This window comes from Gilliamella sp. B3783 (assembly GCF_026536125.1).
GTDB lineage: Bacteria > Pseudomonadota > Gammaproteobacteria > Enterobacterales > Orbaceae > Gilliamella.
In genome coordinates, this window is record NZ_JAFNOU010000003.1 from 1 (window position 1) to 230,686 (window position 230,686).

204 protein-coding genes, 5 tRNA genes and 1 riboswitch (1 of these 210 cut by a window edge) are annotated in these 230,686 nt (G+C 34.2%); of the genes, 120 read left to right on the forward strand and 89 right to left on the reverse strand.

Translation table 11 applies throughout. The annotated features are described in order from the left end of the window. The 8 genes from J3U59_RS03615 to J3U59_RS03650 all read left to right on the forward strand — a co-directional run. A partial coding sequence (locus tag J3U59_RS03615; RefSeq protein ID WP_267333253.1) for a hypothetical protein occupies positions 1-200 on the forward strand: 200 nt, incomplete at its 5' end. Positions 201-1,006: 806 nt separating this feature from the next. Beyond that, on the forward strand, positions 1,007-1,315 hold the full coding sequence (locus tag J3U59_RS03620) for a phage holin family protein (protein ID WP_267333252.1): 309 nt from the start codon (positions 1,007-1,009) through the stop codon (positions 1,313-1,315). A gap of 201 nt (positions 1,316-1,516) precedes the next feature. Next, positions 1,517-1,957 (forward strand): lysozyme, encoded by a 441-nt coding sequence (locus tag J3U59_RS03625; RefSeq protein ID WP_267333251.1) that lies wholly within the window; start codon positions 1,517-1,519, stop codon positions 1,955-1,957. Between the two features lie 22 nt (positions 1,958-1,979). Continuing rightward, entirely contained in the window at positions 1,980-2,327 is a 348-nt protein-coding gene (locus tag J3U59_RS03630; protein ID WP_065633599.1) for a hypothetical protein, read from the forward strand. 564 nt (positions 2,328-2,891) lie between these two features. After that, on the forward strand, positions 2,892-3,728 hold the full coding sequence (locus J3U59_RS03635) for a hypothetical protein (RefSeq protein WP_267333250.1): 837 nt from the start codon (positions 2,892-2,894) through the stop codon (positions 3,726-3,728). Positions 3,729-4,424: 696 nt separating this feature from the next. Beyond that, the gene (locus J3U59_RS03640) at positions 4,425-4,742 is read left to right on the forward strand and encodes a hypothetical protein (protein WP_267333249.1); all 318 of its coding nucleotides are present in this window, start codon (positions 4,425-4,427) and stop codon (positions 4,740-4,742) included. A gap of 214 nt (positions 4,743-4,956) precedes the next feature. Next, on the forward strand, positions 4,957-6,336 hold the full coding sequence (locus J3U59_RS03645; protein WP_267333248.1) for a sialate O-acetylesterase: 1,380 nt from the start codon (positions 4,957-4,959) through the stop codon (positions 6,334-6,336). An 80-nt stretch (positions 6,337-6,416) separates the two neighbouring features. Continuing rightward, a complete protein-coding gene (locus J3U59_RS03650) occupies positions 6,417-7,259 on the forward strand; it encodes a hypothetical protein (protein WP_267333247.1) in 843 nt (280 codons plus the stop codon). A gap of 583 nt (positions 7,260-7,842) precedes the next feature. Here J3U59_RS03650 and J3U59_RS03655 read toward each other — a convergent pair. From J3U59_RS03655 to J3U59_RS03770, 22 genes are all read right to left on the reverse strand, one after another. After that, complete coding sequence (locus J3U59_RS03655) at positions 7,843-8,484, reverse strand: cysteine hydrolase (protein WP_267333246.1); 642 nt, start codon at positions 8,482-8,484, stop codon at positions 7,843-7,845. Positions 8,485-9,588: 1,104 nt separating this feature from the next. Continuing rightward, a complete protein-coding gene (gene tssE, locus J3U59_RS03660; RefSeq protein WP_267333245.1) occupies positions 9,589-10,023 on the reverse strand; it encodes a type VI secretion system baseplate subunit TssE in 435 nt (144 codons plus the stop codon). Beyond that, on the reverse strand, positions 10,020-10,538 hold the full coding sequence (gene tssJ / locus J3U59_RS03665; RefSeq protein WP_267333244.1) for a type VI secretion system lipoprotein TssJ: 519 nt from the start codon (positions 10,536-10,538) through the stop codon (positions 10,020-10,022). The genes tssE and tssJ overlap by 4 nt, the downstream gene beginning before the upstream one ends. Before the next feature lie 16 nt (positions 10,539-10,554). Then, positions 10,555-11,595 carry a type VI secretion system baseplate subunit TssG gene (tssG, locus tag J3U59_RS03670; protein ID WP_267333243.1) on the reverse strand — a complete coding sequence of 347 codons (1,041 nt, stop codon included), beginning with the start codon at positions 11,593-11,595 and terminating at the stop codon, positions 10,555-10,557. Next, positions 11,559-13,322: a type VI secretion system baseplate subunit TssF gene (gene tssF / locus J3U59_RS03675; RefSeq protein WP_267333242.1), complete on the reverse strand. Its 1,764-nt coding sequence runs from the start codon at positions 13,320-13,322 to the stop codon at positions 11,559-11,561. Before tssF ends, tssG begins: the two co-directional genes overlap by 37 nt. A 54-nt stretch (positions 13,323-13,376) precedes the next feature. Beyond that, a complete protein-coding gene (gene tssA, locus J3U59_RS03680; protein WP_267333241.1) occupies positions 13,377-14,987 on the reverse strand; it encodes a type VI secretion system protein TssA in 1,611 nt (536 codons plus the stop codon). Between the two features lie 28 nt (positions 14,988-15,015). Next, positions 15,016-18,345, reverse strand: a complete 3,330-nt coding sequence (locus J3U59_RS03685; protein WP_267333240.1) for an ImcF-related family protein — start codon at positions 18,343-18,345, stop codon at positions 15,016-15,018. Then, a complete protein-coding gene (locus tag J3U59_RS03690) occupies positions 18,335-19,480 on the reverse strand; it encodes a hypothetical protein (protein ID WP_267333239.1) in 1,146 nt (381 codons plus the stop codon). Before J3U59_RS03690 ends, J3U59_RS03685 begins: the two co-directional genes overlap by 11 nt. Positions 19,481-19,484: 4 nt before the next feature. Then, positions 19,485-19,751: a PAAR domain-containing protein gene (locus tag J3U59_RS03695; RefSeq protein WP_065632979.1), complete on the reverse strand. Its 267-nt coding sequence runs from the start codon at positions 19,749-19,751 to the stop codon at positions 19,485-19,487. Between the two features lie 314 nt (positions 19,752-20,065). Continuing rightward, the gene (gene tssH, locus J3U59_RS03700) at positions 20,066-22,822 is read right to left on the reverse strand and encodes a type VI secretion system ATPase TssH (RefSeq protein ID WP_267333238.1); all 2,757 of its coding nucleotides are present in this window, start codon (positions 22,820-22,822) and stop codon (positions 20,066-20,068) included. A 75-nt stretch (positions 22,823-22,897) separates the two neighbouring features. Beyond that, a complete protein-coding gene (locus J3U59_RS03705; RefSeq protein WP_065632981.1) occupies positions 22,898-23,386 on the reverse strand; it encodes an Hcp family type VI secretion system effector in 489 nt (162 codons plus the stop codon). Between the two features lie 35 nt (positions 23,387-23,421). Beyond that, positions 23,422-25,179, reverse strand: coding sequence for an OmpA family protein (locus tag J3U59_RS03710; protein ID WP_267333237.1), 1,758 nt, complete (start codon positions 25,177-25,179; stop codon positions 23,422-23,424). Between the two features lie 11 nt (positions 25,180-25,190). Then, the gene (tssL, locus tag J3U59_RS03715; RefSeq protein ID WP_065632983.1) at positions 25,191-25,856 is read right to left on the reverse strand and encodes a type VI secretion system protein TssL, short form; all 666 of its coding nucleotides are present in this window, start codon (positions 25,854-25,856) and stop codon (positions 25,191-25,193) included. 9 nt (positions 25,857-25,865) lie between these two features. Further along, entirely contained in the window at positions 25,866-27,218 is a 1,353-nt protein-coding gene (gene tssK / locus J3U59_RS03720) for a type VI secretion system baseplate subunit TssK (protein WP_267333236.1), read from the reverse strand. 35 nt (positions 27,219-27,253) lie between these two features. Beyond that, positions 27,254-28,786 carry a type VI secretion system contractile sheath large subunit gene (gene tssC, locus J3U59_RS03725; protein WP_065632985.1) on the reverse strand — a complete coding sequence of 511 codons (1,533 nt, stop codon included), beginning with the start codon at positions 28,784-28,786 and terminating at the stop codon, positions 27,254-27,256. 77 nt (positions 28,787-28,863) lie between these two features. Beyond that, positions 28,864-29,364 (reverse strand): type VI secretion system contractile sheath small subunit, encoded by a 501-nt coding sequence (tssB, locus tag J3U59_RS03730; RefSeq protein ID WP_065632986.1) that lies wholly within the window; start codon positions 29,362-29,364, stop codon positions 28,864-28,866. A gap of 364 nt (positions 29,365-29,728) precedes the next feature. Next, the gene (locus J3U59_RS03735; RefSeq protein ID WP_267333235.1) at positions 29,729-29,926 is read right to left on the reverse strand and encodes a hypothetical protein; all 198 of its coding nucleotides are present in this window, start codon (positions 29,924-29,926) and stop codon (positions 29,729-29,731) included. Between the two features lie 107 nt (positions 29,927-30,033). After that, the gene (locus tag J3U59_RS03740) at positions 30,034-30,501 is read right to left on the reverse strand and encodes a hypothetical protein (RefSeq protein WP_267333234.1); all 468 of its coding nucleotides are present in this window, start codon (positions 30,499-30,501) and stop codon (positions 30,034-30,036) included. 325 nt (positions 30,502-30,826) lie between these two features. Further along, positions 30,827-32,038 (reverse strand): MFS transporter, encoded by a 1,212-nt coding sequence (locus J3U59_RS03745; RefSeq protein ID WP_267333233.1) that lies wholly within the window; start codon positions 32,036-32,038, stop codon positions 30,827-30,829. 498 nt (positions 32,039-32,536) lie between these two features. Next, a complete protein-coding gene (locus tag J3U59_RS11950) occupies positions 32,537-33,391 on the reverse strand; it encodes a methylated-DNA--[protein]-cysteine S-methyltransferase (protein ID WP_323849509.1) in 855 nt (284 codons plus the stop codon). A gap of 1,379 nt (positions 33,392-34,770) precedes the next feature. After that, positions 34,771-35,364 (reverse strand): glutathione S-transferase family protein, encoded by a 594-nt coding sequence (locus J3U59_RS03765; RefSeq protein ID WP_267333232.1) that lies wholly within the window; start codon positions 35,362-35,364, stop codon positions 34,771-34,773. A 432-nt stretch (positions 35,365-35,796) separates the two neighbouring features. Continuing rightward, positions 35,797-35,884 (reverse strand) — tRNA-Ser (locus J3U59_RS03770). A gap of 191 nt (positions 35,885-36,075) precedes the next feature. Here J3U59_RS03770 and J3U59_RS03775 point away from each other — a divergent pair. From J3U59_RS03775 to J3U59_RS03800, 6 genes are read left to right on the forward strand one after another with little or no spacing between them, the layout of a single operon-like run. Beyond that, positions 36,076-36,393 carry a TusE/DsrC/DsvC family sulfur relay protein gene (locus J3U59_RS03775; RefSeq protein ID WP_267333231.1) on the forward strand — a complete coding sequence of 106 codons (318 nt, stop codon included), beginning with the start codon at positions 36,076-36,078 and terminating at the stop codon, positions 36,391-36,393. A gap of 22 nt (positions 36,394-36,415) precedes the next feature. Then, on the forward strand, positions 36,416-36,712 hold the full coding sequence (gene ftsB / locus J3U59_RS03780) for a cell division protein FtsB (RefSeq protein ID WP_065632994.1): 297 nt from the start codon (positions 36,416-36,418) through the stop codon (positions 36,710-36,712). A gap of 11 nt (positions 36,713-36,723) precedes the next feature. Then, positions 36,724-37,425, forward strand: a complete 702-nt coding sequence (gene ispD, locus J3U59_RS03785; protein WP_267333230.1) for a 2-C-methyl-D-erythritol 4-phosphate cytidylyltransferase — start codon at positions 36,724-36,726, stop codon at positions 37,423-37,425. 8 nt (positions 37,426-37,433) lie between these two features. Further along, positions 37,434-37,919, forward strand: a complete 486-nt coding sequence (gene ispF / locus J3U59_RS03790) for a 2-C-methyl-D-erythritol 2,4-cyclodiphosphate synthase (protein WP_267333229.1) — start codon at positions 37,434-37,436, stop codon at positions 37,917-37,919. 23 nt (positions 37,920-37,942) lie between these two features. Then, a complete protein-coding gene (gene truD, locus J3U59_RS03795) occupies positions 37,943-38,965 on the forward strand; it encodes a tRNA pseudouridine(13) synthase TruD (RefSeq protein WP_267333228.1) in 1,023 nt (340 codons plus the stop codon). Between the two features lie 4 nt (positions 38,966-38,969). Further along, positions 38,970-39,599, forward strand: coding sequence for a protein-L-isoaspartate(D-aspartate) O-methyltransferase (locus J3U59_RS03800; protein WP_267333227.1), 630 nt, complete (start codon positions 38,970-38,972; stop codon positions 39,597-39,599). Between the two features lie 233 nt (positions 39,600-39,832). Here the strand turns inward: J3U59_RS03800 and pnuC are convergent, their stop codons facing one another. Both pnuC and nadR read right to left on the reverse strand, forming a co-directional pair. Beyond that, positions 39,833-40,522, reverse strand: a complete 690-nt coding sequence (gene pnuC / locus J3U59_RS03805) for a nicotinamide riboside transporter PnuC (RefSeq protein WP_267333226.1) — start codon at positions 40,520-40,522, stop codon at positions 39,833-39,835. Positions 40,523-40,524: 2 nt separating this feature from the next. Then, a complete protein-coding gene (nadR, locus tag J3U59_RS03810) occupies positions 40,525-41,760 on the reverse strand; it encodes a multifunctional transcriptional regulator/nicotinamide-nucleotide adenylyltransferase/ribosylnicotinamide kinase NadR (protein WP_267333225.1) in 1,236 nt (411 codons plus the stop codon). 241 nt (positions 41,761-42,001) lie between these two features. Here nadR and J3U59_RS03815 point away from each other — a divergent pair, with 241 nt between their 5' ends. Beyond that, positions 42,002-43,603, forward strand: coding sequence for a DUF4139 domain-containing protein (locus tag J3U59_RS03815; RefSeq protein ID WP_267333224.1), 1,602 nt, complete (start codon positions 42,002-42,004; stop codon positions 43,601-43,603). Positions 43,604-43,629: 26 nt separating this feature from the next. Further along, entirely contained in the window at positions 43,630-45,486 is a 1,857-nt protein-coding gene (gene recD / locus J3U59_RS03820; RefSeq protein ID WP_267333223.1) for an exodeoxyribonuclease V subunit alpha, read from the forward strand. 439 nt (positions 45,487-45,925) lie between these two features. Here recD and J3U59_RS03825 read toward each other — a convergent pair whose 3' ends face one another. The 12 genes from J3U59_RS03825 to trxB all read right to left on the reverse strand — a co-directional run bounded on the left by J3U59_RS03825 (position 45,926) and on the right by trxB (position 57,548). Next, positions 45,926-46,651 carry an amino acid ABC transporter ATP-binding protein gene (locus J3U59_RS03825; protein ID WP_065634203.1) on the reverse strand — a complete coding sequence of 242 codons (726 nt, stop codon included), beginning with the start codon at positions 46,649-46,651 and terminating at the stop codon, positions 45,926-45,928. Next, positions 46,648-47,349: an ABC transporter permease subunit gene (locus tag J3U59_RS03830; RefSeq protein ID WP_065634202.1), complete on the reverse strand. Its 702-nt coding sequence runs from the start codon at positions 47,347-47,349 to the stop codon at positions 46,648-46,650. The genes J3U59_RS03825 and J3U59_RS03830 overlap by 4 nt, the downstream gene beginning before the upstream one ends. 1 nt (position 47,350) lies before the next feature. After that, positions 47,351-48,085 (reverse strand): amino acid ABC transporter permease, encoded by a 735-nt coding sequence (locus J3U59_RS03835; protein WP_065799040.1) that lies wholly within the window; start codon positions 48,083-48,085, stop codon positions 47,351-47,353. Between the two features lie 80 nt (positions 48,086-48,165). Further along, positions 48,166-49,074, reverse strand: a complete 909-nt coding sequence (locus tag J3U59_RS03840; RefSeq protein WP_267333222.1) for a glutamate/aspartate ABC transporter substrate-binding protein — start codon at positions 49,072-49,074, stop codon at positions 48,166-48,168. A 229-nt stretch (positions 49,075-49,303) separates the two neighbouring features. Then, positions 49,304-50,845 (reverse strand): apolipoprotein N-acyltransferase, encoded by a 1,542-nt coding sequence (lnt, locus tag J3U59_RS03845; RefSeq protein ID WP_267333221.1) that lies wholly within the window; start codon positions 50,843-50,845, stop codon positions 49,304-49,306. Then, entirely contained in the window at positions 50,838-51,710 is an 873-nt protein-coding gene (corC, locus tag J3U59_RS03850; RefSeq protein WP_267333220.1) for a CNNM family magnesium/cobalt transport protein CorC, read from the reverse strand. Before corC ends, lnt begins: the two co-directional genes overlap by 8 nt. A 73-nt stretch (positions 51,711-51,783) precedes the next feature. Beyond that, positions 51,784-52,248, reverse strand: a complete 465-nt coding sequence (gene ybeY, locus J3U59_RS03855) for an rRNA maturation RNase YbeY (protein WP_267333219.1) — start codon at positions 52,246-52,248, stop codon at positions 51,784-51,786. A 19-nt stretch (positions 52,249-52,267) separates the two neighbouring features. Then, positions 52,268-52,738, reverse strand: coding sequence for a 23S rRNA (pseudouridine(1915)-N(3))-methyltransferase RlmH (rlmH, locus tag J3U59_RS03860; RefSeq protein WP_267333218.1), 471 nt, complete (start codon positions 52,736-52,738; stop codon positions 52,268-52,270). Between the two features lie 4 nt (positions 52,739-52,742). After that, positions 52,743-53,060 carry a ribosome silencing factor gene (rsfS, locus tag J3U59_RS03865; RefSeq protein WP_065634195.1) on the reverse strand — a complete coding sequence of 106 codons (318 nt, stop codon included), beginning with the start codon at positions 53,058-53,060 and terminating at the stop codon, positions 52,743-52,745. 178 nt (positions 53,061-53,238) lie between these two features. Next, complete coding sequence (cydC, locus tag J3U59_RS03870) at positions 53,239-54,870, reverse strand: heme ABC transporter ATP-binding protein/permease CydC (protein WP_267333217.1); 1,632 nt, start codon at positions 54,868-54,870, stop codon at positions 53,239-53,241. Next, entirely contained in the window at positions 54,864-56,582 is a 1,719-nt protein-coding gene (gene cydD / locus J3U59_RS03875) for a heme ABC transporter permease/ATP-binding protein CydD (RefSeq protein ID WP_267333216.1), read from the reverse strand. Before cydD ends, cydC begins: the two co-directional genes overlap by 7 nt. 12 nt (positions 56,583-56,594) lie before the next feature. Next, on the reverse strand, positions 56,595-57,548 hold the full coding sequence (gene trxB / locus J3U59_RS03880; protein WP_267333215.1) for a thioredoxin-disulfide reductase: 954 nt from the start codon (positions 57,546-57,548) through the stop codon (positions 56,595-56,597). Positions 57,549-57,868: 320 nt separating this feature from the next. On the opposite strand from trxB, the gene J3U59_RS03885 reads away from it, so the two are divergent. Then, complete coding sequence (locus J3U59_RS03885; RefSeq protein ID WP_065633294.1) at positions 57,869-58,054, forward strand: hypothetical protein; 186 nt, start codon at positions 57,869-57,871, stop codon at positions 58,052-58,054. A 67-nt stretch (positions 58,055-58,121) separates the two neighbouring features. On the opposite strand, the gene J3U59_RS03890 is transcribed toward J3U59_RS03885, so the two are convergent. Continuing rightward, entirely contained in the window at positions 58,122-58,787 is a 666-nt protein-coding gene (locus J3U59_RS03890) for an NAD(P)H-dependent oxidoreductase (RefSeq protein ID WP_267333214.1), read from the reverse strand. A gap of 8 nt (positions 58,788-58,795) precedes the next feature. Further along, a complete protein-coding gene (locus J3U59_RS03895; RefSeq protein WP_267333213.1) occupies positions 58,796-60,058 on the reverse strand; it encodes an AmpG family muropeptide MFS transporter in 1,263 nt (420 codons plus the stop codon). Positions 60,059-60,324: 266 nt separating this feature from the next. On the opposite strand from J3U59_RS03895, the gene J3U59_RS03900 reads away from it, so the two are divergent. Next, on the forward strand, positions 60,325-61,314 hold the full coding sequence (locus J3U59_RS03900) for a 2-hydroxyacid dehydrogenase (RefSeq protein WP_267333258.1): 990 nt from the start codon (positions 60,325-60,327) through the stop codon (positions 61,312-61,314). Positions 61,315-61,370: 56 nt separating this feature from the next. After that, positions 61,371-62,450 carry a lytic murein transglycosylase B gene (gene mltB, locus J3U59_RS03905; RefSeq protein WP_267333212.1) on the forward strand — a complete coding sequence of 360 codons (1,080 nt, stop codon included), beginning with the start codon at positions 61,371-61,373 and terminating at the stop codon, positions 62,448-62,450. A 117-nt stretch (positions 62,451-62,567) separates the two neighbouring features. Here mltB and J3U59_RS03910 read toward each other — a convergent pair whose 3' ends face one another. Beyond that, a complete protein-coding gene (locus tag J3U59_RS03910; RefSeq protein ID WP_267333211.1) occupies positions 62,568-63,380 on the reverse strand; it encodes a sulfite exporter TauE/SafE family protein in 813 nt (270 codons plus the stop codon). Positions 63,381-63,686: 306 nt separating this feature from the next. Here J3U59_RS03910 and J3U59_RS03915 point away from each other — a divergent pair, with 306 nt between their 5' ends. The 3 genes from J3U59_RS03915 (at position 63,687) to J3U59_RS03925 (ending at position 66,285) form a co-directional block, all read left to right on the forward strand. Then, the gene (locus tag J3U59_RS03915) at positions 63,687-64,106 is read left to right on the forward strand and encodes an OsmC family protein (RefSeq protein ID WP_065633299.1); all 420 of its coding nucleotides are present in this window, start codon (positions 63,687-63,689) and stop codon (positions 64,104-64,106) included. 111 nt (positions 64,107-64,217) lie between these two features. After that, complete coding sequence (locus tag J3U59_RS03920) at positions 64,218-65,573, forward strand: APC family permease (RefSeq protein ID WP_267333210.1); 1,356 nt, start codon at positions 64,218-64,220, stop codon at positions 65,571-65,573. A gap of 85 nt (positions 65,574-65,658) precedes the next feature. Then, positions 65,659-66,285 carry a LysE/ArgO family amino acid transporter gene (locus J3U59_RS03925; RefSeq protein WP_267333209.1) on the forward strand — a complete coding sequence of 209 codons (627 nt, stop codon included), beginning with the start codon at positions 65,659-65,661 and terminating at the stop codon, positions 66,283-66,285. A 216-nt stretch (positions 66,286-66,501) separates the two neighbouring features. Here the strand turns inward: J3U59_RS03925 and J3U59_RS03930 are convergent. From J3U59_RS03930 to J3U59_RS03940, 3 genes are all read right to left on the reverse strand, one after another. After that, positions 66,502-66,577: transfer RNA gene (locus J3U59_RS03930), tRNA-Lys, on the reverse strand. A gap of 20 nt (positions 66,578-66,597) precedes the next feature. Then, positions 66,598-66,673 (reverse strand) — tRNA-Val (locus tag J3U59_RS03935). 35 nt (positions 66,674-66,708) lie between these two features. Further along, positions 66,709-66,784: transfer RNA gene (locus tag J3U59_RS03940), tRNA-Val, on the reverse strand. 201 nt (positions 66,785-66,985) lie between these two features. Here J3U59_RS03940 and J3U59_RS03945 point away from each other — a divergent pair. The 6 genes from J3U59_RS03945 (at position 66,986) to tusA (ending at position 71,273) form a co-directional block, all read left to right on the forward strand. Then, on the forward strand, positions 66,986-67,933 hold the full coding sequence (locus J3U59_RS03945; RefSeq protein WP_267333208.1) for a PilN domain-containing protein: 948 nt from the start codon (positions 66,986-66,988) through the stop codon (positions 67,931-67,933). Then, entirely contained in the window at positions 67,926-68,399 is a 474-nt protein-coding gene (locus tag J3U59_RS03950; RefSeq protein ID WP_267333207.1) for a hypothetical protein, read from the forward strand. The genes J3U59_RS03945 and J3U59_RS03950 overlap by 8 nt, the downstream gene beginning before the upstream one ends. Further along, on the forward strand, positions 68,396-68,764 hold the full coding sequence (locus tag J3U59_RS03955; RefSeq protein WP_267333206.1) for a hypothetical protein: 369 nt from the start codon (positions 68,396-68,398) through the stop codon (positions 68,762-68,764). Before J3U59_RS03950 ends, J3U59_RS03955 begins: the two co-directional genes overlap by 4 nt. Then, entirely contained in the window at positions 68,757-70,085 is a 1,329-nt protein-coding gene (locus J3U59_RS03960) for a secretin N-terminal domain-containing protein (protein ID WP_267333205.1), read from the forward strand. The genes J3U59_RS03955 and J3U59_RS03960 overlap by 8 nt, the downstream gene beginning before the upstream one ends. Positions 70,086-70,212: 127 nt before the next feature. Next, the gene (locus J3U59_RS03965; RefSeq protein WP_267333204.1) at positions 70,213-71,019 is read left to right on the forward strand and encodes a Cof-type HAD-IIB family hydrolase; all 807 of its coding nucleotides are present in this window, start codon (positions 70,213-70,215) and stop codon (positions 71,017-71,019) included. A gap of 17 nt (positions 71,020-71,036) precedes the next feature. Beyond that, positions 71,037-71,273, forward strand: a complete 237-nt coding sequence (gene tusA / locus J3U59_RS03970) for a sulfurtransferase TusA (RefSeq protein WP_267333203.1) — start codon at positions 71,037-71,039, stop codon at positions 71,271-71,273. 33 nt (positions 71,274-71,306) lie between these two features. On the opposite strand, the gene J3U59_RS03975 is transcribed toward tusA, so the two are convergent. Continuing rightward, entirely contained in the window at positions 71,307-71,714 is a 408-nt protein-coding gene (locus J3U59_RS03975) for a protein YgfX (protein WP_267333202.1), read from the reverse strand. Positions 71,715-71,976: 262 nt separating this feature from the next. Here J3U59_RS03975 and J3U59_RS03980 point away from each other — a divergent pair, with 262 nt between their 5' ends. The 4 genes from J3U59_RS03980 (at position 71,977) to J3U59_RS03995 (ending at position 75,490) form a co-directional block, all read left to right on the forward strand. Further along, on the forward strand, positions 71,977-74,508 hold the full coding sequence (locus J3U59_RS03980) for a penicillin-binding protein 1A (RefSeq protein WP_416379565.1): 2,532 nt from the start codon (positions 71,977-71,979) through the stop codon (positions 74,506-74,508). Positions 74,509-74,522: 14 nt separating this feature from the next. Next, positions 74,523-75,086 carry a 16S rRNA (guanine(966)-N(2))-methyltransferase RsmD gene (rsmD, locus tag J3U59_RS03985; RefSeq protein ID WP_267333201.1) on the forward strand — a complete coding sequence of 188 codons (564 nt, stop codon included), beginning with the start codon at positions 74,523-74,525 and terminating at the stop codon, positions 75,084-75,086. Then, the gene (locus J3U59_RS03990; protein WP_267333200.1) at positions 75,086-75,343 is read left to right on the forward strand and encodes a DUF1145 domain-containing protein; all 258 of its coding nucleotides are present in this window, start codon (positions 75,086-75,088) and stop codon (positions 75,341-75,343) included. Before rsmD ends, J3U59_RS03990 begins: the two co-directional genes overlap by 1 nt. Positions 75,344-75,414: 71 nt before the next feature. Next, positions 75,415-75,490: transfer RNA gene (locus J3U59_RS03995), tRNA-Gly, on the forward strand. Positions 75,491-75,727: 237 nt separating this feature from the next. Here the strand turns inward: J3U59_RS03995 and J3U59_RS04000 are convergent. The 5 genes from J3U59_RS04000 to J3U59_RS04020 form a co-directional block, all read right to left on the reverse strand. Further along, positions 75,728-76,240, reverse strand: a complete 513-nt coding sequence (locus tag J3U59_RS04000; protein ID WP_267333199.1) for a DUF2867 domain-containing protein — start codon at positions 76,238-76,240, stop codon at positions 75,728-75,730. Between the two features lie 317 nt (positions 76,241-76,557). Further along, positions 76,558-77,988, reverse strand: a complete 1,431-nt coding sequence (locus J3U59_RS04005; protein ID WP_267333198.1) for a hypothetical protein — start codon at positions 77,986-77,988, stop codon at positions 76,558-76,560. Positions 77,989-77,991: 3 nt separating this feature from the next. After that, positions 77,992-79,362: a DUF6384 family protein gene (locus tag J3U59_RS04010; RefSeq protein WP_267333197.1), complete on the reverse strand. Its 1,371-nt coding sequence runs from the start codon at positions 79,360-79,362 to the stop codon at positions 77,992-77,994. After that, a complete protein-coding gene (locus J3U59_RS04015; RefSeq protein WP_267333196.1) occupies positions 79,362-80,513 on the reverse strand; it encodes a hypothetical protein in 1,152 nt (383 codons plus the stop codon). Before J3U59_RS04015 ends, J3U59_RS04010 begins: the two co-directional genes overlap by 1 nt. Positions 80,514-80,909: 396 nt before the next feature. Continuing rightward, complete coding sequence (locus J3U59_RS04020; protein ID WP_267333195.1) at positions 80,910-81,581, reverse strand: JAB domain-containing protein; 672 nt, start codon at positions 81,579-81,581, stop codon at positions 80,910-80,912. Between the two features lie 744 nt (positions 81,582-82,325). On the opposite strand from J3U59_RS04020, the gene J3U59_RS04025 reads away from it, so the two are divergent. From J3U59_RS04025 to ggt, 16 genes are all read left to right on the forward strand, one after another. Then, positions 82,326-83,561, forward strand: a complete 1,236-nt coding sequence (locus tag J3U59_RS04025) for an NRAMP family divalent metal transporter (protein WP_267333194.1) — start codon at positions 82,326-82,328, stop codon at positions 83,559-83,561. A gap of 15 nt (positions 83,562-83,576) precedes the next feature. Then, on the forward strand, positions 83,577-84,353 hold the full coding sequence (locus J3U59_RS04030; RefSeq protein WP_416379564.1) for a LamB/YcsF family protein: 777 nt from the start codon (positions 83,577-83,579) through the stop codon (positions 84,351-84,353). Positions 84,354-84,431: 78 nt separating this feature from the next. After that, positions 84,432-86,030: an urea amidolyase family protein gene (locus J3U59_RS04035; protein WP_267333192.1), complete on the forward strand. Its 1,599-nt coding sequence runs from the start codon at positions 84,432-84,434 to the stop codon at positions 86,028-86,030. After that, entirely contained in the window at positions 86,023-87,771 is a 1,749-nt protein-coding gene (locus J3U59_RS04040) for an acetyl/propionyl/methylcrotonyl-CoA carboxylase subunit alpha (protein ID WP_267333191.1), read from the forward strand. The genes J3U59_RS04035 and J3U59_RS04040 overlap by 8 nt, the downstream gene beginning before the upstream one ends. A 598-nt stretch (positions 87,772-88,369) precedes the next feature. Further along, positions 88,370-92,974 (forward strand): autotransporter outer membrane beta-barrel domain-containing protein, encoded by a 4,605-nt coding sequence (locus J3U59_RS04045; protein ID WP_267346518.1) that lies wholly within the window; start codon positions 88,370-88,372, stop codon positions 92,972-92,974. A gap of 360 nt (positions 92,975-93,334) precedes the next feature. Next, positions 93,335-93,940 carry a TetR/AcrR family transcriptional regulator gene (locus J3U59_RS04050; RefSeq protein WP_267333188.1) on the forward strand — a complete coding sequence of 202 codons (606 nt, stop codon included), beginning with the start codon at positions 93,335-93,337 and terminating at the stop codon, positions 93,938-93,940. A gap of 301 nt (positions 93,941-94,241) precedes the next feature. Beyond that, positions 94,242-95,237, forward strand: a complete 996-nt coding sequence (locus J3U59_RS04055) for an MDR family oxidoreductase (protein ID WP_267333187.1) — start codon at positions 94,242-94,244, stop codon at positions 95,235-95,237. Positions 95,238-95,446: 209 nt separating this feature from the next. After that, a complete protein-coding gene (locus tag J3U59_RS04060) occupies positions 95,447-95,674 on the forward strand; it encodes a ChaB family protein (RefSeq protein WP_086308919.1) in 228 nt (75 codons plus the stop codon). 128 nt (positions 95,675-95,802) lie between these two features. Further along, a complete protein-coding gene (locus tag J3U59_RS04065; RefSeq protein WP_267333186.1) occupies positions 95,803-96,093 on the forward strand; it encodes a YciI family protein in 291 nt (96 codons plus the stop codon). 621 nt (positions 96,094-96,714) lie between these two features. Further along, positions 96,715-98,145 (forward strand): 6-phospho-beta-glucosidase, encoded by a 1,431-nt coding sequence (locus tag J3U59_RS04070; protein WP_267333185.1) that lies wholly within the window; start codon positions 96,715-96,717, stop codon positions 98,143-98,145. Positions 98,146-98,168: 23 nt separating this feature from the next. Continuing rightward, complete coding sequence (locus J3U59_RS04075; RefSeq protein ID WP_267333184.1) at positions 98,169-98,486, forward strand: PTS cellobiose transporter subunit IIB; 318 nt, start codon at positions 98,169-98,171, stop codon at positions 98,484-98,486. Between the two features lie 147 nt (positions 98,487-98,633). Next, complete coding sequence (locus tag J3U59_RS04080) at positions 98,634-100,649, forward strand: BglG family transcription antiterminator (RefSeq protein WP_267333183.1); 2,016 nt, start codon at positions 98,634-98,636, stop codon at positions 100,647-100,649. A gap of 4 nt (positions 100,650-100,653) precedes the next feature. Next, complete coding sequence (locus J3U59_RS04085) at positions 100,654-100,992, forward strand: PTS cellobiose transporter subunit IIA (protein WP_416379563.1); 339 nt, start codon at positions 100,654-100,656, stop codon at positions 100,990-100,992. An 8-nt stretch (positions 100,993-101,000) separates the two neighbouring features. Next, entirely contained in the window at positions 101,001-101,486 is a 486-nt protein-coding gene (locus J3U59_RS04090) for a hypothetical protein (RefSeq protein ID WP_267333181.1), read from the forward strand. A gap of 14 nt (positions 101,487-101,500) precedes the next feature. Beyond that, positions 101,501-102,835 carry a PTS cellobiose transporter subunit IIC gene (celB, locus tag J3U59_RS04095; protein WP_267333180.1) on the forward strand — a complete coding sequence of 445 codons (1,335 nt, stop codon included), beginning with the start codon at positions 101,501-101,503 and terminating at the stop codon, positions 102,833-102,835. Positions 102,836-103,174: 339 nt separating this feature from the next. After that, positions 103,175-104,824: a gamma-glutamyltransferase gene (ggt, locus tag J3U59_RS04100; RefSeq protein WP_416379562.1), complete on the forward strand. Its 1,650-nt coding sequence runs from the start codon at positions 103,175-103,177 to the stop codon at positions 104,822-104,824. 113 nt (positions 104,825-104,937) lie between these two features. On the opposite strand, the gene rplI is transcribed toward ggt, so the two are convergent. Genes rplI through rpsF form a run of 4 tightly spaced genes read right to left on the reverse strand, consistent with a single transcriptional unit; the run spans position 104,938 to position 106,319 of the window. Then, positions 104,938-105,387: a 50S ribosomal protein L9 gene (gene rplI, locus J3U59_RS04105; RefSeq protein ID WP_065634399.1), complete on the reverse strand. Its 450-nt coding sequence runs from the start codon at positions 105,385-105,387 to the stop codon at positions 104,938-104,940. A gap of 21 nt (positions 105,388-105,408) precedes the next feature. Next, positions 105,409-105,636, reverse strand: coding sequence for a 30S ribosomal protein S18 (rpsR, locus tag J3U59_RS04110; RefSeq protein WP_025314965.1), 228 nt, complete (start codon positions 105,634-105,636; stop codon positions 105,409-105,411). A gap of 4 nt (positions 105,637-105,640) precedes the next feature. After that, positions 105,641-105,949 (reverse strand): primosomal replication protein N, encoded by a 309-nt coding sequence (gene priB, locus J3U59_RS04115; protein ID WP_416379561.1) that lies wholly within the window; start codon positions 105,947-105,949, stop codon positions 105,641-105,643. Next, positions 105,936-106,319 carry a 30S ribosomal protein S6 gene (gene rpsF / locus J3U59_RS04120; protein ID WP_065634401.1) on the reverse strand — a complete coding sequence of 128 codons (384 nt, stop codon included), beginning with the start codon at positions 106,317-106,319 and terminating at the stop codon, positions 105,936-105,938. Before rpsF ends, priB begins: the two co-directional genes overlap by 14 nt. A gap of 303 nt (positions 106,320-106,622) precedes the next feature. On the opposite strand from rpsF, the gene hinT reads away from it, so the two are divergent. The 5 genes from hinT to J3U59_RS04145 all read left to right on the forward strand — a co-directional run bounded on the left by hinT (position 106,623) and on the right by J3U59_RS04145 (position 111,528). Then, positions 106,623-106,970, forward strand: coding sequence for a purine nucleoside phosphoramidase (gene hinT / locus J3U59_RS04125; protein ID WP_065634402.1), 348 nt, complete (start codon positions 106,623-106,625; stop codon positions 106,968-106,970). Positions 106,971-106,977: 7 nt separating this feature from the next. Continuing rightward, positions 106,978-107,613 carry a hypothetical protein gene (locus J3U59_RS04130; RefSeq protein ID WP_267333178.1) on the forward strand — a complete coding sequence of 212 codons (636 nt, stop codon included), beginning with the start codon at positions 106,978-106,980 and terminating at the stop codon, positions 107,611-107,613. After that, complete coding sequence (nagZ, locus tag J3U59_RS04135) at positions 107,613-108,656, forward strand: beta-N-acetylhexosaminidase (protein ID WP_267333177.1); 1,044 nt, start codon at positions 107,613-107,615, stop codon at positions 108,654-108,656. The genes J3U59_RS04130 and nagZ overlap by 1 nt, the downstream gene beginning before the upstream one ends. Continuing rightward, positions 108,637-109,878, forward strand: a complete 1,242-nt coding sequence (locus J3U59_RS04140) for a sigma 54-interacting transcriptional regulator (protein ID WP_267333176.1) — start codon at positions 108,637-108,639, stop codon at positions 109,876-109,878. Before nagZ ends, J3U59_RS04140 begins: the two co-directional genes overlap by 20 nt. A gap of 270 nt (positions 109,879-110,148) precedes the next feature. After that, a complete protein-coding gene (locus J3U59_RS04145; protein ID WP_267333175.1) occupies positions 110,149-111,528 on the forward strand; it encodes a hypothetical protein in 1,380 nt (459 codons plus the stop codon). A gap of 154 nt (positions 111,529-111,682) precedes the next feature. Here the strand turns inward: J3U59_RS04145 and msbA (J3U59_RS04150) are convergent, their stop codons facing one another. Continuing rightward, positions 111,683-113,455, reverse strand: a complete 1,773-nt coding sequence (msbA, locus tag J3U59_RS04150) for a lipid A export permease/ATP-binding protein MsbA (protein WP_267333174.1) — start codon at positions 113,453-113,455, stop codon at positions 111,683-111,685. Positions 113,456-113,465: 10 nt separating this feature from the next. Beyond that, positions 113,466-115,205, reverse strand: a complete 1,740-nt coding sequence (msbA, locus tag J3U59_RS04155) for a lipid A export permease/ATP-binding protein MsbA (RefSeq protein WP_267333173.1) — start codon at positions 115,203-115,205, stop codon at positions 113,466-113,468. Between the two features lie 215 nt (positions 115,206-115,420). Between msbA (J3U59_RS04155) and J3U59_RS04160 the strand changes: the two genes are divergently transcribed. Next, a complete protein-coding gene (locus tag J3U59_RS04160) occupies positions 115,421-116,443 on the forward strand; it encodes a glycosyltransferase (protein WP_267333172.1) in 1,023 nt (340 codons plus the stop codon). Positions 116,444-116,454: 11 nt separating this feature from the next. Here J3U59_RS04160 and J3U59_RS04165 read toward each other — a convergent pair whose 3' ends face one another. From J3U59_RS04165 to rfbB, 5 genes are read right to left on the reverse strand one after another with little or no spacing between them, the layout of a single operon-like run. After that, positions 116,455-117,459, reverse strand: coding sequence for a hypothetical protein (locus J3U59_RS04165; RefSeq protein WP_267333171.1), 1,005 nt, complete (start codon positions 117,457-117,459; stop codon positions 116,455-116,457). A 16-nt stretch (positions 117,460-117,475) separates the two neighbouring features. Continuing rightward, the gene (gene rfbD, locus J3U59_RS04170) at positions 117,476-118,339 is read right to left on the reverse strand and encodes a dTDP-4-dehydrorhamnose reductase (protein WP_267333170.1); all 864 of its coding nucleotides are present in this window, start codon (positions 118,337-118,339) and stop codon (positions 117,476-117,478) included. Positions 118,340-118,348: 9 nt separating this feature from the next. After that, positions 118,349-118,879, reverse strand: coding sequence for a dTDP-4-dehydrorhamnose 3,5-epimerase (gene rfbC, locus J3U59_RS04175; protein ID WP_267333169.1), 531 nt, complete (start codon positions 118,877-118,879; stop codon positions 118,349-118,351). An 11-nt stretch (positions 118,880-118,890) separates the two neighbouring features. Further along, positions 118,891-119,751 carry a glucose-1-phosphate thymidylyltransferase RfbA gene (gene rfbA, locus J3U59_RS04180; protein ID WP_267333168.1) on the reverse strand — a complete coding sequence of 287 codons (861 nt, stop codon included), beginning with the start codon at positions 119,749-119,751 and terminating at the stop codon, positions 118,891-118,893. An 11-nt stretch (positions 119,752-119,762) separates the two neighbouring features. After that, a complete protein-coding gene (rfbB, locus tag J3U59_RS04185) occupies positions 119,763-120,827 on the reverse strand; it encodes a dTDP-glucose 4,6-dehydratase (protein WP_267333167.1) in 1,065 nt (354 codons plus the stop codon). Between the two features lie 189 nt (positions 120,828-121,016). Between rfbB and J3U59_RS04190 the strand changes: the two genes are divergently transcribed. The 3 genes from J3U59_RS04190 to J3U59_RS04200 all read left to right on the forward strand — a co-directional run bounded on the left by J3U59_RS04190 (position 121,017) and on the right by J3U59_RS04200 (position 125,706). Next, positions 121,017-123,305: a glycosyltransferase gene (locus J3U59_RS04190; RefSeq protein ID WP_267333166.1), complete on the forward strand. Its 2,289-nt coding sequence runs from the start codon at positions 121,017-121,019 to the stop codon at positions 123,303-123,305. A 190-nt stretch (positions 123,306-123,495) separates the two neighbouring features. After that, a complete protein-coding gene (locus J3U59_RS04195) occupies positions 123,496-124,680 on the forward strand; it encodes a glycosyltransferase family 9 protein (RefSeq protein ID WP_267333165.1) in 1,185 nt (394 codons plus the stop codon). A 258-nt stretch (positions 124,681-124,938) separates the two neighbouring features. Beyond that, positions 124,939-125,706 (forward strand): glycosyltransferase family 9 protein, encoded by a 768-nt coding sequence (locus tag J3U59_RS04200; RefSeq protein ID WP_267333164.1) that lies wholly within the window; start codon positions 124,939-124,941, stop codon positions 125,704-125,706. Positions 125,707-125,860: 154 nt separating this feature from the next. On the opposite strand, the gene J3U59_RS04205 is transcribed toward J3U59_RS04200, so the two are convergent. Then, complete coding sequence (locus J3U59_RS04205) at positions 125,861-126,820, reverse strand: glycosyltransferase family 8 protein (protein ID WP_267333163.1); 960 nt, start codon at positions 126,818-126,820, stop codon at positions 125,861-125,863. A 132-nt stretch (positions 126,821-126,952) separates the two neighbouring features. On the opposite strand from J3U59_RS04205, the gene J3U59_RS04210 reads away from it, so the two are divergent. The 4 genes from J3U59_RS04210 (at position 126,953) to tsaB (ending at position 131,852) form a co-directional block, all read left to right on the forward strand. Continuing rightward, entirely contained in the window at positions 126,953-127,930 is a 978-nt protein-coding gene (locus J3U59_RS04210; protein WP_267333162.1) for a glycosyltransferase family 8 protein, read from the forward strand. Positions 127,931-127,941: 11 nt separating this feature from the next. Next, positions 127,942-128,913, forward strand: a complete 972-nt coding sequence (locus J3U59_RS04215; protein ID WP_267333161.1) for a glycosyltransferase family 8 protein — start codon at positions 127,942-127,944, stop codon at positions 128,911-128,913. Positions 128,914-129,245: 332 nt separating this feature from the next. Continuing rightward, positions 129,246-131,153: an ATP-dependent DNA helicase gene (locus tag J3U59_RS04220; RefSeq protein WP_267333160.1), complete on the forward strand. Its 1,908-nt coding sequence runs from the start codon at positions 129,246-129,248 to the stop codon at positions 131,151-131,153. 18 nt (positions 131,154-131,171) lie between these two features. Beyond that, positions 131,172-131,852, forward strand: coding sequence for a tRNA (adenosine(37)-N6)-threonylcarbamoyltransferase complex dimerization subunit type 1 TsaB (tsaB, locus tag J3U59_RS04225; RefSeq protein ID WP_267333159.1), 681 nt, complete (start codon positions 131,172-131,174; stop codon positions 131,850-131,852). A gap of 44 nt (positions 131,853-131,896) precedes the next feature. Here the strand turns inward: tsaB and J3U59_RS04230 are convergent, their stop codons facing one another. Continuing rightward, positions 131,897-132,163: a GrxA family glutaredoxin gene (locus J3U59_RS04230; RefSeq protein WP_065634979.1), complete on the reverse strand. Its 267-nt coding sequence runs from the start codon at positions 132,161-132,163 to the stop codon at positions 131,897-131,899. Between the two features lie 485 nt (positions 132,164-132,648). On the opposite strand from J3U59_RS04230, the gene J3U59_RS04235 reads away from it, so the two are divergent. The 4 genes from J3U59_RS04235 (at position 132,649) to J3U59_RS04250 (ending at position 135,562) form a co-directional block, all read left to right on the forward strand. After that, complete coding sequence (locus J3U59_RS04235) at positions 132,649-133,326, forward strand: DUF2884 family protein (RefSeq protein WP_267333158.1); 678 nt, start codon at positions 132,649-132,651, stop codon at positions 133,324-133,326. 80 nt (positions 133,327-133,406) lie between these two features. Continuing rightward, entirely contained in the window at positions 133,407-134,258 is an 852-nt protein-coding gene (gene folD, locus J3U59_RS04240; RefSeq protein WP_267333157.1) for a bifunctional methylenetetrahydrofolate dehydrogenase/methenyltetrahydrofolate cyclohydrolase FolD, read from the forward strand. Between the two features lie 67 nt (positions 134,259-134,325). Then, positions 134,326-134,817, forward strand: coding sequence for a peptidylprolyl isomerase B (gene ppiB / locus J3U59_RS04245; protein WP_065634976.1), 492 nt, complete (start codon positions 134,326-134,328; stop codon positions 134,815-134,817). Continuing rightward, complete coding sequence (locus tag J3U59_RS04250; protein ID WP_267333156.1) at positions 134,810-135,562, forward strand: UDP-2,3-diacylglucosamine diphosphatase; 753 nt, start codon at positions 134,810-134,812, stop codon at positions 135,560-135,562. Before ppiB ends, J3U59_RS04250 begins: the two co-directional genes overlap by 8 nt. On the opposite strand, the gene modC is transcribed toward J3U59_RS04250, so the two are convergent. Genes modC through modA form a run of 3 tightly spaced genes read right to left on the reverse strand, consistent with a single transcriptional unit; the run spans position 135,541 to position 137,681 of the window. After that, the gene (gene modC / locus J3U59_RS04255; RefSeq protein WP_267333155.1) at positions 135,541-136,221 is read right to left on the reverse strand and encodes a molybdenum ABC transporter ATP-binding protein; all 681 of its coding nucleotides are present in this window, start codon (positions 136,219-136,221) and stop codon (positions 135,541-135,543) included. The genes J3U59_RS04250 and modC overlap by 22 nt on opposite strands. A 6-nt stretch (positions 136,222-136,227) precedes the next feature. Next, complete coding sequence (gene modB / locus J3U59_RS04260) at positions 136,228-136,917, reverse strand: molybdate ABC transporter permease subunit (protein ID WP_267333154.1); 690 nt, start codon at positions 136,915-136,917, stop codon at positions 136,228-136,230. A gap of 8 nt (positions 136,918-136,925) precedes the next feature. Then, positions 136,926-137,681, reverse strand: coding sequence for a molybdate ABC transporter substrate-binding protein (gene modA / locus J3U59_RS04265; RefSeq protein WP_416379560.1), 756 nt, complete (start codon positions 137,679-137,681; stop codon positions 136,926-136,928). A 379-nt stretch (positions 137,682-138,060) separates the two neighbouring features. Between modA and J3U59_RS04270 the strand changes: the two genes are divergently transcribed. From J3U59_RS04270 to amtB, 9 genes are all read left to right on the forward strand, one after another. Further along, the gene (locus J3U59_RS04270) at positions 138,061-138,840 is read left to right on the forward strand and encodes a TOBE domain-containing protein (RefSeq protein WP_267333152.1); all 780 of its coding nucleotides are present in this window, start codon (positions 138,061-138,063) and stop codon (positions 138,838-138,840) included. Between the two features lie 12 nt (positions 138,841-138,852). Beyond that, a complete protein-coding gene (gene modF, locus J3U59_RS04275) occupies positions 138,853-140,313 on the forward strand; it encodes a molybdate ABC transporter ATP-binding protein ModF (protein ID WP_267333151.1) in 1,461 nt (486 codons plus the stop codon). 394 nt (positions 140,314-140,707) lie between these two features. After that, positions 140,708-142,711: an excinuclease ABC subunit UvrB gene (gene uvrB, locus J3U59_RS04280; RefSeq protein ID WP_267333150.1), complete on the forward strand. Its 2,004-nt coding sequence runs from the start codon at positions 140,708-140,710 to the stop codon at positions 142,709-142,711. A 26-nt stretch (positions 142,712-142,737) separates the two neighbouring features. Next, on the forward strand, positions 142,738-143,088 hold the full coding sequence (locus J3U59_RS04285; protein ID WP_267343801.1) for a RidA family protein: 351 nt from the start codon (positions 142,738-142,740) through the stop codon (positions 143,086-143,088). Positions 143,089-143,302: 214 nt separating this feature from the next. Continuing rightward, entirely contained in the window at positions 143,303-143,803 is a 501-nt protein-coding gene (gene purE, locus J3U59_RS04290; protein ID WP_267333148.1) for a 5-(carboxyamino)imidazole ribonucleotide mutase, read from the forward strand. Position 143,804: 1 nt separating this feature from the next. Continuing rightward, on the forward strand, positions 143,805-144,881 hold the full coding sequence (purK, locus tag J3U59_RS04295; RefSeq protein ID WP_267333147.1) for a 5-(carboxyamino)imidazole ribonucleotide synthase: 1,077 nt from the start codon (positions 143,805-143,807) through the stop codon (positions 144,879-144,881). Positions 144,882-144,910: 29 nt separating this feature from the next. Next, positions 144,911-146,398 (forward strand): dGTPase, encoded by a 1,488-nt coding sequence (dgt, locus tag J3U59_RS04300; protein ID WP_267333146.1) that lies wholly within the window; start codon positions 144,911-144,913, stop codon positions 146,396-146,398. Between the two features lie 419 nt (positions 146,399-146,817). Beyond that, positions 146,818-147,156 carry a P-II family nitrogen regulator gene (gene glnK, locus J3U59_RS04305; protein WP_065634965.1) on the forward strand — a complete coding sequence of 113 codons (339 nt, stop codon included), beginning with the start codon at positions 146,818-146,820 and terminating at the stop codon, positions 147,154-147,156. 18 nt (positions 147,157-147,174) lie between these two features. Beyond that, positions 147,175-148,455 (forward strand): ammonium transporter AmtB, encoded by a 1,281-nt coding sequence (gene amtB / locus J3U59_RS04310; RefSeq protein WP_065798592.1) that lies wholly within the window; start codon positions 147,175-147,177, stop codon positions 148,453-148,455. Between the two features lie 96 nt (positions 148,456-148,551). Here amtB and J3U59_RS04315 read toward each other — a convergent pair whose 3' ends face one another. The 3 genes from J3U59_RS04315 to dsdX form a co-directional block, all read right to left on the reverse strand. Continuing rightward, on the reverse strand, positions 148,552-149,007 hold the full coding sequence (locus J3U59_RS04315; RefSeq protein ID WP_267333145.1) for a hypothetical protein: 456 nt from the start codon (positions 149,005-149,007) through the stop codon (positions 148,552-148,554). A gap of 136 nt (positions 149,008-149,143) precedes the next feature. Beyond that, complete coding sequence (locus tag J3U59_RS04320) at positions 149,144-149,638, reverse strand: hypothetical protein (protein ID WP_267333144.1); 495 nt, start codon at positions 149,636-149,638, stop codon at positions 149,144-149,146. 763 nt (positions 149,639-150,401) lie between these two features. After that, on the reverse strand, positions 150,402-151,739 hold the full coding sequence (gene dsdX / locus J3U59_RS04325) for a D-serine transporter DsdX (protein WP_267333143.1): 1,338 nt from the start codon (positions 151,737-151,739) through the stop codon (positions 150,402-150,404). A 218-nt stretch (positions 151,740-151,957) separates the two neighbouring features. On the opposite strand from dsdX, the gene dsdC reads away from it, so the two are divergent. After that, positions 151,958-152,887 carry a DNA-binding transcriptional regulator DsdC gene (dsdC, locus tag J3U59_RS04330; protein ID WP_267333142.1) on the forward strand — a complete coding sequence of 310 codons (930 nt, stop codon included), beginning with the start codon at positions 151,958-151,960 and terminating at the stop codon, positions 152,885-152,887. A 55-nt stretch (positions 152,888-152,942) separates the two neighbouring features. On the opposite strand, the gene J3U59_RS04335 is transcribed toward dsdC, so the two are convergent. The 4 genes from J3U59_RS04335 to fdhD form a co-directional block, all read right to left on the reverse strand. Next, positions 152,943-153,851, reverse strand: a complete 909-nt coding sequence (locus tag J3U59_RS04335; protein WP_267333141.1) for an EamA family transporter — start codon at positions 153,849-153,851, stop codon at positions 152,943-152,945. A gap of 185 nt (positions 153,852-154,036) precedes the next feature. Further along, positions 154,037-155,278, reverse strand: a complete 1,242-nt coding sequence (locus tag J3U59_RS04340; RefSeq protein WP_267333140.1) for a nucleoside permease — start codon at positions 155,276-155,278, stop codon at positions 154,037-154,039. Positions 155,279-155,330: 52 nt separating this feature from the next. Next, on the reverse strand, positions 155,331-156,149 hold the full coding sequence (locus J3U59_RS04345) for a purine-nucleoside phosphorylase (RefSeq protein WP_065632918.1): 819 nt from the start codon (positions 156,147-156,149) through the stop codon (positions 155,331-155,333). A gap of 431 nt (positions 156,150-156,580) precedes the next feature. Further along, positions 156,581-157,390, reverse strand: a complete 810-nt coding sequence (gene fdhD, locus J3U59_RS04350; RefSeq protein ID WP_267333139.1) for a formate dehydrogenase accessory sulfurtransferase FdhD — start codon at positions 157,388-157,390, stop codon at positions 156,581-156,583. A 191-nt stretch (positions 157,391-157,581) separates the two neighbouring features. Between fdhD and J3U59_RS04355 the strand changes: the two genes are divergently transcribed. Continuing rightward, positions 157,582-158,112 (forward strand): DedA family protein, encoded by a 531-nt coding sequence (locus J3U59_RS04355; RefSeq protein WP_267333138.1) that lies wholly within the window; start codon positions 157,582-157,584, stop codon positions 158,110-158,112. On the opposite strand, the gene mscM is transcribed toward J3U59_RS04355, so the two are convergent. After that, a complete protein-coding gene (gene mscM, locus J3U59_RS04360; RefSeq protein ID WP_267333137.1) occupies positions 158,109-160,727 on the reverse strand; it encodes a miniconductance mechanosensitive channel MscM in 2,619 nt (872 codons plus the stop codon). The two genes, J3U59_RS04355 and mscM, sit on opposite strands and share 4 nt — an antisense overlap. 4 nt (positions 160,728-160,731) lie before the next feature. Beyond that, positions 160,732-161,580, reverse strand: coding sequence for an archaetidylserine decarboxylase (asd, locus tag J3U59_RS04365; RefSeq protein ID WP_267333136.1), 849 nt, complete (start codon positions 161,578-161,580; stop codon positions 160,732-160,734). A 209-nt stretch (positions 161,581-161,789) separates the two neighbouring features. Here asd and rhaB point away from each other — a divergent pair, with 209 nt between their 5' ends. From rhaB to rhaM, 6 genes are all read left to right on the forward strand, one after another. Next, positions 161,790-163,196 (forward strand): rhamnulokinase, encoded by a 1,407-nt coding sequence (rhaB, locus tag J3U59_RS04370; protein ID WP_267333135.1) that lies wholly within the window; start codon positions 161,790-161,792, stop codon positions 163,194-163,196. Positions 163,197-163,230: 34 nt separating this feature from the next. Next, on the forward strand, positions 163,231-164,481 hold the full coding sequence (locus tag J3U59_RS04375) for an L-rhamnose isomerase (protein WP_267333134.1): 1,251 nt from the start codon (positions 163,231-163,233) through the stop codon (positions 164,479-164,481). Between the two features lie 12 nt (positions 164,482-164,493). Beyond that, complete coding sequence (rhaD, locus tag J3U59_RS04380) at positions 164,494-165,318, forward strand: rhamnulose-1-phosphate aldolase (protein ID WP_267333133.1); 825 nt, start codon at positions 164,494-164,496, stop codon at positions 165,316-165,318. Positions 165,319-165,373: 55 nt separating this feature from the next. Next, entirely contained in the window at positions 165,374-166,408 is a 1,035-nt protein-coding gene (gene rhaT / locus J3U59_RS04385; protein WP_267333132.1) for an L-rhamnose/proton symporter RhaT, read from the forward strand. An 18-nt stretch (positions 166,409-166,426) separates the two neighbouring features. Next, on the forward strand, positions 166,427-167,578 hold the full coding sequence (gene fucO / locus J3U59_RS04390) for a lactaldehyde reductase (RefSeq protein WP_267333131.1): 1,152 nt from the start codon (positions 166,427-166,429) through the stop codon (positions 167,576-167,578). A gap of 90 nt (positions 167,579-167,668) precedes the next feature. Next, positions 167,669-167,983 carry an L-rhamnose mutarotase gene (gene rhaM, locus J3U59_RS04395; RefSeq protein WP_267333130.1) on the forward strand — a complete coding sequence of 105 codons (315 nt, stop codon included), beginning with the start codon at positions 167,669-167,671 and terminating at the stop codon, positions 167,981-167,983. Positions 167,984-168,028: 45 nt separating this feature from the next. Here rhaM and J3U59_RS04400 read toward each other — a convergent pair whose 3' ends face one another. The 3 genes from J3U59_RS04400 to J3U59_RS04410 all read right to left on the reverse strand — a co-directional run bounded on the left by J3U59_RS04400 (position 168,029) and on the right by J3U59_RS04410 (position 172,141). Beyond that, a complete protein-coding gene (locus J3U59_RS04400; protein ID WP_267333129.1) occupies positions 168,029-168,883 on the reverse strand; it encodes a helix-turn-helix domain-containing protein in 855 nt (284 codons plus the stop codon). A gap of 29 nt (positions 168,884-168,912) precedes the next feature. Further along, positions 168,913-169,737 (reverse strand): HTH-type transcriptional activator RhaS, encoded by an 825-nt coding sequence (gene rhaS, locus J3U59_RS04405; RefSeq protein WP_267333128.1) that lies wholly within the window; start codon positions 169,735-169,737, stop codon positions 168,913-168,915. 985 nt (positions 169,738-170,722) lie between these two features. Further along, positions 170,723-172,141, reverse strand: coding sequence for a sodium:proton antiporter (locus tag J3U59_RS04410; protein WP_267333127.1), 1,419 nt, complete (start codon positions 172,139-172,141; stop codon positions 170,723-170,725). Between the two features lie 668 nt (positions 172,142-172,809). On the opposite strand from J3U59_RS04410, the gene rlmF reads away from it, so the two are divergent. The 3 genes from rlmF to dld all read left to right on the forward strand — a co-directional run bounded on the left by rlmF (position 172,810) and on the right by dld (position 177,584). Further along, complete coding sequence (gene rlmF / locus J3U59_RS04415; protein WP_267333126.1) at positions 172,810-173,793, forward strand: 23S rRNA (adenine(1618)-N(6))-methyltransferase RlmF; 984 nt, start codon at positions 172,810-172,812, stop codon at positions 173,791-173,793. A gap of 356 nt (positions 173,794-174,149) precedes the next feature. Then, on the forward strand, positions 174,150-175,721 hold the full coding sequence (locus tag J3U59_RS04420) for a hypothetical protein (RefSeq protein ID WP_267333125.1): 1,572 nt from the start codon (positions 174,150-174,152) through the stop codon (positions 175,719-175,721). 165 nt (positions 175,722-175,886) lie between these two features. Then, on the forward strand, positions 175,887-177,584 hold the full coding sequence (dld, locus tag J3U59_RS04425) for a D-lactate dehydrogenase (RefSeq protein ID WP_267333124.1): 1,698 nt from the start codon (positions 175,887-175,889) through the stop codon (positions 177,582-177,584). A gap of 240 nt (positions 177,585-177,824) precedes the next feature. Here dld and mutS read toward each other — a convergent pair whose 3' ends face one another. Then, positions 177,825-180,383, reverse strand: a complete 2,559-nt coding sequence (gene mutS, locus J3U59_RS04430; protein ID WP_267333123.1) for a DNA mismatch repair protein MutS — start codon at positions 180,381-180,383, stop codon at positions 177,825-177,827. Between the two features lie 328 nt (positions 180,384-180,711). Here mutS and gapA point away from each other — a divergent pair, with 328 nt between their 5' ends. After that, on the forward strand, positions 180,712-181,710 hold the full coding sequence (gene gapA / locus J3U59_RS04435) for a glyceraldehyde-3-phosphate dehydrogenase (RefSeq protein ID WP_065633524.1): 999 nt from the start codon (positions 180,712-180,714) through the stop codon (positions 181,708-181,710). Between the two features lie 146 nt (positions 181,711-181,856). Here the strand turns inward: gapA and J3U59_RS04440 are convergent, their stop codons facing one another. From J3U59_RS04440 to yjgA, 3 genes are all read right to left on the reverse strand, one after another. Next, entirely contained in the window at positions 181,857-182,066 is a 210-nt protein-coding gene (locus tag J3U59_RS04440) for a cold shock domain-containing protein (protein WP_065633525.1), read from the reverse strand. Positions 182,067-182,472: 406 nt separating this feature from the next. Then, the gene (gene ppa / locus J3U59_RS04445) at positions 182,473-183,003 is read right to left on the reverse strand and encodes an inorganic diphosphatase (protein WP_065633526.1); all 531 of its coding nucleotides are present in this window, start codon (positions 183,001-183,003) and stop codon (positions 182,473-182,475) included. Between the two features lie 71 nt (positions 183,004-183,074). Continuing rightward, a complete protein-coding gene (gene yjgA, locus J3U59_RS04450; RefSeq protein ID WP_267333122.1) occupies positions 183,075-183,611 on the reverse strand; it encodes a ribosome biogenesis factor YjgA in 537 nt (178 codons plus the stop codon). A gap of 77 nt (positions 183,612-183,688) precedes the next feature. Between yjgA and pmbA the strand changes: the two genes are divergently transcribed. The 13 genes from pmbA (at position 183,689) to uvrD (ending at position 200,313) form a co-directional block, all read left to right on the forward strand. Further along, positions 183,689-185,041, forward strand: coding sequence for a metalloprotease PmbA (pmbA, locus tag J3U59_RS04455; protein WP_267333121.1), 1,353 nt, complete (start codon positions 183,689-183,691; stop codon positions 185,039-185,041). 9 nt (positions 185,042-185,050) lie between these two features. After that, complete coding sequence (locus J3U59_RS04460; protein WP_267333120.1) at positions 185,051-186,784, forward strand: SulP family inorganic anion transporter; 1,734 nt, start codon at positions 185,051-185,053, stop codon at positions 186,782-186,784. 46 nt (positions 186,785-186,830) lie between these two features. Further along, entirely contained in the window at positions 186,831-188,051 is a 1,221-nt protein-coding gene (locus J3U59_RS04465; protein WP_267333119.1) for a CinA family nicotinamide mononucleotide deamidase-related protein, read from the forward strand. Positions 188,052-188,187: 136 nt separating this feature from the next. After that, positions 188,188-188,478 (forward strand): DNA-directed RNA polymerase subunit omega, encoded by a 291-nt coding sequence (rpoZ, locus tag J3U59_RS04470; RefSeq protein WP_065633529.1) that lies wholly within the window; start codon positions 188,188-188,190, stop codon positions 188,476-188,478. Between the two features lie 19 nt (positions 188,479-188,497). Further along, positions 188,498-190,606 (forward strand): bifunctional GTP diphosphokinase/guanosine-3',5'-bis pyrophosphate 3'-pyrophosphohydrolase, encoded by a 2,109-nt coding sequence (gene spoT / locus J3U59_RS04475; protein WP_267333118.1) that lies wholly within the window; start codon positions 188,498-188,500, stop codon positions 190,604-190,606. A 5-nt stretch (positions 190,607-190,611) separates the two neighbouring features. Further along, positions 190,612-192,705 (forward strand): ATP-dependent DNA helicase RecG, encoded by a 2,094-nt coding sequence (gene recG / locus J3U59_RS04480; protein WP_267333117.1) that lies wholly within the window; start codon positions 190,612-190,614, stop codon positions 192,703-192,705. A 333-nt stretch (positions 192,706-193,038) separates the two neighbouring features. Beyond that, on the forward strand, positions 193,039-193,179 hold the full coding sequence (gene lptM / locus J3U59_RS12025) for an LPS translocon maturation chaperone LptM (RefSeq protein ID WP_267343819.1): 141 nt from the start codon (positions 193,039-193,041) through the stop codon (positions 193,177-193,179). Positions 193,180-193,190: 11 nt separating this feature from the next. After that, the gene (lysA, locus tag J3U59_RS04485; RefSeq protein WP_267333116.1) at positions 193,191-194,441 is read left to right on the forward strand and encodes a diaminopimelate decarboxylase; all 1,251 of its coding nucleotides are present in this window, start codon (positions 193,191-193,193) and stop codon (positions 194,439-194,441) included. Between the two features lie 120 nt (positions 194,442-194,561). Next, a complete protein-coding gene (dapF, locus tag J3U59_RS04490; protein WP_267333115.1) occupies positions 194,562-195,386 on the forward strand; it encodes a diaminopimelate epimerase in 825 nt (274 codons plus the stop codon). 128 nt (positions 195,387-195,514) lie between these two features. Further along, positions 195,515-196,249 (forward strand): DUF484 family protein, encoded by a 735-nt coding sequence (locus tag J3U59_RS04495; protein ID WP_081297465.1) that lies wholly within the window; start codon positions 195,515-195,517, stop codon positions 196,247-196,249. 8 nt (positions 196,250-196,257) lie between these two features. Further along, complete coding sequence (gene xerC, locus J3U59_RS04500) at positions 196,258-197,181, forward strand: tyrosine recombinase XerC (protein WP_267333114.1); 924 nt, start codon at positions 196,258-196,260, stop codon at positions 197,179-197,181. After that, positions 197,181-197,894, forward strand: coding sequence for a 5-amino-6-(5-phospho-D-ribitylamino)uracil phosphatase YigB (gene yigB / locus J3U59_RS04505; RefSeq protein ID WP_267333113.1), 714 nt, complete (start codon positions 197,181-197,183; stop codon positions 197,892-197,894). The genes xerC and yigB overlap by 1 nt, the downstream gene beginning before the upstream one ends. Positions 197,895-198,084: 190 nt before the next feature. Next, a complete protein-coding gene (gene uvrD, locus J3U59_RS04510) occupies positions 198,085-200,313 on the forward strand; it encodes a DNA helicase II (protein ID WP_267333112.1) in 2,229 nt (742 codons plus the stop codon). 63 nt (positions 200,314-200,376) lie between these two features. On the opposite strand, the gene cyaY is transcribed toward uvrD, so the two are convergent. From cyaY to J3U59_RS04540, 6 genes are all read right to left on the reverse strand, one after another. Further along, the gene (gene cyaY, locus J3U59_RS04515) at positions 200,377-200,688 is read right to left on the reverse strand and encodes an iron donor protein CyaY (protein ID WP_267333111.1); all 312 of its coding nucleotides are present in this window, start codon (positions 200,686-200,688) and stop codon (positions 200,377-200,379) included. Between the two features lie 91 nt (positions 200,689-200,779). Continuing rightward, positions 200,780-201,307 (reverse strand): surface-adhesin E family protein, encoded by a 528-nt coding sequence (locus J3U59_RS04520; protein WP_267333110.1) that lies wholly within the window; start codon positions 201,305-201,307, stop codon positions 200,780-200,782. Then, entirely contained in the window at positions 201,308-202,105 is a 798-nt protein-coding gene (locus tag J3U59_RS04525) for a hypothetical protein (protein WP_267333109.1), read from the reverse strand. It abuts the gene before it with no gap. Positions 202,106-202,177: 72 nt separating this feature from the next. Continuing rightward, on the reverse strand, positions 202,178-202,813 hold the full coding sequence (locus tag J3U59_RS04530; protein WP_267333108.1) for a thiamine diphosphokinase: 636 nt from the start codon (positions 202,811-202,813) through the stop codon (positions 202,178-202,180). 17 nt (positions 202,814-202,830) lie between these two features. Next, complete coding sequence (gene rimI / locus J3U59_RS04535) at positions 202,831-203,292, reverse strand: ribosomal protein S18-alanine N-acetyltransferase (protein ID WP_267333107.1); 462 nt, start codon at positions 203,290-203,292, stop codon at positions 202,831-202,833. Continuing rightward, on the reverse strand, positions 203,261-203,668 hold the full coding sequence (locus J3U59_RS04540) for a DNA polymerase III subunit psi (protein ID WP_267333106.1): 408 nt from the start codon (positions 203,666-203,668) through the stop codon (positions 203,261-203,263). The genes rimI and J3U59_RS04540 overlap by 32 nt, the downstream gene beginning before the upstream one ends. Positions 203,669-203,758: 90 nt before the next feature. Between J3U59_RS04540 and rsmC the strand changes: the two genes are divergently transcribed. Continuing rightward, positions 203,759-204,799 carry a 16S rRNA (guanine(1207)-N(2))-methyltransferase RsmC gene (gene rsmC / locus J3U59_RS04545; RefSeq protein ID WP_267333105.1) on the forward strand — a complete coding sequence of 347 codons (1,041 nt, stop codon included), beginning with the start codon at positions 203,759-203,761 and terminating at the stop codon, positions 204,797-204,799. A 41-nt stretch (positions 204,800-204,840) separates the two neighbouring features. Here rsmC and hemN read toward each other — a convergent pair whose 3' ends face one another. Both hemN and yihI read right to left on the reverse strand, forming a co-directional pair. Beyond that, positions 204,841-206,244: an oxygen-independent coproporphyrinogen III oxidase gene (gene hemN, locus J3U59_RS04550; protein WP_267333104.1), complete on the reverse strand. Its 1,404-nt coding sequence runs from the start codon at positions 206,242-206,244 to the stop codon at positions 204,841-204,843. A 289-nt stretch (positions 206,245-206,533) separates the two neighbouring features. Then, the gene (gene yihI, locus J3U59_RS04555) at positions 206,534-207,028 is read right to left on the reverse strand and encodes a Der GTPase-activating protein YihI (protein ID WP_267333103.1); all 495 of its coding nucleotides are present in this window, start codon (positions 207,026-207,028) and stop codon (positions 206,534-206,536) included. Positions 207,029-207,198: 170 nt separating this feature from the next. Between yihI and coaA the strand changes: the two genes are divergently transcribed. From coaA to pmrB, 15 genes are all read left to right on the forward strand, one after another. Then, positions 207,199-208,134, forward strand: a complete 936-nt coding sequence (coaA, locus tag J3U59_RS04560; RefSeq protein WP_267333102.1) for a type I pantothenate kinase — start codon at positions 207,199-207,201, stop codon at positions 208,132-208,134. Positions 208,135-208,152: 18 nt separating this feature from the next. Then, positions 208,153-208,605 carry a DUF1090 domain-containing protein gene (locus J3U59_RS04565; RefSeq protein ID WP_267333101.1) on the forward strand — a complete coding sequence of 151 codons (453 nt, stop codon included), beginning with the start codon at positions 208,153-208,155 and terminating at the stop codon, positions 208,603-208,605. 123 nt (positions 208,606-208,728) lie between these two features. Then, a riboswitch (PreQ1 riboswitch) is annotated at positions 208,729-208,773 on the forward strand. Between the two features lie 4 nt (positions 208,774-208,777). Continuing rightward, a complete protein-coding gene (queF, locus tag J3U59_RS04570) occupies positions 208,778-209,251 on the forward strand; it encodes a preQ(1) synthase (RefSeq protein WP_065633549.1) in 474 nt (157 codons plus the stop codon). A gap of 15 nt (positions 209,252-209,266) precedes the next feature. Next, positions 209,267-209,944 carry a 7-cyano-7-deazaguanine synthase QueC gene (gene queC / locus J3U59_RS04575; protein ID WP_255307649.1) on the forward strand — a complete coding sequence of 226 codons (678 nt, stop codon included), beginning with the start codon at positions 209,267-209,269 and terminating at the stop codon, positions 209,942-209,944. Positions 209,945-209,986: 42 nt separating this feature from the next. Next, on the forward strand, positions 209,987-210,658 hold the full coding sequence (locus J3U59_RS04580) for a 7-cyano-7-deazaguanine/7-aminomethyl-7-deazaguanine transporter (RefSeq protein WP_267333100.1): 672 nt from the start codon (positions 209,987-209,989) through the stop codon (positions 210,656-210,658). A gap of 260 nt (positions 210,659-210,918) precedes the next feature. Then, positions 210,919-215,997 carry an alpha-2-macroglobulin family protein gene (locus J3U59_RS04585; RefSeq protein WP_267333099.1) on the forward strand — a complete coding sequence of 1,693 codons (5,079 nt, stop codon included), beginning with the start codon at positions 210,919-210,921 and terminating at the stop codon, positions 215,995-215,997. 94 nt (positions 215,998-216,091) lie between these two features. Then, complete coding sequence (gene pbpC / locus J3U59_RS04590; protein ID WP_267333098.1) at positions 216,092-218,389, forward strand: penicillin-binding protein 1C; 2,298 nt, start codon at positions 216,092-216,094, stop codon at positions 218,387-218,389. A gap of 13 nt (positions 218,390-218,402) precedes the next feature. Beyond that, complete coding sequence (gene ndk / locus J3U59_RS04595) at positions 218,403-218,828, forward strand: nucleoside-diphosphate kinase (RefSeq protein ID WP_267333097.1); 426 nt, start codon at positions 218,403-218,405, stop codon at positions 218,826-218,828. 281 nt (positions 218,829-219,109) lie between these two features. After that, positions 219,110-219,943 carry an ABC transporter substrate-binding protein gene (locus J3U59_RS04600; RefSeq protein ID WP_416379559.1) on the forward strand — a complete coding sequence of 278 codons (834 nt, stop codon included), beginning with the start codon at positions 219,110-219,112 and terminating at the stop codon, positions 219,941-219,943. A 3-nt stretch (positions 219,944-219,946) separates the two neighbouring features. Continuing rightward, positions 219,947-220,675 (forward strand): amino acid ABC transporter permease, encoded by a 729-nt coding sequence (locus J3U59_RS04605; RefSeq protein WP_267333095.1) that lies wholly within the window; start codon positions 219,947-219,949, stop codon positions 220,673-220,675. A gap of 2 nt (positions 220,676-220,677) precedes the next feature. Then, a complete protein-coding gene (locus tag J3U59_RS04610; RefSeq protein ID WP_267333094.1) occupies positions 220,678-221,361 on the forward strand; it encodes an amino acid ABC transporter permease in 684 nt (227 codons plus the stop codon). 222 nt (positions 221,362-221,583) lie between these two features. Continuing rightward, a complete protein-coding gene (locus J3U59_RS04615; protein ID WP_267333093.1) occupies positions 221,584-222,123 on the forward strand; it encodes a phosphatase PAP2 family protein in 540 nt (179 codons plus the stop codon). 108 nt (positions 222,124-222,231) lie between these two features. Continuing rightward, a complete protein-coding gene (eptA, locus tag J3U59_RS04620) occupies positions 222,232-223,896 on the forward strand; it encodes a phosphoethanolamine transferase EptA (RefSeq protein WP_267333092.1) in 1,665 nt (554 codons plus the stop codon). Between the two features lie 12 nt (positions 223,897-223,908). Continuing rightward, on the forward strand, positions 223,909-224,574 hold the full coding sequence (gene pmrA / locus J3U59_RS04625) for a two-component system response regulator PmrA (protein ID WP_267333091.1): 666 nt from the start codon (positions 223,909-223,911) through the stop codon (positions 224,572-224,574). A 29-nt stretch (positions 224,575-224,603) separates the two neighbouring features. Further along, a complete protein-coding gene (gene pmrB, locus J3U59_RS04630; protein ID WP_267333090.1) occupies positions 224,604-225,695 on the forward strand; it encodes a two-component system sensor histidine kinase PmrB in 1,092 nt (363 codons plus the stop codon). Here the strand turns inward: pmrB and J3U59_RS04635 are convergent. Beyond that, the gene (locus J3U59_RS04635; RefSeq protein WP_267333089.1) at positions 225,676-226,296 is read right to left on the reverse strand and encodes a YrbL family protein; all 621 of its coding nucleotides are present in this window, start codon (positions 226,294-226,296) and stop codon (positions 225,676-225,678) included. The genes pmrB and J3U59_RS04635 overlap by 20 nt on opposite strands. Positions 226,297-226,570: 274 nt before the next feature. Here J3U59_RS04635 and rplM point away from each other — a divergent pair, with 274 nt between their 5' ends. From rplM to J3U59_RS04660, 5 genes are all read left to right on the forward strand, one after another. Continuing rightward, entirely contained in the window at positions 226,571-226,999 is a 429-nt protein-coding gene (gene rplM / locus J3U59_RS04640) for a 50S ribosomal protein L13 (RefSeq protein WP_065566227.1), read from the forward strand. A gap of 11 nt (positions 227,000-227,010) precedes the next feature. Further along, positions 227,011-227,403 carry a 30S ribosomal protein S9 gene (gene rpsI / locus J3U59_RS04645; RefSeq protein ID WP_034901366.1) on the forward strand — a complete coding sequence of 131 codons (393 nt, stop codon included), beginning with the start codon at positions 227,011-227,013 and terminating at the stop codon, positions 227,401-227,403. Between the two features lie 350 nt (positions 227,404-227,753). Beyond that, positions 227,754-228,386 (forward strand): stringent starvation protein SspA, encoded by a 633-nt coding sequence (sspA, locus tag J3U59_RS04650; RefSeq protein ID WP_267333088.1) that lies wholly within the window; start codon positions 227,754-227,756, stop codon positions 228,384-228,386. A gap of 46 nt (positions 228,387-228,432) precedes the next feature. Continuing rightward, entirely contained in the window at positions 228,433-228,843 is a 411-nt protein-coding gene (locus J3U59_RS04655; RefSeq protein WP_267333087.1) for a ClpXP protease specificity-enhancing factor, read from the forward strand. A 222-nt stretch (positions 228,844-229,065) separates the two neighbouring features. Further along, positions 229,066-230,686, forward strand: the 5' portion of a protein-coding gene (locus J3U59_RS04660; RefSeq protein WP_267333086.1) for an ABC transporter ATP-binding protein. The gene runs 248 nt beyond the window's last position; only the first 1,621 of its 1,869 coding nucleotides appear in the window; its start codon is at positions 229,066-229,068; its stop codon lies beyond the right edge, outside the window.

The window sequence follows — 230,686 nt, forward strand, 5'->3', positions numbered from 1 at the left end:
ATAATCCGGTGCAATGGACGGTGTTAGTGGCGTATTACTTAAAGAATGTGTCTTGTAATGCACAAGCGAAAGCGATAGGTAAAAGGCCTCACGACATTATCAATATTTTGAATCAGGCACAAAGTTTTGTGGGTGGAAATATTTATCCATTTTTCAATAAAAGTAGTAAAAATGTTAAACATTGCAGTGAAAATGCTTGACATTGCGCAAATAAGCATATATAATTAGTCCATAATCAAAATTTAAACGCATAAAAAAGCCCGCTAGCAATAGACGGGCTTTTTTGTTATGTGATTAAAATTGATATTACCTATCTAATTGCTTTAACATGAAGTTGTTTAATTTAAAATATTTTCATTATATATTTTGGCTGTCTTTAATTTTTTTCTTAAAAGATAATATGCTTTGTTTATCATTTATTAGTTTAATGGCATGCCTAGTTTAATTATTCGTTATCTTTAATGACTACTTTCTGTTTTATTGCACCACCTTTTTAACACGAAAAATTGAATAAAAAACAATAAAAATATAATGTTAATATATTTGTTATTGGTTAGTATTTAAAATCGTCATTTTATTACACTCCAATATTGTGATAATGATCCTATCCTTTGAATTGTTTTAAACGATATTGTTTGATTTATAATTATTTATTTTATTTAGTAAATCTTATAATAAAATCATAAAGTAACATTTAACCAATTCCATCAAAATTAAAAATGTTTATACCTTTCTATTTGTACAAATTATCGTTCTTATTATCTCAATCAGATCGCGTAGATTGATTATAAAAAATAATTACTAGTTTATAGTTAGGATAAATAGGATTTTCCTGCTTAATATTATTTATCGATAAATAAGTTATTTTAGTATCAAACAATTGAGTACTAATCAAACCAATTTAACATTGGTGTTTTAGTTTATGTTTAAAAAAACTCACATTATACCTATTCGAACATCATTCATTTTAATTATCTAATTCAAAAACACTTATAAGGTTAAACATATGCCAATCAAAGATCCCGATAATATCCATTGGATAGTTGTTGTATATTTATTTTTTGTTACGTTACTTGGCTCATTAGCCAGTTATTGCTATCACTTACTTAATGGTCATAAGTTCTTTTTGTGGACGTTAATTGCTCAAATATTTATATCGATTTTTGCGGGTGCTTTGGTCATCCTTATTGCTAGTTATTTCAATTGGGCTTTTGAAATGGCTGGAGGAGTTGCAGGTTTGGCAGGCTGGTCAGGCGCTAATTTAATTAAAATCCTAGAAGAAAAATTACTTAAAAAAATGAAAGATAATGATTAATAAGTTATTTTTATAGATTATTGAAATAAATTAATCACATAATCAATGTAATAAATTATTCTAAAAATTATTGATTATTTTTTTACTATTTATTGATAGTTAATAATGTTCTTTTTTATTTCTTCTGATTCCCATCAATTATCTAAAAAATTTCAATGCAATATAAAGATTTATAACACTAAACAATATTAGGACAATGTAATGATTATTAGTAAAAAAGGGTTAGAACTTATCAAAAGTTTTGAAAGTTTAGCGGTCAAAGCCTATAAATGTCCAGCTGGAATCTGGACCATTGGTTATGGTCACACCAAAAATGTGAAAGAGAATGACAGAATAAGTCAGGCACAAGCTGAATGTTTTTTAATGCAAGACTTATATCCAGTTGAGCAGTCGATTAATAAATTGGTGAAAGTTAAGTTAAATCAAAACCAATATGATGCGTTATGCTCATTTGTATTTAATGTCGGTGTATCAGCATTTAATCAATCGACTTTATTAGCAAAATTAAATATTGGTGACTACCTTGGTGCATCGAAAGAGTTTTGTCGTTGGAACAAAATCACTGTTAATGGTGTTAAACAATTATGCATTGGTTTAGCTAATCGTAGACAAGCTGAAGAAGATTTATTTAATCATTTCTAACTAATCTTTTAGGGAAATAAAAATGGCAAAAATTGCAGGTGTTTTTATGTTTCTATGCTTGTTATTAATTTGTTTGTATATAAAACAAATCCAGGTATCTAAACAAAGGTTAGAACAAGTTCAAGAACTGACTAATAAGCTTTCTCAGCTTGAACAGAAAACGATAAAAGATAATCAAATTATTGCTAATAACGAAATTACAAAACGAAACCTTGAAAATCAATCCTTAGAATTGCAGGAAAAAATTGATGACTTACTTAAAAATAACCAATGTGCTAATGAGTATGTTCCTAGTGATATTACTAACAGCTTGTACGAAAGAGCAAAAAGTTTACATCAATCGACCAATATCCGAAAGCTTATTAACTGATTGCTTACCTGCTTTACCTCCTAAACCATTAACCTTTGCAAGTAGTCTTAAATATAACGAACATTTGCTCAATGTTATTGAGAAGTGTAATCAAGATAAAAGGGCAATCCGAGCTTTAAACCAATAAGGTGGTTGATAGAAATTAGAATGATATATCAATAGGTTATTAATCTAATTTCTGTTTTCTATAGCGGCGTAAGGTATCAAATAAAAATACCCAGTTTTTAATACATATTTTAACACTCTTTTATAGTGTTGTTTTAACGGGTTAATTGACTTAAATTTATACTAAATTAACTCGTTAAATTGATGCAATCCCCCCATTTTAGTTGGCAGTCAATGCAATAACCCATTCCTTTAAGCAAAAAAATGAATGGCAGGTTGTTTAATAACAACTTCGCTATCTACCTATCGATATGACTGGCTATTATTTTACTAAATAGTGAGTCATTTTCGATTATTACCTTGTGTAATAACATTAGTAAAAACCTTGCGAAATAAACTTTTATTCAAAGTTAAACGCAAATTTCTTTTTAACTTAAATAACAAATAATGGAGAATTTTATGTCAAATTTACAAGATCTAATTCAGAACAGTAACTTAATTTCAATGGCTGACATTGAAAAAATGATTAGTTTAGAAGCAGTTACCATTTATAAGAAATACATTGAAAAAACCGGCGATTTTAGTAATCAGCGAGAAGCTCGCCCAAATAATTTCGCTTTAGCACTGTTTATTAATAAGTTAGTTCAAGAAGGGTTGCATAATAAATGTACTGGTTTGTTTTATTTAGCATCCCCTAACAATAACTTTGAGCATATTAAGTATAGTATAATCGGTGACAATGTTATAGATCGATATAGCGATTACCCAACAGTTCGATATGATGGAACAAAAATCGAAAGTCGTGCAGATCTTTATGATCATCAAATCATTGATGGTTCATTAGACAAGGATTTATGTTTGGTATTTATGATGTCTAAACCTTCTACTTATGGATTTGATTGGGGCGGAGAAGACGAAGTAAACCACGTACATGCATTTTCTTCTGCTGGTAATGCAGATTTCTTCGACCAAGCTATCTTTAAATGGAATAATGGTAAAAATGCTGCTGTATCAAAATCTGAAGATCCACAAGATCCTGTCGGTGTTTATGTTATTCATGTTGATGGAACTTCATTAGATTACCGTCATCGTGCTGTTAATTTAACAAAATATGTTCCGCGTTCATGTGCTAAATTCTGCCCATCTTTATTAAATTATAACACTATTAAAAATCCAGGTAACGGTACAATGAAGATGTATGCTACATTTAGTAGTGGAATTGAAGGAAAAGGTTTAACTCCATCTGAAATTACTAAGATTCAACAAATTTTTACTGAATTCGAAGCATATCTATAATCATTAATTTATTTTTAAATTAAAAACCCACAATTATTGTGGGTTTTTTCTTGCTAATAAATGGCTAGAAAAAGATTTTAACTTTATGATTATAATTTAAATTATCAAATAACTTTTCATTTATTGCTTAATGCTAACTAATAAAGTGAAAAAGTGCATGTTTTAAAACGTGGTATAGAAGCTTTTAAGTGCAGCTACAAATAGGGTATAACCACCTATCTACCATAAATTTAAATGATTAATTCTAGTAATGATTGTTAAATATTTTAGGCAGCAATTACGATGTTTTTAAAAGTACAATTCAACCCTCAAGTGTAAAAATTTAAAAAAAGTATGCTTACATCACTATTTAATAGCTAAACATTAAATGAATTAAAGTATTACTTGTTTCAAACTAGGTATGCTTTATCGATAAGTTATCCTCAATAAAAATCGAAGTTTATAATCATTTTTTCGCGTTTTAGCAAATTAAATTAGGCTAATCAAAAAATCCAAGCTTTTTTTAATTAGACGTAATTATATTGTCTTAAAAATAATTTATATATCAAAAACTATAAAACTCATATTTTCAAATAGATAGAACAATACAAATTTGTATGGTGGAGGATGATATCTTCTTATTTATGAAAAGTAATATCAGATCTAATTTAATTATTTAGCTATATTTTTTATATGAATAACAAAGGTGAAAATAATATGACAAATTCAAATGAAACATTAAATGATATACCGTATCAAACAAACACGCTTCCACAAAATTTTTATGATGTAAAAGAGGATGGCTATTATATTTGTAATAGAAATGGTGAATATGTTTTAAAAATCGATAAAGACGGTAACTTTCATTTTATCAATAAAGAACCTTCAGCATTTACTAATACCCCGAATAATGGTTTTTCGATTATTGATAGGTTAGGTAATGTTGTTTTTAGAATTGATGAAAACGGATTTTCAGAATTTAAAATCAATCGCCAATTTGCTCTCAAATTGAGAGTGATTTTAAATCAATTATAACAACATAGATCATCAACATCGATGTCTAAAAAATAACTTAAAAATGTTAAAAGCAAATCATATGGTGGTATCTGCTATTCATTTTAGGTTTTTTAGACTGAAATTGAATAAAAGTAAAACAGGTTTATTTAGTTACTTGTTTGTTATAACAAACCTTGTTTAATTTGATAACTGTATTTTGCTTTTTATATATAACTAAGGACAAATAGCAATTATGGTAAATTTAAACGATTTATTGGATCCTGAAAAGTCAATACCAGAAAATTTTTCATTCAATAATACTCAAAAAAATGGTTTTACTATTGCTGATGAGCAAGGCAATGTCTCTTTCAAAATTGATGAAGAGGGTAATACAAAATTTAATATTGATAAACAATTTGCTGCTAAATTAAAAACATTAATCTATCCACCTGATTCAGGACTTGCTGATATTAATCATATTATTACTTATGGTCAATCACTAGCAGAAGGTTCAAATTCACTACCAATTCAGACACCAACTAGTTTTTCATCGTCAGCAAAAATGTTTAATCATGGTATCAAAACACGATACGCTTCGCAAAATAAATACCAGTTCTTAGACAATCATCGTGAGTGGCAGAATGGGGAGAATGGTGAAACACCTGCTGCAGGCACTGCAGATATGTTTCTTCGTGAGTTTGATAAAAAATCATTAAAAAATAAATGGATACTTTCTTCTTGCTGTGCAAAAGGTGGCAAGTCTATATCAGAGTTATCTAAAGGTACTGAGTACTATAATTATATCCTTGAAGATGTTAGAAATGGTATGCGTTTAGCAGTTGAACAACGAAAATCATATAGGGTGATGGCAATTACTTGGACTCAAGGTGAGTATAATTACGGTACAGGTATTAATCAATATAAAAAAGCCTTGAAACAATTACGCACTGATCTTATTCAAGATATAGAGGCGATTACAGGTGATGATTATTCAGATTTACCATTTATTATGTATCAAGTTTCTTCCTCTTATTCTAGTAAAAATTCAAAAGATTATCCAGATGTTGCATTAGCAAAATTAGAATTAGCGCTTGAAAAAGGTAGTGGATTTTATCTGGCTACACCTATATATCAGTTGAGATATCATGACGAATGGCATTTGTTAGGACCAAGTTCTAAGTTATTAGGTGCCTATTACGGTTATGTTTTGAGTAAAGTTATATCGGGTGAAGATTGGCAGCCATTACATCCAATTTCTCACACTATCAACGGTAAATTTTTAAACCTGAAATTTAATAAATCTGGTTTAACATTTGATAAACCTGAATATTTCGAAAATATAAATTTAACTATCCCAAATAGAGGGTTTTCAATAAAAAATTCAGTGGGCGAAGAAATTATAACTAATGTTGAACGACTTAGTGATGATAATAATTGTGATACGCTTCGTATAGAGTGCAAAGAGAGCCCAAAAAATCTAATAATTACTTATGGTTTTTTCGATATAGAGAATCGGAATGCTGGTGAGTTGCATGATAATAATAACATTGTCTATCGTATAGGTGATAAAGATTACCATTTATATAACTGGTGCGTTATTTTTAATTACCATTTAAGCGAGCAACAAAATTAATTTATTTTGATTAAATCTTAAAACTAAAATATCGATTTTAATCAAATTTTTTAAACAACAAAAATAAGTGGAGAGTTTTTATGTCAGGTTTAGCAATTAAAGTTTCAAATGTCGATTGGAATAAAAATAATTTAGGTTCTGTTAATTACGGTAGTGATAATGGTAATAATATTAATAGAATTACTACAGTGAGTGAAAAAGCTTATGCAATTTATGAAGATTATATTACCAAGTCAGAAAGACCAGATAGTCAGTGTTTATTATTACTTATTAATGACTTAGTAAAAGAAGGATTAGAACAAAAATGTAAAGGATTATATTATCTTTCATCAAAATATCAAAATATCAATCATATTAAGTATAGTGTAATAGGGAATTATAACTTAGACTCTTATGCAGATCCCATGATTTCAGTTAATGGTATTCAAGCTAATGAAAATGTTAGTCTATTTGATCACTATGAGTATGATCTAGGAAATGTTGATTCGAATCTATGTCTGGTTTTCATGATGTCTCAAGCTTCAACTCGTGGTATTGAGTGGGGGGGAGAACAATATGAAAATTATGTGCATTCATTCGTTTCTGCTGGAAATGCTTCTTATCTTGAAGGAGTCATATTTAGATGGGGTAAGGGGAATGATAAAATCGAATTAGTAGAAGATAATCAAAAAAATGATGGTGTTTATGTTATTCATATTAATAAAAATAAGCTAGTATATAAACATAAAGGAAAAACAATCAATAAAACACTCTCAGAGCAATCAAAATCTAAGTTTTGTCCTCGTTTAATGAATTACAGAACCATAAATGACCCATCAAAGGGGACAATGAAATTTTATGCTACATTTAGCCGAGAAGATTTAACTGCATCTGATATCAATAAAATCCATGAAATTTTCACAAAATATGAACATTTACTTTAAACTATAAGTATGTATTTACATTTAAAGTCCATACCTTGGTATGGGCTTTTCTTCTCTATAAGTTCACCATTTATTGTCATTATTAAAGGGATAATTTTATATCGTTATCCAAGCTCTTGCGCTTCACAATTTTCTACTCCTCTCAAATAGACTAACATTGTAATTATTATTAATAATCAAAATGTTATTCTTTCAACAATCTCTTCACACAAATTTAGTGTTTAGCTTTTTGCTATATTACTAAGATTTCACTTGTTTTACACATTTTAAATAAAAAGTTTTCAATGTCCCTTAATCTCTTTTATATTAAAATCTATATTTAATTGGTATCTCATTAATTTTTTAATCCTATCAAAACGATTAACTCACAATCATTGAGATATTATTAGATAAGAGCAAAAAATACCTACGAATGATTCGTTATATTCCAATTTAAACAGATTGCTATTGATTGCTCTAATACTGTTAATTGATATTTAGCTTAAATTTGATGAGTATGATATAGCTATCCCAATGTTGGGACAGCCTAACTTATTTTTATATTAAATTGAATTTATTTAAAATATTTATATTGTTTAACAAGTTAGCGATCATCGTACAATCGTTCAAATTCTTTAGTCGTTATCGATTCGCCGTAATGAGGAACTGTGTATTTCAACATGTGTTCTTGCTGAATTTTATCGAATGTACCTGTAGCATCACTAATGATGACTGGAAAATAGCCTTTGTCTTGAGCTTCACGAAAGGTCGATTCTACACAAACATTGGTCGCGTATCCTACTAAATAAAGTGTTTCAATACTATTGTTTCTAAGGTAAATGTCTAAATTTGAACCAGCAAAGCCACTGGATCCGGTTCTACCCATTACAATAAATTCTTCATTTTTTGGTGTTAATGTTTCATAAAATTGCGAATTAAAACTATCGACAGGAAATGTACCAAAGTGACTAATTGCATGCCTTAGGCCTGTTTTTCCATTGGCTAACTCTGGATAACCTTTTTGAAATCTCAAACCACAATGGATAATTGGCATGTGAATTTGCCTTGCATAAAATAAGCTTGATTCAATATTTTTGATTGATTCTTCAAATAGATCTTTATCTTTAAAGCTTTGGTATAAATGTCCAGAAGGATGAAGCCATTCATTTTGGCATTCGATAAGAATTAATGCAGATTTTTTAATATCTTCTGTTTTTGATTTTAACATAGGTACATGTGTATCCATAAAATATCCCTATAAAATATGTTGTTATGTTTAATTTAAACACCTCATCATTATTGATATTTGGTGTTTGTTTTTATATAGGTATGCTATTTTACTGATATAAATATATTTTGCAATTTATTTACAATAATTGTAGTTAAATTACAATATAGGTAAATTGGTATGGTAATTGATTATCAATTTTTAAAAACATTATTTAGTGGTGTTGGGAAGGTATCTCAGATAACAGCAATACCAACACGATAAATTCCTTATAGGGAAGGCAAAGGTGTTGTAAAAAGTCTTACTAAAGGAGAAGCGCAAAAATAGATAGGATAGCTATTTCAACATTAAAAAAAGTTTTTCATTAAATAGGCTACAGATGAAGGATCCATTTTAGAAACAAACAAATTAAAAGTAGTCAAAAGTATCGAAATGGTGAAATCCACATTAAAAAAGTTAAAAAAACAGAGCGTATTAATTAAAGTATCTACACTTATTGATATAACAAAATTAGGTAGTAATATTGACTAAAATATACGGTGGTTTTCAACTTTATAACTCTGTTTTTTAGGTGCTTTACAATAAAAAGTGCTCTCATCCAGTTGAAAAAATCAAAAAAATACTATCATCAACCCACCAAGCAAAATGATTATGCTAGATATTTTTTACTATAATAGAATCATACCGCTGCATTATTGTTTACTGTAAAATTAAAAATTAAAAATTAAAAATTAAAACATAAACGATACTTATCTTTGCTTAGTTCTCTCGTTTTCATTACGGTTACTTTACTAATATCGTTTACCAAAGCCACTTGATTTAGCACCCTTGATTATCATACCTTTTTCAAGCTAATTGATTGTATGTTTTGAATTTTTCGTAGCATGCTAGTTATTATATTTTTCACTGTATTGCTATCGTCATTTGCAGCACTATGCCAATCGGCATAATGTCGCCAGTTTTGTAATAGTGTTAAATTAGTGGAACAAATTCCTTTAACCAAACCAATCGCCAAATCGTATGCCATAACATGCTTTGGCGCCAATTTATTTATTTTGATTGCTAAACGATTTTATAAATTTAATGTGAAAATAATTAACTTAAAATTTATTATTTAATTGGTCAATTTTTGTTAACACTGACACCATTACGGGTGTATTTCAAACGAGCTTTACCATCGGGCATAAAATAAGTTCCATATTTGACAAGTCCACCTTCTTTTAAATGGCAGGTTAGTTCATAAGCAAGGACCATGGTATCATGGTTTTTATCGTCGATATGGATATCAATAGAAGATAACCTAGGTTCATACTTTAATAGTGTTTGTTCTATTGCTCTCATCAAAATATAAGCTGATGAGGGTAGGGCTTGAAAGATGGTTGACATATCAGGTAAGCCATAATCGGGCATATGTTTTACTGCACCAGCCCGACTATTTAAGATACGTTCAATATTATCCATGACACTAATAATGGTTTGCTCATTTTCCGCCACATCGTCGATGGGGATGCCTGATTGAAAATAGCCATAAAGAATATCGTATAATGAAGCACTCATTTACTTTCATCCACTAGTTTTATAGTATATTGGCTTGCAATAATTTGCCGTGGTTTAGTGATATTTAAATCACTACGGGTTAATACCATTCGCCAACTATTTTCCTTTAAATTAGGGTCTTTATAAAGTGCGGCAATTCCCACAACCTCAGCTTTTTTATCAAAAGGAACATCAACAGAAACTGATGTGTTAGGTTTCAAAATCAATTCTTTACTCTCAATTAATGATTCCTTTAGTGCATCACTATCTTGGTTGACCAGATCCTGATAAGGAACGGAATTAAATGTTTTGTCATCCTTTAATTGATAAATACGAATAACAACAGGTGAAGAGCGGCTGTCATCATCCATATTTAATTCTGCTCTCGCAATAAAATCCAGATGTATTGTCCTAATATCCCATGAAAAAACAGAATTACTTAAGCCAACTGCACCTTCTGATACGCTTTGGGCAATTCCACAACCTGTTAATCCTATGGTTAATATACTTATTATCAAGACACTAATTAATCTCATACTTAATCCTTTTCTATTATGCAGCATAATCTATTCCAGAGTAGTAGCCTATGTTCACAGCAACTTCATCCTCAATCTTTTCGTTAGTCGTGTTTTTTATTAATGATGCTGTTTGACCTAGACGACTATTGTTAGGCTTTAATTGACTTCGCGGTAAAAATCGACGTTGAATACAAAGTGTCATTTTGGCATCAACCTGATAACCTAAATAAGCGCGTAATAAAGCCATCAAATCACGATGTAACTGCCCTCCAGGTAGTAAATCAATCACTTGCTGTTCATACTGAGGCGTAATCGCAATATGAACGGTTTGATTACACTCTCTAAAACGAGAACCTAATACCGCCCCTCCATTTAAACTAACCGGTTGTACTTTATCGCCTAATTGTGCTGGGTTATCAATTGACTGCCAAATAGGGTAGAATTCACTTACTACTACTTTTGCATCATGTACTAAAACACGTACCAAGCCAACAATACCGTCAGCTGTACGTGTTTTTTGTGTGATTAAACCTAATAATGCCAAAAAACGTGATGCTGGCGTACCAATTTGTTCTACCGTGCCTTTGATACCCAGTCCAGTTAATCCAAGCAAACATTTTGATAATGGATCTTTTCCTCCACTTAAAAAACTCGCAGGATAATGATATTTTAACCAAATACGATAAAACTGAGTGATGGTACGATGATTAAACATATCCAAGAAATCAGTCATCACTTGATAGTTTTCTTCACGACGAATGATATTATCAAGTAAGCCCAGTGGTAGTACCGAGTCAACCCCATATAATCCTAAAAATCGCGTTCTTACTGTCGCGGGTCGATTAACATAAGGTGCTCTTTCGATATATTTTAGTTCACTAGCAGGAAAAGACATATCGATCGATGGTGCAAAACGCAAAGGATCGGCTGCGGGTGTTTCGTATTTGCCAAGTATAGGTTCATTTGCATACATTTGCTCAAGTAATTGACAAAAACGATAAAAATTCATTTTTGGCAAAACACTTTCAAGTGTTTGCATTAAAAGGCTGTTTTCGATATTTTGCTGTGATTCCATATAATTTTATTTCCTGTTGGTAAAGGAATAATAACTAATTTAGTGAATAAATTTACATCGGCATACAGGGCAAAAAATTGATGTAACAACTCACCAAAAAGCATGACATCGCCTTCACCGGCAAACTGATAACTATTGAGCGTCACCTCTATTTCTATACCTCGCTGTAGCATTCCTTTTTCGATACGCTTAATCATTCGATGAGAGACATTAACAATGCCCTCCAATCGTCGACGATTGAGTTCGTTATCGGTCCAATCATATAAAGCTAGCGTTCCTCGTAACACTTCTGCATTCATCAAGGAGAGATAATTCGGTGCTAAATGCGATAAAACGCGCCAATAAAAGCGATCTTCCGTTGGCGGATAACATGGTAATGTTGGCGAACATAAATTATGTACGCGGCTTATGCTGTTTTGAGCATGACAAAGTTCATCAATACGGGCATTGCGTAATACTTTACGCGGCAACATACCATTTGTACCGGTAATTTGTAATGATAATGTTTCGGTTTCTAACATTTCATCTTTATCCCAGATCTTACCGCCCAGAATTAACCAAGTTTCATGTAATCCTGATGCGCCTTTGCGAACGCGTGTATGATAATATCTTTCAGGTGCATCATGCCTTAACATTCCTCCTCGATGTTTGAAGCTGGTAAAAGGCACATAGTGATAACGACCATTACGGGTGATGGCCTCCACATGTTCAACAGAATAAACCTCGACATGTCCATCTTGACGAAGTAACGGCCTAAGTAAATACTCGCTCTCCAATTGGTTAACAACGATCGGATCTGCCTCTAATTCAAATAAATTGATAACAGGAACACAATGTAAACGGATATTGTCGTGATTAAACGGCATATCGGTTGGCCAATTTTGATTTAAAATGAGCTCAATATCGATATAACGGCAATGTTCTGGTACATCATCAATATTGAGTCCATGAAGATCCACAAACATAAATTTTTCACGAAAAGCGAAATATTCCAATAAAAGCTGATAGCCGGCAAAAGCATTATCTGGTTTTAACCATAACCGATCATCATCAGAAAAACCAACTGGGGTTATTTTGCCTTGAATTGTTACCCGATTTTCCGGGTTTGTTGAATACCGTAAATGCATGGAGGCAACTTGCTGCGTTAAAGCAAAATGCAATGTCGACGCAATGGGGCCATCAGCATTCAAATAAAGTCGTAATTTAGATAGATCAAGTTGTTCAAAATCTGCTAACTCACCAAAACTTAAACGCAAAGTAATCATACTCCGACCATCATGATGAAATCCTAAGTTAGCTTGACTAATTTTAATTGGTTGTAATATGACATCTTGGGTTGTTCGGTAAGGGCATTTAGTGCCAGCTTGTCCAAGAGGCTCACTTTGTACTTTTAATCCTTCAGGAATGAGCTCTTGGCGCGATAGTGTTGCATAATTGGGCGTTAACTCGATAATCGATAATGAGGGGATTAAACGTAAATAATGTGGCCAAAGTAGGCTAACCAGGCTTTCAGTGAGTTCAGGCAAATCATCATCAATTTTTTGGCGTAAGCGGCCGGTCAAGAAAGCGAAGCCCTCAAATAAACGCTCTACATAAGGATCGCGATCACCTACTCGATCTAAATTTAGTTCACTTGCCCTATCAGGATGAATTTTCGCAAATTCTTTTCCTGCTTCACGCAAATAGCGCATTTCTGATTCGTAATAGCGTAGAATTAGATCATCCATTGTTTGTCTCTTTGATTATTATTTATTATTCCTATCCAAATACCATGAATCATATTACATTACACTTAATGCTCTTGCGGGATCGAGTTGCATTAATTCATGATGTAACTGCTCAATTTGAGCAGAAAGATTTGGTTTTATACCATCTTTGAGATGATTTTTTTGTTTCATTAATCGTAGTAAACATCGTTTTACATCAAATAACAATTCCGGTTCCCATTGTAATAAGGTGATACCTTGTTGTTGTTCATTAAGTCCAATTAACAGTTTTAGTGCCACATCTTGTTGACCAAATTGTTCAGCTACACGTGCTTGGGTGTATTGTAGAAAATATCGTTGCTTAGGAGAGCGTAATGACGGTAAATTTTGTAACCATTGAAACGATTTCTCTAAATTTTCAGTGTGTGCGAGTTCTAATGCTTGTTTTTCAATCTCATTCCAATCGTTTTCGCCCGATACAGCAATTTGTACCATACTTTCACCTTCATCTAAATGGTGAATACGGGCATTGTTACTTATCCAACTTAGTGTTTCATCATCGGCAAATGGCATCCCATTTTCAAAACAAAGATGTTCAACGCCGTTTAACCGTTCTAGCATCAAACCAATATCAGTTAGATAAATATCAGCCCAAGATTGATAAGGTTCTCCCATTTTTTGTAATGCTATTATGGTTGCACGTTGTAAATCTAACCAAAAGTGATTGGCACTTTCGGTGAATGCAGCCTCGGCTCGTTCAAAAAGATCATGCCATTGTTGTTGAATAATTAAACGACTAATATGTTGTTTGAGTTCTGTTCTTGGTGCTGGCAATCGTGTTTTCCCACGATGATCCGCTGGTGGTAAATCATTTATGGTATCCCAACGAATAACTCGTAAAAAACGCCCTGCTGCTAGGTAGCCTTCAGGTTTTTCGCGTAAAAAAGAAGCCATTTTTCTAGCTTGTTCGAGTAAGTCTCGTTGGGAGCTGATTTTGACTTCACCTTCGCCACGAATTGGTGTAGATAATGGTGGGGAAGGTGGTGGCTCCTCGGTGTTTTCTTCCGTCTTATTTAGGTTGGGCGCTTGTTTGATTCCATTTGTAAAAAAATGAACTAAAGCTGTTAAATCAGGGGCGCTAATTGGGTGATTAAGATCTTCATTTACAAATAACGTATTACAACAGGTATCAATCATGTTTAATGCTACAATAATACGTGTTAAACACGCTTCTGGTATCGGCTGTAATGGGGTCAGTTCATCAATAAATTTACTACTAGCTAACCACTCTATGGCATTTTTACGAATATTGTGACGGGAAGGGTAAATCGATTCACCAAATTTGTCCAATAATCCTGCTAGTAGCTCAACCCCATCAGCAAACCCTTCTGCACCATCAATATGTAAACGAGCCAAGCAATAATAAGTGGCGACACGAATATCTTTACTATTTTGTTTCAAGATAGTTTCGCTTTCTGTTGCAATCAGCGTGTAATTAATACCTGAAAGTTTAGTTATTTCTTCTTTAATCTCTTGAAAAGAATCAGAATATGTTAAATCTTCACCCGCTGGTTTATCTAAACTAATTGGCTGTAACCAATCCGCCCAATGTTGATTTAATTGTTGTGCTATGGATTCTTTTGGATCTTGCTGTCCAAAAAAACGGTTCAATAGTTGACTAAACATAAAAATATTCCATTTTTATAATACATCATTATTCAAATACATTTTGCGGCAATGAAAAATTCCGCAATTTTAACAATGTCAACGGACCACCACCTAATTGAGTGCGTAAAATAAAGCGTAGTTTACGATCATCGGGTGCATTCCAAATCAATTCATAACGACTTGAATCTAATGGTTTCACAGATGCTGATTCAAGTAGACGTATCCATGCCCAATCACCACTATAGTACTTATAAAGACGCATTCCAGATGCATCACTACTCCAACTCAATTGTGAAGAAAGTGAATAGCCATCGCCTGGCCAGTTAAAGCGTTGCCATGTTGGAATTTGATTAAAATACTCTAATTTTTGTTTATTAATTACCAATTCAGAACGCGCGATGTTATTTCCACTGCGAGGCATGATATCAAACGACAAAGCAACATCACCACTTGATAATATTTCTGTTGCAATTTGATTAAATAGTGTTAAAGCTTCAAGGAATTTAGGTGAAAAATTTAAGCCCTGCGCGTTAGCTGTATTCACAACCCAGCTTCCACCTTTCTTCTCTAATACACCACTTAATTCACTGATAATAAAACGATCGATAATTCCAGTGTCAGGTCGTAAAAAGCGCGCTAATTCCGCTAACGATGCATCATTTTCTCTGTCTTTAAATGGATAACGACCAGAAAACGATTTTTCCCATTGACTTGCCACATAATTATTCCATAGATCGTTAAAGCTTGTGGCGGCAGGCTCTAAAACGACTTGCCATGCTTGTTCTAAAGGCTGTTTAAATAAATTGTAACCAAACCCTGACCACTCCTCACCAAGATTTGCCGCGATTAAGTTGCCATAATCGCGTGTTTCAGTTAAATCGACAGAAGTCCCTTTAAAAACGCTTTTTGCTAATTCTTGCATTCTTGCTTGAGGATCTGCGCTGTTTGTAACATTTTGTAACTTGAGGCGAACTTGTGTCACTCTCAGTAAATAAGTTTGCAAAGAAAGTCCATTAGTATTGTCATTTTTTAGCAAGTTGTTCACAGGTGAAAAAGTTGCTGTTAATGGACCTGATGCTTCATTATTTTTAGGTAATCCTGTTTGAGATTTACTCCCCATAAGTTCTTGTGCTGAACGAATCAAACTGTCGGACAATCCATCCCCAGTATATGCCACTTCTGATTGGTATTTCACCACATTCATAAGCGCAATTAATGGTGATTGTCTGGTATCAGCCAGTAAAGTGAGTTGCTCAATGACATCCGATACATTATCGGCTTTATGCCACTCAATTGTATTTAAAAATTGTAACCAAGCGGCACTATACTCACTAAAATAACGTTCAGTAAGTTGTTGTTTTAACGTTTCGGGCGAAATAGATGATGTTGATGCATTTACCCCATCACTTAATACCCAATCGATTTGTTCTTTACGTGACTTAGCAATATTATCAATTTCATCTTTGATGGTATCATCCCAAGCTTTTCGGGTATAGACACCAGGTACATCCATATCATTCGAAAAGAGTAATCGGCTATCTAAACCTTCAAGCAATTGATTTAAGTTTTGATTTGCATAGTGCTGGCTTGCTCGCTGAATCATCTCTTGGTAAAGGGTATTTACCGCATTTTGTACACCAATATTATTAATCAAAATTTGGCGGACGTCTTTAATCAAACGCGGATTGCTAGATAGTGCCCAATCAGGATGCATATTGAGTACTTGTCCCCAAAAACGAACCAAATCCGGCATTAAACGTAACCAATCACCATCATTTACTCCTTGAGGTGCACGCCATATTTCACTAGCAAATTTGCTTAAATAATCTCCATCACTTTTATCCGGATGATTCATCATTAAATAAGCTTTCAATGCATCGTATGCCGATTCTACCAGTTTATTTCGTCTAGGATCATTTGGTGGTAATTCAGTCAGTAATGTTAAGTACTGAGTTATATTGTCATAAAATGGCGTTGCAATATTGCGTGAATTGGTTGCACGATAGGTAAGCCACAATTTATTTAATAGCTCATTATTATGATTTAAGCCAAATCGATACGATAATGGTGCACCGTGTTGTTGCCGAAAAAGTAACTGTTCTAAACGTTGTTGTAACTGGTATTGAGTTTGCAATTGAACCGTATAGTTTTGCGTTACTGAATTATCAGCTTGTTTAACCAATTCGACGCTATCATTGATTAGTGATGCATTACGGAAAAATGAAGTCAGTAATGCAACACTTGTCACTGTCATTACAGCAATTAAAGCGTAACAAGATAATAACCCCCATTGAATCCCCATTCTTCGTCCAAATTGTAAATTTGCATCATCACTAATTGACTGCCATGTTGGTGTCATTAACAATGAATGTTCAAAAAAAGAGGAATCGTGATTTGAATTTTGCTGGTTAGACATAAAAAACAGACCACGAACGCAAGGAGAGAAAGGGAAGGAAGTCAGCAAGGTCAAGTAACGCTTAATATTAGTGATATCACCTTTAACTAAATTTTGACTAATTTGCAATAAAAAGGCGTGACAAATATTGTTTTTAATTTGTTGTATTCCACGTTTACTACAATCTTTGGCTAATTGATTAAGTGATAAATCAACAGACTCCATTGACTCTTTTTTTAACGTTGAAAAGAAAACGCCAACACTTTGTTCAATGCGTCCAGCTTGTGACCACTCTTCTTTTTGCCTTGCAACTAAATAAAGTGGCGCCGACCAATTTAATATTTTATTTCGTTTATGTAACTGGACAACTGCTTTTTCGAGAGCTAATTGATGTTGCCGTGTATTATCTAAATAATGCTCAGGTAAAGCCCAAATTAAGGCATTAATTGGTTTTCCCCAAAAAGGTACACAACGAGAAAACTGTTTTTTTAAGGCTTGCAACCAAGGAGTGTTGATCTCATCTTGTATATCCCCACCATAAATCATTAACGTCTCATCACATAATTGCCAGCCTTCAGCTGTTAAATTCGGTAATAAAGCTTGAACATCAGAAGCTGAGCCTAATACTAAACATTTACGAATTTTATAGCGCCAAAAGATGCCGTAGCGATATCGAAATTGTTTTTTAATATCTATAAATTCGGAAAAAGGAATCGGTTTTTCTGTTTTTTTATGTTCTATAGGATTCAATGATTCGTGCTTTGCTTTATCTTTTGCCCAAATTCTGCGACTATTAGAAATGATTACCGGTGTTAATAATAAAGCTAATAATAAAAGCATTCCTTGTAACCAAATCGCAATTTTTTGTCCCAATGAGTTATAACCAAGCGCATCTCCCCAAATAAAGAGAATAGTAGCAAAAAATAGAGCGCCTAATAAAATAATGAAAAGAAGCCCTATCCGTTTCCATTTATTCTTCATTCATAACTCCTAGATTGACAGCTGTTACAACGGAAAATAACCATTGATTTTGACTCATTGCTGTAATTAAATTAGTTTGTTTTGTTTCTGTAACCATCTCACATGCTAGTGCCAATGAAAGCCAATAAGAAAGCTCATTTTGATTACCTACTAAACTGCCAAGTTTATACATTTGCTCTGGTGAAATGTTCAAATCAGCTAACTGTTTTGTAATATTGACTTCTTGCTTATTATCTAAATTTGCAAACCACAGTTGATTTACTTGACAAATAGCCGGTTGTAACTCAACCATTTGATTGATTGCAACTTGTAAATTATCGGTTGTCATGGGTCTTAAAATTTCTGCTTTTGCAATATCAACAGATAAATTTCTATATTGCTGTTTATCCATTAATAAAAAGGCACATAAGAAAGCAGAATTTGACGATTTAGTATTATTAATAATAACTAACTGTAATGCTTTTTGATCAATGTCGATCCATTCTACTAATTTTTCTATATCAGCATGAATCACCATTTTATGTGAAAACGTATAAGGTTGAGCTATTTGTGCCGCGCGACAAGCATTATAAATATCGTCATCGACGTAACTGTAAGATTGATCCGATGAATACATCGTAATGTTAATTGGCTCTGTTAACGGAAGTTTTGAAAAAAAAGGGCGCAAAGAAAAAAACAGATCTTCAATATGTTGATTGACTCCTAATTTTTCATCAAATTTTAACGAGTTATTTATTTGAACAGCTAAATTTGAGTTATCTACTAATATCTGTTTTGCTGTTATTTGGTTTGGTAAACTATAGTAACTATCAAGAACAATTAAAGATTTCATTGCCCACATTTGCCAATTTTGCTGAATAATCTTCTGTTCTTGTTGCCATATTTCATATTCTTCTTGTGCTAGGCCGTAAAGATAAAAACGGATACTAAGAGCAACACCGCTAACAATGGTAGGAATAGATATTAGACCAAACCAAAAAGTCCATTGTTTTAGGTAATTATTATTTGGCCACATCAAAGCAAATGTAATACCAGTAATCACCATTAATATAATAAAAAATACTAACCATCTACCACGATGCAATTTTCCCGGCGGATTTAATGTGTCAATCACTTTAGGCTGAGGCCAAGACATGATGTTACTCCATTTCAGCCGTGTTAATTGTGGAAAGAACCTTACACCCACATTCACATGAGCACTGGTTTATCACCACAGCTTTGCCATCTGAAAAAACGGTTTTGGCACCTTCAATTATTTTATTCACTCCATGGTCCTTTTTGGGGCAACTAACAAGATCACCTATCAACGCAGCTGGTTTGCCTTCAATAGTCATTGTTGATGAAGCCGAAATGACAGAACCACCATGTGTTGTTGGGTCTCCTAATCGAACAATATTTTCACCCATTTTATATTCCTATAACCTAATTTGACGATAAGATAACCGAGTTTATGTATCATTATTTTTTATATTACGTTTGCTATTGTCTTAATACTTTTAGATGTAACATAATGACTTGATAAATAAACTACTGCTCAACAGTAGTAGATCAATTATTAGTAAAGGGCGCGGTTCATTTTTATCGAATTTGATCGCGCTATCTCTAATAATCCAAACCCACCATAATTTTTTTAAACTGCAACAAAAAATTTAGATACTTTTTTTAATTAAGTTTATTCCTTAATGCCCTTTATAAATGGCTAATACGCTGTATTGAGATGTCACTTTTCAAGTTTAGTGTTTCGTACTTTTCTCGGTTTTCGTTTTTGATTTGGCTGTTTAGCCCACTCGAGTATAATGCCGTCATTTTCATCAAAATCGAGAATTAGTGTTTGCGTTGTTTCTTTATGGTTAATATTCTGTAACAGTAAGCTTGAAACTACGGGTAAAATTTGTTGATTCAAAATACTGTCGATATTTCTCGCTCCGGTATCTGGGAGTAAACACGCGGCAACTAATTGGTCGTAGAGCTGTTTGCCAACATTAAAATCAATTTTGTAATGTTTTTGTAATCGAGACGCGACTTTGTTCAACTTCATTTCCACAATATGTCGTAAGGCATTGTCGCTTAGCGGGGTGTAAATAACGGTCTGGAAACGGGCAAGTAGTGCCGGTTGAAAGTGTTCTCGAATAATTGGGCGCAATAATTCATGTTGGGTGGCAACATCTGCTTGAGGCATTTGTTCAAAAAGTGTCATCAGTTCATCACTGCCTAAATTCGATGTCATTAAAATTAGTGTGTTGCGGAAATCAATTTCGCGACCTTCACCATCGCGCATAAAACCACGATCAAAAACTTGATAGAATAGGTTAAGTACATCACGGTGTGCTTTTTCCACTTCATCCAATAAAACAACACTATAAGGACGCTTTCTGACGGCTTCTGTTAATATGCCTCCTTGACCATACCCAACATAACCCGGCGGTGATCCTTTTAGCTGTGATACTGTATGAGATTCTTGATACTCAGACATATTGATAGTAATTAGCGATTGTTCACCACCAAATAATGTATCAGCTAATGCTAAAGCCGTTTCGGTTTTACCAACTCCTGATGGTCCAACCAGTAAAAATACGCCCATTGGTGCTTCTTCTGACGTGAGTCCGGTTTTAGCTGCGCGAATTCGCTTGGCAATTTCATGCAGGGCATTATCTTGACCAACTACACGTGAACGCAGATCGTCTTCAAGAGTTAGTAAATGGCTTTGTTCATCTTTTAATAAACTTTCTAAAGGCACGCCGGTCCAATCGGCAATAACAGAAGATACGGTGCGACTATCAACATCGAGTGATAATAATGGTGTGGTACCTTGTAGCTTTGTTAACGCTTTTTGAGTATCTAGTAGTTGTTTACGTAATTTTTTATCGGCTTGAGGTGTTAATTGTTTGCGTAATTCAATTAATTTTTCAACTAATTCTTTTTCTTTTTGAAACTGGGCTTGCTCGTCAGTTAATTGTTGAGTTAATTGTTTTAATTGGTTATCGATTTCGGTTATATGTTCTGTTGATGTTATTTCACCAAGCAAGGCATCCGCTTCAATCGCTTGTTTTTCAATAGTGAGTGCATCAATTTTAGCTTCAATTTTTGTTATTGATTCAGGAATGGTGTCAAGTCCCATTCTAACTCGCGCCGAGGCAGTATCTAATAGATCGACAGCTTTATCAGGCAATTGTCGACCACTAATATAGCGTCGAGATAGTAACACTGCTGTTTTAACTGCTTCATCAAGAATGTGAACGCCATGATGTTTTGCATAACGGGATTTTAGTCCGCGTAACATAAGGTTTGCTTTTTCATCATTCGGTTCATCGACTTTAACCATTTGGAATCGGCGTTCAAGTGCAGCATCTTTTTCAAAGTATTGTTTGTATTCTGACCATGTTGTGGCAGCAATAGTCCTGAGTTCACCTCTGGCTAACGCAGGTTTTAATAAGTTAGCCGCATCTGCACCACCAGCAGAATTACCAGCCCCGATAATCGTATGCGCTTCGTCAATAAACAGCAATATTGGAGTTGGCGATTGCTGAACAGCGTCAATCACATTTTTCAGTCGTTGTTCAAATTCACCTTTAACACCAGCACCTGCTTGTAATAATCCGAGGTCTAGCGTAAGTATACTGACATCTTTTAGATTATTGGGTACATTACCTTCTGCAATACGTAATGCTAATCCTTCGACTAATGCAGTTTTCCCAACACCAGGTTCACCTACTAAAATTGGGTTATTTTTACGGCGTCGAGATAAAATATCCACCATCTGACGAATCTCGTCATCACGACCAAATACGGGATCAATTTTGCCTGTTTTGGCTTTTTCGGTGACATTTTCAGTAAAACGGGTAAGGGCTGCTTGTTGATGATTTTGTTTAGTTTTTGTGTTTAAAACAGATGATTGCGATGTTTTAGTTTCTGTCATGTTTTCGCTGGTATTGGTTTGCGAGGCTCTATCTAATTGATCTTCTGTATGAGTGAGCTCTTCAGCAGAATAGCGATATTGATTACTTGGATTTTCATCAGACATTTCATCTAACATTGCACGCATTTTTTGTAATGAAATAGCTGATAAACTCAATAATTGCCATGCATTTTGTGCTTTTAAACAATGAGGGTTTTTTTGTAGTGCCTGTAAAATATGCACGGAACGAATCATGTCTTCGTTATCTTCTAATGAAGCTTGTAGCCATGCTGATTGTAATATGGCAATCAACGATGATGATAAACTGGGTTTTTCATTAATTGTATGGGGTAATGCATCTAGATAACTGAGTAAACCTTGCCAAATGCTATCCATGTCGAGTTGATAATGCCTTGCAATAACCGTAATATCTCCTGAACCTTGTTCTAATAATTTTAATAACCAATGTTCCAAAGTAATTTCAGTATGTGCTCGTGTTTGGCATAATCCCGCAGCTGCTTCAAGAGCCTTTGCACAATAGGGATTTAGTCGTCTTAATAACACAGAAGGATCAGCAATCATGAATATTCCTTTTATTCTTTTAATAGTAACCAATAATGGTTGATCCTATTAATAACAGGATCAACCGATGCGACATTAGCCTCGGCTTTCAACCCAACTGTCTGAATGGATTATATTGCCATCTTTGTAAGTCCAAGTTATTTTTTCATAACGTAGTTCAACACGTTCTAAGTGATTGTATTGCTCTTTAGTTGGATCTTTAATGTTATGCATTTCAGGTTTAATCGATACCACTTTTACACCATCCATCAATGTATTAAAGTATTCGACTTCTTGTCCTGCATCATTAATTTTGTACCATTTGATTTCAACAGATTTTAAGTTTTGACCAGTGGTCACTGCTTTATAAAGGTAAGGTGATGAAGCATCGACTTCTTTCACAAATTCAAGTGGTTTGTGCACGCGGGTTCCGGTTAATTTTCCAGTATTACCATCAGTAGGTATGTAAACTTTATGATCAAATTCAACCACTTCTACACTACCTTCACGTCCGACTACCGTTACAGAACCTTTTATTTCTGCACCACCGTCATCTTTAAGAAACATATATGCTGGGACTGCCATTGTATTTACTCCTTTTGTTTTTTTGTTACTAATTTTTATTTATGGTTCGTCAAAATGCAATTTGACATTTGAGGAATTAAACTAATTTCTACACGCCTGTTTTTGGCACGATGTTCAGGGGTATCATTATCCACTAACGGTTTTTTAGCCCCATATCCTTGTATTGCAAAACACGTTTCTGGAATATCACTGGTTTTGATGATCCAGTTTCTTACCGCAACAGCTCGTTCAAGCGATAGCGTTAAGTTTTTATTTTCATCACCTGTCGAATCGGTATGACCGGTAATTAAAATAAGCCAGCCTGTTCCTTGATTAGCATTAATCTGGTTTTTCATTTCCATTAAAGCGTTAATCAATATTTTACTTGAGTCTGGTTTTAGGTTTGACTGACCCACTTCGAAGAGCGATAAACTATCCAGACGAATCACTGGTGGTTCTTTGACTACCACTTCAGTTTCTTTGACAATAATTTTTTCTGGCTCAGGTGGTTTGGCCACATAATCACTCATTGTGATATTTAATGGTTCGATAAGTCGTAAACCTTGATAAAGCCCCATACCTAAACGAACAGGCTCACCTTGTGCAAGGTATTGATTTAAGATTGCTCTATCATTTTTTAATTGTTCAAGTGCTTGGCGTTTTTCTTCATAAGAGTCCATAGGAATTAACTGATAATGATGAATATCATTTTGAACTTGCTCGGCAAGTTTAAGGTTATTCCAAAACGATGCACCCAAACAGCCCATTCCAAAAAGGGATGTGATAATGACTAAACCGCAAATCATGGTACAAATTGGCGAAAATGGGTATGCAATTGGCATAAACTTAACTAATGCATCGGGTGGACTGATGATTTCTTGTATTTTATGTGTATTAGGAAGTGGTAAGGTGGTCAAACTTTCCCACAATTTTTGGATAACGTTATCGCTAGTAATAGATTGATTAGTAGGATAAATAGCCATCGCTGTTGGTACACATTTGGTAATAGGCTGTTTTGAATCTGTTAGCGTACTTAATACGACATGTTCAATCCAAGACTGGGTTTCGATCAAGAAAGGTCTAAGTCGTAATCGACGTTCTCGTTCGTCAGACGAAATTTTGATGTCATTTACCCAGTTATCAATTGGTGATAAATAACGATCAAGCAAGTATAAGCGCTCATTAACTAATTGAAACCAGTAAATGGGTAATGGATTTTGTTCATCATAAATTAAATCATTAAAACCAATATGTGTAGATATATAGACAGGTAATTGATATTTTGCAATTCGGCATGTGTCAACCCAAGATTGACGAAAAGCTTGTAACTTTGCAATCAATAATCCTTGTTTGTCTTCTAATTCAGGTGCAATAGCTAAAAATATACCAACTCGACCTAACATGTCAGGCCATTTTGAGATTAATGAATCATAGACAATTGGTAGGTGTGAAAACTCTTCAACATAAATCCAAACCGCTTCAGATGAGACTAAAACATTTGATTCAGCTAATGATAAATCATTAGGGAAAAAATCTTTCGCGGCACTACCTGTTACCAATAAAATCGGTAAACGATAGCGTTGTCTTGCTGGTAATAAATCCAGTTTTTGAGTTAAGAATTGAATATTGGCGGTTGAGGAAGCAAGTATTTGTCGGTATCGCTTTAGTCGCCATAAAAGTCCACCCGCAATCACTATAATTACAATAGTTCCAATTATCTTCCAACCAATGGTTATGGGTAAAAAAACAAATAGTAACAATAGGCTCAATATGACTGCGTAAATAATCTGGATACGCTTAGGGTAATCGCTCATAAAACTCCCTTTTAACCGACAATTTGTTGAATCAATGTATCGAGTCGATAATTTAATACAAAATATAGCGCTACGACGGCAACTATCGATAATCCAGTGCAAGATAATAAGACCGTCTTTCGCCCCCAATAACGATGAGTTTGTGTTTGTTCAATTATTGGATGTGATTGCTCTGGTTCATATTCACGCAAAGCTTCGCGCAAGGCTAAAATGAGATGCTCTCGTTCCATTTGTGGTTTATCAAGATAACGACCTTGAAAGCCTAATCCTAATACACGATCAAAACAACTCAACACTAAAAAGTCTTTTTTATCTGCTTTTAATCTTGCACGAACTTTGTCAAATAAGTCATTGCCGGCATTATGAGTATTAAAAAAGATAACTTGTAATGGTGCACCTAACCATTCATCGTAATCTTGATTTTTAGGATTATCGCGATCACAAAGCAAGACTGTTTCATCTAATAATGCACACAATGCATAGCTGATATCATCAATCACGTCTTTACTGTATTGAGCGTTAAACAATTTTTCCCTAACGGCCATTACTTGTTGTTTACAAAGTTCATATAATTTGTGACCAGAAGGGATATCTGCTTTAGCTTTAAGTTGTACCACCACTAAGATTGAATCTCTTAGCAATTCATCAATAACCACTTTTTGAGGTTCTATACTCATATTGTTTTCCTAAGATCGCAAAACCGCGAACAGTTCCATTGAAATATCAGGCATTGCCCTTGGGACATAAAATTCGCAACATCGGGTTAGTAACATATTTTTAGCTGCTTGATTTGAAAGATCCAATGCAAAATATTGATTTTCCAAACGCATCGGTATTGCCGCAGGTACATGACTTAGTGCTTTTATAGGTATGCCCGACAGCGCTGAATGTATAATTTGTCTTACATCATCAGGTGCCCCTGCTTTACATAAAATAGGAAATTGCGATTGCAATTGATGACCAGGCATACTTGAACGAACTGAAAGATAAAAATCTGCATCTTCAACAAGGCGAGAATCATTTAACCGACCAGTCCACAGTGTATCTTTGTCATGAACTAGGTCAATTTTGATCACGCGAGATGGTAGACTTTCTTCTAACAGGTTACGGACTAATCCAAATAGCGGAGGAAACACTTCATTGAGTTTTTCATGTTGGTAAGCAGGTATATCATCAACGTCATTCGCCAATGAAAATGTTAGTAAAGCCCCTGTTAGTGCAGTTAGCGTTTGATAAAGATTTTCCGGATGAATAGTTGGATTATCCCGTAAGAACTTAAGTTGTGGTTCAAAAGTGTTTAATGCATTTAAGAGCCAAAATAAAGAGACATCAGCAATTGCAAATTCCGCCATTTGCTGATTACGCTCATGACGCATACCCATTAAGCGCTGGCGTTTTGCTTGTATTTGAACACAGAGCAGTTCTAATTCTTTTAATAGTGCGCCACTTTGAGTGAAGAGATTCATAAGTGGTGGAATATAGTCAAAGTCTAGAACAAATCGACCATTTAAATCACGCTTTAATTTAGCAATTGGGCAGGTTAGGTAATCACTATGATCTTCAAAGTCGAATAAAAACGTTAAGGCATAACGCTCTACAGCAATGGTTTCAGCATTTTGACCAAATAAGTCAGTTACTTCAATCCATTCTTGTCGATAACGTAAAGGTCGCTCAAGGCGCTGATTATCTTGTAAACAGTTGCCTCCGTTCGCTTGTAGTAAAGCAATACCTACCAAAACAGTAACCTCTTCAAGCTCGACAGGGATTTCTGTATTGAGTGATCTAATTTCCGGTAATTTATCTGCAATATCGGTATTAATGACCACGCCATCAGGAAAACGGATACTAATAGATTCAGCCATGAGGCGATCAGCTGTTAGCGCTTGCGTATCTATAGTCAGCTTTTCAATTCCCCACGGATTAGCCACCGACATGGTGGCTAACTTTTGTGATGAAAATTGATTCCATAATGCCTGTTGTTGGAATTGTTGAGGCGTCAAAAAGACACCTTCATTCCATAAAGGACGAAAAATTTTCATGTATCGTAACACTCCCAGTATTTATATGAATGATATTACGCTTTGGCTTTAGGCATTTGTGATACCATTGACAAATTAATATCCATTCCTTCAATCTGGAAATGAGGAATTAAAAATGTTTTAACACGGAAAAATCCTGGGTTATCTTCAATATCCTCAACCATTACTTTCGCTTCTCGTAATGGATGTGCTGCTTGAACTTCATCGCTTGGATCGGTCATTTCGGTAACAAGATTGCTAATCCATTTATTTAATTCGAGCTCTAACACACGACGATCTTTTGTTGCACCAATATTTTCACGTTGAATGACTTTCAAATAGTGTGCAATGCGTGATAATAAGAAAATATAAGGCAAGCGCGCATTGATACGGCTATTTGCGGTGGCTTCTTTTGTGTCATAAAGAGCAGGTTTTTGTGTTGAATTAGCCGAGAAGAAGCATGCATAATCTCTATTTTTATAGAAAGATAGAGGAATAAAACCTAAGTTTGCAAATTCAAACTCACGTGTTTCAGGAATAAGAACTTCTGTTGGAATTTTAACTTGATTACCTGTTCCTAAATCATAAAGATGGATAGGTAGGTCTTCAACTAGTCCACCAGCTTGAGGGCCACGAATCTGAACACACCAGCCATTGCGTATAAAACTTTGTACCATATTAGCTGCAAAAGCATACGAAGCATTAGCCCATAAGTAACGGTTATGTTCAAGACCTTTAACGTCTTCAATATAGTTGAAACTACGCACTGGCACAGTATCAGGTCCGTAAGGTAGGCGCGCAAGTACTCTTGGTAATGTTAACCCTACATAACGAGAATCATCAGTATCACGGAAACTATTCCATTTGGTGTACTCTGCACGATCAAAATAGTTGGCGATGTCTTTTATCGCTGCGACTTCTTCCATCGTTTCTTTACCAAAGAATTTAGGTCCTACTGAACCGATAAATGGCATATGTGCTGCTGCTGAAACTTTTGAAATGTTACGTAATAAAGCAATATCTTGTGGATTACGATCAAATTCATAATTTGAAATTGTCACACCAATTGGTTCACCACCTGGTGTATCATATTCCTGAATATAGGTATGTCGATAAAAACCGGTTTGGATAATTTCAGGAGCATCTTCAAAATCTTGACGTAGTTCTTCTTTGGATACATCTAATAATTCAATTTTCACATTACGACGAAAATCGGTACGGTTTACTAGAAATTTTAATCCACGCCAAGTTGCTTCAATTTCTTGAAATGTCTCATTATGCATAATAGCATCAAGTTGGCGGCTCAATTTTTGATCTATTTGGCTAATATGATAATCCAATAAATGTTTATCGAGTTTTTCAATTTTTTGAGAAGAATTTTGAATCAGTTTAAGAAGGATATTAACAGCTATAGTAACTCGTTCATCTTGTGAAGATTCTGACAACACGTCATTATCTTCATATTTATCAATTTCGCTCGCTTTTTCAATTGGATTTAAATTAATTTTGTTGAATAAAGATTGATAAACACTACCGTTATCTTCTAATGCTACTTTATTTGCATTGTTTTGTTCTTTTTGTACAGTCATCATTTTTTCCTTACATTCGTATCAAACACAGTATTCCTTTTTAGAAAGTTTCTAAATAGAGTTATTAATAAACCTATCTATTTAGTACTTTCAGCTACAATGGCCTCTAATTCAGCGCGAAGCTCATCGGATAACTGTTCATCTTTCACGATTTTTTCTAGCTCATAACGAAATGTAGCGTTATCTAACAAATTGGATTTCAAATCTCTTAACAAATTGCGCATCGCCAATAACGAGCGTAATTGTGGGATTTTTTTGGCAATTTGTTCAGGCGAGAAATCATTCATAGATTCAAATGCGAGATTAATGCTGATATCACTTCCATCGTCAGCAAGTGTATTAGGGACACTAATTGTGGCTTCAGGTCGGAAATCTTTCAACACCGCGTCAAAATTATTTTTATTAATTGAGACTTTTTCTTTTTCAGATAATGGACGTTTGTCTTTACCCCGACCATAATCGCCAATAGATAATACTTTTAGCGGTAATTCAACTTTCTTTTTAGCACCACCAGTGTGGAGATCTAAATGAATATTTACGCGAGCAGGAGGGACTTCATTTTGATAACTATTTGACATATGTTTTCCTTTTTCTTCCTTATTTGATTTGTGTATTTACTAAAGCAAAATAGATAATTTTTATGTAAAAGTTATTTTCTTCCATTGGCTATAATTTATTCTTTTAATGAAGCATCCTGCTCGAATGAGTGGTTTGTTTAGTTGATTCAACACTAAATCTATAATAACTTTCACAAATTTATATTTTTTATAACCAACATCTTAAACAATGTTTAATAATTTGCCAAGCTATTTTGATTATCTAAACTATGTATTTTATAAAATGTGATGATATGTGAAATTTAGACAGATTTTTAGTTACTTATTTGCATATTTGGTTTAAATTAATCCAGATAAATAGGGGAGGATCTCAATATTAGTCGAATTATTGTAACAATAAGCTAAATTGGTTTTCATTTTGTGTTGATGATGCAATAAATGATCGTTTGTTACAAGCGCCAGGGTGACCATTTAACGCCACGGCCTTACCCTGATCAAGAAAGGTTGGCTCTCCCTCAATGATGGGATTGACACCATGACCTGTCGAATCGCCTAAGCGAATAACGCCACGCAATTTACCCATTGTTTATTTCCTATTATTTTATAATTAATAATATTTGTATTCGCAAGCAACATTAATCTTTAATACTGTATAAAAAATAACTAATACCGCCAATTTTTTAAATCACGTTACTCCCTTTGATGTAAAAAAAATCCATTATGAATTATAATTCCGTTTACAATATGCCACTCTTTGGCGCGGGCTTCCTTGGCAAAATACGCTTTATAACGTCCTTCTTTTTCGCTTAAAAGCTCTTCCATTTTTTTTCCATATAATTCTTTGATAAAAGGCATATTGGCTTTTAACCAATCTTCAGGCAAATTTTCGATGGTAAATTCAAAATAGACTGGTTTTATTTTTCTTCCAGAAATATAAGTTATTTCATCGTCATCAGTAGGCATATCCTCATATGAATTTTTAAGGCTCTGCACAACAATTCGACCAAAACAAAAACCATCAGTAGATGATTGACGGTGAAAATGCTGTTGCCCAAAAGGGGTTAAACTGTAACGATAAATAGGTTTGCCATCATCTTCACCGGTAGGCTCTTCGCTAAATAGCCCCAGTTCACAATAGGCATCATCAGCATAACGCATCTGTTTTAAATAAGGTCTTCGTTGTTTATCTTTTTTAAGCGAACCCCTGAATCATAACGGTTAATAGATTTTTCTAAATCTCTTGTCCAACCATAAATTTTTGGTGTGTAGCGTGTGCTGTTAAATATAATTGTTGATTCCTGTGTTTTATTAAAATGTATTTGCAAGATTAGATTGATTGGTACATCATTGTGAAATTGTCGAAACGGGTAATAACTCTCACCGATTTAAACATCATTGTAGTTGATATACAGTTAGAGCATCATCACTTGGCAATTTTTAACAATATTTCATATAACAACATATTTTTAACCTTTTTTTAATATTATTTCTCTGCATCTGATAACTTTTTTAAGTTGGCTGGTTTTGAGAAAAGAATAATTGCTAACTGAATAAAAAAACCAATAAAAACAGCGAAAATGCAATTAGTTACACCAAAATTTGCACTTATGTATATACCTAAAGCAGCGCCTAAAGGCCGGGCACCAAAAGTAACCGTCATGATCACTGAAGATATTTTCGCTATCATATTATTAGGCGTAACTAATTGCCTTAGCGAGACTGTAGATATGGTCCATATGATGGGTCCAAATCCAAAACAGAAAAAAGATATAAAAACCAATTCTTTGACAGGATATATGGTAGTTAAAAGCATTAATATTGAAGCTACAAAAGCTGATACAGGCCCTAAAGTCAGTTGGAATCCAAAATTTATTCTTGTAGATATAAACTTGTATAGAACGGATCCCAAAAACATTCCTAAACCGATTAGGCTTAATAACATTCCGACTTCAAATGAAGTAAAGGAGAGATTGTTGATAGTATAGTAAGCAAATATTGATAATAGCAAATTAAATGATAAATTAAAGACAAAAGCCGTTATCGTTATAGGTCTTAAATATTTATTTTTAAGTAAAAAAATAAAACCATCACATAGTTCTTGAATTATGTTTCTTCCTGATTTTTTTTGTACAGGCTCCTTGGGTAAACATATTAGAAAAAAGGCACTGATGATCGAAAGTAAAAAAGCCAATATGAATGCTAATCCTCCAGAATAAATGCCAGCAAGAATACCACCTAATGCTGGACCGGCAGTAAAAGCCACACTTTTGGCAATCTCTATTGATCTATTGGCATTAATTAACTGATCTTTTATGACAAAAGATGCGACTAAAGCGGGACTTGCTACACTGTAAATAACAGTACCAATTGCTATAAAAAAACCGAATAATGCAATTTTATTTATTGTCAGACTCCCTAAAAATGTCAAATAAAACAATATAAATATGGCTGCTGCACGAATAATTTCCATTATGATCATCAATTTCTTTCTAGATACTCTATCTGCAAGTACTCCCATTGGAATCGATAATAATAGAAAAGGTAACGTATTTATCATTTGTATAAATGCTGTTTCAGACGCTGAAGCATGTATAGATAGCACTGCTATAATCGGCAGCACAGCTATTATTATTTGTTCAGAGAATTGCGCACATAAATTGGAATAAGAAATCTTATGAATTAGTAATTTGTCCATGTTGTTATTTTCCTCATACTGACACTTTATGTTTATATTTGCATTTTCTCAATCTTACTAACAATCCGAATCTTGCTAAAATATTAACCTATTGTTTTATATGTGATAAATTTAGTTCTTTGACACTTCTTGAAAAAAGATTCTATAGTCGCTATTTTTTTTATGAATAATAGGAAATGTTAACCAAAGATAGTTATATGGATATTTATGTTCGATTTAGATTAGGACAATATATATGTTACATTGCTCGTGAATTAGATGTTTTACGCAACAGTGACAAGATGATTATCATTTAATTGTTAATAATTTTATAAAAAATTATTTTTTTCATGAGTATAGTGTCGCCATAAAGTTTTTGGTTTTTATTGAGAACACGTCTCATATCTATTGTACTTTTCAGTCTTGCAATTTAGCTTTCCGTGGATTTTTTATATAACCATTAAACATTATTTGCCTGCCTTTATTCTTTTTGCTAATTCCCAACGATGCTCTTTTTGGTTATTCCCTCCGTTTAGGATCTATTTTAATACCTTCCCAACCGATCATGGCTGCTTTACGGTCACTACCCCAATGGTATTGCCCTAATAATCCTGTCGATTTTATAACTCTATGACAAGGAATTAAGAAGGCCACTGGGTTATCACCAATAGCAGAGCCAACCGCACGATTCGCTTTGGGATTATGTATCTTGTTTGCTATGTTGCTATAAGTTGATAGTTTTCCCATAGGAATGGATAACAAAGCCTGCCACACCTTAAGTTGAAAATCCGTACCTTTAATATGTAGCTTTATTTTAGCTAGTTTTGACCAGTCTTGCGTAAATACGAAGATTACATTTTGTTGAATCTGGTCAGTACATTGTCGATATTGCGCATTAGGATATAGCGCTTTCAATGATTGAAGTGATGACTGTTCATCCTCAACAAAAGCGAGATAACAAATTCCTTTTGTTGTTGATGCAATGATGGTTTCACCAAAAGGGCTATCTATAAAACTATAATTAATTGATAAGTTTTCTCCGTTATTTTTATATTCTCCCGGCGTCATACCTTCAATATCAATAAATAGATCATGCAACCTGCTGGTACTCGACAAGCCTAATTCATAGGTGGCATCCAATAATGAGGCGCTTTCTTCTTTTAGAAGGTTTTTAGCGTGAGTGATACTGATATATCTTAGAAATTGTTTAGGACTTACTCCAGCCCAATTAGAAAACATACGCTGGAAATGATAAGGACTTAAATGTACATGTTCTGCGGCCTGTTCGAGCGTCGGTTGAGATTGATAATTTTCACTCAAATATCCAATGGCTTTTTTTATTCGATCAAAATCTCTCTGTTTTTGTTTATTCACTTTGAATACTCCTTTTCAGCAAACCAATGAAGTTATGAGTGATAGGTACCCTACAGTATCATTAATAAATTGTGCCATATTTTTCTGAGACACAGTTTTAATAAACACTAAAGAAATATCAAACTTGATCAATTTCCAGACAAAAGTATTTTCTCGGTCGAGTCTTCAATGAAGAGAGATAAACGTTATATCTTTCTACTCATTGCCTATTTGAAAATTATCGAATTTGTCTTGGCTCTAGTAATAACGAGCGATGTTTAGTAAAGATAGGCGTATAAATCTTTATTTGCTCTAACTGCAATTACCATTCCTAAGTTATCTTTTATACATGTTGTTTGAATTTTTTTTAGTATTTGACCGTTGATTAGTTTTATTAATCAATACAGTATATTTACTTGTTGATAGCTTATTTGTGTTTTTCTCTATAATACGTATTGATAATAAACAAAATCAGAACGATTAAAAACCCGAATCTTGCTATTAAAATAATTCATTTTATAAAATAAGTAGCAATTGTGGGGCAAACCTTTAATCGTGTCTGTTTCAATCGGATAGCCTACCAATTGGGGTGAGAATTTATTATGTTGGCGTTTATTAGCGAGTATTCTTCTCTTTGATGTTATTGCATAACAGTATACAGATCCAAAAGAGCAGGTGTCATATGTGTCAATATCAATAGATTGTATACATTGGCAAGTTGATCGTTACTTATCATCTTGCTCAACCAATTATAAGCGCTCGGTTATCTTTTCTAGGTGTCTTTTATCAATACGAGATCCATAATATCTATATTGCAAGTTGATAAGTAATTCCTTAGCTCAATTAGAGGTATTTTAATCACTCCTTCTATTTATTATTGAAACGCATTTTAATTTTGCAGTTAACCTCTAATTTTGAATGTTAGACGTAACTTAGGTAATAATATTCCAATATTTAAATCTTCGCTCAGTTAAAATACGAAGGTTTTAGCTGAACATAAATGCCTTGCGCAATTGACATGATTGTAAATATTAGCAAATCACGATAAGAATAATTGTGCTTGCATTAACGATTTAAATTTATGCATTTTCCTTTCCCTAAGCCTTGTTGGTTGACGTGAATTTTCAGCTCGATTATTTGCATATTGATGTGGAATATGGGGTGCGGTTGAAAGTAACGTTTTGATTGGTTTAATATGGTTTTTAAGTTTATCGATAACGATGTCGTTGATAGATTTTACTCGTTTTCATCTTGATAATTTTGCCCCAAATTAGTCAATTGGTAATGGTAAAGTAGTGGTTCATTACTCACTTGCTCACGGCTTAACAAACTCAATTCAGTAAGGGGACTGTTAAAAAACCGCCATAAAGCGGTTAATCAAAATGTAAAATAAATGACAATTAATCATCATTTATTTTATGAGCTTTTAAAAACGCCGGTCTACTCATCGCTTTTTGAAGATAGTTTTCAAGTTTTTTGTCCAACGTAATGCCAAATGCTTTTGCAAACATTAATCGATGAGATAAAAAGATATCTGCTAACGTAAAGGTATCACCAATGAGCCATGCATTTGTGTCTTTTAGTTCTATTCTAGACAAAACATCAATGGTTTGTTTTTTAAAGTAATTGATAAATTCTGGCGATTGCTGATCTTCAGGAGTAAACAGTATCTGTTTAGCAAGGCAAGAAAGTGGCGTTTCTAAGTCAGTAATCGAAAAACTAATTAAAGAATTGATAATAGCCTTTTCTTGTAAATTCGCAGGGTATAACGTATTTTGTTTTTTTTCACAAATATAAAGGCATATGGCCAACGTTTCACTTAATGAAAAACTCCCTTCCATTAAAAATGGTACTTTACCAAAAGGATGAGGTGATTTGACGGCCGCATCATCTGTGTGTATTTTAACCCGTATTGCTTCATAAGGAAGGCCTATTTCTTCCAAAGCCCAGATAACAGTTAAAGATCGTGATCCAGGTGCAGTGTATATTTTCAAGCTTCGTCTCCTATTAATAAATTAAATAATCGGTATTGCGTAAAAGTAAGCATTCATTTTTGGTTTAAGTGATCATTGCTTATCGGAACTCTAGATGATCACTTTATTTAAAAAATAGATTGTATAGTTGTTGCTGGATAAAACAAAATCTTTACTGTTACTTTATTTACTAGTTATCCAAAGACAGATGTAAAACTGAATAAATTTTGTCTTTATCGTCTATAGTTTTTTGGTTTATGCTCAAAAAAGAATGGAATGTGGTTAATTTCTATTTAGCTGGATTATGATTTATATTCGTTTTTATTTATAATAATCTAATATTTTGACGGAGTAATAAATTTAAGGGTTACAATATATCCTGAGGGATGTTTTTGAAGAAAAGCTGTTTATTAAAACTTGAATTGCGACTAATTGAACAATCTTTAGGAAAGATGGCGGAAGCGCAGAGATTCGAACTCTGGGAGGGTCGCCCCTCGCCGGTTTTCAAGACCGGTGCTTTCAACCGCTCAGCCACACTTCCGCAATGGCTGTGAATATTAAAGGAGACTTATGAATTTGTAAATAGCTATTTTCAATTTTTTCATCGTTTGCTTTAAATTTCATCAAATTTGAGGTGAATATTCGTGTCATGATGCTTTTACCATCAAAATAGTGCCATCATTTCTTTAAATGAGTATAATATGATTCAAATAAAACAGCGTGTTTATAAAAATGTTAAGTCAAATACCAACCGATGATAAAGGTTACCTAAAAAATTGGCAGGATTGGAGCGTTGATTTAGTCCCACTCTTAGCAGCTAAAGAGTCGATAGAATTAACCGATGCGCATTGGGAAGTGATATTATTTGTTCGTGATTTTTATTTAGAATATAAAACTTCACCAGCTATTCGAGCATTAGTTAAAGCTATGGAAAAAAAATTTGGCACAGAAAAAGGCAATAGTCGTTATTTGTATAAGTTATTTCCTGATGGTCCGGCAAAACAGGCAACTAAACTTGCAGGTTTACCGAAACCAGTTAAATGTATCTAAATTTAGTGAATAGATAAAACTCATGATTAGATGGAAAGTCCCATTAATTTTATTAGCTGTACTTAGCTATTTGCAATACTCGCTGTGGTATGGCAAAAATAATGTTTATGATTATCAAGATAATGTTCAAATATTGGCAGATCTTCATGAACAAAATGCGCAATTGAAAGACCGTAATGAACAGATGTTTGCCGAAATTAATGATTTGCAGCGTGGTTCGGAAGCGATAGAAGAGCGAGCGCGTAGTCATTTAGGTATGGTCAAGCCCAATGAGTATTTTTATCGAATTATTGTTGATTCAAAAACACAACATCGTTAAGGCATAATGCAGTGAATAGGAATTGTAATATTACGGCCATTGTTCCGGCGGCAGGAATAGGTTGTCGAATGCGTAGCCAATTACCAAAACAATATTTAAAAATTGGCTCAATGACGGTTATCGAGCATACCTTAAATAAGTTATTATCACATCCTAAAATAGCACAAATTATCGTTGTTATTAGCCCTGAAGATGTGATGTTTAACACACTAGCTATTGCTGCGCATGATAAAATAAACGTTACGATAGGCGGTAAAACTCGTGCTGAATCTGTATTAGCAGGTTTACATTTGTTGCAAGATGATGATTGGGCTTTAGTGCACGATGCAGCTAGGCCTTGTGTTCATAATGACGATATTACGCGTTTAATTGATATTGTGTTAAATTCACAGCAAGGCGGCATTTTAGCCACTCGCGTCAGTGATACGATAAAGCGTGCCTATCAAGACAATGATAAAATAATTGAACGTTCAGAAGATAGAACGCATTTATGGGCAGCTGCAACCCCTCAATTATTTACAGCTAAAGTACTCAAATCATGTTTACTTAATGCGTTGAATAATCATATAACTATCACCGATGAAGCTTCTGCTATTGAGTATTGTGGAGGGCATCCTATATTAGTTGAATGTCGCCGAGACAATATAAAAATTACTCAACCTGAGGATTTAGCATTAGCTACTTTTTATTTAACTCATTCAACTTTAAAGTAGGTACCAGTATGAGAATAGGGCATGGATTTGATGTTCATAAATTTGGTGGTGATGGACCAATTACTCTCGCCGGCGTGAAAATTCCTTATCAATATGGTCTGATAGCGCATTCCGATGGCGATGTGGTATTACATGCTATTACCGATGCTTTAATCGGTGCATTAGCGTTAGGTGATATTGGAAAGTTTTTTCCTGATAACGATCCGCAATACTTAGGTATAGACAGTCGCATATTATTAAAAAAAGTTTATAGCACAATACAAGCTAAAGGGTATCAACTGGTTAATTTAGATACCACAATAATTGCACAGGAACCAAAAATGCGCCCCCATATTGATCAAATGCGGATTAATATTGCCGAAGATCTGAATGTTCATTTTGATCAAATTAGTGTTAAAGCAACAACCACTGAACAATTAGGCTTTACTGGGCGTAAAGAAGGCATTGCTTGTGAAGCAGTAGTGTTATTAACTAAAATAGTTAAAGACAATTAAATTGAAAAAAATAGGTAGTATCTGTGTTAGCTGAACTAAATTATTTTTATGGAAAACCCACCACAATTGGCCAGTATAAACAAAAATTTGAAGATTTTGTTGTTACAGAAGATCTTGGTTTTGAGTTGACCAACGATGGTGAACATGTTTTTGTTTTTTTACAAAAACGTGATTGTAATACCATTTTTGTTGCCGAGCAGTTGGCAAAATATGTCGGTATTTCGGCTAAATTTGTGAGTTATGCAGGGTTAAAAGATCGTCAAGCTGTCACTCAACAGTGGTTTAGTTTACATATGCCAGGTCAAGCTACGCCTGATTTTTCGAATTTTAATTTAGATGGATGTAAAATACTAAAAGTAACTCGCCATAATAAGAAATTAAAAATAGGTGCATTAAAAGGCAATTATTTTAATATCAACCTAACATCATTAAGCGATAAATCCGAAATTGAATCAAAATTAGCTTTGATTATACAATTTGGTGTACCAAATTATTTTGGTGAACAACGTTTTGGTCGTGAGCAAAATAATGTTGTTCAAGCAATAAAATGGGCCAATGGTGAAATATCTGTTACTGATCGTAAAAAGCGTAGCTTTTATCTTTCCGCTGCTCGAAGTGCAATTTTTAATAATATTGTCAGCCAACGAATTGCACAGAATTTGCATCAAACAGTGCTTGATGGTGATATATTACAGCTTGCTGGTCGTGGCAGTTGGTTTGTTGCCCAAGCTGAAGAGTTACCCTCTTTACAACAACGTGTACATCAAGGTGAAATCAATATAACAGCACCTATGGTTGGTGATTCGCCATTAGGGACAACATCTGTCGCTTTTGAATTTGAGCAATCTTGTCTACAAAGTTGGTCTAATTTTAACTCATTATTTGCCAAAGAGCGCGTTGAAACAGCAAGACGTTCGATAGTCGTTTATCCATCACAATTGAGTTGGCAATGGTTAGATGATAATAATGTTAATTTGAAATTCTATTTACCATCAGGTTGTTATGCAACAAGCGTGATACGTGAATTGATAATAGGAAGTGAGTAAATACATGCAAAGTTTAAAAATGCAATCTTTAATTAAATTGTTGCGTCAGCAAGGAATCAAAGATGAGCGTGTCTTAACAGCGTTTGCTGCTATTCCTAGGGAGCATTTTGTTGATGAGGCACTTTCTCATCAGGCTTATGATAATCGGTCTTTACCTATTGGTAGTGGGCAAACTATTTCACAACCTTACATTGTCGCCAAAATGACAGAATTATTGAAATTAGAACCCCATTCAAAAGTACTTGAAATTGGAACTGGCTCGGGTTATCAAACGGCGATATTAGCTAAGTTAGTCGATCATGTTTGTTCTGTAGAAAGGATTAAAAGTTTGCAATGGAATACTAAACGGCGTTTAAAACAGTTAGATCTTCACAATATTTCAACGCGTCATGGAAATGGCTGGTTAGGTTGGCCTGAACGAGGTCCTTTTGATGGTATTATTGTTACGGCTGCTGCATCTGAAGTGCCTAGTAAATTACTCGAACAATTAGCCGATAAAGGTCGATTGGTTATACCTGTAGGTAATGAACATAAACAAATTTTGCAGGTTATTGAACGAAACGGTGATAATTTTATTGTCAATAATGTTGGTGATGTTAAGTTTGTTCCGTTAGTAAAAGGTGATATTGAATAACCAAAGCCATCAAATTGATTGATGGCTTTTATTTAATACATTTGGATTGTATTCTAGGCCTTTCTTATTTGTGGCGATCTCAAGTGAGTTTGGTAATTGTTATGTATTACGTTTTATACTAACTATATAATCTATATTTTATAGATTCTTATTTGGGCGTTTTACTTTCCTTTAGTATCCTTTTATTCTAAAACGCGAAATTGAACTTCTATACCTGACTCAAGCGTAACAATTTACTGTTTTTGTTCAGAATGTTTCCATTCACAAATTCCATAAATAGCATTGAACAAATAAATCAGGTATTGAGTTGCAATGATAATATTATTGGTATAAATATTTAAACCAATAACCAAGACATTTAAAATCACCCACAAATACCAATTGAATGAATATCTCATCATCAGTAAAAGTTGAGCCACCACACCTAATCCAAAAATAAAACAGTTTGTAATCAGTTGATATATTGTATTATCTACGCCAATAGCATTTGTTAAATAGACATTAAAAAAGACAGCTATAATCAGAAAAATAAGGGTATATAAAAAAGCTTGCTCACTAAGTGATCGAACTTTGACATGTTGATGACTATCCAGGTTTTTTTGCCAAGTGATTAATCCATAAACATGTGAGCCAAAATAGTAAAAAGTAGGCAAGCCTGCCCCAATATTGCCACCAAGAAAGTTAGCGCAACACTCAGCGACTACAGCTAGCATTCCTAGCACATTCCCTAAGTTTTTGCGTTTAGCTAATAAGATTACACATAACAATCCACAAAATGCACCAGCATACGACACGGCATAACGTAAATTGAAATTATTAAATGGATCTGTATATAAAAAAGCTAAGGTGACACAAAGTACACAGAAGTAAGGATAAAATCGATTACGTCCTATAGTGATAATAAAATTGGCTAATTTATTCATGATTAAGACTCTTCATCGTTAATAAGTTGATTGACTAGTTCAATACAGCGTAAATATCGTTCATCATAGTCAGGTGAATCGATTTGAACATAACTAATATGGTTTTTTTCTAATAATGAGATAAGTAGCTGCTGAAAGTCCTTTCGCTGTTTTGGGCTGCCTAAACTACGTAATCCATCAGCAACCCAAGGGGTGTTATTACCTAACAAAATGACCAGATCAAATCGATAGTTGTTGATCATGGCTTGTAAAAATGGATGCTCTTTACCTTCATATTTTTTGCAAAATGCTTGTGTGGTAATAAAATCAGTATCAATGAACGACACTTTATTGGCATGTTTGATTGCAAAATCGATATATTGTGCATGTCCTAAAGCAATTTTATCGTAATCTGCATATTGCAATGCTCGTTCATCCCCACCAAGTTGAGAAAATACATAATCACGACCATATTCCCAAGCGCTAGTGGTATTAAACATATTGGCTAACTTATTGACTAATGTCGATTTACCACTTGATTCACCACCAAGAATAGCAATAGTTCGTACAAAAAACGGTCTAACTTCAGTTGGAATATATTGCCAATTTTTTAAAGGGGCTTGGCGAATTTGAGTGCCACTAACTTGCATAAATCGGCGTGTAGGATCAATAAGTACGGTATCTAAATCGAATAAATCTTTATACATCGCTACATCTTGTGGTTCACTGGAATAGACACAACTAGGATTAATGCCTTTTTCCTTAAATAACTTTTTAACGCGATCACTCCACTCATTCCAACCATTTGGATATGAAGGAATACCATCTTCTTCTAAAAGCTCAATATGGATATTTTTTTGATATTTAAACGTTTGTAATAACCAACGAATCCGATCGTTAATTGTTGGTTGGCGTGACATTGCACTTTGTTTAAATAGCGCCATATCTCGCATCGTATCGGAACAAAGAATCACATAAAGTTCGTCAACTTGGCTAATAGCTCGTTGAATAAGATAAATATGGCCAGTATGTAGTGGATAAAACTTGCCAAAAATAACGCCTACTTTTTTATGTTTACAATTGGGATCAATTTGCAAATAGTGATGGAGTGATTGTAACTTTTGAGCACTAGGATTTTTGATTTTATCATTAATTAGTTGGCTCAAATAACCTTTGGTCATTTGGCAGGCATCAGCAACTGTTTGTAACGATAAATTTTTGCGTTTTATGGCTGTTTTTAAATAACTAAAACCATTCATATCGCCCCCTTATCTTTTGTTTTTTATCTGAAACAAAATTTACAATATTATAATTAAATGTTCAATATATTAAACAAAAATTTTTCTTGATTTAATGAATTGATTTTAATTTGATAGAAATTCAATCAAAAATAGTAAATACTAGTTAGTCAAATTGATTCATTAGACAATTTTGTTGGTATGGTTAACCGGCTTTATTCTCTTGTTTAGAAGATAAAAATATTGAATAAAAGGAGAAAAAATGAACATATACAAGCTTACTTTTTTTATTGCGTTAGCTTCAAGCAATGTTTTTGCCAATAATGTTTCGTTGAATAAAGTGACAGTTTTTTTACAAGGTGCTGAATTACAAGGTCAGTCAAATGTAACTTTAATAAAAGGTGAAAATGAGATTTTACTAACCAACATTGCTAATAGTGTTAATCCTCATTCCATTAATGTTGGGTTTAGTAATGATGCAAATATTAAAATATTGTCAATCGGCGTTAATAATCAAGATCTCGATAATAATGAAGATAGTGCAGAAATGAAATCTTTATTAGACAAATTACAACAATTACAAAATACCCATGATAGAACAGCAATTGAATTAAGTGCAGTTGACCAGCAAATTGCACTACTAAAAAATAATCGACTTGATCAATTAGTTAAAAGTGATCATGATGATCTTAACAACATGAAAAATGTGTTAGATTTTGTTAAAACCAATTTGGTAACCTTTCTCAATGAACAAAATAAATTACAAAAAGAACTTGCTCAGACAGATACACAAATCGCCGATATTCAAGAAAAAATCGATAACCTTAAAAATGAGTCAACCAATGGTTTAACAAATGTCATTAATGTAAAAGTCTACTCAGATAAAGCAATCACTTTACCAGTGACATTATCTTATGTCATTAATGATGCTGGTTGGTCTCCTGTATATGATATTCGTGTTGCCGATATTAATTCTAACTTGCAATTAACTTATAAAGCGGATATTTATCAAAATAGTGGTTTAGATTGGCAAAATGTCGATTTTAGTTTATCTACATCAAACCCTAAAGAAGGCATAACTGCACCTAAGTTAATGCCTTGGCAAATTGATGTATTTTCTGAAAAAAATGGCCCTTTTTTAGCTAGCAGTGAAAAAAGATATAATGATATTAGTACCACTGCTGTAAAAACCTTAGATCGTCTGGCTTTTGAAAGCGCTTCAGATAATGTGTTGATTGACAATTTGGGTATTAATACTCATTTTAATGTAAAATTACCTTATACGATAAAATCTAACAGTTACGGTAATATACTTACTTTACAAAATAAAGAAGTTCTGGCTCAATATCATTATATTGCTTCGCCAAAATTAAGTAGCAATGTATATTTAGAAGCGCAAATTTCTGATTGGGATAAATTGAATCTTTTACCTGGAAAATCGACAGTATTTTTTAATGGCGATTATCTAGGTGAAAGTTTTATTACAACCAAAGGCGTGAAAGATACACTGGATCTGTCCCTTGGACATGATAAAAATATTTTTATTTCACGCGATAGAAATTTAAATGAAACATCAAAGCCTTCCTTCTTTGGTGATGATATATCGCAAAAATATGCTTACACCATTGATGTTAAAAATAATAAATCGTTACCAATAGATATTGTTATTTACGATCAATTGCCTGTAATTTTAAATAAAATAGTCAAGCTTGAAGATGCAAAATATGACGACGCAATTTATGATAAAGAAAGTGGTTTATTGTCTTGGCAATTAAAATTAAACCCTAAAGAAACTAAAAATCTTAATTTGAGCTTTAAGCTAACTTATCCAAAGGATAAAGTGAGTGAAATTTCAGGGTTATAAACACGATCAGATAAAACGAATAACGTATGCTAACACAGTGGTTAAATCAGTTTAAACAAAATAGTCAAATTAATTTACTCGATATTCATTTAGCCCAGTTTTTAACAAAAAAATCACAGCTAACTGATGATATTGTCGTTAAACGTTTGGCTTTTTTGGTTTTATTGCTCAGTTTTGAGGTAAGAGCGGGGCATGTTTGTTTGGATATTTCCCAAATAAACGAGCAAAACTATGATCCGCAGCTTTGGCGTGATTTAGCTTCCCCCACTTTGCAAGATTGGTTAACCACTATTTTGCAAGCACAAAATAATCAGATAATCAGCGACGGCACGTTGCTTTCACCGCTTGTATTTATTGATAATAGACTCTATTTTCAACGTATGTACCTAGATGAAAAGCAAGTTGCATCTTATTTTAATTATTCCTCATTTGAACAACAATTAGCATCACAGGCTGATTTAATTACGATTTTAGATCAATTATTTACTCAACGATCGGCGTCCATTGATTGGCAAAAAATCGCTGTGGCAGTGGCGTTAACGCGTAAAGTGGCTATTATTTCGGGTGGACCTGGTACCGGTAAAACCACAACAGTGGCTAAAATATTAGCTGGCATTTTGTTAACCAATCCTAATTCTCGCATTGTTGCAACTGCTCCAACGGGGAAAGCTGCATCAAGGTTAACAGAATCACTTAGCCAAGCCATAGCACAATTGCCTGTTAATCAAAAAATTAATATTAAGGCAGAAGCCATTACTTTACATCGTTTATTGGGCGCTAAAGCAGATAATCGTTCATTTCATTATAATAAACAAAATCCTCTTCACGTTGATGTATTGGTGATTGATGAAGCATCAATGGTTGATCTTAATATGATGTCGCGAGTGATTGATGCATTACCCGTTGCGGCACGTTTAATTCTATTAGGAGACAAAGACCAACTTTCATCGGTTGAGGCTGGCGCGGTATTTGGTGATCTTTGCGCTTTTATTGGTAAAGGCTATAGCCCTTCACGCGCCAAGGAGCTAACGCAATTAACCGGTTATGTTGTGCCGAGTGAGCAGAAAGTTGCAACAATTACCGATAGTATATGCTTATTACAAAAAAGTTACCGATTTGATCAAACCTCAGGTATTGGTGTATTGGCTAATGCGGTAAAAGAGGGCAGTGTTAGCAAGGTAAAAGCACTGCTCAGGAATGATGAATTTAATGACATTCATTTCTATAATTTAACATCAAAACAGACCTATCAGTCTATTTTAAATGAAAGTGTTAAACATTATTCAGATTATTTAAAGGCAATAAAGTCTAGTGGTGATAATGATATTATGTCCATTTTAGCTAAGTTTGCCAACTATCGCCTGCTTTGTGCTTTGCGATCAGGAATGTTCGGTGTTAGCGGCTTAAACTCACAAATTGAATCTCTATTAGCTAACCATAAGTTAATTCACATAAAAAATAAAGAAGCATGGTATATCGGCCGTCCTATTATGATTTTACGTAATAGTGCCGCATTAGGGTTATATAATGGTGATATTGGCATAGCCCTACCTGCTGAGCATGATAGTAGTAAATTACGTGTTTATTTTCCTTTTGCTGATGGTTCAATCAAAGGGTTTTCACCCTTCAGGTTACCTGAGCATGAAACGGCTTATGCAATGACTATTCATAAATCACAGGGTTCAGAATTTGATGATGTAAATATTATATTGCCAACTGATTATTCACCATTACTCAATCGCTCTTTACTTTATACTGCAATTACGCGAGCTAAAAAAACTGTATCGATTTATGCCGATACTCAAATTTTAGCGCTTTCCGTCAAAAGTCAAATACATCGTGAAAGTGGGTTAGCTCAACAAATAGAAAATACTTGCCCATAACATAGTGATGGTAACGTTTTTAGTCTAAAAAGTTTGCTAATTGTTTTAGTCAATAATAGCGCTAAGCTGTTTAAGTTCGTAAATATAATTAGCGGGTAGGATAATTTAGGTAGTCTAGACATAGCTTCTGGAATAATTTGTTATGCATTTTTAAAATACCAAATTGATGGTGCATAGTTTATTATTTTCTTAAATCAATCCTTATTTATTGTTAAGCTATTTAGATATATCTCATTACTGGCAATATTTGACTTGCAATGATAACTCATCAATTTTAGTGAAGGTTTTTTGTCAAACTAACTAGATAAAAATAAACGTTGTTAATGCATCATGAAGAATGATTTATCTACATAATTTTTTTTATGTAGATGATAAGCAGTAATCTAGGTAAACAGCACTTGCTATATTAACCAAGTGCTGTTTATTTTTATGATGATAATTAATGAATAATCTTTGCTAAAAAGTCTTTAGCACGATCTGATTGTGGATTAGTAAAGAATTGCTCTTTTGAGGTGTCTTCGATGATCTCACCTGCATCCATAAAGATAACACGATGTGCAACTTTACGAGCAAAGCCCATTTCATGTGTCACTACCATCATAGTCATACCTTCATAAGCTAACTCTACCATAACGTCCAACACTTCATTAACCATTTCAGGATCGAGTGCAGATGTTGGTTCATCAAATAACATAACAATAGGATCCATACAAAGTGCACGGGCAATTGCTACTCGTTGCTGTTGTCCACCAGAAAGCTGAGCAGGGTATTTATCTGCATGCGCCAGTAAACCTACACGTTCTAATAGATTTAAAGCTTTTTCACGCGCCTCTTCATCTGCTCTTCCCAATACTTTGATTTGAGCAAGGGTTAAGTTTTTTAATATTGTTAAATGGGGAAATAATTCAAAATGCTGAAACACCATGCCTACTTTAGATCGAAGTTTAGCTAGGTTGGTCGATTTATCCGTGATTTCTGTGCCATCTATAATAATTTTACCCTTTTGTACAGGTTCTAAACCATTTACAGTTTTAATTAGTGTTGATTTTCCTGAGCCAGATGGGCCACAAACAACGACTACTTCGCCTTTTCCCACTTTTGTTGAGCAGTTCTTTAATACTTGAAATTGTCCATACCATTTTGATACATTTTCTAAGGAGATCATCGATTTATCCCTTTTTTGAAATAATTAACTAAACGTGAAGCAGTAAAACAAATTATAAAATAACTTGCTGCTGCAAAAATAATCATAGAATATTTTACCGTGCCACCTTGCACGTTGCCGATTTGTGTCACACTTGCGCCAAATAAATCAATCAAGCTCATGACATAAACTAAAGATGTATCTTGGAATAAGATAATACCTTGAGTGAGTAATAGCGGTACCATTGATCTAAATGCTTGCGGTAAAATGATTAATCGCATTGCTTGCGCTTTGGTCATACCGAGTGCGTAAGCAGCGTGATATTGGCCTTTAGCGACAGCGTTAATACCTGCGCGAATAATTTCTGAATAGTAAGCTGCTTCAAATAAAGCAAAGGCAATCATTGCTGATACAACGCGAACATCGGCATAAGGTGGTAAGTTAAATACATATTTAATAACTTGCGGAAGCGCTAAATAGAACCATAACAGTACTAAAAGTAGTGGGATGGAACGAAATAAATTCACATAGCATTTAGCAAATATGTTAAGTATTTTGTTATTTGATAAACGCATTAATGCAAGCACTGTTCCCCAAACAATGCCAAAAACGACCGCATTGAGTGTAATTCTTGTGGTCAACCATAAACCACTTAATAAAAGATGATAGTTGTCTGATACTAATGAAGGTATATTAGCAATCCAATCGAATAACTGCATTTTATCCTCCATGATTCATGTTAGGTAAGCGCGTATGTTTTTCAACAATTCGCATAATAGTCAGTACTGCATAATTGATTAACATAAATGCAATAGTGACGCCACAAAGTATCTCCACAATACTATTAGTCGATTCATTAATGCGATCAATTTGACCAATGAGATCGATTAGCCCAATAGTTGACGCCACAGATGAATTTTTAATGATATTCGTCATTTCTGAGGTTAATGGTGGAATTATACGTCTATAAGCATTAGGTAATAGAATGTATATGTATGCTTGACGATTCGTTAATCCAAGTGCGATAGCCGCATAACGTTGACCTTTAGGTAAAGTCTGAATACCTGTTCTTACTTGTTCTGCGATACGTGCTGAAGTAAATAATCCTAAAGCAATTGCTGCTGTGATAAAAGAGCTGACATTTGGCGATAAGCCAGATATAAACCATGTTTTTAAGCTACCTGTTAAAATTTCTGGAAATAACATATACCATAAAAACATCTGTACAAGTAATGGAATATTACGAAACAGCTGAATATAACTTGCCGCAAAGTTATTAAGAAACTTATTGTCAAGTGTTCGGCATATCCCGACCAAAGATCCTAACACAAAGGCAATGATCCAAGCGGTCACAGCTAACGACACTGTCACAAAGATGCCATCTAATAGCCAGTTTAAGTAAATCCCATCACCATAAGGGGTGGGTTCAAAAAATAGTGTCCAATTAAAACTCATAATATATTTAATTCACTAATTTAGGTTATGTACTAAATGTTAATACATTTAGTACATGGATTAGAAAGATAAGAATAGTATTAATCTAATGCTTTATCATTAGGATTTGCAAATAGCTCAACCATTTTTGGTGAAATTTCAAGTGCCATGTTGGCGCCTTTTGGTGGAACAGGTTGAGTGAACCATTTGTTGTAAGATTCAAGTGCTTTTCCTGATTTTTGTGCGTCAGAAATAGTTTTGTCCATTAATTGTTTAAATTGAACATCACCTTTTCTTAACATACAGCCATAAGATTCATAAGATAATGGTTCGCCAACAATTTTCCAATCATTTGGTTTTATTGCACGCGAACGTTCCCCAGCAAGTAACGCATCATCCATTAAAAATGCTTCAGCACGTCCTGTTTCAAGCGCATTAAATGCATCACCATGATCTTTAGGGGTAATAATACGAATACCTAGGTTTTCTTTAGCATTGATTTGATTTAAACGAATTTCAGACGTTGTGCCGGCAGTGGTAACCACATTTTTGCCTTTAAGATCTTCAATACTTTTAATATTACTGTCCGCTTTTACTAAAAAGCGCGTACCAACAATAAAAATACTATCTGAAAAATCGACAGTTTTTTGACGTTCAAGATTATTCGTTGTCGAACCGCATTCAAAATCATAAGTGTAGTTATTTAGTAGTTGAATACGTGTTTTAGACGTAACTGGTAAATATTTTACTTTAAGATTTGGTAAATTAAGTTCTTTTTTAACTGCATCGACAATTAAATTAGAATAATCTTGCGAATAACCAATAACTTCTTGATTATCACCGTAGTAGGAAAACGGAATTGACGATTCGCGATGACCAACAACAATCACACCACTTTCTTTGATTTTAGCTAATGTGCCACTGAGTTCTTCTGCAACTGCAGTTCCAGCCATTAGACCTAACATTGCAAATGATAAAACTAATTTGGTTAATTTTGTTTTTTTGTTCATAGTCATCTCCTACTGTTTATTTTGTATCATATTAAATTTATTTAATATTTTTACAAAGGGCGTATATTATAACTTATTTTTTAGCATAAAAGTACTTTTTACTGTTTATTTATAGATTATTGGAGCTAGATACATTAATTGATATTTTGCATTTTTAGCAATTAATGAAGCCTCAGGTTTTAGTTGGAACTCAATTTAATTTAAGCAATAATTATGCCAGTATATTAAATTATGAACGTTTTTTTATAAAAGTGATAATACACATGAATAGGATAAGAACATAATAAGGTAGATTTCCCCATTTTGCATAAGGGGTTAAACCAGTGGTTGGGGATAATGTTGCATTTAACACACCTTCAGTAAATGCAGGTATTTGTTGAATAATATAGCCTTTTTTATCAATAATTGCAGTTATGCCATTATTGGTACTACGGATTAAGGGTCTGCCAAACTCTAATGCTCTTGCTTGTGCCATTTGTAGATGTTGTTTTGGCCCAATACTATCACCAAACCAAGCATCATTTGATACAGTCAGTAAAAAGTCAGTATCAGGTTGGAAGTTATGCCATATATAATTAGATAAAATCACTTCGTAGCAGATTGCCGTTGTAAATTTAAATCCTTGCATTGTTAATTGGGGTTGCTTTTTATCGCCTTGTTTCATTGATGACATAGGAATGTCTAGCAATGCGGCAATCGGTTCAAGTACAGATTCTAACGGAATAAATTCACCAAAAGGGACTAAATGATGTTTTTGATAACGATTGGTTGTAGGATACTGATAAGCTTCTTTACCTCCTAACACTAAGAGCGTATTGTAAATATCACCGTTAGCTTGGTCTTCAGCGTTTTTTAAACGGTAATCAATAATACCCACCGCTATTTCGGAACCTTTAGCTCTCGCTTGGTTATCTAAATAATATAAAAAGGGTTGTTGATTTATTTCGAAGTCAGTGATGCTCGCTTCTGACCAGATGATGATTTTATCTTTGCCTAAAGATTGTTGTGTGAGTTGATAATAAGTTTTTAACGTGCTTTCCAATTGTTCACTATTCCAACGTAATGATTGTGGAATATTGCCTTGGATTAACGAAAAGTTGGCTATACGATTCTGATCTACAGTTGTCCAATTAATATCTTTGAGTGAAATTGGTGCAATAAAGATCGCTATTAGTGCAATTATCGCACCAAGCACGTGCTTTTTATGAACCTTGGAGCGCAATTGGTGTAAAATATAAAGTATTAATCCACAGATAATACTAGTAATTAAGTTAACCCCTTCTATACCAATAATAGGAAAATATGCACGCAAAGGGCTATCTAGTTGGCTATATCCAAGCTCTAGCCAAGCAAATCCTGTTAAAATATAGCCACGTAGAAATTCGCTAAATTGCCAAATTACAGGTGCAGTAATAACAAGTTGTTTAAAAGAAAAGGCAGGAGCATAGCGATCCAGCGTTCTTAATAACAGTGCAAAGAGCATTGGATAAAGCGATAAATAGGCAATTAATAGTCCCAATATGACAATAGCCATTGCGGTGGGTAATTCACCATATTGTTTGATACTGATATAAATCCAATGCACGCCACCAACAAAATAACCTATCCCCCAAGTTAACCCTATCAATAAGGCCTGTTTTCTGGATTTGTCAGCAATTAACCATAATAGACCAATAAATGAGATAAAAGCTAACGGCCAAATATGAAAAGGCGCATAACTAAAAACAGCTATGCCCCCCAAAATTAAACTTAGGAAAAGGTGTTTAAGCATTTTCTGGTAGCTCTAAATTAGGTATAGTTGCACCTTCAGGGATTGTTACATGTAATTGAATGATACGCCGGCGATCGACTATCGTCACTTTAAATTGATAGCCATCAATCAAGATACTTTCGCCGCGTAACGGTAAACGACCGAAGTGTTGCATAACCAGTCCACCAATGGTATCCATTTCATCATCACTAAATGAAGTTGCAAAAATTTCATTGAAGTCTTCAACAGGTGTAAGCGCTCGGACGGTATAAACGGATTGAGATAAACGACGAATATTACGATCTTCGACTTCATCGTATTCATCTTCGATATCACCAACAATCAGCTCTAGAATATCTTCGATAGTAACCAGTCCTGATATACCACCAAATTCATCAATGGCCATTGCCATATGGTAACGCTGCATACGAAACTCTTTCAACATATGGTCAACACGTTTACTTTCGGGCACAATGACCGTTGGTCGTAGGATTTTTTTTAAATCAAAATCAGCAACACCTTGGCGAATAAAAATCAGTAAATCTTTGGCAAGTAGCACACCTTCGATGTGATCTCTATCTTCACTGATCACAGGATAACGAGAGTGTCCATGTTCAGAAATGATATCTAAACATTGATCAAGCGTGTAATTGTCTTTGATTGTGATTATTTGAGAGCGGGGAATCATAATGTCACGAACGCGTTGTTCTGCAATATCCATCACACCTTCAATCATATCAAGCGTATCAGGATCGATGAGTTCGTTTTCTTCTGCTTCGCGGATAACTTCGATCAGTTCTTCTTTATCTTTTGGTTCTGAATTAAATAACTGACTTAACCATAGTGTAAACCCTTTTTTGGTTCTCCGGTGATTATCATCACTCATTTGCTCTCTTCCTTTGTTTTGATTTATTGTTTAATTAGTTGTGGTAGATAGTTATATTAACTAAATGCTTACATTAGTCAATTGCTTGATAAGGATTATCAAAGCCTAATTGCCGCATAATGTCTATTTCAATATTTTCCATTTCTTCGGCTTCTTCGTCAAGGATATGATCATAACCTAATAGGTGTAAGCAACCATGAACAATCATATGCGCCCAATGTGAAGTTAGTGATTTATGTTGCTCTTGCGCTTCAGCTTCTACCACCTGCTTACATATGATTAAATCGCCTAATAGTGGCACATCAATTTCAATCGGTGATTCAAATGGAAAAGATAATACATTAGTCGGTTTATCTTTATGGCGATAAGTATTGTTTAGCTGTTGGCTTTCAGCTTGGTCAACAATGCGGATGGTAATTTCTGCTTGATCCATAAATTGTGGTAAAATCACATCTAACCACTGCATTATTTGTGTTTCGCTCGGTAGGTTGTCAGTTTCTTCACTTGCGATTTGCAAATCTAAAATAATTTCGCTCATTTTATTTTCCTAATGACGATTATTCACGATGATAAGGGTGATTGGTGGTCAAGCTCCAAGCGCGATATAAACTTTCGGCAACAATTACCCGTACCAGTGGATGGGGTAAAGTAAGTGGAGAAAGTGACCAACTCTGTTCAGCTGCAATTTTACATGCAGGAGAAAGACCTTCAGGACCACCAATCAGTAAGCTCACATCGCGACCATCGGTTTTCCAGCGCTCTAATTGTTGAGCTAAATTGTGTGTTGTATATGCTTTACCAGGAATATCGAGTGTGACAATGCGATTACCTTTACCGCAAGCATTTAACATCATTTCACCCTCTTTATCTAAAATGCGGACAATATCCGCATTTTTGGTGCGCTTACCGGCAGGAATTTCAATTAGTTCTAAAGGCATATCTTTAGGAAAGCGGGAACAATAATCATCAAAAGCTGTTGTAACCCAATGAGGCATTTTGTTGCCAACAGCAATAAGTTGAATCTTCACTAGATTAACTCCACAGTTTTTCCAGTTCGTATAGTTGTCGGCTTTGTTCCTGCATAATATGTACGATAACTGAATCCATATCAACCACTACCCAATCTGCATCATTTTGACCTTCACTACCTAAGACCAAATATCCTTGTTTTTTTGCTTCATCGAGTAAATGTCCAGCTATTGAGGCAACGTGACGATTAGACGTACCAGTACAGATAATCATATAATCTGTAATACTTGATTTGCCTCGCACATCTAGGGTAACAATGTCTTTGCCTTTTAGATCATCAATTTTATCAATAATAAAATCTTGTAACGATTGTTGCAAAATAATCTCTCTACTGTTAAATATAAAGCGTCATTATAGCATATTTTTTAAATAGAATGGTGGTGATAATACGCCGAACTTTTGGTAGCAAAATTAATTTAGCCGTTTACTCACTTAACAATCACTAGCTATCCCCAATAAACGTTGTGATCATTGGGGAGTAGGGAAATGTAACTATAACTTAAAGTGTAATAACCCGATCAAATAATGGATTATTGGTTAAACGATGAGTAACCATAAGTAACGTTTTTCCAGCACATGTCTGTTTAATTAATTGAATTATCTGCTGTTCGGTTTGTTGATCGAGACTTTCAGTTGGTTCATCCATCAAGATCAAAGGCGAGTTGTGGAGTAAAGCTCTTGCGATACCTATTCGTCGAATTTCGCCTCCCGATAATGTTCGTCCACCTTGTCCAAGGGGTAAATCTAATCCTTGTTCGGTTGCAAGTAGTTTGTCCAGTTCGACTTGATGTAATACCTCTTTTAATTGCTTATCTGATGCTTGGTCATTACCAATAAGTAGATTTTGACGAAGGCTATCACTAAAAATAGTGATAACTTGGGGTACAACGGCAATGACTTTGCGCAAAGTTGGCTCATCGAGTTGTTCGATAGGCGTGTTATTAATAAAAATAGTACCAGAATTGGGTTGCCAGCTACGCGTGACTAAACTTAGTAATGTTGATTTGCCGCAACCGGTTTTACCCACTAATGCTACATGTGCTCCAGCTTCAACCGTTAATGAAAAATGGGTTAATATCGCAAAAGGTTGATTTGGATAACTAAAATTTATGTGATCAAATTGTAATTTCGCTGAATTTAAATCAATTGTTTTGCCATGTTCAACAAACTGTATATCGGGTGTTTGGTTGAGAATATTCGTTGTACGTTTTGCCGAGGCAATGACTTGACCTAAAAAGATAAATGCCCCTGGAATTGGCATTACAATTTCGTTACTGGCAAGGCAAACAAATACAAATAATGCAACGAGCGGTGATAAGGTATATTGGGTTATGAGCCAAAGCACCAGTAATGTTAGAAAGCCTGCAATTAGTATAACCAGTGCGGTTGATAATGCCACTAAGGTTGATTGACGTTGTTGGTTGTAAAGCCAGTTAGATTCAAGTTCATCTAGTTTAATTCGGTAACGGCATTGTGCGTTAAATAAAGTGAGCTCAGCTTGCCCTTGTAAATAATTGATTAACAGCGATCGATACTCACTTTGTTGCTGAGCTAGCTGTTCACCCAATTGCTTACCAGCATAATAAAAAATAATGGGCACAGCAAGTAGGGTTACCGTAAGTATAATACAAATGATTAATGCAATGGGTAGATTAATGGTACTTAATCCAATAAATAGCAGCACAATCATGACTAATGCCGTTACAATTGGTGAAAATAATTTTAAATAAAGATGATCTAGTGCATCAATATCAACAATAAAACGATTAAGTAAGTCAGCTTTTTGATAATGCGCTAATTGATTAGCACTTAGCGGCAATATTTTTTTAAAGGCCAACGTTCTTAAATACGCTAAAATTTTAAAGGTCGTGTTATGATCCACTAAGCGTTGCATATAGCGTGAAGCTGTTCGTGTAATTGCTGCCGCACGTACACCTGCCGCCGGTAACATATAATTAAACGTATACAAACCTGCAACACCAACTACCGCTGTTGAGGCTAAAAACCAACCGGATAAAGATAATAAAAAAACACTGGCAAATAACGTCAGTATAGACAGTGATAATCCCAAAATAATTTGCCAAAAATAGTGTTTATACAGTGCAATATAGGGGCGTAAAATGGCTAACATGCATGCTCCTTGCCGTTAATACTCTGTAGTTTTCCCTGTGACAATTGCCATATTTGATCATACTGTTGCATATCTTCATTTTGGTGAGTAATGGTAATCGTGTTGATCGCAATATGTTGTTGATCAATTTGCTGTACCGTTTGCTTATCTAAGCTGGCTGTGGGTTCGTCAAGAATCAATAATTGACACGGTTTTAACATTGCTCTAGCTAACGCTATACGTTGGGCTTGCCCAACTGATAGTCTCACTGCATCTTCCCCTACTTGTGTATCTATACCAGAGGGCAATTTGGCTATAACATCTAGTAATTGCGCTTTTTTTATGACGGTTTCGAGTTCTTGGTCTGATGCATTTTGTTTACCCAGTAAAATGTTTTCGCGCACAGTGCCATTAATTAAGTAAGGATTTTGACCAATCCAACTAATTTGTTGTTGCCATGTTTTAATCTCTATTTGGCTAAATTCAATATCATTAATGGTTAGCGATCCTTGGTAGGGTAAAAAGCCCAATAATACATTCATTAATGACGTTTTGCCTTCACCACTGGTTCCTATCAAAGCTAGATTGAACGGTGCCTTTAGCGTGAAAGTTAAAGGCCCTACAATAGGCAAGCCTTCGCTAGACATGACGATTAAATTAGTTGCTTTAATCGTCTGTAATGTTTGCTTAAATTCAATATTGGTTTGTAAGTTATGACTTGCTTGTTTTGGTTGCTGTTGGCTTAAAAATGTTTCGATATTATCGGCTGCTGCAATCGCTTCTGCTTTGGCGTGATAATATGTGCCAAGATCGCGTAGTGGTTGAAAATATTCAGGCGCTAAGATAAGCGCAAAAAAGCCTGCAAATAACGTCACTGTGCTATTGTATGAACCAAAATTAAATTCACCTAGATAAGAAAAACCAAAATAGACTGCAACAATTGCAATTGATATTGAAGTGAAAAATTCTAATACCGCAGAGGATAAGAATGCTACTTTTAATACTTGCATGGTTTTGATGCGAAAATCTTCAGATGCTTGGGTTATTTGTTTGGCTTGTTTATCACCTTGATTGAATAACCGAATGGTTGCTAGTCCTTTTAGGCGATCTAAAAAATGCCCACTAAGGTAAGCGAGTGCTTTAAAATGGCGACGATTAATATCGGCAGCCCCCATTCCAACTAAAATCATGAAGATAGGAATAAGTGGGGCTGTACATAGTAATATACCTGCCGCAGCCCAGTTGAACGGTAAAATAGCAAAGAAAATTAATATAGGAACCATACTCGCTAGCCGCATTTGAGGCAGATAACGAGCAAAAAAATCGTGCAGCTTGTCAACTTGTTCAATGAGTAAAGTGCTCCAAGCACCTGTAGTGCTCTGATTCAGATAAGCCGGGCCTAGTAATTCAAGTTGATTGATAAGCTGGTGTCGAATGTTTTTGCGAATTTTTGTAGCCAATGAAAAGTTGATTTTTTCACGAAAATAAATCAATGCAGCACGCGCTAGAAAGGTAATGACGAGCGCTAAAAAATAGGGCAGTACTTTATTTAAATTACGTTGTTCAATAATTAATTTTTGCAAAATAATAGCCAATAGCGCTGCTTGAACAATGATCAAAATAGTGAGTAAAAGGCCAGTTAATAGTGAAGCACGCAAATCAGCTTTATGTAGTTTTGCGTGCTGTTTTAACCAACTAAGTAGATAGGTTTGACGTTGTTTATCTAAAGACATGAAATTTTATTTTTATTTTAAATTATCCAAATAATGCTCGGCATCTAACGCCGCCATACAACCTGTTCCCGCGGATGTAATCGCTTGTCGATAAACATGATCCATCACATCACCTGCAGCAAAAATACCTTCAACACTCGTTTGCGTTGCATTACCTTGTGTGCCTGATTGTACTTTGATATAACCACCATTAAGTTCAAGCTGTCCTTCGAATATTGCGGTATTGGGTTTGTGACCAATAGCGATAAATACGCCCATCACAGAAAGTTGCTCGGTGAGATTGCTATCTTGTGTGCTACGCATTCTAACACCTGTTACCCCCATATTGTCACCCAGTATTTCATCCACGACTTGATGAGTATGCAATATTACTTTACCTTCTTTTACTTTTTCATTTAGTCGATCCATTAATATTTTTTCTGCTCGAAAACTATCGCGTCGGTGTATTAAGTGTACCTCACTCGCAATATTGGCAAGATAAAGTGTTTCTTCTACAGCAGTGTTACCACCCCCTACGACTGCAACTTTTTGATTTCGATAGAAGAATCCATCACAAGTGGCGCAAGCCGAAACGCCTTTACTTTTGAAAGCTTGTTCTGATGGTAATCCTAAGTATTGTGCTGATGCTCCGGTAGCAACAATTAATGCATCACAGCTATATTCAGTTTCACTACCGTAAAGTTTGTAAGGTTTCTTGCTAAAATCAACACGATCAATTTGGTCGATAATAATTTCTGTATTAAATCTTTCTGCATGTTCTTTCATTTTGACCATTAATTCAGGACCGGTTAGTTCCGGTGCCCCAGCTGGCCAATTTTCAATTTCGGTAGTGGTTGTTAGTTGTCCACCTTCTTGTGTGCCAGTAATCAATACTGGTGATAAATTTGCTCTTGCAGCATAAACGGCTGCCGTGTAACCGGCAGGGCCAGAACCAAGTATTAATAAACGAGCATGTTTAGTTTTCATATTACTATCCTTATTATTTAAATATTCTGGCTATTAGCAACCAAAGCTGTGCAATTTATAACTGATAAGTTTAACATTATCAATCCATGTCATGAAAAAAATTGATTATTGCAGTAATAGGTTATCGCAATAATTTTTTATTGTTGTAATTTTCAAAGTTTATCTTTATATTTTCATTTTTTTTAAACTATTTTCTTATTTTTAAAACTATATTTTGTTTAATTTCTTTTTTTAAGTGATTAAAATTAATCTTTTAAATTTTTTGTGACTTTATTCCGGTTATCTGTTTAGATTACCCGTATAAACTAAAAGGATATAAGATGAATAATACTACTATAGAAAAAGTCGAGTCAGTGCTTTCAAAAATTAGTTGGGCACAACAAATGTTAAATTCGGTGCAACAACAGGTTAATGATCCTCAACTTGGTAATATTTTATCAGGCATTGAGTTTATAATAGATTGCGCTTCTTCTGATGCAGAAGCGCTATATAATTTAGTGAAATAAAGGGTAGTATGATGTTAGTTGGCTTACCCTTCATCTCGCCGAGTGACGAGTGAAGGCAATTACTGCCTTATTTGTCATTAGGTAAATAAGTTGTCATATCGGTAAGTGGCCAGCGAATATGTGGTGAACTAGGTTCATCAGCCCGATATCCAAAGGCGATACAAAGTCCAACACCAAATACTTGGCCGCTGAATTGAGGAATTGTATTTTCAAAAATTTTGATGACTTTATCACTCTCAAACCCACCTATTGCACAGGAATCGATGCCTTTGAAAGCAGCAGCCGTCATCATATTTGCGCTTGCTATATAGATTTGCATTTCTGACCAGTGATTGAGGGTTAAACCGTCAGCGAGTCCATGTTTACAAAAATTGATAAAAGATTGACATGCAATGTCGATAGCGGTTTTATCCTCTGGATTCGGTAAGGTTCGAGCAATGGTTCGACGTAAATAATCACTTTGTAATGTAAAATTATTAGCCTTACGATAAAGGGCAACAACGTAATGCGAGCAGCTAGTTACTTGTTCTTGATCATAACAAATTGCACGTAATTGCTTTTTAATTTTATCATTGCTCACCACAACAAAATGCCAAGGCTCCATGCCAAATGATGATGGAGATTGACGTGCTGCTTCTAGAATATATTCCATATCGATATCATTGATTTTTTTATTGATGTCGAATTTTTTACATGCATGTCTAAATTCAAAGGCCTGATTTAATTGATCCATATTCTCTCCTAATGTTGTGTATTCCATGGTGCAACTTTAATTAATAATAACATACCTGGTAAGGCTAAAATCGTACATAAAGTAAAAAAGGTTGTCCAACCTAGATGTTCGACCATCACGCCAGTCGTTGCATTTATCAATGTTCTGGGAATTGATGCGATACTTGTAAATAAAGCAAACTGTGTTGCTGTATAAAGTGGATTAGTAGTTTTCGCGATAAACGCGACAAATGCGGCAGAACCTAATCCCACCCCTAATGCTTCAAATCCTATAACAATGGCTAACATAATTTGTTGATAACCGGTAATGGTTGTAAATGGCCCTTCAATCGATAACCAAGCAAAGCCTAAAATAGAAATAACCTGTACAAAGCCAAAAGCCCAAAGAGCTCGATTAATCCCAATTTTGATCATCAATATTCCACCAACTAACGCACCAAAAACACTCGGCCATAAAGATGCATTTTTAGCAATCCAACCAATATCTAATCGACTATAACCCATTTGTAAATAAAAAGGTGTAGCTAAAGAGGTTGCCATACTATCGCCCAATTTATAAAGAAATATGAAGGCTAAAATAATGATTGCATTTTTAACACCTTGACGAGTGATGAACTCACTAAATGGTTTTATGATGATCGCTTCAAGATTATGTTTTTTGACTGGTTGGTTAAGTGGTTCTTTGACCCATAAGGTCATAATGATAGCTGGAATCATAAATAGCGCAGTAATAATGAAAACACTATGCCAAGCTAAATAACTAGACAATATAAGCGATAGTGATCCAGGTACGAGTCCTGCAACCCGGTAGGCATTGGTGTGAATACTATTCCCTAGACCCAGTTCATTATCAAGTAAAAGCTCTCTTCTAAATGCATCTAAAGCAATGTCTTGCGTCGCCGAGAATAGCGCGATAATAAAACAAAGTGTGGCAATGAGCCAAATATTGAGTGAAGGCGATAAAAAACCTAATAAACTAATGGATAAAACTAATATGATTTGCGATATTAGCATCCAGCCTCGGCGTCTGCCTAAATGGAATAATGAGGTATTATCCATAAAGGGGGCCCAAACAAATTTAAAAATATAAGGCATTTGCGTTAAAGAAAATGCACCAATTGTTTTAATATTTATTCCTTCGCTTTCTAACCACGCAGGTAAAAGTTGTAGTAATAAATAAAATGGCAAACCAGATGCAAAACCTGTAAAAATACAGATGAGCATTTTAGTTGTAAAAATGGTTTTAAAGATGGTGTTTTGCGTATTATTCATTATTTAACATTAATGGTTAGTTTTTTTGCAAAGTGTTATCATAGCACATTAATAACAAATAATTGTTAAAGCCAATAAAAAGCGTTTTACTCTGACTAGATTGACTAAACGTAAAAATTTTAACTCGTTTTGACTTATTTTAATAACAATCTTAATCTAGGTAGTTAAACGCTTTTTGGACAGACTTAAAGTAAAAACATTCAAAACAAATAATCACGATATTCATTGCATAAATTTGAAAGAGGTTAATTAGTATGAAAGGTAAAATCAAAATAGCGGTTTTTAGTAGTAAACATTATGATAAAGAACATTTAGAGATTGCTAATAAAAAATATGGCTTTGAGATTGAATACTATGAACATAAACTTAGTCATAAAACAGCAGTTACAGCCCAAGGTTATGATGCCGTATGTGTATTTGTTAATGATGAAGTTGATAAGCAAGTTTTACAAAAATTAGCCCATTATGGTATTAAAATACTCGCATTACGCTGTGCTGGGTTTGATAATGTGGATTTAGCTGAAGCTAAAAAATTGGGTATTACCGTCGTGCGAGTACCGGCTTATTCACCTGAAGCAGTTGCTGAGCATGCTGTTGCGTTAATGATGACACTCAATCGTCGAACTCATAAAGCTTATCAGCGTACCCGTGATGCTAATTTTTCACTGGAAGGTTTAACTGGTTTTAACATGCACAACCGCACCGCGGGGGTGATAGGTACAGGTAAAATTGGTCAAGCAGTTATCCGCATCTTAAAAGGGTTTGGCATGAATATTCTTGCTTATGATCCCTATCCAAATGATATCGTTGTCGAATTAGGTGCTCAGTATGTTCAATTAGACGAACTTTATGCAAAATCAGATGTCATCACGTTGCATTGTCCAATGTCACCGGAAAATTATCATTTATTAAATAAAGATTCATTTAACAAAATGAAAAACGGCGTAATGATTATCAACACCAGCCGTGGTGGCTTATTGGATGCTACTGCTGCAATCGAAGCGTTAAAGCAGACCAAAATCGGTGCGCTAGGTATGGATGTTTACGAAAACGAACGAGATCTCTTTTTTGAAGATAAATCTAATGATGTCATTTTAGATGACGTATTTCGACGTTTATCATCATGCCATAATGTGATTTTTACAGGGCATCAAGCTTTTTTAACTCAAGAAGCATTATTAAATATATCTGACACAACTTTAAATAACATACAACAGATATCAGAAGGAAAAGCAAATCCTAATATTGTTGAGTAACGCCAATAATTTTAGGATATTGCTTATTGTTTTAAATAACAAAATATGGATGAATTATGCAACGTATTGTTATCGTAGCTTCTATGCTTTTATTGCTTGCTGCTTGCACAAGTAACAAGCAATCTTCACCCACACCGATGCAAGAACATCGAGGACATGCGAATGTTAAAGGCGGTGTTTACCTAGAACAAAAACATAATCAACCGCTAACCAATAGCGGTCCGTTAGAAATTACTAAAGAAAAATTTATCGACCGAATGGTCAATAAATATCGTTTTGATCGCCAACAATTGCGAAATGTACTTGCTCAAACAAATAAACTTGATTGGGTGATTAACTTGATGGATAAACAAGCACCAAAAACAGGTGTATCAACGATACCAAATGGCGCCTGGATTCGGTATAAAAATAAATTCATCACTGATAGCAATATACCTAAAGGTGTTGATTTTTGGAATAAGTATGAACCCGATTTGAAACGCGCTTACCAAGAATATGGTGTGCCACCCGAAATTATTGTTGGGATTATTGGTGTTGAGACTGGTTGGGGGCGAGTAATGGGTAAAACAACTATTATTGACGCTTTATCTACACTCGCCTTTTATTATCCAAGACGCGCGCAATATTTTTCTGAAGAGCTGGAAGATTTCTTGTTAATGTGTCGTGATGAAGGTGTCGATCCCTTTGACTTGAAAGGATCGTTTGCAGGCGCGATGGGATATGGTCAATTTATGCCATCAGCTTTCCGAAATTATGCTGTAGATTTTGATCGTGACGGACATACCGATCTTTGGAATCCTGTCGATGCGATTGGTAGTGTGGCTAACTATTTTAAAGCTCATGGCTGGAAACGTGACAAAAAAGTGGCAGTTATGGCGAATGGTCAAGCGCCTTTATCACTTGATACTGGGTTTAGTACTAAATATTCAATTGAAACCTTAGCTAATGCTGGTTTGAAACCACAAAGTTCTTTAGAGGGTTACAAAGAAGCAAGTTTACTACGCTTGGATATGGGGGATCGTTATCAATTTTGGTATGGTTTACCTAACTTTTATGCCATAACACGTTATAATCACAGTACCCATTATGCGATGGCAGTATGGCAATTAGGATTAGCTGTTAAAGAGGCAAGATAGCGTTAAATAGATAATTTATTAAAAAGGTCGCTTTAGCGACCTTATTTTTAAGAAGGAATTAATCTTATCTTTATCCATCCTCGTTATTCGTTACTATTAATAAGTGCTATATTTTCATTACAGAGAAGATACCAATAATTTTAATGCTAACAGTAATAAAAAAATGCCGAAATACTTGATTAATTTATTAATTGATAATTTTTGTGCTATTTGAACACCAACTTTAGCCATGGGTATACTGGCTAGCATAATTGAAAATACAGCTGGTAGATACACAAATCCAAGACTGTATTGAGGAAGCTCTGGAATGTTCCAGCCAGCAATGATATACCCAATTGTTCCACCTATTGCAACTGGCAGAGTAAATGCCGCTGATGTGCCAATGGCTTTACGCATATCGATACCACATTTTTTCAAGAATGGTACCACTAATACACCACCACCTACGCCGACTAATGCCGCAAAAACACCAATAAATGCACCAACAAGCACAAAAACACTATTCCCTGTACTCATTGTTTGAGTGGTTTGATTGTGATTAACTTTACTGGTCTTAAAAATAAATTTTCCGCCAATGTAGAACAGAAAAGCTATAAAGATCCACCTAAGATAGACACCGGGAATATAAGGGGTCATATACGATCCAATTATTGTACCGACAATGCAACCCAATACCATTTTCTTTAACACAGACCATTGAATATTATGGTTTTTATTTTGCAACCAACTCGATGATAAACTCGTACCAATGATTGTTGCTAATGATGAAGCAACTGCAATATGGTTGATCCAGTTGTTACCAAAATTGAAATGGTCAAGTGTAAAAATCAAAGCAGGAACGATTAATGCACCACCACCAATACCGAACATGCCAGCCAGCAAACCGGCAAATGCGCCAATACAGATGAAAATAACAAATTCAACAAGCATTTTAAGTCCTTATAGTGATTAACGTAAAACTAATCACTTTTCCATTTGTTAATTAGATAAATTGATCACTGGGTTAATTATTTTAACAACAGTGTCGATTATTTTTCTCATTGGCTGGTTATTGTACCTGACATATTTGAATGGTAGCAATCTATCAAAGAGTAAATAATCAAATATTAGCAATGAGTTTAATCACAATCTAATACGCTAAAAGATGACATAATGATCAAAAAAGCTTATGTTATTGAGTAATTCAAAAGAAGTCACAAAATATTATGACAATTTTATATTGAAAGGAGTGAAATAATGAAAGATCGTTTAAAGTGGATTGATGATTTTGGTTTTTTAGGTGAAACCGCAAGTGGCCACTCATTGGTCATGGATGGAGGCATTGAGCACGGAGGTCGTAATCGTGGTGCTCGTCCAATGGAACTTTTACTGCACGGTGCTGCTGGCTGTATGGCTTATGATATTATCGCTATCTTAAAAAATAATAAAAAAGATGTGCGTGATCTTTGGATTGATATTGATAAAACGCAGGCAGAATCTTCACCCAAGGTTTACACCTCAATTAATTTCCATATTGTGATTACCGGTGTAAATATTGACAATGAAAGCGTTGAAAAAGCGGTAAAGCTTGCGTCAGAAAAATATTGCAGTGCTTCAATTATGTTAGGTAAAACAGCCAAAATGTCTTATACCTATGAGATTAGAGAGCAACGTTAACTATTTTATATAACTTATAATTATAATCTAATAACTAGCTGATCTTAGTCTGTTTTGCATTAATCGTATAACATTCTATTTTGTTGAATGAAATGTAATAAGAGTATGATTATGCAGCAGTTAAAGAAAAATATGCGATTCCGAGATTTAGTGATTTTGGGATTGCTTTTTATTGGTCCAGCAGCACCAGTAGGATTATTTGGTGTGTTATACGCGATCAGTGATGGTGCCATTGCTTTAGTGTATATTGTCGCTACTTTCGTTATGGCTTTTACCGCGTATTCTTATGCTAGAATGGCTCGTGCTTTACCACATGCCGGCGCAGTTTATGCCTATTGTTCTGTTGGTATTCATCCCAATGCTGGTTTTTTAGTTGGCTGGTTATTGCTACTTGATTATATGTTTATTCCTGCTGTTGCTTATCTATTTAGTGGTATATCACTCAATGCATTGATTCCCGAAGTGCCTGTATGGATCTGGACTTGTTTAGCCGTCGTGATTACCACAACATTAAATTTAATTGGGGTTAAAAAATCAGCAAAAATCACATTAATTATCTTAATTCTTGAAATTATTATCCTATTTGCTGTGTTATTGGTGGGTATTTGGATTATCGCAAATAGTGATATTAGCCGCAATTGGTTACATCCTTTTATTGGTGGTGAGTTATTTACTTGGGGCAAATTATTTAATGCGGTGTCTATCGCAGTTTTATCTTATTTAGGCTTTGATGCAATTGCTACTTTTTCTGAAGAAAATAGTGGTCAACGTAACATAGTGAGTAGAGCGATTATCTGCTGTTTAGTTTTAGCGGGTGCTTTATTTGTAGTACAAATTTATGTTGGTGCTTTACTTAATCCCTATAGTGCAGATTATTTAAATAGTCATCCTGAACTAAAAGGTAAAGCTTATTATGACATTGTTAATCACGAAATTAATGTATGGTTAGGATGGTCATTAAGTTTAATGAAAGCGATCGGTGCATCATTTGCGGCAATGGTTGGGCAGGCTGCGGCAAGTCGTTTATTATATAGTATGGGACGAGATAAACGTTTACCTTCATTTTTAGCCAAAGTTGGTCAAAAAAGTGGTGTGCCAACTGTTGCAATTTTATTTGCGGCGATCTTTAATTTAGTTTTAGTTGTTATTGCGGCAAATAATGATAAGGGGCTGCCTACTTTAGTCTCATTTGTTGATGTCGGTGCATTAACTGCCTTTATAATGTTACATGTTGCAGTAATTGGTTATTTCAAATTCAAAAAAGCTTCTAAAGGATGGCTTTCTTGGGTTTTTGATATCTTAGTGCCTATTGCTGGTATTGTAGTATTATTACCGGTATTAACGCATATTGATAACGATGCAAAAATTGTTGGCGCAGTTTGGTTAGCTATTGGCACTGTCATGCTCTACTTGAATAAAAATCGCAATCAACCGCTTTGGTTAGAACAAAATAACCAAGACAGTTAATCGATTTTCTTCAACGGATATAACAACTTGATTGTAGCACATGATTATATAATAATACCTTCATTTTTAATTAGGTGTTATAACCATGCTTTCAGAAATAGTAAACGGTGCGTTAATTTCAGCCAGCTTAATTATTGCTATTGGCGCTCAAAATTTGTTTGTTTTAAAACAAGGATTATTAAAAAACCATATCTTTTATGTATCAGCCATTTGTTTTGTCTGTGATTTTGCCTTAATGTCTATTGGTATCTTAGGTCTTGGTACGTTTATTAGTCGTAATCCGTTAATTACCAATATATTGGCAATATTGGGCGCGCTTTTTCTAATTTGGTATGGTTTTGGTGCATTTAAAAGTGCGATTAATGGTACGAGTAGCATGCAAATAGAATCGCAAAGTACCGATAATACTAGCCGGGTAAAAGTTGTAATGGCAACCTTGGCCGTCACTTTACTTAATCCACATGTATACTTGGATACCGTTGTCATTGTTGGCGGTATTGCGGGCACGTTAAACAGTCAACAAAAATTGGCTTTTTTGATTGGTGCTGTTTGTGTTTCTTTTATCTGGTTTTTCAGCATTGGCTATGGGGCAAGATTACTTACCCCTTTATTTAAACAAAAAAGAATGTGGGTAATTTTGGACTGTATTGTCGGTGCTGTGATGTTTTATATTGCTTATCGATTAGTTACGTACGTGTTTTTTGCAAATTAGACCAACCAAATTCGATTGATGATTGATAATTCATCGTTTATTTGTTGATAACATTTATTTGAATTATTTAAAATAAATTTGCTAAGTCGTGCATTTAATCTTTCAAGATTAGCACGTAGTGTTGAAAAATTGATTCCAAACAGATTTGTCGAATGCGAGTGTATTCATGGTCACTCTATAGTTATTAAAATAAACTTGAATCGCAATGAAAAAAGATGGTGGGTCGTGAGCGATTCGAACGCTCGACAAACGGATTAAAAGTCCGCTGCTCTACCGACTGAGCTAACAACCCATATAGAAAACTGCTAAAAGTGGTGGGTGATACCGGGTTCGAACCAGTGACCCCCTCCTTGTAAGGGAGGTGCTCTCCCAACTGAGCTAATCACCCCAAATGTTTTATTTCTAAAACGTCACGGTAAAGATTGGTGGGTGATACCGGGTTCGAACCAGTGACCCCCTCCTTGTAAGGGAGGTGCTCTCCCAACTGAGCTAATCACCCTTACCGTGTGGATGTGCATTATAAGGCACGTCTTATTTCAGTCAACCTTTTTTTTTATATTTCTGCAAAAATAGCCTTGTTCGGTTTAAATTTAAACATTTTTTGGATGATACTTCACAAAAACACGTATTTGCGATTTTTATTTTGGCAATGATGCTTATGATTGAGTCATGAAAATTAAATTACATGAGCTGCTAATTGATGAAGATTATAAATAAATATCGAGTGGTTATGTTTGTTGAGCCATCAATCATACGATATAAAGTAATAAACAACCGGGATCGATTAACAGCTTCATTGTCTGAAGATTTAATGGAATATCCTTATCAGAATTTTGTTGATATTGACCTATTGCTCAGTGCATTACAAGAAAAGTTACCTACACTTGCTTCTTTTGAATTAAATTTGCATGAAGATTATATTCAATCCACTAAACTTGAACTTCCCCAAGTTAAATTAAATTTAAATGAAATACTTCTATATGTTGAAGCCTCTATCTATAAACTGTTTGAAATGCCAGCCAGTCACGCGTTTTTTGATTTTGTTTATTTGGCTAAATCACAAAAACAATTAATGGTTGCGATTTGTGATCGTAAATATGTGAATCAATGGGTTGAGCTATTTAAAAAACATCATTGTCGGTTGAGTTTTATCGGTTGTGTTTTTAAACAGTATAAATTCAATTTTTTACCTTGGAGACAGTCAAAACATAAATCACAAAAACTTTATTTAGCAATGACTACATTAAGTTTAATTGGAATTTTGAGTTGCCTATTTTGTTATTGGTGGCTGCAAGTTAGCAGCGAATTAAATTATTATTTAACACAATGTTCTAAGCAACAAATAATTAAACAAAACTTAGCTCATCAGCTTTCAACATATAAGCCCGATCCTTCACCGAGTCAACAGCAAATCAAATGGACATTATTATTGATTTCACAGCTTTTACCACAAAATATTTGGTTGACCTCGTTTACTTATACCCCCAATAAAGTGAGTTTATTAGGACATAGCTTCAACTATAAAGATATTACAGACTTTAATTTAAATTTATTACAGCAAGACCTTATTGAACAAGGACACGTTAAAACGATCAGTAATGATAATCAAAGTTTATTGTTTGATATGGATTTAAAGCTACATGAATAATGATTTTTTTTATAGACCATTTTGGCAACAATATTTAATTTGCATTTTATTTCCTATTATTGCGTTTTTAATAGGCTATTTAGTTTTAATTGAGGATATACAAAATGAGTCAATAAAACAGCGTGCGTTATACCAAGAACAGTTGCAACAAATTGCATCATCGAAACTAAAAATTGCGCGTTATCAGGCAGGAAAACAACATGCATTACGCGTGATTAATCAAAATCAACTCGCATATTTTATCGAGAAAAATCAATTGGTATTAAACATGTTTAAATATCATCAAACGGATACGGGTGTTAGGTGGGAAGTTGGACTTAAAGGTAATTTTAGTCATTTTATTCATTTTCTATCCGAACTCAATAATGAATATTTTTATTTGGATTTTGAAAGTTTAACTATCACCAATCAAGAAACGTATCTTCAAATTATTTTTACGTTATTGTTCAAAAAGGAGAAGGAGTGAAAATCAACTTTTTTATAGCCCAATGTTTATTATTGATTAGTGCTTTTTCTCGCGCTGATAATGAAGTAAATCGTGATCCTTTTTTACCTTCTCAACAAGTGACGTGTAGTGAACAACAAGAGAGTTTACTAAAGCAGATCAAAGTCTGGCAATTTAAAGGGATAGTAGCTCAGGTGAATAATTCTTATCATCAAATTTGGCTTTATTCTGAAAATCAGTGGTTATCAATCACCGATGATATTGTGCCACATGTGTTATTTCCTTGGTTTATCCAATCTTTGCAAAATAATCAAATGATATGGCAGGCAAATCTTACGAACTATTGTCATGACACAGTGCAATGGATGATGCAATTAAATGAATAGTACACAAATGATGTGTTTTTTTCATCAAATTTTAAATGAAGTGAAATTAAAATTAAAGGTTGTCGGTTTGGGTCTGTTGATAATGATAGTCGTGACTACCAAGATTGATGCCAATCAAATCACGGCTGATCGATCATCTGATTTGAGCATCTCAAACAAGGTTTCAATTAATTTTTATCAAACTGATATTGCTATCATTTTACAGGCTTTGGCTGACTGTAAAGCATTAAATTTAGTTATGGCTGATGATTTGTCTGTGAAGCAAACTATTAAATTACGTGATGTGGAATGGCAAAAAGCTTTAGATATCACTCTTCGATCAGCAAATTTACAGGCAAAAATAGAGGAGAATATATTATTCATTTCCAAAGCTGACGATCCTGAACAGTTAAGACAAAAACGGCAAGCTGAGATGAAGCAACAAGAGCAAACACAAGCACTAAAAGCACTTTCTATTGCCGTTAACCATGCCGATTTGACTACATTAATCGATGCCATTAAGCTGCAGGGCTTATTATCGGAACGAGGTAGTGTTGTGATGGATAAACGGACAAACTCATTAGTCATCACCGACATTTCAAAGCAATTGGATCTGATTAAAAAACTGGTTGAAGTTATTGATAAACCTATGCCACAAGTCCACATATCAGCACATATTGTCACAATGAGTGATGAAAGTATGGATGAGCTTGGTATTAAATGGGGATATGCGGGGGGATCCTCACAATTACTAGATAAGTTTGATGTTGGGCTTGGTGTGATTAATTCAACTTCAACGTTAGGATTTAACTTAGCAAAACGTTCTGGGAGTTTACTTAATTTAGAACTGTCAGCATTAGAATCGGAAAATCAACTTGAAATTATTGCTAGCCCTAATTTATTAACTGCCAATCAAAATACGGCGTCTATTAAACAAGGAACAGATGTGCCTTACGAAGTATCAAGTGGTAATAATGGTGCAACGACAATAGAATTTAAACAAGCTGTTTTAGGTTTAGAAGTCACACCTAAAATACTTGACGATAAAAAAATGATTTTGGACTTGTATATTACACAAAACACTACTGGTCGTTCTATTAAACGCCGTGATGGTGGGGAAGCATTAGCGATTGATACGCAAGAAATTAAAACACAAGTTATGGTGAAAAGTGGTGAGACTGTTGTACTAGGGGGGATTTTTCAACAGTTAAATGATAAAACTAAACGTGATGTGCCCGGTGTTAGTGAAATTCCTTTGGTCGGTAACTTATTTAAATATAAAGGTAAAAAACAACAAAAAAGAGAATTAGTTATTTTTATAACCCCACAATTAGTTGAGTAAATGCCAACAGCGTTGTATTATACAAGGTCTTATTTTTGATGGTTTACTTTGCTTATAATTTATTATATTCAAATTATAAGGTTTTTATTCATCATAATTACAACTTATTATTACTATAGAGAATATTATGTTTCGTGTTGTTGCTTCTGATCTGGATGGTACTTTATTAACGCCTAAGCATAGCTTGTCACCTTATACAAAAAAAGTGCTTCAAGCTTTACGTCAAAAAGATATTCATTTTGTTTTTGCAACTGGGCGTCATCACATAGATGTCGCGCAAATGCGTGAAAATATGGAAATTGATGCTTTTATGATTACATCTAATGGTGCTCGGGTACATGACAGTGCAGGTAATTTAGTTTTTAGTCAAAGCATTAAACCAAGTTTAGCCAGCGAACTTGCTAAAGAATGTATTGATGATCCACTAGTTTATACCCATGTTTATCGAGGGGATAATTGGCTTATCAATAAAGAAGATACTTATTCTCTTAGCTTTTTTCGTGATACTGATTTTACTTATCAGTTTTTTAATCCACTTGATTTTGCAACTGATGATATTGCTAAGATCTACTACACAACAAGTGGCGATGAACTCCACCCACACTTAGTAAAAATCAAAGAAAGACTTGATGCAAAATATGGCGATAAAGTAAGTATCACATTTTCGTCATTGAATTGCCTTGAAGTTATGGCGGAAAATGTATCAAAAGGTAGTGCACTTAAAAAAGTCGTTGAAAAGTTGGGACTCGAATTAAAAGATAGTATCGCTTTTGGTGATGGCATGAATGATGTTGAGATGTTATCTTTGGCAGGTAAAGGTTGTATCATGGAAAATGCTAGTGCTGATTTAAAGCAACGATTACCTAACTTAGAAGTCATTGGATCAAATGTTGATGACGCTGTTCCTCATTATTTGAGTCATTTATTTCTTTAAAAAATCTGAATAATTTTATGGATCTTAATTTTGATAAAGAACTTAATACGTTAGGATTACGATGTCCTGAGCCTATTATGTTAATTCGAAAAACGATTAGAGAACTTGAGATAGGTCAAGTTCTTCATATTGTAGCTGATGATTTTGCCACAACGCGTGATGTGCCAAGTTTTTGTAGGCATATGGATCATGAGCTATTAGCATCTCAAATAGAATCGGAACCTTATCACTATTGGATAAGAAAATCGCATTAATATTTGTTAACAATTTAATGAATACGATTCATATTAATCAATCAATTCAATTTGAAACAAATAATAACGTAGCGTTCGCCAATCGTTAGGTATTAGATGATCTGTCATCAATAATAATGTACATCGTTTACCATTATGACGTGATTGTAAATTAAGAATTATCATATAGCGAAGCAATAAAGGTTTGCGTAATAAATACCAACGTTGCTTATGCCAATATATCTGGTTGATATGGTGAAATAAAGCAAATTCTCCTTTTATTGTTTTGCAATAGCGTAGCGCTCGAAACCATTCGATAACCAAGATTAATGTCACAATAAAGGTATAACTATTTAATGTGGTATGAGCAAATTGTAATAAACACAATATGACTAACATCAAATAAAAAATTGAAAAAATAGCAATTTGTTGATAAGAATTCGTTAGTTTTGTGCTCCACATATTAATACCTCGATCTTGATAAAACAGGATTATTACATGGTATTGTTAAAAATTGCTTAAAATTAAGCTTAATATGGGAGATAATATCCAGAATTATGTTATTTTTATCATATAGATGTGTAATTACCAAAAGCGCTGGATGACTAAATTAATGATATATTTATTCACAACTATATGAATTAAAACATTTTAGGGTAACAAATATAGCATTTGTTGCCCATATTTTATTTAAAAATTAAATTAGGAATAATTTGTGATATTAATTAGAGTGTTGAAATTTATTCTAAAACTTTTAATCGGCTGCTTTCTTTGTGGTTTAATTATTGGAATCGCTGGATATGCCTATTATTCAAAGGATTTACCCGATGTTGCGACATTGAAAGATGTGCGCTTACAAACACCAATGCAAGTATTAAGTAAAGATGGTGAATTGATTGCTATTTTTGGTGAACGTCGACGCACTCCATTGAAGTATGATGAAATTCCGCCCATTGTGGTTAATGCCGTGATTGCCACCGAAGATGCGCGTTTTAATGAACATTTTGGTATCGATCCTATTGGTATTGTCAGAGCAATGTATATCGGCGTGAAACAGAAAGGCTTTTCACAAGGTGGTAGTACTATCACTCAACAAGTGGCAAAAAACTTTTTTTTAACGCCAGAAAAAAGTATCTCACGTAAAGTAAAAGAGATGATTTTAGCGATTCGTATGGAAAAAGAGTTATCAAAAGAAGAGATCATGGCGCTCTATCTTAATATGATTAACTTTGGTTCCCGCGCATACGGCGTTGCTGCTGCTGCCTATACCTTTTTTGGTAAAACCCCTGATCAGTTAACTATCGATGAAGCTGCATTATTGGCCGGTTTACCTAATGCACCTTCGGCTTTTAATCCAATATCTCATCCTGATCGCGCTTTGACAAGGCGTAATTGGGTTTTAAGTCGTATGCTTGATCAATCCTATATTACCCAAGCTCAATTTGATGAAGCGATAAAAAAACCATTAAGCGTGAGTTATCATTCACCACAGATAGAATTTTCAGCCCCTTATGTTGCTGAAATGGCACGACAATTTATGTATGATAAATTTGGTGAAAATGCTTATACTGACGGTTATAAAGTCTATACAACTATTTCCAAAACAGACCAAATAGCCGCAACTGAGGCCGTCCAAAAAAATATTATTGATTACGATATAAGACATGGTTATCGTGGTGCTGAAAAAATATTGTGGAAAAGTAACGAACCCCCATTGAATGCAGAACAAATTCAGCAAGCGTTAGATAAATATATTTGTTACAACCAAATGTGTCCAGGGGTTGTTATGCAATCTTCCGACACCGAAGCCAAAGTTGTTTTATCCGATAAGAGTGATATTAAAATATTATTTGCTGGTATGAAGTGGGCTCGTCCATTTATTAGTGATAACCAGCAAGGTGCGTTTCCCAAAAAAGTATCGGATACACTAAAACCAGGTCAATTAATTTGGGTGAAAAAATCAGGTGACAATTGGGATTTAGCACAAATTCCTGCGGTAAATGCGGCACTAGTCTCTTTAGATTCTGATAATGGTGCTATAAAAGCAATTGTCGGTGGTTATGATTATAATTTAAGTAAATTTAATCGGGCAACACAAGCGCTACGTCAATTAGGTTCAAACATCAAACCCTTTATTTATACAGCCACGTTAGAACAAGGTTTGACTATGGCTACCTTGCTTAATGATGCGCCTATTGTGCGTACCAGCGGTAGTCAAATATGGCAACCTAAGAATTCCCCTCCAAATTACGCAGGACCACTTCGTTTAAGAATTGGTTTAGGAATGTCTAAAAACGTGATGATGGTTAGAGCATTAAGGGCCATTGGTATTGATTACGCAGCAAGTTATTTGGAGCGTTTTGGTTTTCCGAAAGAAAACATTTCACATAATGAATCTTTAGCACTTGGATCAGCATCATTTACGCCGTTACAAGTGGCAAGAGCTTATTCGGTTATTGTTAATGGTGGTTATTTGATTTCACCTTATTTAATTGAAAAAATTGAAGAAAATAATGGTGACAGCGTGATATATCAGCATCAACCTTTAATTGCTTGTCACAATTGTCAGGATGATGAAGTCTCTAATGACTCAAAACATCTATCCCTTTATAATGTTGAAGATGTCGCTAATGAGTCAGGTAATGAAGAGCCTGAACAAGCCAATCTTAAATCTGATGATAAATTGATATTACCAGACATTAATGATGCTAATAAAACAAATGATAATACACCTAAATATGCGCCTCATACTATAAATAGTGGTATTGCATTTATTATGAAAGATGGCCTACGCTCTATCGTCTTTGGCGGCTCAGATTGGCAAGGCACAGCTTGGCGTGTTAAAGCTCTAGGTCGAAAAGATGTGGGAGGAAAAACAGGTACGACCAATCAGTCCAAAGATGTTTGGTTCTCAGGATTTGGTGGGAATATTGTTACAACTGTTTGGATGGGATTTGATGATCATCGCAGGGAATTAGGACGCACTTTCCGAGCCGAAGCGGGCGCTGTGACAGCAAATCCGGTGTGGGTTGATTATATGAAAGTAGCATTAAAAGATGTGCCAGTACAGGAAGATGTACAACCTGAAAATGTTATCTCTGTCACGATCGATCAAAAAACAGGATTACTCCCTAATCCTGGTGCGAAAACCATGTCAGAGTATTTTATTAAGGGAACTGAACCTACAACATATGCGACACAAGAAGTCGGTACCAGTGTGACTGATTCACAAGGTAATACTTCAGAGCTATTCTAACTTAAGGATTTTAAATGAATGGTTCGATAAGAATTATTGGTGGCAAATGGCGTGGGCGTAAATTGCCAGTTCTAAATAAACAAGGCTTGCGCCCAACCACTGATAGAGTAAAAGAAACATTGTATAACTGGTTAATGCCAGTTATACATAGCAGCGAGTGTTTAGATTGTTTTTCGGGAAGCGGATCATTAGGTTTTGAAGCTGCATCGCGTGGTGCGCAGAGTGTTACTTTACTTGAGAAAGATAAACAAACCGCTCAACTATTAATCAAAAACACACAACTTTTAGCAAGCACAGCTATTGATGTTTGTCATACTGATACTTTACAGTGGCTTAATCGTTCAGCTTATAAACAATTTGATATAGTATTTATCGATCCGCCTTTTCATCAAGCTTTAGTGGCAAAAACCATTAGCCAGCTTGAAGAGAATGGTTGGTTTAAACCTTCTGCTTATATCTACATTGAAACTGAAATAAATTATAATGTCATGAATGATATTCCATGTAATTGGTATTTACATCGCGAAAAAACCGCAGGGCAGGTGCACAGCTACCTTTTTATACGAGAAGACGTTTAATGTTTATATTTATTGGTAAAGTTTTATATTCCTTAATTTGGTTGTTTTTTTTATTTAATCTTATCTATCCTTATCCAAGACCGGCAAACATTGTAGCCTATGTTGGATTAATCGCTTTTGCTATAACCCATGGTTTACAAGCATGGATGTTACAATCAACGATGACAAACCAAGAAAAAGAGCAGGACAAATATAAAGCACTTCGTCTTTTTATTTTTGGTGTTTTTGAATCACTTAGCTGGAAACAAAAAAAATAGAGAAAAAAGTGGTTGTCAGATACAAAAATTTTTGTATAATGCTCACCACTTCTTTAGAAGTCTCCAAATATGCGGGAATAGCTCAGTTGGTAGAGCGCAACCTTGCCAAGGTTGAGGTCGCGAGTTCGAACCTCGTTTCCCGCTCCAATTCATAATGTAGTACTAAAATGTACAAACTCATAAATATCAACAGTATCATTTATCATTATGCCTAGTATAGGTCCTAAAGCTACAGTGTTGGTATGGCTTTAATGAGCACCATCATGATCAATCGCACACATTTTATAGTGTAACTTAAGTTAACATACTTATTACTGGTTTACCTATCCAATAAGAAGCTTGCATTTTTAGCGCTTATAATCCTCTACATGTTTAGTATCTTTTTTAAGAATTTAAATTTTTGAGCAATTTATTAACAATATAGGGGTGGATAATAGAAACGGGTAACATATACAGTTTTCCCCAAATATTATGATTCTTAACTGAAGTAATGATATACAATTCTTCCTTAAAATCATTAGTTTCAATAATACGAATAGATACACAAACATCGAGATGAAAATCCCTTACAACTAATGTTAGTGTATCTCTTTTTTTCTCGATAATTGTGAAAAAATGAACTTTACTGCCTATATCAGGTTCCCCTTCTTCCAGAGTATCAAATCCATTTATAGATCTGATTCCAACTCTTTTTCCTAAAAAATCCCTAATTCTAAATAGTCTGCCCAACCATTTTGGCTGGTAGGACGTCATCATTTTATAAACTTCGTAAGCAGTAACATTTTTACAAACATTCAGGCACTGATAACTTAAATAATCACATTTTTCGTCTATTAATGCTATGTTATTTAATAAGCCTTTGAGTATTTTAATCGTAGCTTTTTGCTTTTTTTTCATTAATGAAATTAATATTGTTAATATTGTATGGAAATAATACCAATACAATGGGAATTAAAAGATGACACTCTATAAATTAGATAAATGAAGTGGTTCATCTTCTATATTGTTTAGTTTTTTCAACTTATACTATAGATCACATTGATAATTTAAAAGGTATGAATGGAAAATTATCACCATGATGCATTATTGACGAAAGCTCCAGCATGATACTAAACCTTTTAGTCACGTTTGGCATCATGTTAAAAATGGAATAGCGCTTATGCAAAAAGAGATAATAATATTTTTCCACATAGCGTGAATTCCGGTTAAAAAGATTAAAAACTATCTGTTGTTTTAAAACCGCCACCACCTGTTGATGAACTAGATGAAAACCCACTACCGCCGGAAGATGAACTGGAAGCGCCTGAAGAACTATTGCTGCTAGTAGATGATGACCTCGATGAAGAATTCCATGAAGTTTGTTTTGATGAACTTGTTGTAGAGAACATGCTGGTGCTTTTGGATGAAGACCAATTAATGGTTTTATTACTATTAGCTTGGGTTCGACATGAAATAAGTACATGGACTATTGTTTCAGGAAAAATATCTTTGTTTAGTAGATTGTTAAGTAACTCATCAAGTTTAGATGATGAGATATTATATTCATAATAAGAACTAGGGATGTTATTTTGTATAAAAATAGATAGCGTTTGTTCAAAACGCATATAAGTATATTCTAGTGCTTCAACAGTGTGTTTTAGTGTGGGTAAACTTTGCTCTACTTGTTGTATTTTTCTATCTAAAATCGGAATTTGTTGTATTAGTTTATCATCTTCTAAACTATTGCTTTGCAAAGTTAATTGTACCACCTCGTTTATTGATTGTTGCTGTAATAACTTAGCTAGCTTGCTGGATATTTCGTTAAATTGTTTACTATGTCCGGATAGACTATCATTTAAGGTTTTATCTGTTAGCGATTTTTGTTTTTTGTAGTTTTCCAAAATTAAGTTAGTTTGGTTAAGATCATTTCTCAATTGAGGTAAGCCTAAGCTTTCTTCGATATCATGTTCTATTTTTTCTTTTTTTTCTGATGCTAGCCGATGAGCTGTCTTTATTGTTTCATAACGTTGCTCAGACTCTTTGATTAATGCTTCAAGCGTTTTTTGATTCTTAAGATTTTCCGTAAAGTTAATAAATCTCGCTACCCATGCATCCAAATGACGAAAGATCCAAAAACCTTTATAGCTATCTTTTCCAAAATTTCTTTCAATTAGGTAGTTGTAACAGCGGTTTTGTTTGTATTCTTCAATTTTTTGAGTAAACTCTTCGAGTGATAACTGATAGTTTTTACTTTCTTTATTTAAACTTTCTTCCGTTTTTTTGAAAATAGTAAAAAGCGATACATAATCAGGATTATTTTCCAACTGAAAAATCTTTTTTGCCATTTTTTCATCAACTTGTTCCTGTAAGCTATTTACTTTTTGTTGATAATTAACACTGATTTGTTCTAATTCGTCTGTGCGTTTGTTTAAATGACAAAATACCTCTTGTAGTTCATCAACCAATACTTGTATTTGTTTGTTGGTTGTCTTGGGTGATTCTAATAAGAAAATACGGGCTATTTGTTGATACAACTTTACTTTATTATTCTGTAAACTTAAGATTTTTTGTTGTGCATCATGAAGCTTTTTATAAGCATCATCTAATGATGATTTTGCACCTTGTGTTTTTTCTTCAATTCGGTTTTTTACTGCTTTCCCCAACATGTTTTACCACTCCAAAATTCTGCCCGATTTAACGCTAGTTGGACAATTAAAAGATAATCGGCCTACTGGTTTATCACAAAGCTTATTATTATCAATATGTCCATCTGCTGATTTATCTGCTTTAACGCTGTTAAATGCTTGTTGAGTAACTTGTTGACCAAAAATACTGGCTAATTGTATATCACCAGTTTCGATACTTTGTACCAATATTGGTATATTTTTGCCAGTTGGTGTCATAGGTTTGACAATTAAATACCAAGACTTACCATTGGTATTTTTATGAGTACGCTCAATGCCTGATTTGGAATCTGGATTATCGATAATTGTCAGAGTCAATGGTGTTTGTGCTAGTTTAATGAAGTAACTCATCATTTGGTGATATAACTCTACATGTTCAAAATTAAGATTTGTTAAATTTGCTTTTATTTCATTTTGTAGTGTAGTAACCGGTGCCATATCTTTAATCGGTACGTTTAGCGCTTGCAGTTGTTTATTGTCAGCATCAATTTTAATTTTTAAAGCCTCTGCTCGATCAACTGAGTTGTATAATGTTTCGATATGATTGATATCGATGTCTTTTTGCCCCTGATTAAGCGCGTCAATAACCTTATCAGCTGCGATTTGTAGAACGGGATATTGTTTAGTTGCTTTTATAAACGCTTTGTTATGAATTAATTTTGCTAATTTTTTGTCTTGTTCAAGTAGTATCCTTAACTGTGTTATCTGTGTTGAAATTTCGGATAATTTCTGACTGATTTGGTCATTAGTTTGTTGTAATTTTTCTAATGTATCTTCCTCTTTTTGGAAGAAAAAAGATTTTTCAATTTCAGGTTTATCAATAGATAGTCCGATTTGTTTATTGAGCAAGTTAGCAATCGAATCTTTTAAATGTTTAGCAGGCGTTTGTGCAAAAATAATCTGATATTTATTAAGTTCATCAAACTGATTATTTAGATCATTTAATGATTGTTGTGAAGCTAAAATATGATTATAGGTAATAAAAATATTATTTTTTAGTTTTTCTGTTTGAACTAAACGAGAGGAAATAATTAATATTAATAAGAGGATGATTATACCTACAATGGTAAATAAGCGAGTGCGTTTGAGGTAACAAGCAACAAGAAAACGTTGCAACCATGATCGCTTGGGTGCATTGAATCGTAATCGCTTATCAAACCAAAGATTAATCCCTTTTTCAATGGTTTTATCATCAATTGCTAGGTTTTGCGTTTGATAGTAATCCTCGATACTTTGTTTTAAATTGTTGTGTAATGTTTCACAATCTAGGTGCTCGAGCAATAATTGTTGATTTTGGTAAAGCTCATCAATAATCGCCATTGCCCCTAGTTGATCACTAAGCTTGACTTCTCGCATTAAGCATTAACCCTTAAGATGATATTATTAAAACGCTGTTTACCATCTTCAACAATGCGATCAATCTCTTTAGCATTATTAATCGATTCATTTCTAAGTTCATTAATTAACTGATGGCTTGATTCTTGATAATTAACAATAGATTCAATCAACGATCGTAATGACTCGGCCTTGATTGTTGAGCCATAGCCTGCTTTTAAACCTTCTTTTAACTGTTTACCACTTTGTTTGGCAATACTTTCAATACCCTTATTGATACCATCTTTCATTGATTCTAGAGTTTTAGTACTTTCACTTAAGCCAGTTAATGAAGTGATTGATGCACTTAATGCGGTGAATACAATTTCATTGGTTGAAAAAAAACTAACACTTTGTTGATAAACACGTTCTTTGACCGAGTTAGTTTGTTGTAATCGAGCATATACTGCTTCGGCTGCGTTATATGAGACGGTTAAGTTATTGGTAATATCTAAAATAATTTGGTAACGCCTGTCTTCCTGTTGCACATTGCGTAACGCTTCGTCTCTAACGAGTTCTAATCGTGCTAGCTCAAGGTGATTATCTGATTGATAGTTATCAACTTCCGCCATAGCGTTAGATAATTTTTCTTTACATTCATTTAGGCGTGAAGTTGCAGTGACTAAAACTTCTTCGGCAATAATTTGTGCTTGTTTTAGACCAAAACGAAAATCTTGGTAAGCATTTAAAATAACATGTTCTCGTTCTACTTGGTTGCCGGTTTCTTTTGATACTTCCAAATAAGTTTTTCTTATTAGATCAAAGCGATCGGGAATTGACCCGCGTTTAAAGCTCATCCATCCCATTTTGATTCTTTCAAGTAGATCTAATTTGCCATCATCCAACCAATCCAGCATCTTTTCCATATCAGTGCGGATACTATCAAAGTGATTAACAATTTTAGTGTAACGTTGTGAAACGTCCATGGCATCTATTTGCTTCCTTACCACTTCATTAAATGCACTTTGTTGTTGCAATGTTCGAGCAATAGCAAGAATACGATTTTTATCAACTTCAGCTACATTGTCTAATAATTTTAAAATAGGTACATCGGCTTGAGGTTTAATTGTTATACCGATTTTATTAAGTAATTGTATTGCTCTATCTACATAAGACACGATATCATTAGACATATCCCTATCCTTAAAAGTATTTTTAATCAAATATATATCAAATCTAGCCCGAATTATAACGTAATAACTTTATGATCACCATTGAATTATCTGTTTAGCGTTGCATGGGTTGAGATGATAGATTTTTCACCAAAATTTAGCTGATGTTTTAATGATTGACAATATAATAGTTTTTATAAACTAGGGGGAGATAAATAATGTTATAGATAAAGTTATAGTTAAAACTGATTTGATGGCATAAATCATGGTTACTGCGAATTTTTTGATGATGAATTATTAAATTCATCTATATTAGCTAGCTTATTTACCTGACTTAGATAAATTGTTTTTAATTTTTTAGTTATGTTATTTAATCTGTGTGTAAACGTCAAAAAGATAGATTGTAAATGATGTTTATTATTTTTTATTTAATAATTTTTCTATTTGTTTAAGTGTAATTCCCATTATTTTGGCGATAGCTTGCTTATCCATGCCTTTTTCTAATAAGGTTGTAACCATGATGATCTCTAATTTTTCCCGTCTAACTTTTTCTGATTTTGTTTTATGTTTTTCACATGCTAGTTTCTCTTTTGCTATGGCTTTTTCTTCTTTGCGGATTTGTTCCATAATTTGATAAGCAGGGACATATTTTAAGCTTTTTTCCAGTTCGTCCATTAATCCAATAGCTTTGAAACTAACATAAGTTTTGGTTGAAATAATTAGATGATCAACCAGTTCGATGTTAAGAATTCGTCCAACTTGAATTAGGCGATCGGTCATATCTTTATTACACACAGAGGGGGCTAAGCGTCCTGAAGGGTGATTGTGTACCGCAATCACACGTGATGCATTTTTCATTACAGCCACTCGAAAGACATTCATTGTTTCGATATTGACTGATTTGTAGGCGCCTAAAGCGATAAGTTCAATATGTACAATATAGCCAGCAGCGTTTAAACCGATAATCCAGAAATGTTCTTTTTCTTGATCTATTTTGTTATCACGTAGTAATACGTTTTTCATGATGTTATAAACATCATCAGTTCCTTCAATATAACGTTTATCATTTTTGCCCAGCTTAATATCCATTCGCAATTCGTATTTAGATAAAAAATGTACGAAATATAACATAAATCAGATGGTATTGTAAGCAATGGCTTTTGCGTCCCTTATTTATCAAGATTTATTGCTTATTTCGTAGTGATTTTAGGGTAATAATAAACGGGGTAAGTAAACGACATTAAATGTACCTTTCGACAGTAAAAATATTTGAACGTGTTGAGAAAAACTTTACATTTAGACATGATTAATGCTCACGAGATCATTGATTGTTCAATGCCAAATTATAGACATGTTCGCGTAAATCGACTTTTTAAACCGCTTCAAACAATAGAATGAGGTAAAATAGGCACTTTTTTATATCGTACGATCGAGTAAAGATCGACAAATGGCATCGTGTTTGTGTTGCCATATTGATATAAAATAGACAAATTTATGTTACTTTTTATACTTAAATATCTATATTACCTTAAACATCTTTACATAAAATGTTATTTTTAGTAAGGTTACTTTACGTTGTTTGCACCATTTGATGGCATGATTTTTTCTCATTTTGGTGCAAAACTAGTCATCTTTTTGAACACTATAACTCAATTATTATCCGTTACTAAAACATTATAATTATTTTTTATTAGTTTTTTACTTTAAAAACAGTAATTATATTTATCCACTTTTATAAAGATGTTAAGAACTACTGGCATAGTAATTGCTTGTAATAATATTGAATATAATTAAGTCAATAATTATAGAAATAAGTTTAGAGGAAATATGCATATGGAAAATCATAGCAGTAGTACAGTTGCTTTTGTAAAAAAGCGGCGCTCTTCGTTAATAAGTGCCATTTTTCTAATGGCCACTTCGGCAATAGGTCCGGGATTTATTACTCAAACAGCCACCTTTACTGTTACTTTAGGTACCGCTTTTGCTTTTGGTATTTTAGCTTCTATTATTATCGATTTTGTGGTGCAACAAAATATTTGGCGCGTCGTTGCTTTAACCAAAATGAACTCTTCAGATATTGCTAATGCAACTATTCCTTTTAGTGGCTATGTTTTAGCTATGCTTATTATATTTGGTGGATTAGTTTTTAATATTGGTAATATTGCTGGAGCAGGATTAGGTTTAAACGCATTGGTTGGACTCGATCCTAAATGGGGGGGGGCAATCAGTGCGTTAATGTCAGTTTATATATTTTCATCCCGACAAGCCAGTCACTTTATTGATCGCTTAATGATCGGTTTTGGTTTATTAATGATTATTCTGACATTATTTGTGGTGTTTGCTTCACATCCACCAGTAGGTGAAGCGTTAAAAGAAACGGTTTTCCCTAGTAGCATTGATTTTGCTTCGATTACCACAATTGTAGGAGGTACGGTTGGTGGTTATATTTCTTATGCTGGTGCTCATCGATTACTAGACAAAGGAATGGTGGGCGTTGAACATATTGATTATGTTTCAGGTGCAGCAACTAAAGGCATAATGGTCGTTGGCTTAATGCGTTATATTTTGTTTTTAGCTATTTTAGGTGTTGTTGCAAGTGGTGTGACTATTGATATTTCAAGTTATGCGGCTAACCCTGCATCACAGGCGTTTCAAGCGGCGTTAGGGGAATTAGGACTACGCATTTTCGGCTTAATTTTATGGGCAGCTGCAATAACAAGTATTATTGGCGCTGCTTATACTTCTATGACATTTATAACGCCGTTCAAACGTAATATTACAGAAAGACAACGAAAAATTGCCACCATTATATTTATTGTTACTTCGCTTGCTGTTTATTTAATTATGGGAACAGCCCCAGTGTCATTGTTAGTCTTTGCTGGGGGCTTTAATGGTTTAGTATTACCACTGGGTTTAAGTATTTTTGTTTATATTGGATGGCGACGATCTGATCTGATGTCTGGTTATCATTTTCCTCGATGGTTATTATGGTCTGGTGTCGTAGTCTGTGCTATTACTTGGTATATGGGAGCCATGTCAGTAGCGACTATCTTCAATTATTTAAAATAGAAGGGCAATATGATCATCGACAAATTGATTGATTTAAATAGTGACCTTGGCGAAAGTTTTGGTCAATGGAAAATGGGTAATGACGAAGCAATTCTAAAAATCGTAAGTAGTGCAAATATTGCCTGTGGTTTTCATGCTGGTTCTCCTGAGGGAATCTTAAAAACATTAAACGCTGCCAAATTAAATAATGTGGCCATTGGTGCGCATGTTGGTTATCCAGACTTAGTGGGTTTTGGTCGTCGAAATATGGACGTTGCGACCGAAGAATTAATTGCCGATGTCATTTACCAGATTGGCGCTTTAAAAGGGTTAGCAACGTCAATTGGTAGTAAAGTGAGTTATGTTAAACCTCACGGTGCGTTATATAACACTATTGCACATGATAAACGTCAAGCAATGGCAGTTATTGAAGCAATTTGTCTTATTGACCCAGCATTGACATTGGTAGCACTTGCAGGTTCGCAGTTAATTAATTGGGCAAAAGATAAAGGCTTAAATGTTGTAGCTGAAGCTTTTGCTGATCGTGCTTATCATGCTGATGGGACATTAGTTTCTCGAAAACAAGAAGGTGCAGTATTGCATGATCCTGATTTAGTTGCTCAGCGAATGTTACAATTGGTCAATGAAGGCGGTGTTACCTCGATTGATGGTCAATTTGTTCGTATTGATGCTGGCTCAATTTGTGTGCATGGTGACAGTTCTGGGGCTTTAGCTATGGCGCAAAAAGTGAAAGAAAGATTACAACAAAATGGCATTACAATAACCTCATTTGCAAAGGTGAAAGATGTGTAAACTTGCTCACAACGTTGTACATTTAGACAAAATATCTCTATTTAGTCTTGAAGTATTTGCCATTTACCGAGGTGTTTAATGCGTTTTTTACCTGTTAATATTGATGCACTGATTGTTGAGCTCGCTTCCCTTGAGCAAACAATGGCTCTGACGAATTCGCTGCAAAGCTTGTTAGCACAAGGAAATATAAAAGAGATTATTCCCGCAGCGCGCACCATTTTGATTCGTTATAATCCAATAACAATTGATGCGAATACTCTTGCTAACCACATTGTAAAACTCGATATAACATCGGATGTAATAAAATCAGGTGAACAAATAACCATTCCTGTTCGTTATAATGGTGAAGATTTAGATCAAGTTGCTCAATATTTGGGTATAACGGTTGATGAAGTTATTACGCGTCATACCAGTAATGAATACCAAGTTGCGTTTTGTGGATTTGCTCCAGGCTTTGCTTATATGGTATCGAAAACAGCTCAACTGGATGTACCACGTCGACAGTCACCTCGGGTTCGTATTCCAGCAGGTTCTGTTGCTTTAGCTGGCGAGTTTAGTAGTATTTATCCACAAGCAAGTCCCGGTGGTTGGCAATTAATAGGTATCACAGACGTCGCTGTATGGGATATTTATCGTGAGCAACCAGCTCTATTTAAGCCGGGCACTCGTGTTAATTTTGTAGATGCGAGTAAAACGGCAGTACAATATCATTTACCTACGACTAAAAGGCCAAATAGTGTTATTGAACCAACATCCGATATCAAAATATTATCGACCGGTTTACAAACGCTTTTGCAAGACAATGGTCGAATGGGGCAAGCAGCTTTAGGTATTTCAGAATCAGGAGCAATGGATAAAACGGCGCTACATAGTGCTAATCGTGTTTTAGGCAATCCAATTAATGAGGCCGCATTAGAAATTACTCAAGGTGGGTTTAGTGCTCAAATAAATAGCCCTATGCTAGTTGCGGTAACAGGTGCGGTCTGTGATATCACGATATCAACCTCAACAGGTGAAAGATATCAAGCCTCAATGTATCAACCTATTCAGTTAGAGCATGGTGATACGATTTATTTAGGCCACGTTAAAAGTGGTGTACGAAGTTATTTTGCGGTGAGAGGTGGGTTTGAAGTATTACCGATTTTAACTAGTTGTTCTTTTGATACTCTTGCACAAGTCGGGCCTGCACCGCTTAAAGTTGGTGATACGTTAGCAATTAAACATCAGCAAAAATTAAATCCTGTTTCTTTAACTCAAACACCGGCTTTACATTATCCGTCTTCTAATGATGTGGTTGAGTTAGATATTGTACTAGGACCGCGTACGGATTGGTTTACAAAGCAAGCAATATCGCTACTTACTTCACAATTATGGCAAGTTACACCAGCTTCTAATCGGATAGGACTGCGCTTATTAGGCGATACACCATTAGCACGTGAAAAGCATCAAGAACTACCTAGTGAAGGAACCGTTATTGGCGCTATACAGATTCCAGCAAATGGACAACCCGTGCTGTTTTTAAATGATCACCCTTTAACGGGCGGTTATCCAGTCATTGGTGCTGTTTGTAACTATCATTTAGATTTAGCAGGTCAAATTCCTGTCAATGCTAAAATAAAATTTAATCCTATTGGGATGTTTAAAGAATTCGAAGGGAGTCATGTTGATCATGTCTGAACATAATAAAAAAATAGTGCATAAAGTATTGATTGCTAACCGTGGTGAAATTGCTGTGCGTATAATACGTGCTTGTCGTGATATCGGATTTTTGTCGGTTGCGATATATGCTGATGCCGATCTTGAGTCGCTTCATACCCAAATGGCTGATGAGGCATATGGTTTATTTGGTAATAAACCAAGCGAAACTTACCTAGATATTGATAAAATTATTACCATCGCAAAAAAATCTGGTGCAACTATGGTTCATCCAGGTTATGGTTTTTTGTCTGAACGAGTAGAATTTGCTAAAGCAGTACAAGATGCGGGTTTAATTTGGATTGGGCCGAATCCAGAAACCATCGAAATATTAGGCGATAAAGTTGAAGCCAGAAAACTTGCTATTGAAGTCGGGGCACCGTTGGTGATGGGTACTAAAGAGCCCGTTAAAAACGCCAAAGAAGTGGTTGAGTTTGCACATATGCATGGCCTGCCGATTGCGATAAAAGCAGCTTTTGGTGGCGGTGGTCGAGGTTTAAAAGTTGCGTGGCAAATGGATGAAGTTGAAGAACTTTATCATTCTGCTGTGCGTGAAGCAGCCGCCGCATTTGGGCGGGGCGAGTGTTTTTTAGAACAATTTTTGCATAATCCACGTCATGTTGAAGCGCAAATTATTGCTGATAGCTTGGGTAATATTGTGGTGGTAGGGACTCGGGATTGTTCATTACAGCGCCGCAACCAAAAGTTAATTGAAGAATCGCCGGCGCCTTTTATTAGTGAGCAGTTAGAACAACAAATTATAAAGGCTTCGATTGATATCTGTGCTAAGGCAAACTATGTTGGTGTGGGTACAGTTGAGTTTTTATTAAGCCAAGATGGTAAATTATCTTTTCTTGAGGTCAATACACGTCTACAAGTTGAGCATCCTGTTACCGAAGAAACAACCGGCATTGATCTGGTTATTGAACAATTCCGCATTGCGCAAGATTTACCACTTAGCATTGAGCAAATGCCAATTCCTCGTACCCATGCTATTGAATTTCGTATCAATGCAGAGGATGTGGCAAATGGTTTTTTACCTGCTGCAGGGACGATTACTCGCTTTGATGCCCCATCTGGACCTGGTGTACGCTTAGATAGTGGAGTAAAAACAGGATCGACTATTCCAGCAACATTTGATTCTTTGATGGCTAAATTAATTGTTGTCGGTAAAAATCGAGAACAAGCAATTGCTAGGGCTAAAAGAGCATTAGCTGAGTTTGTCATTGATGGCGTTGCATCCGTTCTACCATTTCATCGAGAAGTACTTGAAAGTCCTGATTTCACAACTGATTTCAAAGTACATACTCGTTGGATTGAAACAGAATTCTCTGCAACTTTACAACCTGCCAAAAGACAAATACCACATTTAGAACCAAGTATCACCCATACTTTTATTGAAATAGATGGTAAACGTTGCAAACTTGGTTTGCCTACAAATCTTTTTGCTGGATTATCAACATCAACTAAACTTTCTTTGGCAGAACCCTCTTCGACACTAGAGTCCAATTCTACTTTTAGTGTTGAGTCACCTGTATCGGGAAGTTTATTTAAATGGTTGATTAATGATCATCAAAGTGTCAATCAAGGTGAAGTGATAGCAGTTATGGAAGCCATGAAAATGGAGGTTCCTATCACAGCACATCGTTCGGGCATTTTAACGCATGAACTCAAAGAAGGTGAATACATTAATGCAGGGACTAAAATTGCTGAAATAAGTTAAACCAATGTGAAGTTATTAATAAGCTTCTCCAAATTAATAATTTTATCAACACATAACATATATTGGTGAGTATATTAATGTGAAATACTTGCCAATATGTTTATATGTAATTTTAAAATCATTTCTAACTGTATTGATTTGATGATTACTGTAATAGGTAAATTTGAATCAAATATATCAATATATTAAAAGCCAATATTAATCATTAATATACGTGATTTTGATTATTTTGTCTTAAAATTGATTTTACTCAATATTATGTAAATTTTTATAATTTGATTGCTGTTTTACTCTCCATGTGGTGAAATATAAATTGATAATTCGGTATGTATACAATTGATTGTAAAAAAGGTATCGAGTTACCAAAAGCTTTTCTTTTTTCCATCTTAAATTTTTAAAAATAGTTTTTAGCGTTATTTATTCAACAAGTCATTCTGGTTTTAGAGAATTATTGTGTTATTCAAATTACTTAGTCAATAAATAAACCAGTTTTTAAAATTTAAGTGCAACATTATAAAAATAACCAATTAATTAAGTTTTTCATGTTTTTCTATAAAAAATTGGATGAAAGCCAATAATTGCTTTTGTGAGAGGAAATATGAACAAAGTATCTAAGTTAATTTGGAACACATCGCGTCAACATGATATTGACAGCTCAAGGAAGGCACAATCTAAACGTAAAACATTTTTGATTAATATGATTACAACTAGCATAACTGCGGCTATGATTTCGCCTAGTTATGCGAACTGTAGTAAGAATGATCAAATTAATCAGTCTTGTTCTACCACTCATTCTTCAACTTTATTTAACACTGATACTGCTAATTATATCCAGCGCTTTTCAAGCATTAGCACGCGTGGGCGTTCAATCCATTTGAGCCAAAATAGCGATGCTACAAATAATGGTGGCAATGGATATGAATATACTTCTGCGACTGATACAGACAGTTTAATCTTTGGACAAACAGCAGGTAAAATTACAGGAAGCACTAATGGCTTAAACTTGGTACATCAAGGTACAAATACTTTATCAATAAATACTGCTGGAACCATACTGGGTGTTACAGATTATGGAATTATGGCTGAAAATGCTGAAAACTCGACAGATATTATTATCACACAATTAACCAATGGCAGTATTACAGGTGGAAAAACTGGGATTTTAGTTGTTAATAATGGTAAAAGTACAACGAATGTTAATACTTCAGGTGCTGTTAATGGTAACCAAGAAGATGGGATATCGGTGATTAATGGTAATCAGGCAACCGACATTTCAATAAATAATGCTAAACCAGAAGGGGTTATTACGGGTGGTAATCGTGGTATAAATGTCGATAATCAAGGTATAGGTAATACCGAAATTCTGGTTTCAGGCTCGGTAAAAGGGGGCAATGGCGAAGGTATTTTTGTTAAAAATAGTAATAAAAGCAAAATAATTACTATAAACCAATTAGAAGAAAAAAGTATAATTTCTGGTAATTCTTATGGTATTTCTGTTTATAATTCTGGTTCAGAGAAAACCAGTATTTTGACAAAGGGAAAAGTAATAGGAAGTAATAGTGATGCAATTTACTCTGAAACAGCTGAAACCGGATCAGATGTATTTATCACTCAGTTCGAACAAAGTGAAATTACCGGTCATAATAATGGGATTACCGTTATTAATAAGGGTAGAGGAGAAAGTACTTTTAACCTTTCTGGTAAAATAATTGGTGAACAACAAGATGGGATTGTGGTTCAAAATTTAAACCCAGACTCAACTAAATTATCCATAACACAGGGTGGAGGGAGTATTTGGGGAAATGTTAATGGTTTAAATTTATTAAATAAAGGTAAAGGAGCGACAACCATTACAACCAGAAATGATGTGGAAGGACAACAGAAAGATGGCATTATTGCGATAAATGAAACGGGATCAGATCTTTTAAAATTAGATCAAACATCAGGTTCAATTAAGGGGCATAATAATGGGCTAAATTTTGTCAACAAAGGTAACAGCTCTATTATTATGAATATATCAGGTGATGTTACTGGTCAACAAGAAGATGGCATTAAAGCTATCAATCAAGAAGAAACGGCTACAAATATCAATCTTACACAGTCTATAGGATATATCCGTGGCCACAATAACGGTATAAATGTCATAAATAATGGTCGGGGTTCTACTCAGATAGATTTGAGCAGTTATATTTTGAGTTATCAAAATGATGGTGTGTCAATCACTAATGGTAATACAGCCAATTCTCTTACGATAAATCAATATAATGGTACTATTACTGGTAACGGAAAGGGTATTAATCTCAATAATAATGGTAAAGGAACAACCAATATCGGTTTATCCGGTACTGTGTCAGCTAATACTAATGAAGCGGTATTTGCAGAAAATGGTAATCAGACAGATGAATTAAATTTTATACAATCTGGTGGGAGCATAAATGGCAAGACAAATGGTGTTTATTTAATTAATAATGGATTGGCTTCGACCTATGTTGAGACATCTAGTGTTATTGTAGGGGATTCTCAACATGCTTTATTGGTCGTTAACAACGATACAACTAATGATTTAAACATTAAACAGTCTGATGGCAGTATTTCGGGTTTTTATAATGGTATTAATGCACTCAATGATGGTCAAGGGTTAACAGATATCGAAATTGCTGGCGAAGTAAATGGCTACAATGCTGAAGCGATTTTGATTAAAAATGGTCTTAAAACCAGAGAGTTAACGTTTACACTAACACAATCTGGTGATATAAAAGGTCATAGCAAAGGCGTGAATTTGATAAATAATGGCGAGGGATCATCTACTTTAGTTTTAAATGGTAAAATTAACTCGACGTTAGATGATGCGATAGATGTCTTTAACCAAAATAATACGACAGGCATAGATTTGACGCAATCGGCAGATAGTATTATCGAAGGTGCTAATAATGGTATTAAGTTAAATAATTCAGGTAAAGGCAATGTTGTCATCGTTACATCGGGGATTGTAGTAGGTGGAGCAAAAGCGGGTATTGAGGTTGATAATGGAACAACAAGCTCGGGTGTAAGTATCAAACAAAACCAAGGAACCATTCATGGACGAGATAATGGTATTTATGTAAATAATAACGGCACCGATAATACAGTTATTGATATAGCTAATAAAGTTTACGCTGATGGTAACGATCAAAATAATAACAAAGATGCCGGTATTTACACTACAGGTCAATCAGGTACGGCAACGTATATTAACCTTAATAATGGTGCTAATGTTTATTCTACACTTGGTACGGCTATCAGAAACGAAGTAACGAATTCAACTATCAATCTTAATGATGGTTCGAAGGTTAGTGGTAAAATTTTGCTTGGAACAGGCAATGATACGTTGAATATTAACCAAGGTGCTGATATTTCTGATATAACTGTACTTGATGGTGGGCATAAAGCTACCCGAGATGGAGACTTGTCAGAGAAAGACGTGCTTAATTTTAGTACGCATCTTACTGGTTCTTCTGACTCAACAGGCAGTATCAATAATGTGGCTATTTTAGATTGGGAAAATATTAATGTTGGTCAAACAGGCATTTTATCACTAACAGGTGATCTTAATACTGATAAATTAACCCTTAGCTCGGGATCGGTGTTAGATTTAGTGCCATCCTTGCATCAAGCTACAGTGCGAGGAAGTGTGTATAATGCTGGTACTATTACACTTAATAATGGTTATGCTGGAGATAATTTAACTATTACAGGGGATTATAATGGTGTAAATGGCAGATTGTTACTTGATACAGTCGTTCAAGATAGTAATAGTCCGACCGATAAATTGCTCATTGGTGGCAATGCTTCAGGCCATACATCAGTAAACATAAATAATGTCGGTGGATTAGGTGCTAACACCGGTATGACTAATGGTATTGAGATTGTTAATGTCAAGGGTATAAGTTCAAATGATGCGTTTAACTTAGAAGGTAATCATATAGATGTTGGTGCTTTTGAATATTATTTATATAAAGGCGGTCTTAATCAAGAAAACGAAAACTGGTATTTGCGCTCTTATAAACCAACGAACCCAACAGATCCCGATAAGCCGGTTAATCCAACAAACCCGGATAAACCGGTTAATCCGACTAACCCAGATAAGCCGGTAAACCCAACAGACCCAGATAAACCGGTTAATCCGACTAACCCAGATAAGCCGGTTAACCCAACAAATCCAGATAAGCCCGTTAATCCGACTAATCCGGATAAACCGGTTAATCATAAAGTATCTTATCGTAAAGAAGTGCCAATGTTTGCCGCAGTTGCTGCTCAATTACGTCAAGCAGACCTTATAATGCAAGGTAATATGCACCAACGTATAGGTAATACATTATTACCTGATGATTATACTAGTTGGGGAAGACTAATTGCTGCACGTTCAGATATTAAACAAGATGGTGACGTTGATGCACGTAGTAAAGGGAATTATACAGGTTTTCAAGTTGGAAGTGATGTTTGGTTGAGTGAAGATACTAATTGGCGAGCAGGGGGCTACTTTGGTTATTTATATGGACGGTTACATATGAATGGTTTTGCTAGTGGTGACTTTGGCCAAGTTGGTAAAAATAATCTCAACTCTTACTTTATTGGCGCTTATGGTAATTACATGCAAAACGATGGCACTTATTTAGATTTGGTTCTACAAGGTGGGCGTCATGAGGTGGATATTAAACCTGATGAAAATAAAAATAGTAGTCAAAAAGGTTATGGTATTAGCGCTTCAATCGAAGCGGGAAAACCATTTAATTTAAATTATTATGATTGGAAATTAGAACCTCAAGCACAAATTATTCATCAATGGTTAAATATCAATAACAGCCATATAAGTGGACAAACAACGGTTAAACAGGACGATAATGATTCTTGGTTATTCCGAGTTGGTGCACGATTAGAGAATAATTTTCAGACTGATTTAGGTACATTACGACCTTATACCCGTGTCAATTTGTTCTATTCGCCAGATGGTGATGATAGCACTATTTTTGCAAGTCCAAGTGCTTCAACAAAAATTAAAAGTGGTGCGGGCTATACAAGCACAGAGCTTGCTATTGGTGGAAGTTACGAGATCAATAGTCAAATAAGTGCATACACTGAAATTGGTCATACTTGGTCTAACAGCGGTGATGCAAATGTCAAAGCACCTATTACGGGATCTTTAGGGCTTAGAGCTAATTGGTAGTTTGAGTTAGATCCTAATTTTATTTTAGACAAACCGATATCTTATTTAAGTAGGGTATCGGTTTTTTTATTGAGTTCATTTAAAAAATGTAATTAACACTAAGGATATTAAGCTGATTGAAACCATTAAGTATTTATCAAACTTAGTTTTAGTAAGTAGGATTTATTTATCTTATTGTTAATAAATAAGGCATCAATATTGTGATTTTTTCTACGTTTAATTGTCTTTAAATATTCCAAGTATTATTAAACTATTATAGTCGTATGTTTTACTAAGTATATAATCTGGTTGCTTTTGTCTAACTGACTGCTTATTATTAAAGAACTAGAATTGTGTAAAAATCGAATAATCGTTATTTATATGTCATCTCAAACACTCTCAAAAAAAGGAAATGATACTAAAACAGCATTAATTCGTAGTGGTATGGAGTTAATGACAACATATGGTTATCTATCATCAAATATTGAAAGTATATTAAAGCAGGTCGGAGTGCCAAAAGGTTCTTTCTATTACTACTTTAAAAGTAAAGAGGATTTTGGTCATGCCATTATTACCTCATACAACAATTTTTTTATGTATAAATTAGATAAACATCTAACTAATAATGCAATTTCATCACCTTTAGCCAGAATACAAGCGTTTTATGAAGATGCGAAGCGAGGTATGGCAAAGTATGATTACAATCGAGGCTGTTTAATTGGTGAATTAATTCAAGAAGAATCGTTACTGCCAAAGGGGTATGCAACAGTTCTTGAACAAATTTTGCTAAATTGGCAAGCTAAACTTGAAAAATGTCTACTTCTTGCACAGCAGTGTGGTGAACTAAAATCAAATAGTGACTGCAAGGCATTAGCTGAATTTTTCTGGATTGGTTGGGAAGGCGCGGTTACACGTAGCAAGTTAATTAAACGATCTGATCCGTTAGATTGTTTTATTCAACTGTTTCTCGATAATATTGTCCATTAATATCGGCAAGATTATTTATAATAAGACAATAACAATTTGTAGACTATATTTATTTAGAAAATGATAGTATGACTAAATATTCCCCTTTTTTGAATCATCAAACATAATAAACCCGCTAAAACAAAAGCTATATGTAGAATAAAAGTATCTGATTGTCATCAGTTGCAATTAACTAGACGATCGGTCTATAATATTTAGACTATTTGTCTACAAACAGTAATTCAATAAGTTAACTTTATTACTAAGCTTTATTGTAGTGAATTACCCAATCTGATTTACAAAAATTTGATAAGGAATATGTATGTCATTTAACGCCATTATTTTAGAAAAAGATGAGATTAATGGGTTTTCACATTCATTAAAAACCATCACTAAACAACAGTTGTTGCAACAACAGGGTGATACTCTAGTTCAAATTCACTATTCAAGTATCAATTATAAAGATGCATTAGCGTTAACTCATAAAAGCCCTGTTGTTAGGCAATGGCCTATGGTGCCGGGTATTGATGGTGTGGGTACAGTTATTGAATCTAACAGTGATCGATATCATGCTGGTGATACTGTTATTTTAAATGGTTGGGGATGTGGTGAAACCCATTGGGGGTGTCTGGCGCAATATGCTTACTTAAAATCAGATTGGTTAATTCCATTACCCCAAAATATCACTCCCTATCAATCGATGATTATTGGTACCGCTGGATATACCGCTGCATTGTGTGTAAAACGTATTGTTGATTTTGGGATAAAACCGCAAAGCGGAACTATACTTGTGACAGGGGCGAGTGGCGGAGTTGGCTCGGTTGCGGTAGCTTTATTAAGCAAATTGGGTTATCAAGTTACTGCATCAACAGGTAAATTAACTGACACAGAATATTTAAACAAACTTGGTGCAAGCAATATTATTGATAGTAAACAGTTGAAAGAGGCTGGTAAACCTCTACAAAAAGAACAGTGGTCAGCCGTTGTCGATGTGGTTGGTTCTTATACCTTAGCTAATGTATGCGCCCAAACTCAGTATGGTGGCATTGTAGCCTGTTGTGGTCTCGCTCAAGGCATGGATTTACCCGCAACGGTTGCTCCGTTTATTTTACGAGGCGTCACACTAGCAGGTGTAGATAGTGTGATGGCAAGCTATGATAAACGAATTGCTGCTTGGCAATTAATAGCAGAAAACATGGATGAAAAGCTGTATTCTCATATAGCTCAGACTATTACATTAAATGAATGCTTTGAAGTGGCAAATAAGGTGATCGCAAGTAAAATTAAAGGTCGCTTTGTAGTTGATGTAAATAACTAAATCGATATTTAATAAAGTGGTGTAATTTTACACTGCTTTATTAATCCTGAAATTGATTTAGATAAAAATTAACCCAATTCATTGATTAATAATTCTTGTATTTCCTATAAAATCAGACTAAATTTAATCTTAACTGTTTTGAAAGTAGAGTTCGCAACAACCGTTTAGAATTATCCATATTGTATGATTAATTTATAGGGGAATGTGATATGCCTTATCAAACACGAGACGACCTACCTGAGTCTGTTCGACATGTTTTACCAGCACATGCTCAAGATATTTTTAAAGAAGCATTTAATAGTGCCATAAAAGAGTATCAAGATCCTAAAAAAAGACGAGATAATAGTTCACCTGAGCAAGTTGCTTTCCGTGTTGCCTGGTCGGCGGTTGAAAAGCTTTACCATAAAGATGAAAACGGCAAATGGGTTGCAAAATAGTAATTTTAACGATGTATACTTTTTTTTAACATTCTCATAATAGTGTATGATTGATGCTCAATAAAAACTAGTATAATCAAAGCCAACATGTATGGTTGGCTTATTTATATTCAAATTAAGAGATTAAAATGTTCATTTTTTCAATTACCTACCTCAAGCCGATTAGTGAAGTAGAAAAATACTTACCACAACATATCGATTATTTAGAACGTCATTATCAATCAGGACATTTTATTGCTTCAGGCCGAAAAGTGCCACGTATTGGGGGTGTGATACTTTGTCGTGCTGAGAATAAAGAACAAGCGCTAACTATAATGCAAAAAGATCCATTTTATATTTATCAAATTGCACAATATGAACTCTTAGAATTTATACCTACAAAGTTTGCGAAGGAATTTGAAGTGTTTATCTCATTATAGTCAAAAAATTTTAATGAATATTAATAAAATTTTATTAAAAAAATAGTTAGTCTAAGTCTCATTATAAAATGAACCGATTATCAATCCATTCATCTTTTAATATCACTATTTCAAAAAAGTGATAAAAACGTTGAGCTTTTTTGTTTTTTTCAAGTCCTATATAAGTCTGTTATTTGTTAAATAAAATTATTTTAAATTCATTTAAGTCTATTTATTATGGATTGATTAATTATTAATGAAAAAATAGAGAATAACTAATCAAATCAGTATGTCAGGGTGATCAATAATCACTTAATAAATTAGGATCGATCTGTCGAACGGGTATTAAATTAGTCGTTATACAACCTAATCATTAACTTATCATTAGCTTAATCTTTTTAAAAAAATGCGAGTTATTTAGTAAAAGATTATCTCACAAATTTGTACAAACACATTTTTTTATTAGGTAAATTTTTATCGTAGTGGCTCAATGTCTTCGCTTTATCTAAAGGTTAGATAAATTTTCCTTATCATGTTCTCATTTTTTATTTTTCCTGATCAATACGGAAAAAGTTGGTTAGTAATTCAGCTTTTTTCCTTTTATACTGAATTCAATCTCTCATTTAATACAGGTATTTGATCATGAATAACAAAGGTTTAGCAAAAGGTTTTTTATGGGGTGGTGCTGTTGCTGCACATCAATTAGAAGGCGCATGGCAAGCTGGTGGTAAGGGGCCTAGTGTTGCGGATGTGATGACAGTTGGATCGACTAAAAGTTATCGTAAAATCACCGAAGGTATAATTCCCGGTGAGTATTATCCTAATCATGAAGCTATCGACTTTTATCATCATTATAAAGATGATATTAAACTCTTCGCTGAAATGGGGTTTAAATGTTTTCGAACTTCGATTGCATGGACTCGCATTTTTCCTAAAGGTGATGAACTGGCACCCAATGAAGAAGGCCTAAAATTTTATGATGACCTATTTGATGAATGTTTAAAATACAATATTGAACCAGTTGTTACCCTCTCACATTTTGAATTACCTTATTATTTAGTTACTGAATATGGTGGTTTTCGTAATCGTAAATTAATTGATTTCTTTGTGCGCTTTGCAGAGGTCTGCTTTGATCGTTACAAAAATAAAGTCAAATATTGGATGACCTTTAATGAGATCAATAACCAAGCCAATTTTAATGAAGATTTTGCGCCTTTTACAAATTCAGGTATCTACTATAAAGCTGGCGATGATCGCGAACAAATTATGTATCAAGCGGCACACTATGAGTTGGTTGCTAGTGCAAAAGCGGTTCAAATTGGTCATGCTATCAATCCTGATTTCCAAATCGGTTGTATGATTGCATTCGTACCAATCTATCCGGAAACCTGTAAACCTGGTGATATCTTAATGGCGCAAAAAGTCATGGAACGTAAGTATTTCTTTACCGATGTTCATGTTCATGGTCAATATCCTAACCATATTATCAAATACTGGCAACGCAAAGGCTTTAAATTAGACGTGACAAGTCAAGATCTCGAAGTGTTAGTAAACGGCACTGTTGATTACATTGGTTTTAGTTATTACATGTCTAATGCAATTAGAAAAAAATCAAATAACTATGAATATAACGAAAAAACCGATTTAATTGGTAATCAATACGTTAAAAAATCTGATTGGGGTTGGCAGATCGATCCGGAAGGTTTGCGCTACACATTAAATTGGTTAACTGATATGTATCACTTACCGCTTTTCATCGTAGAAAATGGATTTGGTGCATATGATAAAGTTGAAGTTGATGGTAGTATTCATGACAGCTATCGTATTGAATATCTTCGAGAACATATTAAACAAATGAAGTTAGCGGTTGAAGAAGATGGCGTTAATTTGATGGGATATACTCCATGGGGCTGTATTGATTTAGTGTCAGCGGGAACAGGTGAAATGGAAAAACGTTACGGCTTTATCTATGTCGATAAAGACAATAAAGGTAAAGGCACTTTAAAACGAAGTCGAAAAGATTCATTTGCTTGGTATAAAAAAGTCATTGAGTCAAATGGTGAAAATTTATAACGGATAAGTTTATAGGAGACACTATGAAAAAAGCATTAATTATTTGTGCTGCTGGTATGTCATCATCGTTAATGGCAAAAAAAGTCACGGAATTTTTTGCAAAAGAAGATAAAGCTATTACCGTTGATGCAGTTTCAGCCACTGAAGGCACTAACATGATCAAAAACAGTGACTTCGGACTTTTTTTAATTAGTCCACAAACCATGATGATGTTCGATAAATTCAAAAAATTAGGTGATGAAGTAGGTAAACCCGTGGTTAGTATCCCTTTTCAAGCCTATATCCCTATCCAATCAGGGATTGAACAATTAGCAAAGTTGATTGAGGATAATATTAACTAAGTTGAATTTGTATATACAGGTTGGCGCTGTCTTTGCTATGCCTTAAATAACAGCGCCTTATTACCTTGGTCGGTGAGTTTTTCGCGTAGATAAATTTAACCACGATATTTTGTATAGCGGTTTTAGTTGCCACAGGTAAGAATGATAATGATAAAAAACAAACAACGTGACCTTATTGCTTTAATGGTCTGTTCTAAAAATATATTCAAAAGTAGTGCCATGCTCGCAAAAGCATTGTCGTTATCCGATAGAACGGTACGTACTTATCTTCATGATCTCAAATCACTCATTGAAGAAAATGGTGCCATTATTGTGAGTAAGCAAGGTTATGGGTACCAACTACAAGTAAAAGATAGAACCGTATTTAATCAATTTTTAATTAAACATCATTTATTGGATCCCAATCAAGAACAAGTTAATTGTCGAGAACTTTGCCAAAGAAAACATCATATCCTAAATCTTTTATTACTTGAAAGCCAAACAATAGATATTGAAACATTATCAGAACAGTTATTTATTAGTACATCGCAATTATGCAAAGACATGCAAGATATCAAGCTTCAACTGCAACCTTTTGAACTCACTTTAAAAAAAAATCGCAGCTTGTTTTATGTTGATGGTGCAGAAAAAGCAAAGCGACATTTCATTATGAGCTATTTTTTTCATGAAGAAACACTCAATTTTTTACACCGTTTAAGTTATCTCAATAAATTTAGTGATGTAATAAGTTTTGATACTTTAACCATTATTATTTTAGATGAATGTCGTGAAGCAAAAATTAAACTATCTGATGTAATGATGCAAAATATTGTGTTGCATTTGGCGTTAAGTATAAAACGTTTACAATCAGGATTATTAATTCAAAATCTTGATTTGCCAAGCTCAGCTAATCACGCTTTGGAGTACCAAGTTGCTCAAAAAATTATTAATCGAATTGAAGTTGTAATTGGATTTTCTTTCCCTAAAGAAGAGCAGATGTACTTAACTTTACATTTGATGAGTAAATCCAATGTTATTGAGCAGAATTTAGATAGCCAATTAAGCTTAATGTTGAACAATTTGCTAGTCAAAATTCAACATGAAACAGGTTACCAATTTTTGAACGATGAGCAGTTAAAAAATGGATTAGTACAGCATTTAAAACCGATGTTAGTACGCTTAGAACAAAATATAACTTTAGAAAATCCATTACTTAAAGAAATCAAAACCTGTTCGACTGAACTGTTTGAATTGGTTAAACATTATTTTAGCCAACTTCCAAACTTAAAAAACTATTCTATTCAAGATGATGAGTGGGGTTATTTAGCCCTCCACTTTTTAGCATCAATCGAAAAACTAAAAAATGAACAAAAAGCGAAAGTTTTAATTATCTGTGCTACAGGCTTAGGCAGTGCTCAACTATTAAAAAATCGGATTGAACGTGAATTTCAAGAACGAATTAAAATTGTCGACACACTAGGATATTATGAAATTGATCCCGAGATGTTAGATGAGGTGGATTTTATCATCTCTTCCGTCGATCTTTCATCAAAAGTGTTTAAAATTCCCGTTTTTCAGGTTTCTGTATTTTTTACTGAAGACGATGTGCAAAAAATTCGTTGTTATCTTGCTTCAAAAAAACATTTTAATTCTGTGAATCGTACCGCATTCAACAAAGTAATGCCCAGTGTTTCAGGTGAATTAACGCATATTGAGCAAGTTATTGATGATTTAAGTGCCGACTATTTTTATATCTGTCAACATCCTATATCAAAAGATGAATTGTTAGTTCGATTACTGGATCGATTATCGATAAATGAATCCTGCTGTTATACAAATAAAATGCTAAAACAGATAGATAAGCGTTCGTTATTAGGCGATATTTTTTTTAGTGATACCATTGCCGTCCCTCATCCGGCTGAACCTGTAGGCAAGCTGTCAAAAATAGGCATTGCTCTTATTCCTGAAGGGCTATTTTGGCAGCAAAATCACCCGAAAATACATTTTGTTTTTTTGATTTCACCGTCTATTTATCAAAATCCCAACTTAGCGATGATGACTAAAGCGATTGTCAATTTAATAGATAGCTTCGATATGCAAGCAAAATTACTCAAAACGCAAAATTTTAATCAATTTAGACAACTTTTTATTCAACTTATTGAAAAGGAGCATAGCCATGAATGATGAAATGAGTTCCGATGATCTTCAATTGATTGCTTTTAACATTATTTTACATAGTGGTAATGCCAAAACCAAAATTCATGATGCATTTAACGCTATGCGGCAAACTGATTTCAACTTAGCAAAACAACTCCTTGAACAAGCCAATGAACAGATTCTTCAAGCACACAAATCGCAAACTGGTTTACTGCAAAGTTATGCTAATGGCATCAAAATCAACATGGAAATTATTATGGTGCACGCACAAGATCATTTAATGACAACCATGACTATGCGAGAAATTGCCATTGAAATGGTCCATCTGTACGAACTCAATCATCAGCTTACCGAAAAATTACGAGGTTAAATCTAATCATGGACAAACAGTTAAAAATACATCAGAAAGCAAGTTTAACTAACCTTTATTTCAATCGGTTTTTAGCCGTTCGTTACAGCACCGCGTTATTCCTATTTTTAAATCTCTATTGGTTGGTATTTTTACTTGGTTCACTGTCATTTATGGCTATTTTACCAGCTATGATTTTTATTCTGGGCACATTAGCCAGCTTTGAACAAATTAAATTATATCGACAACATCAAAATAGATTACCGTTTGCCAAGTTATTTTATCAAACCATTTTTATCAGTTATTGCATGGTAACTATTACTGTTTATAGCTCTGTGTTTCATTTATTTTTTCCATTTTTAAAAGTAGCACCAACAACATTAACTACTATTTTTGTGCTCTTGTTGGGGTGTCTAACTATTTCGCTGTTAATGCTCTATAAATTGAAAAAGATTGAGCGTAACAAAGATAAACACTATCAAAGAATTCTAGCTTACCAAGCGATCATTAATTAGAAGAGGAAAACAAGATGAATACTGGATTTATGTTTTTACAAAAGTACTTGATGTCGCCTATGGCAAAAATATCACAATTTAAAATTGTACGAGCAGTGATGGCGGCAGGTATGGCATCAATTCCTTTTTGTATCGTAGGATCGATGTTTTTAGTCTTTAATACATTACCGATGACTTTTACTGGTTTAGAAAGTCTATTTGAGAATACGATTTTTCGAATAAGTGATCTTTATATGATTGCTAATACAGCAACCATGGGGATTTTAGCGATCTATTTTAATATTGTTGTTGGTTATGAACTAACTAAAATTGAACAAGAAGAGACGGGTTTAAAAGTTAGTCCACTCAATGGAGCCATGCTTTCCATATTTGCTTTTATGATGACTTTACCTGAGCTTGTTTTGAAAAATGGCTCTGTCGTTTTACTTAATGATACAACAGAATTGGTTTTTAATGGTTTACGCTTAAAACCTTTTATTTTTCGGTTAGGTACTTCGGGTATTTTTATTGCTATTGTCATGGCGATAGTTGCAACTCAACTTTATTTTGTTTGTGTTAGACGCAATTGGGTTGTCAAAATGCCCGAAACTGTTCCGTTAGGTGTTTCACGATCGTTCACTGCTTTAATTCCAACATTTGTCATCGCATTTACTATCATCATTCTTAATGGCATTTTAATTTACTTTGGTACCGATATTTTTGATATTATTGGTGTGCCATTTACTTTTGTGACCAATCTAACCAAAAGTTGGCTTGGTATCATGGTAATTCTATTTTTAATTCATGCACTTTGGGTTGTTGGTATTCATGGTGCTAGTATTATCGGTGCGTTTATAACGCCAATAATGTTAGCCAATATGGCTGAAAATGCTTCTGGTTCACATATTCCTTTTGCTGGTGAATTTAATAATTCATTAGTCATTTTAGGCGGATCTGGCTCAACGCTATTAATGACCTTTTTTATTGCTTTTTTTGCTAAATCTAGTCAATTAAAAATATTAGGTCGGGCTTCGGTTGTGCCTGCCATTTTCAATATTAATGAACCTGTTATCTTTGGTATGCCAATCGTTTATAACCCATATCTTGCCATACCATTCTTATTAGCGCCAATGGCTTGCGGTACGTTGGGTTATTTTGCTATAAGTAGTGGTTTTATGAATCCTATTATTGCGTTAGTGCCTTGGCCATCCCCAGCAGGATTAGGTGCTTTTATTGGTACAGGTGGAGATTATAAAGCAGCGATTGTTGCTATATTTTCGGCCATTTTGGCATTATTGATCTATTTACCTTTTGTAAAGTTATACGACAACAAACTTTTTAAAGGAGAACAACAAAAGGTAAATAGTTAAATACAGAACCTATACTCTGCCTTTGATTCTTGTTAGAGCGTTTAAATTTTTATTAAAATGATGACGCTCTTTCTATTTCTCTCTCAAATTCTCATATTTGACATATGCCTCAAATATTTTGGTTCACCTTAATTTGATATTGTTTAATATTTACTCAATTTTTTAAAATTATATGCTATATTGATAATTCCCCTTTATTCAACAGTATTATGATTTAATCATGTTTTGTTGGTACTTTGAGTAAAAGGGAAGGACGAAAATACAATATTGATGAGGAGGTACAAAATGTTAAATTGCAAAGGCCAGTTGATAAAGTATTGCTACCTTATCCTGTTTTTTATGTTTTGTCAGCCCATATATGCGGTTGAAAATGGTAAACAAAAATTTGAATCAGGCGCAATAGCGTCGCCTGATTATTATGGTGCGATTGCTGGGCAAGAAATGTTAACCAAAGGTGGTAATGCTGCTGATGCTGCTGTTGCTACCGCCTTTGCATTGGCTGTGACTTATCCTGAAGCAGGTAATATTGGTGGCGGTGGTTTTATGACGCTTTGGATGGAAGGAAAGCCCTATTTCATTGATTATCGAGAAACTGCCCCACAAAAAGCCGATAAAGATATGTTCCTTGATGAAAATAAGAATGTTATTACTGACTTAAGTTTGTATTCTCATAAAGCTTCGGGCGTACCTGGAACGGTTGCAGGCATGTGGGCAATCCATCAGCGATTTGGTAAATTAACCTGGAAAGAGGTATTAGCACCTGCAATTCGTTTTGCCAATGATGGGTTTACTGTCAATAAACAGTTGATTGAACGTTATCAAGAAGTTGAAGCATCAGCCCCTACTAATGGTCACTTTAAACAATACTTTGGTTCAATGCAAGAAGGTAAAGTGTTCAAACAACCTGAACTTGGCAAAGTACTTGAAAGTATTGCTGAGCAGGGAAGTGATGGCTTTTATAAAGGAAAAACGGCAAAATTAATTGCACAGCAAATGATACAAAATGATGGCTTAATTAGTGAAAGTGATTTAGCTAATTATCAAGCTAAATGGCGAGATCCACTTGTTGCAAATTGGCATGATATGCAGATTGTGACAGCGCCTCCACCAAGTTCAGGTGGTGTGGGCTTAATTCAATTACTTTTAATGAAACAAGATTTAGCAAATGATTTTGAAAATGTTTCCGTTAATTCTCCACAATATATCCATTTATTAGCTGAAATAGAAAAGCGAGTATTTGCCGATCGCGCTGAATATATGGGTGATCCCGATTTTGTTACTGTGCCCGTTGCGAAATTGATTGATGCTAAATATGTGGCAGAAAGAGCTAAACAAGTGAATCCAACAGCAATTTCTATCACCGAACAAGTTAAACCTGGTTTAACTAGTGAACCTGAAAAACTGCAAACAACGCATTTTTCAGTGGTAGATAAATGGGGTAATGCGGCTTCTAATACTTATACGCTTAATGGCTGGTTTGGATCAACGGTTGTGATTGAAGGCACAGGCATTATTTTAAATAATGAAATGGATGATTTTAGCAGTAAGCCAGGTGTTGCCAACCAATTTGGTGTAGTGGGTAAAGATGCTAACGCTATTGAACCTAACAAACGACCCTTATCGTCGATGACGCCAAGTATATTGATTAAAAATAATGATGTGGTTATGGTCATTGGTACGCCTGGTGGTTCAAGGATTTTTACTTCAATCTTCCAAGTGATAACAAATGTATTTGATAATCACATGTCATTGAAAGCCGCTATGGATGCACCACGTTATCATCATCAATTATTACCTAAAAATGTGATTTTTACCGAACCTTATCAAAAGAAAGTCCCTGAGGATTTTAAACACAAACTAGAACAAATGGGCTATCGTTTTGAGCAACAGGATTTTAATGGTGATATTCAAGCGATTAAGGTAACTGATAAACAACCAGAGGCTGTTTCAGATAGTCGTGGAAGAGGAACATCCCTCGTCATTAACTAAAATAGTTGATTTAATGTAATAAATTGCTATTTAGTTAAATTTGCTTTGTAATGGTAATCGAGAAAATAAAAAAACCCGTACATAATTGACGGGTTTTTATCATTGTAGAATGATTATTCAGGAATAATATCAACAATAAGTTTAGCAAAAGCTTCACTATGAACTTGGAAGAATACTTCGTGTTCACCAGTGGTACGCAATACACCATTTGGTAAGCGAACTTCGCTTTTTGATACATTAATACCACGAGCTTTAACTGCATCAGCGATATCACGAGTACCAATTGAACCGAACAATCTACCTTCATCACCTGCTTTAGATTGGATAGTAACTTTACCTAGAGCATTGATTTCAGCAACGCGTTGTTCTGCGGCTTTTAATGTTTCAGCAAGTTTAGCTTCTAATTCAGCACGACGTGCTTCAAAGAATTCAATATTCTTTTTAGTTGCAGGTACGGCTTTACCTTGTGGAATCAAAAAGTTACGTGCATAACCTGCTTTAACATTAACTTGATCACCTAAGCTGCCTAAATTAGCAACTTTATCGAGTAGAATAATTTGCATTATATGTTCCTCTGTTGCTAATTACTGATGGTTGTCAGTATATGGTAATAATGCCAAGTAACGAGCGCGTTTAATAGCGCGAGCTAATTGACGTTGATATTTTGCGCTAGTACCAGTAATACGGCTTGGTACAATTTTACCACTTTCTGTGATATAGCTTTTTAATAAAGAAACATCTTTATAATCAATTTCTTTAACGCCTTCTGCAGTAAAACGGCAGAATTTGCGACGACGGAAATAACGTGCCATTTGGCTATTCTCCTAATAGTTTAATTTGGTCAGCATGTAAAACTATTTGACTGGTTTTATCTCGTTTAGTATGTGTGCTGATAAAGCCACTTACTAATACTTTGCTGCCTTTTTTAATACTGTAACTTAACTCTTGTTGCCCGCTGACGATAACTGGTATTGTACACCATGCTTGTCTTGGGAGTTCTGCTTCGATTTGTTCAGAAACGTGTTCTAAATAAAACTGACAGTGCGAAATCCCACTCGGACTCATTCTTCGTATCGGTGTTTTAGTAACAATACCCGATAACTCTAAACGATTATTCTTCGGAATCATCATCCATGTTTACATCGCTAAAATCTTCTTCAGCGTTACGACGCTCGTCTTTAGCTTTTAACATAGGTGAAGTTTCAGTTACAGCGTGTTTTGTACGCATAATTAAACTGCGAATTACTGCATCATTAAAACGGAAGTTATCTTCAAGTTCATTTACTGCTTCTTGAGTAGCTTCTACATTCATTAACACATAGTGTGCTTTATGCAGTTTTTCGATAGGATAGGCTAATTGGCGACGACCCCAATCTTCTAAACGATGGATTTTTCCACCATCAGTGGTTAATGTACCAGTATAACGTTCAATCATACCAGGTACTTGTTCACTTTGATCTGGGTGAACCATAAATACAATTTCGTAATGACGCATTATCGCTCCCTACGGATTAATCAGCTTTCTGTCGGGGCAACCGCAACCCATTGAAAGCAAGGAACATGAAAAATAGGCGGTTGAAATCGACGGGGCATTATATATCAACACAATATAATTGACAAATGGTTGCATTAGATTTTTTACTTGCAAAGTACGGATAATTTTAAGTGTCATGGCAAATTTGATATTACACCTGTAAAATGTAACGATTTGTATACATTTTTCTCTTCAAAATATGCTATGCTTGCAATAATGAAGTTATGAAATCATAAATATTGATAAATGAAAAGGAGAAACACGATGGCTGAGGAAACCATTTTTAGTAAAATTATTCGGCATGAAATTCCAGCAGATATTGTTTTTCAAGATGAAAAAGTCACTGCATTTCGAGACATTTCTCCTCAAGCACCCACCCATATTTTAATTATACCTAATAAATTGATCCCAACGATTAACGATATTACCGAACAAGACGAATTAGTATTAGGTCATATGATGACTGTCGCTGCTAAAATAGCAAAACAAGAAGGCATAGATGAAAGTGGTTACCGCTTAATTATGAATTGTAATAAAGACGGCGGTCAAGAAGTGTTTCATATTCATATGCATTTACTTGGTGGTAAGAATTTAGGTCATTTAATAGGTTAATTATTATATGAAACAGATCAAGCATGTTGTCATTATTGGTGCATTAAGTTTTATCTTAGCTGGTTGTCAGATTTTTAGTCAAACTAAACCTATTGAAATAAAACCACCGGTTGAAGACTCGCAAGTAAATAATACTGATGTGATTGAGACGCCTCCATCAATTGTGAAATCAACTGATTGGAATAGTATATTGTCACCGTTTGTGCATAAAATATTGCAATCCTCATCTTCAATTGATGGTAATAAAGTTTTGCTGATTAGTGATATTCAGAATCGTAGTGGTGATTATTTAGCAAAAAATCAGATTGATGAAACATTGCACAGCTTAATGAATAAACAAAATCTTTTTGTTATTGCTGATAAGCAATCTATCATCCAAGCAAAACAAGCGTTGGGTATTTCTGCTGATGATAAACTGGTTTCACGTAGTAAAATGATAGGCTTAGCGAAATCTATCAATGCGGGTTATGTGTTATTTACAACGATTAATAAACTGCCGACAGACAACAATGATGCTAATCTTTCTATGGAGTTACTGTCAACGCAAACTGGTGAAATCTTAACTCGCGTAACATCAAAAGATTTCCCTCAACAACACAATTCGTCATCATCGGTTTCTTCAACCCAAGAGGAAACTAAATAATGGGGCCGTTGTTAATTGATGTTGAAGGTATATCATTAAGTGAAGATGATAAAAAACTTCTGCAAAATCCATTAGTTGCTGGAGTGATCTTATTTGGCCGTAATTATCAAGATCCAGCACAATTGAGTGATTTAATTAATCAGATTCGAGCTGTCTCATCAGAGCGTTTATTAATATCTGTTGATCATGAAGGTGGGCGAGTTCAACGTTTTAAACAGGGCTTTACTATTATTCCTCCTGCGCAATCTTTTGCCGCTCTAAATGCGTTACCTCAAGCTAAATCCTTGGCATTTGATGCCGGTTGGATGCTTGCTACAGAGCTTATGGCTTTCGATATCGACCTTAGCTATGCACCAGTATTAGATTTAGGTCATGATTGCTTAGCAATTGGAACACGCTCATTTCATGAAGATGTCAATATCGCTTATCAAATTGCTTCTGCAATGATTGATGGAATGCACAGTGCTGGTATGAAAACAACTGGCAAGCACTTTCCGGGGCATGGTCATGTGATTGCTGATTCACACAAAGAAACACCAATTGATCACCGTGACAAATCATCAATAGAGCAAGATATGCAGATTTTTGCCAAACTTATTGCCGATAACAAACTTGATGCAATTATGCCAGCACATGTAATTTATCCAGCTTTTGATGATAAACCTGCCAGTGGTTCTCCTTATTGGCTCAAAACAGTCCTTCGCCAGCAACTGCATTTTAATGGTGTGATTTTTTCTGATGATTTATCGATGGAAGGAGCGTCCATCTTGGGTAACCATGCGCAGCGTGCTCAAGCAGCATTATTGGCCGGTTGTGATTTACTTTTAGCCTGTAATAATCGTCAAGGAACATTGTCTATTTTAGAGCAATTAGACGTTTTAAATAAAACACAGCCTTTAACTACAAGTAAAGCCAAACTGTTACTGGCTGACAGCAAAATTACTGATAAAGATTTGAAGACAAGCCATGATTGGCAACGTCGTCATGTAAATTTAATGAGACTAAACGAGAAGTGGGCAGATTATGCAAGCCGCCATCATTGAAATTAATCATAACCAGCAACTCATTGCATATAATGACAAGGCAATAGAGCTATTTGGTTCAACGTCGTTAATATTAAATCAACCATTTGATTATCAGATTATTTTTAATCTTAAACATCTCGATGAATTAGAACAACAAGACGACTTAATTATTGTTTTAAATTCTCAGTACTTTTTATTACAAAAAGTCGTGGAATCATCAAAAATCGTCTTTATTGTTCAGTCTATTGAATACTTAAAAAAACACTTGTCAAAAATCAAAGTAGTTAATCATCATGCGTTTGCTATTTTTGCCACTCAAAGTGTTGTAATGCAAAAACTTATTAAACAAGCAAAAGCTTTTTCAATGCAAAGAGAACCGCTTCTCATTTCTGGTGAAACGGGTACCGGAAAGGACCTGCTTGCCAACGCTTGTCACCAGTATAGTGCACGAGGTGATCAAACTTTTCTTGCATTAAACTGTGCGGCGATGCCCGATGAAGTGGTTGAAAGTGAATTGTATGGTCATGCAGCCGGAGCTTATCCAGGCGCAATTGAAAGTAAAAAAGGTTTTTTTGAGCAAGCGAATGGTGGCTCAGTTTTGCTTGATGGCATAGATGAAATGTCATTTCAAATGCAAACTAAATTACTACGTTTTATCAATGATGGCTATTTTCGTCGTGTAGGTGATGATAATGAAGTTTATGTTGATGTCCGTATTATTTGTGCAACAAAAGTAGATTTAGCCGATTTAGTTGAGCAAGGTAAATTTAGAAAAGATTTGTATTACCGGCTCAATGTCCTTTCATTGCACCTACCTTCATTGCAAGAGCGTAAAGAAGATATCGCTCCTTTAACCAAGATTTTTGTCAATGAATTTGCAGACAAGCAAGGAATTAATCCTCCTGAGATTGATAATGAAGTTTTTGATTATTTATCAAGTTACTCATGGCCGGGAAATGTTCGGCAACTCAAAAATATCTTATATTCTGCATTGTCTCAATTAGCGTGCTCTAAATTAACAATAAAAGATATTGAACTACCAATGCAAACTTCATCAAAATTGTCTAATTTCGATAATATCGAGAATAAGACACTCGATGAAATAACCAAACAATTTGAAAAAGAGATCTTATTAAAATTGTATGATCAATATCCAAGCTCAAGAAAATTGGCCAAACGATTAGGCGTATCACATACTGCGATTGCCAATAAGCTTAGGGATTATGGGATAGGGCGGTAGTTATTCTAGAAATTATAGATTTGTTTTTTATAGTAAGGTCTCAACTATACCAACATATTGAAATATAATCATTGATGAAATAATTTTTGAAATTACCTAATTAAGTTCTTTTTATGTATTATTATATATAATGAATAAAATACTATTAATAATTGCATTCTCTGTGATCGGCTTTTTATTTTGTGTTTCTAACATGATACAATTTGTATTGTATTATCACATTTGGAGTATGTTTTCTATATGTCAAGCGTATTAATATGTACTAACCATATGGCAAATTTTGGCGGTTCAGAAATCGTTGCGTTAGAAGTTGCTGAGTGTTTTAAAAAAAATAACTATATCGTTGATATTGTTTCAAACTATATAGGTAATCCGGTTCTCGAAACAGTAAAAGAAGCCGGTATTAATTTATTAACTACTGATGAATTACCTGATCCTTTTAATTATGATATTGTTTGGTCTCAACATCAGGTTCTTCCAATTCTTGTCAATGAGTATATAAATAATTTTAATACTAATACTTATTTTATTTTTACTCATTTATCTCCTTATGAATACATGGAAAGCCTTGGTCTATATGCAGAAGGACTATTTGCAGATAAGATATTTGCTAATAGCATAGAAACGTTCAATCAATTATGTCATTTAGGTTTACCTAGAGATATTAGTGAGATCTTATTTAATGCAGCCCCATCTGAATTTTTTAAAGATAAATTCAAAGCTCAATTTACTCTACAAAAAATATTACTTGTCAGTAATCATCCACCTCAAGAAATTTTAGATGCAATGGAAATATTAAAAAATGAATATGAAATAGATGTAATTCATATTGGTGCTAGAGGTGATATTAAACGTGTAACACCAGAGCTAATTCAAAATGTTGATGCTGTTGTTACAATTGGAAAAACAGTACAATATGCAATTGCTGGAGCAACACCTGTCTATTGTTATGATCATTTTGGTGGAATCGGGTGGCTTTCTATAGATAATTATAGTAAAGCCGAAACGTTTAATTATTCTGGACGGTGCTGTAGAAGGGTAATTTCAGCACAAGAAATTGTTAATGAAATTATTTCTGGTTTTTCTAAGGCAGAAAAAGATGTGCATAACATTAAGAACCAAACTTCAAAAAAGTATTGTTTAGATTTTTATATAAATAATATTATAAAAGCATCAAAACAAGAGCGTATATTCAAGCCTCTTAGTTCAGAAGATAAACAAAAGATAATGTGTGAGTCACAAATAGTTAAATCAATTAAACAGTATTATAATGGATATAATAATTTATTGAGCGAACATAAAGACTTTCAAGCCAGATTTAATGATTTATCTATTAAAATTAATAATCTAATTGAACATAATAATTATCTCATATCTGAAAATAATATAACTTCATCAAAATACAATGAATTATTATTTAACAATAACACTTTGACAGAACTGAATGCTGATTTAGTTTCAGAAAAAATAAAACTTTTAGAAAACTATAATCTTTTATTATTAAATAAAGACCAACTTCTTAATGATTTTAATCAATTATCTTTTTCATATGATAAGTTACAAAACAAATATTTAAAGTATAAAAATACTTTTGTTAAGAGATTGGCAAGAAAGATAAAAAGTTTATATAACAAAAAAGTGGATTTTTAGCTCCAATCGTTAAGTAAACATGTCTTTCAATATATTTGCCAAAAAATACTGTATTTTACCAGTAGATTGTTTATGGTTTTGCCGGTTAGGGGGATGTGAAAATAATTACCATGTTTTTTTAGCTCACTCAGTTTGTTATCAAAAAATCATTTTTTTAATGAGATATTTTTCCATAATATAATGATGCATATACTTTGTTTTCTTTGAGTAATGTTTTATGATTACCTTGTTCAATAATTTTTCCGTCTTCAATAACTAAAATTTTATCTGCTTTTTCGATAGTAGTTAAACGGTGAGCAATAACGAGGGAAGTCCTGCCTTTTTGAATATCTTCCAAAGCTTTTTGTATTAATTTTTCTGATTCTGTGTCCAATGCAGACGTCGCTTCATCTAGTATAAGAATTGGTGTATCTCTTAATAAGGCTCTAGCTATTGCTATTCGTTGTCGTTGTCCACCAGATAATAGTATCCCATTTTCACCGACTATTGTTTCGAATCCTTTTTCAAGATTAATTATGAAATCATATGCACTAGCTTTTTTGGCCGCTTCTTCTATTTGTTTCTGAGAGTAGTTTTCAATATTCCCATAAGCTATATTGCTAGCTATAGTATCGTTGAACAAATGTACGTTTTGAGATACTAAGCCTATTTGATTACGTAAGCAGTGTAAAGTAAAATCTTTAATATTATGATTGTCAATTAATATTTCACCTTGTGTTATATCATAAAATCGTGGAATTAAATTACTTATAGTTGTTTTCCCTGAACCGGAGCGCCCCACTAATGCTATTGTTTCTCCTGCTTTTACCGAAAAACAAATATCACATAAAGCGGCTTTTTGTTTAGTCTCATATGTAAAACTAACGTGCTTGAATTCGATGTCACCTTTTACTCTATCAATATTAATATTGCCATTATTTACTTCAATTGGTTGTTTAAAAATAGCGAATAGAGTTTGGCAAGCAGCCATACCTTTTTGAAAATCAGCATTGACACTAGTCAAACTTTTTATAGGCTGCATTAGAGCTACAAGTGATGAGAAAACCACAGTAAATTGTCCGGGAGTTATATTCAAACCGGGATTACTTGCCATCAATAAAACGAATGCAATAGCAAATGAGATAACTAGTTGAATAATAGGGGTAGATAAAGCAGATACGGATACAAGTCTCATAGTATCTCTTCTGAATTTATTATTAACTTTATCAAAATTTTTTGATTCTTCATCTTGTGCGCTAAAAAGAATAATTTCACGATATCCTTTCAACATTTGTTCCACGGACATTGTAACATTACCCATAGAATTCTGTATGTTTTTTGATAGTTTGCGAAATTTTATTGATACAAATGTAATTAAACCAATAACTATTGGAGTAACAATAATAAGTGATAGTGATAACTGCCAGCTGTTATAGAACATTGTATAAAATAAACCGCATATTAATGCTGATTCGCGCACAATTGTTATTAAAGCATCTGACGATGATGACGCAATTTGCTCTGTGTCATAAGTAATTCGAGATAACAATCTTCCTGTAGAATTTTGATCATAATAACTAACGGGTGCATCAACAAAATGGTTGAAAAGTTGTTGTCTAATGTTTAAAACAATTTTAGTTGAAACTATAGACAGAAAGAAAGAGTAGCTATAGTTTGTAGCGCCGCGTAATAAAACTAAACCAAAAATATAAAATGGAGCCATTAATAAAAAATGTTGATCATTTTCAACAAATCCTCTATCTAGTAATGGTTGTAATAATGCAATAAGTGATGTATCCGCAAAAGCACTAATTATAAGTAGTATGATAGATAAAAAAAGAATAAATTTATGTTTAGCTATATATGGTAATAACTGGGAAAAAGTACTCCAAGTTGATGAATCTTGATCAATGTTATTGCTATCTGATTGAATGTTTTTTTTCTTCATAATTATATGGTTATTGAGAGTTAAATTGAAGTTGATACATATGGGCGTATATCCCTTTTTGGGCTAATAAGATTTGGTGCGTTCCTTGTTCCACTATTTTACCATTATCAATTACTAAAATACGATCTGCATGTTCAATTGTTGATAAGCGATGTGCAATAATGATTGATGTACGATTTTTCTGCAAATGTTCAATTGCTTCTTGAACAAGACGTTCGGATTCATTATCTAAAGCTGATGTTGCTTCATCAAAAATTAAAATTGGATTATTGCGAAGCAAAACCCTAGCTATTGCAATGCGTTGCCGCTGTCCTCCAGATAATAGAATACCATTATCTCCTACTTCTGTATCTAAACCTTTTTCTAGTTTCTCAATAAACTCCATTGCATTTGATAATTTTGCCGCATTAATAATATCTTCTCTGCTATATTGATTTTTTGCTCCATAAGCTATATTGTCAGCGATACTCGTATTAAATAAATGAACTTGTTGAGAGACATACCCAATTTGTCTACGTAATGAATCTAGTGTGTAATTTTTTATGTTTATAGAGTCAATCAATATTTCACCTGTGTTAATATCATAAAATCGAGGTAATAAATTCGCAATTGTTGATTTTCCAGCACCTGAACGCCCCACTAAAGCAATTTTTTCTCCTTTTTTTATTTTAAAACAGATATCAACTAATGATGGTGTAGTTATTGTTGGATAACTAAAAGTTACGTGGCGAAATTCGATATAACCTTCAATTTGCTTGGCTTCAATTTTTCCTTGATCTTCTTCTATTGGAGTACTTAATAATTTAAATAATGATTCACATGCAACGGCACCTTTTTGCAATTCAAGATGAACACTAGTTAATTCTCTTAATGGCCTCATTACTGCAACCATTGCTGAAAAAACAACTGTAAATGAACCTGGCGTAATATCTAACGTTTGTGTAGCTACAAGATATAAAATGAAGCCTAATGCTAGTGTGGCAATAAGTTGTATAATAGGAGTAGATAATCCAGAGACTAATACTATTTTTAAAATACCTTTTCTGAACAGGGTATTAATTGCATAAAAATTATTTTTTTCATAATTTTGAGCATTTAAAATTAAGATTTCTTTATGACCTTTTAACATTTCATCTGTAGCTGTTGTAATGCTACCAACACCTTTTTGCATTGAAACAAGTGCATATCGAAATTTTTTTGCTATATATTGTGCTACAAAAATCACAAAAGGTACTATGACAATTAATACTAAAGCAAGTTTCCAGTTACCATAAAACATCACTACACATAATCCAATAGCATAAGTTATTTCTCGTACTAAGATAATTAGGGCGTCAGATGAAGCTTTTGATAATAATTGTGTATTAAACGTAATTACGGTAACTAGTTCACCAATAGCATTTTTAGAATGAAAACTTATAGGAGTTTTAATTAAATGATCAAAAATTAATTGTCTAAATTTAGCTACTACTTTCCCTGAAAGCCATGAAAGACAATATGTTGAAGTGTAATTGGATATTCCACGCAGTGCAATTAGACCAATAATAGCAACAGCAATAACAATTAATAATTCATAATTTTTATCCATTAAACCATTATCTAAAAGAGGTTTTGTTAACGATATCATTGTTGCATCAGTTGCAGCATTTAATAAAAGAGCAATAACTGCAAAAATCAATGCTTTTTTATATGGGCTTATAAATGGCCATAATTGCTTAATGGTATTTAATGAATTATATTTAGTTGACATGATAAAATTACTTAATTAGTTGTATAGAGCATTATACTATATTAGTAACAGATATGAAAAAATATTGTATTTTTGTTTTTATAGAAAGAATATTTTTATATAATAAATAAATATTAGTTAATTTTGATTGATTAATTATCTATTAATTGAATTTTTTTATAAAAAAATCAATATTAATTTGTTTTTACCATTGATAAAACTATGGAAAATTGACAATGTATTTTAATGAAAATACCATCATAAAAGAAAAAATTATTATAGGTAGTTTAAATCACATCAAAGAAGATAATTTGAATATTGCATATGGTATTGACAATAATTTTACCTTAGGGTGTGTTATTTCTATTACTTCTATTTTGCTAGCGAATTCAGCATCTTCATTTTCATTTCATATTTTTACTAATCACTTGGATGATAAGTTTCAAAAAAAATTGAAGGAACTTGTAACCACATACAATACTAATGTAACTATTTATTTAGTAGATGATAGTACCTTAATCAACCTTCCAACAACCAAAAATTGGACAATAGCAACTTATTTCAGATTTATTATAGCAGATTTTTTCTATGCTAAAATTGACAAGATTTTGTATCTTGATGCTGATATTATATGCAAAGGTTCTTTACATGATTTGTTTCATTTGAATTTAGAATCAATTATTGCTTATGTTGTTGCTGAAAAGGATTCTATTTGGTGGACTAAATGCGCTCAAAGACTCAATCAAAATAAGCTAGTATCAGGTTATTTCAATGCAGGATTTTTATTTATAAACTTAAATAATTGGCAAGAATACAATATTAATGATAAAGCATTATTATTATTAAATGATACTGAAATATCAAAAAAACTAACTCACTTAGACCAAGATGTGTTAAATCTTTTATTGCTAGAAAAAGTTAGTTATTTAGATAGAAAATATAATCAACAAGTAAATATTAATTATGAACTAAAATATCATTTAAATGCGGCACAATATAACCCTATCACTGAGGATACTATATTCATTCACTATATTGGACCAACGAAACCATGGCATAAATGGGCTAAAAATTACAATTGTTCATCCTACTTTCTAAATGTAAAAGCCCACTCTCCATGGGATAAGGAACCATTATTATCAGCTAGTTCTTCTACACAAATGAGGTATTGTGCTAAGCATGAGTTCCACCAAAAAAAGATAATTGCAGGGATAATCTGTTATTTGAAGTATTATTTTAAAAAATTGAAAATACATTGAGTAGATGCAAATTATATATTACTTATGAAAGTATTTTTAATTGTTTCTAACATCGCATCAGAACTATATTTATATAAATTGTTTATTGGTACTGGCTTAAAATCAGACTTTAGGAAATTATTGAGATTTTCATTATCATCTAAGATAAAAACTTGATCCTTTGAATAAAAATCATAATTTTTTATAGATTTATTATTTGTTATTAGTTTTTTATTAAGTAAAATAGCTTCAATAGCACGTAAAGTTATTCCCGTTTGTCCTTTTTGAGTAATTTCCAAAATGATATCTGAATGTTTTGCTTTTTCAATATTCTCAAAATAGCTAATTTTATGACAGATGTTATAGTATTGTAAATTTTGACTGAGATTAGGCTTTTCTTCACAATTATAGTTAATTAAATTAAAATCAGTAAAGCAATTATTTTTGTTGAGCAGGGGAGCTATTGAATCAATAATTTTAGCTCTATTATCCCAATATTCACCAATAAAATAACAAATCTTTTTATTATGTTTATTAGCACTTATCGAATCTCTTAATCTCTTCATCTCCGCAAATGAAAAAGGCAAAAATTGATTTAAATATACAAAATTATATTTTTTACAATCATCAAAATCAAAGCTATAAATTCTATCAAAATAAGGAATTATCTTTTCTATGTAATCTTCATTTCGAAGCATCCATTTTTTTTTAACTTTCATTGCATTGTTCAGCACATCTATAGTATCACGAATTATTAGAACTCGATGACATTGGACCGTTTTTACTAAATCAATAAAACCACAAATACTAAAACCATTACAAACTAAAATATCTTCATTTTTTAATTTCCTTAATTTTATATATTTGCTCAGTTTAATAAACCATTTTCGAGGGATATGCCTTTTATATAATGTTAAATTTATGTCTCTAAAATGTTTCATTAATTTATTGTTGAGGACAACATCAGTGTTTTGTTGCCATGTATTGATCATATATTTTTCATATTCAGCATTCCATTCAGCAAAAAAAATAGTCATAAATTAGCTCAAACTTTTAATTAAGGTCAATTTTTGAAATGCAAAAATCTAATTGTTTCTTCCAATTAGAAGCTGTTAAATTGTATTCTTTTAATTTTTTCATATCTAATACCGAATATAGAGGTCTTTTTGCTTTAGTAGGAAAAGATTCAGTATTAGTAGGGTAAATTCTTGGAATACGATTTATTTTTCCTAACTTAAAGGCAGATTTAAAAATTTGGTTCGCAAATAAATACCACGAAGTAGAATTGTTTCCACAATAATGATAAATTCCACCATTAATATTTTCGGTCAGTACAGTAATTATCATTTTAGCAATATCACCTGCATAGGTAGGATTACCAATTTGATCCTCAACAATTGATAATTCTTCTTTTTTACCAGAAAGTTGTAACATTGTCTTAACAAAGTTTTTTCCATATTCACTAAAGACCCATGATGTTCTGATTACTATAGAGGAACTATCATATTGCAATACTATAGACTCTCCATCGCGTTTTGTTCTACCATATACATTAATAGGGTTTGTAGAATCTGTTTCTAAATAAGGTGATTTTTTTGTGCCATCAAAAACATAATCAGTTGAAATATGGATAAGTTTAGCATTATATTTTTTGGCTGATATGGCTAGATTTTTTGGTCCTAACACATTGATTTTATTAGCTAATTCATAATCATCTTCTGCGTTATCCACTGCAGTATATGCTGCTGCATTCACTATTGCATCAGGATTATTTTTAAAAATAAAAGCATCTACAGCTAAACTATCTGTAATATTTAATTGTTCTTTGTCAGTTGAAATTAATTGCCAATCAACTGGAAAAATGTCTCTAAAACAATGACCTAATTGACCATTAGCGCCAGTTAACAATACTTTCATAAATTTTTATTATAACTCCGTCAACATTTTACCTAACTTGTCTTTATTTGATAATATTGGGTTTGATATTGGCCATTCAATATTAATTGTTGGGTCATTCCACAATAAGCATTCTTCGGATTTCGGGTCATAATAGTTTGTACATTTATATTCGAAATCTGCGATATCGGATAAAACAACAAAACCATGAGCTAGACCTGGTGGAATCCATAATTGTTTTTTATTTTCTTCAGATAATATTGTTCCAAACCACTTACCATATGTTATTGATTCTTTTCGAATATCTACAGCGACATCATAAACTTCACCTCTAACTACTCTGACTAATTTTCCTTGAGGATTTTTATTTTGAAAATGAAGTCCTCGTAGTACTCCTTTTTGAGATCGTGAGTGATTATCTTGTACAAATACTAATTCTTCACCTAATCTTTCTTGGTAACGCTTTTGCTCGAATGTCTCTAAGAAAAAACCTCTTTCATCACCAAATATTTTCGGTTTAATAATTTTTACATCAGAAATACTTGTGTCAATCACTTCCATTTTTTTACCTACTATATTAGTTTATCTAAATATTTTCCATAAGATGTTTTATTTAAATTAGCTGCTTCATTCTTTAACTCATCCGTACTTAACCAACCCTTACGATAAGCAATCTCTTCTAAACAAGCTACTTTTAGTCCTTGCCTTTTCTCTATGATTTGCACAAATGATGATGCTTCAAGTAAACTGTCGTAGGTGCCTGTATCTAACCACGCAAAACCTCTTCCCAAGATCTCAACATTTAAAAGTCCTTCGTTTAAATACATTTGGTTGAGTGTCGTTATTTCTAATTCACCTCTTTCTGATGGCTTAACTTTTCTTGCCATATCAACAACATTTTCATCATAAAAATAAAGTCCAGTAACAGCCCAATTTGATTTTGGTTTTAACGGTTTTTCTTCAATAGATAATACTTTGAAGTTTTCATCAAAATCTACAACACCAAATCGCTCAGGATCTACTACTTGATAACCAAAAACTGTTGCTCCTTGTTTCTTACATATTGCTTTTTCTAATTTTTTACCAAAACTTTCACCAAAAAACAAGTTATCACCTAAAATCAATGCGCAGCGCTTTCGCTTAATAAAAGATTCACCTATTAAAAAAGCTTGAGCTAAACCTTCTGGTTTTGGTTGTTCCGCGTAACTTAGTTTAATCCCAAATCGTGAACCATTTCCTAACAATCTTTGAAAACTTGGTAAATCTTCGGGGGTTGTAATAATTAATATATCTTTGATACCCGCTAACATAAGTGTAGATAGCGGATAATAAATCATTGGTTTGTCATATATGGGTAATAATTGTTTTGATATCCCTCGTGTTATTGGATACAAACGAGTTCCAGAACCACCAGCAAGTATTATACCTTTCATAATTAATTCCTTTAAGCTATTAAACCTTGGCGAGTTCTTATATAAGAACCATTTTTAATATTTTGGCACCACTGAGAATTATCAAGATACCAGTTTACAGTTTTTCTCATACCGCTTTCAAAAGTTTCAATAGGTTTCCATCCTAAATCTTTATATATTTTTGATGCATCAATAGCATAACGTTGATCATGTCCTGGTCTATCAGGAACGTAAGAAATAAGATCTTTATAAGATTTAACACCTTTAGGTTTATTGGGGGCTAATTCCTCAAGCAATTTACAAATAATATTTATTACGTCAATATTTTTTTTCTCATTATGCCCGCCAATATTATATGTTTCGCCAATTTTTGCTTGAGTCGCTACAAGGTATAGAGCTCTAGCATGATCCTCTACATAAAGCCAGTCTCTTATTTGTGTACCATTTCCATAAACAGGCAAAAGTTTTCCTTCAAGAGCATTTAGTATCATGAGTGGAATTAATTTTTCAGGGAAATGATAAGGACCATAATTATTAGAACAATTTGTTATAACAACGGGAAGACCAAAGGTTCTGTACCATGCTCGCACTAAATGATCGCTAGAGGCTTTAGATGCAGAATAGGGGCTACTTGGTGAATAGGGCGTATTTTCAGTAAATAAACCGTCCGTTCCCTGTAAATCTCCATATACTTCATCGGTTGAAATATGATGAAAACGAAAGTGTTGTTTTTTAATTTTATCTAGATTTTTCCAATAGTTTAAAGATGCTTCTAGAATAGTATAAGTACCAATTATATTCGTTTTAATGAATGAATCTGGGTTATCAATTGAACGATCAACATGGCTTTCTGCTGCTAAATGCATAATTATGTTAGGTTCAAAATTATTTATAGTTTTTTCAACGTAATTCCTGTCACATATATCTATTTGTTGAAAATGAAAACGAGGATTATCAAAAACCATATTTAATGATTCTAAATTACCAGCATAAGTTAATTTATCAATGACAAGTATTTCATTTTGGGTTTCTTTTATTATATGGCGTACAACTGCAGAACCAATAAAACCAGCACCACCTGTGATTAGTATTTTCATGTTTATTCCAAGATGTATTTTATATAAAATCAATAGACTGAGTAATATACATTAGTAAGAAAATTTAAATTTTAATTATTGCATATTACCATATCTTAACATAGATTTATTTTTATTTTAACAATGTAAATTTTAGGTTATATTAGGTTATAATAGATAAGTAAAAAAGCAAAAATGGTATTAAAGGAAATGATTAAACGAATACAATCTCCAAAAGCGATCAGAGTGAAGTTCTTAGGTATTACAATATATAAAAGGATGTTCTATCCCAACAAACAGACTTTTTTGAAAAAAGTACTAGTTATAAAAAGAAATGAGACACATAAAACTATTTCTTTATTTGGTGTTAGAATTTCCTCTAAAAGATTACCTATTAAAAAAAATATTATTTCATTAGTTAATGAAAATAAGATTCCAAGTGAGCAGGATGTTGTCGAATCATTTCATTCTCTTTGGTTTACACCCGTAGCACCACTAGAACAAGATTGGGATCAAGTTGATTCTGCGATTTTTACATCAACAACTCGTTGTGTAGTGATACTTCCTGTCTATAAAGGATTTGATGAAACTCTATGTTCTATTTATCAAGCATTAAAAAGTAGAGGATGTGATCAATATAGCTTGTTAGTTATTAATGATTCGGGACCCGATGAAAAATTAAATAAAAAGCTTGAAGAGTTATCTGAAAAAGGTTTGTTTGATTATCATTTTAATAAAAAAAACTTAGGTTTTGTTAAAACAATAAATTTCGCAATTGCTAATTTGTCCCATAATTTAGATGTAATACTTCTCAATTCAGATGCTTTTGTTTTTGACGGATGGTTTGATCGTATGATTCAATACGCAGATCAGGATGAGTCAATTGCAACAATTACTCCAATGTCTAATAATGCAACTATATGCAGTTATCCTTTTACATGTCAAGATAATAAAGAAAATCTTGAAATCTTACCTAATGAGTTAGATAAGTTAGCATCTAACATAAATAAGGGAGTATATATAGAGGTACCAACTGGTGTCGGTTTTTGTTTTTATATGAGACGTACTGCAATTGAAAAGATTGGTGCGCTAGATGATATTCAATTTAAAGTTGGATATGGGGAAGAAAATGATTTTTGTATGAGAGCTATACATGCGGGATTCAAAAATATTGTTATTGGAGATGTATTTGTTTTTCATGTTGGTTCTGTATCTTTTTCAGCAATCAAAGCCGAAAATATGAAGAAAGGAGAAAATGCATTAAAATTAAAACATCCTAATTATCTTAATCTGATTCATCACTTTTTAAATGTTGATCCAATGTCTATTTTGAGACGTAATTTAGATATTGCTAGGATAAAAAATAAAATAGGAAATCGAAAATGTATCGTTATTTTATCTCATGCATGGGATGGCGGTATTAATACTTATCTAGAACAAGTAATAAAACACTATTCTAGTGAAGATATTTGTTGTATTTTATTAAAAGTTCATGATAAAAACCGTTATTCTATTTATGCTAACGAATATGGTCAGTTTATTCTTCCAAATATTAAAAATTTGTCATTGGCTTGTGATTTGAGTTTTTTAAAGTTGTTTTTTAAGACTCTCCAGCCTGATTTAGTTCATATAAATAGTTTTGCTGGTCTTGATTGGTATCATCATCAGAAATTATTGTCGTTTTTTTCACAATCGGGCTTAAAATATAAATTTATTATTCACGATTATGCTTGTATGTCACATGATTATAAGTTACTTAGTCCTGAATATTTGTATGAAGGAATTCCTTCTCTAGATAAAAGAAATCTCTGGGCTAACGTGAACAAAATATCAAATGATTATGTTATGAATCTTACAGATGCTTGTGAGCGAAAAAAAGTTTATACTCAATTTTTTAATAGCTGTTGTAAGATTGAAGCACCTTCATATCGTACGAGGGATATAATTTTAACAGATTTCCCTAATTTAGATATTGATGTTGTTCCTCATTTAAATACTATTGGGGATATTTTACCTGCAGAAAGGAAAAAAGATAAAGGTATGATAAAAATAGCTTCTATTGGAGCTCTTAGTGTTGAAAAAGGGTCTCAAATATTGTCAACGTTAGCAATTGATGCTAAAAATAGAAATTTAAATTTATCTTATTATTTAGTTGGATTTTCAAATTCTGGTGATCAACATGTAATGAAAACTAATGGTGTGACGGTTACAGGTAAATATGAAAATGATAATGAGTGTATAAATAAGTTAAGGGAAATTTCTCCAGATTTAATTTTGTTACCAAGTATATGGGAAGAGACTTTTTCTTACACTTTATCAATAGCTTTATCATTAAAAATACCGACAATAATTTTTGATATTGGAGCACAAACAGAACGAACTAAAGATATTAGTTGGGTATTAAAATTAGATCCTTTATTAATGAACAATCCAAGAGCAATTTCTGATTTTATTTCTGGTTTAGATATTAATTATTTGTGGAAACAATCAAGAAAATAAATTTAGATTTGTTATATTCAATTGAACTGATATTATTCAGTTCAATTAAAAATAATATATTGATATTTTATTTCCTTTGAAATATTTTTTAATCTGAGTTTTCTTGTTTTTATATTCAAAATGCTTATGTGCCAAACTCTGTTAAGATGAATTTATAAACTAAAATTTTTTATTATAGGTTATATTAGGAATGATAAAAAAATTACTAGTATGTGCAAAATTTCTAAATAGACAGCGCAACTTATTGATTAAACCTATAAAATCGCACATTAAGTTAGCGTTGTTGGATCGAAAAAAAAAGGTAAGGACTGCTTTAAATCCACAACAATACCATTCTGTTGCAATTTTAATGAATGATCAAGGGATTGGTGATGCAATTGTCAGTTCTTACTTAATTAAATCTTTGCGTGAAAAAGGTCTAAAAACATACGTAGTTGTAGAAAAAAGGATCAAGTTTTTATTTGATCAATTTATTACCGTGGATGGTATTTTATTATATGATAAAAAGAAAGGGATCAAGCAGTTTAAAAAACAATTAACCAACCTAAAGATTGATGTTGTCATTGATCTTGTTGATAGAGGTCATAATAGCGTAAGGCGTTCTCAAGTTATTTTAGCTATTAATCCTTCTCATACTATCGGCTTTAATCAAGATAAATATAAACTTTATGATACTTCAATTTTTTATGATCAATATACTTCTCATATTTCCATGCGAAGTAAAAAAGTTTTACAATTATTCAATATAGAAGATAATTTAATTAAGTATTATATAAATATACCTACTGAATGTGCTATTTCTGCAAAAAATTTTATTTTGCCTTATATTTCTGCAAATAAAAATATTATTATTTTCAATCCGTATGGTTCAAATACAGCAAGAAGCTTTTCAGATACACAAATTGATTCTATTTTATCTTGTTTATCTCAATATGATAATTGTGTAACAGTAGTAGTTGGAGAGCCTAATAAAATAAAACATATTGATACTCCCCCAAATATTATTATTAATCCGTTAACCTCTTTTTTTGAAACTGTAGCTTTGATTGAGTTTGCAACATTAGTCATCACTGTTGATACTTCAATTGTACATGTTGCATCGATATATAATAAAAAAATGCTTTGTATATATAACAATCGAATAATTGATAATAAATTTGTTAATAACTTTGTATGGGGACCTAATTACTCCAATGCTTTGCAGATATTCACAGCAGATAATCTTGGTACAGGGCTGGGTGATCCTATAGCAAATCTTGATCCAAGCGTTGTTATTGAGAAATTAAAAGAAGAATTAGATAAATTAGCGTTAAATAAAGCTTTAAATAGTAGGACTGATTTTGAAAAATTTAAAACAAAAATTTCGGCAGATTAATTGGAAGCGTAATTTTATCTAAAAAAAATTAAAATATTTTATTAAGTTAAAATTTTTCTCTTTTTCAATTTTTTTATTTATCAAAAGAAAAAATGAACCTAATCTTCAGTTTGTTAAAAAAGTACTTGTGATGAGAAATGATTGTATCAGGGATATGATTGTCACAACACCATTTATTCGCTCATTATCAAAAGCTGGTTACGAAGTTTTTGTATCTTCAAAAAAAACAGTTTAGAGATTGTAAATAATAATCCTTATATGTCTCAAATTTTTTTATATAATGATAAGAGCTTTCTTGAGTTACTAAGATCGATTAAACTTGTTAGAAAACACCAATTTGATTTGGCTATTGATGTTAGGTTTCATAGAAAGTTGGACTTAAAAAATTTGTTATACTGTTGTTTTATAAGAACATCTAATCTGCTTAGTTACAATAAAAGTAATATAAAATCATTTAATATTTCTTTACCTTACTATGAATCAAAAGCTCATGTAACCAATCAATTAAAGTATTATCTTAGTTACCTGAACATAAATTTTGATTCATTTGATTATGATGTATTTATCGATTCTCAAAAGAAAAAAAGGGTTGATAGTTTTATCAATGAGTATGTTAAACCAAAAAGTAAATTTGTTGTGATCAATCCTTATGGTGGATCGTCTTATCGTTGTTTATCTGAGAGTCAAATTACTAAATTATGTTATTTATTTGTTAATAATTATCCTGAATATAAAATTATAATAATTGGCCAAGATGAACGTTTAAAAAAATTCTCTATGAAAGAAGCGGTTAAGTTTCAATCACCTTCTATCACGGATGTAATTGCTTTAATAAAAAACGCGGATTTAGTCATCAGCGTTGATACGTCTATTGTACATTTAGCTTCGGCTTTTTCGACTAAATGTATTTCAATTTATATGGAACCTTTGCCAACCAATTTAGAAAATTTGAAATCTTTTTATAGTAGGCAATTCAGGGACTATAAATACTTGCAACAAGATTTATTTTTAGATAAAAATATATAAAAAAACATCACCAAAATCTTGAGTTTCAAATAAATAAAGATATATGGTCTCCAAATAATAAAAACAGTAAACAAATAGTTTTCTATATTAACAGTATCGATAAAATTTAGTCTGACAAATTAATAACTACTATAAACAAATATATTTAATTAACTTAAGATTGTTTTTTTATTTTCAAGGATATATAAATAAAAAAATATTTTAATCCATTAAATATTTTTTTATTTTTTATAGAATTTTTAGCATAAATACGGTAATCATTAATCCGCATTTTATGCTTATAACTTTTAAGAGGAGTATTTGCCCAAGGGGTAAAGTGTTTATAAAAATTATAAACGTTTTGCGCAAGACCGGTGTGTTCTTGATACCAGATCTTCCTTGCACCAGTGAAATGAATGATGTATGGTAAAGATTCTTTATTGTAGAAAAAAGTCTCTTTTTGATTATCTTTCATCCAAGTAAATAAATAATTCCATTTAGGATCTATATAAGTAACTTGATTTTGTAACACAATGTTTAGTGCATCTTGATCCGGATAAATTAAATTATCTTGTTCAAAAGATAATAATATTTTGTTGCTTTTATTTTCAGTATCAAACTTCATCCAGTTATCAATATTAATATATAGAAAACCGGAATTAAAATAGTTTTCAGTGGTTAACCCAAGCCTTTTATTTTGATTTAACATGTTTTGTTTGTTTAAAGAGTCATGGGTGACGGCACAAACTACAGAGTTTAAATTAGTATCTAATATTTTAGATATGTCGGTAAAACATAACGTATCAGCATCTAAATAAATAAACTTATCAATTATACCTTGTAACAATCTTGGTACCGATAAGCGTATATACATTGATTGATTGATATGTTTTATTTTCATATTTTGATTTTCTGAATATTTATTTAATTCATTTTTTGGGATCTGATAAAGTGTTATTGATGGGCAAATTTGTTGTAGCATTGTTTGTTCTTCTGGAGAAACATCATATAAAAAAACATGAAACTGAATGTTATTATTCAGATTATTAAGAATAATAGAGGTAATCGATACACCTACATGTTCAATATAGTTGGAGTCTGTACAATAAGCAATGTTGATAATTTCTTTGTCCATATTGGATTTTACTTTATATAGTTCACTTCATTCAGTTATTAAATTATAAAATTAATTATATATTCATAGTTTATATTAAGGTATGTTACAATATTTTTAGTTATTTCTCCATAACCTAAAAAACAGTATAAGATGAAAGAAAATCTTTTTGTCAGCAAAATGACAACATTATTCAACAATACCCTCGAATCTTTACCCACTTTGCACTTTGCTTTTTGTTTTGATGATAACTATGCTATGCCTGCTGGAATAGCGATGTCTTCTGTTATTTCAAATAATTTGGATAAAAATCTGGTATTCCATTTGTTTGCTAATAATGTAACTAATGAAAAAATTTTAAGATTTAATCAACTAAATAACGATAATGTTACCATAATTTGCTATGAAATTGGGAATGATTTTTCAATTAATCCCGATACATTGGTTTTACATGTGTCAGCATCGACTTGTTTGCGCTTTGTTGTTCCTCAAATTTTGAACAAAGTGACTTCTCGAGTGTTATATTTAGATTGTGATGTGCTTTGCACTGATAATCTTAATGAATTAATCAATACAGATTTAAATAATAAATATGCAGCTGTGGTGCCTGATGTAGATAAGACTCAAGAAAAACAGAGCACTGCATGTAATATTACTTATGGCGAATATTTTAATGCGGGTATGATTTATATCAATACAGATATGTGGGTAGAAAACAACTTAACCGATAAAGCATTTACTATGATAAATAGCGGTAAAGTCTATAAGTTTGCTGATCAGGATGTATTGAACATTTTAATGAAAGGTAAAACAGTATTTTTACCTCGACGATTTAATAATATAACTGCACTCACTGTTGGTGGAAAAGAGGATGATTTAGTTGGACAACGTTCTGTTATTATTCATTATGTTACCGGCAATAAACCTTGGTATCGATTGTATCTAACGCCACTTTATCAACAGTATCTGTTATTATCACCTTGGGCAAATGATAAACTATTACTAGCCAATGAGAATGCACCGTCGACAACAAGGCGTTATGCCAAAATGCTTGCTAAGGAGCATAAATATTTTTCAGCTTTTAAATATTATTTATTGTATTTAAAACATAAAGCTTTTAAAAAACACTAAAGGTTTATTTTGTGATTGATGTTGATAAATTTATTACTACAAAAAATGAATTATTATCTAACTTTATTAACAATGAAGATGTATTACATATTCTTTTATGTTTTGATGATAATTATGCCTTACCTGCTGGTGTAAATATTATTTCAGTTATCGAAAATAATAAAAAATATCAGCTTCATTTTCATTTGTTTACACACAGTATTTCAGATGAAAATAGAAAAAAATTTGCTTCAATAAACTCTAATAACGTTAATATAACTGAATATGTTATCAATGATCATTTTCAAGTTGATCATAAAAATACAGAGCAATTTCCAATTTCTGCATGTGTTCGATTAATTGCCCCTATGATTTTGAAACATGTCACTGACAGATTACTTTATATTGATAGTGATACACTTTGTCTTAAGTCTTTGGAATTTATCAATGAAACTAATTTAGATTCGGCAATTATTGCTGCTGTTGCCGATGTCGCTTATATGCAAGAGTCTCAATGCGTTAAATATAATATTGCCTTTGGTTCTTATTTTAATTCAGGTGTTATGTTAATTAATATTCCGTTATGGTGTCAGGAAAATATTACCTCTAAAACATTACAATTATTAAATAGTGGTAAAAAATACCAATTTCCAGACCAAGATGTATTAAATATTGCTATAGGTGAACGAAGAGTGATATTAGAAAATAGATTTAATAATCTATTAGCATTATCAATTAATGGAAATGAAGATGCTATGGTGCCAGACAATACGGTAATAATTCATTACATTACTAAAAATAAACCTTGGCATGAACCTTATCGATCTAAATTATTTGATTATTATTTAGAAAAATCACCATGGAAAAATGCCTCTTTAATCCCCTATAACAATAAAAAGACCTCATCAATTCGGGCATACTCTCGGTTGATGTTCAAGCAAAAAAAATATTTGGCGGGAATTAAACATTATCTTATTTATTTAAAAACAAAATTAAAAAAATAATATACTATTTTTTTATTGGTTTTAACGGTAAATCAGGATTACAGTTTTAAAAGTTGATTTTTTTATGGTTATTCGATGAGTGAGTAATAGTTATATGTTTTGTTATATTAAAATAGCGTATCTATTACCGACCATGGTTAGATATATCTTTTTTCGGTGGTTACTGGTATAGTATACAACTTATTTTAGTCGTTAGTTGTTCAATTCAGTTACAATAAATCCATCATAATTTTGATGATGAAATCATTTTATTCTGACGTTATTCCTGAAATATTTTTCTTAATTTTATTTATGTGTTGAACTTATCTTATTCATTAGTAGGTGCATGTTAAGTGGTTGATGATTTTGCCGAGAATGGTTTACTGGCGAAAGCAATAGATGGTTTTGTGGCAAGAGAGCCGCAGCGCAATATGGCCAATAAAGTTTCGGAATCAATAAAAAAACAACGCTCTCTTGTAGTTGAAGCTGGCACAGGAACCGGTAAAACATTTGCTTATCTTGTTCCCGCTCTTCGTAGTGATAAAAAAGTTATTTTATCTACTGGATCAAAAAATCTTCAAGAACAGTTATATAGCAAAGATTTGCCAATTATCAAAAAGGCATTAAATTTTACAGGTAAAATAGCATTGCTTAAAGGTCGAGCTAATTATCTTTGTTTGGAACGTTTATATCATCAATATGCTGCCGCGGGGGACCTTGATAAAACGTTAAGGGTTGACTTAGTCCGTGTTAAAAATTGGTCGATTAAAACTAAAGATGGTGATATTAGCAAATGTACAACTGTAACTGAAGACAATCTCATTTGGCCATTATTAACCAGCACTAATGATAATTGCTTAGGAAGTGATTGTGAACATTATAATGATTGTTATGTTGTTAAAGCCCGTAAACGAGCATTAAATGCTGATGTAGTGGTGGTTAACCATCATCTCTTTTTGGCTGATGTTGTTGTAAAAGACACGGGATTTGGCGAATTGATTCCTAAAGCCGATGTTATGATTTTTGATGAAGCTCATCAATTGCCGGATCTGGCTTGTCACTATTTTGGCCAACAATTGACTAGTCGTCAACTTTTTGATCTTGCTAAAGAAATTAACCTCACTTATCGCACTGAAGTAAAAGATATGTCGCAACTACAACAATGTGCAGATAAATTACAAAAATGTACTCAAGATTTACGTCTAGCAATTAATCAGCAATCGCCAAAAGGTAATTTGCGTTATTTATTTCATCAAGAAGACGTTAAAAAAGAATTATCTTATCTCATTGATGCGTTAACTTTTTGTCATGAAGTATTGCAACTAGCTGTTGGACGTTCTTCAACATTAGATAACTGTTTTGAAAGAGTCGGTCAATACAGCATGTTATTAAAGCGATTACAGCAAACCGATGTAACAGGATTCAGTTATTGGTATGAAAGTAGTTATAACTATTTTGTTTTTGCTTTAACACCATTATCGGTGGCAGATAAATTTACAGAACTATTAGCAGAACGTAAAGGCAGTTGGATTTTTACTTCAGCAACGCTTTCTGTCAATAATCAATTAGATTATTTTACTAAACGTTTAGGTTTAACCGATGCCGATTCACTTATTTTAGAAAGTCCTTTTGATTATATACATCAAACGGTTTTATGTGTACCTCGTTATATTCCATCGCCAAATGAACAAGGAAATGCTGAAAAATTAGTTGATATCTTATTGCCAGTCATAGAAGCAAACAAAGGGCGTTGCTTCTTTTTATGCACTTCATATGCAATGATGCATGCTTTAGCTAAACAGTTTCGAGAATTGACAAAACTCCCCGTTTTAGTACAGGGTGAAACGAGTAAAATCAAATTGTTAGATCAGTTTATCCACAGTGGTAATGCATTATTAATTGCAACAAGTAGTTTTTGGGAAGGAATTGATGTTAGGGGAGATACTTTGTCTTGTGTTATTATTGACAAACTCCCTTTTACATCACCTGATGATCCGTTAATTAAAGCGCGTATGGAAGATTGTCAAATGCAAGGTGGTGATGCCTTCAACGAAGTGCAGTTACCTGAAGCGGTGATTACTTTAAAACAGGGCGTAGGGCGATTAATTCGCCATCATAATGATCGCGGTGCAATTATAATCTGTGATAATCGTTTAGTTATGCGACCCTATGGCGCAACATTTATTAACAGCTTACCACCATCACCAAGAACACGTGATATAAACAAGGTTAAAGAATTTTTATTAAAAAAAGTTAACTAATAAAAAATTGGAAAAAACATGAGTACTATTTTAGCCATTGATACCTCAACAGAAGCTTGTTCAGTAGCTTTACTCTATTGTAATGAAATTACGCACGATTTTAAAATATCGGCCCGCGATCATACCAAGCAAATTTTACCGATGATTGATAATATTCTTAAACAATCTAACTGTTCCTTGTCACAAATTGATGCAATTGCGTTTGGACAAGGACCAGGTAGTTTTACGGGTGTACGTATTGGTATTAGTGTTGCTCAAGGGTTAGCATTAGGCATTGATAAACCCATGATAGGGGTATCAACGTTAATGATTTTAGCTCAAGGTGCTTATCGAACCAATCATGCAACGCACGTTTTAGCCGCCATTGATGCTAGAATGAGTGAGGTGTATTTAGGGCAATACCGTTATGAGCATAATCAATGGCAAGCTATGATTCCAGAATGCGTAATTGCACCTAAATGTGTTTTTGACAAAGTAGAAAATCTTAGTAGCGATACCTACAGTGCGGGAACCGGCTGGCAAACCTATCCTGATATGATAAACACTATCAAGCAAAGTGATATACTATTACCCCATGCTCAAGATTTGGTTGTTTTAGCTCAACAAAAATGGCAAAACAATGAATGGGTCTCAGTAGAGGATGTTGAACCGACCTATTTGCGCAATGAAGTCACTTGGAAAAAGCTTCCCGGTCGATAAAATAAAAGCCACAAACTGTGGCTTTTATTTTAGTAGATTACTTTTTATTCTTTAAAAAGTCCCAAATGTTCTTTTGCATAAGCTTCAAAATCTGTACAACCACCAATTGGTTTTTCATCAATGAAAATTTGTGGAACGGTTTCGACAGGTTTACCCACGCTTTTAGACAGATCTTCTTTAGTAATGCCTTCTTCGTTTATATCAACATAACGATAAGAAAAATCATCACGTTCTTGTGATAACTTTTCAGCTAATTCTTTAGCTCTTGAACAATATGGACAGCCCTGACGGCCAAAAATTACAGTATACATTTTTCACCTCTAATCATTTATTTAAGTTTATTTCACTATACTGAATTTTGATAGAAAAAAAAGCACTTAAACATAGTTAATTAAATAGATTATATCTATTGATAATAAATTTTGAAAGTAAATAGAACCCCAAATTTAATAATTAACATCAGATTGATTATTTATATGTCAATTTGAGCGTTATTGCGTTTAACGTGAATTTTATACTTTAGCTGAAATAAGTTGCACTTAAATAAAACATCAACGCCACAAAATTAAAAATTATTCATGTAGTCGACAGTCATTTTGATTTTAGGCGAGATTTTTTAACATAAAAATAGATTAATATTTGTCTGTTTTGATCGGTTTCATTTTGCGAAAACTATCTATTAAAAATGATATTTCAAGTAGCTTAATATAAAATGGCATCTGGTTTATGCGTTTGTGTTCAATCTGTATCAAACGTAAAGTTTTTATTCAGTAAACTTATTAAATAGTGGGTATATATGTTAAAAAAATTATTGTTAATTCTATTAATATTCCCAGTTATCGCCGTAGCTAAACAAAAACAATGCGCTGTTAAACCCAGCTATGATATTACTATAACTGAAAAAAATGTGCGAATTTTCAATAAAAATAGTGATCTAACTATTTTATCTAATGGGAATGTCGAGCTCAATCAAAGCCCCGTTTTGCTAAATGCACAACAACAAAAACAGACGTTAATGTTTCAAAAGAATATTAGGCAACAGCTACCACAACTTGAACAGCAGGCTTTAACTATGTTGTCTAGCGTTAAATTTAGTTTTGAAAATGCGATTAAAAATAAGCTTGGCAATGATAGTAAGTTACAAAGTGAATTAAATAAATTATACAAAAGATTAGTAAAATTGTTACACCAGTCGATTATTACGGAAAATGGTAGAACAGAATTTCACTATCAAAATTTTAATAATTTGAAAAAAGATGGCGAAGAGATAGGCCAACGAATTTTTTATAATGTTGTGGGGGGGAGTCTAGTCAATTTTAACTTCTTTCAAAATTATGCCACAATCAATGAAATTTCAAAAAATGAATGGAAAGCACAAAAGCCAAAACTTAAGGCTTTTGATGCCCATATTTGTTCAGTTATTACTGATATAAATAATCAATATCAGCAAATATTAAGCGAACTCGAGCATTGATAAATAAGTCAATAGACATTGATACAAACTTTTGCGAAAATAGCCTATCTTAAACGATAGAATGAAAGACATAGAGATTTATGACAGCACGTATAATTGATGGCAAACAGTTAGCTCAGCAAATTAGAAATGACATTGCAAATAAAGTAAAAGAACGCGTCGCTAAAGGATTATCTATTCCTGGACTTGCTGTTATCCAAGTTGGTTCGGATCCGGCTTCAAAAATTTATGTGCAAAATAAACAAAAAGCATGTGATGAAGTTGGTTTTGCATCATTTGCTTATGATTTTCCTCAATCAACGACCGAAGCTTTGTTAACACTGATTGACGAGCTCAATGAGCGTAAAGATGTTCATGGTATCTTAGTGCAACTTCCGTTACCTGATAATATCGATAAAACTAAAGTCCTTGAACGGATCCATCCAAGTAAAGATGTTGACGGTTTTCACCCATATAATATCGGACATTTACTACAAAGAGACCCAATTTTACGTCCTTGTACGCCTTATGGCGTCGTGAAAATGTTACAATCAACAGGCGTCAATTTATCTGGACTGAATGCTACGGTTGTAGGCGCGTCGAGTATTGTTGGGCGGCCAATGGCATTAGAACTGTTATTATTAGGTTGTACAACGACTATTACCCATAGCCGTACTATAGATTTAGCTAAACATGTAAGCAATGCTGATATTGTTGTTGCCGGTGTTGGAATAGCTAATTATGTAAAAGGTGAGTGGATAAAACCAGGTGCAATAGTGATTGATGTTGGTATTAATCGATTACCAAATGGTAAGCTTGCTGGTGATGTAGAGTTTGAAACTGCCGTTGAGCGAGCTGGATGGATAACGCCAGTTCCAGGCGGTGTTGGCCCTATGACTGTCGCTATGCTTATGAGTAACACCCTTGAAGCATGTGAAAAATTTAGTCATTGATTTGATAGATTCGATGAATTTTGGATTGGTAGATGTACATTAAAAAAATGGAAATAAGGAACATTTTATGATTATATTTCACACTTCTTTAGGTGATATTAAAATTAAAACCTTCGATAATGAAGCGCCAGAAACGGTTAAAAATTTTGTTGAATATTGCAAAGAGGGTTTTTACAACAACACTGTATTTCATCGTGTGATTAATAATTTTATGATTCAAGGTGGTGGTTTTGAACCTGGTATGAAACAGAAAAAAACCAAAGCACCTATTAAAAATGAAGCTGATAATGGTCTGAAAAATGATCGGGGTACTTTAGCGATGGCTCGCACCTCTGATCCTCATTCAGCGACTGCACAGTTTTTTATTAATGTAGTGGATAATGATTATTTGAATTATCGATCACCTGATGTAAATGGTTATGGTTATTGTGTATTTGCGCAGGTTGTTGATGGTATGGATGTGGTAGATAAAATTAAAGCAGTCAAAACAGGTCGAAGTGGCATGCATTCCGATGTGCCTGTTGAAGATGTGATTATCAAGAGTGTAACGGTTGAATAATCCTACTCGTTATTTTATTGCAGATATTCATCTTACTGATAATGAACCTGCTCACGATCATTTTGATATAACAGCAGGTTTTTTATCTTTCTTAGACAGTTTACCCGATCACTGTGAACTTTATATTTTAGGTGATCTTTTTGACTATTGGATTGGAGACGATGTCAATTCAATCTTACATAGTAAAATTGCCGATGCGCTAAATGAACTTTCTAACCGACATATAAAAAAATATTTTGTACATGGTAATCGTGATTTTTTATTAGGTAAAAAATATGCTAATGCCTGTGATATGACAATATTGCCAGAGATTAATTGTTTACCTAATCAAGATAGCAATATTGTATTTTTGCATGGTGATGTGTTATGTCTTGATGATCCACAATATCAAAAATTCCGTAAAGTAATGCATAAAAAATGGTTACAAACCCTTTTTTTATTATTGCCACTTCGTATTCGTTTAAAAATAGCAGGTAAACTACGTCAAGAAAGCAGTGCACATAATCAAATCAAGTCAGAAAATATTATGGATGTTAATCAAGATGCCGTTGAAAACATGATGAGCAATTATAATGCTAACATAATGGTACATGGTCATACGCATAAACCGGCAACTCATCATTTTTTTATTAACAATCAGCCAGTAACTCGTCTGGTCCTTGGGGCTTGGCATGACGGTATATCTTTTATTAAGCAAGAAGCGAACAGTAATATTTTAAAACTTTATAACCACTCTTTTAAATAATCAGTTTGTAAAATGCTATCTTTTTCGCCAAAATCTCTTAATTTACCTTGTTCTAAGATTAATACATAGTTGGCGATACGCTTAACTTCATTTATGTTATGGGTGACGTAAATGACGGGTATTTTTATTTCATTAATTAACTGGTCGATATAACTTAACAGCTCTTTTTTTCTCGGCATATCCAGGGCTGATAATGGTTCATCCATTAATAATAATTGTGGGTAAGTTAATAACGCTCGTCCAATAGCAACACGTTGTTTTTCTCCGCCAGATAGCATGGCAGGATAACGATTTAATAAATGACCAATATTAAGTACTTCAATCATTTCATCTAATTTTTGCAAATGGAGTTTGTTCATGCCATATGTCAGGTTTTTCAACACGTTATAGTGAGGAAACAACAAAGCATCTTGAAAGACGGTTGCAATTTTTCGTTTTTCAGGCGGAATAAAAATATTTTGAGTGGTGGCAACCAACATCACTTGGTTAAGCGAGATATTGCCATGGTCAGGTTTAATCAGTCCATTAATAAGATTTATTAAAGTTGATTTTCCCGAGCCTGATACGCCTAAAATTGCTGTCACTCCTTGGCAAGGTATTGAGTGTTTAAATTCAAATGCAAAGGAAGATAGTTGTTTTTTTACATCTATTTCTAACATAACTCATTATCCAAATAATTTCTGCTTGTGCCAACGATTGAGCATTTCGGATAAAAATAGTGCCGCCAAAGACAACACAATGGATATTATACATAACCTCAATGCAGCATGTTCGCCATTAGGCATTTGTAACAGCGTATACATAGCAAGCGGTAGTGTTCGCGTTTCACCTTGGATATTAGAAACAAAAGTAATAGTTGCACCAAATTCACCTAAACATCTTGCAAAACCTAATACAATCCCCATTAAAATGCCAGGAAATGCTAATGGTAGCGTAATTGTTATAAATACTTTTAATGGATTTGCACCTAATGTTCGAGCAACACATTCTAAACGTAAATCGATGGATTCAATTGCTAGACGAATGGAGCGAACCATCAATGGAAATGCCACAACTGCCGATGCTAATGCAGCACCTTGCCAATTAAAACTAAAGCTTATCTGTAAATAATAACTTAACCACTCCCCTATAAAGCCATGTCGTCCCATGGTTATTAGCAGCAAATAACCTAAAACGACAGGGGGTAAAACTAGAGGCAAATGCACAATACTATCAAAAAGTGATTTACCTAAAAATTGGCATCTAGCTAAAATCCATGCAGTCAAAATACCAATTGGTAAACTGAATAAAATTGCAGCCCCCGCGATTTTTAAGCTCAGTAGCAGTGTTTGCCATTCATATTCGGTCAATATCATGATTTTTATTATTTTGTTACAAAACCATATTTTTCAAATATGCGTTTAGCTTCAGGTGATTTTAAATATTGATAAAACTCTTTCGCTTCGGGTTTTAACAATGCTATTGGGTACTCAATAGGATCAAATGAGTTAGCAGGAAAAACACCAATGATTTTGACTTTATCACTAACTTTTGCATCTGTGCTATATACAATGCCTAATGCAGCTTCGTTACGTTCAACCAGCATTAACGCATCACGTACATTACTTGCTGGTGCAAATTGTGGAGCTAATTTATCAAATACACCTAAATAAGTTAAGGATTCTTTGGCATACAATCCAGCCGGAACATGATCAGGATCGCCAATCGCTAATCTTTCTGTTTTAGGTAAAATTGCATTCCAGTCAGTGCTACTATTAATATCGATTTTTTCTAATTTTGACTGTTTTGGTGCGATTAATACTAAAGAATTTTTAAGTAAATCTTCTTTATTTTTAACTAAATTATGTTCTATTAAATAAGTCATCCATTTTTGATCTGCTGACATAAAAATATCAGCGGGCGCACCTTGTTCGATCTGTTTGGCTAATACCGATGACGAAGCGAACGAAAATATAATTTCCTGATTTTTGTGATTTGTTTTATATTCAGCTGCAATATCTTGCATCGCATTGGTTAATGATGCCGCTGCAAATAGGGTTACTTTTTCAATAGCTAAAGTGGAAAATGTGGTTAATAAGGTTGTTATCATTAAAAAAATGTTAATACGTGTTTTCATCATATCCCTCACGCTAAAAATAACTTTTGTAATTTTGTAAATTGATGATGATGCGTAAAGCGGTAACTGAGATTTAACATAAAAATCGATAATTAAAACCGCTAACATATCGCTCACTCATCAGATGCATCATATTATAATAAACTTTCCGTTATATAAAATAAAATATATCGATAAATTGATAAACCTTTTCCAGATTTAATCATAAGTTAATGATTGTAAATTGGATTGTTCAAAATAACTTAATGATATAATTGATCTAAGAGATCGTTGAAAAGAACATAATTCACTTGACGTAAGTTTTTTGAAGGTCGTTGAAAAAACGTCTACAATAATTGAAATTATCTGAATAAGATGTTTTTCAGTTTATCAAGGTGGTTTCATGAGCTTTTCTCCAGAAATTTTATTAACTATAAATTCAAATCAGCAATTATTTACTGATCCAAGGCGTATAGCATTACTTAAAGCCATTGACCAAACCGGTTCTTTAAGCCAAGCCGCCAAATCAATTGGCATAAGCTATAAAACAGCTTGGGATGCAATAAGCGAAATTAATCGTTTAGCGCCTACGCCATTTTTGATAACGATAACTGGAGGTAAAAATGGTGGGGGAACCAAACTCAGTGCTTATGCCGTCAGATTTATTCAACTTTATGATCTTTTGACTCACATACAGCATAACGCGTTTAATATTTTAAGTGATGATAACGTTCCCCTGGATGATATTTTAAAAGCTACGGCAAAATTATCATTACAAACCAGTGCACGTAATCAATTATATGGCAGTGTTAAACAGATTGAGACCAATAACATTGCCGGTTTTATTACGGTTTTGCTTGGCGATAATCAAACGGAATTAAAAGCTTATATAACTCACAAAAGTCTCGAAAGGTTAAAGTTAACTATGGACAAGACTGTGCTACTGTTAATTAAAGCTCCCTTGATTGAATTAAATGATTCGCTTGAAAATTGTTTATCAGTAACAGTTGAGAAAGTCACAACAGATGGTGAGTGGACTGAAATTGCCTTTTGTTTAGCATCAGGTATGATGCTTTATGCAAGTAAATTAACGAATACAGTTAAAGATTATGCATTAGTTGCAGGCAAAAAGCTGACAATATCAATTGATCCTCAGCATATTATTGTTGCTACATTAGTTTAATTTGAGGTATTTATGTTACATATTGAACACGCACACTATAAAATTAATGATCATAAAGTTTTTATTATTGAATCATTAACCATCAATCAGGGGCATAGTGTTGCTTTTGTTGGGCGTAATGGCAGCGGTAAATCAGTTTTAGCTAAAGCATTAGCCGGTGAACAACCGTTGCTATCGGGTAATGTGACTAATGAGTTTGAATCAATAGCGTATATTTCTTTTGAACAATTACAAAAGTTGGTCGATGAAGAATGGAAGCGCAATAATACTGATATGCTTAGTGAAGGCGAAAATGATACAGGATTAACGACATCGCAAATCATACAGGAATTTAAAACAGATGAAGAGCGATGTTTACAGTTGGCTAAACAGTTTGGTATTAGTCAGCTGCTGACTAGAAAATTTAAATACTTGTCAACAGGTGAAACACGAAAAACGCTAATTTGCAAAGCGTTAATGTCAAATCCCGATTTATTAATTTTAGATGAACCTTTTGATGGTTTAGATGTTTTATCGCGTGAAAATTTAGCTGATAAGCTTGGTGAATTATCTAAACAGGGGGTAACAATCGTATTAGTATTAAATCGTTTTAATGAAATTCCCATTTTTATTGAAGATATTGGTCTGCTTGTTGACTGTCAGCTCTTGAAATTTGGTAGCAAAGCAACAATATTAAATGACGAAACAGTTAAACAGCTAGCTGATCTAGAAAGCTTACCCAATGTACCTTTACCTGATGCAGATGTGCCTCCCGCTGCATTATCCAACGAAATCGATCGTGTGGTTTTAAATAATGGCTATGTCCATTACGATGATAAAGCTATTATCGATGGGTTAACTTGGCGGGTAAAAGCGGGTGAAAACTGGCAAATAGTTGGGCCTAATGGTGCAGGTAAATCAACGCTATTAAGTTTAATTACCGGTGATCATCCTCAAGGATACAGTAATGATCTAACATTATTTGGTCGTAAACGAGGTTCAGGTGAAACTATTTGGGACATTAAAAAGCATATTGGCTATGTTAGTAGTAGTTTACACCTTGATTATCGTGTCAGTTCCAGCGTTAAAACAGTACTCGTTTCGGGTTTTTTTGACTCAATTGGTGTCTATCAAGCCACAAGCGATAAACAAGCAAAGCTAGCCGATGAATGGCTTAAATTGTTAGTATTATACACACAAGCTGATAAGCCTTTTCAATCTCTATCGTGGGGGCAGCAACGATTAGTGCTAATAGCTCGTGCTTTAGTTAAACATCCAACCTTGCTGATTTTAGATGAACCATTGCAAGGATTAGATCATCTTAACCGAGAATTAGTCAAAGGTTGGATAGATCGATTAATCAAGGAAGGAAACACGCAATTATTGTTTGTGTCGCATCATGCCGAAGATGCGCCAAAATGTATCACTCATCGTTTAACTTTTGTTCCTAATTTCGATCTCAGCTATCAATACCAAATTGAGACACTTAAGTAATCATTAGTTAATAGCTATTAAAATCAGTATTAAAAATAGAAATAATCAATAAAAAAAACGTATTTTAATCATGAAATTTTTACTTGATTATTGAAAAAAGTTTATAACGGTTATACTTAGAGAGTTATCCCCGATGCCTGTGGATAACTCTGTGAATAGTTTATTGAAAAACGCTCAAACTTCAATAACCATCAGGTTTTAGCTTGGTTTGGTTACAAGTTAAGCATGAATTTGTATTTTATTATTAATCAATTAGTTATCTTAAATCAAGTTATCTTTTTAAGGTGTGTTTGGTGAGTTTTTAAGTTAACTGAACAAAAAATATAAGATTTTAAAAGGTCAAGTCTTTTTGGGGATAATTTTTATTAATAGGTAAAATATTAGGTCACAAGTAATGAAAAAATTTAAATTATGTTCTGAATTTAAACCTGCTGGCGATCAACCTGAAGCCATTAGACGAATAAGTCAAAATCTTGATGACGGTATTGCCCATCAAACATTATTAGGTGTAACGGGGTCGGGTAAAACCTTTACTATGGCAAATGTTATTGCTCAGCATAATCGTCCAACAATTATTTTGGCGCCAAATAAAACGTTAGCCGCCCAATTATATGGTGAAATGAAAGCGTTTTTTCCTGAAAACGCGGTTGAGTATTTTGTCTCTTATTATGATTATTATCAGCCTGAATCTTATGTGCCATCAACCGATACTTTTATCGAGAAGGATGCGTCGATCAATGAACATATTGAACAGATGCGCCTTTCGGCCACTAAATCACTATTGGAGCGTCGCGATGTTGTGATTGTTGCATCGGTATCAGCAATTTATGGTTTGGGAGCGCCCGAGACCTATATGGCGATGATTTTGCACCTGACTAAAGGCACCATTACCGATCAACGCTCAATCTTAACCAGATTGGCTGAACTACAATATACTCGCAATGAAATGGGTTTTAGTCGTGGTACATTTAGAGTAAGAGGTGATGTGATTGATATTTTTCCTGCCGATTCAGACGAGTTAGCTGTACGAGTTGAACTGTTTGATGATGAAGTAGAACGCATTACTATGTTTGATCCTTTAACAGGCAGTAGTGTTAATGATGTCTCGCGGATTACTATTTATCCAAAAACCCATTATGTTACACCAAGAAACATTATGGAAAACGCTATTGCTGAAATTAAGCAAGAACTTAAAGAACGGCAAAAAGTATTGTTAGAGAATAATCGCCTGTTAGAAGAGCAGCGCTTAACTCAGCGAACACTATTTGATATTGAAATGATGACTGAACTTGGGTACTGTTCAGGTATCGAAAACTATTCCCGCTTTTTATCTCAGCGTAAACCCGGTGATCCGCCTGCAACCTTATTCGATTACTTACCTGCTGATGGTTTACTGTTTATTGATGAATCACACGTTGCAATACCACAAATTGGTGCAATGTATAATGGCGACCGTTCACGTAAATTAAATTTAGTTGAGTATGGATTTCGTTTACCGTCAGCACTGGATAACCGTCCATTGAAATTCACGGAATTTGAAAACATTATGCCACAAACTATTTATGTTTCGGCAACGCCAGCTAAATACGAGATTGAAAAATCAGGTGGTGAAATTATTGAACAAGTAGTGAGACCGACTGGTTTATTAGATCCGATTATTGAAGTTCGCCCAGTCGCGACTCAAGTTGATGATCTTTTATCCGAAATTAAAATTCGAATGGAAAACGAAGAGCGGGTATTAGTAACAACACTAACCAAACGTATGGCTGAAAACTTAACAGATTATTTATCCGAGCATAATGTGAATGTGAAATATTTACATTCCGATATCAATACGGTTGAACGGATGGAAATTATTCGTGATTTACGCTTAGGTAAAGTTGATGTATTGGTTGGTATAAACTTATTACGTGAAGGATTAGATATTCCTGAGGTGTCGTTAATTGCTATTTTGGATGCGGACCGAGAAGGCTTTTTGCGTTCAGAAAGTTCACTCATTCAGACAGTTGGACGTGCAGCCCGAAATGTAAATGGTAAAGCCATATTGTATGCTGATAAAATCACGCCAGCTATGCAAAAAACCATTGATGAAACAGCCCGTCGTCGTAAAAAACAGGAAGATTTCAATCAAGCTCATGGTATAACACCAAAATCAGTACGCAAAGAGATTAAAGATATTTTAGATGCAGGATTAAGTACTAAAAAATCAACGGCTAAAGTACAAGCATTTGAACCGGGTAAACCTTATCATTATGTTTCTATAAAAGAAGTTCAAGCAAGGGTGAAAGAACTTGAAGCCATGATGTACGAAGCTGCTCAAAATCTCGAGTTTGAAAAAGCTGGTGTATTACGTGATGAAATAAAAAAATTACGTGCTGATTTTATTAAAGTCTCTTAAAAAACTCATCAAAAAAGGAAAACATGATGACAATTATTCGACTCGATCCACAAGACCGTTGGTCTGAAGCGGTTATTCACAATAATGTAATTTATTACACGAGTGTGCCAAGCAATTTAGTTAATAATGCCTATGAACAAACCAAAAGTGCTTTGGCTGAAATAGACAAAATTTTAGCTAGAGCAAACAGTGATAAAACCCGTATTTTAGATGCAACTCTATTTTTGGTAAACAAAAGCGATTTTGCTGCTATGAATAAAGCGTGGGACGAATGGGTTGCTCACGGCGATGCTCCCGTGCGCTGCACAGTCCATACCGGATTAATGAAAAGTGAGTATTTAGTCGAAATAAAAATCGTTGCAGCAGTGAAGGTTTAATGTTGTAAAATAAACAACTCAATAATAGTTGGTGAATAATTACTTGATTATTCTAGATAGACTAAAATGGTAATATTATTAGCTTATTTTAGTAATAATATTATCACTACTAGTGAGTTTTTCTTGTCATCTTACATATTGATTATTATCCCATTTGCTAAATTTTAGTGTATACTTTGAAAACTTTAAATTTCATCTATTGATATAATTTGCTATGCATACTCAAGCTAAAATTGCCATTGTAATGGGATCGAAAAGTGATTGGAGCACAATGCAACATGCTGCCGATATACTCGATACACTTACAGTTAGTTATCATGTTGAAATAGTTTCAGCCCATCGAACGCCTGATAAATTGTTTCAATTTGCTCAAGATGCTAAACGTCGAGGTTTTGATGTCATCATTGCTGGTGCTGGTGGTGCTGCTCATTTACCCGGTATGCTAGCGGCGAAAACACTGGTACCCGTATTAGGCGTACCCGTACAAAGTGCCACACTAAATGGTATTGACAGCTTATATTCCATTGTACAAATGCCTAAAGGTATTCCGGTTGGTACCTTAGCGATTGGTAAGGCTGGGGCTGCTAATGCTGCATTATTAGCTGTGCAAATTCTGGCTTTACATGATAAAGACATCTATCAACGATTATCAACTTGGCGTTTAAGTCAAACTGATGAAGTTTTAAATAACCCCGATCCAAGAGTCGATGCATAATATGATAACTAAATCAGTTTGTGTTTTAGGTAATGGCCAATTAGGCCGAATGTTAAAGCAAGCTGGCGAGCCATTAGGTATCCATGTTTTTCCTGTTGGTTTAGATGTCGATCCAGCAACGATTCCTTATCAAAATTCAGTCATTACTGCTGAAATTGAACGTTGGCCCGATACGCCTTTTACTCAGATTTTAGCTCAGCATGGGCATTTTATTAATCGGGATGTGTTTCCGATTATTGCCGATCGTTTGAGTCAAAAACAACTATTAGATGAACTTAATTTACCCACAGCTAAATGGTTTTTATTGAAAAATAGACAAGATTGGCCAACGCTCTTTCAACAGTTAGGTCAATTGTTAATTGTTAAACGTCGTACTGGTGGTTATGATGGTCGAGGTCAATGGCGTATAGCGATTGATGACGATATTGACGTACCTGAAGATATCTATGAACAAGCGATTGTAGAACAGGCAATTGCATTCGATAACGAATTATCATTGATTGGTGCTCGCAATGCGAAAGGTGAAACCGTTTTTTACCCATTGACGCATAATTTACATCAAGATGGTATTTTAAGAATGAGTATTGCTTTACCCGATAAAATGCCTGTATTACAAGCCAAAGCTGAAAAAATGTTATCTGCTATCATGCAAAAGCTCAATTATGTCGGTGTAATGGCAATGGAGTGTTTTGTTGTCGGTGAAAATCTATTAATCAATGAATTAGCACCAAGAGTCCATAACAGTGGTCACTGGACCCAAAATGGCGCTTCAATAAGCCAATTTGAGCTTCATTTACGGGCAATCTTGGGATTACCAATACCAAAGCCGAATGTTTTTGCGCCTTCTGTCATGGTTAATCTGATTGGAACTGAGTTAAATTATGATTGGTTATCAATTGATTTAGTCCATTTACATTGGTACGAAAAAGAAGTGAGAACTGGTCGTAAAGTGGGTCACTTAAATTTAACTCACCCTCAAATATCAACATTGATCGATTCATTAGATAAATTGTTACCTATGTTGCCTGTTGAATATCATCCAGCTATTTGTTGGGCAAAACAGCAATTTGAGTCGTGATAGCCTCGTTGAACGAAAAGGGTAGCGCCATGGTCAACTTTAGCAAAAAAATCAATTACCAACGTTATGCTCATAAACAATATGACAGTTTAACAGATGAATATTCAGTTTTACGCTGTTTTGAAAGTGATCGTGGACGAATTATCAATTCTGCAGCTATAAGGCGCTTACAGCAAAAGACTCAAGTGTTCCCCCTTGAACGTAATTCAGTTGTCAGAAGCCGTTTGACGCATTCAATGGAAGTTCAACAAGTTGGGCGCTATATTGTTAAAGAAATTGTTAATCGTTTAATAAAAGCAGGACAATTAAAGGCGTTTGGTCTGGATAAATCGATTATGTCGATTGAAAGTTTAGTTGAAATGGCGTGCTTAATGCATGATATAGGTAATCCCCCTTTTGGTCATTTTGGTGAATCGGCAATTAATCAGTGGTTTACTTTACGACTAGGTCTTGATAAACCTTGCAGCTACAGTATTCTTGAAATAAACAAACAAGATGATGAGTTACTTGCTGAATTAAAACAAAAAATCCGCCAAGATTTGTCCAATTTTGAAGGGAATGCGCAAGCTATTCGTTTAGTTCATACGATTTTACGTCTTAATTTAACTTATTCTCAAATTGCCTCAATTGTTAAATATTCAAAACCCGCTTATTGGAATCATGCTGTACCGACTGAATTTGCTTATTTAATGAAAAAACCCGGTTTTTACTTATCGGAAGAGCCCTTTATCAATGAATTATATCAACAACTTGATATAAAACCTTTTCATCGTTACCCGCTAACCTACATTATGGAAGCGGCTGATGATATCTCATATTGCATAGCCGATCTTGAAGATGCCGTTGAAAAGAAAATCTTTACTGTACAACAACTTTATCAATATTTAAAACAAGCGTGGGGACCAGTTAAAACAGGTGATTTATTTGATGAAGTGATCAATCGGCCTTTTGATAATTTTAAGCAAATTGAGTCTACCGCTATTGGTATCGATGAGTTTTTTATGTATTTGCGAGTCAATACTATCAATAAACTTGTTCCCCATGCCGCAGAACGTTTTATTGAAAATATTGAAGCCATTTATCATGGCTCATTTAATCATGCATTGCTTGAAGATCACGACGCTGAATACAAACTCCTCAATATTTTTAAAACTGTTGGTTTTGAACATGTCTTCAATCATGAATCAGTTGAAAATCTTGAACTACAAGGTCATCGAATTATTACCGGTTTGCTCGATATTTATAGCCCATTACTTGCGATGCCGGTTGAGGATTTTATTAAATTATCGACGACAGGCAATCACAAAAAATACCCAATAGAAACCCGACTATATCATAAACTATCCCATAAACATTGTGATGCTTACCAACAAGTTATTAGCAAACTTGATAAAAATAAGCCGGCTTTTGATTGTTGGGAATTTTATTACCGTTGTCGTTTAATTCAAGATTACATTAGTGGCATGACAGATCATTTTGCTTACGATGAATATCGTAAATTGATGGTCACATTCTAATTTAGTTAATTGATCAAAGTATTAGCACCAAAAAAAAGCATAAGCACTACAATAGTGCATTAATTTTCAAACGCTATCGATAATCACAGTATTAGTATCAACATATCCAAACACCTCTAATTATATTGCTCACCCTCTTTAATAAACAAAATGGTTGAAATGAGAGTTGGTGTCGTTAATGTTTTGGCCAAAGAGTGAGTATTGATGACACTTTATTATTTGATTTTGCTCATTGAGTTAACTTGTTTTCGGTTTGATTTCAACATTTTTATTCCTATCAATTGACATTAACATTATGAATTACATCGTTATTCTTATTAATAAATATAGTCAAAAACTACAAATTGAAATTTCTGGCATAAGCTTTGCATAAGTTTTGCATAAGTTCGGTTATCCACCCTATTAATGAGGAGCAATTGATGAAATTAGTGACTGTTGTTATTAAACCTTTCAAATTAGAAGAAGTGAGAGAATCATTATCCAATATTGGCATTACGGGATTAACCGTAACTGAAGTTAAAGGATTCGGGCGTCAAAAAGGGCATGCCGAACTTTATCGTGGTGCTGAATATAATGTTAACTTCTTACCTAAAGTAAAAATTGATTTAGCAATCAGTGACGAACAGCTTGATGAAGTGATTAATACTATTACTAAAGCGGCTTATACCGGCAAAATAGGCGATGGCAAAATCTTTGTGACGCCACTTGAACATGTGGTTCGGATTCGTACCGGTGAAACGGATGAGTCAGCATTATAATCATAAAAGGATATCATTATGTTGAAAAAATTTATTTTACCTTTGGGCTTAGCGCTTTCAAGCTCAGCAATTGCTCAAGAAGCAACCGTCGCCGATAATGCTGATAACGGTTTTATGATGATTTGTACAGCCCTAGTTCTTTTTATGTCGGTGCCTGGCATTGCTTTGTTCTATGGCGGATTATTACGTGCTAAAAATGTCTTATCAATGTTATCGCAGATATTAGTCACCTTTTCACTTATTGCGGTATTATGGATAATTTATGGTTATACACTGGCATTTGGTGAAGGAAACTGGTTTTTTGGTAACTTTGAACACTTTTTATTAATTGGTATTAATATTACAGATGTATCAGGATCGATTTATGAATTGATTTGGGTTGCGTTTCAGGGATCTTTTGCCTGTATTACTTGTTGTTTAATTCCAGGTGCATTTGCCGAACGTACGCGTTTTTCAGCGGTATTAATTTTTATGGTGTTATGGTTTACCTTCTCTTATATTCCAATGGCCCATATGGTATGGGGTGGAGGCATCTTAGGTGATGAAGGTGCGTTAGATTTTGCTGGAGGAACTGTTGTTCACATCAATGCAGCCGTTGCAGGTTTAATGGGGGCGTATTTACTAAAAAATCGGATAGGCTTTAATCGTGAACCGTTAAAACCTTTCAATCTGCCTTATGTTTATATCGGTGCTGCTATTTTATATATTGGGTGGTTTGGCTTTAATGCTGGGTCTTCAACTCACGCTGACCAAATTGCTGGGCTAGCTTTTATTAATACCGTGGCAGCAACGGCAGCAGCAGTTTTAGCATGGTCTATTGCTGAGTGGGTTTTACGAGGTAAACCATCATGTTTAGGTGCCGCATCAGGCATCATCGCGGGATTAGTTGGAATAACACCGGCAGCGGGTTTTGTTGGTGTTGGTGGTGCTCTGTTGATTGGTTTGATTTGTGGCTTTGCAGGGGTTTGGGGCGTATCTTCGCTAAAAAGAATTCTTAAAATAGACGATACTTGTGATGTATTTGGTGTACATGGTGTTTGTGGTATTGTTGGTTGTCTATTGACTGGTATTTTTGCGTCAGAATCACTCGGTGGCATTGGTTATACAGAAGGTACCAGCATGGCAAGTCAAATTGGTATACAGTTAATGAGTGTAATAACCTGCATTATTTGGACTGCTGTTGTTGCTTTTATCTCGTATAAGATTGCAGATATTTGTGTTGGCTTACGCGTGTCAGAAGAACATGAACGTGAAGGTCTAGATATTAATAGCCACGGTGAAAGCGCATTTAACAATTAATTCTTAAACAAATATAACTAATTTAATTATAAAAAAAATCTACAGTGAAATTAGCACTGTAGATTTTTTGCTTATATTAATTATGATAAATGTCTTTTAGTCATCCCAAAGCATAATTGCATTATCTTGCGTAAGGATTAACGGTGGTGAAAACAGATATTCTTTAATGGTATCTGGTAATGCATTTAAGTCATTCAAATCAAGCTTAAGATCAGGATTTGATTGGCTAAGTTCTGCTAATCTGCTTGATAATATTTGATTGATCCTCTCACATTCTAAATCTTGTTGATTTTTTAACGTTTCTAAATCAGGTTCATTGAATGCTTCACGATAAATAAACTGGAAAGCATCGATATCCTTAAAAACATCTTCTAAAACATACTTTTGATATTTTGAATGACGTTGTTTCAATGCTTCAAAACGTAACGCAATAATTTCATCTTTTTGATCCGGATAATCTAAAACTGAATCTTTATCTGTTAATTGCTTTTTTTCAGGAATTGACTCATTAAAAGATGCTAAAGTAAATAACGGTTTTTTATTCGATGTCATTTATTAATTCACAACCTATATTCTTGAATAATAAAAAATTATTGTTTTTATTCTAAAAATAGTTTTACTCAATGTCATCAATTCTTTTGCAAAAATTGATGACATATTTCTATTATTGATTCATTTATCAATACTTTTAATCAGAGTAATTCCCATCTTCCCAAAGCATAATTGCATTATCTTGTGTTAAGATTAACGGTGGCGCGAATAGGTATTTTTTAATTTTATTAGGCATAACAGTAATATCATTTAAATCCAATTGCACGTGTGGATAAATTTTTGCCATTTGTTTTAACCGCATGCTTAATAATTCTTTAACTTTATTCGATTCTTTAGCAAAGGCTAATTCCTCTTTCAAAAGGCTTATTTGTCTTTTATGATGCTCTGATTCGAACATCTCAGGAAATATAAAACGCATTTCTCGATTATTCTCGATCTTAGCTTTACTATTGTATTCATTATCTTTATATTCGCCATGGTGTAACTTAAGCTCCTTAACATGTAATGCAATAATTTTATTTATGTTTTCAGGATAATTTAATTTAGAATCTAAATCACTTAAGGTATTTTTTTGAGGTAATAATTTATCACTTTGTACTAAGGTAAATAATGGTTTTTTATGTGTCTTCATTTCTATAACTTCCTTTTTTTAGGACAATAAGATAACGATCTGTAGAACATTAAAAAACGACTGTTACTCTATCGTAAAAAAACTTGAGGTAAACATAACGTTTTAGTATAAAAAACAACTAAAAGCGCTGATTATTACTTTTATCTCCTTTTAATGTTTCATGTTTTATGCTTTTTAATATTTCGATTTAGACTAAAATTTTGTTTTCTCTTTTTATTCTCACTAGTAAATTAATGTTGTATAGAATGTAAAATAGTATTCTTTTACAGAATGTTAATTTAATGTGGTTGTTCCATTTTTCTATATCAAGTAGAACTATGAATAAATACCAATTGAATTGAGATAGCATGATAAGATCAAAAAAATTCATTTTATAATCGTCATCAAGCAAGAGAAAATTACATTCTGTAAATTTAACAAGTTGTTTTTTAAATAAACTATTTATGATGTTAGATTGGTGTTGATTACTATATAAATCTTTGACTTTATGTTTTTCAACAAATTTGGGGTAAATATTAAGCTTAACTTTAATAGTAATTCTTAATACATTAATTAAGAGATGGTTAATTAATCCTTTATATTTAATAAGTCGATTCCTAATCGAAGTTTCACTATTATAACTTAAAATTTGTTTTATGCTAGTAATATTTTTCTGAAACCACTTTTTTACTTGGAATTTTACAATTTTAATCAGTAAAAAAATGTATTGCAATGTATTTGTGAGACTTTTAGCAATCATAAATCCAATCCATGTTGTTGTATATTAAACAATATACGATAATAAAAATGTACATCCTAAAGCGACTAATGAAACAATAAAAGAGCTGGATGTATAATATTTGAACATTTCAGTTAATGTAGCGCCACAATATTGCTTTACAAGCCAAAAAAGTGAATCTGTTACAATTGTACAACCAATAGCGCCCGAACCGATCGCTAACGTTATGATTTCAGGACTAATATCAGGATAAAGTGGCAACATAGGTGATACAATGGCTGTTGCTCCCATCATGGCAACCGTTGCAGAGCCCACTGCAGCATGTAATATAATGGCAACTAACCACGCTAATAAAATAGGGTGCATATTTAGCTGTGATAAAATACCCGCTAATCCATCACTCAAACCACTACTTTTTAACACGCCATTAAATGCGCCACCCGCACCAATAATCAACAAGATATTAGCGATTGAAGAAAAGCCACATTCTGTTTTTATTAATAAATCTGACATTCGCATTTTTTGGCGTATACCTAAGACATAATAGGCGACAAAAATACCTATAAGCATAGCTGTAATTGGGGTGCCAATAAATTCGAACACAGCATAAAAAATTGAATTTTTATCGATTGTTAATTCTGTGGCTGTTTTTATTAACATTAAAATGATAGGTAACAAAATAATAGTCAAAGTGGGCAATAATGACGGTAATTCATTTTCATTCTTATTGTTTGGTTGGGAAAATGTTTCAGGTACAGGCTTAAATGGAATATTATTTTTAATGATTTTTAAAAAAAGAGGCCCACTAACTAGTGATGCTAATAGAGCAACTACTAAACCATAAAAAATTATACTGCCAATATCTGCACCAAGCGCATTGGTCACAAACAATGCTGCCGGATGAGGGGGAACAATACAATGAACGGCCATTAATGCAGAGCATAGTGGTATAACGATTGTTAAAAGTGATGAATTTGTTTTTTTAGCAATGGAAAAGGCAAATGGAATGAATAATACTACACCGACTTCAACAAATAAGGTAATGCCACAAATTAGTCCAATTAACACTATCATTATTTGTGGTGGAAGTAACCGGCATTTGTGTAACATCAACCCTATAGTTTCAGATGCACCAGAAATTTCCATCATTTTACCTAAAATGGATCCTAATCCAATTACTATAGCTAAAAAACCTAAGGTACTACCCATTCCAGCTTCAATTGCACTAAGTATTTCAAGTGGAGGCATAGCCATTAATACCCCTACATAAAAACTTGCAAGTAACAAGGCTAAAAATGGATGTAGTTTAACTTTTACAATTGATATCACAATGACAATTAAACTACTCATTAATACTGCCATAACCCAAAGCTGTGAGTTCATGTTTTGATTTTTAAGTTAGTTAAAATTTAACCTATTAAATGTTTTTATTAGGTATTTGACAAATGATAAAAAAACAACTTAACATGAATTAAATTCATTCAAAAATGTGATTTAAATCGAAGTTTAACATTAAAGTTAGTTTTGCTATAAAGCTGCAAAGTTTGATTTTATAAAATAGATATTTACGTTGTTTAAAACAAGGTGAAGGAGAATCGCTGATGTATGATAATTTTCTAACAAAAAATCGCTTGATTAATCGTTATCAGTTAGCGAAATTATATACTTTTGAATCGGCTGCTCGTCATCTTTCCTTTTCTTTATCTGCTGAAGAGCTGTGTATCAGTCCAAGCGCGGTGAGTCATCAAATTCAAAAATTAGAGCAAGAACTTGGTTTTAAGCTATTTAAACGGTTTCACCGAAGAATTGAACTTACTCATGATGGTAAACATTTATTTGATGTGGTTCGAAAATCACTAAGAAATTTGAACCAAGAAATTTTAGAAATTTCAAATCAAGAAATTTCTGGAATATTGACAATTTATGCTAGACCGTCATTTGCACAAGGTTGGCTAGTACCAAAATTACCTGACTTTGCACGTCACTATCCCTATATTACTTTAAATATTTTATCTGGAAATGAAGTTACAAATTTTAGTCGTCATCGAATCGATCTTGCTATTTATTATGATGCATTACTGTACGAAGAGCTCAATTACGATTTTTTAATGTCCGAAACAATCATTCCTGTTTGTAGTGACTTTTATGCAAAAAAACATAACTTATATAATAACGTTGAAAGACTATCTAACTGTACAATATTGCACGATAGTCAAGCATGGGAATATGATTCTAATTGTGATGAATGGATGGGGTGGGCTAATCATTATTCTTTGCCCTTTGATTTTAATGATATACCCAAAATCGATTTTGATCGTTCTGATCTTGCAACTACTGCCGCTATTAATCATGGTGGTGTTGCTATGGGTCGACGGAAATTAATCGGCAAGTTACTTGAATCGGGTGAGCTTATTACACCTTTTCCTGAAATGGAAATGTTATGTAAACAGCGCTATTACATCTTACGAGCGCAAGCCAAATATAACCCCAAAGCAGATATCTTTATAAAATGGCTAAAAAGCCTAGTTTAATAAAGTAATGCTAGGCTAAAGGTCAGCGTTTAGGCTTCCCTTTAGTCTAAGCATATTATTTATTCCGTTTTAAATGTTTCAAATTGGATAATGCGATAGATAGTAGAATAATAATGACCCCAATCCATTGATTAAAATAGACCGATTCTTTTAAATAAAAATATGAACAGGTGACGGCAACAGGTAGTTCAGCTGCGGATAAGATTGCACTTAATGAAATACCAATTTTGGGAATGCCAACAGAAAACAAAAACGGAGGTAATACGGTGCCCAGTAGTGCTAATAAAAATCCTAATTGATAGAGTTGATCATTCAAATTTAATTTAAAGAAGAATAAAGGTGGAAATATAATAAAAGTTATTATGCACGCTCCGGTTATCATCAAGGCACTTTTTTCAAGTTTTGGTAATGCATTACCAACATTACTGCTTGTACTAATAAATAGTGAATACATTAAGGCCGCTAAAAAACCAAAAAAACAGCCCGTTAAATTCAAACGAATATCTTGATTAAATAGTCCAGCGGCAAGGCAGCTACCGGCTATGATGGTAATCACCGTTAAAATTTGAGTTGTTGTCGGTCTATTTTTGAAAATAACATAATCGATAATAATACTAATCCACAAATACTGCATTAATAGTATGATAGCAATTGATGCGGGAACGAGTTGAACACATTGATAATAGCAAATGCCAACTAACCCAGGGAAGATACCCACAGCACATACCTTCCATTTGTTAGTTTTGGGATTATGCGTTGTCGTTGCTGTACTTTTGGGTTTTATGAATGTTTTAACTATCAAGTGAATAATCCATAATATTAGCATACCCAAAAAACATTGTACGCCCGTAACTTCACCAAGGGAGTAGCCAGCTTTATAAGCGGTTTTCACAATAGAGGAGAGCACGCCAAAGCTGCACGCTCCTAAAAAAACTAATAAACCACCTAAAAATTTTTCTTTCATAGTTAAATCTCATAATTTATATAAATTAATTTTGTAGCTAACAATAAAGCAAACACAATAAGAGACCACAGGGTGAAGACCCTGTGTCACTCTTCATTTTTTAACATATTAGAATAACGAATACTAAGTGAATCAGAACAGAATGTAAGCTTGTGATTTTAGCCCATTAGTTTGATTGTGGTAAGTTATTGCTTAACTGTTTCGCTTCTATTATGGTCATAGTTAAAGGTAAAATAAAAAATAATTCCCAACACCAGTGCATAAGATGCAAAGATTAACCATATTGTTTGCCAATCTCGGCCACTTGTATAGGTAAATTCATCAACTACCATACCACTTAAGATTGAACCTAAATATGCACCAATTCCATTTACCATTGTCATAAAGAGCCCTTGTGCACTTGCTCGAATATTGGCATTAACTTCTTTTTCTATAAAAATTGATCCCGAAATATTAAAGAAATCAAAAGCACAACCATAAACTATCATGGATAACAACAGTAAGACAAAACCAAATGGTGTTGGATCACCAAATGCAAATAGGCCAAATCGGAGCGTCCAAGCTATTAGGCTTATCATGATCACTTTTTTTATTCCAAACTTTTTAAGAAAAAACGGAATAGTTAAAATAAATGCCACTTCTGCCATTTGTGATACGGATAATAAAATTGCTGGATGCTGTACAATTAAACTGTCAGAAAATTCGGGAATTTTACCAAAGTCTTTTAAAAATGCCCCGCCGAAAGTATTGGTGATTTGTAATATTGCGCCAAGTAACATCGCAAATAAAAAGAATACTGCCATGACGGGTTTTTTAAATAACACAAATGCATCAAGACCTAAACGAGAAGCCCAAGATTGTTGTTGGTTTTGTTTGATTTCAATATTTGGTAACGTTGCGCTGTAGATCACTAATACGACCGAAGCCACACATGCCACATAAAGTTGTCCATTACTGGAATCTAACTTCAGTAGACTTATCATCCACATAGCAATAATAAAACCTACTGTACCAAACACCCGTATTTTAGGGAACACTTCGACAGTATTTAAGTTATTTTTATCTAAACACGCGTAACTAATTGAGTTAGATAAAGCAATAGTTGGCATGAAAGCCATTGCATTAGCAAACATCAACCAAAATAGTAAACTTGATGTTGTCACTGATGCAGCATAAAAAAGCGCAACAGCACAAATCGAGTGGCACAGCATGTACAAATATTTTGCTTGTATAAATTTGTCAGCAATAATCCCTATAATACAGGGCATAATTAATGCGGCTAAGCCTTTAGTACTAAAGATCATACCTATCTCGGCACCAGAAAATTTTAGTGTATTAAAAAGATAAATACCTAAAGTCGTTAGCCAGCTTCCCCAAATAAAATATTGGAAAAACATCATTATTTTTAATCTATTTTTTATGTTCATTATTTAAATCCTAAATAAATTGAACTGCTTATATAAAATTAAAAACTATGAACTAAAAACGTGCAATGGTTTTAGTAATAAGTTGTAAAAAAGTGGATTTTACACGTTCAGCGGTTTCAATCACTTCTTCATGACCGAGTGGTTGATCTAAAATGCCACAAGCCATATTAGTTAAACATGAAATGCCGATAGTTTTAATGCCAGAGTGATGAGCAATAATTGCTTCAGGAACGGTAGACATACCCACTGCATCAGCACCTAATGTACGGATCATTCTAATCTCTGCTGGAGTTTCGTAGGTTGGTCCTGTCCACCAAGCATAAACACCTTGTTGTAAAGTGATATTCAGCTCTTTAGCTACTTCGCTAACCGTCGCTCTTAATTGCTTGTTATACACTTCACTAACATCTAAAAAGCGAACACCTAATTCAGGATTATTCGGACCCATTAATGGATTGTTAGCAGTTAAGTTAATGTGGTCAGTAATTATCATTAAATCACCAGGTTTAAAGCTAGTGTTGACTGCACCACAGGCATTGGTAATGATCAGTTTTTCAACGCCTAGCATTTTCATTACACGCACAGGGAAGGTAACTTGATCTAATGAAAAACCTTCATAATAATGAAAACGACCTTTCATCGCGACAACAGTCTTATCACCACATTTACCAATCACTAATTCATTCGCATGCCCCACAGCTGCTGATTTAGCAAAGTGAGGAATAGTGTCATAAGGAATATGAACGGCATCTTCAAGAGTATCGGCAAAAGGACCTAAACCCGATCCAAGTATAATTCCGATTGTTGGTTTTTTGTCGGTTTGCTGTTGAATATAATTAACTGCTTGTTGAATATCTGCTGTTTGATGCATGAGTGTATCCTTTCAAATTGAAGTAGTTTTTTGATAAATAAAACGCAGTGATATTAAATAATCACTTAAAACATGTTTATATTTTTATCATGAATAAAAATACGTATCGCAATTGTTCACATCGATCTAGTATGTCATAGAAAACAATGTGAATAATTGACTTTTTCTCAAAACGAGAAAACGATCACATAAAAAGAATATATAATAAAAACAACGTAGTTGTCATTTTTCAGGGTATATTATGATGATGTTCTGACAATAATGAAAGGGACTTTTTAGGTTTGGTTTAGTTTTAAAAATTAAATTGCTATATTTAACTTTATTAATCAATTAATTATCTTAAAAATTAATTTAAAAAATTAAAATATAAACATTATTTATGATACATTAAGCTTCAATTTGGCAACCGTGTTTATCTTATAAAATTATTATTACTCAATGATCCGATTGCTATCGGTATAAATTACCCCTTTATCACCTCTAAAAAATCCAATCAAAGTCAAGTTATTTGTTCTGGCTTGCTCAACTGCCATTGATGTAGCTGCTGAAACCGCACAGAGAATTTCGATGCCACAGATAGCTGCTTTTTGTACCATTTCATAACTAGCTCGACTTGAGACTAATATTATGCCTTTTATATCTGTTTTATTTTGTGCGAGGTATTTAGCGCGATAACCTAGTAGTTTATCTAATGCTACATGTCTACCGATATCCTCAAAACCTGCAATAAAATTACCATGTAAATCAAGCCAAACTGCTGCATGGGTGCAGCCTGTTTGCGCTCCAACTTGTTGCACTTGGTTTAGATAGACTAGTGAATGCGCAAAATCTGATAACTGAATTTTGTCATTGGATGGCAAAGTTGGAATAATTGAGCATACCTGTTCAAGTTGCTCTGTTCCACAGATACCACAACCAGTACGGCCGGTTAAATTACGACGTTTTTCTTTTAATTGATTGAAGCGTCTGGAAGATAATTCAATATGAACTTCTACTCCTTTTAATGAGTCGATTATATCAATACCATAAATGTCATTAACCGATTCAATAATATTTTCAGTTAACGAAAAACCAAACGCAAAATACTCAAGATCTTTCGGCGTCGCCATCATAACTACATGAGAAATACCGTTATAAATTAATGCAATAGGTTTTTCTATGGCAATTGTATCAAATTGAGGATTATTTAGCGTGCTATTACTAAATTTTGTTACTAATACTGTGTTAATACCGCTAGTCATGGCTGGTCTCGGGCTGTTTATTTTTAAGCATTGAACGTTGTTTTAGTTTTACATTGCTAATGTGAATAATCAGTAAAGCAATTGAGTTACGTAATAAGATTCTGCCAATACTTGGTTAACACAATCTTAAACTTATATTATTATGGTAAAATGCTTGAGTCTAATCAATTAATAATTTACCTAATTCAACTATGTCAATACATGAATTTACCTATGCAATAATGCAGTTTATTCAAGCTCATCAAATATGGGCATTGCCAATTATTTTTTTATTGGCATTTGGCGAATCTTTAGCCATTATTTCATTGATTGTGCCAGCAACAGCAATTTTATTGGGTGCAGGCGCTTTAATTGGTACTGGCGTTATCTCATTTATTCCGGTATTAATTGCTGCATCGCTAGGCGCTGTGATTGGTGATTGGCTCTCTTATTGGTTAGGTAAGCATTATCACAAACAAGTAATCGCTTCTTGGCCATTAAGTAAGTACCCAAAATTGGTTTATCGTTCTGAACAATTTTTTCAACGCTATGGCGCTTTAGGGGTTTTTGTTGGTCGATTTTTTGGACCATTTCGAGCAATAGTGCCGTTGATTGCTGGCACAATGCATATGCCAGCAACTAAGTTTAATTTAGCCAATATCTCTTCTGCGCCAATTTGGGCATTTGTGTTATTAGCGCCAGGTGCATTTGGTGTACCTTGGTTAGAAACGCTTTTCGGTTAAAGCGTGCCAACGGTATAACTACGGCGTCCACTTTTACGACCAAGCGCTTCCAAATTGGTTTGTAATGGTGGAAATGGTAATTTTAAATCATGCTGACGATAAGCTTCTAAGATTAATTTATGAATTGCTGTTCGTAAAAGCATTCGATGCCCCATTTCGGCTGCAAACACTCGCAGTTCAAATAATTGTATTCCTTCTTGAATATCGACTAAAAAGACTTGCGGTTCGGGATCGTTTAACACATATTCACATTCGATACAGGCTTGTTGTAATAGGTTTATTACCAAATCACTATCAGCATCAATAGTTGCAGGGATAGTTAACACAATACGGGTAATTGAGTCTGATAACGACCAGTTAACTAATTGTTCAGTGATAAAAGCTTTATTCGGCATGACGATTTCTTTGCGGTCCCAGTCAACAATAGTAATTGCACGCGTGTTAATTTTAGTGATATTACCGGTTAAATCACGAATAGTGACGGTATCCCCAATTCTGACCGGCTTTTCAAACAAAATGATTAAGCCAGAAATAAAGTTAGCAAAAATTTCTTGTAGACCAAAACCTAAACCAACACCTAATGCAGCAATAAGCCATTGTATTTTTGACCAATCAATCCCAATAAATGAAAATGCAATCATACAACCGATCATTAGAATAATATATTTAGAAATTGTTGAGATAGCATAACCGGTGCCCGGTGCTAAATCTAAATGTTGTAAAATGCCTAATTCGAGTAATGCTGGTAGGTTTTTGACGGCTTGCACGGTAATTGTCATGACTAAAATGGCAATACATACCGCGCCAAGGGTAATATATTGTTCGATTTCAACGCCATTGACAATGGTGCTTGTACCCCAAAGTTTAATATTATTCATGAAGGCAAATGCCGAATGTAGTTCAGACCAGAGCAGTATCATACTAATTAAAGCAATCAGCATAATAATCGATCTAACTAATTGTAACGATTGTGCACTAATGACATCTAAGTTGATAACTGGCTCATCGACACCTTCATTCACCGATGTTAACTCTTCTTCGTGTCCTTTCGCGCGTTGCATGCGCTCCAATCGGCGTTGTTTGTCTCGTTCAAATTCAATACGACGTTTTTGGATCCACATCCAACGTCGAATCATAAAATAGATAACTAATAAACCAAACCAGATAATAACCGATGCTTCAAGTCGACCTAATAAAACTTGCGCTGTAGATAAATAACCTAAGCAAGCCGCAATAATAGCTAACCAAGGCGCACTTAATAAAATAAACCAAAGAATGTGACTTAATAAGTTATCGCCCGATCCCTTTTTATCAATATAAAGAGGCACGCCCGCTCGATGAATTGAGTTAGTCATAAATACTAAAGCAAAGCAGAGAATAATGAAAGCTGTTCGTCCTATAGTGGCGGCAAATTGGCGGTTGTTAAACTGATCAAAACTCATGACAATCATAACAAGTGGAATCACTACCCAAACCGAAAGTTGATAGTATTTCATTGCTTCTCGAACACTTGATTTGGACCAGCCAAAGTGGGTAATAAATAGACCATTTTGTTCTGCAAAATGTGCAGTAATAATAAAGACCCATAAAATAGGCGCAGCAGCATTTACCCCATAACCCAGCGCTACTGCGACAGGGTAATCCCAGTTAATTTGCAGTGCATAACCAAAAACAGCCCATAAAATAGGTACAGGCAGCGCCATAATTAGCGAATAAATAATCACTTTTAATGTTAAAGAATAACTATCTTGCGTTACTTTACCCACGCGTGAGGCGGATTTGTTTAAAAATGCATAATATTTTGTGCGCATTTTAAAATGAGTAACCACAAATAGCATTGCTAAAATCAATAAAAATAATGGTTTAGGTGTTGTTAATACTTCACAACTGGCATTATATAGCTGAGTTAAGGTATCGATTGAAAAAATGACATAAACAACATCTTTGGCCAAATTAACTGGGAATTTAAGTGAAATAGGATTAACATCAGCCACCCAGAAGAAATAGCGGTGTGCCGCGTCATTGACTTCGTCAATTGCATTGGTTAATTGTTTATTTGAAATTTTTAATTTCGTTAACTCTAAAATAGTGGTATCAGTACCCGAAATTAATGTTTTAAGTAATTCGCTTTGTTCGCGTAACAAGCGTCGGTACTGTGTAGCGAGTTTTACACTATTAAGTGGGCTACTTAAAGTTGGATAGTTGTCTAATGCGGTTAACGTATTGGAGTAATTAAGCTGTTGGACTTTTGCTTCGGCGATTTCAGCATCAAGCGGTTGAGACTTGGGTTTTTCGGGTAAACGCAGTAGCTGTTGGCGAAGGGTTTCGCCAAGCGCGGTTGAAAAACTTAACCATTCACCTTGTTCAGCCAGTGTCGCTAACGTATTTTGTACATGTGAAATTTGCGTGGTAATGTTATTTTGTTCATTAATGATGCTGGTTAAATGCGATTTTTGAAACTCCATATTTTGACGAAGTTCATCGTTTTTATCACTTAATTGATTCACAACTTGTGATAGCTCTTCTTCATTATCAATAGTTAAAATTGCTTGTTCAGCAGACGTTAAAGAAGATAAAAACAATAATACAAAACAGCAAAAACCACGCATCCACATAATGTTAGATCCTTTCCGCTAGCTTTTGACCAACACGCGTTATGTCACCAACTTTAAGATGACTGTCAAATGCAATAGCATTAGATGCAAACAAGGTGATGACAGTCGAGCCTAATTTAAAACAGCCCATATCTTGTCCTTTAGTTAATTTCACTTCGCCAGCATAGGTCCAACGTTTCATAATGCCTTCGCGAGGAGGCGTGATACAGCCTTCCCATTCCACTTCAATACTACCAACAATCGTTGCACCAATTAAAATTTGCGCCATCGGTCCAAATTCGGTTTCAAATAGACAAATAACGCGCTCATTACGTGCAAAAATATTCGGTATACTTTCGGTTGTTGCTTTGCTGACCGAAAACAACGAACCTGGTACATAAATCATTTCACGTAAAATGCCATCACAAGGCATGTGAAAGCGATGGTAATTTTGAGGTGATAAGTAAGTTGTAGCATAAGCGCCATCTTTAAAAAACTTGATCATATCTGGATGACAAGCCAATAATGATTCTAAAGAATAAAAATGCCCTTTAGCTTGTAATAATAAATTATCTTGAATGACACCAAATTGGCTTATCACACCATCGGCAGGCATGACAATAGAATTCGCCGCTGAATCGATAGGGCGGGCCTCGTCTTTTAGCTCACGAGCAAAAAAATCATTAAAAGTTTTATATTCTTTTACATCACTAATTTTGGCTTCACTTAAATCAACTTTATACAGTTTACTAAAGCCTAAAATCATCCATGTTGTCACTTTTCCTAAATGCTTATTAGCAAGCCAACCAAATATCAGGGTCAATAGCTGTTTAGGTAGTAAATATTGAATAATTGCTTTTAACTGATTAAACATAGGTTACTCTCAAATTATGTTATAAATGCGCCATTATACCAATAATTATTAAGAATGTATAAAACCAGCATAAATCGATAATTTGTGCGGTAGATCACACTGAGTTTAAGAATTTTGCCAACACTAATAAAACAGTGGCAATCAATTGAAAGAATTTATGTTATACGTTATTTACACTGTGCCCATTAGCAATAATGGGGATAGTGATAATGGCTGATAGATATATTGCCGCAATAGATTTAGGTGCTTCAAGTGGACGGGTCATGTTGTCTTGTTATCAAGCGAACAATCAACATTTAACCCTTCAAGAAGTGCATCGATTCAAGAATGATTTTAAATCACTGGATGCCAATTTTTGTTGGGATCTTAATTATATAGAGCATGAAATCATTACCGGTTTGAACAAAATTATTCAACAAGGTATTAAGCTTGATAGTATCGGCATTGATACTTGGGGCGTGGATTATGTATTGCTTGATAAACATGGACAAGTTGTTGGCCCGACTTATGCTTACCGTGATCATCGCACCGATAATGTTATGTTACAAGTTCAATCAGAGCTTGGAATTGAGAACATCTACCAAAAAACCGGTATTCAATTTTTAACTTTCAATACCCTTTATCAGCTTAAAGCGATGATGAAGGATAATCCAACTTGGTTATCACAAGTCACGGATTGGGTGATGATACCCGATTATTTAATTTTTCGTTTAACTGGCAAGTTAAACCGAGAATATACCAATGCAACGACGACGCAACTTGTCAATGTGATAACGCGTGATTGGGATCAGCAATTACTTGATTACTTAGGCGTGCCGCGTAAATGGTTTGGTGATATTACCATGCCCGGTAATAAAGTCGGTTATTGGCAAAGTCCAAATGGCGATAAAATTCCGGTTATTGCTATAGCCAGTCATGATACGGCAAGTGCCGTGATTGCCGCTCCCATAACGGATAAACAAAGCGCTTATTTGTGTTCGGGGACTTGGTCTTTAATGGGTATCGAGTCAAATCATTCATACACTGATGCCCAAGCTTTAAACGCTAACATCACCAATGAAGGTGGAGTTGATGGGCATTATCGCGTCTTAAAAAACATTATGGGTTTGTGGCTATTTCAGCGTGTTTGCCTAGAACATAACATTAATAACATTAGTCACATTATTGAATCAGCAAAGCAAGAACAACCCTTTACCTATGTAATTAATCCTAATGATGATAGGTTTTTAAATCCCGCGTCCATGACCGAAACACTAAAACAGGTCTGCCTCGAAAAATATGCGCACGCGCCTGAACGTTTATCACAATTAGTACGCTGCATATTTGATAGTTTAGCTACTTTATATTGTGATGTGATTGCTGAATTATCCACCCTTATTCAGCAACCAATTCACACCTTACATATTGTTGGTGGTGGTTGCCAAAATACTTTTCTCAATCAGTTATGTGCCGATTTCTGTCATATCACTGTGACCGCAGGTCCTATTGAATCGTCAGCCTTAGGTAATGTCGGATACCAATTAATTTCGTTAGGGGCTATCGATGATGTTAAGACGTTAAGACAGATTATCTCGCAAAATTTTGATACCCAATATTATTATCCACAAAATAGTTAATTTAAAATTTACGTAATTTATTAAGGAGTTACTAATGAGTACAGTTGAAAATGCCTATCAAAGTGCTAAAGCAAGATTTGCCGAAATAGGGGTAGATACCGATGCCGCTTTAGCTAAAATGGCTAAATTACCAATTTCAGTACATTGCTGGCAAGGTGATGATGTTACCGGGTTTGAAAAACAAGAAGGTGAGTTAACGGGCGGTATCCAAGCGACAGGTAATTATCCGGGCAAAGCACGTAATGCAAGTGAACTTAGAGCCGATTTAGATAAAGCCTTTAGCTTAATTCCGGGACCAAAACGATTAAATCTACATGCGTCATATTTAGAAGCCGATCACAAAGTCGATCGCAATGAAGTAAAACCGGAACATTTTGCAAATTGGGTGAGCTGGGCTAAAAAGCAGCACATTGGTTTAGATTTCAACCCAACTTATTTTTCTCATCCATTAAGCAATGAAGGCACGTTAACACATGTTGATGCAAAAATTCGCCAATTTTGGATTGAACATGGTAAAGCGTGTCGTAAAGTTTCTGAATATTTTGGTAAAGAGCTTGGTACGCCATCAGTCATGAACATTTGGTTACCGGATGGCATGAAAGATATTACCGTCGATAAATTTGCGCCAAGACAACGTTTATTAGAATCGTTAGATGAAATTATCAGTGAAAAAATCGATCCCAAATATCATATTGATGCAGTAGAAAGCAAATTATTTGGTATTGGACTTGAATCTTATACTGCTGGTTCAAATGAATTTTATCTCGCTTATGCTACATCACGTAAAACTGCACTCTGTTTAGATGCGGGGCATTTTCATCCAACAGAAGTCATTTCAGACAAAATTTCTGCCGTTATGCCATTTGTTGAACACCTATTACTGCACGTTAGCCGCCCTGTACGTTGGGATAGTGATCACGTCGTACTTTTCGATGATGAAACCCAAAATATTGCCAGTGAAATCATTCGTAATAATTTATTTGATCGAGTTCATATCGGCTTGGACTTTTTTGATGCATCAATCAACCGTATCGCCGCTTGGGTAATTGGTACTCGCAATATGAAAAAATGCCTATTAAAAGCATTATTAGAACCCACAGCGCAACTCAAACAATTTGAACGTGAACGAGACTTTACTTCCCGACTAGCATTACTCGAAGAACAAAAATCTTTACCTTGGCAAGCAGTTTGGGACAAATATTGCCAACAAAACGGCGTACCAGTTGGACGTGCTTGGCTTGATGAAGTTCGTCAATATGAGCAACAAGTATTAACTCAACGATAAAAGGTGAAAACAATGCAACAGATTCTATCTTCTTGGTTTGTGCAAGGCATGATCAAAGCAACGTACGACATGTGGTTAAAAGGTTGGGATGAACGTAATGGTGGTAACGTAAGCTTACGATTGTTAGACACCGATGTCGTTTCATTTCAAGGTGACTTTTATGCTAATCCAAGGCACGTATCATTAACACAAGATGTGGCTAAGTTAGCCAATCAATACTTTATTGTGACAGGTTCTGGAAAATTTTTCCGAAATGTCATTTTAGATCCCGCTGATACTTTAGCTATTGTCAAAATCGATGAACAGGGCAAGGGTTACTATATTATGTGGGGGTTGATTAATGGTGGTTTGCCCACTTCTGAGCTAGCCGCTCACTTACAGTCTCACATCGTTCGCATGGAAAAAAGTCAAGGTAAAGATCGCGTGATCATGCATTGTCATGCAACCAATTTAATTGCATTAACTTATGTTTTAGAACTCGATACCGCAGTTATTACCCGTTTACTATGGGAAATGAGCACTGAATGCTTGGTTGTCTTTCCTGATGGTGTCGGTGTTGTGCCTTGGATGGTGCCAGGAAAAGATGAAATTGGTTATGCAACAGCACAACAAATGGCAAAACATACATTGGTTTTATGGGCTTTTCATGGTGTTTTCGGTACTGGCCCTACATTGGATGAAGCCTTTGGCCTTATTGATACAGCAGAAAAATCAGCTGAAGTATTAGTAAAAGTGTTATCGATGGGCGGTAAACGACAAACTATATCAACCGAGCAATTTAGACTGTTGGCACAGCGCTTTGATGTCAATCCAATTGAGGAAGCATTAAAACCTTAGTTAGGTTTAGCTCAGAATATATTAAATTATATTCTAAACATATAAGGACACATATATGGGTAGTTCAATTATTTTAGGTATATTTTGGCACTTTGTCGGTGCTACATCGGCAGCTTGTTTTTATGCGCCATTGAAAAAAGTTAAAAATTGGTCATGGGAAACAATGTGGTCAATCGCGGGTATTTTTTCATGGATTATTTTACCTTGGTCTATAAGTTACTGTTTATTGCCTGATTTTTGGGAATATTACGGTAGTTTCAGTTCAGATGTATTAATTCCTGTTTTTCTATTTGGTGCAATGTGGGGAATTGGTAATGTCGGCTATGGACTGACCATGCGCTATTTGGGTATGTCCATGGGGATAGGTATTGCAATTGGCATTACCTTAATTGTTGGTACGTTAATGACGCCGATATTACAAGGTAAATTTGGTGAACTTATCGCTTCAACCGGAGGCAAAATGACACTGCTAGGCGTAGTTGTCGCTGTTATTGGGGTAGCCATTGTTACTTATGCGGGACTTTTAAAAGAAAAAACATTAGGCGTACAGGTAGCGGATTTTAATCTACGCAAAGGCTTATTATTAGCGGTAATGTGTGGGATTTTTTCTGCCGGTATGTCTTTTGCTATGAGCGCCGCGGTACCTATGCATACTAAGGCCGCTCAATTAGGTGTTTCCCATCTGTATGTTGCGTTACCTAGTTATGTAGTCATCATGGGTGGTGGCGCGATAGTTAATCTCGGTTTTTGTATTTCCCGCCTCTGTTTTAAAAAAGAGTTGTCATTCAAACAAGATATCTCGGTTGCTAAATCGTTACTCATTAGCAATGCATTGTTTGCCATTTTGGGCGGTGCAATGTGGTATTTTCAATTCTTCTTTTATGCATGGGGCCATGCCAATATTCCAGCAGAATATGGCTTTATGAGTTGGATGTTACATATGAGCTTTTATGTGCTTTGTGGTGGTATTGTTGGTTTAGTTTTAAAAGAGTGGTTTGGCACAGGAAAGAAACCAGTAAAAGTATTATGTATAGGTTGCTTAGTTATTATTTTTGCTGCCAATATCGTTGGCTTAGGCATGGCAAATTAATTGAAAGGAAAACAGATTATGGCTTATAGAATGATTTTAAATGAAACCTCTTATTTTGGTGCAGGTTCAATCCAACATATCGTTGATGAGATTAAAAAACGGGGTTTTAAAAAAGCATTGGTGGTTACTGACAAAGATCTAATCAAATTCAAAGTAGCAACAAAAGTAACAAAATTATTAGATGACAATGGTTTTGCTTATCAAATCTTTGATCAAGTTATGCCTAACCCAACAATTGGAATTGTTAAAAAAGGGGTAGACATTTTTAAACAGTCAGGTGCTGATTATTTAATAGCGATCGGTGGTGGATCTCCGCAAGATACGGCAAAAGCCATTGGTATCATTATTAATAATCCTGAATTTGCTGATGTGCGAAGCTTAGAAGGCGTTGCACCAACTAAAAAACCTGCGGTTCCAACGATAGCCATACCAACAACAGCCGGTACCGCTGCTGAAGTGACTATTAACTACGTCATTACCGATGAAGAGAAAAAACGTAAATTTGTTTGCGTTGACCCTCATGATATTCCGGCTGTTGCAATCATAGATTCAGATATGATGACAAGCATGCCAGCAAGTTTAAAAGCAGCGACTGGGGTAGATGCACTCACCCATGCCATTGAAGGTTATATTACTAAAGGGGCTTGGGAACTTTCTGATATGTTTCATTTAAAAGCCATTGAGGTAATAGCACGCTCATTACGTGACTCAGTAAAAGGGATTGCAAAAGGTTCAGAAGATATGGCATTAGGTCAATATATTGCTGGTATGGGTTTTTCAAATGTGGGATTAGGTTTAGTCCATGGAATGGCACACCCGCTTGGTGCTTTTTATAGTACCCCGCATGGCGTGGCCAATGCCGTATTGCTACCGCATATCATGGCTTACAATGCCGAATTTACTGGCGATAAATATCGTGATATTGCTAAAGCAATGGGGGTCGCAGGCACTGAAAAAATGACAATAGCGCAGGCCAGGCAGGCTGCTGTTGATGCAGTAAAACAGCTTAACAAAGATGTCGGTATTCCAGAAACATTGAAAGATATTGGCGTTAAACTCGAAGACATTCCAGCACTAGCACAAGCTGCCTTTGATGATGTGTGTACCGGTGGTAATCCACGTGAAACTAATGTTCACGAAATTGAACAACTCTATCAGGCTATTTATTAATGATAAGTTGCCGATTTGAAATTATGAAATAGGTTAGTCAATATTATATCGACCTATTTCATATGTAATGCTTAATAAGAAGGAATGGCTATGTTAAGAAAAGCTTCAATCATGCAGGTTAATCCTGATAAACATGCGGAATATAAAAAACGGCACGATGAAATTTTTCCGGAATTAGTGAAAGAGTTAAAAGCACATGGCGCACATAATTATTCGATTTTTCTCGATGCAAAGCGCAATCTTTTATTTGCTTACGTTGAAATTGAATCAGAAGAGCGTTGGGATGCTATTGCCAATACGGCTGCTTGCAAAAAATGGTGGGCATTTATGCAAGATATCATGCCAAGTAATGCTGATAACAGCCCAATAAGTGAAGCACTTTTACCTGTGTTTTATCTTGAATAAAAATGGACTCTCTTTTATAAAATTAAAAGAGAGTATTTACCTTCATTAACGTTTATTGGTTTTATTTCTAAATTTTGCTCGATATTGTGACGGTGTCTGCTTGGTTTCTTTTTTAAATACGACTGAAAAATAGTTACTATCATCATAACCACATTCAGCCGAAATCATACTAATTGAGTATGGCGTGTTACGCAGTAATGACATCGCTGTACACAAGCGCCGCTTTTGTAGATATTCATAAATTGTCATGCCTGTTTGACTTTTAAATAAACGGCTAAGTGATCTTGCGGCAATATGATTTTGCTTACAAAATATGTCTAAATTAAATGGCGTAGCTATGCTATTGTGCAGTACGGTAAATAATAAATCCAATTGATGAGTTGCGGTTGGTGATTGAGTATTAGGCATTTGTTTAATACGATCTAATAAAATGACTAACTGTAAAAATAGCGCTTCGGCCAGATGCACGGAAGCTAAATTATTTTTTTTTGATTCAATCGCGAGCTGTTCAATTAAAGGGGAGACCATTTTAATTAAAGAAGGTTTAATACGCCAGCCTCGCTCGGTATGCTTGGCATTTTGTTTTGGCAAATATTGTTCAATGATTGATGATAAAAATAAGGCATCTCGTAAATATAAAATATTGTCGAGTTTTAGATTATTTACCGACTCATAACCATGAACATCTTTAGGGTTTATATATAAAATATCACCACTAGTGATTGGGTAAATATAATCATTCCAGTGATGTAATCCATTACCCGAACAGACAATGACAATTTCGTGAAAGTCATGGTCATGCAACGGAAAGGGGTGTTGATGATCTCTTTTTTCGACAGTCACAGTATTGATATCTGCAATAAAATAATCTTGTCTAAATAAATGCAAATAGTGATTCATAAGCTGTTCCTGCCGTATAGATTTACCAATCAATGATAACGTTTCTCTGGATAATTACGTAATATTTGTGGTCCAAAAGTAAACTCCTGTTTAAAACAAGTCGAAAAATAAGCACTATCATTAAATCCACATTCTTGCGCAATGTCTGTGATGGTTTTGTCGGTCTGAATTAATTGTGTATAGGCATCAGCCAAACGTAATTTTATAAGGTATTTTTGCGGAGTTATGCCTAATTGATTTTTCACATGGCGGTGGAAAGAGCGTAATGATAATGAAAATTGCTCGGTTACCTTATGCCAATCAATCGGTTCTTTGAAATGGATTTGTAAATAGCGTAATAGCTGTTTGACTCGGTTATCACTGCTGCCCGTGCCTTGATTTACATATTGATTTTGTTTGAATAATAGTAATAATTGTAAAAAAAGGCTTTCTTGCAAAGCATCGCTTTGCACTGATACTTGATTCAATTGCGCTAAAATGGTTTGTATATTTTTGTCACAATTTTTATCAAAAAAGAAGTGAGATTGGCACAAATCTTGATTCGGAATCAATTCATTAATGCCATTGATGAAATGAAAATTGTCCGGATCTCTAAATAAAATATTCGTTAAATGTAAATTATTTACGTTTTCGTATAAATGGCAATCACTAGCGTGAATATAAAACATCATACCCGGATAAAGATCGAATAATCGACCGTTTAAAATATGCTTGCCATTACCTTTTGTGACAATGACTATTTCATTAAAATTATGTGTATGTTCAGGGTACACAGGTTGGGGCTCTCGAGGCTCTATAGTGATATTTTGCTGACTAGAAGCAAAAAAATCTTTATCGAGTAACTTCTGTATCATGCGCGATCCTCACTTTATTGCAAATCACTCAAGCCTCATTCTAAAAAGGAAAAGTGTATCTGACCTTCAAAATTCGGACATGGTAAATCTTTTTTTGGCTGTAATTTATAGTAACTTAAGACTTTTTATTAAAATTGTGCGAAGACTCACATTTTTACTCGGCGAATGTGACAAATTCAATGGGCAAAGTTTACTAACTGTATAACCGTTTTTTGTTACTGAGTATTAGGTAAAGCTAGCTTGTTATTTTTCATTTTTACGTTCACCTGATGGCTTAATACTAAAACTTTTTTATAAAACTTTTGAAATGTATATTGTTGGCAAATCTACATAACAATAAAATTTCGTTAATAGCCATCTCACTGACTTGTATTTTTAGCTTTGTCGATAATAATTTTAAACGCTTAATATACTGTTTGGATGTTAAGGTTGAGGCCTGTTTGATATGGCGACAACTTATGTGAAGTGGCAGCTCTGTTTAGTCAAAATCAAACTTGATTAAGTAAACATTGATTACAATAGCAATAAAAAGCATTTGGAATAATATTGGCATTGGTTATATTTACGCCGATAACGATATCCCCAAACTTTTTACAGCAAATTATAACGAAGAAAGTAAAAGTTATGCTAAAGGCAAATAAAAATGACATCCCATTAATGCATCTTATTTGATTCCTAATATGGGTGTTATGTACAATTTTACCTTTATTTAGACGGTTATTGCTTGCCGTTAAAACGCGATGAAAAACACGGTAACAGTAACAATAACCGTTATAGATCAAGATGATACTTTGACTAGTTTTCTAAACTTGAGTGATGAATTACACCAGATAATTTTTATTATCTGGTGTTGACTCTGTCAATGACAACCTAATGTTATTACGCTAGTTATTGTTATAACCCAGTATACATAATCTATCATTCCTTCATTTTATAATTTGCTATGTTTAGCAAAATAGCAGCATTAGCGATATTTTGTGTCGTGTTAGAGAAAAAATATCAAATTATTGATGATAAACACCGGAATCAATATGCTAATTGACCATTTCATATAACCAAAAAAGCTTGGCATATTAATTTGCTGTTGTGTTGCTATACTTTTGACCATAAAGTTAGGTGCGTTACCTATGTAGCTAAGCGCTCCCATAAACACCGATCCCATTGATATGGCTAATAGTGTTTTTGCCATGGTGGTCATTAACGTCATGGCATCGCCTGATGCTAGATTGAAAAACACCAAATAAGTCGGTGCATTGTCTAAAAAGCCCGAGAGTAATCCCGCAAACCAAAAATACAAACTATTAATTGGCTGTAGATGGTCGCTGTTAACGAGCGTCACAATTGCCGCCAATGCGCCATTACTGCCCGCGCGTAGAATAGTTAACACCGGTACAATCGTAATAAAGATACCAATAAACAATTTACCCACTTCAATAATGGGATCCCAATTAAATTCATTACCCGCACGAACTTGCTTGGGTGTGATCATGACAGAAGTAACTGTAATGATTAACAGTAACAGATCCCGCACCAAATCAGGTAGGGCAATTGAGGTCGCTAAAATAGTAAAAGTGATTGAAGACTGCCAAATCCCCGACATCAATACACAAATAATTATGGCTACCAATAAAAAAATGTTTGTTATACCGTAGAGTTTAAACGGTTGAGTAGGTTTAGTCTTTATGTTTGACGATTGACCATATTGCTGGCGAAAGTAATAACTGTCGATAATATAGAAAATTATCAATAATAAAATCGTCGTCAATAATACCGGACAAAACATATGCTTAACAGTCCAAAAAAAATCAACCCCTTTTAAAAAACCAATAAATAACGGTGGATCACCTAATGGCGTTAATCCTCCGCCAATGTTAGCAACAAGAAAGATGAAAAAGATAATAATATGAACAGATTGATTACGATAACGATTAGCTCTAATTAAAGGACGAATCATTAACATTGCCGCACCTGTAGTGCCCATAGTTGAGGCTAATATCGTGCCGATTGCTAACAATACAACATTCAATTTAGGCGTACTAATCATATCACTTTTAATCAACACCCCACCCGATACAGTAAACAGGGCAAGTAGTAAAACGATAAAAGGAATATACTCTTCTAATATTGCATGAGCAGTTAGATTGAGGGTAGTTTGCATACCGAATGAATAAATGGCAGCAACTATAAACAGTGTCGTCCAAAAAATAATAATTTTGCCGTAGTGATAGTGCCATAATCGCGCTAAAAATAGTGGACATAAAGCAATCGAAAGCAAAATACCAATAAAAGGTACAGCCCAAACCAAGCTTAACTGTTCACCGTTAAATTCGGAAGCATAGAGATCAAAAGAGCTAACTAACAATAAGCTAAAAGGTACACAGAATAATTTGAATGGGATTCTCATGGCATGTCCGTTTGGATTAAAAGTTGAAAATTATAACAAATATCAATGCGTTTTCGAATGGAATGTGTAAAGTCATTATTGAATCTCATAATAACAAGATTTCATTAAATCTATAGCAGTTAATCACGATTGAATGCAATCATAATGTGGGGTTCTTTAGTATATTGATGATTAATTTTGCACAAATGTTAAGTACAGTAGCAGCAAAACAGACAAAGGTATGCGTTAGAAGTTACTAATAGACAAAACGGTGAATCTACTAAAGGTTACATTAGATAGTATTGTTTATAGTGAAACAAGCAACATTATCAATACTGATAGAGTTAAACCATCGAATGACGAGTTAGACCAGCCAGTTTTACAATTAAGAATTTTTAATATAATTTGTTGGATAACAAAATAACTAGCGTTAATAAAATGGCAATTAGATACCACTCAATCATTTTAGACTAGTTGTATTTGTTTGAAATACCATGATGAAGGGGCAACGTTTTTGCTAATAACACAAAAATATAGGCTGTGGTGGTAATTATTTTATGCTGATATTTGTAGCAATGACCACGTAAGTGAAGATGAATATTCAAAGTAAACTAGGTTAAGTGTTTTTACTTTTCCTTATTAGGTGCAAAACCTTTATAATAGACAGCCTTTTTATTGTTGGATAGAACATGCAAAAACAGTCGAACTTAGCAAACAAAACTGCTTTACATCAACGAAATAAACATCGCCATGGCTATGACTTTTTAGCGCTATGCCAAACGTTACCTGATTTCACACCGTACGTTAAACCCAATCAATACAATAATTTATCGATCGATTTTGCTGATCCAATGGCAGTCAAATTGCTAAATAAAGCACTGTTATTACATTATTATCAACTGAGCAATTGGGATATTCCCAATGATTATCTTTGCCCACCCATTCCAGGGCGAGCAGATTATATTCATTATCTAGCCGACTTACTTGCTCATGATAACGACGATAAAATCCCTTTAGGTAAACAGATCCGTGTTCTTGATATTGGTGTAGGGGCAAATGTAATTTATCCCATTATTGGTCGGGCTGAATATAATTGGTCATTTGTGGGGAGTGATATCAACCCAATGTCAATCAAGGTTGCAAAGCTTATCATTCAATCTAACCCATTATTAAATGGTTTAATTGATTGTCGATTACAACATGATACCTCAGCAATTTTTAAACAAATTATAAAGCCGAAAGAATTTTTTATGTTAACTATGTGTAATCCACCTTTTCATGATTCGGCACAAGCCGCACTGGCGAGTAACCAAACTAAGCTCAAAAAGTTAGGTAAATGGCAATATTCAAAATCTAATCCTGCGCTTAATTTTGGTGGTCAGCAGACCGAATTATGGTGCAAAGGGGGTGAAAGTGCTTTTATTACCAATATGATCAAAGAAAGTACACAATATAAACAGCAATGTTTATGGTTTACGTCGTTGGTTTCTAAAAAAGAGTCACTCAAGGTGCTTAATAAGCAATTAATGACAGTTAAACCTGCTGAAGTCAAAATTATTCCAATGGCGCAAGGACAAAAAAGTAGTCGTTTTATTGCATGGAGTTTTTTCCAGCAAGATAAAAGGCAAGCGATTATCCAAAACCATCATGAAAATAGTGAAAATATAAAATAAAAAGCTTTTTCTTAACTACCTATTTTTAATGATGATTTTTATTATTTATTTGGTGTTATTTGCCATTTTCAATGTTCCCTTTAAAAGGCAACAACTTTTTTCAATAAAATAGAGGTTTTTATTCATTTAGCGTGTAACAAAATGCCAGACACGTTTACTGTAATTTTTATGTAAAAAATTTCATCCAATTGATTAATAATACTATTTTTACGTTTGATTATTCTGTAATCTATTTTTTTTTGATGAATAGTCATTTATACTTGTTACGCTTTTATATTTTGTATCGAAATTGAGTTTTTTGTTGTTTAGATAGTCACTATCACGAATAAATTAAGCGGTTTCAAAGGAGATACAATATGTCTGAAGTAGTCTTCTGTAAAAATTATCTGTCTTTTGCTAACACCAAACATTATTTAATTTTTTTTTTAATTCGCATTAATCAATTTTATTGTTCTTCTATTACTATTAAATCAGTTTCTGCAATTGTTGTTTATTGGTTATTTGTGCATAGTAGTCCTGTCAATGCATTATCGGCTTCGACTGAAAATGCTATTCATGGTCATGCGCCTTATTTAACGTTTGACAATGGAAAAACTAAAGCGGTAAGTGTTGAAGGGTTACTGGGTTTACAGCTATCTGACGGTCGTAGTTTTATTGCTGCTGGTGGGCAAAGTGATTTGTATCCCAATGCTATTATCGATGATTCAAGCCAAGAATCACCCATTGATTTGTTGAGTGATGATGATACATTTTTGAGCATTAAAACCTTGGTACCGTTAGTCAATAATAGTAGTTATCCAAGTATTTCATTGAGTAATCTTATTACATCGTCTGATAATTATTGGGGAGATGAAGATGGTGATGCATCACCAAATGCAACCGGTAATTTGATGGTTAAATGGTTAGATGCCAATAACAACGATATTACTACGCAAGTCAAAAATAACCCCAATGCTCAATTAACCGGATGCGATTCACCTTATAAGTTAACGATTACGTCTAATGGTGGTCAATTATTCACGCAATATGGTATACCTAATGTGACAGATTTTAGTGGTGCTAAGCATACCTATTATTTTAATCGTAAAATTGATACGCCATATGTATGTTATGTTCAACCCAATGTTTGGTATGATGGACGTCATTATCCTGATGCAGATGGTCCTGATTGGATCAGAAGCCGAGGATTTAAAGTGCAAGATATCAGTAATCCGGATTTAAATTTTCCCACGACAGGTTTAAATGGTCTAAATTTTTATTTGATATTAGGTGGTGTTACACCTGAACAAGTCATCACTGCAAATACTCAAGATGGTCAAACTGTTTATCCTGTCAACGGTGGGAGTAAAGTCACCATTTCATTAAAATCCGAACAAACACCAGGTTGGGATAATTCACCCAAAGTGTTAGCATTAAAAGTGGTTTTAAATGGTCCGAATGAAAATTCCACTGATACTTCATTTAGCCCTGTTCTGTTTAAGATTTATGCAGACAGTGAACGAAAGCAATTATTATACAGTTTTAATATTGATAGATGGTATATCGCCAGTTCAAATGATGCAACATCTAATGATGATGTTCAGCGCTTTTGTGACAATTTGGGTAATGGTTATCGATTCCCGAAAGTCAATGATTTAACTAACGCTAATGGCAAAGGTTGGCATGGCGGAATTAATGGTCGCAATATTAATAATTATCGTCGGCAAATAAGCTTTAAAGATGCAAGTGGTAAATGGATTGGTGGCATTTTTAATGAATGGGGATCTTCTTATCAACTTTATTATCCAACAAGTGATTGGCATACTTCAACGCAATCCTACTATTGGGCATTATCCGATGATGCTAGCATACAATATGCGGTTGGTTCTGATGTGGGTGATATCGATTCAGATTCTACAGCAGGTAAAATGGTTTGTGTTAATCCTTAATTTAAAAAATAATTATAAAAATAATTTTAATATTCATAGTGCTAAACATATAGCTTAAAGGCGCTGATTAAATAGCACATTATGTATCTTTTCTACACGATTTAGTAATTATAAAATAATCGCGATTAATTTAAAGTTAAATTAAATATAGGTAGGGAAGATAAAATGAACGGAAATGAAAAAACAGCATTGATTGAACAACTGCAAACTATTGTTGGCAAAAAATATACGTTAACAAACCCTAATCGGACGTTGCCTTATCGTCAAGGTATTCGTTTTGGTGAAGGTGATGCATTAGCAGTTGTATTACCTGGCACATTAGTTGAGCAATGGCAAATATTAAAAGCATGTGTTGCCGCTGATGTGATTGTTATTACGCAATCGGCCAATACTGGCTTAACAGGGGGGTCAACCCCAGATGGCAATGATTATGATAGACCGGTTGTAATTGTGAGTACTCGCCGTTTAGAAGGTATTCAAGTTATTGAAAATGGTGAACAGGTTGTTTGTTTACCGGGAAGTACATTATTCCGTTTGGAAAAAGAGTTAAAAAAATATAATCGAGGACCGCATTCAGTTATTGGTTCATCATGTATTGGTGCATCTGTCATGGGGGGGGTATGTAATAACTCTGGTGGTTCCCTGATTCAACGTGGTCCTGCTTATACCCAAATGGCTGTGTTTGCACAATTGGATGCACAAGGACAATTACATCTTGTTAACCACTTGGGCATTGAACTGGGTGATGAGCCAGAAACCATTTTACGGAATCTAGAAAATCATACCTATACTGAAAAAGATATTAATCGTGATGCGGGCTTAGGTCATGATCATCATTATTGCGATCATGTTCGTGAAGTTGATGCCGATACACCTGCACGTTTTAATGCTGATCCAGCTCGCCATTATGAAGCTTCGGGCAGTGCAGGTCGCTTAATGGTTTTTGCCGTGCGTCTTGATACATTTCCATTAGAGAAGAAATCAGAAGTATTTTATATTGGTACTAATGACATTAATGAGTTAAATGATATCCGTCGTCATATTTTAAGTCAGTTTAAAACATTACCGGTATCAGGCGAATATATGCATCGAGTCGCATTTGATATTGCTGCGGTTTATGGCAAACCGACTTTTTTAGCTATTCAAAAATTAGGTACTGATACCATACCTCGCCTTTTTGCTTTTAAAAACTTTGTTGATCGCGTTACAGGTAAAATTCCATTCTTTCCGAAAAACTTTTCAGATCGTTTTTCAATTTTTGTTGCTAAATTTTTACCTAATCACTTACCGAAAACCATTCGAGACTACCGTGATCGCTATGAACATCATTTGATTTTAAAAATGGCAGATGACGGGATAGCCGAAGCTGAAGCATTTTTGAAATCGTATTTCCAAAATAAAAACGGAAGTTATTTTTTGTGTAATGCTAAAGAGGCTCAAGCAGCAATGTTACATCGTTTTGCAGCGGCAGGTGCAGCGACATCTTATCGAAATGTCCATAGTAAAACAGTGGAAAACATTGTAGCGTTAGATATTGCTTTGCGTCGTAATGATACAGATTGGTTTGAAACTTTGCCAAAAGACATTGATCAAAACTTTATCTATAAAATGTATTATGGGCATTTTTTCTGTTATGTCTTTCATCAAGACTATATTGCTAAAAAAGGCACAGATTGTGATAAAGTGAAGGAACAAATTTTAGCTTTACTTGATCAGCGAGGGGCACAATACCCAGCAGAGCACAATGTTGGTCACCTGTATCATGCTAATGCCGATTTGAAAAAATTCTATCAAGAGCTTGATCCGACTAATAGCCTCAATCCTGGTATTGGTAAAACTTCTAAGAAAAAATATTGGAAGTAACCCAATCTAAGCAATTGCCAGCTGATATAAGCTGGCAAAGCTCAGATGAAGATAATTTAATGCAAAATGATCAACTTTAGTCGCTTTAACTTAATCGGTTGGCAAAGTGAGATTATCAATATTAGGGGTGATCAAACAGATAATAATTATTTTATATTCTGTGATGAGTGAAGCTATATAAACAACTAGATAGATAATAAAAAGGGCAAGTTAGCCCTTTTTAATTTAAGAGCGCCAGTGTTAAAGCATTTTCTTTAATTGATACAACATCTCTAATGCTTGTTTTGGTGATAAGGCATCAGGATCGATGTGTTTCAGCGCTTGTTCAATTTCAGAAGGTTCACTTTCCGTCACAAAGCTAAGCTGCGATTGGTCAACATGGCTCTTTGCCGCTTGCTTCGAAATGACTTCGAGCTCTTTTAGCTTTTGTTTGGCGCGTTTTAATACTTGTTTCGGTACGCCAGCTAATCCGGCCACCGCAATACCAAAACTTTTACTGGCCGCACCTTCAGATACTTCGTGGATAAAGGCAACCGTGTTGTCATGTTCAATGGCATCAAAATGAATGTTATAAACGCCTTGCATATGTTCAGGCAACTGCGTTAACTCAAAGTAATGGGTAGCAAAGAGTGTCATCGCTTTGATTTGGTTTGCTAAGTTTTCAGCACATGCCCAAGCTAAGGACAATCCGTCATAAGTTGAGGTGCCACGTCCAATCTCGTCCATTAGCACAAGGCTTTGTTCAGTGGCATTGTGCATTATGTTAGCGGTTTCAGTCATTTCGACCATAAATGTTGAACGCCCCGACGCTAAATCATCCGATGCACCAATTCGGGTAAAGATGCGATCAACCGGTCCAATAATGGTTTTTGATGCTGGCACAAAACTACCTATGTAGCTCAGTAAAACAATTAATGCAGCTTGGCGCATATACGTGCTTTTACCACCCATATTCGGACCGGTGATAATGAGCAATCTTCTATCAGGGGAAAGCCGTAATGAATTAGCAATAAATGGCGTTTGCAATACTTGTTCTATAACGATATGGCGACCATTGATAATTTCAATACCTGCTTTTTCAGAAAATGTAGGGCATTGATAATTAAGCGTTAAAGCTCGTTCAGCTAAATTCGTTAAGACATCAAGTTCAGCGATAGCATCGGCACTAAGTTGCATTTCGGCAAGCTGTGGCATAAGTAAATCAAACAATTGATCATATAACTGTTTTTCAAGGGCTAGTGCACGACCTTTTGAGGTGAGGACTTTATCCTCATACTCTTTAAGCTCAGGAATAATGTACCGTTCAACATTTTTGAGCGTTTGGCGTCGGGTATAGTGAATTGGTGCTAAATGGCTTTGTCCTCGACTAATTTGAATATAGTAGCCATGTACAGCATTAAATCCGACTTTCAGTGTGTCGATACCTAAAGTTTCACGCTCACGAATTTCCAGTTGTTCCAGATAATTTGTTGCACCATCTGCAAGATTGCGTAGTTCGTCAAGTTCGGCATTGTAACCGCTGGCAATGACCCCTCCATCACGAATAATGACAGGTGGCGTTTGGACAATTGCTCGCGTTAAAATAGATGCAATGTGATCAAATTGATTGATTTTAGCTCGCAAAGCAATTAAAGCTGGCGTATTCATTTGGCTTAATAACTGTTGCATTTGCGGCAGTAAGTTATAAGCATCACGCAAACGGGCAAAATCACGTGGGCGAGCTGTTCGTAGTGCAAGCCGCGCTAAAATACGCTCAAGGTCGCCAATGAGTTTTAATAATGGCTGAATATCATCAATATGATTTTGTAATTCACTGATTGCTTGTTGACGGTGTTGTAAAACGTTTACGTCACGAATTGGGGCATGCAACCAGCGTTTTAACATGCGGCTACCCATTGGGGTTTGGGTTTTATCTAAAATTTCAGCCACTGTATTTTGTGTGCCACCCGATAAATTTTCAGTGATTTCTAGGTTGCGCCGCGTTGCCGCGTCGAGTACCACAAAGTCGAAAGCTGATTGTTTGATGATTGAACGAATATGTGGTAGCGCGGTGCGCTGCGTATCTTTCACATATTGCAGTAAACAGCCAGCTGCGCTAAGTGCATAAAGGCAATCTTCCACGCCAAATCCAACTAAATCATTGGTACCAAATTGCAAGTTAAGCTGCTGTTTAGCGGTTTCAAGATCAAAATCCCACAAGGGGCGACGTCTTAACCCATGACGATGTTCAATTAATGACATGGATTGAAACTCTTCCGGATAAAGAAGTTCAACTGGATTGGTGCGTTGTAATTCAGCTTGTATTGATTCGTAACTATCAGTTTCAAAGATAAAAAACCGCCCAGAACTTATATCGAGCGTGGCATAACCATAGTGGTTTTTTGATTGCCATATTGATGCTAATAAATTATCTTTACGATCTTCTAATAATAATTCATCACTGACCGTACCCGGCGTTACAATACGAACAATTTTGCGCTCGACAGGACCTTTACTCGTTGCAGGATCCCCGATTTGTTCACAAATCGCAACCGATTCACCAAGCGAAATTAACTTTGCTAAATAACTCTCAACTGCATGATACGGTACGCCGGCCATCGGAATCGGTTCGCCATTAGACGAACCACGTTTAGTTAATGATATATCAAGTAATTGCGAAGCTCGTTTAGCATCATCATAAAACATCTCATAAAAATCACCCATACGATAAAATAGCAAAATATCCGGATTTTCCGCTTTTAGTCTGAGGTACTGCCGCATCATTGGGGTGTGTTCAGTAAAGTTTTCTTGTTCGGTCATTGTATTAATTCTTACTAAATTAGCTCATTATTTATTCAACATTAATTTATTATAGCGAAATATTAGGATTTGTCGGAGTATTTATTTTAAGAGGTTGAAATAAATGTAAGTTTTATTTTTTATCTATCTACTTTGATAATCAAGTTGGGTATGACTGTTTGTTACACACTTTTGATTTTATTTATGATTAGTGATATCCCAAAATTGATTAATAAACAATTTAATTAAATCGTGCCTTATTGTGTTTAATGATCTTGAATAACCTATTAAAATTTGATAGTTTACTTGCAGTTATTTTTATCGTTTAACACAAAAGAAGGTAATTGTTATGACAATCAAAGTAGGTATTAATGGTTTTGGCCGTATTGGTCGTATTGTTTTCCGTGCTGCTCAAAAACGTTCTGACATCGAAATCGTTGCAATCAATGATTTATTAGATGTTGAATATATGGCTTATATGCTTAAATATGATTCAACTCATGGACGTTTTGATGGTAAAGTTGAAGTTAAAGACGGAAAACTAATCGTTAATGGTAAAACAATCCGTGTTACTGCTGAAAAAGATCCAGCAAACTTAAAATGGAATGAAGTGGGTGTTGATGTTGTTGCTGAAGCAACTGGTTTATTCTTAACTGACGAAACTGCGCGTAAACATATCCAAGCAGGAGCAAAAAAAGTCGTATTAACTGGTCCATCTAAAGATAGTACGCCTATGTTTGTAATGGGTGTTAACGATAAAGATTATGCAGGTCAAGATATCGTATCTAATGCTTCATGTACAACTAACTGTTTAGCACCTTTAGCGAAAGTTGTTAATGATAACTTCGGTATTGTTGAAGCATTAATGACAACTGTTCACGCAACAACAGCAACTCAAAAAACTGTTGATGGTCCATCTCACAAAGATTGGCGTGGTGGTCGTGGTGCTGCACAAAACATCATCCCATCTTCAACTGGTGCTGCTAAAGCTGTAGGTAAAGTTATTCCTGAATTAAATGGTAAATTAACTGGTATGGCTTTCCGTGTTCCAACTCCAGATGTTTCTGTTGTTGATTTAACTGCGCGTTTAGCAAAACCTGCTAAATACGAAGATATCTGTAAAGCAATCAAAGCTGCTGCTGAAGGCCCAATGAAGGGTGTGCTTGGCTATACAGAAGATGATGTAGTTTCAACTGACTTCTTAGGTGAAGTTTGTACTTCAGTATTCGATGCTAAAGCAGGTATTCAATTAAGTGATACTTTTGTTAAACTTGTTTCTTGGTATGATAATGAAGTTGGTTATTCAAACAAAGTATTAGACTTAATTGCTGTTGTTTCTAAAAAATAAGTCATTTTTGTGTCATATTAGAAAGGCAACCATATGGTTGCCTTTTTTTGTAATTAAAATAGTCAATGATGATTACGCGATAAATAAAAAAGCCCATTTTCGCAAATGGGCTTTTTACTTAGACTAATTAACGAATTAATTAGCTATTAAATAACGACAACATCAGCTGCAGCTGGTCCGCGAGGGCTATCTTGGATTGCAAATTCAACTTGTTGTCCTTCAGCTAAAGTTTTGAATCCGTCACCGGAAATAGCTGAGAAATGGACAAAGACGTCTTTGCTTCCATCGGTAGGGGTAATAAAACCAAAACCTTTACTCTCGTTAAACCATTTGACTTGGCCTGTTTTCTTATTCATTTACTAGACATCCTAACAATAATTAATAATTTGCCTTTACGGCTCGCATAGACTTAAACTTAGTATAGATTATGTAATTCATAACTAAAAAATATAAATAAATTTACATTAAAAAGTTAATCGTTTTCATAATGAATAGCTTTGTTATAAGTCTGTTACTATTACCGCACAAATTATAATCGAAAGCAAGATATTAATGACAATTTTTTCATGTTAGAGTGCAGTTTTTTATAAATTTTTAGTTAAATAAATGTAATTTGATCTAAAACAAATTATTAAATCTTAAAAATTTTATAATTATTTCGAAAGTGTAATTTACAAAAAAAACCAGAGTATCAGAAAAAGATTTCATCACTCTGGTTTAACGGTTACTTTTTTACATCAAATTGTGAAATTAACAGTAATTTTATTTCTTTTTTGCTCTTTCAAAAGATTCTAAAATCTCTTTACGCGCAGAATCGACATTTTCCCAACCGTCAACTTTAACCCATTTACCTTTTTCTAACGCTTTGTATTGTTCAAAAAAGTGTTTAATTTGTGACTTGAGTAGTTCCGGTAAATCGTCAACATCTTTTATATGATCATACTCTTTTGTCAGTTTGGTATGAGGCACCGCAACTAATTTTGCATCAACACCTGACTCATCTGTCATTTTTAGAACGCCAACTGGGCGACAACGAATAACGGCACCGGGTTGTAAAGGGTAAGGCGTTGGGACTAACACATCAACAGGATCACCATCTAAAGATAGTGTATGGTTGATATAACCATAATTACATGGGTAAAACATTGCTGTCGCCATAAAGCGATCGACAAATACAGCACCCGTATCTTTATCAACTTCGTATTTTATTGGTGAAGCATTCGCTGGAATTTCAATTACTACATAAATATCATCTGGTAATTCTTTACCTGCTGGTACATTCAAAAGTCCCATTTTTGTATCCTCTATTATTTATTTGTTAATAATATTGTTTAGTGATAAGTCATAAGCACACATTATAAAAGTTATTCCGTGTCGCTCAATTCTTTTAGATATTGAAAAATCTGTCTGGCTGTTTTCGGAGGCTTGTTCGACGCTAACTCTTTTTTAGCTATACGAGCAAAAGTACGTAGCTGCTGCCTGTCAGCATTTGGATATAAATCCATAATCATTTCAGCATCACCGGTTTCAATCAGTTCATCGCGTAACATTTCAAGTTTATGAAACATCGCGACTTGTTGATTATGGCGGTTTTTGAGTTTATCCAAGGCAAGTGTAATTGGTTCGATATCCCGATTTCTGAGTAATTTACCAATATATTGAATTTGCCTTCTGTAACCCTCTTTTTTGATTTTTTGAGCTAATTCGATGGCATAGAGTAAATCTTCATCAAGGGGGATTTTAGCAAGTTCATTTTTACTTAAATTAACGAGTTCAATACCGAGTTTTTTAAGTTCTTCAGCATCTCTTTTTATTTCACTTTTACTAACGTAGATAATTTCATCTTCGATATCATCGACATTAAAGTTTGCTTCTTCGGTTGTCTTTTGATTTTGATTCATATAATTTCTTTTGTTAACTAAAATGCATTTCTGGCTTATTATAACGTATCACTAGCAGAATTGTAGAAAATAATAAAATGAGTATTGAACAAATTAAAAAAGAGGCAAAAGATCAACAAGCAAACTTGTCGGCTATAGTGGCTGATACTATTGCTAAAGCAAAATCGCGTGTTGATTCAGTTGCAGTGTCAATTAATCAGTCAACCGGTATTAATGTTAGTACCCGTTTAGGTGAACCTGAAACGGTCGAATTTAATAGTGATGGTGCGTTAGCTATTACTGTCTATCAAAATCAGCAAAAGGGGAGCGCTTCTACTAATGATTTATCCCCTAAGGCTATTGCTCAAACTATTGATATGGCGGTTAATATTATGCAATACACTTCACCCGATCCCTACTCAGGATTAGGTGATCGTTCTTTAATGGCATTTAATGCGCCTGATTTGGATCTTTTTTACCCAAGTGATTTGAATGTGGATCGAGCTATTGAGCAAGCAAAGCAAGCGGAACAAGTGGCACTTGCTAATCCAAAAATAAAAAGTAGTGATGGTGGCTATTTTAGTAGTCGTTATGGCATTTACATGTATGGCAATAGTTTAGGAATGTTACAAGGCTATTGTGCGAGTTCGCATTCTCTATCTTGTTCGGTTATTGCAGAACAAAATGGTCAAATGGAGCGTAATTACGCTTATACTTCGTCACGTGATATTAGTGAGCTGAGATCCCCTTCATGGGTAGGCGAACAATCAGCACAACGAACTATTTCACATTTAGGCGCCCAGCAGATAGCCACAATGCAAGCGCCTGTCCTATTTTGTCCAGAGGTGGCGGTTGGCTTAATTGGTCATTTAGTTGGTGCAATTAGTGGGGGAGCAATTTATCGTAAGTCCTCATTTTTGTTAGATAGTATTGGCAAATCTGTGTTTCCTTCATGGTTAACTATTTTTGAAGATCCTCACATTCTAAAAGGTGTCGGATCTTCTCCTTTTGACAGTGAGGGAACCCAAACGGTCAAACGTAATATTATTGAGCAAGGCGTATTGCAAACGTATTTACTCGGGAATTATTCAGCCCGAAAATTAGGTTTAAAATCAACGGGGCACGCAGGGGGAATTCATAACTGGTTAATCTCTTCTAGCCAGCCTCGCAGTGATTTCAATGCTATGTTGGCTAAATTAGATAAAGGTGTTGTTGTAACATCATTGATGGGGCAAGGTGTCAACAATATTACCGGCGATTATTCTCGAGGCGCAACTGGATTTTGGGTTGAAAATGGTCAAATACAGTATCCAATTAATGAATTTACCATTGCCGGAAATCTTAAAGATATGTATCAAAATATTGTAGCCATTGGTGATGATATTGAAACAAGAACCAATATCCAATGTGGATCGATATTGATTGATAATATGAGTATAGCAGGGAAATAAAAGACATATATGGGAAGAGTCACAAACAGCGCACTAATGCAAAAAATTGCTTTATGGATGCCAGGTTTAAAAAATTTATTACACTATAGGCGTGATTACTTTAGTTTTGATCTTAAAGCGGGTTTGTCAGTTGCAGCTGTTTCTTTACCCGTCTCTATTGCTTATGCTGAACTCACTGGTGTTGGTGCAATTGCTGGATTATATTCAACAATATTACCGTTGATTGTTTATGCACTTTTTGGTTCTTCCAGACAACTTATTGTTGGTCCTGATACTGCAACATGTGCAGTAGTTGCAGCAGTAGTTTTACCACTAGCATCAAATGATCCTATTTTGCGTTGGCAGTTGGTAGTTATATTAACAATTATGATTGGAATATGGTGTATCATAGCCGGCAAATTGCACTTAGGTGCACTGGCTGATTTACTGAGTCAACCGATATTGATTGGTTTACTTAATGGCATTTCAATCACCATAATGGTAGATCAACTCGCCAAGACATTAGGGTTTTCTTATGATTACTCTTACTTAATTGAACGTGTTGTCTATTTACCGTTTAAAATTCCACAAATTCATCTCTTCACAGCATTAATCTCACTGTTTACTTTGGTGATATTGATCGGTTTAAAAAAAATAAAACCGCGTTATCCCGCACCGCTTTTTGCCGTGGTTGTGATGACTTTTCTCTCTTGGTTATTTAATTTTGAATCTCACAATATTCGAATTATTGGCGCAGTGACTGGTGATTTTATCCCCGTTGAATCATGGCTTGATTTTGATAAAGGCTTGATGCGTGATTTAGTTGTGCCATCACTGAATATCGCGATTATTTGTTTTGTCAGTATGATGATAACAGTACGAAGTTTTGCTTCAAAAAATAACTATGAAACTAACGCTGATGTTGAATTTAAAGCCTTAGGTATGGCAAATATTGTGGCAGGATTATCGCAAGGATTTGTGGTTAGTGGTACGTCATCGCGTACGGCGGTTAATGATGCTAATGGTGGCAAAACTCAGTTAGTTTCGATTATTGCAGCTATCATTATTGGTTTTGTTGTCTTGTTTTTATTATCCCCATTAAAATATATTCCAACCTGTGTGTTAGGGGTAATTTTAATTTATTCTTCTATTTCGCTAATTAACTTTCAGACTATTATTCGCTTTTTTAAATTTGATCGTGATGCGTTTTATTTAAGTTTAACCACGCTAGTTTCGGTGTTAGTCATTGGTATTATTCCCGGTATGGCGCTAGCGGTGTTATTAGGTTTATTCTTATTTTTAAGGCGAGTATTTAGGCCTAAAGATCAATTACTTGGGGTTGATGAAAGTGGTCGTATTCATTCTTTAGGAAAAGACGTTAAACCTCTAGATAATACCATTATTTATCGATTTAACTCTCCACTTACTTACTTTAACATCGCTTATTTTAAGCGCAGAATTATCAGTTATATTGACGAAGCACCGCAACCGATAAGTTATGTCATTGTCGATGCTATTCCTTGTTTTACGTATAAAGATGTTAGTGTTTTGTCGGGTATTGAAGAGCTGGTGAAATCGTTGAAAGTCAGAAATGTGATTTTGATACTATCAGGTCGACGAAAAACATTAAAAAACTGGTTTAAACAGATGAATATTAAGTTAGATGAACAGTATATTGAATTTGCTTATGATCTCTATTTTTCAGTTCGGTTAGTACAAAGTAAAGAGCACATGGAAAATAATGAAGATGCTTTAAATCAGTAATAATAAAACCATCTTATAATCATTAATTAGCATGTTAAGGAATATTATGAATCAAATTAGCAAAATGCCTAAAATTGAGATGATTAGCACCGGTGACGAAGTGTTATATGGTCAAATAATTGATACTAATGCTACATGGTTGTCGCAGTTGCTATTTGAAGAAGGTATTACGATCACATCAAGGTATACCGTTGGTGATAATTTAGAACAATTGATTCATACATTCAAGCAGCGTAGCTTAGTTAATGACATTATTATTATTAATGGTGGTTTAGGACCAACAAGCGATGATTTAACCGCCGAAGCTGCTGCTAAAGCTAACAATGAATCACTGACATTAAACCATGATTGGCTACTTAAAATTGAACATTATTTTACTAGTCGTGGCAAAACCATGCCTTCAAGTAATATTAAGCAAGCAATGTTGCCTGAAAGTGCCTCTTTAATTGATAACCCAATCGGCACGGCTTGTGGATTTAAAATGGAAATCAACAACTGTTTGCTATTTTTTACACCCGGTGTACCATCAGAATTTAAAGAAATGGTACAAAACTCAATATTACTCGAGATTACGCAGCGCTTGCCACCCTTTGATAAAAAATTGTGTTATCGATTAACAACAATGGGACGAACTGAAAGTGATCTCGCCACAGAAATTGAAGCTAAAATTGATATTCCAGACGATATTATAATTGGCTATCGTGCCGCAATGCCAATTATTGAATTAAAACTAACAGGACCAGAGTCTCAAAAAGATAAAATGGATGAATTATGGTCTAAAATCAAAGTTATTGTTTCTAGCAATTTTTTATTTGAAGGTGTGTTAAGCCAACAAGATACGTTTGGTTTAGCCCAACTGGTTTCTAGATTATTGCTTGATAAAAATTTGACTATCGCTGTTATTGAACAGCAATCGGCTGGGATTGTTGGCTCACAATTGTTTGAATCAGCTGCACCTTTAGTCAAATCAGAAATTCTACCCTTGTTACTTGAAGATCCAAAATCGTATTGTTTACAGGTCTTAAAACATAATCATGCAAATATTGTGCTTGGACTGGTTAATTTTCGTGAAAAAAATAGCGAATTTACGTTATTAATCGCAACGTCAAAACAGGTTTGGCAATGTAATTTAAAATATACTGGTCGTTTGCAAAATCGACAAACTGAGCGCAAAATTTTTTGTGCGATTGCTTTAGATGCTTTACGGCGTTACTTACTAAACATGCCAATAATTGGGCCAAATGTCTGGTTAGAAGTTATCGCCTAATATTATTAGGCATTGACTATAAGAGTGTTTATTTTACATTGTGAAATAATATAAATATGGACAATTCCCCTTAAAATTAAGTACAATAAGCGATCTTTCACATTAGGTAATTTAGTAAAACAAATTAGAGGTAAAAATGGCTCGTGTAACTGTTCAAGATGCAGTAGAAAAAATTGGTAATCGCTTTGATCTAGTTTTAGTTGCAGCAAGACGTGCTCGCCAATTACAAGTTGAAAATAAGTCGCCATTAGTTCCGGAAGAAAACGACAAGGAAACCGTTGTAGCATTACGTGAAATAGAAGATGGTCTTGTCAATAAACAAATTCTTGATAGTGCTGATTTCCAAGCTTTACAAGATGAAGAAGCGGAAGTTCGTTCTGCACTTCATGAATCGATTCTGCTCGAAAATACTCCCTCGTACGAATAAGTTTTTTTGAGAATTGCCTATGCAATATTTTGATAGCTTAAAAGAGATTGTTGCATCTTATCTTCCAGCTAAACAAGTTGAAGTGATTCAAAAAGCTTATTTTTTTGCTCAAAAAGCGCATGAAGGGCAATTCCGATGTAGTGGTGAACCGTACATTACTCACCCAGTTGCTGTCGCAACGATTTTAGCGGATATGCGGCTTGATTATGAAACTATCATTGCCGCACTTTTACATGATACTATCGAAGATACCCCCGTCACTTTTCAAGATATAACAAAAGAATTTGGCAAGCATGTCGCTATTTTAGTTGAAGGTGTTTCCAAACTTGATAAGCTAAAATTTCGTAACAGGCAAGAAGCGCAAGCCGAAAATTTTCGCAAAATGGTGTTAGCCATGACCGAAGATGTGCGAGTTATATTGATTAAACTTGCCGATCGTACTCATAACATGCGCACATTAGGTGCATTAAGACCTGACAAACGTAGACGAATTGCGAAAGAAACATTAGAAATTTATGCACCCTTAGCGCATCGATTGGGAATCCATCATATTAAGACCGAGTTGGAAATCCTAGGCTTTACTGCTATGCACCCCAATAGAGCGAAAGTGTTAGAAAAAGTTGTGAAAGCAGCGCGAGGTACTCGAAAAGAATTAATCCAACAAATCTTATCAGAGATTAGAGGCCGTTTGGCTGAAGCCAATATTGAAGCTGAAGTTGAAGGACTTGAAAAAAATATCTATGTCATTTATCAAAAAATGCAAATGCGTGAACAACACTTTCACTCTATCATGGATATTTATATCTTTCGGATTGTGGTTAAAGATGTCGATGCTTGCTACCGTGCACTCGGTTTGGTACACAATTTATATAAACCAAGACTTAACCGCTTCAAAGACTATATCGCTATTCCAAAAGCAAATGGCTATCAATCTTTACATTCATCATTAATTGGTCCACATGGTACTCCCGTTGAAGTGCAAATACGCACAGAGGATATGGATCAAATGGCCGAAATGGGGGTCGCTGCGCACTGGGTATATAACGAAAATGATGAGCTCAATCACACCACTACTCAAATTAAAGCTCAACGTTGGATGCAAAGTTTATTAGAATTACAACAAAGCGTGGGTAACTCTTTTGAATTTATAGAAAACGTTAAATCCGATCTTTTTCCTAAAGAAATCTATGTCTTTACGCCTAAAGGGCGTATTGTTCAATTACCAGAGGGTTCAACAGCAGTTGATTTAGCCTATGCTGTTCATTCCGATATTGGTTATCAATGCATTGGTGCGATTGTTGACCGTAAGCCATTCCCGCTTTCTCAGCCATTAAGTAATGGACAAACAGTTGAAATTATTACTTCTCCTGAAGGTCGTCCTAATGCGAATTGGTTAAATTTTGTTGTCAGTGCGAAAGCACGATCTCGTATTCGCCAAGCTTTAAAAACATTAAAGCGTGAAGATGCTATCGAATTAGGTCGGCGTTTGCTTAATCTCTCTTTGATTAAAACCGGTGGCATTGATGAGCTTTCGCAAAAACAGATTGCAAGAATTGTTGAATTAACAAAATTACCGACTTTTGATGATGTACTGGCTGAAATTGGTTTAGGTAATGTGATGAGTCACTTTATTGTTAAAGGCTTAGAACATAAGGCATTACTGAATAATCACTCAGAGGCGAATAAGACATTAGTCATCACAGGTAGTGAAGGTGTACTTGTAACATTTTCGAAATGTTGCCATCCCATTCCAAATGATCCTATTATTGGGCATGTTAGTGCCGAAAAAGGATTAACTGTACATCATGAATCTTGTCGTAATATTACTGGCTATCAAAATAATCCTGAAAAATATATTCCCTTAAGGTGGGCGCCAAATATTGAACAGCTCTTTGTTGCTGAAATTTGGGTTGATATTCTCAATAATCAAGGCTCATTAGGTCATGTCTTGTCTATCATTAATGATGAACAAGCTCATCTTCAATGGTTGAATACTGAAGAAAAAGATCGACAAATTTATACGATTATTCTACAAATTGAAGTAAAAAATGTTCAACAACTTAATGAACTGATGCGTAAGTTATCGCTACAGCAAGATGTGGTGAGTGTGACTCGCAATGTCAATTAGTTATTATGGCTAACCGTTTTTTAAACCATATTCCGTTAATTAAATTAGCCGGTATTGGCGAAAGTTTAGAAAAAAAATTTCATACACTCGGTATTCAAACCATTCAGGATTTATTATTACATTTTCCGATGCGATACGAAGATCGCACCTCTTGTTGTGCAATTGGTAGCAGTAGCATTGGTGAATATACCACTATCGAAGGTTGTATCATTAAAACGGAAGTGATTTTTCGGCGTAAACAAATGCTAGTTTGTCATATTCAAGATGAGTCAGGAATCGCTATATTGCGATTTATGCATTTTAATGCAGGTATGAAAGCCAGTTTAGCTATCGGCAAATGGGTGAGTGCTTATGGCGAAATCAAAAATGGAAAAACTTATCGTGAAATTATCCACCCACAATATAAAGTCAGAGCGAATCGAGAAGATAATGCATTAATTACCGATCCAACCCAAGAAAGATATACGCCGATTTATCCCACAACTTATGGCTTAACGCAAAATGTGATTCGTAAGTTGATTCAAGCGGCACTGTTATTACTAAAGCGCAACCCACCTGAAGAAATTTTACCTTCGCCACTAGCAAATCAATTTTTGTCAGCTTTTGATTCATTGAATATTATTCATAATCCACCTATTGATACTGATATTGCTCAATTATCTAATGGTAATCACCCTGCTATTAAACGATTTATTTTTGAAGAGTTACTTGCTTATCATTTAAGTATGCTCACCTTAAAAACGGATAATCAAAAGCAACAAGCTTATGCTATGCAGGTAAATCAGCACTATATTGAGCCGTTTTTGGCCTCATTACCTTTCAAACCAACCAATGCTCAGCAACGTGTTGTACAAGATATATATCAAGACATGGCAAAATCTATTCCAATGATGCGTTTAATTCAAGGTGATGTCGGTTCTGGAAAGACTTTAGTTGCAGCTTTAGCGGCATTAAATGCGATAGAAAATAATCAACAAGTCGTTTTAATGGCGCCAACCGAAATATTAGCTGAACAACATTATAACAATTTTAAGCAGTGGTTTGAGCCGCTTGGTATTAGCGTTGATTGGTTATCTGGTCGTTTAACGGCAAAAAATAAAAAAGATCGGTATGAACGTATCAAAGCCGGCGATATCACCATGCTAATAGGTACACATGCCGTATTTGTTGATAAAGTGGAGTTTGCTAAGTTAGGTCTCGTGATTATTGATGAACAACATCGTTTTGGCGTAAACCAACGGCTAACACTTTGGCAAAAAGGTATTAAAGATCAAATTTACCCACATCAACTGATCATGACCGCTACGCCAATTCCAAGAACGTTAGCCATGACTGTTTATGCCGACTTGGATGTATCAGTGATTGATGAATTACCGCCTGGGCGTACGCCGATTACAACCGTTGTTATTCCTAATTCTCGACGAGAAGAAATTATTGAAAAAGTGAATCAAGCCTGTTTGGATAATCGTCAAGTTTATTGGGTGTGTACGTTAGTGGAAGAATCTGAAACGCTTGATGCACAAGCTGCCGAAATGTTAGTTGAAGAATTACGTGAAAAACTACCACATTTATCAATAGCACTGGTTCATGGCAAAATGAAATCTGATGAAAAGCAATCGGTTATGCAAAACTTTAAAGCCGGTAAAACTCAGCTTTTAGTTGCGACAACCGTTATTGAAGTTGGTGTAGATGTACCCAATGCCAGTTTAATGATTATTGAAAATGCTGAACGGCTTGGGCTTGCCCAATTGCATCAATTACGTGGCCGAGTTGGACGTGGGAGTGCAGTGTCTCATTGCGTATTAATGTATCAAGCGCCGTTGAGCAAGGTTGCACAAGCTCGTATGAAGGTGATGCGTGAAAGCAATGATGGTTTTGTGATTGCCCAAAAAGATCTAGAAATTCGAGGAAGTGGCGAGATTTTAGGGACTCGCCAAATGGGTATGGCAAATTTTAAAGTGGTTGATTTAATTCGTGATCAACATTTAATTAGTGAAATACAGAGGGTTTCCTTGCCTTTACTACAAAACTCTCCACAGATGGCTGAGCAACTTATAGCGTGTTGGCTACCTGATCGTCAAAAATATATCAATGCTTAATATTTTTACTCTTGTAACTTGTGAAATTAATTGGTTAAAAAGTATTAATCTTGTCATGTTTTTTTACTAAGTTAATAAAATTGAGATAAAACTTTTATCAACAAGATCAAGTTGCACATTTTTATTTCAAAAGAGTCATCTCATAAATCGCTTGGTTATATTGATTTATTCTTTTCCTTCTTAATTATAATTTTTGACTACACTTTGTCGTTTGTGCCTTGTTAAGTCGAGATTAATCCCTTAAATAATGTTATGTTTATTTATGCTTTGCACGAATTTGGCTATCGTGTAATATAGTGCTCATTACAAAAATGAAAAAATTGTGAACTTGGTATGAAATCATCGATAAAATTACTCTCCTTAGTGCTCGTCATATTAACGTTATTGGGTTGTGGGTTGAAAGGGCCACTTTATATGCCCGCACAAAAATCAAATGCTTCAATTAACACTCATCTGCTTAATCAAACAGTTTAATGGAATTAATAATGGATTTTTTACATTACGAAAAGGGTCAATTACTAGCCGGTAAGGTCGCAATTTCAGAACTCGCAAAGCAATACGGTACGCCACTTTATGTCTATTCTGCCGAATATATTACACAGCAGTTTTTGGATTACCAAAAGGAGTTGACAGATAGGAAACATTTAATCTGTTATGCGGTAAAAGCCAATAGTTCTCTTGCTGTTTTGAACTTGCTTGTTAAATTAGGCGCAGGATTTGATATTGTGTCGCAAGGTGAGTTAGAACGCACACTGATAGCGGGAGCGGATCCTAAAAAAATTGTTTTTTCTGGGGTAGCAAAATCTATTAGTGAAATCGAACGTGCGCTTGAAGTTGGCATCAAATGTTTTAATGTTGAATCCGAAGCCGAGCTTTATCGCATTAATGATGTGGCCAAAAAATTAAATAAAATTGCAAACATCTCTTTTAGAATTAATCCCGATGTTGATGCTAAAACCCACCCCTATATCTCAACAGGTTTGCGTGAAAATAAATTTGGTATCAGCCATCAATCCGCATTAGATATTTATCGTAAAGCAACATCGTTAGATCATATTCATATTGTTGGCATTGATTGCCACATTGGTTCACAATTGACTGAAACCTCACCATTTCTTGATGCTGCCGATCGCATATTAGCGATAGTTGATAAACTTAAATCTGAAAATATTCATATTAAACATATTGATTTAGGTGGTGGATTAGGGGTGCGTTATGATCAAGAACAACCGCCTTCAGCATCGTTGATTGTTAGCGAATTGAAGAAAAAATTAGCTAATTATCGTGATCTTGAGCTTTTATTAGAGCCTGGGCGATCAATTGTTGCTAATAGTGGATTATTGATTACGAAAGTTGAATATACCAAACATCAAGATGATAATCATTTTGCTATTGTTGATGCAGGGATGAATGATTTGATTCGCCCCGCGCTTTATCAAGCTTGGATGCGAGTTTTACCTGAAAAAGAACCGAAACCATCCGATCAACGTTTTATCTATAATGTTGTTGGACCGATTTGCGAATCGAGTGATGTATTGGCATATCAGCGAGAGCTTTCAGTGCAACAAGACGATCTGTTAATTATTTGTAGTGCTGGTGCTTATGGATTTAGTATGGCTTCAAATTATAATAGCCATCCAAGGCCAGCTGAAGTTATGCTGACCGATGAACAACATCACAAACTTATTCGTCAACGTGAATCGTTTGATGATTTATGGCGAGGAGAGACCCTATAATCTTATTTATGGTTAATCAACATCTTAACCAGCGCCTTGTTAATTATCCTAGACTACTTTTTAATGGATAGTGAAAATAAGTAAATAGATAACAATGTTTTTAATAGAAGGTAAGTGACGATGAACTTTTCAAAAATGCATGGACTTGGAAATGATTTTATGGTCATTGATGCGGTAACGCAAAATGTTCATCTTTCAACAGAAATGATAAAACGCCTTGCTGATAGATACACAGGTGTTGGTTTCGATCAGCTTTTACTTGTAGAGCCTCCTTATGCGCCAGATACTGATTTTCATTACCGAATTTTTAATGCAGATGGAAGTGAAGTTCAGCAGTGTGGAAATGGCGCTCGCTGTTTTGCTAGATTTGTTCGTTTAAAAGGTTTAACCAAAAAACGTGTTTTAAAAGTGAGCACGGTAAAAGGGAATATTGTACTAACAGTTAATGATGATGAAACAGTCAGAGTTAATATGGGGCAACCTATTTTTGAACCAAGTAAAGTACCGTTTAAAGCAATAAAAGAAGAAAAAACTTATATTATTCGAGCACAAGAGAACACCGTATTATGTGGCGTGGCTTCAATGGGAAATCCCCATTGTGTGCTACAAGTCGATAATATTCTCACCGCTGAAGTGGCCACACTTGGACCGCTATTAGAACAACATGAACGTTTTCCTGAACGAGCAAATGTCGGATTTATGCATATCATTAATCGCAACAACATTGATTTACGGGTGTTTGAGCGTGGTGTTGGCGAAACACAAGCTTGTGGAACTGGTGCTTGCGCTGCTGTTGCAGTCGGCATTAATCAAGGATTATTGAATAATAAAGTCAATGTAAACTTGCCTGGTGGTAAGCTTTTAATTGAATGGCAGGGAATGAATCAACCACTTTATATGACAGGGCCAGCAACCCATGTCTATGATGGATTTATTGCGATATAACTATAAGATTATTCGTTTTGTAATCATAAATTCGTCATTAAATAAGTTAATAGTTTAAATGGATGCAGTGATTCTCTTTGAGTTTTATTTACACAAATATTATAAATAAGTGATAACAGAGATTAAGCATGGTTGCTAAAATAACACGCGCTCATAAAGCAAAATATACAAGGCGAGTTGCCGACAAGCCTAATTTGAATGATGAAATAGTCAGTCAATATTTGATGGATAATCCCGATTTTTTTATTCGTAATGCTAATCATCTCCAAAGCATGCAGATCCCTCATCCCATTCGTGGTGGTGTTTCATTACCTGAATGGCAAATGGCAAGGCAACGTAATAAAATTGGTCAGTTAGAGTCCGAAATTACCTTATTGATGGAATATGCCAGTAATAATGAATTGCTTTTCAATCAATTTATGGATTTGCAGGGACAATTAATTAAAGCAAACGATCTTAATGATTTAGATAATATATTAAAAAGTTGGGCCAAATCTTTAGGTCTTAGCGGCGCTTATTTATATCTTTTTGATGATAAATGGTTACTCAATGCACCTTCTATTCATCATCACTATGCATTAAATTGCCTACGTTTTGATTTTATAAGAGTTAGGCATTTACAATATAGTCATCAGTATTTGGGCACTTTAAATACTACTGAGCTAGATTTTCTATTGCCAGAACATGGTTATGTCGGTTCAGTTGCTTTATCGTTATTAGGTCAATTTGGCGATTTAGGGTTGCTCATGTTTACCAGTGCCGATCCTCATCATTATCAAGCTGAGCAAGGAACATTGTTATTAGAAAGAATTAGTCTAATATTACCAATATTAATTGAAAAATGGGTCATGCGAAAAAAATAAGGCAGATTATGAATCTTTCATCTCAAAAAAATGTCGATTTATTAACTCAGCCAGTCGAACAGTTTTTAAATTATATCAAATCAGAAAAGCAACTTAGTTTAAATACTCAAATTAATTATAAACGTCAACTCTATGCACTGATTTCATTAGCGCAAGAAATCGAACTGATTAAGTGGCAAGATTTAGATTCATCGGCAGTAAGATTATTAATTAGCCGAAGTAAACGCACTGGTTTACAGGCTAGAAGCTTATCTTTAAGATTATCTGCCTTACGAAGTTTTTGTGATTGGATGGTAAAAAATGAACTTATTGTCGCCAATCCTGCACGCGGTGTGTTAAATCCTAAAGTAGGGCAACATTTGCCTAAAAATATTGATATTGATGAGATTAATCAACTCTTGGATATAGAATACAACGATCCGTTGTCAGTACGAGACCGAGCCATGCTTGAGCTTATGTATGGTTCGGGTTTACGACTTTCTGAACTCGTTAATCTTAATTGCCGGCAGTTAAATTTAAATGATGCTGAAATAAAAGTGATGGGAAAGGGCAGCAAAGAGCGTAAATTGCCATTAGGTCGAGAGTCGATAAAATGGATCAAGCATTGGTTATCGATGCGTGATTTTTTAGAACCGCAAGATGATGCTCTGTTCATTTCTAAATTAGGTAAACGCATATCCCCCCGCAACGTAGAAAAACGATTTGCACAATGGGGAGTTAAACAAGGTTTAAGCGTTCATGTGCACCCGCATAAATTACGTCACTCATTTGCCACTCATATGTTAGAATCAAGTGGTGATTTAAGAGCTGTACAAGAATTGCTTGGTCACGCTGATTTGTCAACAACACAAGTTTATACGCATTTGGATTTTTCACATTTGGCAGAAGTTTATGATTCTGCACACCCCAGAGCGAAAAGAGGAAGTAAATAATGCATTTTTACCGTTCAATTAATTCTATTAAAGCCATTACTTTCGATCTTGACGATACACTGTATGACAATAGTACAATTGTTGAAAAATCTGAACAAGAAATGATAAAAACGCTGCATATTTGTCCTCAATTACAGAATGTGACTTTAACTGATTTTCATGTCGAAAAAAATGGTGTGTTATCAGCCAATCCAGAAATTTATCACGATGTGATTATTTGGCGAATTGAGACAATTAAATCGCTTTGTATTAAAGCCAAAATTTCAACCGCTAAGATTGCACAGATAGTTGATGATGCAATGACAACGTTTAATTTTTGGCGCCATACAATGAATGTTCCTCAATCTTCGCACACTTTATTAGCTTTGTTAGCAACAAAATTTCCTTTAGCTGTGATTACTAATGGAAACGTTGACATTAACAAAATCGGTTTAGGTGACTATTTTCAATTTTCCCTTCGTGGTGGTGCTAATGGTCGTTCTAAGCCTTTTCCTGAAATTTTCAATTTAGCCGCCGATAGGCTAGCGCTACCGGCTGGTAATATTTTACATGTTGGTGATAATTTAATAACTGATGTTAATGGCGCGGTTAATAATGGATTTTTAGGGTGCTGGCTAAATATTTTTGATCAAGATATTTTGCAGCTTACCGATGCAAGATGTTTACCTCATATTGAGATAACACAATTGCCTGAATTAGAGAATCTGATATAATTCTTGCAAAGTCTGTATAAATAGACAGTAAAGCTGACAGTAATTATAAATTACTGTGATTTAAAACCTATCTTTTATCCTATTTGCTTATCGTCTACATACGACATCTAAAAAATAATGAAAGAATGAATAATGTATATAAAATTGATACCGGTTACCGGTTTGTATTATCAAAATGGGTTAATTTATAATGGAAATTAGACAATCATTATTAGACGACCTAAATACCGAACAAAAAAATGCAGTGACTACTGATAACCAATATACCGTTGTGTTAGCAGGTGCGGGAAGTGGGAAAACTCGCGTTTTGGTTCATCGTATTGCTTGGCTCTGCATGGAAAAACAATACCCTTCTAATTCAATTTTTGCCGTTACCTTTACCAATAAAGCTGCCGCAGAAATGCAAGAGCGTATCGAAGCATTAGTTGGAGAAGGGTACTTTAGTGGTATGTGGATTGGTACCTTTCATGGATTAACACACCGATTATTACGTATGTTTGCCCAGCAAGCTAAGTTGCCGTCGAATTTTCAATTGATTGACTCTGAAGATCAAATTCGGCTTATCAAACGCATTTTTCGAGAATTGAAAATTGATGAAAAACAGTGGTCGGCAAAAGAGTGCGCTGCGTTTATATCAAACCAAAAAGAAAAAGGTTTTCGTGCTAATGATATCACGCCTGAAGATCCTAAACAAATCATGTGGCAAACCATCTATCGCGATTATCAAGCTATTTGTGATAGAGTAGGATATGTTGATTTTTCAGAATTAATTTTAAGAGTTTACGAATTACTTTGCCAAAATGATGATGTGTTAAATTATTGTCATCACCGTTTTTCCAATATTTTGATTGATGAATTTCAAGACACTAATTTGATTCAATACCGATTAGTGCGAAAACTGGCTGGTCATACTGCCAATGTTATGATTGTTGGTGATGACGATCAATCTATCTATAGCTGGCGAGGCGCGAATGCTGACAATTTACAATTATTTATTCATGATTATCCAGATTCTGACATTATCCGTTTAGAGCAAAATTACCGTTCAACAAGTAATATATTAGATGCAGCCAATATATTAATCGCTAAAAACCAAAATAGACTCGGTAAAAATTTATGGACAGATAGTGGTGATGGCGAAAAAATCTCACTTTATGTTGGTTTTAATGACATTGATGAAGCCCGATTTGTAGTTGGTCAAATAAAAAAACACCATGAAAATGGTGAAAACTACGCGAGTTGTGCCATATTATATCGAAACAACGTGCAATCACGAATTTTTGAAGATACGTTATTGCAATCAGGCGTGCCTTACCAAATTTATGGTTCTATTCGCTTTTATGAGCGGCAAGAAGTCAAATTGGCTTTAGCTTATTTACGATTATTACATGACCATAATAATGACATGGCTTTTGAAACTACGATAAATACCCCTACAAGAGGTATTGGCAATGTCACGCTTGATAAAGTCAGGCTAACAGCTAAGCAACATAGTCTTTCATTATGGGATGCTTGCTTAATGTTAATCCAAAGTAATTCGCTAACTGAACGTCAGCGTTCAGGACTCAGTCGCTTTTTACAATTGATGGATTCAATCTATGATGAAGTCGGTTTGTTACCTTTTTATAAACAGCTTGATGTCATGATTCGTTTATCTGGTTTACAGCAAATGTATGAGCAAGAGCCAGGAATAAAAGGTCAATCAAGATTAGAAAACCTTGAAGAACTGGTTTCGGCAGCAGAACAGTTTTTTAAAATCAATGAAAATACTGTAATTGAAGATAGCCAAACCGGTAAAACATTAACAGTATTAGAGTCATTTTTAGCTTTTACCTCACTTGAAAGCCGTGATGTGATTAAAGAGCAAGATTCTGTTCAACTAATGACACTCCACGCTGCTAAAGGACTGGAGTTTGATAATGTGTTTATCGTTGGCTTAGAAGAAGGCATATTCCCAGCACAACGCTCTATTAAAGATAATGATAAAATGGAAGAAGAGCGCCGTTTGGCATACGTTGGTATTACTCGAGCTCGAAAACATTTAACGTTAACGTTATGTGAATTAAGACGACTTTATGGGCGTGAAGAACGTAACTTACCATCACGTTTTTTGAGTGAATTACCGGTTGAAAACCTTAATGAGGTCAGTTATCGAGGTATGATAACTTCATCAGAATTTAAATCTGATGATTTAAGTCATGATGCACAATTTTATCAAGAACGTAAAAAGTCTTACCTTGAAAAGCAACGTGAAAGTGATGGTTATGTATTAGGTCGCAAGGTTAAACATCAACGATTTGGTGAAGGTACAATCATTAATTTAGATGGTGAAGGCGATCATAGACGAGTGCAGATTGCTTTTATTAATGAAGGAATAAAATGGTTAGTGGTTAAACTGGCAAATCTTACATTACTATAAAAAGTTTAAAAATTCTGATTCAACAAGGACAAAGTGCAATATTTAGCCTTGTTGAATTACACTTTACAACCTTGCTTGTTCTTGTACTGATTCGGTAAAAATTTTATCAAAAGATTGATCTGTACGATTACAAATCCATTGCTTATTGACATAATCAAAATGGTATCCTTGTTTAGCTGTAGCTAACCAAATTTGGAAAAGCGGCTCTTGAGTATTGACAATAATTTTACTGTGATTAGGAAAACTGATCGTAATAACATTGCCATTAGTTTCGTAGTCAATATCTATGTCTTGTTCGTCAGCAAATTTATCTAAAAAAAGCTCGATCTGATTATAAAGTTGATCGGTAATAGTATGAAATTCGGTTATATTCATAGAAAAATAATCTAAATAGACAATGAAAAGATTTTAACATAAACCCTATTAACCTGCCACAATCAAGTGGCAGTCAAATAGTTATCTGTATTTATTCAGTAATAGGTAAAGAGCAGGCAACAATGAGTAATCGGCGTAGTTCATCGTCATTATTTGTCATTGCGACCCAGCGGTTAGGAGTATCATTAGTACCGATTAAATCACCTTCGCCGAAGTAATTTGCAAATAACTGTATATTTCCTTTAGCCATCTCCATTTTGTCACAATTTGCAAATTGTTCAATGACTAATGAGCGATATGAAATTTTATTACCATCACTATTATCTTGTTCGATTGCTGGCGTATAGTTGACAATTTGCGAAAATACTCGAATTCGTTTGTTGTAAGGGTGGAGGGCAATAGATGTTCTATCAATGAATGAATAACCAGTAGATTTGTCGTCTTTAGATTTACTTATCGAAATAAATTGCTGACCAACGCGTTCATTATGTAAAATTTCATTTACGTCTGATGTTGTTTTTTCGTCAACAGTATCATTGATTGGTGCTATTTTAGTATCGACACTATTACCAAACGCAGAAAAAGAAGACAGAATCAATAATAAATATAATTTTTTCATTTAAATCTTATCCCCGCCTTTTGATTTATTTTCTTTTGATGTTTTACTCATGTCTTTCTTTTGTTGAGATTTTAGATTTTCTTCATTCTCTTTTTGTTTTTTTAGCTTATAAGCTTTAATTTTTTCTTGACGTTTAGCTTCAATTTTAGCATCTAAGGGTTTCATGTCTGGGCGAGTTAAATAAAGAATATCTTTTTCTATATCGCCTTGAATTGAACAAGCTATTCGGCTCTGATTATCGGCAATATTTTCTAAATAAAGTGATTTTTCAACCGTCCAAAGTCGTGGAATAACCATATCAATTGAGTATGGGTTATCCTGCCAAAGAAGGGCTTTATTTTTTTGATCATAAATTTTAGGATTAGCGATATAGACTTGATTATTGTAAGGTAACCAGTTGAGGTTTTTTAAATTATTTTTAACTTCATCTAAATTATTATTAAAGATAAATCCCCAATAATAAAATTTGCCAGATAATGTAGTGGGTATATAGATGTTTTGATAACCAACTATTGTTAATCCTTTATATTTAATTGGTTTTTTCAACATTGTTGTATTGCTATTATCATATTCCATTGATTGAACGGGAATATAGGCAATATTTTCAAACGAATCTAAGTCGGCATATTGGCTAAAATATTTCTTATTTTTAGCTAACTGTTCAAAAAATTGACTGTCGCATTGAAGAAATGAATCAATTATCTCATCTGTGTTATTCTCTTTTGCTGCATTTTGTGCAATAACCATGCAAGAAAGTAATGAAGAGCAAATAAAAACCGAAAGTTTCTTTATAAGCATGGAGAGGATCCTTTTATAATAATTCTTCTGCCAATGTGTGTAAAGTATTGTAAAGTAATGTAAATAATGTTGTCAATCATCTGTATGTAAATCTTCAATGAAGATAAGTAAATTACCATTTTTAAATGATATTTTTACTAAATCACTGATTGCCTTATTTCGTAAACTCGTTAACTCGCCTAACTTCAACGTTGCATTAGTCAGCGGATATTGAACACCATCAATAGATAATTTGATTACTTTTGGAAAAGGCATCAATGAGATAATTCGATTTTTTATACCGGTGAGAACTTGCTGGTGTTTAGCAAAAAAGAAATGGCAATAATTATCATAAAAAGTGATATCAAATTGTTGATGATATTGTTTTGCAACTGATAAGTTACCTAAAAAATGATCACTAGCATGACCGCAGGCACCATACACAATAAAGCGTTTTATTCCTTTATCGGCTAAAAATAACATCGCTTTTTCAAAGTCAGTTTTATTTTGATCAGGAGTGTGAATCACTTGAGTCGTGTTTGGTGTGTTGCGATCACGGTGAAAACTATCTAAATCACCAATAATATAATTGGGAATGATTGAGGTTGATGATAAATAATTATGATATGCTCCGTCAGTTGCCGCTATACAGCAATAATTATCGCTAGTGTTAGGGTAGTGCTTTGGCGGCTCCCCATTAACAAATAGTAATGCGGTATGGTTTTGCATTCTTATATTCCTCTGTTTTATAAGGCTAATGTCAAAGCCATAATGATTGCATCTTCTTGTTTACCATCTGTAGTTGGATAATAATTTTTTCTAATCGTAATTTGATTAAAACCAAGTGAATGATACAACAAAATAGCGGCCTTATTTGATTGTCGAACTTCTAACCAAAGCGTGGTGATAGGGTTAGATGGGTTGATTGTCGTTAACTTGTCAATAAGGCAGTTGAGCAACGCTTTTGCTAATCCTTGTTTTCTAAACTTAGGATGTATCGCGATATTAAATAAGTTTGCTTCATCGGCCACTAATTGGCATATGCAAAATCCAATTATTTTGTTATTAATCGTGAGCTTCAAATTTAAATAATGATCGCCTTGGTTAGAGAAGAACGTCTGTTTAGACCATGCAATAGGATGGCAAAGTTGTTCTAATGCATAAGCTTCTGATAAATCATGCTTGTTTAGGATGGAAATAGTTTTCATATTGACATAATTGTTGCCAAAGCTGGCGTTTTTGTTGTGGTGCATTGGCTAAGGCATCTAAATTCGTTGTTTGAATCACTAACTGATTTTGCCACGATTCATCTGGTTGAATATCAATAAACCATACCACTTTATTTATTTCATTAGCAGGAATAATGAGTTGCGATGGCGTAAGCACCAATACGTGTTCAGTGCTAAGACTAATGGCATTTAAAATATCCTGATATATTTTTTGTGTTGGCTTTTGTTCTGCAACAACAATTAAGCGGATTTCATCACTAATATGTGTTGCAAGTTCACCTTTGAACGCCGCTGCATCACGCAAAACATATTGTGTGATATTACATTGCTTTAAATACCAATCTTGTTCAGTCATGATTAAGAAAGTGTTTTTTTGTTAGAGATTAAGGGACGTTAATTGTATAATCAACGGCTAAATTTATAAAGGTTTTTTCATTGAGGTAATATGGCAACATCTGCTTTTACACCAGCAAGTCAAGTAATAGAGCGACACGAGAGTATCTTTAACAATAAAAATGTTATCTTTGCTGGCGATATTCAAGACAGTTATCCGGCAAGTTTTTCGGCGCATAACATCAAAATTCATTGTTCTCAGTTTCATACCTATTTACGACTAAAAAATTACACCCATAAGGTCGAAACGCTTTTTGCTTTGCTACCTGATTCTACCTTTTACACAAACATGGATACGGTCATCTACTATTGGCCAAAAACAAAAAGTGAAGCGCAGTTTCAGTTGTCTTACTTATTACATAACATGGCTAAAGGGAGTGATATTTTTATTGTTGGTGAAAACCGCTCAGGGATTAAAAGTGTTGAAGCTTTGTTAAATGAGTTTGGTTCCATCCAAAAAATAGATAGTGCCAGACGTTGCAGTTTATATCATTTTCAAGCCGATCATCGTTTGGCCTTTGAGTTTGAAAAATGGTGGTTGAGCTATCATTTAACAATCGATAATCACGACATTGAAGTGAAAAGTTTACCAGGCGTATTTAGCCAAAAAGGGTTAGATGCGGGTAGTGAATTGCTATTAAATGCATTGATGGAACATGCAGACATTGTTAAAGGACATGTTTTAGATGTCGGATGTGGCTCGGGTATTTTGGCAACAGTGCTTGCTAAATTATATCCTGATATTACGTTAACACTGTCTGACGTTAATAGTGCGGCATTAGAATCAAGCAAAGCAACGTTAGCGAGTAATCATTTATCAGCCAGTGTTGTTGCCAGTGATGTTTTTTCTAATTTGAATGATAAATACCATTTGATTATATCAAATCCGCCTTTTCATGACGGCAAGCAGACCGATTATACTGCGGTTAATGCTTTAATTAGCCAAGCCAAAAAACATCTAAAATTGAATGGTTATTTGTGTATAGTAGCAAACTCATTTTTACCCTATCAAACGATTTTAAATGACACGTTTAAAAGTGTAGAAGTGATAGCACAAACGACAAAATTTAAAGTCTATTTAGCCAGTCATTAATAAGTAATGATAATCGAATATTCATGCGTGAGTAAAGTGAACTAGATCACGCGTGAGAATTGTTGCTGTCTTGCCATACGGCGCATATAACTATCAAAACACATACATATATTACGAATTAATAAATGTCCTTTGGGTTGTACAACAATGGTATCATCACTAATCATGACCAGACCATCTTGTTGTAATGGTTTGAGTAACGATAAGTCTTGCGCAAAATAATCATCGAACTGAATAGTAAATTTTTGCTCTATTTGTTTTTTGTCTAAATAAAAATGACAAATAAGCTGTTTAATCACATCACGCCGAATAATATCATCATTATTTAAATTAAAGCCTTTCCATAAACCATTGCCAGTTTGTTCAACTTGGTTTTGATAAATTTTTAGATCTTTTTGATTTTGCGCATAACTATCACCCAGCATGCTAATTGCCGATACACCAAGTCCCAATAAATCAGCATCACCTTGCGTGGTATAACCTTGAAAATTGCGGTGCAATTTATTTTGCTGCTGCGCGATTGCCAGTTCATCAGTGGGTTTAGCAAAGTGATCCATACCGATAAATTGATAACCAGCTTGGGTTAATTTTTCGATACAGGTTTGTAAAATCTGCAATTTTTGATTAGCGTTAGGTAAATCCTGATCTTTGATCTTTCGCTGAGCGGCAAAACGACTAGGAAGATGAGCATAATTAAAGACACTCAATCGATCTGGTGAAATATCGATAACCTTATTTAAGGTTTCGGTAAAACTTTCTACTGTTTGTTTAGGTAATCCATAGATAAGATCCAAGCTAATTGAATGGAAATGATTTTTACGTGCTTGCTTAATTAATGAGCGGATTAGATTTTCATCTTGTTCACGATTAATTAAATTTTGAATTTCGTGATTAAAATCTTGAATTCCCATACTCAGTCGATTAAATCCGAGGCTAGCAAGATGATCAATAGTTTGAGGAGTAATTTCCCGTGGGTCAATTTCAATTGACAGTTCAGCATTTTGCGCAAAATTGAAATGCTTTCTTAGCGAAACAATCAGGCGGGTAATTTCATCGTTGGTCAAAAAGGTTGGGGTACCGCCGCCCCAATGCATTTGCGAGACAATACGGTTTTTGAATAGTTGTGATCGCTTTTCAATTTCAATATCGAGTATATCTAAATATTTAGTAACTTTTTGAGTCTGGCGGGTAACTAGTTTGTTACAACCACAAAAATAACAAAGCTTATGGCAAAAAGGGATATGAACATAAAGCGATAATGGTCTATCGGGATAACGATTGGCCGCCGCTAAAAAATCTTGGTCATTAAAATTTTCATTAAATTCGAGCGCTGTTGGGTATGATGTATATCTCGGACCAGAATAATTATATTTTTCAATTAATCTTTGATCCCATAATTGCGTTTGAATTTTATTATTATTTTTATTTAATTCGGCATCTAACATTGCTATTTCCATGATTTTTTTTTAATTGGTTTTTGTTTAGTTTTGATTTTGGTTCTATTTTTTATACGATTGGTTTTTTTTAAAAATAGTAACGTACAAATCAATAATCCAAAATATAAACTAAGCATTATTAGTAATGGCATTATGTTCTCATTATTTATCTAAGCTGATTTGTATTGAACAATACCGATTTTAAGATCATATCAATTAAAATCGCTGTATTTTAATTGATATGACTTAAATACTTTATAATCACATTCACGTCGGATTATGATCATTTAATCGATTTTTAATGACGTTTTAATAAATTGACGATATCGTCTTTCGCTTCATCTTGTTCATCATCAAAATCATCATCACTATAACCAAGCTGTTGCATCAGCTCTTCTATACGGTTTAGTTTGCTATCAAGGTATGACTGTTGCTCTTTGGTTAATTTACTATCACTTTCGACTAAATCAAGTAGTTGCTCTAATTTTGCATCATTTTCTAATTGTTCTAACTCTTCTTGAGGGGATAAGCGTTTTTTTATTGGTTTTGACTCTTTGACTAAAACAGGTTTGCTTGTTGCATCATCCGCAACTAAGGCAATTGGCTTTTTACTACCAATTCGCGGATCTTTAATGGTATTGGATGATTTTTTATGTTGATTGTTATCTTGACCATTAAAACGTGAACCGCTCGGTAAACCTTTATGTTTACGTTTGCGTTTCAGTTCACGCGACTCTTCATTTATTTCTTGACGGGTTTTTTTAGGTTTTAGCTTCGATTTAGTTTTTAACATATAATCTCAATTTTATATCCAAGTTAAATTTTACGTTTCATATTTTATCAGTAACTCATCCAGATAGCTACGATGAAGCATCAATGCTAATTTGTGATTGTAAAAAATAAGAATTATGTATAATCTGAACCGATTATTTTTGCATTAATCATCAAAGAGAAAAGTAAAATATGAAGAATCATTTGAGTCCTTATATGCAATTTAGCCGTAAAGAGTGGGCAAGTTTGCGTAATGCGGTACCAATGACTTTAACTTCCGAAGAATTAACTTCGTTACAAGGAATTAATGAAGATTTATCGATGGATGAGGTAAGTGAAATCTATTTGCCTTTATCTCGACTACTTAATTACTATATTAGTAATAGCCTTTCTAGGCAGGTTGTGTTATCAAAATTTTTAGGTAAAAGTCAGAAAATCCCTTATATTATTGGTATCGCAGGTAGTGTGGCTGTCGGTAAAAGCACCACTGCTCGAGTATTACAGGCGCTTTTGACACGTTGGCCTGAACATCGCAAAGTTGCATTGGTGACAACCGATGGATTTTTGTATCCAAATAAATGTCTTGAACAACGTGGAATAATGAATAAAAAAGGCTTTCCACAATCTTATGATATCAAAAAATTGATTAATTTTGTTGCTGACATTAAGTCAGGGCAAAAACAGGTCAGTGCCCCTGTTTATTCGCATTTAGTTTATGACATTGTCGAAAATGAAGAAATTATTATAGACAGTCCCGACATTTTAATTCTTGAAGGATTAAATGTTTTACAAGGTTTAGTCAATTATACTCAAGCTAACAATCGGGTATTTGTTTCTGATTATGTCGATTTTTCAATATATGTCGATGCACAATTACCGTTATTACATGATTGGTATGTCAATCGATTTTTGAAATTTAGAGCTGGGGCATTTAGTGATCCTAATTCCTATTTTCACCATTATTCACAGTTGCCAGAACAAGAAGCTGTGAATATTGCTAACCGCCTTTGGCGAGAAATTAATGAATTAAATTTGATCGAAAATATTTTGCCAACACGGGAACGAGCAAGTTTGATTCTAACCAAAGGGAAAGATCATAAAGTTGATTGTATACAACTGAGAAAATAAACAATTGGGGAAATGAATATGAAAAAAGTAATAAAGTTAGTCAGTAAATTAAGTATGTTGACTTTGGTCACAACCTGCTCAATGAACAGCTTTGCGCAAAATCATCAATCTGAAGGGCTAACTTGTGAAAGCAAAAAGCAGGCTATTCAAGCCGAAATTGAACAAGCTAAAAGCCATAATAACAGCCATAAAATTAACGGGCTTGAGAAAGCGCTTGATGAAGTTAATACGCATTGTAGTAATGCCGATTTAGAGTCAAAATATAAGCAAGATATTGCCGAAAAAACGGATAAAGTTGTTGAAAGAAAGAATGAATTAGCTCAAAAAACTGAAAAATACGCTAAAGATAGTAAAAAGTTCGATCAAGAAAAAATTGATAAGTTAAAAGCAAAAGTACAAAAAGCCGAACAAGAACTAGCGGATGCTAAACAAAAACTTGCTGATTATTATCAACAAGTAGCAGTTAAATAAATTGCTAACCTGCTTATTTTTTATCTTCACGCTATCAAGCTTAATATTGATAGCGTTTTTAACATCGCGTTAGACAGCTATTATCCTAGACTTTTGCCATTAAAAATAGTAAGGTGTGCGCCTTACTACGTGGTTCGTGAACCTCCCACGCTAAAAAACTAAGGAAAATTTAATGAGTAAAATTACACTACTTGGCGACCAATCTGTTCGCTATCCAACTGACTATTGTCCAAATATTTTGGAAACCTTTGATAATAAACATCCTGGTAATGATTATTTTGTTAAATTTAACTGCCCGGAATTTACCAGTCTTTGTCCGATAACCGGTCAACCTGATTTTGCTACGATTTATATTTCGTATGTACCAAATATTAAGATGGTTGAGAGTAAATCACTCAAACTGTATCTATTTAGCTTTCGTAATCATGGCGATTATCATGAAGATTGCATTAATATCATCATGAAAGATCTGATTAAGTTAATGGATCCTAAATATATTGAGGTTTGGGGAAAATTTACACCGCGCGGCGGTATCTCAATTGATCCTTATGCCAATTATGGTAAAGCTGGTACCAATTGGGAACAGATAGCGATGAACCGTTTGGCTAATCACGATCTCTATCCTGAAAAAGTTGATAATCGCTAATTTTTTGTCGAAAAAATCAAATCGGAACAGTTAAAAATGCAAAATCGTAAAGCACTAGTGATATTTTCTGGTGGGCAAGATTCTACCACCTGTTTACTGCAAGCCATTGCAGATTATGGACGTGAAAACGTCGAAACCATTAGTTTTCAATATGGACAACGACATGCCATTGAGCTTGAAAAAGCTAAATGGATTGCTGAAGATCTTGGTGTGAAACAAACCGTCATTGATACTTCAGTGATCAAACAAACGACCAATAATGCGTTGATTGATGACGCGCAGGAAATTAAAGCTGCCAAAGACGGGGATTATCCTAATACCTTTGTTGATGGGCGCAATATGTTATTTTTATTGTTAGCGGGCTGTTATGCCAAACAACACGGTATTAAAGATATTATTATTGGTGTATGTGAAACTGATTTTAGTGGTTATCCGGACTGTCGAGATATCTTTATCAAATCGATGAATGTGTCAATGAATTTAGCTATGGATTACGCTTTTAATATTAAAACGCCTTTAATGTATCTTACCAAAGCTCAAACATGGGAAATGGCTGATAAGTTAGGTTATTTGGATTATATCCGAAACCATACCCATACTTGCTATTATGGGGTAGAGGGTGGATGTGGTAAGTGTCCTAGCTGCATTCTTCGCGAGAAAGGTTTAAACCAATACCTTAATCATTCAAATTAATTGTCATACTGGGTTCACTCACCCCATAAAAAAGGAAAATTTATGTATCTGAACACGCATTCAGAGCAAACAAGCAAATTTACTCACACGCAACAAATGAAAGCCCTTGGCTGGCTTTCGTTTTTTCATATTTTGGTTATTGCTTCAAGTAATTATTTGGTGCAAATCCCGTTTGATATCTTCGGTTTTCATACCACTTGGGGCGCTTTTACCTTTCCATTTATCTTTCTGACTACCGATTTAACCATTCGGGTATTTGGTGCTAGCCTTGCCAGAAAAATTATCTTTGTTGTTATGATACCGGCATTACTGTTCTCTTATTCCATTTCGGTCGTATTTTTTGAAGGACATTGGATGGGATTTTCAGCTTTGTCTGATTTTAACAGTTTTGTTTTCCGTATTGCCTTAGCCAGTTTTGCCGCTTATTTAGTTGGGCAATTGATGGATATCACTGTGTTTAATTATTTACGTAAAAATAGAGCATGGTGGGTAGCACCTTCGGCATCAGCTGTATTAGGTAATGGTATTGATACTATTGTCTTTTTTGCGATCGCATTTTATAAAACGAGCGATGAGTTTATGGCAACGCATTGGGTTGAAATTGCCGCTATCGATTATAGTTTTAAAATTATTATCTGTGGCTTATTCTTTTTACCGCTTTATGGCATTATTTTGAACTTTATCTTAAAAAAATTAATTATCAAAACATCGTAAATCAGTTATTAATTATCGAATAATATTAGAAAATATAGATACTTAGAGCTTATTGACTTCATGATAAGTTCTAAATCTCATACGCCTCCTTCAATAACCTCATTCCGCTAATTTTTTTACTAATATGAAAAATTTATTTATCTCAAGATAGGCTAAAAATCTTGATAAAGATTCTTTGCTAATTTTTATGCAATAGGACATAATATCGTCAATAAAATAACAAGTATATTTACCTGTAATAGTAAGGATTAGATGAAACAATGAGATTGATAAAACAGTTGGCTGTGTTAGGTTTGTTTTTGGCGTTATGTGCTTGTGACGATCAAAAAAAGAAAACTGTCGATTTAGAAAGTACTAATAAAACGGAGCTCATTACCGATAATTCTACGCATAATTCGAATGTTAATTCGCAATCTCATAGTTCGTTTAATCCAACACCTGAATTAATTGAAAAATATAAAGGTAAAAGCCTAAAAGTTATCGATAGTTCAGAAGTTATTATTGATGGTACAAGTACTTTAGTTGTGACGTTTTCTGTTCCTATCAATCCAAAATTGAATTTTTCAAATTTATTGAGATTGGTTGACAAAGAGAGTGGTGTGGTTGATGGCGCTTGGGAGTTGTCTGATAATGGCCTTGAATTAAAACTTCGTTATCTTCAACCAGATCGTAAATTAGTTTTAACTATTGATAAAATGTTATCAGCTATTAATGATAGTCATTTACCCGAAGTTTATCAAACCGAGATAACCACTCAAGACCGTAAGCCAACAGTCGGCTTTGCAAGTACTGGATTATTATTACCAAGTAAATCGATGAGTGGGTTACCTATTACCACGCTCAATGTTGACAAAGTTGATATAAACTTTTTCAAAATTAAGCCAGAAAAATTATCCAGTTTGATCGATAATTATGGCTTTATTAATATGTTATCTATTTGGCGTTCGCAAGAAATGAGCGAATTTACTGACTTAGTTTATTCCTCAAGATTTGATCTTAATCCTAAACCGAATGCTCAAGAAACCATTATCGTTAACCTTTCTAACATTACTAAACTCAATCAAGAAGGGGTTTATATTGCGGTAATTAATCAAGCAGGAACTTATAATGAATATAACTCAGCAACAATATTTTCAATAAGTAATATTGGGGTTTCACTTCATCACTATAAAAATGGTAAATTAGCGGTAATGGCTCATGGTTTAGATAACGGTAAACCACTCGCCAATATTAATTTATCACTGCTATGCCAAACCGAAAATAGTAACAAAACATGTAAAAACCTGACAGCAACAACAGATAAAGATGGTTATGCTGAATTTACCAAAACAAAAAGCTCTGCCTATAACATATTGACGGCTACTGATGGCCAGCAAACCTCATTTGTGACGATTGATCGAAACGCACTCAATTTAACGGATTTCAATCTATCTGGTACGCCGTTTTATCAAAAACAATTGTTTGTTTTTGGCCCTCGTGATCTTTATCGTCCAAAAGAAACCGTCTATTTCAATGCACTATTACGCGACGCAGATGGTCAGCCATTACCTGAACAACCCATCATCGCTGAGGTGATATCGACTAATGGTCGAGTTGTTGAAACTTTCCATTTAAAAAGTCGTGCAGATACCAATGGTTTATATCAACAACAGTTTGTTATTCCCGATGATGCCGCAACAGGTAATTGGACAATTCGTTTTAATTTAGGTGATGATAACTTTCGCCAATGGAACTTCAAAGTAGAAGAGTTTTTGCCAGAACGTATGGCAATGGAAATTCACAGTTTATCTGATGAGCCAATTCTAAAGGATGAAGATGTTTCCTTTGATATCAAAGGTTGGTATTTATATGGCGCACCTGCATCCGGTAATCGCTTAGATGCGAATCTTTATTTAAAGAAAGCCGACACTATTGCTGGATTAGCTGATTTTAAAATTGGTCCAGTTACTGATGATAATCTATATGAGGATCTAGATTCTTTAGGGTTGGAGTTAGATAACGATGGCTTAACTCAAATTGATGTGAAGAAAGTTTATTGGTCCGAAACGCAATCGCCTGTCAAAGTTGTTTTACAAGCTAGTTTGCTAGATTCTGGCGGTAGGCCGGTTACACGTTATGCAACGCAAACTATTTGGCCAGCACCTAAAATGCCGGCAATTCGAGCATTATTTGAAGACTCGCCTTATTATGATTGGAATAGCGATAATTATTTACAGCGTCCTACTGTAGACATAAATAGTAATGCTGAATTCGAAATCGCTTACGTTGATACGCATGGTGAAAAATTAGGTACAAATTCATTAAAAGCTAGACTGATTCGTGAGCGTTATAATTATTATTGGGTGTGGTCAGATGTAGATGGCTGGAGCCAAAGTTACAACTCCAAGGAGTTTGTCGTTTCGGAAGATCAGTTATCGATTGAGCCAGGCAGTACCACAAAAATAGCCTATCAACCAACCGATTATGGTTCTTATCGTGTTGAAGTTGTCGATACTAACACTAAAGTCGTAACAAGTTTTCGATTCTGGTCTGGTTATGACTGGGAGGATAATACTCAAGGTACTAAATCGGTACGTCCAGACCAAGTTAAGTTAAGTATTGATAAGCCATCTTACAATCCTGGCGATGTCGCTAAAGTTAATGTTCAAGCACCTGTAGCAGGTTCTGGCTATATTTCTCTTGAAACCAACGATGGCACCATTTGGAAAAAAGCCATTACAGTGGGTGAAGAAGGTTTAGATGTCGACATTCCTATTGAAAAATGGGGACGACATGATATTTACATTAGTGCCATGATTGTTCGCCCGTCGACGGACGCTTCAGTGCAAACTGTCAAACGCGCAATTGGTTTGCTTTATTTACCGATTGATACGGCTAATCGTCAATTAAATTTTTCAATTGATGCACCGGTACAAGTACAACCAGAAAGCGTTGTGCCGATTAAAATTAAAATGGATCCATCATCTATCCAGAAAGATAAAAAAGTGACTGTATTGGTTTCAGCAGTTGATTCTGGCGTGTTAAATATTACTGATTATGTCACCCCCGATCCTTATGCTGGGTTCTTAGGGCGTAAACGTTATAATGTCGATATTTATGATGTCTATGGCAAATTAATTGAAGCTACCGGTCGTAATGTTAACATGAGCTTCGGTGGTGATGCGATGGGCGCTGGCGGGAAAAAACCGTCAAATGACGTTCAAATTGTTGCACAACAACTCAATACCATTGAGTTAAATGACGAAGGTGAAGGTGAGATTAATTTACCTTTACCTAATTTTAATGGTGAACTACGAATAATGGCGCAAGCATGGGATGATAACCGTTTTGGTAAAGCGGATAAAAAAATGAAGGTTGCCGCGCCGGTTGTGGTTGAATTATCTACGCCGCGATTTTTATCTGGTGGTGATCGCGCTGTATTAGCGTTAGATGTGCATAATTTGACTGATAGCACACAAACTATGCAAATTGAAGTATCAACCGCGGGTTTGATTAAGCAAAATGAAGCACAAACGATATCGGTTAAACTTGATAGTAAACAAAAAGAGATTATTCAAATTCCTGTAATTGCGGATTATGGTTATGGTGCAGGTTCAGTGACGATAGCGGTCAAAGGTATTTTACTCGAAGGTAATTCAGAGGTTAACATTGAACGTTCATGGTCAATTGGCGTAAGACCAGCCTATGCTGGTACAACGCGATCTTATGTAGCAGCATTAAATGCCAATGAAAGTTGGCAATTACCAGACCAAGCATTAACGGGATTAATTGATAACACTGTTGCTGGGCAGTTGGTTATCTCTAATCAACCACCCTTGAATATTGCTCAATATATCAAAGCATTATTTGCATATCCTTACGGTTGTTTGGAACAAACAACCAGTGGTTTATTCCCATCGCTATATGCCAATAGTGAACAACTTGCAGAGTTAGGCATTCAAACCGATGCTGATGATAAACGTCGTGAAAAAGTACAATTGGGTATTTCACGTATCTTATCAATGCAACGCAGTAACGGCAGCTTCGGTTTATGGAATAGCCATAACGAAGAAGAGCATTGGTTGACTGTGTATGCAACTGACTTCTTATTGCAAGCTAAAGAACGGGGTTATCAAGTTAGTGATAAAGCGCTTGATTTAGCAATGACGCGCATAGGTCAATATATTTATGATGCATCTGCATTTAATAATCTTAATTATTATGGAGATTCGCGTAATCTTGAGTTTACCAAGTTGTCAATCAAAGCTTATGCGTTAATGGTGCTAACTAAACAAAATAAAATTACCTCAGCAATGCGTAACGAGGTAAATTATTTATCAGACAAAATTAATAGTGATAAGTCATTTATCTATTCACCATTACCTTTAGCACAATTAGCGGTTGCTGCAAAATTGAATGGTTATCAACCTATCTATGAACAATTATTACCATTAATTTTCAGCACGCCATATCAGTATAATAATAACTGGTTAGGTAATTACGGCAGTGAAATACGTGATAAAGCATTAATACTCTCTTTACTGTTAGATAACAATATGGCTCAAAATAATCAAGCTAGTTATTTATTTAATTTATCAGATTTATTAAATGATAAACGCTATTTTTCAACACAAGAGCTAAACGCATTGTTTATTGCTGGTTGGTCATTAGAACAACATAGCACTGGTCATAAATTCAACGTGACGATAAATGGTAAAGTTAATGACGTGAATTCGGTTTTTTCACACTCTTATGATTATGATGGGTTAGCTCAAGGGTTAACGATTAAAAATGCAGAATCGAGTGAACCACTTTATATTAAGTTTTCTGTTACTGGTTATTCCAATACACAACCAGCACCAACGTCACCTGATGATTTCTTTAATATCAGTCGTCGCTATTACGATTTGCAGGGTAATAACATATCACCAGCAACTTTAGAGGTTGGTTCAATGATGGTTGTAGTTTTAGATGTAACGGCTAAAAAACCTGTTAATGATGCCTTGATTGTTGATTTTTTACCAGCAGGTTTGGAACTTGAAAATCAAAATCTTTCTAATAGTAGCGTAAATTTATCATCAATTCCTGCTATAGCGGATTTAATGAAAGATGAGGATATTAGTGATATTAAATATCAAGAATATCGAGATGATAGATATGTTGCCGCCGTTAATCTGCAAAAATATGTAGCGCGAGATACCTATCGTAAACGTATCGTTTATTTAGTTAGAGCGGTAACGCCAGGCGATTATATGATTCCTTATCCCTATGTTGAATCTATGTATCGTCCAGAACGCTTTGCGATAGGACAATCACATGATTTGATGACTATTTCAAATCCGAAAAAGGAACAAAATTAATCAAATATCAATAAACTTGACTGATTATTCCGCCAAAATATTTGGCGGAATTTTTATTTGTAAGTATATTTAGCAAGGTCACATAACAACAATAATGAAAAAACACTTTTATAAATTATTCAAATTTGTATTGATATTATTGGTTTTATTAGTCGGTAGTTTTTTGATTGCTGATTCTCTTTTTCCATTATCTATTTCCCAAAATAAAACTACGCAGACGGTTGTTGCTGAAGATGAAACACCCTTATGGCGATTTGCAGACCAAAATGGTGTTTGGCGTTATTCGGTCAACCTTGATGAAGTGCCCGACTATTATCTTGACGTTTTATTAAATTATGAAGATCGTTATTTTTACGATCATATCGGTATCAATCCGGTTTCTTTAGTCCGTGCAGCTTGGCAAAATATAGCTAATGATCGAATCATTTCCGGAGGCAGTACTCTCTCTATGCAAGTGGCGAGATTATTATATCCACATGATCGAACACTGCTCGGTAAGCTAAAACAGCTTTTTCGAACCCTGCAACTTGAATTACATTATAGTAAAAAGGAGATTTTAACTTTATATATTAATCATGCTCCTTATGGTGGCACAATAGAGGGTATTGGCGCAGCAAGCTGGTCCTATTTTGGTAAACATCCCAAAGCGTTAACAAGAAGTGAAGCTGTATTATTAGCCGTATTACCTCAAGCGCCAAGTCGATTGAGGCCTGATCGATTTCCTGAAAGAGCGAAGCAAGCTCGCGATAAAGTATTAGATAGATTGGCGCAATATAAGGTGTGGCCTAATGATTTGATCGATCAAGTCCGACGTGACGAAGTTTGGGTCTATCCACGAAAAGCACCGCAGTTGGCGCCTTTATTGGCTTATCGTCTAAAACAGAAATATCCGAATGAGGATATTATTCATTCCACTATTGATGCTTCGCTTCAATATAATTTAGAAGATTTAGCCATCAATCGAGCCTCACAACTACCTCCTAAAACATCATTGGCTATTTTGGTTGTCGATCATACTGATATGACAGTTAAAGCGTATATCGGTTCAGCTGATTTTAATGACAAAGAGCGCTTTGGCCAAGTGGATATGATTAGTGCGTTAAGATCGCCTGGCTCTACACTAAAACCTTTCATTTATGCTTTTGCCATTGATGATGGTATGATTCATTCAGAATCGTTACTCCAAGATGTTCCACGTATTACCACTGATTATCGACCCACTAATTTTGATGAGGGATTTAATGGCCCGGTTAGCGCATCGGATGCGTTAAGTAAATCATTAAACTTACCCGCGGTACAATTAATTGAGTTATATGGGCCAAAACGATTTGCCGGTAAATTGGCTGGCATCGGTTTACCGTTATCGTCCATAGCAAATGAACCGAATATCTCTTATATATTAGGTGGCGCTTCTGTAAGAATGGATAATCTTGTCAGCGCTTATAGTGCATTTGCAAGGCATGGTGAGGTGAGTCCTTTGCGCTTTACTCAACAAGCGCCATTAATTACTAAACCCCTTATTTCAGATGGTAGCGCTTGGATAACAAGACAAATGCTAATTAATAATAATTTATTAGCTTATAAAACCGGAACCAGTTATGGCTATCGCGATGCTTGGGCAATTGGTATTAATCCACGATATTTAATTGGGGTTTGGGTAGGGCGGCCTGATGGAACGCCTGTTGTGGGGCAATATGGTTCAATCTCTGCAATGCCAATTTTACAACATGTTAATTCTATTTTATTAAACCGAGAAAACCGTTTAAATCGTCCACTTACTGCTTATCCAAAACCAGAATCAGTATCATCTATAAAAATTTGTTGGCCATTAGGGCAACCGCTTCCTGAGTCAGATGCAAACTGTCACCGCCAAAAAACAGCATGGGTATTGAATAATATGGTTCCACCAACATTAAGCACCTATAGTGAGTTAAAAAATAATATTTATCGTTCTGGTTCGATAACGATTTGGGTTAATGAACAAGGTGAGCGTGTCGCGGCGGATTGCCCTGGCGCGCAAAAAAAACAAGTCGCGCTATGGCCAGTATCCTTAGAAAACTTTCTATTAACCAAAGAGAAAAGACGGGCTTTATTGCCACCAATTGATAAACGTTGTCCTGTAATGGGGCAAGATGTTTTTATGTCACTCAATATTGTTGGACTAAATGATAAACAACTACTTAGGGCATTGCCCGGCAACAATCAAGTCACCGTTGATTTAACACCAGAGGGGGGATATGGAGAAAAATGGTGGTTTTTAGATGGCAATCTTATTGCACATTCGATGGATAGTGATAAAGTTGCAGTCACTTTATCACAAAAAGGTGAACACTTTTTATTATTGTTAGATGAAAGTGGTCAAATTGCACGTGTCAAATTTAGCTTCAATTAATGAGGATTAACTTATGGCTATAGAACGAACTTTATCAATTATCAAGCCAAATGCAGTTCGTAAACAGATAATTGGTGAGATTGAAACGCGTATATCACAAGCAAAATTCAAGATTATTGCATTAAAAATGTTGAAATTAACACAAGAACAAGCGGCGGGCTTTTATGCTGAACATCAAGGTAAACCGTTTTTTGACAATTTAGTAAAATTTATGACATCTGGTGCAATTGTTGTGCAAGTACTTGAAGGTGAAAATGCAATTCAACGCTATCGTGAATTGATGGGGCCAACTGATTTATCTAAAGCGGCTGCGGGCACGTTGCGAGCAGATTTTGCTGACAGTGTGACTGAAAATGCAGTACATGGTTCGGATTCAGCGGCATCAGCCGAAAGAGAGATTGCTTACTTTTTTGTCGAAAATGAAATAATAGGAAGCTAAAGCAGTTTATAAAATGAAGATGTTATGTGAGTTAGCAACAACATATTGTGCAACCAGACATCTAAAAATATTTTTGATTAATCATCTCTATCAAAATTGCATGATGGTCTTTGAGAATGTTAATTAACAAGCAGCAATCATTAGTCACTCAATCATAAAAAAGTAGGTTGCTGCTTTTAATATAACTATTAGTTATAACCATGTAAAAATTTATTATTTATTTACCTCAGTTATTTGCTGTTAGACTTTAGCTGTACTTAACTCTATCCTTATTTGGGGAAATCAAGATGAAATTTTTAACTAAAACGCTAACAGTAGTAGCATTAATTGGTAGTTTATTAGGAACGAACTCTGCTTTTGCGGATCGTTTGGATGATATTGAAAAACGCGGTGAAATTAAAATAGCCGTATTTGATAGCAATCCGCCGTTTGGCTTTATTGATGAAAAAACGAATAAAATTGCAGGGCTTGATGTTGATTATGCTAATGAAATTGCTAAAGCATTGAATGTAAAAGTTGATCTTGTTCCAACTAATCCGGCTAACCGTATTCCCTTACTAACCTCACAAAAAGCCGATCTGATTGTAGCAAACTTTACGGTTACTGATGAACGCGCTAAAACAGTCGATTTTAGTTTACCTTACTTTGCTACCGGGCAAAAATTTATTGCCAAAAAAGGGTTATTAAAATCGCCTGATGATTTAAAAAATTTACGCATTGGTGCTGATAAAGGTACGGTAATGGAAATTACTTTACGTGAAAAGTATCCAACAGCTAAAGTGATCTCCTATGACGATACGCCTTTTGCTTTTACTGCATTGCGTAATGGTGTGGTACAAGCTATAACTCAAGATGATGCTAAATTAATTGGGTTACTTGCTAATGTGCCTGACGAACAACGCGCCGCATTTGAAATTTCGCCATTTAGTATTACCCAAGAGTATCAAGCTGTTGGTATTCCAAAAGGGGAAACCCGTTTGAAAGAAAAGGTTGACCAAATACTATTAAAACTTGAAAATGATGGTGAAGCGTTAACGATTTATAATCGTTGGTTTGGACCAGAAACCAAATCAGCTATGCCGCGCGGTGATTTTAAAATAGGTCAAGGTTTATAATTTATGTTTGAGCAGTTACTAGAACCACGTTACTTATGGTGGTTATGGGATGGTTTTTTAGTCACTATCGCTATTTCGGTTTTAACAATCATTTTATCTACTGTATTGGGTTTTTTGCTAGTTATTGCTCAACAAAGTCATATCAAATTTATCAAAGGCGTTGTAGTTAGCTATAACGCCATTTTTCGTTATTCGCCATTATTGCCTCAACTGTTTTTTTGGTACTTTGGCATTGGAAGTTTATTACCTGCTGAATTTAAAATGTGGTTATTTGATGAACCACAGATTAATTTATTTTTGTTCACTTTAAAAATGCCGTCATTTGAATTTATTATTGGTTTGATTGCTTTAACATTTTATTCTAGTGCGTTTATTGCTGAAGAATTTCGAGCTGGAATATCCGGTGTGAGTAAAGGGCAACAGCAGGCATCGTCGGCACTCGGGTTGACTTGGTGGCAAAGTATGCGATTTATAATTTTGCCACAAAGTTTTCGTATCGCATTCCCACCATTAATTGGTCAATATATGAATATTATCAAAAATTCATCCCTGACCATGGCTATTGGCGTCTTAGAGTTGTCTTACGTTTCTCGACAAGTAGAAACTGAATCGCTTAAAACTTTTCAGGATTTTGCCATTGCAACGTTTTTATATATTTTAGCTATAGTGATTGTAGGTACGCTCGGCAATATTTATCAGGCAAAACGACTGCAATTTGGTAACAAGGTTTAGTTATGGAACTTAAAGGTTTAGCACTTATTTGGAATAACCTGGATTATTTAATGTGGGGAAACTTTCCTGGCGGCATTTTCTTGACACTATTAATGAGCATTGCCGCTATCTTTTTTTCCACACTTTTGGGGATTTTAGCTGGGGTAGGCTTAACGGTGGCCAAAGGTATATGTCGCTATATATTAATTAGTTTATTGGGTTTTTTAAGAGCTATTCCTGTGATTATGCTAATTTTTTGGACTTACTTTTTATTACCTATATTGCTTGATATTGATGTGCCAGCTATAGCTACAGTGATATTCGCGTTATCCTTAATTGGCGCGGCTTATATTGGTCATTCAGTTTATGCGGGTATGATTGCGATTGCCAAAGAACAGTGGCAAGCAGCCTATTCGTTAGGTTTGACTAAAAGACAAGTTATTATTTTTATTATTTTGCCGCAAGCACTAAAAATGATGTTGCCATCTTTCGTTAATCAATGGGTTTCACTCATTAAAGATACCTCTTTAGCTTATATTGTTGGTGTGGCTGAATTTACTTTTGTTGCAACACAAATCAACAATCGTAGTATGGTTTATCCAACCGAGATATTTTTATTTGTCATTGTCGTTTATTTTATTATTTGCTGGTTGTTGGATTTTTCTTTATCTATGCTATCAAAAAGTCGGTTATTTCGTATTCACTGATCATTATTGTTGAACCGCCAAACTAACCATAATTTCTGATTATGTTAAGTTTGGTAAAATCATTATCCCTTTATCAAATATAGCCTTATTCCACCTTACTTGGGCGTATCAAACCGAAATGGAATTTATATTTGAAATTTATTGCATTAAGGTTGTATTAAGATTTATTGATTAAATTAGTTCACATTATAAATAATATTGGTTTTTTTTATGTGGAACAATGTGAATACTCAACTTTTTTTACTCATTAATGCATCAGAACAAGCTTCAAAAACATTTGTCTATTTTGCTGTTTTTTGTGCAAATTATTTAGTTTATTTGCCTGTCATTGTTTTAGGCATTTATTGGTTTTTACAGCCTTCTTGTCGACAATTAATTATTAAAATTGTCATTGGTTTAGCTTTGGCATTATTGGTCACGTTTATTCTTCGCCATCTCTTTTATTCACCGCGTCCTTTTGCACAAAATATAGGGACCAATTATTTATATCACGATAAAACAAGTTCATTTCCTAGCCAACATGCGGTTTTTGTTTGGACTATTTGTTTAGTCATTTGCTTAAATTACGGTGCTAAATTAAAAAAACTTCTAATGCTATTTACTGTTGTGGCTATTTTAGTCTGTTGGAGCCGAGTCTACTTAGGTGTCCATTGGCCATTAGACATAGTGGGGGGCTTTATAGTGAGTTTAATTTCAGCTTATGTAATACAAAAGTTATGGCCGATTATTTATAAATTACTATCAATGATTTTTATTCGCTGATCAGTATTTTAATTAAATAAACATCATTCATTTTTACATATTCATTAACGTTGATAGCTAAACACGAACTTCCTTTAGGGATAGGTATAAATGTAGTATAGGTTTTTTATGAAAAGAATAATTCAAATGCTTTTAACTCGTCCTATATCACTGCGTACGCTCATTGTGTCAGTTGCAGTATATCAAGCGACAATTTTGAATATCAGTTTTTACAAACAAGTTTTAATCAAATTATCTTTAGATTCTATTGAAAATATTGCCTTTTTTATATCCATGCCTGTTGTTGTTTTTTGTGTGATTTTTATCCTGCTCACTCTGCTATTAAATCAATGGTTAGTTAAAATAGTAGCAAGTAGTTTAGTCATAATCGGTTCAGCACTCTCTTATTTTATGCTCAGATTTGGCATTATGATTGATCGCAGTATGTTGCAAAATACGTTAGAGACGAGTTTTACTGAATCGGCATCGTTGATAACCTTTGAATTAATAAACTGTATTTTACTGTTAGGGATTTTACCCAGTATTGTCATTATACTTGTTAAAATTAAACCAAGAACGATAGGATTATATTTTTTATTTAAGCATGTCATGATTGTATTATTAGCACTGTTATTGGTTGGGCTTATTGCGCTTATTTTTTATAAAAATTATGCTACGTTTATGCGTAATAATAGCAAAATAATCAAATATCTACTCCCATCCAATTATATTGGTGCACTATACGGACAATATCAATTTGAACAAAATAAAAATCGCCCTTTTTTAACAATCGGTGATGATGCTCATCGGCAAGTCGTTAATAGTGATAGTGAAGCTATTAAAACAGTTGTTGTGTTAATAGTTGGCGAAACAGCGCGTAGTGAAAATTTTGCACTAAATGGTTATGGTAAAAACACAACGCCTTTGTTAAGCAAACGTGATGATGTTATCTCGTTTCAAAATACAACGTCGTGTGGTACCTATACTGCTTTTTCTATCCCTTGTATGTTTTCGAATATGTCACGTAAAAATTACGATGAAGCTTTAGCTTTACGTCAAGAAAATATACTCGATATTTTAAACAAACAAGGTATAAATGTAATTTGGTTGGATAATAATACTGGTTGTAAAGGTGTTTGTAACAGGATTGAAAATGAAAATATAACTAAAAAGTATCTAAATAGCGGTAGCAAACTTTGCCAAGATGGGGCGTGTTATGATGAAGTGCTTGTCAATGAGTTAGCCACAAAGCTGCAACATCTTGATAAAGATTCCTTAATTGTTTTACATCCTTTAGGTAGTCATGGTCCAAATTACTATCAACGTTATCCTGAACAATTTAGAACATTCACACCAACATGTGATACTAATCAGATAACTAATTGTGACTTAGGCAGTTTAGTGAATACTTACGATAATACGATTGTGTATACTGATTATATTATCAATCAAACAATTGAACTTTTACAACGTAAGCAAAATAAATATAACACGATGCTGATCTATTTATCCGATCATGGCGAATCGTTGGGTGAAAATGGTCTATATTTACACAGTTTTCCTTATTCAATTGCGCCAACACAACAAACTAAAATTCCATTTATTTTGTGGATTTCAAAGTATTTAGCAAACTTAAATCATATCAATACAGCATGTTTACAAAATCATGCAAAACAGGACCTTTTATCGCATGATAATTTGTTTCATTTATTATTAGGCATTTTTGCTATTCAGACTAAAGAGTATAATCAATCACTCGATAGCTTAAATTCTTGTAAAAATGCTCGTGGATAGGTTTTAAAAATTATGAAAATATTAATTGTTGAAGACGATAATCTGTTACAAAAAGGGTTGTATGATGGTATCACCGCGAATGGTTATGTTTGTGAAGTGGCGGCAACAGGGGAACAAGCTGAACAACATTTATTATTTGGACAATTTAGTTTGATTATTTTAGATCTTGGCTTGCCCGATTGTGATGGACTTGAGCTTTTAACACGCTGGCGTAAAAATAAAATTAGTATCCCCGTATTGATTTTAACCGCTCGAGATACTATTGAAGATAGGGTTCAAGGATTAGATCTTGGTGCGGATGATTACTTAATTAAACCCTTTGCTTTGACTGAATTATTAGCACGCATTCGAGCGCTGATACGTCGGCATCAGGGAATTGCCGAAAACCTTATTAGTTATGGTCCTATCACCATTGATATAAAACAACAAAAGACCATTTTGTCTAATCAAGAAGTGATGCTAACCCCTAAGGAATTTATTGTGTTATCTCGATTAATGTTAAAAGCCGGTGAAAAAGTCCATCGAGATCTGTTGCAAAATGATTTGTATGATTGGCAAAGTGATCCGAGTTCAAATGTACTGGAAGTTTATATCCATGGGCTACGAAATAAACTGGGTAAAAATTTAATACGTACTGTAAGAGGTTACGGTTATCAGCTTAATACTCAAGACGATTAACCATGCACAATCAATTAAGAAAAAATGTTATGATCATAAATTCTATCAGTAAAATTCGTCACACAATTCGCTGGAATCTATTTTTTACTTTGGGCGCTATTATGCTGATTTGTCAAATCATCACCGTGTTTTGGTTATGGCATGAAAGTAAAGAACAGATTGATGTTTTAGTGAATTTAACTTTAAGCCAAAATAAAATTGACGAAGTTGTCGAACATGAGGAACTTGAAGCTATCTTTGCTTTGTTTTGTTCAGCTTTTTCGATGATGCTAGTTACGTTATTTTTAGCTTATAAGGCAATTAAATGGATAACAAAACCACTAGAAGTTCTTGAGCACGATCTTAACCAACGTACTGAGGAAAATCTTAAACCCATTGCCCCAATTAGTAATATGCGAGAGATCAAATCGATTACTACGGTATTAAATAATCTATTTTTAAGATTGAATAACACGTTATCACAAGAGCGGCTTTTTACCGCTGATGTTGCTCACGAAATGCGAACACCTTTAGCCGGTATTCGTCTCCATTTGGAATTATTAGAAACTAAACATCACATTGATTGCCATGAATTAATTGAGCGAATTGATCGTTTGGTCAATACAGTTGAACAATTATTGATGCTAGCTAGAGCCAGTCAAAAATTTACTATTGGTCAATATCAAAAAATTAATTTTTATCAAGATGTCATGATTTCATTAACCGATGAGTTAAGCGAATTAACTTCGCAAAAAAATCAGTTAGTTTTGTGGCAGGTTATTGACCATACTGTAACATTTAATGGTGATGCGACGTTAATTCGTCTATTAGTACGTAATTTAGTTGAAAACGCTCATCGATATAGCCCCGAAAATACTAACATCACTGTTAGTTGCCTTAAGGACGACAAAGATATTGTTATTTCGGTTATCGATGAAGGGATGGGCATTGATGAGTCAAAAAGTGAAAAACTGACCCAAGCTTTTTTCCGTATGGATAGAAAACATAATGGAATAGGGCTTGGGCTAAGTATCGTTAATCGTATATCTAATTTACATCATGGCGTATTCACCCTTAACAATAGACAAGATAATATTAAAGGTGCAGTAGCAACATTGCGCCTTACTGATTCACCTCGTTAACTAATTGAGTGATTAACTGATTGTGTTTGTTTTCTCTGATTAATGAAGCTAAAAACCGTTGCCAAGTGCGTTCAATTTTGGCTCTAGCAAAATAAGAAACATAATTAGCGATAGGAATCAATGTCGAATTACCAATGTTATCAATAATAATTAAGCGATTTGCTTCTGGTGATAAATGTTGAAATAGAATATTTTTACTTTTGATTGTCATGGTAATAATTCGATCATTTAACAATGCTGTTTTTAATGCTTTTAGCGAAATGACTAATGCATCAAAATATTGTTTGGTTAGCTGTTCATCCAACAAATATTTTTCAAGTGGAGTCGCTATTTCACCGTTATAATCACGAATGAGTTCAAACACATGACCTTGGCCATAATTGGTGTTTACCGGACCGTAATATTGTGCTAACGCATCCCATGATATGTGGCGTTTAATAAGATGCTTATAATAGGCTATTTCGCGGTTGGTTTCTTCTTCTGCCCCGTCATTATAATTGACTTTGATGCACTTATTCGGATCATCTGGGTGATGATAGCATTTACGGTGTAACCCCTTGCTTATATAATCTTTATCGGTAAGTTGAATTAAATTTTCCATCTAATTTTTAATGCGTTATTAATAGTTCGCTTAGAGTTTATCAGCAAGTGTTTTCGCATGCCATGATTTTTTATTTAAAATGTAGCGCTTTTATTATATTTCTGTATAATATTGCAACCCACGTTACAACAGTGTTTTTCCCAACACTGTTTTCGGTTGTCAAAGTTAATGTAACAACTCGAAGGGGTTAGTTAGTTAATAGCAACAATCAAAAAGTGTAAATAAATCAAATGATTTATTAACGTGAGATTAATTAAAAATTGGATAATTACGAATGAGTACTTTTTCAGCTAAACCAGAAACAGTTAAACGCGACTGGTATGTTGTTGATGCAGCAGGTAAAACGCTAGGTCGTTTAGCTACTGAAATCGCAAGCCGTTTGCGTGGTAAACACAAAGCAGAATATACACCACATGTTGATACAGGTGATTATATTATCGTTATCAATGCAGAAAAAGTTGCTGTAACAGGCAAAAAACGCACTGATAAGATCTATTATCGTCATACTGGCTACATCGGTGGACTTAAAGAAGCGACTTTTAAAGAAATGATTGAACGTCATCCTGAACAAGTCATCGAAATTGCTGTCAAAGGCATGCTACCGAAAGGTCCTCTTGGTCGTGCAATGTACCGTAAACTAAAAGTTTATGCTGGTAATGAGCACAATCATGCGGCACAACAACCGCAAGTATTAGATATTTAAGGGGATAGAAGATGGCTGATAATCAATATTACGGTACAGGTCGCCGCAAAAGTTCTGCTGCTCGCGTGTTTATTAAACCAGGTAGTGGAAATATCGTTATTAATAAACGTTCATTAGAGCAATACTTTGGTCGTGATACTGCTCGTATGGTTGTGATGCAACCTTTAGAGTTAGTTGAAATGACTGACAAACTTGATCTTTACATCACTGTTAAAGGTGGGGGTATTTCAGGTCAAGCGGGTGCGATTCGTCACGGTATTACTCGTGCATTAATGGAATATGATGAAACTTTACGTTCTTCATTACGTCAAGCGGGCTTTGTTACTCGTGATGCGCGTCAAGTTGAACGTAAAAAAGTGGGTCTACGCAAAGCACGTCGTCGTCCACAATTCAGCAAACGTTAATTGTTTTTTGTACAAAGGTTACAAAATTGTTTGCAAAAACCCAGTTTCGACTGGGTTTTTTTATTTGGATTTTAATTAGATGCTAATTCATAGTCTGACGGGTAAATGTAATTTTGTTAATTGATAAAAAACATTAATTTTATTAATTTATTGTTTTTATTTTAGTTTATTACGTTAATTAAATTCAAGCCTTTGTTTTAAGATGTATATTTATTCTTAAACTTTTGTCAAATTGCTATTGTTTAGAGAAAGATAACAAGAAAATTAATTTTTTTTAACAAATTTGTTATCCAATTTGCTAGAATAGTTAAATTCTAAACTTTTTTTAATTTTGCATATTTGGAGTGAACATGGTTGTTGCTGTTAATAAACGTTCTGTAATGACATTATTTTGTGATACAACAGATATTTACGGCCATCAAATTCGTTTTGTGCTGGCAGAAAAAGGGGTAACTGCTGAAATTGAGTTTGTAACGGCAGATAATTTACCTCAAGAACTTCTAGATCTTAATCCCTATGGTACAATTCCAACTTTGATTGATCGCGATCTAACATTATATGAACCTCATATTGCGTTAGAATATCTTGATGAACGCTTCCCTCATCCACCTTTAATGCCTGTTTATCCGATTGTTCGTGCAAATTCTCGTTTAACCATGTACCGCATTAAAAAAGAGTGGTATAGCGCTTATGAAACCATCATTGCCGATCCTAATAGCCAAGCTGCAAAAACTGCGCGTAAAAATTTGCTTGATGATTTGGTTTCCATTTCAGTTATGTTCAAAGAAAAACCGTATTTTATGAGTGATGATTTCACATTATGTGATTGTTATTTTGCCCCATTACTATGGCGTTTACCAATGATTGGTATTGAATTGCCAAAAGTAGCTGAGAAGAATTATCTAGCTTATATGGCACGTATTTTTGAACGTCCAGCTTTTGTTAACTCATTAACTGAAGAAGAAAAAAAGATAAGATCTTAAGTAAATTTTTATCTCGTTGATAAAACTGTTGAAATAGGTAGTTTTTATGGATCTTGAACAAATGACACCAAGGCGCCCTTATTTATTTAGGGCTTTTTATGATTGGATTATTGATAATGAACTAACGCCATATATTGTTGTTAATACTTCAATTTATGGTGTGATTGTTCCTCAAGAGTTTGTCCAAAATAATCAGATAGTCTTAAATATAGCGCCACATTCAGTTGGTCAATATTTTGCGTCTAATGAACAAATTGAATTTAATGCTAGATTTTCTGGTGTTCCTCAACACATTGTTGTGCCAATGGCCGCTATTGAAGCTATTTATGCACGTGAAAATGGGGTAGGGATGGGATTTGAAGATGAACCTCAATATCATGCTCAGACCAAAAATAGTGACACACAACCTGAATCAACCAATAAAAAAACCACTAATCCATTTAGAGTTGTAAAATAATTAACCTTTCATAATTGTTCTTACTTGCTTAGTGACTGCGTTATAAACCCTACTAATGTCTTGCTTGCACCTCTGTAAGCAAGATCTCATGATGTACTTTATAAAAATTAATCTACAGGTGTAATAGTTATTTTTTAATAGCTAAACGCACAAAAAATATTGTTATTTTATTTTTTATAATTGATAATGATTATTATTATTAAATGAAAGTTGGTTAATTTTATGAAGTCCAGTAATAAAACTGCAAGTTCAAGACTTTGGGAGTTAGCATTTAATTATAAGGTTTTAATGACTTTCGCTTGTCTATTTTCAATTGTTAGTGTAGCCGTTTCTTTTATCCCGTTTATCGCCATTTATTTTATTATTTATGAAATAGTAATGAGTATCAGTAGTGGTGCGGCGTTAAATAATGAGTTAATTATCAATTATGGTTGGTTAGCTTTTATTTCAGCAGCGGTATCCATTTTATTAAACTTTTTGGGGTTATGTTTTTCACATTATGCGGCTTTCAAAACTCTCTATCATTTAAAATATAATTTTGTAAGATACTTATCCCTATTACCATTAGGTTTTTTTTACACGCATTCGAGTGGAGAATTACGTAAGATTGTTGATGATGATATCGAAAAAATTGAACAATTTATCGCTCACCAACTACCCGACATGGTTGGGGCGTTTGCTTCCCCTGTTATGATTTTCATTATTTTAGCTGTCTTTGATTGGCGATTAGGTTTAGCGACGTTATTCCCTATAATGCTTGCCTATATTGTGTTAATCAGTGGTTATAAACGTCAAGATGTTAAACATCATCAACAAGAGTTCCAAAAAAGATTAATTGAAATGAGTAATGCATCTGTCGAATATATTCGTGGTATTACTGTTGTTAAAGCCTTCAATCAAACCTTTTTTTCATTTAAACGCTTTTATCAGTCAATTAAAGCTTACCAGTTATATTGCTTAAAATTTATCTATTGTTTCAAATATCACATGGCTTTTTTCTTATTGATATTAAATAATATTTACCTTTTTATTATTCCAATCATTATTTTATTATTAGGGCATACTGATAATTACGCTCATTTTATACTGTCTGCTATTTTTTATTTGATTTTTTCTTTAGGGTTACCAGCACCGTTCTTTAAATTACTTTATGTTACTAGGAATTTTCAAAATTCAGCAACTAGTGTGCAAACTATGGATGCGGTATTGAATATACCTTTGTTGCCTGAGCCTAAAATAGGTTTAAAAACAGATCATTATGATATATGTTTTAATGATGTGAATTTTTCTTACTCTAACAATCAAATTGATGACCAATCTGTCAATAATAACGCAATAAGCCATATCACATTCACTGCAAAACAAGGTCAAACAACAGCTTTAGTTGGTTTATCTGGCAGTGGTAAAAGTACCATTTCTTTACTGATACCACGATTTTTTGATCCTACCAGTGGGCATATCACTATTGGTGGTGTTGATTTAAAGCAGATGAACAGTGATTACTTGTTATCGTTAGTCAGTTTTGTTTTTCAGGATGTTTTTTTATTTAAACAACGCATTTTAGACAATATCAGAATCGGCAAACCTCATGCATCACTTGATGAAGTGATTGCTGCTGCGAAAGCGGCACAATGTCATGATTTTATTGAAAAGCTACCGGATGGCTATAATTCTGTTATTGGTACACAAGGCTTACATCTATCGGGGGGTGAAATGCAACGTTTGGCTATTGCAAGAGCATTATTAAAAAATTCGCCTATTTTGATCTTGGATGAAGCGACGGCATTTGCCGATCCTGAAAATGAATATAAGATTCAACTAGCATTAAAAGCGTTAATGAAAG

What these genes read in the sequence shown, in the direction of transcription:
- J3U59_RS03620 (WP_267333252.1), top strand. Translation starts at nt 1,007, where the DNA reads ATGCCAATCAAAGATCCCGATAATATCCATTGGATAGTTGTTGTATAT.
- J3U59_RS03625 (WP_267333251.1), top strand. Translation starts at nt 1,517, where the DNA reads ATGATTATTAGTAAAAAAGGGTTAGAACTTATCAAAAGTTTTGAAAGT.
- J3U59_RS03630 (WP_065633599.1), top strand. Translation starts at nt 1,980, where the DNA reads ATGGCAAAAATTGCAGGTGTTTTTATGTTTCTATGCTTGTTATTAATT.
- J3U59_RS03635 (WP_267333250.1), top strand. Translation starts at nt 2,892, where the DNA reads ATGTCAAATTTACAAGATCTAATTCAGAACAGTAACTTAATTTCAATG.
- J3U59_RS03640 (WP_267333249.1), top strand. Translation starts at nt 4,425, where the DNA reads ATGACAAATTCAAATGAAACATTAAATGATATACCGTATCAAACAAAC.
- J3U59_RS03645 (WP_267333248.1), top strand. Translation starts at nt 4,957, where the DNA reads ATGGTAAATTTAAACGATTTATTGGATCCTGAAAAGTCAATACCAGAA.
- J3U59_RS03650 (WP_267333247.1), top strand. Translation starts at nt 6,417, where the DNA reads ATGTCAGGTTTAGCAATTAAAGTTTCAAATGTCGATTGGAATAAAAAT.
- J3U59_RS03655 (WP_267333246.1), bottom strand. Translation starts at nt 8,484, where the DNA reads ATGGATACACATGTACCTATGTTAAAATCAAAAACAGAAGATATTAAA.
- tssE (WP_267333245.1), bottom strand. Translation starts at nt 10,023, where the DNA reads ATGAGTGCTTCATTATACGATATTCTTTATGGCTATTTTCAATCAGGC.
- tssJ (WP_267333244.1), bottom strand. Translation starts at nt 10,538, where the DNA reads ATGAGATTAATTAGTGTCTTGATAATAAGTATATTAACCATAGGATTA.
- tssG (WP_267333243.1), bottom strand. Translation starts at nt 11,595, where the DNA reads ATGGAATCACAGCAAAATATCGAAAACAGCCTTTTAATGCAAACACTT.
- tssF (WP_267333242.1), bottom strand. Translation starts at nt 13,322, where the DNA reads ATGGATGATCTAATTCTACGCTATTACGAATCAGAAATGCGCTATTTG.
- tssA (WP_267333241.1), bottom strand. Translation starts at nt 14,987, where the DNA reads ATGTTTAGTCAACTATTGAACCGTTTTTTTGGACAGCAAGATCCAAAA.
- J3U59_RS03685 (WP_267333240.1), bottom strand. Translation starts at nt 18,345, where the DNA reads ATGAAGAATAAATGGAAACGGATAGGGCTTCTTTTCATTATTTTATTA.
- J3U59_RS03690 (WP_267333239.1), bottom strand. Translation starts at nt 19,480, where the DNA reads ATGTCTTGGCCTCAGCCTAAAGTGATTGACACATTAAATCCGCCGGGA.
- J3U59_RS03695 (WP_065632979.1), bottom strand. Translation starts at nt 19,751, where the DNA reads ATGGGTGAAAATATTGTTCGATTAGGAGACCCAACAACACATGGTGGT.
- tssH (WP_267333238.1), bottom strand. Translation starts at nt 22,822, where the DNA reads ATGATTGCTGATCCTTCTGTGTTATTAAGACGACTAAATCCCTATTGT.
- J3U59_RS03705 (WP_065632981.1), bottom strand. Translation starts at nt 23,386, where the DNA reads ATGGCAGTCCCAGCATATATGTTTCTTAAAGATGACGGTGGTGCAGAA.
- J3U59_RS03710 (WP_267333237.1), bottom strand. Translation starts at nt 25,179, where the DNA reads ATGAGCGATTACCCTAAGCGTATCCAGATTATTTACGCAGTCATATTG.
- tssL (WP_065632983.1), bottom strand. Translation starts at nt 25,856, where the DNA reads ATGAGTATAGAACCTCAAAAAGTGGTTATTGATGAATTGCTAAGAGAT.
- tssK (WP_267333236.1), bottom strand. Translation starts at nt 27,218, where the DNA reads ATGAAAATTTTTCGTCCTTTATGGAATGAAGGTGTCTTTTTGACGCCT.
- tssC (WP_065632985.1), bottom strand. Translation starts at nt 28,786, where the DNA reads ATGACTGTACAAAAAGAACAAAACAATGCAAATAAAGTAGCATTAGAA.
- tssB (WP_065632986.1), bottom strand. Translation starts at nt 29,364, where the DNA reads ATGTCAAATAGTTATCAAAATGAAGTCCCTCCTGCTCGCGTAAATATT.
- J3U59_RS03735 (WP_267333235.1), bottom strand. Translation starts at nt 29,926, where the DNA reads ATGGGTAAATTGCGTGGCGTTATTCGCTTAGGCGATTCGACAGGTCAT.
- J3U59_RS03740 (WP_267333234.1), bottom strand. Translation starts at nt 30,501, where the DNA reads ATGCGTTATGCTGATGATGCCTATTGTGAACTGGGGCTATTTAGCGAA.
- J3U59_RS03745 (WP_267333233.1), bottom strand. Translation starts at nt 32,038, where the DNA reads ATGGACAAATTACTAATTCATAAGATTTCTTATTCCAATTTATGTGCG.
- J3U59_RS03775 (WP_267333231.1), top strand. Translation starts at nt 36,076, where the DNA reads ATGTTAAGTCAAATACCAACCGATGATAAAGGTTACCTAAAAAATTGG.
- ftsB (WP_065632994.1), top strand. Translation starts at nt 36,416, where the DNA reads ATGATTAGATGGAAAGTCCCATTAATTTTATTAGCTGTACTTAGCTAT.
- ispF (WP_267333229.1), top strand. Translation starts at nt 37,434, where the DNA reads ATGAGAATAGGGCATGGATTTGATGTTCATAAATTTGGTGGTGATGGA.
- J3U59_RS03800 (WP_267333227.1), top strand. Translation starts at nt 38,970, where the DNA reads ATGCAAAGTTTAAAAATGCAATCTTTAATTAAATTGTTGCGTCAGCAA.
- pnuC (WP_267333226.1), bottom strand. Translation starts at nt 40,522, where the DNA reads ATGAATAAATTAGCCAATTTTATTATCACTATAGGACGTAATCGATTT.
- nadR (WP_267333225.1), bottom strand. Translation starts at nt 41,760, where the DNA reads ATGAATGGTTTTAGTTATTTAAAAACAGCCATAAAACGCAAAAATTTA.
- J3U59_RS03815 (WP_267333224.1), top strand. Translation starts at nt 42,002, where the DNA reads ATGAACATATACAAGCTTACTTTTTTTATTGCGTTAGCTTCAAGCAAT.
- recD (WP_267333223.1), top strand. Translation starts at nt 43,630, where the DNA reads ATGCTAACACAGTGGTTAAATCAGTTTAAACAAAATAGTCAAATTAAT.
- J3U59_RS03825 (WP_065634203.1), bottom strand. Translation starts at nt 46,651, where the DNA reads ATGATCTCCTTAGAAAATGTATCAAAATGGTATGGACAATTTCAAGTA.
- J3U59_RS03830 (WP_065634202.1), bottom strand. Translation starts at nt 47,349, where the DNA reads ATGCAGTTATTCGATTGGATTGCTAATATACCTTCATTAGTATCAGAC.
- J3U59_RS03835 (WP_065799040.1), bottom strand. Translation starts at nt 48,085, where the DNA reads ATGAGTTTTAATTGGACACTATTTTTTGAACCCACCCCTTATGGTGAT.
- J3U59_RS03840 (WP_267333222.1), bottom strand. Translation starts at nt 49,074, where the DNA reads ATGAACAAAAAAACAAAATTAACCAAATTAGTTTTATCATTTGCAATG.
- lnt (WP_267333221.1), bottom strand. Translation starts at nt 50,845, where the DNA reads ATGCTTAAACACCTTTTCCTAAGTTTAATTTTGGGGGGCATAGCTGTT.
- corC (WP_267333220.1), bottom strand. Translation starts at nt 51,710, where the DNA reads ATGAGTGATGATAATCACCGGAGAACCAAAAAAGGGTTTACACTATGG.
- ybeY (WP_267333219.1), bottom strand. Translation starts at nt 52,248, where the DNA reads ATGAGCGAAATTATTTTAGATTTGCAAATCGCAAGTGAAGAAACTGAC.
- cydC (WP_267333217.1), bottom strand. Translation starts at nt 54,870, where the DNA reads ATGTTAGCCATTTTACGCCCCTATATTGCACTGTATAAACACTATTTT.
- cydD (WP_267333216.1), bottom strand. Translation starts at nt 56,582, where the DNA reads ATGTCTTTAGATAAACAACGTCAAACCTATCTACTTAGTTGGTTAAAA.
- trxB (WP_267333215.1), bottom strand. Translation starts at nt 57,548, where the DNA reads ATGAAAACTAAACATGCTCGTTTATTAATACTTGGTTCTGGCCCTGCC.
- J3U59_RS03885 (WP_065633294.1), top strand. Translation starts at nt 57,869, where the DNA reads ATGAATAATACTACTATAGAAAAAGTCGAGTCAGTGCTTTCAAAAATT.
- J3U59_RS03890 (WP_267333214.1), bottom strand. Translation starts at nt 58,787, where the DNA reads ATGGATCAATTAAATCAGGCCTTTGAATTTAGACATGCATGTAAAAAA.
- J3U59_RS03895 (WP_267333213.1), bottom strand. Translation starts at nt 60,058, where the DNA reads ATGAATAATACGCAAAACACCATCTTTAAAACCATTTTTACAACTAAA.
- mltB (WP_267333212.1), top strand. Translation starts at nt 61,371, where the DNA reads ATGCAACGTATTGTTATCGTAGCTTCTATGCTTTTATTGCTTGCTGCT.
- J3U59_RS03910 (WP_267333211.1), bottom strand. Translation starts at nt 63,380, where the DNA reads ATGCTTGTTGAATTTGTTATTTTCATCTGTATTGGCGCATTTGCCGGT.
- J3U59_RS03915 (WP_065633299.1), top strand. Translation starts at nt 63,687, where the DNA reads ATGAAAGATCGTTTAAAGTGGATTGATGATTTTGGTTTTTTAGGTGAA.
- J3U59_RS03920 (WP_267333210.1), top strand. Translation starts at nt 64,218, where the DNA reads ATGCAGCAGTTAAAGAAAAATATGCGATTCCGAGATTTAGTGATTTTG.
- J3U59_RS03925 (WP_267333209.1), top strand. Translation starts at nt 65,659, where the DNA reads ATGCTTTCAGAAATAGTAAACGGTGCGTTAATTTCAGCCAGCTTAATT.
- J3U59_RS03945 (WP_267333208.1), top strand. Translation starts at nt 66,986, where the DNA reads ATGAAGATTATAAATAAATATCGAGTGGTTATGTTTGTTGAGCCATCA.
- J3U59_RS03950 (WP_267333207.1), top strand. Translation starts at nt 67,926, where the DNA reads ATGAATAATGATTTTTTTTATAGACCATTTTGGCAACAATATTTAATT.
- J3U59_RS03960 (WP_267333205.1), top strand. Translation starts at nt 68,757, where the DNA reads ATGAATAGTACACAAATGATGTGTTTTTTTCATCAAATTTTAAATGAA.
- J3U59_RS03965 (WP_267333204.1), top strand. Translation starts at nt 70,213, where the DNA reads ATGTTTCGTGTTGTTGCTTCTGATCTGGATGGTACTTTATTAACGCCT.
- tusA (WP_267333203.1), top strand. Translation starts at nt 71,037, where the DNA reads ATGGATCTTAATTTTGATAAAGAACTTAATACGTTAGGATTACGATGT.
- J3U59_RS03975 (WP_267333202.1), bottom strand. Translation starts at nt 71,714, where the DNA reads ATGTGGAGCACAAAACTAACGAATTCTTATCAACAAATTGCTATTTTT.
- rsmD (WP_267333201.1), top strand. Translation starts at nt 74,523, where the DNA reads ATGAATGGTTCGATAAGAATTATTGGTGGCAAATGGCGTGGGCGTAAA.
- J3U59_RS03990 (WP_267333200.1), top strand. Translation starts at nt 75,086, where the DNA reads ATGTTTATATTTATTGGTAAAGTTTTATATTCCTTAATTTGGTTGTTT.
- J3U59_RS04000 (WP_267333199.1), bottom strand. Translation starts at nt 76,240, where the DNA reads ATGAAAAAAAAGCAAAAAGCTACGATTAAAATACTCAAAGGCTTATTA.
- J3U59_RS04005 (WP_267333198.1), bottom strand. Translation starts at nt 77,988, where the DNA reads ATGTTGGGGAAAGCAGTAAAAAACCGAATTGAAGAAAAAACACAAGGT.
- J3U59_RS04010 (WP_267333197.1), bottom strand. Translation starts at nt 79,362, where the DNA reads ATGCGAGAAGTCAAGCTTAGTGATCAACTAGGGGCAATGGCGATTATT.
- J3U59_RS04015 (WP_267333196.1), bottom strand. Translation starts at nt 80,513, where the DNA reads ATGTCTAATGATATCGTGTCTTATGTAGATAGAGCAATACAATTACTT.
- J3U59_RS04020 (WP_267333195.1), bottom strand. Translation starts at nt 81,581, where the DNA reads ATGGATATTAAGCTGGGCAAAAATGATAAACGTTATATTGAAGGAACT.
- J3U59_RS04025 (WP_267333194.1), top strand. Translation starts at nt 82,326, where the DNA reads ATGGAAAATCATAGCAGTAGTACAGTTGCTTTTGTAAAAAAGCGGCGC.
- J3U59_RS04035 (WP_267333192.1), top strand. Translation starts at nt 84,432, where the DNA reads ATGCGTTTTTTACCTGTTAATATTGATGCACTGATTGTTGAGCTCGCT.
- J3U59_RS04040 (WP_267333191.1), top strand. Translation starts at nt 86,023, where the DNA reads ATGTCTGAACATAATAAAAAAATAGTGCATAAAGTATTGATTGCTAAC.
- J3U59_RS04045 (WP_267346518.1), top strand. Translation starts at nt 88,370, where the DNA reads ATGAACAAAGTATCTAAGTTAATTTGGAACACATCGCGTCAACATGAT.
- J3U59_RS04050 (WP_267333188.1), top strand. Translation starts at nt 93,335, where the DNA reads ATGTCATCTCAAACACTCTCAAAAAAAGGAAATGATACTAAAACAGCA.
- J3U59_RS04055 (WP_267333187.1), top strand. Translation starts at nt 94,242, where the DNA reads ATGTCATTTAACGCCATTATTTTAGAAAAAGATGAGATTAATGGGTTT.
- J3U59_RS04060 (WP_086308919.1), top strand. Translation starts at nt 95,447, where the DNA reads ATGCCTTATCAAACACGAGACGACCTACCTGAGTCTGTTCGACATGTT.
- J3U59_RS04065 (WP_267333186.1), top strand. Translation starts at nt 95,803, where the DNA reads ATGTTCATTTTTTCAATTACCTACCTCAAGCCGATTAGTGAAGTAGAA.
- J3U59_RS04070 (WP_267333185.1), top strand. Translation starts at nt 96,715, where the DNA reads ATGAATAACAAAGGTTTAGCAAAAGGTTTTTTATGGGGTGGTGCTGTT.
- J3U59_RS04075 (WP_267333184.1), top strand. Translation starts at nt 98,169, where the DNA reads ATGAAAAAAGCATTAATTATTTGTGCTGCTGGTATGTCATCATCGTTA.
- J3U59_RS04080 (WP_267333183.1), top strand. Translation starts at nt 98,634, where the DNA reads ATGATAAAAAACAAACAACGTGACCTTATTGCTTTAATGGTCTGTTCT.
- J3U59_RS04085 (WP_416379563.1), top strand. Translation starts at nt 100,654, where the DNA reads ATGAGTTCCGATGATCTTCAATTGATTGCTTTTAACATTATTTTACAT.
- J3U59_RS04090 (WP_267333181.1), top strand. Translation starts at nt 101,001, where the DNA reads ATGGACAAACAGTTAAAAATACATCAGAAAGCAAGTTTAACTAACCTT.
- celB (WP_267333180.1), top strand. Translation starts at nt 101,501, where the DNA reads ATGAATACTGGATTTATGTTTTTACAAAAGTACTTGATGTCGCCTATG.
- ggt (WP_416379562.1), top strand. Translation starts at nt 103,175, where the DNA reads ATGTTTTGTCAGCCCATATATGCGGTTGAAAATGGTAAACAAAAATTT.
- rplI (WP_065634399.1), bottom strand. Translation starts at nt 105,387, where the DNA reads ATGCAAATTATTCTACTCGATAAAGTTGCTAATTTAGGCAGCTTAGGT.
- rpsR (WP_025314965.1), bottom strand. Translation starts at nt 105,636, where the DNA reads ATGGCACGTTATTTCCGTCGTCGCAAATTCTGCCGTTTTACTGCAGAA.
- rpsF (WP_065634401.1), bottom strand. Translation starts at nt 106,319, where the DNA reads ATGCGTCATTACGAAATTGTATTTATGGTTCACCCAGATCAAAGTGAA.
- hinT (WP_065634402.1), top strand. Translation starts at nt 106,623, where the DNA reads ATGGCTGAGGAAACCATTTTTAGTAAAATTATTCGGCATGAAATTCCA.
- J3U59_RS04130 (WP_267333178.1), top strand. Translation starts at nt 106,978, where the DNA reads ATGAAACAGATCAAGCATGTTGTCATTATTGGTGCATTAAGTTTTATC.
- nagZ (WP_267333177.1), top strand. Translation starts at nt 107,613, where the DNA reads ATGGGGCCGTTGTTAATTGATGTTGAAGGTATATCATTAAGTGAAGAT.
- J3U59_RS04140 (WP_267333176.1), top strand. Translation starts at nt 108,637, where the DNA reads ATGCAAGCCGCCATCATTGAAATTAATCATAACCAGCAACTCATTGCA.
- J3U59_RS04145 (WP_267333175.1), top strand. Translation starts at nt 110,149, where the DNA reads ATGGCAAATTTTGGCGGTTCAGAAATCGTTGCGTTAGAAGTTGCTGAG.
- msbA (WP_267333174.1), bottom strand. Translation starts at nt 113,455, where the DNA reads ATGAAGAAAAAAAACATTCAATCAGATAGCAATAACATTGATCAAGAT.
- msbA (WP_267333173.1), bottom strand. Translation starts at nt 115,205, where the DNA reads ATGTCAACTAAATATAATTCATTAAATACCATTAAGCAATTATGGCCA.
- J3U59_RS04160 (WP_267333172.1), top strand. Translation starts at nt 115,421, where the DNA reads ATGTATTTTAATGAAAATACCATCATAAAAGAAAAAATTATTATAGGT.
- J3U59_RS04165 (WP_267333171.1), bottom strand. Translation starts at nt 117,459, where the DNA reads ATGACTATTTTTTTTGCTGAATGGAATGCTGAATATGAAAAATATATG.
- rfbD (WP_267333170.1), bottom strand. Translation starts at nt 118,339, where the DNA reads ATGAAAGTATTGTTAACTGGCGCTAATGGTCAATTAGGTCATTGTTTT.
- rfbC (WP_267333169.1), bottom strand. Translation starts at nt 118,879, where the DNA reads ATGGAAGTGATTGACACAAGTATTTCTGATGTAAAAATTATTAAACCG.
- rfbA (WP_267333168.1), bottom strand. Translation starts at nt 119,751, where the DNA reads ATGAAAGGTATAATACTTGCTGGTGGTTCTGGAACTCGTTTGTATCCA.
- rfbB (WP_267333167.1), bottom strand. Translation starts at nt 120,827, where the DNA reads ATGAAAATACTAATCACAGGTGGTGCTGGTTTTATTGGTTCTGCAGTT.
- J3U59_RS04190 (WP_267333166.1), top strand. Translation starts at nt 121,017, where the DNA reads ATGATTAAACGAATACAATCTCCAAAAGCGATCAGAGTGAAGTTCTTA.
- J3U59_RS04195 (WP_267333165.1), top strand. Translation starts at nt 123,496, where the DNA reads ATGATAAAAAAATTACTAGTATGTGCAAAATTTCTAAATAGACAGCGC.
- J3U59_RS04200 (WP_267333164.1), top strand. Translation starts at nt 124,939, where the DNA reads ATGTCTCAAATTTTTTTATATAATGATAAGAGCTTTCTTGAGTTACTA.
- J3U59_RS04205 (WP_267333163.1), bottom strand. Translation starts at nt 126,820, where the DNA reads ATGGACAAAGAAATTATCAACATTGCTTATTGTACAGACTCCAACTAT.
- J3U59_RS04210 (WP_267333162.1), top strand. Translation starts at nt 126,953, where the DNA reads ATGAAAGAAAATCTTTTTGTCAGCAAAATGACAACATTATTCAACAAT.
- tsaB (WP_267333159.1), top strand. Translation starts at nt 131,172, where the DNA reads ATGAGTACTATTTTAGCCATTGATACCTCAACAGAAGCTTGTTCAGTA.
- J3U59_RS04230 (WP_065634979.1), bottom strand. Translation starts at nt 132,163, where the DNA reads ATGTATACTGTAATTTTTGGCCGTCAGGGCTGTCCATATTGTTCAAGA.
- J3U59_RS04235 (WP_267333158.1), top strand. Translation starts at nt 132,649, where the DNA reads ATGTTAAAAAAATTATTGTTAATTCTATTAATATTCCCAGTTATCGCC.
- folD (WP_267333157.1), top strand. Translation starts at nt 133,407, where the DNA reads ATGACAGCACGTATAATTGATGGCAAACAGTTAGCTCAGCAAATTAGA.
- ppiB (WP_065634976.1), top strand. Translation starts at nt 134,326, where the DNA reads ATGATTATATTTCACACTTCTTTAGGTGATATTAAAATTAAAACCTTC.
- modC (WP_267333155.1), bottom strand. Translation starts at nt 136,221, where the DNA reads ATGTTAGAAATAGATGTAAAAAAACAACTATCTTCCTTTGCATTTGAA.
- modB (WP_267333154.1), bottom strand. Translation starts at nt 136,917, where the DNA reads ATGATATTGACCGAATATGAATGGCAAACACTGCTACTGAGCTTAAAA.
- modA (WP_416379560.1), bottom strand. Translation starts at nt 137,681, where the DNA reads ATGATGAAAACACGTATTAACATTTTTTTAATGATAACAACCTTATTA.
- J3U59_RS04270 (WP_267333152.1), top strand. Translation starts at nt 138,061, where the DNA reads ATGAGCTTTTCTCCAGAAATTTTATTAACTATAAATTCAAATCAGCAA.
- modF (WP_267333151.1), top strand. Translation starts at nt 138,853, where the DNA reads ATGTTACATATTGAACACGCACACTATAAAATTAATGATCATAAAGTT.
- uvrB (WP_267333150.1), top strand. Translation starts at nt 140,708, where the DNA reads ATGAAAAAATTTAAATTATGTTCTGAATTTAAACCTGCTGGCGATCAA.
- J3U59_RS04285 (WP_267343801.1), top strand. Translation starts at nt 142,738, where the DNA reads ATGACAATTATTCGACTCGATCCACAAGACCGTTGGTCTGAAGCGGTT.
- purE (WP_267333148.1), top strand. Translation starts at nt 143,303, where the DNA reads ATGCATACTCAAGCTAAAATTGCCATTGTAATGGGATCGAAAAGTGAT.
- purK (WP_267333147.1), top strand. Translation starts at nt 143,805, where the DNA reads ATGATAACTAAATCAGTTTGTGTTTTAGGTAATGGCCAATTAGGCCGA.
- dgt (WP_267333146.1), top strand. Translation starts at nt 144,911, where the DNA reads ATGGTCAACTTTAGCAAAAAAATCAATTACCAACGTTATGCTCATAAA.
- glnK (WP_065634965.1), top strand. Translation starts at nt 146,818, where the DNA reads ATGAAATTAGTGACTGTTGTTATTAAACCTTTCAAATTAGAAGAAGTG.
- amtB (WP_065798592.1), top strand. Translation starts at nt 147,175, where the DNA reads ATGTTGAAAAAATTTATTTTACCTTTGGGCTTAGCGCTTTCAAGCTCA.
- J3U59_RS04315 (WP_267333145.1), bottom strand. Translation starts at nt 149,007, where the DNA reads ATGACATCGAATAAAAAACCGTTATTTACTTTAGCATCTTTTAATGAG.
- J3U59_RS04320 (WP_267333144.1), bottom strand. Translation starts at nt 149,638, where the DNA reads ATGAAGACACATAAAAAACCATTATTTACCTTAGTACAAAGTGATAAA.
- dsdX (WP_267333143.1), bottom strand. Translation starts at nt 151,739, where the DNA reads ATGAACTCACAGCTTTGGGTTATGGCAGTATTAATGAGTAGTTTAATT.
- dsdC (WP_267333142.1), top strand. Translation starts at nt 151,958, where the DNA reads ATGTATGATAATTTTCTAACAAAAAATCGCTTGATTAATCGTTATCAG.
- J3U59_RS04335 (WP_267333141.1), bottom strand. Translation starts at nt 153,851, where the DNA reads ATGAAAGAAAAATTTTTAGGTGGTTTATTAGTTTTTTTAGGAGCGTGC.
- J3U59_RS04340 (WP_267333140.1), bottom strand. Translation starts at nt 155,278, where the DNA reads ATGAACATAAAAAATAGATTAAAAATAATGATGTTTTTCCAATATTTT.
- J3U59_RS04345 (WP_065632918.1), bottom strand. Translation starts at nt 156,149, where the DNA reads ATGCATCAAACAGCAGATATTCAACAAGCAGTTAATTATATTCAACAG.
- fdhD (WP_267333139.1), bottom strand. Translation starts at nt 157,390, where the DNA reads ATGACTAGCGGTATTAACACAGTATTAGTAACAAAATTTAGTAATAGC.
- J3U59_RS04355 (WP_267333138.1), top strand. Translation starts at nt 157,582, where the DNA reads ATGTCAATACATGAATTTACCTATGCAATAATGCAGTTTATTCAAGCT.
- mscM (WP_267333137.1), bottom strand. Translation starts at nt 160,727, where the DNA reads ATGTGGATGCGTGGTTTTTGCTGTTTTGTATTATTGTTTTTATCTTCT.
- asd (WP_267333136.1), bottom strand. Translation starts at nt 161,580, where the DNA reads ATGTTTAATCAGTTAAAAGCAATTATTCAATATTTACTACCTAAACAG.
- rhaB (WP_267333135.1), top strand. Translation starts at nt 161,790, where the DNA reads ATGGCTGATAGATATATTGCCGCAATAGATTTAGGTGCTTCAAGTGGA.
- J3U59_RS04375 (WP_267333134.1), top strand. Translation starts at nt 163,231, where the DNA reads ATGAGTACAGTTGAAAATGCCTATCAAAGTGCTAAAGCAAGATTTGCC.
- rhaD (WP_267333133.1), top strand. Translation starts at nt 164,494, where the DNA reads ATGCAACAGATTCTATCTTCTTGGTTTGTGCAAGGCATGATCAAAGCA.
- rhaT (WP_267333132.1), top strand. Translation starts at nt 165,374, where the DNA reads ATGGGTAGTTCAATTATTTTAGGTATATTTTGGCACTTTGTCGGTGCT.
- fucO (WP_267333131.1), top strand. Translation starts at nt 166,427, where the DNA reads ATGGCTTATAGAATGATTTTAAATGAAACCTCTTATTTTGGTGCAGGT.
- rhaM (WP_267333130.1), top strand. Translation starts at nt 167,669, where the DNA reads ATGTTAAGAAAAGCTTCAATCATGCAGGTTAATCCTGATAAACATGCG.
- J3U59_RS04400 (WP_267333129.1), bottom strand. Translation starts at nt 168,883, where the DNA reads ATGAATCACTATTTGCATTTATTTAGACAAGATTATTTTATTGCAGAT.
- rhaS (WP_267333128.1), bottom strand. Translation starts at nt 169,737, where the DNA reads ATGATACAGAAGTTACTCGATAAAGATTTTTTTGCTTCTAGTCAGCAA.
- J3U59_RS04410 (WP_267333127.1), bottom strand. Translation starts at nt 172,141, where the DNA reads ATGAGAATCCCATTCAAATTATTCTGTGTACCTTTTAGCTTATTGTTA.
- rlmF (WP_267333126.1), top strand. Translation starts at nt 172,810, where the DNA reads ATGCAAAAACAGTCGAACTTAGCAAACAAAACTGCTTTACATCAACGA.
- J3U59_RS04420 (WP_267333125.1), top strand. Translation starts at nt 174,150, where the DNA reads ATGTCTGAAGTAGTCTTCTGTAAAAATTATCTGTCTTTTGCTAACACC.
- dld (WP_267333124.1), top strand. Translation starts at nt 175,887, where the DNA reads ATGAACGGAAATGAAAAAACAGCATTGATTGAACAACTGCAAACTATT.
- mutS (WP_267333123.1), bottom strand. Translation starts at nt 180,383, where the DNA reads ATGACCGAACAAGAAAACTTTACTGAACACACCCCAATGATGCGGCAG.
- gapA (WP_065633524.1), top strand. Translation starts at nt 180,712, where the DNA reads ATGACAATCAAAGTAGGTATTAATGGTTTTGGCCGTATTGGTCGTATT.
- J3U59_RS04440 (WP_065633525.1), bottom strand. Translation starts at nt 182,066, where the DNA reads ATGAATAAGAAAACAGGCCAAGTCAAATGGTTTAACGAGAGTAAAGGT.
- ppa (WP_065633526.1), bottom strand. Translation starts at nt 183,003, where the DNA reads ATGGGACTTTTGAATGTACCAGCAGGTAAAGAATTACCAGATGATATT.
- yjgA (WP_267333122.1), bottom strand. Translation starts at nt 183,611, where the DNA reads ATGAATCAAAATCAAAAGACAACCGAAGAAGCAAACTTTAATGTCGAT.
- pmbA (WP_267333121.1), top strand. Translation starts at nt 183,689, where the DNA reads ATGAGTATTGAACAAATTAAAAAAGAGGCAAAAGATCAACAAGCAAAC.
- J3U59_RS04460 (WP_267333120.1), top strand. Translation starts at nt 185,051, where the DNA reads ATGGGAAGAGTCACAAACAGCGCACTAATGCAAAAAATTGCTTTATGG.
- J3U59_RS04465 (WP_267333119.1), top strand. Translation starts at nt 186,831, where the DNA reads ATGAATCAAATTAGCAAAATGCCTAAAATTGAGATGATTAGCACCGGT.
- rpoZ (WP_065633529.1), top strand. Translation starts at nt 188,188, where the DNA reads ATGGCTCGTGTAACTGTTCAAGATGCAGTAGAAAAAATTGGTAATCGC.
- spoT (WP_267333118.1), top strand. Translation starts at nt 188,498, where the DNA reads ATGCAATATTTTGATAGCTTAAAAGAGATTGTTGCATCTTATCTTCCA.
- recG (WP_267333117.1), top strand. Translation starts at nt 190,612, where the DNA reads ATGGCTAACCGTTTTTTAAACCATATTCCGTTAATTAAATTAGCCGGT.
- lptM (WP_267343819.1), top strand. Translation starts at nt 193,039, where the DNA reads ATGAAATCATCGATAAAATTACTCTCCTTAGTGCTCGTCATATTAACG.
- lysA (WP_267333116.1), top strand. Translation starts at nt 193,191, where the DNA reads ATGGATTTTTTACATTACGAAAAGGGTCAATTACTAGCCGGTAAGGTC.
- dapF (WP_267333115.1), top strand. Translation starts at nt 194,562, where the DNA reads ATGAACTTTTCAAAAATGCATGGACTTGGAAATGATTTTATGGTCATT.
- J3U59_RS04495 (WP_081297465.1), top strand. Translation starts at nt 195,515, where the DNA reads ATGGTTGCTAAAATAACACGCGCTCATAAAGCAAAATATACAAGGCGA.
- xerC (WP_267333114.1), top strand. Translation starts at nt 196,258, where the DNA reads ATGAATCTTTCATCTCAAAAAAATGTCGATTTATTAACTCAGCCAGTC.
- yigB (WP_267333113.1), top strand. Translation starts at nt 197,181, where the DNA reads ATGCATTTTTACCGTTCAATTAATTCTATTAAAGCCATTACTTTCGAT.
- uvrD (WP_267333112.1), top strand. Translation starts at nt 198,085, where the DNA reads ATGGAAATTAGACAATCATTATTAGACGACCTAAATACCGAACAAAAA.
- cyaY (WP_267333111.1), bottom strand. Translation starts at nt 200,688, where the DNA reads ATGAATATAACCGAATTTCATACTATTACCGATCAACTTTATAATCAG.
- J3U59_RS04520 (WP_267333110.1), bottom strand. Translation starts at nt 201,307, where the DNA reads ATGAAAAAATTATATTTATTATTGATTCTGTCTTCTTTTTCTGCGTTT.
- J3U59_RS04525 (WP_267333109.1), bottom strand. Translation starts at nt 202,105, where the DNA reads ATGCTTATAAAGAAACTTTCGGTTTTTATTTGCTCTTCATTACTTTCT.
- J3U59_RS04530 (WP_267333108.1), bottom strand. Translation starts at nt 202,813, where the DNA reads ATGCAAAACCATACCGCATTACTATTTGTTAATGGGGAGCCGCCAAAG.
- rimI (WP_267333107.1), bottom strand. Translation starts at nt 203,292, where the DNA reads ATGAAAACTATTTCCATCCTAAACAAGCATGATTTATCAGAAGCTTAT.
- J3U59_RS04540 (WP_267333106.1), bottom strand. Translation starts at nt 203,668, where the DNA reads ATGACTGAACAAGATTGGTATTTAAAGCAATGTAATATCACACAATAT.
- rsmC (WP_267333105.1), top strand. Translation starts at nt 203,759, where the DNA reads ATGGCAACATCTGCTTTTACACCAGCAAGTCAAGTAATAGAGCGACAC.
- hemN (WP_267333104.1), bottom strand. Translation starts at nt 206,244, where the DNA reads ATGTTAGATGCCGAATTAAATAAAAATAATAATAAAATTCAAACGCAA.
- yihI (WP_267333103.1), bottom strand. Translation starts at nt 207,028, where the DNA reads ATGTTAAAAACTAAATCGAAGCTAAAACCTAAAAAAACCCGTCAAGAA.
- coaA (WP_267333102.1), top strand. Translation starts at nt 207,199, where the DNA reads ATGAAGAATCATTTGAGTCCTTATATGCAATTTAGCCGTAAAGAGTGG.
- J3U59_RS04565 (WP_267333101.1), top strand. Translation starts at nt 208,153, where the DNA reads ATGAAAAAAGTAATAAAGTTAGTCAGTAAATTAAGTATGTTGACTTTG.
- queF (WP_065633549.1), top strand. Translation starts at nt 208,778, where the DNA reads ATGAGTAAAATTACACTACTTGGCGACCAATCTGTTCGCTATCCAACT.
- J3U59_RS04580 (WP_267333100.1), top strand. Translation starts at nt 209,987, where the DNA reads ATGTATCTGAACACGCATTCAGAGCAAACAAGCAAATTTACTCACACG.
- J3U59_RS04585 (WP_267333099.1), top strand. Translation starts at nt 210,919, where the DNA reads ATGAGATTGATAAAACAGTTGGCTGTGTTAGGTTTGTTTTTGGCGTTA.
- pbpC (WP_267333098.1), top strand. Translation starts at nt 216,092, where the DNA reads ATGAAAAAACACTTTTATAAATTATTCAAATTTGTATTGATATTATTG.
- ndk (WP_267333097.1), top strand. Translation starts at nt 218,403, where the DNA reads ATGGCTATAGAACGAACTTTATCAATTATCAAGCCAAATGCAGTTCGT.
- J3U59_RS04605 (WP_267333095.1), top strand. Translation starts at nt 219,947, where the DNA reads ATGTTTGAGCAGTTACTAGAACCACGTTACTTATGGTGGTTATGGGAT.
- J3U59_RS04610 (WP_267333094.1), top strand. Translation starts at nt 220,678, where the DNA reads ATGGAACTTAAAGGTTTAGCACTTATTTGGAATAACCTGGATTATTTA.
- eptA (WP_267333092.1), top strand. Translation starts at nt 222,232, where the DNA reads ATGAAAAGAATAATTCAAATGCTTTTAACTCGTCCTATATCACTGCGT.
- pmrA (WP_267333091.1), top strand. Translation starts at nt 223,909, where the DNA reads ATGAAAATATTAATTGTTGAAGACGATAATCTGTTACAAAAAGGGTTG.
- pmrB (WP_267333090.1), top strand. Translation starts at nt 224,604, where the DNA reads ATGATCATAAATTCTATCAGTAAAATTCGTCACACAATTCGCTGGAAT.
- J3U59_RS04635 (WP_267333089.1), bottom strand. Translation starts at nt 226,296, where the DNA reads ATGGAAAATTTAATTCAACTTACCGATAAAGATTATATAAGCAAGGGG.
- rplM (WP_065566227.1), top strand. Translation starts at nt 226,571, where the DNA reads ATGAGTACTTTTTCAGCTAAACCAGAAACAGTTAAACGCGACTGGTAT.
- rpsI (WP_034901366.1), top strand. Translation starts at nt 227,011, where the DNA reads ATGGCTGATAATCAATATTACGGTACAGGTCGCCGCAAAAGTTCTGCT.
- sspA (WP_267333088.1), top strand. Translation starts at nt 227,754, where the DNA reads ATGGTTGTTGCTGTTAATAAACGTTCTGTAATGACATTATTTTGTGAT.
- J3U59_RS04655 (WP_267333087.1), top strand. Translation starts at nt 228,433, where the DNA reads ATGGATCTTGAACAAATGACACCAAGGCGCCCTTATTTATTTAGGGCT.